This is a genomic window from Paenibacillus sp. FW126-R14 (assembly GCF_058789495.1).
On sequence record NZ_JBYTBS010000009.1, the window covers coordinates 1 to 185,811 of the forward strand.

A 185,811-nucleotide genomic window follows, 5' to 3' on the forward strand; every position below is an offset into this window, starting at 1 on the left:
TGTCCACAAAATAGACCCTCAAGTTAAAATAGGGACGAATCAAGGATAAACGACTTCGTAGTCCTTTTAGGACGAGCGCGTTTGTCAAGGTAGATGCGAAGCAAAAGTATAAAACTTATACTTTCTTATCTACTAAAGAAAACCTAACCTGCGGCTGGGTCCTTGTCTAAACTCCGTACGTTTGCGTGTGAGGAAGTCCTGTCTCTAATCACGTTTCGGACCTAGCAGCCGTTATCTTCGTGAAAAGCGCGGTGTCTCTCTGCTAACAGACACTAGAGTCCTTATTTGCTCATTAGGAGGAGAAATCAGCCCCCAAATGAGCGAATAACAGCGCTGGTGTCCGTTACATGCTCGTAGGGTTGCTCTCCATCGCATTAGGGCCACTCAGTCCGTTAGCGAGGACAAATATACTGCGCTAACGCCATTACGTCTGCTCGACCAAAGGCAAGGTGGAGGTGCGGTTGTAAGCAGAAAGAAGCTCGTACACTTCAATACGCGCTATACGCTCACTATGCTGCACTTTGTGCAACATAGTGCGGGCATCTTGCGGCTAGAGCTCTCTCTCATTGTACAAAGTACAATGATTTCGCTAGATTTGCGCTGAAAACTAGCTTTTGAGGGTAAATGGTTGTATAAAGTGCAATATAGCTGCCGGAGAAGCGAAAATATGCCGATATCGTTGCACAAAGTGCAATGTAGCTATGTTGTTCAAAGTGTTCAGAGTTGCAAAATAGCAATACTATCCGAAGTTAAGATGGGAGCGAGGAAGTACAGGGTAAGTACCGAGCGCGAGGTGAGGATCCGTTGTGAGGATGTGTTGTAAGCATGCTGAAGCGTGTGGGCTTCAGCATGCACTATGCAAAAAAGAGACCAGCCTCATATAGATTCATCATCTACTTGAGAATAGTCTCTTTCTTTTCAGGCAAAATGGACCTAAATGCGGGGCATTGCGTAACTACAGAGTTTTACTAGACCGCGAAGCTGAAGCTGCACGCAGTCTAATAGGATCCGTTTTAGTTAGTACACATGCTAAATCCTTCACGCCGTTAACGTTGTTCCTTATAATGCTCTTTGATCGCCAGGAACTCGTCCAGGTGCTCTAAAAAAAGATCCACGACAACAGGATCGAAATGACGGCCGCGTTCCGTATTCAATAAATCCAGCACGCGATCCAACTCCCATGCTTTCTTGTAGACGCGATCGCTGCAGAGCGCGTCAAACACATCCGCCACCGCCGTGATGCGGCCATAGAGGTGAATAGACTCGCCGCTGAGTCCTTGCGGATATCCTGTGCCATCAAACCGCTCGTGGTGCTGCTGGGCGATGACGGCTGCGGCATTCAAAACTTGCTTGTTCGAATGCTTCAGCATCTCATACCCCAGATTGGAGTGGGTTTTCATGATTTCGAATTCTTCTGTGGTCAGTGCGCCGGGCTTGTTCAGGATCGCATCCGGAATTCCGACTTTCCCCACATCATGCATCGGTGATGCCAAACGAATGACTTCCGCTTCTTGCTCGGACAGTCCGTATTTCAGCGCCAATAAGCGCGAATATTCAGCTACTCTCTTCACATGGTGTCCCGTTTCCCGGGATCTTGTTTCCGTAATCTCACCCATGGTGTAAATAATTTCCTGCTGTGTGCTTTCCAATTCCTCGTTCAAATATATATTCTCAAAAGCGACGGAAACGTTCGTACAGTAAATATCAATCAAATAACGCTCCCACTCGCTAAGCTCTTTAAACCCGTTCATATAAATGACGTTTTCCATCCCCATTTTGCTTTGGAAATAAATCACAAAACGGTCCGAGGCGAAACTGCTTTTTTTGGTTTGAAAAGCTTGTTCAATCTCCTCGAGAACGTGCAAAGGAACGACATCGCGGGCTCTTTCATCCTGGTTGGACGCATAATCGCCGCTGGCCGCCAAAATATAAATGTCCTCGACTCCTTTAGTTACAGCAAAGGAGCAGTGCAGGGCGTTTTTATGTAAATTCACAATGGAAGTCATCTGCGTCAAAACCCCTGAAGCAAACTTCTTCATGGATTGAAGCTCGAACAGCGTAGCGGAAGATTTAATGATTTCCTCCAGGCCTGATCTGCTTTTCTCAATCGTTCTCAAGTCCCGGTAAGAGCGCAGCGCGGTAACGACGGTCGTGAACAGCTTTTGAGTCGTCAGCTCGGTTTTTTCCTTATAATCATTAATGTCATATTCCATAATGACCGTACGTTCAGGAGCTTGCCCTGGCTGACCCGTACGTAAAATAATACGAATCGCCGTATTTTTCATTTCCTCGCGTATATATTTTACAATTTGAAGCCCGGCGTCTTCCTGCTCCATAACCACATCAAGCAAAACTAAGGCCGCATTGGGCTGCTGCCGTAAAACTTGCTTAGCTTCTGCAGCGGAGTATGCACTGTGAAGCTCCAGCTTTCTGCCGTCAAATTCAAAATCTTGCAGAACCATCTTTGTCACTTGATGAACTTGTTTTTCATCATCGACAATTAAGACGATCCACGGATCTTGTTCCAGTACCGCGTCATCCGAGGTAACGTCCTCTTCTTCATCAGCAAATAGAAGTTCATCCTGGTCCATTAACCCATCCTGTCTTGTCATAGCTCGGACTCCTCCTCTTTTGGAATCGTAATAACAAATAAACTTCCTTGCCCTAATGTACTATAGCATTGGATAGTGGCATTCAACGATTGCGTAACGAGATTATAAACGATATTCATGCCCAAACCGGTTCCGCCTTTGCCACGGCTTGTCGTGAAGAAGGGATCGAATATTTGATCGAGCACGGTCTGCGTCATCCCTTTGCCATCATCGGAGTAAGCCAGCACGATATGATCTTGCTGCTCCGTGACACGTAAGCATAAGCTTCCTTCTTCTTCCGGCGCATAGGCATGGTTCAATGAATTCATCACTAAATTCGTAATAATTTGGGATAAAGCTCCCGGGTATGTATATAGATTCAGACGGTCGTCGCAATAGACGTCCACACGAAGTCTTGTTTTCTTAAGCGAGGGCTTCAAGCTGGCAACGATGCCCTCCAGATATTCCCGCATCTGAAAGGTGCGTTTCACCTCAACACTTTGATCCACAGAAATTTGCTTAAAACTGCGTACTAAAGAGGAGGCACGTTCCAAATTCGACTGCACCATGGCATTCGTTTCTCCGATCACGGAAAGGAACTGCTCCAAATCGGACTTTTTCATCTTGCCCGTCTCATACAAGCCCCGGAAATCCTTCGTCTTCTGATCCAGATAAGATATCGCCGTAACGCCGATTCCGATTGGTGTATTGATTTCGTGGGAGACGCCGGCCACAAGATTCCCTAAGGCCCCCATTTTCTCCGACTGTACCAGCTGGTCCTGCGTAATCTGCAGCGTATTCAGCGCATACTGCAGCTCCTGATAGCGCTCTTCCAAATTTGTGACCATATCGTTGAATGCTTCGGATACCTCCATAATTTCGGGGGAAGTCTGGAACTGCAGCTTCGGCAGCTCTCCTCCCTGCTTGACGATTACAGCGGCTTCGCGAAGCTTTTTTAATGGGCGAATGACGACTTTCCGTAAAATAAGCCATAGCATAGCGGATAAGACAATCGCAATGGACATGCCGACAATCAAAATGAGTTTCGTACGTTCCTTAAGCAGCTTGGTCTCCTCGGAAGAGTCTAAAATGACCTCCACAGCTCCGACAACGCCCCCATCTTCTTGCAGCGGCGCAATTAAGCGGACAACCGGTTTGTTGCTGTGAGCCATAGGAAGCCGGTCGACGAGCGTTTGGTCCTGCTTGGGGATGACGACGTTTGCCGGATCCAGACGATCCCCGACGATCGCGCGATCGGAAGCTGCCAATATGGTCCCATCATTGCCGTACAACTTCAGCTCGAGTACCCGGCTGTTTTTGTATTGAATATAATCAAAAATTTGTTGTACGTCCGTAACTGAACGGGACTCTTCATACCGTCCGTTGATCGCGATGGTCATGCCGCTGATTTGGCTCACATAGGCTTCTCTGATGGATTGATTCAAACTCATGGTGTCGAAGACCATCATCGTCGAAACCATGACGACCGTCACTGAAGATATAAGAAATACAATTCGTTTCTGTAAACTGATTTTCTTTTGCATAAAAGGCATAGGTATGAGGGCTCCTATTTCACTTCAAACGTGATCGTTTTGCTAACGTCGTAAGGGGTATGATCGTTGTTATGCAGGGACACCTTGACTTCATGCGGGCCTTTGCTTAAATGGTCGAACGTTTGCTCCTTGTCCGTCGCGATGATCTTCTCGCCATTATCCAGGGAAATATGAACATGTCCTTCTCCCTGAACACGTTGTTGATTATAATGCTCTTTGGATAGCTTCAAATCCGTAGTCAACTGCAGGGCAGCAGTGTCTCCGTTAACAGCCGCACTGACCTCTAACGTAGGCGTATAGGTATTTGCCGGCGCCGTGCTCGTTTTCGCTTTCCCGCACCCGGAAATCAAGAAGGTTAGCGCGGCAAGCAAGCACACGCTTTTACAAACTTTCATCTTTTCAACCCCTATGTAAGCGCTAATTGTCTATTCATGTCAAAAAAAAGCTATCCTCTCTAGCTTATGAATATTCATACGGTTTGTCCACTTATATTTTGGAAACAATCCCCTCTGCGATCGCATTCATTCTTGTATTCACAATTTTCTGACTTTCGTTGTCGAATAATCATGAGAAGTCTCATAATTTGCGCTTCCCCAGGAAATAATTTCATTTCCCTATTGTAGAATGATTTCCCCATGTTTGGAGCAATGTAGTAAAGTCGCTGTTCACTTTCAAATAATTCGATTCCTAGGAGGCTCTCCCCTATGTCCGACACCCGTGAGTTTTCGATGCAGGTCCAACACGCCATTGATGCAGCAGATCAAGCCATCCGTCTGGCTCAAGACGCTGAGTATAAACTGCAAAGAGCTATTGTTCAGTCTCATCCTCAAGATATCCAGTCTGCCCAAGCCGCTCTCACGCAGGCCAAGCATAAAGTCAGGGATGCACAAGCGCAGCTTCAAACTTACGATAACGAGCAATATGGACAGCAAATCCAGCAAACGATGGAGCAATTGACACAAGCTGCTCAAGACGTCGAGGCCAATCAGGTGAAATTTCACACCCCTAAGCAAATTCGATAGGTCGGTTTTAGGTAAAAAGTGATCGAAATTCGATCGCTTTTTCTTTTTATATAAACAATATGTTAAACTACGTAGGAAGGTTTTCAAGTTATTTGGGGAGGCACTACATTTCATGCTCGTTATCGGAATTGCCGGTGGTACCGGTTCAGGAAAAACTACGGTTGCCAGATCGATCATCAACAAGCTGGGATCCACGAACGTAACATTAATTTCTCAGGATAATTACTATCTTCATCATAGTGGTCTTACGTATGAAGAACGGGAGCGCATTAACTACGATCACCCTCGTGCATTCGATAATGAACTGCTTCTTAAACATCTGAACGAACTGAAAAACGGAAATGCGGTCAATATTCCGGTCTATGATTTCGCGCAGCATGGCCGCTCGAAAGAGACGATCCGAATTGAGGTTAAGCCTATCGTACTGCTTGAAGGCATTCATGTGTTAACCGATGAGGAGCTGCGCGGCGCTTTGAACATCAAAGTGTTCGTCGATACGGACCCGGATGTCCGGATTTTGCGCAGGCTTTCGCGTGACATCAATGAACGGGGGCGCACGCTGCAATCGGTCTTCGATCAGTATTTGACGACAGTGAAGCCGATGCACGATGCTTTTATCGAGCCTTCCAAGAAATATGCGGACATAATCATTCCCGAAGGCGGCGAAAACCAAATCGGCATCTCCATGCTGACGATTTTGACTGAGCGGTATATGACGGATCAGGCGGCCAGCTACGAAATAGGCTAACAAAACAAAGACACTCTTCCCTTAACTAAGGTTGGAGTGTCTTTATTTTATGCGGAATTTTCACGGCGAAAAATAAGTCCGGATAGGGCAAATATCACATAAATAAGGCTGAGCATATAAAAAATACTTGCTGCGTTCGAATACCGGATGGCTAGCCCCCCGATTAAAGGGCCGGCAATGCTCCCTACACTGTACTGGATTGAGGCCAGGACGTTGGCTGTAGGCAATAAATGCTTAGGTAAAATATCTGCCGCGTAGGCGAGCCCAAGTGAAAAGAACGAACCGACCATCCCTCCGGCAATGCCGAACAACACGCCGATCCACCAGACATTCGCTCCCGCAAACGGGATACATAGAAAAGCAGTAGCACCGATAAGTCCGGATGAAATAAGAATTTTCTTCCGCCCGATGCGGTCACTCCAAATACCGAGCGGCAGCTGCATAATGAGACTGCCTACCCCGATGACGGGCAGCAGGACTCCGATGCTAGGCTCTGAGAGGCCGATGCGCAAGCCATAAAGCGGAAAATTGCTGTTCATCGAGGCTTCCATATAGCCGTAAAGCAGCGAAGTGATGAGCGGGAACCATGCGATGGCCGCCACTTTGGTTGCGCGTTTATGCACGGGTTCCACGCGTTCTCCCCGTTCAGGGCGTTCATTAGTCAGCTTTGTCAACAGCAGCAGAACGAAGAGGAAAAAGCTGCTTGTGGTCAAAAACGGCACCCAAATGCCTGCTTTGAGCAGCGTAATCCCGATTGGCCCTAAACTAAACCCTATGCCATAAGCCATGCCATACAACGAAATATTCCGTCCTCTGTGCTCTTTAGGGCTTGACGTTACAATCCATAATTGCGTGGCATAGTGCAAGGCGCTGTCCCCTACGCCAACCAACAAACGGAGAGCAAACCAAAACCCCGCCTGCTGCCAAGCAGGGAACAGACAGGTGGCCGTGATAATGAGCCCCATCCCAACCATGATGACCGGCTTGTAGCCGAAGCGCCTAACCGGCTTCTCTATGAAAAACATCGTCGAGAAGATCCCGATATACAGCGCAGCCGCGTTCAAGCCATTTGCATCCGCAGAGACGCCCGAACGATCCAACAAAATCGTTAGCAGCGGCAAGAGCATGCCTTGACTCATGCCCGCAACGATAATAACCATAATTAATATGGTTAATTTATTAGGAACAAGCTTATGCTTAAGCGCCGTTTCCAAAACGAACGGTTTCCCATCTTTGCGCATATTCCGTCAGTCTACCATGGAGTGGAACATGGAACTGCTCGTTAATGTAAAGCCTTAGATTTTTAATCCATTCCTTAAAGGACGGATAAGTGACGAAAAGATTAGCATAGCGGTCACTTAGGCATAAAAAATAAGGTCCTGGCGACTTGTCCGTCAAAAAATGAAGCGAAGTATCCAGCGGGGTATATTTCTTCCGCTTTCCTTCCCACGTGTCCAAATCCAGCTGTACCGATGAATTCGTTTGTTTAAGCAGGCTTTCCAAATGCTTCACCCTCGCATGATAGGGAGCTTTGCTTGGAATGTCCATTCTGCGGAGCGTTTCTTCGTGCTGTGGATAAAAAATGGCCCGAACAAACTTTTTTTCCTCCGCCCATGCCGCAAAAGCTTGCATGTCGGCTTCCGTCCAATCCTCAAATGTTTCGAACACAAAGATGGTGCCTTTGCGAGTTTGTGCCGGGGGTTCGTACCCAAAGGGCACCTTAATCTGCTCTCTTGCCATTCGTGTCCTCCTCTAGTTGTCATAGCTTGCTCACACTTGCCTAGTACACTATTGTAGCATACCCTTAAAGTTCCGCGAAATCAGTGCCCGATTGGCTTTACCGCGCTCATTGCGATATACTTTCTAAGTAATAATATTCAATTAAGGGAGACCTAAGAATGAGAGATCCACGACTTCAAACTTTTGCCCGCAACATTATCCGTTATTCGGTAAGTCTTCAACCTGGAGAAAACATTTTGATCGAAATGATCGGCGTCAAAGATCCTGAACTTGCCAAATGCTTTATCGAAGAAGTATACGCCGTAGGCGGCAAGCCATTCATCGAGCTGCGCGATCCTATGATCACAAGAAGCTTGCAAATGAAAGGCACACAAGAGCAGTTCAGCCAGTGGTCCGAATTTGAGCTCGCACGCATGAAGCAGATGGATGCTTATGTTGCAGTTCGCAGCGGAGACAACATTACGGAATCGTCGGATGTTCCGGACGAGCAAATGCGCCTTTACTTGAAATACTTCCAACGCCCGATCTTCGACGAGCGCATTAACAATACCAAATGGTGCGTCATGCGCTATCCGAACCCTTCCATGGCCCAACTGGCCGGCAAAAGCACGGAGGAATTCGAAGATTTCTACTTTAACGTCTGCAATCTCGATTACAGCAAAATGGCGGCAGCAATGGAATCGCTTGTCCAGCTTATGAATCGCACGGATAAAGTTCGTCTTGTCGCCAAAGGCACGGACATCTCTTTCTCCATCAAAAATATCGGCTCAGTCCCATGCTCCGGCCTAAGAAATATTCCGGATGGCGAAGTGTATACAGCGCCTGTGAAAGACTCTGTCAATGGTGTAATCAGCTACAATACGCCGACAATTTACTCCGGCACTTCTTTCGAGAACATTGTTCTTCGTTTCGAAAATGGCCGCATTGTTGAAGCAACGAGCAATGACACCAAGAAATTAAACGATATTCTGGATACGGATGACGGCGCGCGTTATATCGGTGAATTTGCAATCGGTGTGAATCCTTATATCAAACATCCGATGAAAGACATTTTGTTCGACGAGAAGATTGACGGCAGTATCCACTTCACGCCTGGCCAAGCCTATGAGACCGCGGACAACACGAACCGCTCATCGGTTCACTGGGATATGGTATTGATCCAACGTCCTGAATACGGCGGCGGAGAGATTTATTTTGACGATGTGCTCATTCGTAAAGACGGCCGCTTTGTCATTCCGGAACTTGAAAAACTGAACCCGGAAAACTTAATGTAATAAAATAAGCAGTTGAAGCTCCGGAATCTGGGATTCGGGCAGCCTCAACTGCTTTTTCATTACTAACCAAGCCAATGGAATTGTATGCCATCGGGGGATTCGTCAACAATTGGCCGTACGGATGGAATGAGCCGTTCGGCATCTTTCACAAGCTCTTGCTTGGCCGCCGACCAAGCCGATCCTTGTGATCCTTGAATCTGTACCTCTGCGCCTTTGGGAACGAAAGGAAACAACTGCTGCACATCCCCATTCGTCAGCCTTATGCAGCCGAGCGATTTATCCGCGCCGATCGAGCTCTCGTCGTAAGTGCCGTGCAGCGCGATGGCACCGAGCCCCAAGCCCGCTTCCCCGTAGCTCTGAGCATGGCTTCCTTGAGGGTTTTGCACGCGGTCTATTACCTGGAAACGGCCTTGCGGCGTACGATCATTCGAACCAAGACCGATTACTTTATCCCATAAAATATGATCTCCGCTAACAAGCTTAAGCTGATGTTCCGCTTTGTTGATTTCTATATGCACCGGTTCATACGGCGTATTCGCTACGGCTTCTGAATTGGCATAGAACATCTGCGCGGGGTCTGCCGCGCCTGACGCATATACCCAACCCCCTGTCCCCGTGAACGTCGCTGAGATGCCATTAGAGCCCGTTAACGCCTCTAGTGGGATGAAACTAAGGTAGTTGTTAGGATAATCCTGCAGCAGCGCTTCCAGACGGTCTGGCGGGCGCCCATTGTCCTTTATGTACGCTTCCAATGCCGTTCTAACTAAATTAGCACCAAACGCGCTAAGCGGTTGGTGCCTTTCAAATTCGGCATTTATGAAACGGATTCTTACCCTGTCATCTGTCTCGGGATGATACTGCGCAACGACGATGGCGCTCTTCGTTAGTGCTTCATCCTTAAGCAGCATGGTTTTTCCAATACTTCCGCTGTCCTGTGAAAGGACCCCGTAAATAAGGATGTTCGTCTTCGGCATTTCCTTCGCCAGCTCCAGAGCCTGTTTATGCAAAGCCATTTCAATGGCCTCACCCTTCGTCTCGGGCGCCAGGTACATAACGAAAGGAGCGTCTACCGTTTCATAGGTGATGTCGCTTCCAACGCCCCAAATCTTCATGGAGGATATTGTTTTGTAGAGCGGCTGATTTCCCGCAAACAAAACAACCAACAGAAGATTAAGCACAAGCAGGACGAGGAGCAGCGTTTTCATAAACGGCGGCAATATTCGCTTCTTTTCCTCCGGAAAAGCTTTCTGCATGTTCAGCGCATGTGCCGCTTGCTCGTCTTCAATGTGACGAATGGCTCGATTGGCAGCGGAGTAAAATGGCGACGGATACGTTCGAAGCACTTCCTTGTAATGAAAAATCGCCCGCTTTAAATTCCCTTTCCTTTCAAATTTTTGCCCGATCTTATAATGAGCTTCCGGTGAAGTCGCATCCAAATACCGGATGACCTTCTCATAATACATAGGATCGGATGGGGAGATGAACAAGTTTTTGCGCAAATGAATGAGATTGTCATCGAGGTGGTTTCGAAATCGCTGGGTTCGGCGTATCATTCGGCTCCTCTCCGTTCGCTAAATTCGCTTGTCCATTCTCGCTGTTCGATACAATTAGTATCTCTGATACATAATGTATCATGTTAGAGTCGTACTGACAACCCCTTTATCCCTTCCTGAAAGAACCAGCATGAACCCCGTCTATTTAGCAAAAGCTGAGTCTCGGAGGTGATAATGATGAGTGGGAGAAACAGCAAACCGCGAAATAACGGACCGGCGGGCAGCCCTTCTCGCTTGGATCAATTCGGTGAAAAAGCCGTCCAACAAGATAAACGTGAAATGAAAGAACGCAACAAAAAGCCTACTTGTTAAACTCAATTGAAAAAAGACGCCCTCCCCGCGAGCTTCGCGGTAAAGAGCGTCTTTTCCTTTTGTACCGTGTATTAATGTGCCACTTGATTGTACGTCATGATCCAAATGGAGCCGGCCACGATCGTCACGAGAATAATCAGGCCGAAAATCAGCGCCATAATGTTCCAGCGTGCGTTCTCGCCTTCTTTCACATGCATGAAGAAGAACAATTGCACACCGAATTGCAGGATGGCCATGAGGAGAATCAATACCAATGTCCCGGTTTTATTCAACATATGGTTCATGACTGCAACCAGAGGAATGATCGTTAGAATGATCGAAAGCGCGAAGCCGATGACATAAGACTTCAATGAGCCATGCGCATTATGATTCCCATGCGAGTTTGTATGGTTTCCGCCCATCTTACATCACCCCCATCAAATAAACGAATGTGAAGACGAAAATCCAAACGACATCGAGGAAATGCCAGTATAGCGAAATGACTTCCACTTTCCGCTTCGTCACAGTTGTAATGCCTCTGCGCTTAAGCTGCAGGATCAACCCGATCATCCACACCAAACCTACGGAAACGTGCAGTCCGTGTGTCCCTACCAGTGTGAAGAAACCGGATAAGAACGCGCTGGTACTAATGGTTGCTCCTTCGTGATAAATCATGTTAACAAATTCCGTTACCTCTAAGCCAACGAAGGAAGCCCCTAGAAGCACCGTAACGATCAGCCAACCGATCAGCTGCTTCAGATTGCCTTTGTGCATGCCTAGCACAGCCAGACCGCTTGTGAATGAGCTGGTTAGCAAGATGAATGTTTCAGCGATGATGCCCGGCATTTTGAAAAGCTCTTCCGGAGTCGGTCCCCCGTTGGTATTCTGATGGAGAACGAGATACGTAGCAAATAAAGATCCGAACAAGATACAGTCTGTGATTAGAAAAATCCAGAATCCGAACGTCTTGAGCGATTCGTGATCATGCTCATGGTCGTGTTCGTGAGCGTGCTGCTCACCGTGCGCGGCTGCATGTGCCATTAGACTTTCGCCCCTTTCAATGCGGCTTCCGTACGTTTAATTTCATCAACCGGAATGTAATAATCCGTGTCATAAGAGAACGAGCGAGCCAGCATACATATTCCGATACCGGCAAGCGCTGGAATCGTAAGCCACATCCAATCCCAGACAAAGCCGAAACCTGCGAAAAACCACAGCGCAGACTTGATGAAAGGAATGGCCGAATTTTTAGGCATATGAATCGGTTCGTAAACAGGTGCTGCTGCAGCTTTAGCCGATTTCCCCTGCTTTTGCTTCGTTTCCCACCATGCATCCACATCATTCACTTGCGGAATGACTGCAAAATTGTAAATTGGAGCCGGTGAAGGAATGGACCATTCCAGCGTACGGCCATCCCACGGATCTCCCGTCACATCCGGTTCTCTGAACTTAATGGAGTGAGCGATTTGCCATACTTGGAACAGGAAGCCGATACCCATCAAGAATCCACCGATGGTGGATACCATGTTGAGCGGTCCCCAACCCATATCGAAATCGTACGTATACGTACGGCGGGTCATACCGTCTAAGCCCAAGAAATATTGCGGCATGAAACAGACGTAGAAACCAATGTTCCACAGCCAGAAAGCCCATTTACCTAAGTGCTCGTTAAGCTTAAAGCCGAACATTTTCGGCCACCAGTAGTACAAGCCTGCGAAGTATCCGAACGCAACACCGCCAATTAAGACTTGATGGAAATGCGCGATCAGGAAGTAGCTGTTATGGAACTGGAAGTCAGCAGGCGCAACGGAAAGCAGCACCCCCGTCATCCCCCCGACGACGAAACACGGTATGAACGCAATCGTCCACATCATTGGCGTTGAGAAACGGATTTTTCCCCTGAACATGGTAAATAACCAGTTAAATACTTTGACCCCGGTAGGAATAGCAATCAACATCGTCGTTATGGCGAAGAAAGCATTGACATCCGCGCCGGAACCCATCGTGAAAAAGTGATGCGCCCAAGTGAAGAAGGAGAACAAGCTGATGATAAACATGGCGAAAACCATGGATTTATAACCGAACAATTTTTTCTTGGAAAACGTTGCAACAATTTCAGAGAAAATCCCGAATGCCGGAAGTACGACAATGTAAACCTCAGGATGTCCCCACATCCAAATCAAGTTGATATACATCATCGGATTTCCGCCGCCATCTAAGGTGAAGAAATGCGCACCTAAGAAGCGATCGAGGAATAACAGCGCCAATGTAACCGTTAGAATCGGGAATGCAAAGATAATCGTCACGCAGCTGGAAAATACAGACCATGTGAACATTGGCATTTTCATCAATGTCATGCCTGGCGCACGCATTTTGAGAATCGTTACGATAAAGTTAATCCCTGTCGCTAAACTACCGATCCCCGAGATTTGAATCCCCCAAATATAGAAGTTCTGACCGACGCCGGGACTATGAGAAAGCTCCGAAAGCGGCGGGTAACTGAGCCACCCTGCATCCGGCGAACCGCCGATGACGAACGACACGTTGAACAGCATCGCTCCCCAGAAGAACAGCCAGAAGCTAAGTGAGTTCAAGAAAGGATAGGCAACGTCCCTGGCCCCAATCTGCAAAGGAACGACGATATTAAATAGACCGAACATGAGCGGCATCGCCATGAACAAAATCATAATAACGCCATGTGTAGTGAAAATGGCATTATAATGGTCCGCCTGCAAAAACTCCGTATTTGGCATCGCCAGCTGTAAACGCATCAAAAGTGCATCTACGCCGCCGCGGAAAAGCATCAATATCGAACAAATGATGTACATGATCCCGATACGTTTATGATCAACGCTTGTTAACCACTCCCGCCAGAGCCAGCCCCATTTTCTAAAATAACTCAGTACGAAAACCATGGCGACCATCGAGAGACCGATACTCACCTGAGCGCCCAGAATGAGTGGGTCGCCCGTTACGAAAAACTCCGATGCGAACTGCTTAATACTATCCAACATGAGCACGACTTCCTTTCGTGAAAACTTCGTTCTATCATTTTGACGTATTCATTTGACTATGATCCATTTGATTATGATCTTTGGACGCATTTTTATCTGTCGATGAGGATTTCGCCGAATCATGCGTAGATCCAGAAGCGCCATGACCGCTGTGAATGGATTGACCATTCGTGTATTTCGTTACGATCTTTTGGAACAGTCCGTCTGGAATCGTTGAGAAATACTGCACGCCTTTGGACTGGCTGGGCTTCGCCAATTGTTCATAGCTTTCCATTGTCAGCTTTGTTGGCGACTGCTTCGTTTTTGCTACGAAGGCGTCGAAATCCGCTTGGGAAGTCGCGTTCACGTCGAAAGTCATGTCCGCGAAGTGGGAACCGCTAAAGTTAGCTCCCGTACCAAAGTAATGACCAATCTCATCCGCTTGCAAGTACAGCGTCATCGCCATACCGGACATCGTATAAATTTGTCCCCCCAGCTGCGGAACCCAGAATGAGTTCATCGGAGCATCTGAGGTAAGTTCAAATTTAATCGGCGTATCTGCCGGAATTTGCACATAATTGAGTGTTCCAATGCCCAACTCCGGATACGTGAACAACCATTTCCAATCCAGGGAAGTGACTTGAATTGTGATTGGCGCTTTCTCCGATTTAATCGGTTTGGAAGGCTCCAGCGCATACGTATATTTAACTGTGATGACAGCCAATGCCGCAATCATAATAATTGGGATTGACCACCATACAACTTCCAGTGACGTGTTATGCGCCCAGTTCGGTTTATAAGCAGCTTTCCTGCCTTCTTTATCCCGATACCGCCAAACAATCCATGCCGTTAGTATCAACACCGGAACAAGAATTACCAAACACATGACCGTGGAAATGTAAATCAAGTTTTTCTGTGATTCAGCAACAGGACCCTTCGGATCCAATACCATTGCTTGATCGCTGCATCCTGCCAATAAGACAATCAAGGCAATCATCATAACCGGCAGCAGAGCTCGTACGAGTTTTCTCTTCTTCATCCAACTAACCTCCTGATCCACAATCTGCAAAATGCTGATTTCCATATTCTTTAACATGCGCTTTTATATCTAATACTAAGATAACAAATTGCATTTAAAAGTACACAGGGACTAACAGGACTTAACAAATACGTCAAAGGATCGACGTTTTACTGTAAAACAAATGTCACACAACGTTTGTTGACTATTATGTAAAAGTATGAAAATCCATGCATACCAAAAAGCCCTTCAAGTTATTTACCTGAAAGGCTTTTTTTATTCATCATTCTAGCTCTCATTCCGTCTTGGACGCAGCACGTGAATGTACGAGATGAATGGCAGTCCGAATCACATAAACGAAAACGCTGCCAACCATGAAGCCAATACCCACCATTAAGAAAACATTGCGATCACTGAAATGATTGATATTCAACAAACTTAAAAGTAATCCTATGCCAAGCAAAGCCCATGCCGCGATTGTCATTAACTTCACCAATGGCACCACATCACGTTCACTGCGCTCATTACTTACAGAAACAGTTCTTACAGCCATCATCATCACTCCAAACTCCAGAAGTAAAAGTCTTATATATATAGTATAACACAAAACACAAAAAATGTTCATATTTTATTCACACGTTGATCAAATTTTGGACAAAATTAAATTCTGAAAATTCATTAAATTAACCATTGACATTCGTTTAAATTTGTGATATAATAAATAATTTATTTGACATTCAATTCCCGTGTTAGGTATGATAGCTCTGTTCTTTACTATCTATTTGGAGGGAATTATGATGCAAATCGCAAACGGAATTCATATGTTAGAGTTGGAAGTTGCTCTCATGGGACGTACAAGTGTTATACATCCTGTACTTTTGAGCGATGACGAGCGCGCCGTATTAATCGACACCGGATATCCCGGCAACTTTCCGCTCATTTGCAAAGCAATTGAAGAGCATCATGTGCCTCTTGATCAATTAGACACCATTATTATTTCCCATCAGGATATAGATCATATCGGGAGCCTGCCTGCGTTTTTAAAAGAAATGCCGGACAAACTTACCGTTCTGGCCAGTGAGCTTGAGAAGCCTTATATCGAAGGCGAGAAAATGTTGATTAAAGTGACGCCGGAAGCGATCGAGCGGGCTGTGGCTAATTTGCCGGAAAATGTTTCGCCCGAATGGCGGAAAGCTTTTCGAGCAAATCTGGAAAATCCTCCTAAAGGTCAGGTTCATAGCCTTATAGAAGATAGGCAGATCCTTCCCTTCTCCGGCGGTCTGACCGTCATTCTGACACCGGGGCATACGCCCGGGCATCTAAGCTTTTACCATATTCCAAGTAAAACTTTAATTGCTGCGGATGCTATGGTTGTAGCGGATGGACAGCTGAATGGCCCTACTCCGGCTCACTGTGCAGATTATGAGCTAGCCAAGCAGTCTCTTAAGAAATTCACTGAATACGACATTGAAAAGGTTATCTGTTATCATGGCGGATTGTTCGAAGGCAATGTCAACGCGCGGATTGCCGAGCTGGTGTCGCAAATTTAAGACAAGAAAAAAGACTGTCTCATAAGGTCAGAGATGACCTGATGAACAGTCTTTTTCCCCAGAATTGGGGTTGAGTACGCGCTTTTCCTTATGTACATTAACTTACTTTAGCAGTGTGTATGCGCCGATGATTGGCAGCGGCTTAACTTGACCTTGAGCAGCTGCGACAATGCCCAGAATCGCAAGAATGAACGTTGCCAAATTTGTTAAGGGCAAGAGAATCCAGCCTATAATCGGAATGAACGGCAAAACCACATTAAGGATGACGCAGCAGAGGAACAGCGTAAGACCCTGATTTGCGTGATACATGGCAAACTTGGAATCTTTAGCAGCAATCAGCGGAACGAAGAACAAGATATACGCAATAATGGCCATTCCTTTATTTCTTTGAATATCCGTGGAATCATACATAGACAGCACCTCTTTTCTCAAAGTATACTATTCCATTATATTCGGAGTTTTCCATCTATTCTATTGATTTTCACACAATTCAAAAAAATATTTTCCGGCCTAATCCGAAGCGGCGCCTTCTGCTCATACAGAAGTTCCGCTTATTTCAATTAACAGCTGTTTGGCTTTCCTAACTCTGTCGACATCAACCGGATCATTCACGCTTTGATTGATCCGTACTCCCGTCCCCAAATGAACAATAGGCACCTGCGTCGTACATGCAAAATCTTTCAAGGTTGCCAACGTGAGGCCGCCGCCAGCCATGATGTTCAGCTGATGCCCTGAAGTAAGGCTTACCAATTTCCGAAGCCTGTCCACAGCTTGCAGCGCACTTGCGGCTCCGCCGGAAGTAAGCACCGAACGAATTTGTCCATATTCAAGCAAATAGCTTAATGCTTCCTCCTGATTCTGAACTTCGTCGAAGGCACGGTGAAAGGTTACGGGCAGCGGCGCAGCGTCCAAAAGCGACTCCAGCGCATTCAGGTCAATTGTTCCTTCATCTGTCAGAACACCCCAAACAAGAGCCGCGGCTCCCGCCTGATAAGCGGCTTTACTATCATCCCGCATCAACTGAAGATCCCTCTTCCGCATATGAAAAGTTCTGCTGTGAGGCCGAATCATGACATGCACCGGTATGGAGACAGCTGACGTAATATCACGCACGAGGATCATGTCGGGTGTTAGACCGCCTTCATGCAAGTTCGCAACCAGCTCAATGCGGTCTGCTCCTCCCGCTTCCGCGCGCAAAGCATCCTCCAGTGTTGTCGCAATTACTTCTAATAAGATCATCGTGATTATTCCTGCCTTTCCATATTGGCTGCGCGATGCCTTAGGAGCCAGTCCAGCTGATTGATTTTGACAGGCTCAGGAATCAGCTTTAACAAACGATTGCGGAGCATCAGCGCTGCTGGATTGCTCATTTGTACCATTCGCGCCATCCGTCTGGACTGCCGCACAACTTGATTCGCGCGCGGGATCCGTATGTTCTCATAGGACTCGAAAACCGAGGCAACCTCACTCAGCCCGGTATCCGCGGCTTTCTCCAGGCAGCGTGCCAGTACGCAGGCATCCTCCATCGCTTGCGCTCCGCCTTGCCCCAAGTTCGGCAGCATCGGATGGGCGGCATCGCCCAACAGCACGACTCTGCCCCTGCTCCATGTTTCAAGCGGCTTTCGATCATAGATATCATGCTGAAGAATAGATGACTCATCTGTCGATTGCACCACCCGTTCGATAGGAGCATGCCAGCCCTTCAGCTGCTGAAGAACATGCTCTTTCTTATTCCGTATGTTTGATCCCGCAGGGGCGTTCAGTGCAGCGAACCAAAACACCCGATCCTCTCCGAGTTGCGAGAACCCGAATCTCCGGCCGCTGCCCCATGCCTCGAACCCGCCGCCAACGTCTAGCGTGTACCCGGGATCCTTGAACGGGGTAATGCCTCGAAAAGCGGTAAAGCCTGAATAGCGCAGCGGAAGCGATCCGAATAATTGCTTGGCCACGTCAGAGTGTATCCCATCCGAACCGATTAAAATATCGCCGGAGTCTTCCGTGCCATCCTCAAATCGAACCCTCACTTCATGCTCATTTTGTTCCCATGCAATCATTTTCTTGCAAACATGCAAACTAGTCTCTGCATGCAATTGCTCAGCTAAAATCGCTTGGAGCTTTGCCCGATGGATCAGATAGCCGTATGTTCCGTAGCGGCTGGCCTGTTTCGCAACCGGAACCGATGTGATTGCTTTCCCCTCCCAGGATCGAATGTCCGCTTGACCAACTTGAGCGCCAGCCCCTTTCACCTTACCGGCTAATCCAAGCTCATCTAAAACATGCATCGCATTCGCGGCCAACACGATCCCCGCACCGAACTCGGAGCGTGCATGCTTTTTCTCATAAAGGACCGCATGCCAGCCGATCCTTTGCAAAAAAAGAGCTGTGGTAAGTCCGCCAATGCCGGCTCCGATAATTATCGCTTTCTTCCTAGGTGCAACAACGTTCATGCCCCCCTCCCAAATTCAACCATTTCCCTCTACTTTAACATAAGTGGGGTACAAGGATAAACAACTTCGTCGTCCCAATGGGGGCTCTTATCAATTGACAAAAACTCCTTCATCCAAAGATGAAGGAGTCTGGTCAAAAAGGTCATATTACGATCAGTTGGCAACTCTTTGCTGCTCCACTTCAACAAGTTCCAAATTCGAGAAGAGAAGGCTCAGCTTTTGCATCTTCTCGGTGGCGGCCAATTTCGGCAGTGGAGGGCACATGGGCTTTCCGCGGTAACATACGATAAATAACAAATTCATCACCTATCCTTCATTCATTCTCATGCAGCTTACGTTTGTTTTTATTTTCCGACAAATAAAGCGGGGCATCGTCAATATTCGATATGTATATGCTGCTTCACAGGGCAATATGCCAACTATTTTAAACAATTAACTCCTTTATATAATTCGAAAGACCCCCTCTGAATAGAGGGGGTCTTCGATATTAAACGATAGCTAATTCGGAAAGTTTTGCACGCACTTGATCCACTAATACTTTGGCATCTTCCGGGCGGTTCACGACATCTACAACATCCATATCCACAATCAACACTTCAGAAGCATGATAGTGATTCATAACCCAATCATCATAACCGGACCAAAGCTGGCGGTAATAATCAACCAAGGATTGATCCTGCTCGAAGCTGCGTCCTCTTAGACCGATGCGATGCATGACTGTTTCGAACGAGGCTTTCAGATAAACCATGAGATCAGGCGCTTTTTTGGGAAGCTCAGCAAGCTCCGACATCATATTGTCGGCAAGCCCTTCATACACATCGAATTCCAATTGCGAAATACGGCCCAGTTCCCGATTGACTTTTGCAAAGTACCAATCTTCATAAATGCTTCTATCGAGCACATTTCGATTATGTACAAGCGCTTGCTTAATCGCTTTAAATCTAGTATTCAGGAAGTGCAGTTGAAGCAGAAACGGATAACGCTTCTTCTCAATTTCTTCCGGAGACGCCGTATAAAACAGCGGTAATATCGGATTATCATCTACACTTTCATAGTACACACTTGAATTCAGCTCTTTTCCAAGCAAAGTGGATACTGATGTTTTACCAAGACCGATCATTCCCCCAACCACAATCACAGCCATTGACCCCTTTCTCCTTCTACCCAATCTTAATTTGCCTACTGTCAATTCACGCAAAGCCTACCTATTATACTAGGAATTTACGGTCCTGCAAACCCTATTTTTCTACTTTTAACGTTCCCTGTCCTCTTGCTGCGTCATGCTGCAAAAAATGTTGGGATGTTTCCGTGATTGTTTAATTGTTCATACTGTCACTAATAATAAGTACAATTTCACAAAAAAAAGACAGAGGTGCGTCGATGATTTACGGAACTAAACTACTGGATACAGATATAGAGATTTTTATTGCAGCCCTGACCCAAACACCTGTCTATGTTTGGTCGTTAGATCCACTTGGTGTTTATTATCAGGTCAACTCTGGAATAATTGTCAAATATACGCCTGATGAAGTACGCATTTATAATGAGCAAGACTCTAGTTCAAAGTGGTATTCTCGAGAAACCACTGAATTTAGCATCAGCTTCTAGTTCGCGAAAAAAACCGCCTTTCTCCCGGAGAAAAGACGGTTTTTTCACGATGTCAGGTCAATTCCACCATGCTATGTCCACTTGGCTGCGTTGGTAAGAGCACATCTATGGTCGTTCCTTCTCCTAACCGGCTTTGAATGGTCATCGTCCCTTGGTGAGCCTCAACAATTTTAAAACACATCATTAAACCGAGCCCTGTTCCCTTTTCTTTCGTCGTATAAAACGGCTCGCCTAATTGCTTCAGCCGGTCTTCGGGAATTCCGCAGCCGTTATCTTCCGTGCGCACTCTGATCAGATTGCTTCCTTGTAAGGATACGGTTAATTTAATTTGCCCGTCTTTCGGTATGGCCTCCATCGCATTTTTAACCAGATTAATAAATAATTGCTTTAAATGCATTTCCGAGCAAACCAATTTCGGGATTTCAGTCTCAAATTCCAGCAAAAGCACAACATTGCACAGAACGGCTTGCGTATCGAGCAGCGCTGTAACCGATTGAAGAATTTCTTTCAAATCACTCTCTTTATAATGAATCGCCTCCGGCTTGGCAATCACCAGAAATTCACTGACAATGAAATTAATACGATCCAATTCGGAGAGCATAATATCAAAATAGTGCTGTTTCCCTTTTACATCGTTTTGCAGCAGCTGCAAAAAACCGCGGAGCGAAGTAAGGGGGTTTCTTATTTCATGCGCTAGCCCGGCGGCTAGCTGCCCCGCTACAGAAAGCTTATCCGATTTACGTAACAATTCCTCCGTTCGATTCCGTTCTGTAATATCCCGTGATATTCCGGCAAAACCGATGATTTCGCCCTTCTCATTTTTGATTGGCGTCTTCGTCACACTGACATGCACAAGCTGTCCGTCTTTATGCTGCCGTACCGTTTCAAGTCCTGAAATCTGCTTGCCGGCTTTCAACATTTCATAAATTTCTTTGCGCTGTTCCTCCAGAAAATCAGGATAAATCGGCAATGGCTTGTTCAGCAGTTCGCTGTGATGCCAGCCGAAGATTTGCTCATAGGCATTATTGACGGAGATCACCCTGGCATGCAAATCAAGCACACAAATAGCGTCCGTTGTATTGCTGATGAATGATTCCAGAAGTTCTTTCGTCTCCCTGAGCTCGGTTTCCATTTGTTTGCGTTCGGTAATATCCACGCAGGATCCGATAACTTCGATCACGCGGCCGTGTTCAAAAATAGGGCGCAAGGAAGTCAAGTAAGTAATCCCGCGGAAAGTAGCTTCATACATGACATTTTCTTCACCGTTCCAAGCTTTGCGATAATAGTTCACAATATTTGCAGCCAGTGGATAGGGCCAAATTTCATAGAGATGATTGCCGATAATATTCGAAGGTTTAAACCCGAGCCGGTACAAAAGCTCTCCATCGCATAAGGTATGGATGAAATTCCCCTGCATCTCTCTGAATTTCATAGTCATGCCTTGCTGCCTGCGCACGGTATCATGGAGATCCTGTTGAGCCACTCTTAAGGACTCCCGGTCTTTGTTATGCTGCGTAATGTCTCTGGCGATCACATAAATTCCTTCATTCTTTCCATCGACGATAATGGGCACATTCTTCAAGCCTAATTCAATCAGCTCACCATTCTTATGGATGACCCGCAGCATGTAATTGTCCGTTTTGAGCACAATGCTGTCGACAGCGTCCTCAGCCTCATGTTCATGACTCCAGAAGTGGCTAAGAGATTGACCGATCATTTCCCTTTCTTCGAATCCTAATATCCGCTCCATCGCAGGATTCAGACTTTTAATCATCCCCTTCAGATCACAGGTTAAGATTCCTGCAGGGTTGTGCTCGATTAAAGATTTGTAACGCTGCTCGCTCTCAGCCAGTTTACGCTCCATCTCCGTCTTCTGCGTGAGATAGCTAATCTGGGAAATATAATATAACGGTTCATTCTGTGAATTTCGAACTAACGAGATCCTGAAGTCTACCCAGGCAGGGGTCCCGTCCTTCTGAATTAATTTCTTTTCAAGCTGAGAAGCATTAGTCTCCCCTGACAACAATTGTTCAAAGCAGGCTCCCAGCTCTTCGTCTTCTTCTGGCGAAAAAATCACATGTATATCCCTATATACTAACTCTTCCTCCGTGTATCCGGTTAGCGTACATAAACGGTTGTTCACTCTTACCCATAACCCACTCAGCGAAATAATGGCTATACCCATCGTAGTGAATTCGAAAACTGCGGCAAATGACGGTTCTGTTCCCGAGAGTAAACCCTGAATATTGTCGGGATCTGCACGGTTTGAATGATCCAGCGGATTATTGACCCTATTCATATTTTATCTCCTATCATAAATCTGCATTGGTTAGCTTTCTTCACCGATCGTTTTTTTTGAATTCGACAACTTGAAGATTATTCCTGCTATAGGAACTTGTTGGAACATAAAATGTTCGCGAAATGTGCCATTGAGCCATACAGTTATGTTAGAATGAAATGGTTCTCACACGATTTCAGAAGGTTTTAAGAAGGAGGAATGGCGGCTTGCCAAACATCTGGACTCATCTTTTATTCGGTCAAGAATTGATGTCAAAGCTGGGTCATGCCCAAATGCTGAATGACAAACAAATACGACAAGTCTTCTCTCTTGGCTGTCAAGGGCCGGATTTCTTGTTCTATCATCATTTTCTGCCATGGGAAAAGGATAAAACGCTAAATCAATTAGGAAGCCTTATGCATACGAAAATGTGCGGTCCTTTCCTGGGGGATTTGCTACGTCAAGTGCAGGGCAGAGGTCTCTATAATCCGGCCGTCGTTTATGTGCTTGGTTTCATCACGCATCATATACTTGATCGGAACATGCATCCTTATGTTTTCTATAAATCAGGTTTTAAAAAATGGGATCATCAACGGTTTGAAATTATTATGGACACGCTCATTCTAAAGCGCAAACGCGGACTTGAGACATGGAAAACGCCAGTTTGGAAAGAGATTTATGTGGGTGAAACACTGCCGCTAGGCGTTGCATCTGCACTGGCCATTGCAGCGGCTAACAACTACCCTGAGCTTGCTGCTAGTATTACGGAGAATGATTGGAACGACGCTTACTTCGATATGATTAAGGCGCAGCGTCTTTTTCACGATCCTAAAGGAATCAAACGTGTATTAACGCTCGGTAAAATAGCCCCTCTTGTCTATACCAAACGCGTGGCTCCGCTTGATTATTTAAACGAAGCCAACACGATTTGGAACTGCCCGACATCGCTAGAAGAAACGTATACGCACAGTATTTGGGACTTATGGGATATCGCCATGGCAGACGGCGAAACCGTCCTCCGTGCGGCAATCCAAGTCTTACAGAGAGGTACGGCTGAGGACTTTCAAGCTTTTCTTGCCGTTCTGGGCAATCGCTCCTACGAAACGGGCAAAGATTGTGACAGTCCTCTGCAAATTACACATGTGAAGCCTATGATTTAGAGCGTCTTATCGTCAACTTGATCCAGCCAGTTATCGATCTGACCAATGACGGAAGCCACACAGCCATCATGGAATGGCGAGATTAAATTCGCAACTTGAACCAGCTCCGTGAAGCTTTGGCTGCCCCCTTGCTTGCAAAGCCGCAAGTAGTCCTGCCAAGCCAGCTCCGGATTTTCATTAGCCCGTTTCCAGAACTGAAACGCACATACTTGCGCGAGTGTGTAGTCGATGTAATAGAACGGGCTTTTGTAAATGTGCGGCTGTTGCTGCCAGAAGCCGCCTCTTTCCAAATAATCGTTATCTTCATACACACGATGCGGTAAATATTTGCGCTCAATCTCACGCCAAACCCGTTTGCGCTCTGCAGGCGTCAGCTCCGGCTGCTCGTAGATCCGGTGCTGAAATTCATCCACTGCGACGCCGTAAGGTATAAACAACAGCGATTCACTCAAATGTTTAAATTTGTACTTATCCGTTTCTTCTTCGAAGAAGAGCGACATCCATGGCCAAGCCAGAAACTCCATGCTCATGGAATGGATTTCACAGGCTTCCAAGGTAGGGAATACATATTCCGGAACTTGGAATTCCCTGGAGCTATAGCCTTGGAAAGCATGACCGACTTCATGCGTCAACACATCGATATCGCCGGATGTACCGTTAAAATTAGAGAAAATGTACGGTGCTTTATATGTACTAATATAGGAGCAATAGCCCCCGACACGTTTCCCCTTCTTCGCCACAAGATCCATCAAGCCATTGTCGATCATGAATGTAAAAAACTCATCCGTTTCGGGCGACAATTCCGCATACATCTTGCGTGCCTGTTCCACGATCCAATCGGCATCGCCTTTGGGCGTCGCATTTCCGGAAGGAAAACCAAACTTGTCGTCAAAATAATGGAGGGCATCTACGCCAATTCTAGCCTTTTGACGTTCCTTGAGCTTCGTTGCTGCGGGAACGATATGCTCCAACACTTGATTGCGGAAAGCCTCCACGTCCTTGGCATTGTAATCCGAACGGTTCATGCGCGCATAGGCCAGTTCCACAAAATTGTTGTAGCCCAGTTTTTTGGCAATTTCCGTCCGAATTATGACCAATTGATCATACAGCTCGTCCAATTTGGCTTCATTTTCGATAAAGAAGCTATATTTTACATCATTCGATTCTTTGCGGACATTTCGGTCTGTCGATAATTGAAATGGCACAAGCTGCGATAAATTCCGCTCTTCTCCTTCATAAAACAGCTTCGCCGAAGCAAGCAGTTTCGAATATTCGCTGGCCAGCTTGTTTTCCTGTACGAGATCTTCAACGATGGCCGGAGAGAATGTTTGAAGTGCCATATCGGCAATGCGAAACAATTGCTTGCCCCATTTGACTTCCAACTCCGCACGAAATGCCGAATCAATCAGCGCTTTGTAGAATTCTGTGACCAGGCCTTGATATAACGGTTCAATTTCATCAAAGTACTCTTGCTCCGCTTTATAAAACTCATCCGTCGTATCCACGGTGTGCCTGATGCGAGCAATCGATTCCATGGAATCCTGCTCACTGCGAAGCTTTACGATCGCTTCCATCGCTTGATCCTGTTCCTCAAAGGAAACGGCACCTGTAAACCGTTCTAACAATTGTTTAAACTCTGTTTCAAAAATGCTGAAATCAGGTCTCTCATACTTAAAATCTTGAAATTTCATTGCGTTCTCTCCCTTGCAATTTCTTCAACAACACCCATATCTTCATTATCCACCCTAAAGATCGGAATGCCAAATGTTTTTTCAACTATAAATTTGCGATTTGCCAATCTATTTCCTCGCTTCCAAGCCCCTTGAGAAGTTCGTTTACCTGCGAAAAAGGCTTGCTGCCAAAAAATCCGCGATAAGAAGACAGCGGGCTAGGATGAACCGACTTCAAAATGTGATGACGTTTCGCATCGATTAGCCGCTGTTTCGCTTGCGCATGGCTTCCCCAAAGCACGAAAATAACGGGCTGCTCCCGCGCGGACAGCACCTCGATCACTTTATCCGTAAATCGCTCCCATCCTTTCCCTTTGTGGGAATTCGGTGTGTCTGCACGCACAGTCAACACGGTGTTAAGAAGCAGTACGCCTTGTTCCGCCCATCTCACCAAGCAGCCGTTATCCGGGATGTAGCAGCCCAAGTCAGATTGCAATTCTTTGTACATATTCTGCAGGGACGGCGGAGGTGTGATGCCCGGTTTGACCGAAAAACTGAGTCCATGGGCTTGCCCTCTGCCATGATAAGGATCTTGTCCCAGTATGACAACTTTGACAGCCCCATAGGACGTTAAATGCAAGGCGTTCAAGACCTCATTTTGTTCAGGATATATCGTCTGCGATTGATACTCGTCAGATAGAAATTCACATAATGACTTGAAATAAGGCTCTTCAAATTCGGAACCTACTGCTTGATCCCAGTCGTTCGTTAAATAAAACACCTGTGTTCCTCCATTACTCTGTGTCCGTACCAAGCTCCCCGGTTTCCACATTTTTCAAAACGATGCGTCCGTCAGCCGTAGTTCCATCCGGAAGAACGAGCTTTAGCTTAGACGTCTTCCCCTTGTTGACAAGAGCTTGCACCTGCGCATCCGTCAAATTGCGTCCGAAGCTTTCCTTCCAAATGACAAATTTGCAGCCTTCTTTATAGTGTGAGCACCCATATCCTTTGCGCCCCATGAAAAGGGAACCGCCGCAGCCCGGACTCGGACATGTGGCTAGGAAGGTGCTGGCTCCGTCAGACGCCTTGGCTTCGGTCGATTTCTTGGACGCTGTTTTGGCTTTGGCGCCGCTTGTGGCTGCTTGCGAACTTGATTTCGCTGAACTGCGCTTGCTGCCTCCTGCAGCCGGCGTTTCGCCTTCGAAGGCTGTCTTGTCAGCCCTCGCCTGGACGCGGACCTTATCTACGATAAGCGTCGCGAATCTTTTCACATTGCGCATAAATTGCTCGTCCGACGCTGTGCCGCGGGAAATTTCGTTCAGCCTTCGCTCCCATTGTCCTGTCATTTCCGGAGAAGTCAGCAGCTCGATGCCGGCGCCGCGAATTAATTCGACGGCCATTCGACCCTTCTGGGTCAGGACAATCTTCTTGCCCTGCATGTCGATATAGCCTACCTTCTTCAGCCGTTCAATGGTTGCTGCGCGCGTGGCCGGAGTACCGAGGCCCGAATCCTTCATCGCATCGCGAAGCTCCTCGTCCTCGATCTGCTTGCCTGCGCTTTCCATCGCTTTGAGCAGCGTCCCTTCATTGAAATGCTTTGGCGGCTGCGTATCCTTCTCTTTGACGATGGCGTCACTGCAGACAACTTGACCTTGAGCGTTTATCGAGAAAGGCTCGCTGACTTCAACCTCTTCGTCTTCTTCCTCTTCCTTGTCTTTGCCTTTTGAGCTTTTCGGCTTTTCTTTTTTCTGATCGGCGTAAATGACTTTCCAGCCCAAATGCAGCAATTCTTTGACGGTCGTTTTGAACATCTCTTGTTCAACCTCGGTCATTACCGTGTGGACCTTATATTCTGCCGGCGGATAAAATTGCGATAAGAATCGCCTTACGATCAAATCGTACAGTTTTTGCTCGTCTGGGCTGAGTCCGGCCGCTTTCCGATTCGTCGGAAGGATCGCATGGTGATCTTCCACCTTGGACGGATTGCAAATATTTTTATTGTTTTTATGTACGAGATTGCGGTTAGCTCCCTGAACAAGATCATGATACGCGGTTCCTTGCAGGGCCGATAATGATTTATGCATTTCCGGAATATTTTGTTCCGTGACGTAGTTGGAATTCGTTCTTGGATAGGAAATGACCTTATGCTTCTCGTAAAGGGCTTGCGCGGTGTCGAGCGTCTTCTTCGCCGAGAAGGCATACTTCCCATTCGCCTCACGCTGCAGCAGCGTCAAATCGTACAATTTGAACGGATATTCCTTCGTTTCCTTGACTTCATAGGAAATAATTCGGGCCGGCTTCCCCTTCACCTTGGCAGCTAATGCCTCCACCTTCGGTTGATCCGTCAAGCGCTCCCCTTGCCACATGCCGCGATATGTGGTCTCCCCTTGTGTGAAGTGCCCCTCGAGCTCGTAAAATTTAAGCGAGGAGAAGGCTTCGATCTGCTTCTGGCGGTCATAGATGAGAGCAAGCACCGGTGTCTGAACGCGGCCGACGGATAGCAGGACATTATGCTTCGTCGTAAAAGCCCGCGAGCCGTTCATGCCAATGAGCCAGTCCGCTTCGCTTCGCGAGCGCGCGGCACGCGTTAAATTTTCATATTCGGCCCCGTCCTTGAGCGTTGCGAAGCCATTCCGAATCGTTTCTGACGTCAAGTCAGAAATCCATAAGCGCTTCACCGGCTGATTCAGCCCAAGATGCCGCTGGATCAGCGAAAAGATATGCTGACCCTCCCGCCCCGCATCGCAAGCATTGACGAGCTGGTCACACCTCTTGGCAAGGTCCGCAATCACTTTCAACTGATCATACGTCCGCGGATTGGGAATCAGCTTGAATTCATCCGGGATAATCGGCAGATGGCTGATGTTCCACTTTTTATATTTCTCATCATATTGATCAGGTTCGGCCAGCTCGATCAGATGTCCGATCGCCCAGGTGATAATATAGTGCTCACCTTCTAAATAGGACCTGAGATTTTTGGCTTTAGGCTCTATTGCGGAAGCAATATTTCGCCCCATGTCCGGTTTTTCAGCAATGACTAATATCTTCAATGATAGTTCGCTCCCGATCAAACTTATATTTCTCCAAATGTAATCCACCCCTAATTATATCATAGTTCCTTATCTTACAGTCATTTGAGGAGTGGCTACAAGTGTTTCAAGTCCTATCCGTGTTTCGAGGAAACATCGAGGGAACAAAAAAACACCTTCATGATGAAGGCGCCTATCTAAAATTTACACCTGATTCTGATGAGGTTCTGCAGTCAAATTAGAGGGAAATTTCACCATCAGTTCTCCTATTCAGCCTGGAAAAAGATCGGATTCGTGAAAGCGATCATCGTTCTGCAATTTGCAATTACCCCATACAATTCCGCTCTCAGCCAAATCAACCCTGCGGTTGGAACGGAACAGGACATTGAAAATCCAGGAGCAGCAACAGTCCGCTCCGCCATAACGCCTAAATTGCCAATAAGCACAATCGTAAATTGCTGGTCATCTAGAGACCAATGTTCGGCTCGTACAGTCATATCCAGAGCAACAGCAGCTTCCCATATCTGATGACTGTGCGCTGAAGGCACCTCGTCCCCTATACCAATAACCCTTTCCACTGCTGCGGATGCCATCGTAAATAACAAAAGCGGTCCCATCGTAACACTCACAGCACCGGTTCGAATAGCTTCAACGACCGCTTTATCAGTATTTAAGGCATGAAACTCATGCTTTTCCAGTTGTAAGTAAGTTACAGCTACCGGCTCCTGCGTCTTTTTGGAGGAAATATGCCAATCCCTTCCACAAACGGCGGTAATCCGATAGCCCTGATTTAATAAATCAGTCCACATCCGATAAGCTCTCTGGTTGCTTGTCATAATGGAAGGCAGCGTGTACGACCAAACCTCCATATAATCGACGTCATGCCAATTCGTTACTTCATACTCCCAGTAACATCCGGTACACATGGGGCTGCCTATGCGAAAAGGATGAGCGATGCCGACAATCCCCCCTTGCCGATGAACCCTCTCAATCCCGACATGAATATCTTTAATCCCCAAGTCTCTCCAATCCACATAATCGGTAATGCCAAGGATCAACATATGTCCGAAAAATGTCGTCCATTCCATACCATGAACAATATGGATCCGCAGTTCTTGCTGCACCTCTTCACATTCCAAAAGCGGAGACATCGTATTGTGATCGGTCATCGCTATGCCAAACAAGCCGATCTCTTTGGCGCTTCGGGCCAATTCAAATAATGAATGCTCTCCGTCGCTGTGATACGTATGCGTATGCAGTTCATAAGGCAGCCACTCCTTGCTCACAAGCAATCCACCTCTTCCCGCACCACAAGTTTAAACTCGCATCGTTCCGTGACGATAGCATGAAAGCTTAATGTAACGGTCCATTCCCCGGCAATGAGACGCCCTGGCATCAATCCCGGAGAAGCCTCCTCAGCTGAAATAAATAATCTCTGCGAATCACTTTTTCGATGACATGCTCCTCGGAACTCTACGGCATCATCCAGTGAAACCGTTAACAAATTTTTTAGCGGCAAAAATTTTCTCCAGCTATCTAACGCAATAGGTTCGGAATGCTCTTCATATTTCGCTTGTCCCTCCAGGATCATTTGCTTTGACAATTCCTCATCCTCCAAAAAGCTTGGAAAATAATCAAAGATCAAAGTAAGACGCTTACAATTTTCAGAAACAAGAAAACGGTATCTTCGGTGGGTTTGCGTATCGGCAGACGATAAAGTTCCTGCTGTCTCATATATCAACTTCACTGTTTCACCTTCATTTCAACTTATTTCATACCCTATCATTCGATGTCTATACAACGTTATATTTTTATTATGCATTTTTCCCGAAAAGATGTCTAGACATATAAAAATAATAATCTTGACCGCAGCTCCCTGAATCAAATAAGATTACCTTGTATCAATCAACCAACAATCAACGAGGGGGAATGCTGATGGATTAAATAATGCTCGATATGGAATCGATACCATATTGAACGGTTTTGAAAAATCACTTTTTATGACAAAGGAGTCGATCTTTCATGCGCTTAAAGAAACTTACTTCCCAAGCTCTAGCTGCGATTGCCCTGATTTCTAGCATTGCACTTACTGCTGTCGTGCCAGCACATGCTGAGTATAATTCAACCTCCAATCGCAACTGGATGGAACAAGTCAACAATATGAACCCCAACTTTGCAAATACTTCAATCAGAGATGTCATCTTACCAGGCACACATGATTCCGGAACCGGAGTGTTTAATGAGTCCGGCTTCGATAGTGCCGTAGCTCCCGATATTATCAATCCTCGTGAATGGGCCCAATATGCCGTGCAAGTCGCCCCGCTCAAAAATAAGTCCAGAGCCCAGGATTACAAGGTTTCCGATCAATTGAATCTTGGTGTCCGTTACCTCGATTTACGCGTAGGACCTAATTTCTGGTTTTCAGGATTAACCCTTCATCAACAGGATAACGCGCTCCGCACTATGCACGGACTCTATGGCGAATATGTGGAAGATATCCTGCAGGCGACGAAGGACTTTCTCAATGCCAATTCCAAAGAAATTGTTGTGCTGGATTTTCAACATTTCCATGAAATGAACACGAACAGCTATACCTATTTAAAAGACCGCATTCAGTATCACCTGGGGAATATGCTCGTTCCAAACACTTACGGAGTAAATGTAACTCTCGGGCAGCTTTGGAGCGAAAACAAACGGGTCTTTGTTCTTTATGGCGATCATAACTATTGGTCAGGACCGACTACGCATGAAACGGGGAAAGATGTTCCGAGCCCCTTTATGAATGAATCTTGGATATGGAATCGCAAAAACTTCATGCGCTCGCAATGGGTGAACGAAAGCAACTCGCAAGCGATGAAGCAAGCGCTTCAATCTGAAGTGAATACGGCTGGCAATTACCCGAACATGTTTCATGTTTTGCAAAACGTCGTAACGCCAACTACCGTGTCAACAACAAGCATCGCTGATGTGGCAGGCGCAGCGAATACAGTGGCTATGGATGGTTTACAAAGCAATTGGACCAACCAGCGAATTAACATCGTCATGACTGACTTTTTCAATAATTGCGATATCGTTAATGTGATTAAACGACTGAACATGAAATACAAGGATCCGGATGGCACGGATCAAGGCGTCTACGTATACGAGCACCCCGACTATAATGGCAGGGTAAATCGCTTTTTGGGAGAAGCCGATAATTTAACGGACTATACAATAGGCAATGACACGATTAGCTCGGTTAAGATTGTTGGGCCATATAAAGTTGAGCTTTACGAGAATTCGAATTACCAAGGAACCAAATCTGTTTTGAATGCAAGCAATTCCAATATTGTGTCCCTTCCAATTGGCGATAACAGGGTTTCGTCTCTCCGTGTTCAACGATTGGAGGATGAACCTGGCGTTTATGTTTATCAACATAGCAACTTTGAAGGAAAAAGCGTTCGTTTCATACAGAATGAGTCCGATATGGGGTTGACTTCCGTTGGCCATGATGCTGTTTCTTCCATCAAAATTGTAGGCCCCTATCGAGTTGAAGTATTTGAGCATGCTAATTATCAAGGAAGTATGAATACGTACACGGCGGATGCCCCGTCTCTTGGCGGCTGGAATGATAAGATCAGCTCCATAAAGGTGTATAAGCTTCCTTAGATTCTGAAAGGGCTTCCGTACGAGAATCATACATGCCTAAATTACGAAAAGAAGAGCTTCTTCGGCTCTCCTTTTCGTAATTTGGCTCACATGCAAACTTAGACACTCAATCCCATCTGCTGCTTCAAGTTCACCAGCGCTGCAACATTTCGTGTCGTGATAGACGCAACGCCCAACTCTACATACTTACGCATCAATTCTTCTTCATTAACAGTCCATACATAAACTGGAAGATCTAAGGATTTTGCATAATTCACTAATTCTTGGCGAACGATGGTATGTTCAATGTTGATCCCAAAGCAGGAGGCTGAAAGAGCATCCTCGCAGGTTTTTACCATGGCATCCGTATACGATAGGGTTTTGAAAAGATCGCTTTCGGTGTTCAGCAATTTTCGCAATTCCGGGTTGGACTGTTTGGCAAGCAAAGCACGATCTATCTTACATCCGGATAGGAAAACCTGGCTTGCCATGTCAAGCTGCTTTACCAATGCAGCTACCGGCTCAATACTCTCGTCCACCTTCAAATCCAAATTCACGATTTTCCCCGCAGCTTTGACTAGCGGAAGCATCTCTGCCAAACTGCAAATTTGAATGGTTTCGCGTTGATTGCCATGATGGACTTCAATCTGAAACTCTCTTAATTGTTCGTAGGTCATTTGTGAGATGGACAACTTCGAGCCTTCAGCGGAAACCCATTCATCATTATGAGCCAACACCGGGATGCCGTCTTTTGTCACTCGGATGTCTTCCTCTACGACATCTGCACCAAGCTGAAGCCCTGTTTGCACGGCATGCAGCGTGTGATCAAGCGTGTTCATGCTGCCGCAGTGAGCTGTAATGATTGGAAATTGAAACCCCATAGAGTAAACACTACCTTTCTAGAATTCGCGATTAAAAAGAAGTCGATACGGTCTCCAGACCAAGGACACCTTCTAAAGAGGCCAGATATGCGAGCGCTTCCTCAAAACGTTTGGGTTGATTCATTTTAATTTGCAAACGGATCTTCACCGGATTAAGCCGCTCATTCATAGAGGTTGCCTCCCCTGTTTCGATGACGATTTTTTTAATACGCATGCCATAACTGTTCATTTGATCGATAATATAATGAAGCTTAGCCGTTTCCTGCTGAATATTCAATATAATTTCACGGCTTATTTTTGTTTTGGAGAATACGGCTTCCAACTTGCTCAAGAAAAACAAGCAAATGACTACGAGCGCTGTAGCAATGGCTGCTCCGAAATAAAATCCTGCTCCCACCGATAAACCGATTGCGGCAACCACCCAAAGCGAAGCAGCCGTTGTCAGTCCCGACACGGAAAATCCTGTTCGCATAATCGTTCCGGCGCCTAAGAAGCCGATCCCACTGATCACTTGAGCCGCAAGACGTGCCGGATCTAGTCTGACATTCGGTTCATTTGCAAATTCGGCGAAACCGTAAATGGACAAAAGGACGATCATTGCAGATCCTATGCATACGAGAATATGGGTTCGAAATCCTGCGGAATGTCCTCCCATCTCCCGTTCAAATCCGATGAGTCCCCCTAATATAAGGGCAATAATTAAGCGAAACGCAAGCTCCATATGATCGATGTGCCACACAGCCGGATCGGAAACAAGTGCCAATTCGGATCATCCCTTCATTTTAGGATACTCCCATCATCCAACCGCTGCCATGTATCAAATACGATTTGACCTTCCAGCAGACGAATAATGCGTGCGCCTCGAGGCAAGATTCCGTATGTGTTGTAGCCAGTGACCCTGCCAAAACACAATTGAATATCGTGCAGGTTCCCACAATAGTCGTTGTCATGATCGTGACCTACGAAGGTTCCCATCACATCCCCCATCTCAGCCATCGCCGCAAACAACCCGCTATTGAGCTTTGGACAACACACCTTCTCAAGCTTCATGCCGCTCACTTTACCCAGTTCCCATACATCGTTGTACTCAGGAAGCGGAATATGAAAAAAAGCAAGTCCAGGCAGCGCAGCCCCGTTACGCTCTCTAATAGCAAGAGCTTGCTGCTTATACCAATGCACTTGATCGGCCGCTATCCACGCATAGCCGCCGATCGATTTCGGCGCCATTGCTCCTGAATCGAGGAAATAAAGCACAGCCGCTTGTTTGCTTGATTGCGAGCTCTCAATCGTCAAGATGTAATTGCCTACGCCGGTTAATTCGGACGGACCCTTTTGCGAGTAGCAGGAATCATATTCCAAAGCAATGTCCATAAGCTCTTCGTTCGTCACATTCTCCTCGGCATCGTGATTGCCGTATACATGCGTCCAAGGGATGCCCGATTGAATCGCAGGAGAAATCGCCCGCCGAAACGAAGCTTGAGGGTCGGCAACCCCGCCGCTCGATATCAGATCGCCGGTATGAACGATCAAATCCGGCTTCACATCGGTGAGCACATCTTTCATCAAAGCGAGCGTTCGCAAATCTTTCTCGTTATTCTCGTCACCGCCGATATGTAAATCCGTAAATTGTACAATTGTAAAAGATCCATCCTCACGAAACTTAACATTTTGTGCCATATGCGATAGCCCCTCTTCCTTTTATTTCTGGTATCGATACCAGATCATTCCGATTAGCTCCCGATTATATTAATCGTAGCTATCTAATCCGAGGACTGCTCTGCCCCTGTTTAATCCGCTTTGCAGATTGCCTTGCAGCTGTCGCGTTCGACAAGCTTGTGTCCTAGTATCAAATCGTCTTTCGGACCTTCTGCTTGATCCTCAATTAACTGGATCAATGTTTCGACTGTCAGCTTCCCCATTTCATGAATCGGCTGCTCCATGGAGGTTAACCTCGGACGAACCAATTCCGTCAGTTGACTGCCATCGAAACCGATAATGGATATATCGTCGGGCACCTTCAGCTGGTGATCGTGTACGCAATTCATAGCTCCGACAGCCATATCGTCACTGACTGCGAATACCGCGGTCGGCCGCGGCTCACAGGCTAGTAATTCCTTCATCAAATCATAGCCGCTTTGCATTTTATAGTCGCCGAACCTTATATAGTCATATACGATTTTAACCTGCCGGGTTGTGAGGGCATTGCGGTAGCCTACATATCGATTCTGACCTGAGGTGACATCCCTCATATCGCCTCCAATAAAAGCAATGCGCTCATGCCCCAGCTCGATTAAATAGTTGGTCGCATCAAACGATGCTTGGTAATCATCTATAATGAGAGAAACGAATTTTTGATCGACAGGTCTTACGCTTGAGAAAATGACGGGCACATCCAATTTATTGATAAAACCGCGTATTTCATCGCTTAGTTTCTCATGCATAATAATAATGCCGTCTACGCGCATTTCTTTAAATACTTTCAAATATTTCAGCTCTTTATCGATATCCTCAATAATGTTGCAGACAAGAAGATTATAATCACTCAAGCTCGCCGTTTCTTCAATACTGCTCAATATCGTTGAATAGAAACTCGATGTCAGATCGGGAACAATAACGCCAATGAGGTTCGTTTTTTTCCGCACTAAGCTCCTCGCAATATGACTTGGCGCATAGCCGAGTTCTTCAATTGCAAGTTTGACTTTGTGTTTCAGATCGTCCTTGACGTATTTTTCTCCGTTTAGCACTCTAGAAACAGTCGTCACAGAGACTCCTGCTTTTTTGGCTACATCTTTAATCTTTGGCGCCATGATTTTTCATCCTTCCTGCTCGCAACATTCTATTCTAGGCTTCCACAAAAAGCGGCTGAGAGAAAGCAGCGTAGCCCCCCTCCAAATAAACAGCCATGCGGACGTACCCTTCATCTCCTTTGCAAGTATACTTCACCTGCTTGATTCTTCTTGTTTCTTCCTGCAGTATTCGGCCTTCTTTTCCGAACAATGTGACATATTTATACATATTATCATACAACGGGCTAGACCGCAGATCAAAGATGATTTGGTCGCCTTCAACACGCACCCCTTCTAGTCCATACCCTGTGGAAACATAGAAGCTGCCTTCCCGAATCGCCGAAAGAATAGATTCCTTCGTATTGTCTGCCGCGAGTACCATATTCCAGGCCCGCTTCTCTTGCCCGTACACATGGGAATCATCATTCCCGAACCCCCACACCTTGCGGCCCGCAGACAATACAAAGTCCCATTTATCGAAAGCAATATCGTACTCGGGATTTCCATCGCCGTTCACGACCTCTATACCATTGAAACGTTTCATGCTAAGTATATCTTCATGACGCCAATAATGCGAGAAAAATCGGTTCGGATGGGCAAGAATGGAAAGTCCGTTATTATTCACACACAGATCCGAGAGCCGCTGATAGTTGCTTATCGTAAATTCATTGGAATAGCCTTCCATCAAGGAAGCTGGAGGATTTACCAGCAGCATATGGGTTTGGGAACTGCTGACTTCAATCGCTTCGAAAACGGTCGGAATCGTCCGCTCCCCTTCGTGCGGAGTAATCCGATCATGATCAGAAATACCTAGAAAGTCATAATCATGATACATCCGGTACACGGTTGAAAGGGGATGATGACCATCGCTGTTCGTCGTGTGGTTATGAAAGCTGCCTCTTAGCCAAATGCCCTGTTTGTCGTATGGATTAATAATGTTCATTTCAAGCATCTCCTTAGCATCCTTTATTCTTTAACAGACCCGATCATGGCACCTTTAGCAAAATATTTTTGAATAAATGGGTAAACGAGAATAATTGGCGTTACGACCACTATAATTGTCGCCATTTTCAGAGAATCCCCGGTAAGCTGCACCTGTTGGAGCATTAACATCTGATCGGCACCGGCCGTCTGCATAAGGGATTCCCGAATGGCATCCTGCTTGGTCAGCATCTCTTGGAGCAAGGTGGATAATGGCCTCAAGGAAGCCGTTCTTATATAAAAGGTGCCTGTAAACCAATCATTCCAGTGACTCACAGCTGTAAATAGCGAAATCGTTGCAAGAACAGGCTTGCTTAGCGGCAAAATAATTCGCCATAAAATACCGAAATCGCTACAGCCGTCAAGCTTTGCCGATTCTTCCAGAGAGATGCTTAATTGCTGGAAAAATGTCCGCATGATGATCAGATTCCATGCACTGTATAGCACCGGTATGACATATACCCAAATCGTATTGGTCAAATGCAGGCTTTTGAGCAGCATATAGTAAGGAATAATACCGCCAGAGAATAGCATGGTAAAGAAAATCATAAGGGTAAAAAACCGTACGCCGGGCAATGTCTTGCTTTTTAGCGCATATGCCGCCATTGTGGACAAAAAGATGCCTGCTATGGTGCCGAGAGCCGTGCGGAATATAGATATGGCAAAGGCTCTGCCAATATTAGCCGAATTAAACACTTCATTGTAGTTTTCAAGCGTCCAGACTCGTGGCCAGAAATAAATACCGCCCCTTTCGGCGTCTTTCCCTGCATTGAAAGAGAGTGCAAGTATGTTCAGAAAGGGCAAAACAATGGATAAGCACAGAAGTACTATTAACGCATAATTAATGAACTTAAATAGCTTTTCACCTTTAGAGAGCTTGTAAAATTCATGTCCCACGTTCATCTCTCCCCGTGCTGAGAATCAGGCCCCCGTGCCGGGGGCACCGAATTCTCAACTCATCATCATTCGATTAATTGTTATTGATAATAACGACTTTCGTTTTGGGATCGCTGTCTTTTTTCTGAAGCAATGCTTCGTATTCGTCCAAGCCTGCTGCCTGCAGCTGTTTTTTTGCAGCATCAAGAATTTTCTGCACCTCATCCGGACTCTTCGCATAGATCGCGCGGATGATGCTTTCATTATAATTGGTTAAGGCTGTTTTCAATTCCGTGCCTTTAGCGAACTCGCTCAGGAAGGCGCGCGGACGGTAACCATCGTTGACGGTAGCATTTTTCTTTTTCTCGTCAAACCCCCAATAATCGGCAATTTTCAGAGGTGCGGATACCGTATTGGGCATGGCGGAATCGCCAAATTGCATTTCGCCGAAATCGGCTAATCGGTTGATATCTGTACTGCCCAGATACCCTCCCCAGCCATTGCCTACACCATCAAATCCAAGCTCTTTAGCGGCTTTGGGATCTTTCTTCTTCAGGTCAAGCACTTCTTGTTTGACCAAAGGATTGCCTTTGGCATCCAGCGTATAGTCTCTTCCTTCCAGACCGTACTGCCAGAGCAGTTTGCCTTCACGGCTAGCTAAGAAATCGGCGAATTTGACAATATCCTGCGGATTTTTCGTTGTTTTCGGAATCGCCCAAGCATTATAGCCGCTCTTATAGTCAACCTGCATATGATAGGGACCATCCACGGAATCAATAGGGCCAAGCGGCAAATAGCTCATATCTTTATCGAAATCCAAATAATTATTCATCGATGCGATGATACCGAAGGAATGGTTGATTGCTCCTTCTGTCGCTTTGTTTTCTTGCATCGCATAATAATCAGGTGCCATTAATTTTTCTTTCAACAGCTTTTGCGCAAACTCGATACGCTTGAGCGGATATTCCGTTTTGCTTTCATGAATAATTTTACCGTTCTTATCTTTGGCAAACCCTTGGTCAAGCTCGCCCCATGTCAGATCATCAAAAAGCGGCCCATTTTCTCTATTGCTGCTTCCAAAATATCGTGGTCCAATCGGGATCACATCTTTGCCATTTGTATCCTTAAAGTTGCCGGCTTTAATTTTTTGAGCCAGTTCGTAAACTTGATCCGTCGTATGTATGGTTTTCGGGTCAACATTCAGTGCATCCGCGATATCTTTACGAATGTATGCTCCTTGAATATACTTCTGCTCCCGATATCCGCCTTCTCTGGCAATATTCATATGGACAAAATAGCTGGAGCCATTGAATTCCGGACGAAACATGATGGCATTCTTCGTATCCGTCGGTAAAAATTTATCTTCCAAATATTTGCTGTACACTTTAGAGTTTTTCATTAAAGGAGTGAGGTCTGTGAACATATCCTGCTTGGCAGCTTTCAAAATGACCGGCATTTCCTGACGTGCGCTGTTATTCAGATAAAAGGCGATAAAGTCCGGCAAATCGTTGGAAGCAAGCCCGGCAATCAAACCGTCGATCGCATGATCCGAGTTAACGCTATCCATTTGCAGCGTAATCCCTGTCATCTCTTTCAGTTTTTTGGCAATTTCGGGGTTAATGTCTTTCGATACATCGTCACTGTCAATAAACAGGAGACCCTTGATGGTTCGGTCTGCAATCCAGGTTGCAGGCTTGCCGCTGTTGTTCGCATCTGGCGATGATTTCGCGCCTTCGCCTGCTGTTAAGTTAGAACTTTCACACCCTGCAAGAAGTAATGTTGCTGCTAAAGGCACCAATAACCATTTGACCCTTCTTTTGTGCATTCTCAATTCCCCATCTCACTTTAATTTTTATGAAAAACACCTTGAGGTGTATTCAACAAAAAACCGGAATACTGAAACCGCTACCATACTGATTCATCCGTAAACTTTTTGGATGCCCGATTTGCTCCAATAACAAGAAATAACCCAATGAGACCCTGCATCAAACCAACAGCTGTCGCATAACCGTATTGTCCGTCTTTAAGTCCTACGCGAATAATATACGTATCCAGAATATCGGCCAGCTCCATATTTCCCGGCGTTCTCATTAGATAGATCTGATCAAAGCCTGCATTAAGAATGCTGCCAAGCGATAAAATAAAGAGAATCGATATCGTCAGTCGTATACCTGGCAAGGTTACATGCCAGATTTCATGCCATTTGTTAGCGCCGTCAATTCTAGCCGCTTCATATAACTCCACATTAATGCCAGCCATTGCGGCCAGATAGATGATTGAATCCCATCCAATGCTTTTCCAGATATGACTTCCGAACATAAGCGGATAGAAATACTTGCTTTCCATCATGAAGAAAGTGCTTCCGTCCCCTCCGAAAAATCGGATTGCCTCGTTAAGCAGCCCTGTTTCAGGTGCGAGCATCCGCTGCATGAGACCGACGACGATAACCCATGACAGAAAATGCGGAAGATAGGATATGCTTTGTGTGATGCCCCGAAATCTCCGATTTCTAACCTCGTTAAACATCAGCGCGAGCAGAATCGGAAAAGGTAAGCCAATGAAAAGCTTGATACTGCTAATAATTAAAGTATTTCTAATCAATTGCCCGCTTTGATAATCGTTAAAAAAAGCTTTAAAGTACGACAGGCCTACCCAAGGACTTCCAATGATCCCTTTATTAAATTGGTAATCCTTGAAAGCCAGCATGAGCCCTCCCATTGGGATATACGAAAAAATGAAGAAAAACAAGATACAAGGAAAAAGCATGAGATACAGTTGCTTATGTTTCCATATTCTTTTAACCAAAAGAGAGCTTCGCTTCCTCTTCGCAATATCGATTCCAGCTTGCATCAAATTCGTTTCCATCTCATACCACCTTTCATTGGCTTCAATATGGTATCGGTACCATATATGTTCTGATCTTAGTATAAGTCCCATTACTTTCATTTGACAATAGCATTTAATCTGTGCTTTCTTAAATGTTTTGTAAAGCGGAAACTATCCTGAAAGCACTTTCAAGATAAGGCGATAGTTTTCTCTAACTCCATCAAATTGGAAAAGCTTAAAGCTAGGCTATCCATCGGGTTATTCGCACAGTAATCTTGTTCAACGGCAAACCACTCTACGCCATTTTGTAATCCCCACTGTAGAATGGGTGCAAAATCGATCAATCCTGTTCCGATCTCTGCGAAATAGTTCCGTCCGTCCGCCGTCATATCTTTCAAATGGAGAATGGGCATGCGGAATGCATAATTTTGGATGAACGCTAACGGATCTTGACCCGCCTTCTTTACCCAATAGGTATCGATTTCAGGGAAAATAGTCAGATCATCAAGCACATATTCAAGTGCAAATTTCCCATCTATGAGGGTATGAAATTCAAAATCGTGATTGTGATAGCCAACACGCAATCCCCTGTCACTAACTTTGGCACTAACTTCGTGCAAATCTTTGCTAACGCTTACATATCCTTCCGGATTCATCAATTCATCCGGCAGCGAGTGACAGATGAAATCTTTGGTATTGAATAATCGGGCTTCTTCCAACACAGCATCCAAATCGTTTTTCATTCGATCCAGACCAACATGCATGCCGGCCGTTTGTAATCCGGTTTCCTTCATAACGGCTGCGATCTCTGCCGCAGGGTAACCGTGCAATCCGTCAATCTGAACGGCTGCCCACCCCATTTTTTTCAAGTCTCTCAGAACGTTTGGGAAATCCTTTTTCACTTCGTTTCTTAATGTATACAATTGAGCTGCCAGTTTGTGTCTGATCATTTCGCAATCTCCTCCTTTTTCAAATCCAGCCAAGCGATCTCCTTTGGAGTTAATTGAAGATTCATAGATGCTATCGAAGATTGAAGTTCTTCTGGCTTCCGTGGACCAATTATCGCGCAGGTCGGGAATGATTGATTCAACACGTAGGATAAGGCGATTTGAATGGAGGTTACTTGTTTCTCCGCAGCAAGCTTCACTGCACGGCGATACCGCTCCCAGTTGCCCTCGCTGTAGTAGACTCTCACCATTTCTTCATCAGACCGATTGTACGGTGAAAAGTTTCCCGAGAAAAATCCCCCAGCCTGCGAAGACCAAGCCAAGAGCGGAAGCTGATTGCTATCATGCCACAGGCAGGTTGCCTCGTCTGCTGAAATGCAGCCCTCCCATCTAGGCTCATTTGCTTTAGCAAGACTTAAGTTAGGACTGTTAAACGTAAACCCGATAAGCTTATGGGAGGCCGCATATTCATTCGCTTCCTGAATGCGCGTGTACGACCAATTCGAAGCTCCGATAGCTCGTATACGCTTAGCTTGAATATGCTCATTCAGCTCTTCCATAATGGGTCCGACCTCTACGCCTGGATCGTCTCGGTGCAGAGCATACAAATCTACATAATCTGTACCAAGTCTCTCCAAACTCTCCGACAAATCCTTGCGGATTGCTTGCGGGTTCACCCTTGGACCCGGACTGCCATCATCATGATGAGCGCCTTTGGTCATAATAACGACATGTTCTCTAAGATTATTTTCTGCCAGCCATTGACCGAGAATCTTTTCTTTATTTCTATATTGATGAGCGGTATCAAAAGCATTGCCGCCTGCTGCGATGAAGGCATCCAGCATGGTACGCTCCGGTTGTTCCAGCTTTCTCAAATCTCCTGTTCCCATGAACAACCGGGATATAGGTTTGTCTACTCCGGGAATTTGCAAATATTTCATATTGATTCCTCCTTCTGGGCTTTATATTTTGCCATTAATAAATGTCTCAAGCTCATCCAGATTCGGTGCGCCTGTACTACCGCCGTAAGCGCCGACAGACAGTGCCCCGCAAGCGTTTCCATATTTCAAACAGGTTTCCACTTCTTGCCCCGACAAATAACCAAATAAATATCCGGCATTAAAGGCATCTCCCGCACCCGTCGTATCAATGGTTTCAACTTGATAGGCCGAAAGGTACGTCTGTACGCTATCCTTCATCGCAACAGCCCCTTTCTGCCCAAGCTTAACGACAAAATGGCTGCAATAGTTTTTCATAAAACGCAAGCTCTCGTCTATGGTATCGAGACCTGTATAATGAAGTGCTTCCGTTTCGTTCATTAGAAACACATCGAAATACTTCATCAAATCAAATACGCCTTTAAACCATTCGCCGGAATCGTCCCAACCTAAGTCGCAAGAGAGTGTGACTCCCATTTCCTTGAGTGTTTTCGCCATTGCCATGAATTCTTCATGGTTTTGTCTTCCCCGATAGCCGGTGACGTGTACATGTTTGCCTTGAGCGATTTCTGACAAGTCCAATCGGCTAATTTTGAGTTCCAAGTTTGAGCCTGCGTAGGTAATAAACGAACGATCCGTTTCCGGATTAATCGCTATCGTAATACCGGTATGACTCGTATCACTCGTCTTAATCAAGCTGGTATCGATACCATATTGATTAAATTTTTTTCGGATAAAATGTCCATAGTCATCATTCCCCAGAACACCGTTAAATGCTACTCGTGATCCGAGCTTAGTAAGTGAGATCGCAAATAAAGCAGCTCCCCCGCCGATATGCTTCGTCATATTTTCAACAAAAATCTCCTGTCCTGGCTTAGGAAAATGGTTAAGCCCAGCTACAACAAGATCTATATTGGCATCACCGATGACAACCGAATCAAATTTTTTCAATGAAATCTCCCTCTTCCGATCCAAATAACGATCAACTTTGCACCCTTTGTGGAATCGATACCATATAAGGGGCAAAAAATAATACCATGTGTTCTGGTATCGATTCCATAATAGCTTAAAAAAAAGCAATCAAAATAAATTAACTGAATAATCAATGAATCCGCTTTACCTATAAGTTATTATACAAGACTGTTTTTACTTGTCAATCAGTTTTTATTTGAATGAAATTTGCCAAAAATGAAGCTGGAAAGCGAAGAGATATGCTGACCTTCCCGCATCATAATCCATGACGAGCAAGCCGTACCTTTTCGCAAAACCAGCAATCATTTTAGCTAAGTTGAATGATATTAATTGTCGCCCCAGGAGGTGCTAAAACAACCGTAGCCACGATGCCGAAAACCTGGAGGATAACGGTTGAACCCGCCGTTGCTGTTGTAATAAAATCCGCGATATAAGATGACGCCGCAACCGCAGGCGTATTCACAGACGCTGGGATGGCAGTGCCATTCAATAAAACGCGTGATTGCGCCAGCACCCCTGCTGTTGCGTTTATTTTGTAGGAAAAGTAGTAAGTACCGGCATTCGCAAGCGTAAAAGTGGTATTGGCACCGTTTATCGTGATCCCCGGTCCTAAGTACTGATTATTGGGCAATGGGATATTGAGCCCCCCCAATACAACCAACAAAGTCCCTGAAGTATTTGCCCCATACGCTGAAGTAGCTGTCGTGCTAGTACCCGTGGCTCCTGTAGCTCCTGTAGCTCCTGTAGCTCCCGCTGCTCCTGTAGCTCCAGCTGCTCCTGTCGCCCCGGCTGCTCCCGTAGCCCCGGCTGCTCCTGTCGCTCCCGCTGCTCCCGTCGCTCCCGCTGCTCCTGTCGCCCCAGCCGCTCCTGTCGCTCCCGCTGCTCCTGTCGCTCCCGCTGCTCCTGTCGCTCCCACTGCTCCTGTCGCTCCCGCTGCTCCCGTAGCCCCGGCTGCTCCTGTCGCTCCCGCTGCTCCTGTCGCCCCAGCTGCTCCCGGATCTCCCGTCGCCCCTGTCGCTCCCGTAGCTCCCGGATCCCCCGTAGCTCCCGGATCCCCCGTAGCTCCCGTAGCTCCCGTAGCTCCCGTTGGTCCAACTGGACCGCCAGCAGGACCTGTAGGTCCAGTTGGACCCGTAGGACCTATTAATGTCGGCGCAGACAAAACATCCGCCAGTTTAGCTTGCAGAATGGCCTCCTCCAAGCTCACAGCCGCAATCGTATTCTTTATGCTTTCATTAACCAGCAAAATATCGCTGATCGTTACTGCTACTGGTGTAGTACCTGGAAGAGTGCCTAGTACATACTGCAGCTTTTCTCCTTCCGCGTTCAAAATGTGACTCAATCCCAGTTCCTCCAAAGCAATGGAGGCTAACAGTAAATTGATGGCTTCATCTCGGGTAATAGAAATTACAGGTGTAATATTGGGAAAATCCTCGTCATCGTACATCTTGATATCCCCCACTTTCTTCTCTATAGTCAAAGAAATACGAAAAGAGCTGACTTTTCACAAGTCAACCCCTTCATCGTATAACTGGATCTTATTTCTAAACCATCGACACACCCGCACTTGCGTATCCCTCAACTGAAGTCACGAGAGTAAGTCCGGTTGCCGTACTGGAATAAACAAGCAATAACCTTGTTTGAGCTGTTACCGGAATCGATAATCCAGTTATGATACCGGAACTAATGGTCCCTAGCGAGAGGGTGCCCGTTAAAGCCGGTGAAAGAGTGACTACAGCTCCCGGTACGGCTGTGAACGAGTTATTCGGTGTCGTAGAACTATATAATTGAGCTGTTATTGTTACCGTGGTACCGATTAATGATAAAGCAAGCGTTGTGCTGAAATATGCAGCAATGGAAGTGATGGTTCCTGTTCTTGGCATCGAAAATGCAAAGTTTAGTAAGGTACCGCTTGCTCCTGTAAGATCAATAACCCCGCCCAAAATCGAGACGCCAGTTGCAGAGCTTCCAAAACCAACCATACTGACAGTTCCCACTAACCCACCAGCAATCGTGGTCAATGTAACTGGAAGACCTGAAGAATAAGGAATAATCGGACCAGAACCATTCAACCCTGTAGTTCCTGTGGCCCCTGCTGTACCTGTTGCTCCGGTTGCTCCTGCTGCGCCCGTTGCTCCGGTTGCTCCTGCTGCACCCGTTGCTCCGACTGCACCTGGATCGCCCGTTGCACCTGTTGCTCCCGCTGCACCTGTTGCCCCGGTTGCTCCTGCTGCACCCGTTGCCCCGGTTGCTCCTGGATCGCCAGTTGCCCCAGTTGCTCCTGCTGCTCCTACTGCCCCGGTTGCTCCTGCTGCACCCGTTGCTCCGGTTGCTCCTGGATCACCTGTCGTACCCGTTGCTCCTGTCGGTCCGACTGCTGGTCCACCTGTTGGACCGGTTGGACCCGTAGGTCCTGGAGGACCCACAGAAATTGGAGTCTCAAGAATACTTTCCAGCTTAGTTTGCAGAAGGAATTCTTTCTTCGCTACCGTGTTAATCGTACTTTTTACGCTGTCATTGATTAACAAAAGGTCGCTAATCGTTGCAGGCGGTCCCGTTAAGCCCGGCAATGTTCCCAGAACATATTGGAGCTTTTCCCCTTCCGCATTGAGAATGTGGCTTAATCCGAGTTCTTCCATGGCAATCGATGAAAGCAATAAGTTAATAGCTTGATCACGCGTCACTGAAATATTCGGTGATATATTAGGTATATTAGCTTGTGACATTATCTCAACCTCCTTTCGATAGTTACAGAATATTCTCATCGGATTGGAAGTGTGATGGCAGCAATACCTATATTTTGGAAATTGGGGTGTATATCCGCGAAATCCAAAAAAAGCCGTCCCCTCAGTCATTACCACGACAGAAGGGCAGCCTTTTTACCTTTTCACCTTTATACCATTGATTAATTGGCTTATTTTACTTAAGATCGCCTAGAAGTTCGCTTTCTTTCACGCCGGGTAAACATTAGCGGAGGCGAGGCTGACTGATTGGCTTGTCTAAGGCGGGTCTCCTCTACAGGCAGAGGGCTAAATGCACGGGATTGGTCATCCAAAACATTGTCCGGTTCAACGTACTCGAAAAGCTCAGTTTCATCCGGTATCGGAGTAGTCATGTTCGGATGACTCATACTCGGATGGCTCACGTTCGGTTTATTCAGATAATAGTCCTTCAGATGGACCAGTCTTTCTATACATGCCATTTTTGACGAAAGATCGGATTGCTCGAGCAGCGCAATCATTCTCAGCACGGTTTCATGAATGTCAGAGGATGGCATCGGCGCCATTTCATTTTTTTCAATATAGGAAAGATTTTGGTGTTTACGCTGCCCAGCTGCATGTAAATTTAATAAGGAGGTGAACAAAGCGCAAATTTGAAATGACAGATCGTTTCTAACTTCATCCGCTTCGCCTTTCATGCGATACAACAAGGCTTCTATAAGGTGAAATACCGATAAGCTTAACTGAGGGACTGCTGCCGCACAACGGTTTACGGCTTGTTCAGTAGTCGAAATGCTCATACTCCAAGTTTTCCAGTTCCATAATATTTTCTGCCTCCACTTCTTCATGCGGCGTTGACAATTTTGTTTCAACGAACTGCATATGCGAGATAGCATGAAGTTTTTTTAACATTAACCACTGCGTCATCACCATGGAATCTAGAAATTGAATGACACTATGATTATAAATAAGAATCTCCTGCGTGGTAGGTGCCGTGGGGAAATCGAGATTTTTTCCCACAAAGGATGATGTTTTATCCGCCTCTGTTCTCATTAATTTAGCAAGTGATTCCTCTTCGGAAGCGAGAGACTGCAGCAGATGAGCGATCGCAGATGTGTAGGAAGGCACTTGCTCGAACGGTTTCAACGACCTACTCCCCTTTCGCCTGAAACTAAGCTCTATTCTTCACATTCATCTATGATATACTCGGCGAGCTCGTTTTTTTCTTCAAGTTTCACGATATCGGATAATTTAAAGGTAAGCAGCATCTGATTGCTAATGATATTTCTCATCATTCGATCCACGCTCGAATTAATAAGCAGTGCTTCATTAATCGTTAGGCAGCGGTCTTTGAGAACGTGCTGCAGTTTCTCCGCTTCGGCGTTAATGATGTGAGAAAGCCCGATCTCCTCAAGTGCGATCGAGGTCAGCAGTAAATTAATAACTTCTTTCCGTTTGAGAATAATCTCCGGTTTAATGTCAGGAATATTAGGCATGGACATGTCTTTCAACTCCTGTATCGTAGAATTTATTAAACTTTAAGGCATGTATCCGTACCTTCAATCTAGTATATGATGGTTGTCTGTTTTCATGATTTTTTCAACCTGTTTTTGGAAAAATAAAACAAAAAAAGCCCAAAAGGGCTTTTTTAAACCAGCCGTAATCATTTACACAATTTCATTCGGGAAGTTATCCAAAATATTTTCCATTTTAAACTGCAGCAGCATTTCTTTCTTAATCACGTCTTGCAACGTTTTCCTTACACTGTCATTGATTAGCAAAAGATTCGAAATGTTCGTCGTTGGCGGCGTAACCGACGGAAACAAAGTGCCAAGTACAAATTGAATTTTTTCTGCTTCCGCGTTGACGATATGCGCTAACGCAAGCTCTTCCAATGCGATGGAGGCCAACAATAAATTGACCGTCCCACCTAAGGTAAGCGATATGAGCGGGGTAATATTAGGTATATTGGCTTGTGACATTTTACATTCCTCCATTCGTACTTGAGAAGTTTAAGTCAGTCATATATATGCGCGATAACTTGTTTTATCGAACCGTTATTTCCAACTTATTTGCTGCCAATTTGTTCAAAATACCGTTGATTATGGAGGATTGATGGGTGTTTGGAATTATAGGAATAGGAAATATCATGGTGGAATTTAGCCTTATCCTGCCTCCCGATCCGGTCGTAGCATAAACATAACTGCACATGCGGCAGCCACGTCCATGATGAATGATCCATAAAGCCCATAAACTCCTTTGGCTTCGGACACTGTGTTGCGGACTCATACCAATAGATCGCTTGATGATAATCTTGTTCTTCGAGAAAAACAGATCCGATCCGGCAGCAGCAGTCTGCCCGGGGCATATCGTATTCAAATGCCCTGAATATCGCCAAGAGCTGCTCGTCTCTCTGACCTAAATAACTGTAGCAGGTTGCCAGGTGAAGCGCAGCGGTAATTTTATCTTCCTCCCAGCCCTCCGGAGTTTGAAGAAACGTTTCATAATATATAGCTGCTTCCTGATGAAAACCATGTTCTCTGCATTCATTCGCATAATATAATTGATCCCGTAAGCTTAAACCTTCCCCTCTAGCCAACATGTTCCGGTAGATTTGCAAATTACGGTCTGTGTGAACTTTATCTTTGCGATGTGTGACCGCAATTTCGCTGTCGAACACACTTCCGCTTGCCGCTAAATATTCATGCACAGCGCCAATCCATTGAAATTGGCACGCTCGGCGCACAAGCCGATTCCTGCGCAGACTATAGGTTACATTTTGATTCTCATCAAAACTGAGATGATAGCTCATCGTCACGCGGTCAACGGGCGGTTCCATTGTCCGAATCAAATCCAGAAACAGCAGGCGATCTTTCTCTGTCAGCGTATCATCGGCATCCAACCATAAGATGTATTGCTGTGTAGCTTTAGAAAAAGCAAAGTTTCTGGCTGCAGCAAAATCGTCCACCCAAACGAAATCATAAATTTGATCCGTGTATTTGGAAGCAATTTCCTTGGTCCTGTCCGTAGAGCCTGTATCGACAATAATGATTTCATCCGGGATGCCGCGAACGGAATGAAGACACAGAGGCAGCGCGTTCTCCTCATTTTTAACGATGAGGCACAAGCTGATTGTTATTTTGCGGTCTGCCGGTTGTACCCCTTTGCAGCTTTGCTTATAGGCATCAATACCGGCCAGTTCTGACTTGCGATAAATATGATAAGCCGGATAGTGAGTGTCCACATAGAGGGCAAAGCCCATGGCTCGCGCGCGTATGCAGAAGTGCCGGTCTTCTCCCCAAAAGGACAAATTAGGAATTTCGGCAAACCGAACGCCGGCTTTCATGGCTTTGCGGCTGATTAAGGTACACGCGCCAAGTCCGCCAACTTCATAAATACCCGGTACTCTTAACTGGCCGAGAAACTGCCAAGTCCGCTCAGCCGACTCCTCGTCGGATAGCGATTCCTTCCTGTCTTTGTGATACAACGTATACTGATCTCTAAGCCAAACTTGCGGCATTTCCATCGTATCCGGCTGCCATTTCGTCCAAAAAATATTGGAGATGATTTCTTTATTGGCCGAAACAAGCTGTTCTAATGTATGCGGGTGTAAGATGAGATCCGAATCGATCAGAAATACATAATCAAATTTGCGTTCCAAGGCATAAGCAAGAATAGCGTCCTTCATCCTGGCTACTTTCCAAATCGTCTCTTCCGGCCAGTAGTGAGTGAACTCATCCTTCTCATACGTTTCAGGAAATTTCTCCTCCATATAGATATCCGTTCTGCCGTGTTGCGATTGGAATTGACGAAGCAATTGCTGTGAAGATTCTTCTGCGTTATCATCGACGAATAAATAGCTTACAACGATGTTTGTTCGTTCAAGCTCTGCCAGAGAGGTGAGGAAAGGAGCGAGTATTTCTGGACTTTGGCGAATGGGACTTCCGATTAATATGCGTTTTTTCCGACTCAAGGTGTCTTCTCCTCCCGGCGAAGATTGGCAAAGTAAGCTTTGTTATGCAAAATACCGGGATGTGCAGGGTTGTAGACGAATGCAATCTCATTATGCAGCTCCGCTTTTTGCTTCTGTCCCGTTCGGTCGTAGCATAGACAGAGCTGCAGGTGCGGCATCCACGTCCAAGCCGCATGATCAACCATTCCGGCATAATCGGCGGGTTCGCCTAGCGTAGTAGCTTTTTGAAACCAATAGATCGCCAGCTCGAGCCGGTTGTCCTCCATAAAATAACTGCCCACCCGGCAGCACATCTCCGCCCTCGGCTTCCCATACAGCAAAGTTCTAAACCAAGCTTTCAGCTGCATCTGGCGGTTGGCCAGTTTACCGTAACAATCCCCCATCTTCAGGCAAGCGGCAAAACAATCTTCGCGCCACCCCTTTTTCGTGGCCAGGAAACGCTCATAATACGTGACAGCTTTTTCATCTAAGCCATGATCATTAAGCTCGTTTGCGTAATAGTACAAGTCTCGCGGGGAAAACACTTCATCCTCGGACTCGCGCTGCTGATAAATGCGCAAATTACGGTCGGTATACTGCTTATCTTTCTTGTGTGTTATGGCAATGTCCGACTGAATGACGTGCCCGCTGACGATCAGCACTTCGTGAACGGGACCTTCCCAGCGAAAACCGCAGGCTCGCCGGACCAGACGGTTACGTTTCAGACTTGATATTACCTTGTTATCCGCATCAAAGGCTAAGTGATACGGCATCATCACGCTGTCGGCCGACGGGTCGATGGAGGCTTTCAGCGCTGCGAATTTCCGCCGGTCCTCTTCCTCAAGCTCATCGTCCGCATCCAGCCATAAGATATAGTCCATGTTCGCTTTAGAAAAAGCAAAATTTCTAGCGTCAGCAAAATGATCTTTCCAAGGCATATCGTAAATAAGCTCTGTAAAAGAGGAAGCTATCTCCTTGGTCCGATCCGTAGAGCCTGTGTCTACGATGATAATTTCATCCGCTATACCTCTAACCGAGTGCAGACAGCGGTGAAGCGACTGCTCTTCATTTTTGACAATCATACATAAACTTATCGTTATCAATGGGCTATTCCTCCCAAAGTACGAGGTTCGGATGTTCATCTAGAATAGAATCATACTGCTCTTTCCATCCATACTGGGCATTCGGATCCAGCCGCATATAGCGCTCATATTTCTCTTTCCTGTCTTCCGGCTTAGCCCAGCCATAATGCTTGATTCGGGCAGGGTGGCACAGATAAGAGAAATAGCTGATTGTCGCCGGAAATCGGCCGCAGTGCTGAGGCGTCTCTCTCCAGAGATAAGGAAAATGCGGCTTATACCTGATCAGGAAAGGGCGGTATACATGATGGGCACTCCAATAGGCATCCTCCCGGTAGCTGGTTTCGCTCCACATATCGTACAGCCGAAAATAGATCGCATCCTGCTCGCAGCCCTCTAGCAATCCGCCCACTTGATTCGCAAACTGATCTTCAAACAGTTCATCCCCATCCAAATTCAATATCCATTCAGGGTTGGTACGCACTGTCGCTTCCCATTGCTGCTTGCGCAGCAGTACCTCATTGGCAAAACGAGACTCCGGATTACGAATCAGCTGCAGCGGGATGCCGGACAGCAGCTCTTGACAGATGTCAGAGGTGTCATCCGTACTTCCGTCATCAATAATAACCGCCTCGTCAATCCAGTCGCGATGTTGCAATAACGCATTTCGCAAGTAGCGCCCGCCTTCATTTTTGACAACCATCGAGAGCGTTAATTTACTCATATCGAGCGCCCCGCTACGCAAAAAATTTCATGTCCGTTCCAGCCGGCCTGAAGCCCGATCATCATCTTTATTTTCTCCTTTTCCGACAGCGATGGAAGTGCCCCAGGATGGATCCGCAAATCATTTTCGAGCCGTGCCGGCTCCTCTCTGGAAAAAATAGAGATAATTTCAAAATGACTTAAAGACATCAGAAGCTCAATATGTTTCTTAGCATAATGAAACAAATGGTCCTCTTCTGTAAATAGAGGCGATGAAGCTCCTTGCAATGCATTTGTAAGCGAATGCTGATTGGGCAAGCTGAACAATATTCTGCCTCCCGGCGCTAGAACAGCACTGACCTGCTCCAGAAAAGAAACCGGAGATGGAATGTGCTCTAAAACATGCCAAAAGACGATTGCGTCGAACTTTTCATCCTCCTCAAAAAGATTCAATCCCCAAAGCTCGTTTCTGAGATTCAGACCATAACGATCGTTCGCGTATTCGCAAGCAACAGCTGACGGCTCGAGTCCCTGCGCTTGCCAACCCGCTTCCCGAGCCAACCATAGAAACTCGCCGGTCCCGGAACCAATTTCAAGCAGCTTCCCTTTTTTACGAAAAAACATATCCAGCAGCATAACGCTGAAAGCAGCATGCTCTCTCAGTGTATTCACTGCATATAAATCCCTCATCGCCACCCAGTTGCTATCATAAATATCCTTAATTAACTGCTCTTGCTGTACTTTGTCGACCTGCTCTTGATAAATAAGCTGACAGGACTGACACATCATCAGTGTGAAAGTAGCATACGAATGAAAAATCATGCTTTCATTGACTTTACAAAGTGGGCATGACTGCACGCGATCATCCCTTCTTTCATTTATTTGTATGCAGCCGCATATTTATGGCCATAAGCCGTCAAAACCGGAGGTGCCCTTGATGAAACGCCCAACTGTTTCACTTTGTATGATTGTGAAGAACGAAGAAGCAATGATCCAAACCTGTTTGCTCAGTGTCAAAGATTGGATCGATGAAATGATCGTCGTAGACACCGGTTCAACCGACAAGACCGTGCAGATTGCCCGCTCCATGGGGGCTGAAGTGCTTTCCTTCGAATGGAACAATCATTTTGCCGATGCCAGAAACTATGGACTCACACATGCCAAATCAGATTGGATCCTGTATCTGGATGCTGACGAGGAACTGTCGCCTCTCGGTGATTTCGATTTGCATAAGGCGCTCATGGAGACACAGGCTTCCATACTCTCCCTTCATTTAGTTAATTATATTGGGGATTCGCCAAATGAAGACGAAGCATTTCATATAGCTCATCCCCGTTTTTTCCGCAACCACATCGGACTGCAGTTCAAATATGCCATTCATGAAACACTGAATATCGACGATGTTTTTTCTGATCGTGATCATACCGAAGTCATGGGAGCTATTCCGCTTAAATTATTTCACCGTGGGTATATGGAGCCAATTACGACTCAAAAAAACAAATATACACGCAACATGACCTTGTTGCAGCAAGAAGCGAAATCGCCGTCCTCTTCCTCCAACCCATGGATTGAGTATCATATTGCGAGTGAGTACTATCGAATCCGGGAGTATGAGAAAGCTTTTGAGTATGTAAATTTATCTATTGTCCGATTCATACAAGGCGGCAAAATGCCTCCGTCTATGTTGTATAAACTGAAATATGCGATCCTCTTCAACACAGGCAGCATTGACGGCGCTTGGCCCGGTATCGATAAAGCCATTGCGCTGTATCCGGATTATGTCGATCTTCATTTTTATAAAGGCGTCATCTGTTATGTGAAAGGGTGGTACGCTGCGGCTGTAGACGTATTTAAACACTGCTTGGAACTGGGGGAGATGACAGGACTTCATCTGACCTTGCGCGGTACAGGCAGCTTTCATGCCTGGTATTATTTAGGTCTATGCTGGGAAAAAACAGGAAATAACCAGGCGGCAATAAACGCCTACGAGAAAGCTTTTGAACTTTCCCCCACCTATTCAATTGCCAAGGATGCGCTTCTCAGGCTTCAAGAAAACAATAAATAATGTCTTACTTGTTCGATGTGTAAAGGAAGGAGCAGGAATTTATTTACATTCGTCGAATGTAGGCTATAAATAAGTACGAAGGAGGAAAGCAATGGCTAAGCGCATTCAACTGCTTGTGGGGACCAACAAAGGCGTTTTTATTTATTCTTCTACGATGGAAAGACGACATTGGTCCTTGAAGGGACCCTTTTTACCCGGGTGGGAAGCCTACAGTGTGCTTGGAGATACGCGCAACGGCAACCGGCTGTATGCCGGTACCTCGCATGCTGCCTATGGCGCTACGCTTCGTATGTCTGATAATGGCGGTGAAACATGGGAGCAAATCCGGGTAGGCCCGGCATACGACACTGAAAGCGGTTTCAATTTAAACCGTATTTGGCAGATCGTACAAGGCCATGCAGCAGAACCCGATACCCTCTTCGCCGGTGTCGAAGAAGCCGGCATTTTCGTAAGCCGCGACAACGGTCGTTCCTGGAAGGAGCTGGATGCACTAACCAAGCACCCCACCCGGCCGGAGTGGTTCCCCGGAGCGGGCGGCATGTGCTTGCATACGATACTCGTTGATCCCCGGAACGCCAAACGAATGTGGGTCGGCATTTCCGCGGTTGGCGTGTTCCGCACGCTGGACGGCGGTTTAAGCTGGAGCCCCTGCAATAACGGCTTGAACCGTGTACCGACTGGACAACCGGATGAACGGGTCGGCTACTGCGTACACAAAATCGTGCTCGATCCGGCAAACTCCGATATTCTCTATATGCAGGAGCATAGCGGCGTGTTTCAATCGATCGACGGCGGTGACAGCTGGCATCCGATCGAAGAAGGTCTGACACTTCACGAAGGCGACATGCCCTTCGGCTTCCCGATTGCCGTAGCGCCAACAGGCGATTTGTTCTTGATTCCTTTAGAGAGCAGCGAACAGCGCTCGATGCGGGACGGCAAGCTGCTGGTCTACCGCATGGCAGCCGGCGAACAACGCTGGAAGCCGATCGGCGATGTGCTGCCGGAGGAAGAACGCCATGTCAGTGTGCTGCGCGACGCCATGACCGTTGACCATTTGGAACCCTATGGTCTCTATTTTGGAACCACTTCCGGCGAAGTGTACTGTTCCCTGGACCGCGGGGAAAACTGGGAGCGGCTGCCCGGCCAATTTTCACGCATCCTAACCGTCAAGACGCTTATTGGGGAGGATTAGTATGCGCATTGCCGTCACCATTCCTTCCTTATTGCGCGATTGCACGGGCGGCCGCGTCAAGTTTGAACTGGAGGCGCTTACGCTGCAAGAGGCGCTGAATCAACTGCTGCTCAGCTATCCTCTGCTGCGTGTACACCTCTGGACGGAAACAGGACAAGTCCGGAAGCATGTCCTGCTTTATTATAATGATACGAATATCGCATGGCTGGACGATTTGGAAATTCCGCTGCAGGCCGGTGACCGTCTTACCGTATTTCAAGCTGTCTCTGGCGGTTAAAACAGGGCCGACGCTTCATTCCTCTAGACTTTACTGTCATAAAAATAATGCTCAGCCCGAATGCTGTCTCCTAATTCGACAATCCCGTACGAGTACCGCGGCTGCCTTCTTTTATCCGTCGGCGAGCCCGGGTTAAACATAAGCATCCCCTGTATGGTTTCGTGAAAAGGGATATGAGAATGCCCGAAAATGACGATATCCGGCTGTTCATCCCGGAACGCTTCCCGGGCTCTTTCCTCTGTCGTCTTGCGGTAGCCGTCTCCATGGATAAGGCCGATCCGAAACTTGCCGATAGTCACGATTTTTTTCAAGCCAAACCGCTCGATGATTTCATGACCGTCATTATTCCCGGCTACGGCTTCACAAGGAGCAATTTGTTCAACGAGTTCGACCACATGCTCACTCACCCAATCTCCCGCGTGAAGAATAAGCTCGACACCTTGCAAGCCGTCAACCAATGCATGGGGCAGCTTTTTTGCGCTTGCGGATAAATGCGTATCTGAAATGACGCCAATTCGCATGAGAATCTCTCCTTTCTGTTCATACCACAAATTCGATGTTTGCCGTGCAGTTTGATACAATATAGCTGAAGTTTACGCCAAGGGGGACAACCATGATGAAAGAGCCCATCGTCATACAGAATAAATTAAGAGAAGCTATGGGGCATCTCGAAAAAAGGTTCATGGAGCGGGAAGAGCTGATTCGAGTACTGCTCCTGGCTATTATGAGCGGCGAACATGTCCTTCTGGTCGGACCTCCCGGTTCAGCGAAATCACAGCTGGCACGCGCTGCTGCAGATTTATTTGGCAACGAGCCCTATTACGACTATTTATTGACTCGCTTCACGACGCCGGACGAGCTGTTTGGACCTGTCTCCTTGCAAAAATTAAAACAAGACGAGTACAGCCGCCTCACGGAAGGCTACTTGCCAAGCGCCCGTTTCGCCTTTCTTGATGAAATATTCAAAGCGAACAGCGCCATTCTTAACTCGCTTCTGTCGATATTAAATGAGCGTGTTTTCTTCAACGGACGTGTGAAGCAGCCTTCCCCTCTATTATTCCTAATGGCGGCATCCAATGAACTGCCGGAGGATAACGAACAGCTTGCTGCGCTTTACGACCGCTTTCTGTTCCGGTTTGAAGTCGAATATGTCAAACAAATTTCCAGCTTTGAGCTGATGTTTCAGGCTCCGAACACGCCGCTTCCTAACCTGCTTTCCACAGAACTCATAAAGCAATTGAGATCACAGGCTATGGATGTACAATTGCCGGACGCTTTAATTTACATGCTCTTCCAGTTGAAAACAGCCCTCCAAGAGAAAGAATATGTGATTTCGGACCGCCGTTGGAACAAAATCGGACACACTTGGAAAATATCGGCCGCCATTCACGGGCGCAGTGCAGCCGGCGTTTGGGATACCGTCCTCACCCCGCACATGCTCTGGGACTTCCCCGAAGATTTGCCGGAAGTCAAAGCGATCTTCGATACCTTATTTCAGGATATGCTAAAACGTGAGATGGAACAAGAGCTCCCACTACAGCAGTACAACTTGACGGTTAAAAAGTGGCTGGACAAGGAAGATGAGCTTCACGCCTTCCAATTTAAGAAAGAAATCGGCGGCTCCTTAACCAAAGACGCCGCTGAGCGTCTAAAAGGAAACTTGGAAGATTGCCGGATAGAACTTGAGGAAACCGCACGCAGTTTGCGCGGGAGACTCGTCTCCTGGCAGGAGAAAGAAAAGAAGCTGCCGGAATGGGTCGCCTCGCAGTCGATTTTTCTGCAGCACCCTGAGCAGTATGCCGTTAAATTTACTCACCTTCGCATTCAGGGCGAGCGTATTTTACAATCCATACAAGGCTTATACCGCACATTGTTCGACCGTGAAGTGCCGGGCATTGTATACGACTACACACTCTAAGAGGTTATCTTATGATCATACGGTGCACACGGGTTGACCGCTATGTATTTGAGGGCTATGTCCATTCTTCGCGCGTCGCACAGGAGTGGATGCGGGAAGCGGTGCGGCAGGCGCCATGGTTTTCCATTGAAATGTTTGCCGATTTCTTCATGTGCTTTTATTTGACGAAACCCGAGATGGACGCTGCTTCCGAAGAAACGCCCTTTCATCGTTGGATGGTGCTGACCTTGACCAAGCAATACTTCTATGTCTCCATTCATCCGCGGACGATCGGGCAAGTGAACGCTTCCTTCAAAACAGCGCTCAAAGCGCTGATGTGGCTGACCGAGTCCTACGAGAAAGAAGTGAAAAAAAGGCAAAAAGAACAGCAGCAAATTGGCGTTGGTCTGGAGAAAAAGCAGCAAATGAGCGGCCAAGAAGACAAAAGCGTCAGCGAAAGGCTCACAGATAAGCAAATTGAGAAGCTGCGGCTCGTTGGCTACACCCTGCAGCAAGGAAAGCGTTCAGTTGAGGATAAGCAGGAGGCCGCCGATTCGCGGCCGCTGGTCGCTGAAGAGATACGCGCGCTGAAAGAGCGTATCGTGGAACTGCAGCGCGAGATGCGTACGGAGTTCATGAAACGCGACAAGCTGAAAGCCAAGCTGCGCAAGGCGGAAGAGGAACTCGAACGCCGGAAGCGGCAGCTGGACCGCATGAGCGCGCGCGATCTTGCCGCGATGCAGGAGCTTGAGGCCGAGCTGGGCGACTGGCTTGGCCGCTCTTTGAAGGAGACGCTGTCCCTCGAAGAGACGGACAGCTTTAATGTACACGAGCTCGTGCAGGCGAGTCAGCGGCTCGCGAACCGGCGCTGGGGCAGCGAGCTGGGGAAGCTGCGCAGGCAGACGTTCGAGCATTATATGCAGTGGATCGAGAAACTGAAGCGCAGCAAGGATTTGGTCGCATTCCTGCAGGAGGTGGGCCGCAACATTCATCATCTGCGGGTTCAGCGGAAAAAGCAGCGCTCGCCTTATGTGCCGGAAGCCTACGATGATTTGCGCTACTCCGGCGACATAGCCCACTTGCTTCCCAGCGAAGCCAGTCTGCTCGCGGATGAAGACTTCGAGCCTTATTTTCTGGTCAAATGGATGGAAAATAAGCTCATGACTTACAACTACACCGGCTCCTCTCCCGAGCCGCAAAAAGGTCCCGTGATCTGCATGCTCGACACATCCCACTCCATGCGCGGCAGCAAGCTGCGGCTTGCCCAGCTGTTTACCGCAACGTTCGCATCCTTTGCCCTTCTTGAGCGGCGGGATTTCGTGCTGCTCCTTTTCGGCGCAAAGGGCGAGCTCGTCGAGCACATCTTGTCCTATAAGCGCCCGGACTGGGATCGCTTCTACGGCCTCGCGCAGCTCGCGTTCGGCGGCGGCACGAACTTCGACGCCCCGCTGGGCCGAGGGATGGACATCGTTCAGCATGAGCCAAAGTTTCACGATGCAGATTTCGTCATGGTCACCGACGGAGTCGGCCAAATCTCCAAAGGAACTCTGCAGAAGCTCACAACACTTGGCCAGAAGAAGCAGCTGCGGCTGCATTCCCTAATCATCGGCTCGGCCCGCCAGCATCTCGTGCAGAAATACGAAATTGTCGGCGTCTCGCATCAGGTGCGCTTTGCGACAGCCTGGGATATGCAGGATCCCGTCAAGGATGAGCTTTTGCTTGATGTGTTTGCGAAGCGGTGACGCTCAACACAGAAACCCCCTGCTCGCCGTTGTCACGGCTCGAGGGGGTTTATCTATTTCACTTCCATCGAATAACGGCCTCTCTGTCCATTAGCAAGGACAAAGCCCCCAACGAAATAGGAGAGGGAACTCCATTCCCTTATTTAAGCATATTGCCGAAATTCGTGGATCAAAGGGAAGCTGCAGGGTCTTATTTAACCTCCATCGTTCAAATAGGTGTCAAAATGGCGAAATAGCGGCCCCTAGTTCCCTCTCCCTCGCCCTAACGGATCTTTTTGGCGAAATAGTGGCTTATAGTTCCCCGGTAAACAACGAAATTCGGTAAATTAAAATAAGGACCCCTCTCGGAGTCCTCATCCTTATTCGAAAATCTCAAACCTGCATCAAATCCTTAATCGTCTTAAGCGACACTCCCGTTTGATGATACACCTCAATGATCGTGGCGCGGGGATGCTGCCTGACGAAGTCCTTCACTCTGTGCGTCTCGATCAAGTGCTGCTGAGAACACGGTTTACAGCGCTTCCCGTAGTTTGAAATAAATACGGATCCGCACGTTTCACAGTTGCATAGCGACATCTCTCCACACCTTCCGTAACCGAACCTTTTCAGGCTATTTCTATTTAGAAACAGCATTCGAAAGCGTGACTGATCTTATGGGGGTAGGTTAGCCGACAATCCCGTGAAATCAATGATGAATCTCGATGAGATCCCCCGGCTTCAGTTCGCCCGGACGTTCCACGCAGGCAACGATGCCTCTTCTATTTTGAGCCTGCATGATAAATAGCTTCATTAAGCTTTTATCAGTCCGATCCTCTTCACTTTATCTCAGCTGCTTTCTCCGGCCACATCACGCCGTCTTCCCAGCCGAGCACAAAAGCTTCCCACCTGCGCGCCTCGGGAAAGACGGCAAGATCGCCAAAATATTTGGCGATCGCGACATGCTGCGTAGCATGAGCTTTCAATGCCGCTGCTTTGACGGGCCAGCCTCTTTCGGTGTCCACTACGATGGAAGGCTCACGGCCTTGATCACGTAAGGTTCCTGATGCGGCATAATAAAGTCTGCGAACACTTGGACATTGTCCGCTAAGCACGGCCGCCGTTGTCGCTTTGGAGATCGTCACATGATCTGGATGACCGTTCCCTCCATCCTCTGCGAAACTGAACACGTTCTCCAGTTCGTAACGCTGAATAAACGAGACAACACCTGAAACAAGGAAATCAAAATCTATCACAGTGAGATGACCGTCCGGATAGCCTAAATGCTCGACATGTGAAATGCCAAGCACTCCGGCGGCAGCCTTCATTTCTTCCTCCCGCAGTCTGGCCAGCTCCGACTTGTCTGCCGCTCTTTCCAAGCCTTGCCGTCCGGCATCGCCGCGTGTCGCAAGAAGCAGGACAGGGCTGCTGCCTTCATCGGCAAACTGGCGAATTAGACATCCGCTCAAGAAAGTCTCATCATCCGGATGCGCATATATAAATCCATAGCGAGTTCCCATTTATCGTCTCACTCCATTTTCTATTATGTAAAATCTGCCGGCGGATATACTTTCTCAATGAGATAGATCGCCTGATCCATCGGCATTATCCGCTCTTGCAGCTCCAGCCTATCCATGAAGCTCACTCGATCCGCAGCCATTTCATCATCATGAATCCCTACGACAAACCGGATACCGAGATCCGCAGCCATTTGTATGCCGGACTTTGGATTTACACCTTCCGTCCTGACGCCAATCCCGACTTGATCCAGTTCACTAATGAATTGAATTGACTTCCTTGAATCATTAGCAGCTATCAGAATGACTCTGGCTTGTTTAAGCCCATTGACATTTTGGCTATCCTCATCTAATCTTTCATCCCATCTATTCGCGTTCCCCATACCTTCACCTAGTCCCTTCTCCCGAGATAAAAAAACGCGCCGGACCTATGGTCCTGCGCGAATTGCTATCCCGCAGGGAGGCCAACGCGAAATGCGTTAGCCCACCCTGATATGTTCAGGTATGTGCTAACGCCTATGAAAATAATGAAATTGTACGAACCAAGCTGTATTCTTCATATTGATTCGACTCCTTCACCTTTATGATTATTCTGATTATAGCGGGGGCCTGTCTCCATTGCAACTTTTTTTTATCAATCCTATGCTAAAACGGCTTCAATATCTGCTCCGATGTCTGAAGGCTCTGTTCTTGCACTATACTGTTTGATTACATTCCCGTTTGCATCAACGAGGAATTTCACAAAATTCCATTCAATTTCACCTGTGCGATAAGGTTCTGGCGTATGCGACAGCAAATATGTAAATAACGGGTGCGCATCTTCGCCTTTCACATCCACTTTGGCAAACATAGGGAAGGTCACATTGTAATTCAGCTCGCAGAAGCTCTGAATTTCTTCATTGGTCCCAGGCTCTTGTCCTGCAAATTGATTGCAAGGGAAACCTAACACGACCAAGCCCTTGTCCTGATACGTTTCGTACAAGCTCTGCAAACCTTTATAATGCGGCGTAAGTCCGCATGCACTTGCTGTATTTACAATCAATAACGCTTTGCCTTTGTATTCAGAAAGCGACTTCGTTTCTCCCTTGATCGTTTGAACCTCGATATCGTAAATGGACATAGCGTTCGGCTCCTTCATAGGTATAATAGGTACTCTCCCATTATAGCATTGTTTCCCAGCGGCCCCAAATGTCCCTGCGTTTACGGTTTAGCTTCCCATATCCTGACAGGTGTGTTATATTGTTTACCTGTTTATTCGCAAAATAGACAACATCTGATCTTAGGAGGTAACTGATCTTGGACACAAAGACTCAAAGTGCCTATCAAGAAGAGCTGCAACGGCTCGAAGAAACCAATATCGAAATTGATAAACAACTCGCAAGGCTGCGGGCAACTCCTGTTTATTACGGCCCTGATTTAACGGAGCAGGCGCTGGAGGTCGCCCGTGAAAATGGCAGACACAACTTAGCCAAGGCTGTTGACGAGCCTTATTTTGGCCGCCTCGATTTCCAAGAATCAGGTACTGCTTCTTCCATGCCGCTTTACATTGGAAAATCAGGCGTAGAAGACGAACGTACCGGACAACTGCTTGTCATTGACTGGCGCGCACCGGTAGCGAGCCTTTTCTACTCGTTCACCGGCGGACTTGACGCCGCTTCCTATGACTCGCCGGACGGTCTCATCGAAGGTCTCGTCTACTTAAAGCGAAATCTCGTAGTGCGCAAGCAAATCCTCCAACGCGTCGTAGATACTTATGACCGCAATGAAGATTCCTTGGCCGTTGGCGACGAATTCTTGCTGTACCGGTTAGGCGAAAATAAAGATAACAAGCTGCGTGATATCGTCTCCACAATCCAGGCGGAACAAGACCGAATCATTCGCGCAGCCAAAAATACGGCCCTCATCATCCAGGGGGTAGCCGGTAGCGGGAAGACAACCGTAGCCCTGCACCGCCTCGCTTTCCTGCTGTATCAATACCGTGAACAGGTTCGCGCCGAGCGGATGATTATTTTTGCGCCGAACTCGATGTTCCTCGACTATATTTCCGGCGTGCTTCCCGAGCTGGGCGTGGGCAATATTCAGCAAAGCACCTTTACCGATTGGGCGCTGGACGTGCTCGATCATGAAGTCAAGCTGGCCGATCAATCACTAACGCTGCAAACCTGGTTCTCTCTTGGCAGCAAAAGACCTCCGGTCGACGATCACGCTCCAGGCCGATTTAAAGGGTCGGTCGCTTACATGACCTACTTGGATGACTGCTTGACGAAGTTCGAAACTTCCTATGTCCCTTCGGCGGATTACATCCCATGGGAGGGCGCTAAGCTGCCGCTGGCAACCATTCGCGAATGGTTCTTCGTCGAGAACAAGCATTACCCGCTAGTCAAACGCCGCGAACGCGTCGTAGCCCGGATCAAGCGCTGGACGGAGATGCAGCTTGATAAAATCTGGGAGCAAACCCGGAAGAAAGAGCTCAAAAAGAAATCCACACAGCGGCTGCGGACCTATTTGACCGGCTGGCCTGAGCATACGGCATTCAGTTTTTACAAAATGCTGTACACAGAGAGCGGCCGCCCGGACAGTTTGCCTGCAGAATTGTTAAAGGAACTCCCTGAGCAATTGGTTCATGCGTCGTTGAAGCTTTTCAAGAAAAAAGAAGTGCAGCTTGAAGATCTTGCGCCACTCCTTTATATTCATTCGCGTTTTAACGGTATATCGTCGGATCAGCTGTTTGACCATGTCGTCATCGACGAAGCTCAAGACTTTTCACCGTTCCAGGTAGCTGTTCTCGATAGCTATACGCGCAACAGCTCCTTTACGATACTAGGTGATTTATCGCAAGGGATTCATGCCTATCAAGGCATCAAGGACTGGATGGAATTTTCCGGTCTGTTTCAAGAAGACCAAAGAGGCTACTTTGAGCTGGAAAGAAGCTACCGGTCCACGATGGAGATCATTCAGTTTGCCAATTCGGTGCTGAAACGCGGCGTCGAGAACCCGCTCCTGGCAGTACCCGTGTTTCGAAGCGGCAACAAAGTCCGGGTTTTGCAAACGGATCTCAAAGGCAGGCTGCCATTGCTGCAGCGCGCTATCGCAACTTTACAGCAAGGAACGTCCAGCACCATTGCCGTTGTCGCCCGCACGGAGAAGCAGGCCGAGGAGCTGCATGACGCTTTGACTGCAGCTGGAATCGAAACGAATCTCATCACGTCCAAACAGCGAGTGTACCGCGGCGGCATATCGGTCGTGCCCGTCTATTTGACGAAAGGATTGGAGTTTGATGCCGTCCTGCTGATGGATGTCACCTCCGGACATTATGAAGCCTCACTCATCGATGCCAAACTGCTTTATGTCGGCTGTACGCGGGCATTGCATGAATTGTGGCTGATGGCCGCAGGCGAATTATCGCCTCTCGTCTCGACGGATGAACCGGAACTCGTCACAACCGCTTATCCTGAATAAACAATAAAAAGACACCTGATCTCCCTTTGGCCGATGCCTTAGAACGAGATCAGGTGTCTTCTTGTTAATAGGCGATCAATACGCCGCCTTCTCCGGCATACGTGCCAATGACCGTTCCCATGTTGGCAAATAACACATTGCGGAACGGATGCTTCTCGAGCAGCTGGTTCAGAACCTCACGCGCTCTTTCCTCACAATTGCTGTGTGCGACCGCAATCACATCTTTGTCATAATCGTGGACGACCTCGCCCACTTTGGCGATCATCCGCTTCAACGCTTGCTGGGTGCCGCGGATTTTTTCCAACACTTCAATCGATCCTTCTTCACTTGCTTTCATGACCAGCTTGATGTTTAGAATGGAAGCGACGGCCCCGCGAACCCGGTCAAGCCGGCCGCCTTTGATCACATTTTCTAACGTATCCAAGAAAAAAAGCGTCCCTGAAGAAGCAACCGATTGTCGGATTCTCTCTACTATTTGCTCAAAAGGAACATGCGCTTCAGCCATCTTGGCAGCCTTATATACAAGTACGCCAAGGCCTAAAGAAGCCGTTTTCGAATCGATGACCTCTATGCGGCCTGTATAACCTTCCTCTATTAACATATCTTTAGCCATGAGTGCATGATGATACGTGCTGCTGAGAGCAGATGACAGACAAATTACAAGAATATCCTGATTGACCTCAGCTCTCTTCTGATAATCGGCGAGAAAATGCTGCGGTGAAGGGCTAGACGTCTTGGGCAGTAAGCTCTCCGCCTTCATTCTCGCATAAAAATCACAAAGTTCCATGTGAGGGGGCATGCACTCCTCTCCAAAATGAACGGACAATTGCACAATGGTAATCCCTAGCTCATTTACTATCATTGTGGGGAGGTCGCAGCTGCTGTCAGTGATAATCTTGATTGTCGTCATGTTGTGTACACTCATTTCCTATTTTTTGGCGAAAACGATCCCGACCGTTCGAGGTCCGCAGTGACTGGAAACTACGCAGCCCGTTTCGGTCATATAAACTTGCTTAACTTTCGTTTGTTGTTCAATCTGCCTCTTCACATAAGCCGCTTCCTCGGGTGCCAATGCGTGCGTGACAAACAGAAACTCTGTGTCCATGTCGTCTTTTTGGGCTAGCGCATTATCCAAGAGCTGCTGGAGCGCTTTTTCCCGCTTCCCCCGCACTTTGTCCGTCAATGTCATGGCCCCGTTCAGCACTTTCACAACAGGCCTGATTTTCAACAGACTCCCAATGAAGTGCTGCACGCTCGAACATCTGCCGCCTTTATGCAAATACTCCAAGGTGTCGATGATGAACTCCACTTCAATACGGGAACGAAGCGGCTCGATCATGTTTTTGATTTCCGCACTGCTTTTGCCGTCCCGAGCCGCTTGCGCTGCTTTGAGCACTAGCAAACCAATTCCAGTTGATAGATTCCTAGAATCTATTACAGTAATTCTATCATCGGGAAAATTCGCTGCCGCTATGGCCGCATTTTGAATCGTCGAAGACAATTCAGACGAAAGCCCGATGTAAACGATATCATCTCCGGACTGAATGACACCCTCAAACGCACGCTCGAAATCTGTAGGTGAAGGCGCAGCCGTTTTGGGCAGCTTGCCGGTTTGCTCAACAAGCTCAAAAAGCCGGTCAGGCTTAACCGATACGCCGTCTTTCAACGATTGGTCCTCAAAAACAACGTAAAGCGGCACGATGTCAATCTGATATTGCTCGATGAGCTCATCGCTTAAATCACATGTGCTGTCTGTAAAAATACGCACCGGGGACATTGCTGTCTACCACCTTATTTTAGCGTTCTAGCAAAACTTTCTATTAATGAAAACCACATCAAATCTATGGATTGTTGTGTGTTCAGTATAAAGGAAATAGAGGGAAAGCTCAATCTATGCTCATTAGAACCCGCAGATCGTCATTCCGCCATCCACGAACAACGTCTGACCGGTCATACTCCTGCATTTTCATATGTTCGCCGACGATTTGAGAGCATAAAAAAACCACCGATCGCCAGCGCTCTCCGCTGCCTCTTCCGGCTCCTGTCAGTAATGCCACTTTATTCGTCAGTTAAAATGAAGGTAAAAACAATTTCTCATCGTCCAATTTATTAGGTAGTATGTTAGTTATCAAGGAAAGAAGGGATTTTCATGGAGTATTCCATCCAAGAAGAGAAAGCAAACGCCATCAGCCACGGGATTGGCGTACTATTGAGCGTAGCAGCGCTTATCCTGCTTGTCATTCAAGCTTGTCTGCATGGCAATGCGTGGCATATTGTGAGCTTCAGTGTGTTTGGCGCGGCTCTTGTCACCCTGTATACCTGCTCCACCCTGCTGCACAGTGTCACACATCCGCGCTTGAAAGATGTTTTCGAGATTCTCGATCATTCCGCTATTTATCTCTTAATTGCCGGCACGTATACGCCCTACTTGCTTGTGACGCTGCGCGGGCCTTTGGGATGGACATTCTTTGGCGTTATATGGGGGCTTGCCCTTATCGGGATCGTGCTCAAACTATTTTTTGTGAAACGATTCATCATCGTTTCAACGCTTTGTTATATTCTGATGGGCTGGCTCATTGTCTTTGCCTTTAAGCCGCTTTACGCGAACCTCCCCTACGGAGGCATCGTTTGGCTTGTGGCAGGCGGTCTGCTGTACACGTTCGGTTCCATCTTCTATGTATGGAGGCGCATCCCTTATCACCATGCCATTTGGCATATTTTCGTGCTCGCCGGAAGCGCCTGTCATTTCATTTCCATCTTCGGATATGTCATCATGTCATAGCTGCTCGAGCAGCCGCTGCAGATGCTCCAGCGAAATGACACTTTCAACCTGACGCGCAAGCTCATCATAGCCATCCTCATTAGGATGAATGGAGTCTTCGGAAATGTAACGGGTATCCTGCCCCACAAAAGCATCGTACACCTGCACGATGTGAATATGCGCCTGCTCCAATTTACGTAAAAATAAATTAAAACGCTGCACCCAGTAAGCCGATTCCGGCACCTGCGGCAAAGGATTATACAATCCGATAAGAGCAATTAAGTACGGAGTATCAATGCCTTGCCGCAGCGTTTCTATTTGTGTCATTATTTTTTTGTAGTTCGCTTCGTAAGTTTGAAGAGCGATTTTTAAAAATGTAGGATCATTTTCATAAAAGAAAGGAATTGCCGCTTGAATAAGATCATTCCCGCCAGCCGTAATTGTGATGATATCCGCCGCTTGGATATGTTTCTGAATTTGCGGATCGGACTCCAGCGTTTGGAGCAATTCGCTCGTCGTGGCGCCATTCGTGCCCGCTTGAATGAGTTGAACGGGAACGTTCAGCAATTGCTCTACCTTCTGCCGAAAGCTGTACACGAATCCGCGACCGTCCGGCGCTCCGAAACCTACGGTAAGTGAATCCCCAAATGCCAAATAGTTGATCGTCTTATCCATGCTATCCTCTCCCTAAAGCCTGACGTAGGATAGTATATGCATAAGCGCCCAGTTTGGGAAGGGACATTCTCCTCCGCTGCGAGGCAAGTTTTTTATACGTTTACATGCTCTTGAACAAAATTTTCGATTTGCGCTTTTTCCGCATACGTGAATTGAAATTCGCAATCGCAGCCCTCGTCATGAAGCACGATTTGAACAATGTCCCCTTGCAAATTGCATATTACAAGAACGGATGGATCGATGAGATCCTCCGGAAACGCCTCACCGGCTTGAAGATGCATCTTCAAGTAAATGTCGCGCCATTGTCCGCGCACCTCAGACTCAACAAAGGATAGAGCAAATCGGTGCTCGGTGTGCTCGGCTCCGTATTTCATCATAGGATAATTCCTCCAATATTTTAATTTCTCAGTAAAAAAATGAACAATAACCGTATGGCCTTTCGTTCACTCATTGTAACCCAGAGCGACTTAAAGTGGTAGTTTGGCCGCCTTTATACTACAATAAAAGAAGTACCATGATAAAGGAGCCTTCCCACATATGAAATCAATCATCACACAAACGATTGACAGCAATGCGAATAGATTCAAAGCGATTTCCAGCTTTATAGGTGCGAACCCCGAGCTGGGACACGAAGAATTTCAGGCTTGCGCACGCTTAACGGAGGAACTGGAATTCCACGGCTTCCAAGTTGAACGCGGCGTGTTGGATATTCCAACCGCCTTTATCGCGACATTCGATTCCGGCAAACCTGGACCTGTCGTCGGTTTTCTAGCTGAATATGACGCCTTGCCGGATCTCGGCCACGCCTGCGGACATCACCTGATCTGTATGATGAGCATTGGCGCAGCCATCGGGCTCTCATCCGTCATGGCTGAAACCGGCGGCAGTATTCGTGTCTATGGAACTCCGGCCGAGGAAACCAAAGGCGCCAAAGTGCCGATGAGCGAAGCAGGTCTTTTCCGCGACGTCGATATCGCCCTAATGGCACATCCTTACTACACCTACGAAAAATCAGGCGAATCCCTTGCTATGGATGCGATTCAATACGAATTTTTCGGCCGGCCCGCTCATGCCGCTGCGCAGCCATATGAGGGCATTAATGCGCTGGACGCGGTGCTCCAGCTGTTCAATTCCGTTAACGCGCTGCGCCAGCAAGTCAAGTCGGACGCCCGTATTCACGGCATTATTAGCGAAGGCGGCAAAGCACCGAACATTATCCCGGACTATGCCGTCGCTCAATTTTACGTCCGTTCCGCTACGCGAACGTATACGGATGAGCTCGTTCAGAAAGTGCTCCGCTGCGCGGAGGGCGCTGCTTTGCAAACAGGCTGCACGCTCAAAACGTCATTCTACGAGTACTCGTACGACGAACTGCGGACCAACGAAACATTGTCCCAGGTTTTCTCAGACCAGCTGAGCGAGATGGGCATCGATCCTGCAGACATTGAAATCGGCAAGGACCACGGTTCGCTGGATTTGGGCAACGTATCGATCCAATGTCCGACGATTCATCCCTTCGTCAAAGTTGTAGGCGAGAAACACATGCTGCACACCAAAGAGTTTCGCGATCTTGCCCTGCAGGAGCCTGCGCTGGACGCGATGATTTTCACGGCCAAAGCGCTTGCTTACACCGCTTATGAAGTACTAAGCAGCCCGGAGCTGCTGCAGAAAATCAAAGCGGAGTTCGCTGCGTCGATGAAATAAACGAGAACAAGGGGTTGTCCCTTCAGGACTTGATCAGTCCTAAGGGACAGCCCCTTGTTTACAACGGAGAGCTTAAACCGTAACGCTCGCACTCGCATTGGGTGCTGTCGAAGCCTTATAGCTCATCTCCGCCTTCACTTTGCGCTCCTCTAATTGAGCGAGGATGGCGTAGAACATCGCCATGCCGACAAGCCCGCTTAACAAAATAAGCGATGCCATCATCCACGACGGAATCCATCCCCCAAGGATCACGCCAAAACCGCCAAGCAGCATGGCCCCTTTGTAAACCATCCCAAATAAAGCCATATAGGAGCTTCTAGCATGGTCAGGCGCAATGTTGCCCAGATAAGCTTGCTTAATCGGCACATACATCAGCTCGCCAACCGTCGCAATCAGCATCGAGAGCAGCAGCAGCCCTGGCTGGTTGCTGTAGGCTAAGTAGCTGTAGCCCAAAATATAGCAAGCATAGCCGACAAACAGCACTTTGCTATCCGAGAAGCGCCGCATGAAGACCCCCATGAGCACCGAAAGAACAACGACGAGTACGGTGTTCTCCGTGCGGATAAAGCCTAACATTTTGAGTCCGTCAACGTGCCAGGAGGACTCCATCCACGGGATGAACGGGGCAGCTACCATCTCTTTTTCCAGTCTGACACCGACATAATTGCCCAAATGAAACTCAACGGAAACAAGAAGCAAGGAAGCTGCTGTGAAAATCATAAACGTCTTGTCGCGCAGCACCAACTGATAATTGGACCACATCGATGTCTTCCCTTGACGGCCCCCCGGCTCACCGTCGTCAGACTGCGGTCGGTAAACCTCATCAATAAAGAAATAAGTGACCATTAGCGTAATCAACCCGATCACCGATAGGCCAATGAACAACTCAAACAAGTAAGATTTGAACAAGAATGCCCCCGCAATACCGGCAATAGCAAAAGATAAATTGTTCAACCAGTACATAATGGCATACATGAATTTGCGAATATCGGGAGCGGTAACATCCAGCAGCATGGCATCGTTCGCAGGTCCGTGAACCCCCCAGAACATACTTACAAAAATCATAAGCACAAATGTCATCCAAGGCGATGAAAACCACGGCGAGTTGGAAACGGCCATGCCCATAAAGCAGATCATCCACCCTATTTCTGCGGTTATCATCAGCTTCTTGCGTCCTATCCGGTCAGCATAATAGCCACCGATAAAACCTGCGATGACGCCAGCTAAAATGCCAAGGATAACGACAAGCCCAGCGCTCGTATCGCCTAATTTTCCGGAAAAGTAGATCGACATAAAGGGAAGCACCATATTGTTGGCAGTGCCGGATAGAAAGGAAAGACCGATTCTTAATTTGACATTACGGTGAAAATCACGAAATCTCACGTTATCCCTCCCATGTAGAAAAACACGCTGCCAATCCTCGTATTTTACCTTCGTTCAATTAATGCTTGCGAGTAAAGCGAGAAAAACTTTTACTGTTTCTCGTTACTGCGCAAAAACAAGCCAACTCCCACCAGCAGTATACATCCTGCCAGAAGCTGGATCGCGGTAATTTTTTCGCCTAATAAAAAATAAGCCAACAAAGTCGCGCCGAGCGGCTCTCCCAAGACCGTCATCGAAACGGACGATGCTTTCATATACTTGAGCAGCCAATTAAACACATAATGACCAAAAACAGTAGGGATGATGGCAAGCAGCAAGAATACTCCCCACTCTTTGGCCGGATAAGCTGTGAAAGAAGTGCCCGTGGCAATGTTAGTTACCGCCAGGACGAGTCCTGCGAACAAGAAGACGAAGAAACTGTACACGAAAGCAGAAATGCGTTCTCTCAAACTTTTGCCCCAAAGCATATGCAGCGCAACCGCAACCGTTCCGATGAGAGACAGAAAGTCTCCTTTCAGCGCGGTGCCTGAAAATTGAAAATCTCCCCATCCGATACAAATGGCGCCTATAATCGCTACACACATCGCGATGACCGCCTTGCGGTTCGTTCGCTGGCCGTAAATCAGAAACGCTCCGCCCAGGACAAAGATCGGCTCCAATGTCAGAATCGCCGTTGAGCTTGCGACCGTAGTAAAACGAAGAGAATCCATCCAAAATAAGAAATGCAGGCCAAGCGCGATTCCGGAAGCCGCGGTCCGCAACCAATCTCTTCGGCTAATTCTAGCAATCTCGTTTCGGTAATTCCATAGAAAAGGAAGCATAAGCACATTCGTCATCAGCAGCCGGTACATGGCAATGACTGCGGCTGGCGCATCTGACCATCTGACAAAAATAGCCGAGAACGAGATCGCGATAATGCCGATCAATAAATAGACAGAGACCGGAACTTTGGTTTTATTCATTGCATTCATCCTTGCAAAACTCCTTAGTTAGTAGATACCTGTTGCTGCCAAATAATTATATAAGAGGAAGCTGGGATTGCCAATCTTTTTTAAACGTTGTTCAATTATTTATAATCTACCTGATCGATGGGAACTCCCTTCTGTTTCCCGCAAATTAAAGCCCTGCAGATCCCCTTCCTGCCGCGGGTTACAAAAAAGCCCCTCGGAAGCGCCTAAATTTTCTTAGGCAGCCACCAAAGGGCTTTCGAATGTGCTTTTAGTCTAAAACAGCCGTAATATGCTTGGTTGTGACAGACCAGTGAGACGTGTTCCAAACGGATTCTTTATTTTTAAAATAAAGAATTTGCGGCGATGCGTGTTTAATCCCGAGATCCTCCGCAATTTGGTTGGAAACCGGACGGGATTCGATCACCTTCACTAAATAGTAATCGACATCGCTATTCGGTTTGCCAGACAAATACTCTTCGTATTCTTCCAGCGCGCTTGCGCTAACCGGACATGCTGTGCTGTGCTTCAGGACGACCGCCGGTTTATCGGAGGAGCGATCGAGCACTTCCTGCCATTGATCAACGGTTGTGAGCTCTTTCCATGCTGACATTTCCTACATCTCCCTTCCCATTACATTAAAATTAGTATAGAGTAACGAATCCGCATATGCAACTCACGCAACTCCACACAACTCGCACAATTCGCAAACGCCGCTTCCTTCTTGGTATAATCAGGATATACCTGTGACAAGATGGAATGGGAGGAAACTATGCAATCACCACCCCAAATATCAAGACGGTCTTTTCTCAAAAAAGGCGCTGTACTTGCCGGTTCTCTGCTCGCTTCCGGAGGTCTTGCCGGCAGTTATGCCAGCTACATCGAACCCAGATGGTACGAATTCAAACGAATCCGCCTGTCATTTGAGAGGCTTCCAAATAATTTTCACGGCCTTAAACTATTGCAGTTCAGCGATTTACATCTCGGCCATCATCTCAACCTGCAGGATTTCGAGCATATCGTGAAGCTTATCAATCAAGAAAAAGCAGATATCGTAACTTTCACCGGCGATTTATTTGATTCCCAAATTACGGAAGACCCCGCATCAACGAGCAAATTGCTCGCCAGCATTGAGGCTCCTTTAGGCAAATGGGCTGTGCTTGGAAATCATGATAAATTGAACAAAACAAACCATACTTTGCCGATTCTCGAAGAAGGCGGCTTTCAAACGCTGCTTAACGCTTTTAAAAAGATCTCATATAAAGGACAGACCATTCAGATTGCAGGCGTTGAAGACGTGCTGACCGGCAATCCCGATATCACGAAAGCACTCCAAGGCGCCAATTCGCAAATGTTCACGCTGCTTCTCTCTCATTGTCCCGATTTCGCCGATCAAGCTGCCGCTTTACCCATCGATTTGCAATTATCCGGGCACTCGCATGGCGGTCAGGTCCGGTTGCCCATTGTTGGCGCCCTCTTCACCCCTCTCCAAGCCAAAAATTACGTCATGGGGCTTTATGAGGTGCCCGATTCCAAGATGCTTGTTTATACCAATCGGGGCATCGGAACAACGATCCTCCCTTTCCGCTTCCTATGCAGACCTGAAATTACCGTCATCACCTTAGAAAAAAGAAAACCCTGAGCGCCTACGCAGCTTAACAGGGTTCACGCATTATTGTCTGACATGCAAAAACTGACGGAATAAGAAAACGGCTTTCAGCTTCAACAGGTCATTGACTTTTTTGAAATCCACTTGCAAGAGATCGCTGATCTTCTCTAACCGGTAAGTGACCGTATTTCGATGAATAAATAACTGCTTCGCGGCTTCGCTGACTTGACCGTCATTGCGAATGAACACTTCTAAGGTTCGAATCATTTCTTGCGAGTACTCGGCATCCCTCTCCAAGAGCGGACGCAGTATTTTAGCGCAATAGTCTTCCATCATATTCACCGACACATGTTGAAAAAGATGCGCAAACTCTATTGTTTCATAATGAACCACCCGGTCGGAAAGCTCAAGCTTATCGGCCATTCGCTGTGTTTCCACGCATTCCATATAGGCTTCTCTTAGAGCTGTCGGCTTTGTCTTCATTGCACTCGTATAGAAAGCGGTATCGCCAGCTTCCTCTCTGCAGCAGGAATCCCCTGCATACTTGATCAGAAGCTGCGACAACTCCTCTTCGGGGAAGTTATCCCCATGATTCGCGGAATAAATAGAGAACATCATATCCCTAATAATAAAGTGGCTTGCATGCAAAATGTTGGATTTAGGATGCAGCTCCATATACTGTTTCAAGCGCTTCAGCTTCCCTTGGCGTTGTTCATCCGTCTGACTGTCCGGCTTGCTTTTGCTAATCACGCATTGGTATCCGCCCGTGAAAAGCGTTAAGTTTCTGCTTTCCACTTGCTCCAGGAACTCCTCAAGCGATGTCCCCTTCTCCAAATACCGCAGCAGCGAGTTAAGCAGATCCCGTTCCGCCGAAGCCTCGACATGCGACCGGAAGGTATAGCTCATGTGAAAGGTCAGGATATCAGCAGCCTGCTGAAACAAGCCTTCCTCCACATTTGCAAGCAGCACCACATCCGGCATTATGAGCAAATGCCCCAGGAGTTCATCTTCTTGCTGGCAGAGTCCCACCCGGTACGCACGGTCTTTGCTTGCATAAACCCAGCCTGATTTCCGCTTAGGCCAGCTCTGAACCAACTGCTCTTGCGTCCAAGCGCTGGTATTATATAAAATCTGCCCTCTGGCAGAAACCACAGCCATCGGATAGCCAAGAATATTGCTTAGCAATTGGAACATAGACGCCATATTCTCTTGTTTCAAACCGAATTGCATCAGCTTCGTCTGCTTTTCCAGCACGGTTTGCAGCATCTTCGTGTTGCGGCGGTATTCCGCATTGAACAAAGCATTCATTTGATCGGAAAATGTAAATTGAAAAGGCATCTCAATAATTGGAAAATGCAGCCGGTCCGCTTCCTCGACAACGACCTGCGGCAGCTCCGTCCAGAATCGTCCCAGTTTAATGCCCAGCCCGGCAGCGCCGCGATCATTTAATTTACGAAGCAGATTGACCGTCTCCTGCGGACTGTCTTTCATCGCGAAAGCGGTAGTGAAGAGCATTTCGCCGGATTTCGTCCAATCCGCAATATCTGGAGCGTCCATCACATTGACTGATTTAACGATGCGGGATTCCCCTTGTTTGCCAGCTACTAGCTTCGCTTCCGTTAATGGATATATGGATAATGCTTCGCGAATGGTAAGATGCATAGTGCTCCCCCCTAATGCCTTTTTTTAAGATTATAGGATGACATGAGTAAACAGTCAATGACTCTATGTTAACTTATATGACATTGGTCAAAAATATTTGAACATTTTATGACTGAAATCAAATTTAATGTCACATTATATGACACAAAATGAAAAAAGGACATGCTCGCACATGTCCCGTAAACTCCTGCAACCTATATGACTCGAAAAGTCCCCGTTCCCATCGTCCCTAAATTTCCTTCCCTATCCATCACTCGCCCTTGCGCCGTAATCATTTTTCGGGACTGATGAACAAGTTCGGCCGTTACCGTCAACCGCCCCTCATAGAGCGGCGCGACAAAGTGAACATTCAAATTCGTTGTCACAACCTTATCCTCGGGTCTGGCTGTCATCACAACTATGCCCATGGCATTGTCCAGCAAAGAAGAAAGAACACCGCCATGAACAATGCCGATCGGGTTTAAATGATGGGGCTTTGCCTCCAAGGCAATTGTAATGACCCCATCGTTCATATCTACGAATTCACAGCCGAGAAAGCCCCAAAATGAAAGCTCCGCTGACGCCGCCAGCTGCTGCAGCCGCTTATTTACTCGCTCGCGAGTATTATCCATAGGATCCCCCTCCACTCTTCTTGCAAAGGGCTAACCCTTATGCGAACAAACAAGAAGATACCGCTAAGTTTTTTTCTCCTCTTCCAGTAATTGCCTTCGCAGCACTTTCCCAATCATTGTTTTCGGCAAAGATTGACGAAATTCTACCTTGCGCGGCACTTTAAATGCAGCCAAACGTTCCCGGCACCACAGCTCAAGCTCCTTCTCCGTCAACGTCATGCCGGGCTTCAGCACGACAAATGCTTTCACCGTTTCCCCCCGGTATTCATCCGGAACGCCCACCGCCGTCGCTTCCAATATCGCCGGATGCTCAAAGAGCACTTCCTCGATCTCCCTCGGATAAATATTGAAGCCGCCGGCAATGATTAAATCCTTTTTGCGGTCAACAATGGAGAAAAATCCGTCCTCATCCATGCGTCCCATATCGCCCGTATAGAGCCATCCGTCTCGAATGGTCGTGGCGGTTTCCTGCTCACGCTGCCAATACCCTTTCATCACCTGCGGGCCTTTGATCAACAACTCCCCAATTTCACCGATTGGCAATTCTTCGCCGGAATTCACATCGACCACTTTGGCCGACGTATCCGGTAAGGGAACGCCGATCGATCCGATTTTCCGATAGCCCCAAATCGGATTGGCATGCGTGACCGGAGAAGTTTCCGTTAACCCGTAGCCTTCGATTAATTTCCCGCCAGTCAACGCTTCAAATCGCTCCTGAACTTCTAAGGGAAGGGGGGCTGAACCGCTTACACAAACATTAATGGAGGAAATATCAACCTCTTTCACCCGTTTATGATTAATGATCGCAATGTACATCGTTGGCGCTCCGGGGAAAATCGTCGGCTTCATCTTGTTAATCGTGTCCAGAATCGTATCAATATCGAACTTCGGTATCAGAATCAGCATTCCTGCGAGCAGCATCGCTTGATTCAGCAACACAGTCAGACCGAATACATGGAAACAAGGAATCGCTCCAAGAAAACGCTCGCCTCCCATTTGGGTCCGGTAGCACCATTTCGTCGTTTGATACGTGTTGGCGATTAAATTCGAATGAGTCAGCATAACTCCCTTGGAAATCCCTGTCGTACCGCCCGTATACTGCAGTAGAGCAATATCCGTATCTGCATCTACGTCAACACAACCAGGCACTCTTGAGCTTTCCCGCAGCAATTTTTTGAAAGCGTAAACGCCCTCGCCGTAGGTGACATCCAGCTTTGCTCCGTCTTTTTTCATTTTAATCGGATACAAGACATTTTTCGGAAAAGGCAAATAATCTTTGATTGACGTCACAATCACGTGCTGAATCGGCGTTCTCGCTTTCGCCTTCTGCACGCGGTCGAACAATAAATCGAGCGTGACAATGACCGTCGCCCCGGAATCGGAGAGCTGGTGAACCAGCTCCCTCTCCATATATAGCGGATTCGTCATCACGACAATCCCACCCATCAAGAGCGTGCCGAAATAAGCGATAATGGCGGACGGACAATTGGGCAGCATAATCGACACGCGGTCTCCCGGCTTTACCCCCAAATCCTTTAAAACATTTGCAAAACGATACGATGCATCAAGCACCTCGCGATAACACAGCATTTTACCCATGAAATATAAGGCTGGCCGGTCCGGATGCTTTTGTGCGGAATCTACCAACAATCGTGCAAGATTATGCTTAGGGTATTCGTACGTGGGCGCCACTTCCTTAGGATAATGGCGCAGCCAAGGCTTTGTCTCGCTCATACAAAACCATCCCCTTCAGGTTCTTCACACCGGTGACTATACGATGAATTTCTCACCCTGAATAACACGTGCGGCGATGTCGCGCTTCAACTGAGTCGTATTTACTGTGCTGCGTCTTGCCAGCTTTTTCAATATGGAAAGTTGCGTCCGAAGCACATCTCCTTCTTCCATCGTACTAAGCGCTTCCTTCGCGTATGCCTCAATTTTGTCGAAAGCTTCATGCACAAATACCGTTGTTATTTGAATCGCATTGACCGATTTATCTTCACCGGCTTTGGCGATCAGCTTTTGCGTACGAAGAAGTCCGCTCTCTCCTGCAAAAATCTGGATCATCATATCCGCCAAATTGCTTAATACTTCCTGATTTTTCTCTAAAGCCATGCCGTACTTTTGCACAGCAAGCCCGCCAACCATCAGGAAAATTTTCTTCGCCATCGAAATGAGATGCGTCTCTTCAGCAAGCGTGCCCTCGAATGTTTGGCCGGGAACGATGGACAGCAGCTCGCCTTGCAGCGCTTGCGCTTTTTGCAGCAAAGGCAGTTCGCCTTTCATCGCTTTCTTCACTAAGGTCCCCGGAATGAGCAGGCGGTTAATTTCATTCGTTCCTTCGAAAATGCGATTAATCCGCGAATCGCGATAAATACGCTCAATTTTGTATTCCTGAATAAAGCCGTAGCCCCCATGAATTTGCAAGCCTTCATCCGCGACAAAATCCAAAACTTCCGATGCGAATACTTTATTGATCGAGCATTCCAGCGCGTACTCAGAAATCGCTTTGGCCGAATGCTTGCCGGCATCCGGACTTGTATGATCGATATCTTTGAGCATATCATCGAATAAGCCCGTCGTTCTATACACCATACTCTCGAGCATATACGTTTGAATGTTCATTTCAGCCAGCTTCTTGCCGATCAGCGGGAATTTGGAGATCGGCGTATTGAACTGTTGACGGGTATTGGCATACTTGGAGGCTAGTTCAATCGTTTCCTTGGCTGCGCCCAGACAGCCCGTAGCCAGCTTATAACGGCCGATATTCAAAATATTAAAAGCAATCAGATGCCCCTTCCCGATTTCGCCAAGCAAATTCTCCACCGGCACCTTGACATCTTCAAAAAAGAGCGGACGGGTCGACGAGCCTTTAATTCCCATCTTTTTCTCTTCGGGTCCTAATGTAAAGCCCGGGTCGCCTTTTTCCACAATAAACGCCGTGAAGTCCGTTCCGTTGATTTTGGCGTAGACGATGAAAATATCGGCAAATCCGGCATTCGTGATATACAATTTGGAGCCGTTTAGGAGGTAATATTTGCCATCACTTGAAAGCCGCGCGGTCGTCTTCGCTCCCAATGCATCGGAACCGGATGTCGGCTCCGTCAAGCAGTAGGCTGCAATTTTCGCGCCCGTGGCGAGATCGGGCAAATACTTCTTCTTCTGCGCAGGCGTCCCGAAAAACACAATCGGCAGCGTTCCAATCCCGACATGCGCTCCAATCGAAAGCGCAAACGCGGAAGCACGCGCCAAATTTTCGCTTATGACCGTGGAACTCACCTTATCCAGCCCAAGACCGCCATACATTTCCGGCACATCGGCTCCCAGCAGCCCTAGCTCCCCAGCGTTTCTCATCAGCTTTACCGTCAAATCATAATCCAGCTTTTCCAGATGCTCGTCATTCGGCAGCACTTCGCCCGCTACGAAATCGCGCGTCGTATCCGCAATCATGCGATGTTCTTCCGTAAAATCCTCCGGAGTCACGATATTATGAAAATCGATATCAGAAATGACAAAGCTGCCGCCTACAATTTTATCTGACATGGTTCATCTCTCCTCAGAATGAATTGGACAAGGGTTAATAATTGGATGCAGGAAAGGAAGCAAAAAGGAAAAGTGAGTAACGGAAGAATTTGCCGTTAGACGCTCCAATTAAGCATGTACTTGAAAGACGCCCGCAGCGCCCATCCCGCCTCCGATGCACATGGATACTATGCCGTAGCCGCCCCCTCGGCGCTGCAGCTCATGAATTAAAGACGTCGTCAGCTTCGCGCCCGTACAGCCTAACGGATGTCCCAGCGCAATCGCGCCGCCGTTCACATTGACCAGCTCCTCATTCAAGCCGAGCTCGCGAATGATGTGCACGCATTGCGAAGCAAACGCTTCGTTGATTTCGAACAGATCCACCTGGTCCTGGGTGATGCCGGCCATCTGCAAAGCCTTCGGAATCGCCTTCACCGGGCCAACCCCCATAATTTCCGGTTCCACCCCGGAAAGCGCGAACGCCTTGAACGTCGCCAGCGGCTTCAGCCCAAGCGCCTCCGCGCGCTCGCGGCTCATCAGCACGGCTGCCGCTGCGCCGTCCGACGTCTGTGACGCGTTGCCCGCCGTCACAGATCCGTTCAAGCTGAACGCAGGCTTCAGCTTGGCAAGCCCTTCCACGGATGTATCGGGGCGAACGCCCTCATCCGCGGCAAATACAAACGAACGCTCAAACGCTTTGCCGCGTTCGTCAATGCCCTTCACGCTCGTAGCCACAGGCACGATCTCATCCACGAACTTGCCGGCTGCTATCGCCGCAGCCGCCCGCTGATGGCTTCGCACCGCGAAGCCATCCTGCGCTTCGCGCGAAATGCCGAAGCGCTCCGCCACAGCTTCGGCCGTATGCCCCATGCCCATGTACACCTCGGGCATGGTCTCGACCAGCGCCGGATGCGGCGAGAGCTTGAAGCCCGTCATCGGGACGTGGCTCATGCTCTCTACGCCTCCGGCGATGATCACCTCCGCGTGGCCCAGCATAATGCGCTCCGCCGCATAAGCGACGGCCTGCAGCCCGGAGGAGCAGAAGCGATTGACCGTGATCGCCGGCACGGTCACCGGAAAGCCCGCATAGAGCGCCATCGTGCGGGCGAAATTGAGCCCTTGCTCGCCCTCCGGCATCGCACAGCCGATGATGATGTCGTCGACATCGCCTTTGTTCAGGCCCGGAGCCCGCCGCACCGCTTCTTCCAATACGGCCTTACCGAGATCCTCCGCTCTCGTTTGAGCGAAGCTGCCTTTCTTTGCGCGTCCGACGGCGGTACGCGTAATCGATACAATGACTGCTTCCTTCATCGTTTCTCACCTCAATCAGAGTAGTAAAGACACGTTCACTAAATCGCGTTCGCAATCACCGCTTAATTGCGCAGCGGTTTTCCTTTAGAGAGCATATATTGCATACGCTGCTGCGTTTTCAGTTCTCCGCACAAACTCAGAAAAGCTTCCCGCTCCAAGTCGAGCAAATATTGCTCGGTGACCAGCGTGCCTGCAGGTACATTCCCGCCTGCCAGCACATGCGCAAGCTTATTAGCAATCAGGACATCATGATCGCTGATGTAGCCGCCCTGTTTCATCGAATAGGCGCCGACCTGCATAACCGCTTTGCCGTTTTCCCCGACGACGCGGATTTTCTCCACCGCAGGCGGCGTGTACCCTGCCGCATCCATGCGAAGGACGGCTTGTTTCGCTTCATAAATCCGGTGATCGTCATTAATCACAACCGTATCCTGTGGACGCATATATCCGAGCCGCTTCGTATCGTGACCGCTCGTCGACACCTTTGCCATCGCTACGGTCTCAAAGCTGGCATTGATCCATGGCTGAAGATCCACTTCAGGATCGCGCACCAGCACACTTGCCTTAAGCGCCAGTTCCTTACAGCCACCGCCGGCAGGAATTAAGCCCACGCCAACTTCAACGAGTCCATAATACGTTTCCGATGCGAAAATGATTTGATCGGCCGGCATACAAGCTTCAACGCCGCCGCCAAGCGTCATCTTGTGCGGAGCGGCAACAACCGGCTTCTCCAAGCTTTTCAGCTTCATCATGGAATTTTGGAATAAACGGATAATGCCGTCGACTTCATCCCACTCGCCATCCTGCGCTTCCATGAGAAGCAGCATCAGGTTAGCGCCGACACAGAAATTTTTGCCATCATTTGCCACGACAAGCCCGCGGTAATTGCTGCGCACTTCATCAACGCTCTGCTGAATCATGGTGAGAATATCGCCACCTATGGCATTATTAGGTGACTGAAATTCCAAGCAGGCAACCCCATCTCCGAGATCGATTAAATTCGCCCCGCTGTTTGAGCGGATCACTTTATTTTGCTGTTTTAATGCGGCCAGTGAAATCAGCTCCGGCTTTGCTTCAATGCCGCGATACTCATTTTTCAAATAATAAAAACTTTGACCTTCCTTACTCGTATAGAAGCTGTCGTTGCCAGCAGCAATCCATGCTTTCACCCAGTCAGGCACCTTGCTGCCTTCCGCTTCCATGCGCTCCACTGAACGCTTTAACCCTATCGCATCCCATGTCTCGAACGGACCCAACTCCCAATTAAAGCCCCATTTGAGCGCACGATCGATCTCCACAATGGAATCCGCAATTCTATCCAATTTTTCTGCGGAATACAGAAGCACAGGTTTCAAAATGTTCCACGCCAGATCGGAATACCGATCCTTAGCGCCAAGCAAAGCTTTAAGCTTGCCGGTTGCGCCTTTGGCCTGCTTTGCCGCCTCCAAGGATGCCGAGCTGATTTTTCGGCTTGCCGCATACGTCATAGCTCCCAAATCCAGCGACTGAATTTCTTTTCCGGCTTCAGACTTGACCTTTTTATAAAAACCTTGGCCCGCCTTCTCCCCGATCCAGCCTTTTTCTACCATTGTTTTTAAAATTGCCGGCGTCTCAAAAACTTCCTTCTCGCTCGGGTCATCCACAAGACCAAACACGTTATTCGCCACATGCACAAACGTATCCAGCCCAACCAGATCGAGCGTTCGGAACGTCGCGCTCTTCGGACGGCCCATAGCCGGACCCGTGACAGCGTCGACTTCTTCAACGGAATAACCGCCTGCGAGCATCTCACGCAAAGTGACCAAAAGCCCGTACGTACCGATCCGGTTCGCAATGAAATTCGGCGTATCCTTGGCTTGCACGACGCCTTTTCCCAGCTTCTTCTCGCAGAATTCGGTCATTGAAGCTACGATCGCCGGGTCTGTGTATTCACTTGGGATGACTTCCAAAAGCTTCATATAACGAGGCGGATTAAAGAAATGAGTGCCTAAAAAATGCTTTTTGAATGCTTCGCCGGCCTGCTCGATCATCGCATGAATCGAGATGCCCGACGTGTTGGAGGAAACGATCGTTCCCGGCCTCCACACCTTTTCAATACGGCTTAATAGCTGCTGCTTCGCCTGCAAATTTTCTACGATAACTTCTATGATCCAATCCACGCTGCCAAGCTTCGCCAAATCATCCTCCAAATTGCCTGGTGTGATCCGGTCGATGAAGGCTTCGCTGTATAACGGCGCCGGATTTGTCTTTTTGAGCTTATCCATCGCGTTAACCGCTAACCGGTTTCGCACTTTGGGATGATCCAGCGTTAGTCCCGCGGATTCTTCTTGCGGCAGCAGCCCGGTCGGCACCATATCTAGCAGCAGCACGGGAATGCCTGCATTTGCCAAATGGGCGGCAATGCCGGAGCCCATTACACCGGAGCCGATGACGGCAGCAGTACGAATCTTTGTCATATCGAAATATCCTCCCTACATGAATTATTCAGTCTGTCTTACGCTGTTCCAAACACAGACAAGGCAAGAATTTCAGCGATATCCCGTGCTTTAACCCGCTCCTCTGCCTCCTTCAGCTTCGTACCGTCCTCCACCATCGTTAAACAATACGGACAGGCCGAAGAAATCACTGTCGGATTCACACTCATAAGCTGTTCGGTGCGCGCTACATTAACGCGGGTGCCTGCCGATTCTTCCATCCACATCATGCCCCCTCCGGCACCGCAGCACATGCTGTTTTCGCGGGATCGCGGCTGCTCCACCAGGATCGCCCCAGGAATCGCACGCAGTACGCTGCGCGGCTGCTCATACACCTCATTGTAACGACCCAAGTAACACGAATCGTGATACGTGATGCGTTCTTGCACTTCGTATTGAGGGTTCAGGCGACCTTCTTTCACCCACATATCCAACAGCTCCGTGTGATGAAAAACGGCGGCCTCCAAGCCGAATTCCGGGTATTCATTTTTAAAAATATGATACGTGTGCGGGCAGACCGTTACGATTTTTCGAACCTTATACTTTTGAAAAGTCGCAATATTGTCGGCACACAGCTGTTGGAACAGGAATTCATTCCCCATACGGCGGGGGGTATCGCCGGAATTTTTCTCCTCGTTCCCCAAAATGGCAAAGGAGATTCCGGCTTCATTCATCAGTTTCACGAAAGCATGCGTAATTTTGCGGCTGCGATTATCGTAAGAGCCCATGGAGCCTATGAAGAACAAATACTCGAAGTCGGGATTTTCCTTTACTGTACGAACGTTCAGCTGATCATTCGGGTCTATTTCCTTGACCCATTTCACACGATCATTCCGGCTAATCCCCCACGGATTGCCTTGCCGCTCAATGTTTTGCAGCGCGCGCTGACCGTCATGCGGCATACTGCCTTGCGTAAGCACCAAATGTCTGCGCAGATCCACGATTTTGTCTACGTGCTCATTGCCGACCGGACACTGATCCTCGCAGTTGCGGCAAGTTGTGCAGGCCCACAGCTCCTCCTCCGTGATTACGCCGCCGATAAGCTCAACTTCCAGCGGATTATGTCCGCTTTGTACGGCAAATGCAGCCGCAGGCACCCACGGCGATTTGGACGTGATGGCGGCGCCTTTCTCTGTCAAATGATCGCGGAGCTTCGTAATCAGGTGCATCGGCGAAAGCAGCTTGCCTGTCGTATTAGCCGGGCAAACATTCGTACAGCGCCCGCACTCCACACAGGAGTAGAAATCAAGCATTTGCTTCCGGGTAAAATCTTCAATTTTGCCAACACCGAACGACTCGGCTTCTTCATCTTCCAAATCCAGCGAGCTCAGCTTGCCGGTTGGCTCCGTACGTCTGAGCAGGATATTGATAGGCGCAGTAATAATGTGGAAATGCTTCGATTGGGGAACATAGATCAGAAAAGACAGCAGGATCAGCAGATGCATCCACCAGCTGACATAAAACCCTATTGTAGCCCCCGTGTGCGAAAGACCGCTAAACATGGCAGCGAATACAGATGAAATAGGCGCAAAGCCAGAAGTTTCAAGCCCTTCCCGCAACCGCTCAAAACCTCCGCTGACCACGACGGATAGCATGAGGAAAAAGATAAAGAAAACAACGATGCTTGGCTTCCACCCGCGTTTTAAGCGTTTGAGTTTTTCGATATACCGGCGGTAAGTCGCATAGCCCATGGCCAGTAGAATCAGGGCAACCGTCAATTCCTGAATGAAGGTGAAATAATCGTAGCCGGGAAGCGGCAGCCCGCGGCCAATTAACCCTTTTAGAATGAGATCAAGCGCCCCGAGCTGTAAAATAAGAAACCCATAGAAGATGACGATGTGCATAACGCCGCTTTTCTTATCCTTCAGGAGCTTCGTCTGGCCGAAAACTTGAATGGCGAATTCCTTCAGCCGCGCTTTCGCTTCTTTCTTTAGATTCACTGACTTCCCCAACTGGATGTACAAGTACCGGTGATACACAACCCGGCCAAACAAGTACAACGCGGCTCCTGTAACGATTAGAAACAATACAAACTGAATGAGTGTACCGATCATAGAGGACCTCCTTGCATTGAAAAGATAGCGCTTACATTGGTGGATCGTAAAAAAGCAAGTTCCATATGCCCCTATTTCCAGAGTTGAAAAATGCTTCATTGTTTGCTGTAAGCCGGCTAACTTTCTTACTTGCTTCTTAGGCTGAATAAGTCGTTGACAAGGCGTACTACGTATTTTATGATGGGATTACAAAATGAATGAGTATTCATTCACCGATAACTGTATCTTAACACCGAGGTGATCCCCTTGACAAGTAGCAAAAAACCAGACAAATACTATGCAATTCTCGAAGGCGCTCTGAACGTCTTTGCCGAGAACGGCTTTCACAAATCCCAAGTATCCCGGATCGCCAAGGAAGCCGGCGTGGCCGACGGAACCATCTATTTATATTTCAAAAAGAAGGAGGATATTTTGACAAGTTTGTTTCAAGAGAAATTAGGCGAGCTTGTCGAGAAATTCAATTCCGGCGTCACGGAGCATATGACAGCGAAAGAAGCTCTGTACAAAGTTTGCGAAATTCATTTCAGCGAGCTTGAAGCGAATGTCAATCTTGCTTTCCTGACCCAGATCGAGCTGCGCCAGAGCGATTTGGAGCTGCGCAAAGAGATTGGCCTTGCCCTCAAGAGATATATTATTCTCATCGAAAATATATTAGAAAGAGGCAAACAAGACGGGAGCTTCCACGCTGACTTTGATGTGAAACTCGTCAGGCTTCTCATCTTCGGAGGCATGGATGAAGTTGTGACCTCTTGGCTTATCTCCGGGCAAAAGTATTCCTTAACCGCTCAAGTTGGCCCTACGATTAACTTTTTTATGAAAGGCATCGAGGCTTAAGGGTCTGTATAACATGTATATTCAGGAAGGAGCTTGGCTATGGACATTTTTGTATTGTTGAAGCAAACGTTCGATACAGAGGAGAAAATCGTTCTGCAAGGGGGCAATGTGCAAGAGGATGGCATCAAATTCGTCATCAATCCTTACGATGAATATGCCGTCGAGCAAGCCATTCAGCTGCGGGATGAATTCGGGGGTAAGGTCACTTTGCTCTCCGTAGGGCCTGACCGAACGGCAGAAGCACTGCGCACCGCTCTGGCTATGGGGGCGGATGAGGCCATTCTCATCACGGATGAGCGCATTCAAGGCGATGAGTGCGAGGTTGCCGAAATCTTGGCGCAGTATTTGCGCGGACAGTCCTTCGATTTGGTGTTAGGCGGTAATTTCTCTGTCGATAACGGAGCCGGCCAAGTGGCGATCCGCATCGCTTCCCTTCTTGATTTACCACATGTGGCATCCGTCACAAAGCTCGACATATCGGGAGATGCGGCAGTTGCTCACCGTGATGCCGAAGGCGATATGGAAGTGATCGAAGTTCCGCTCCCCGCCCTTTTCACGGCCCAGCAAGGCTTGAATGAGCCTCGATACCCTTCGCTGCCGGGCATTATGAAGGCCAAGAAGAAACCGTTTAAGCACTTAACGCTTGATGACATCGAAGGCTTCAGCTCCGCCGCCGCCAAAACAACGCGCATATCCTTAAAGCTCCCGCCGGAACGCAAAGCGGGCCGCATTCTGAGCGGCGATCTCTCTCAGCAGGTGACTGAGCTTGTCCAAGCGCTTCGCAACGAATCCAAAGTGATTTAAGGAAGAGGAGGCTACCATCCATGGCTAAACTATTTCTCGTTGTTGCCGAAGCCCGCGGAGGCAAACTGCGTCAAGTCACCTTCGAAGCCTTGCGCGCTGCGCAGCTCTCCGCTGCAGACGGCGATGCGATACACGCCGTTTTGATCGGCGGAAGCGGTATCAAAGCGCTCGCCGGCGAGCTTGCCGCGTATGGCGCAGAAAGCGTCTATGTCGTCGAAGACGCTGCGCTTGAGAGCTATAGCTCGGAAGCCTATTTGAGCGCTTTATTGGCGGTGAGCGATGCGGCGAAGCCGGGAGCGCTGGTATTCGGCCATACCGCGCTTGGCCGTGATCTTGCGCCGCTGGCCGCAGCGAAGCTCTCCGCCGGCCAGCTCTCGGACGTGACGGCGATTTCGCGCAGCGGCGACAGCGTGCAGTTCACGCGGCCGCTTTACGCCGGCAAAGCCGTCGAGACGAAAGCGTTTACGGACCCGGACGGCATCTGGGTCGTCACGATCAGACCGAACAACATCGCTCCTCAGGCGCCGGACGCTTCGCGTCAGGCTTCCGTTGTCGATGTTGCTTACCCGGCCCCCTCCCTGCGCAGCATCATTCGGGAGGTGGTGAAAAAAACGTCCGGCGCCATCGACTTGGCAGAAGCCAAGATCGTTGTGTCCGGCGGACGGGGCGTGCGCAGCGCCGAAGGCTTCCAGCCGCTCGAAGAGCTGGCTGCCGTCTTGGGCGGCGCTGTCGGGGCATCCCGCGGAGCCTGCGACGCGGGCTACTGCGAATACGCGATGCAAATCGGCCAGACCGGCAAGGTCGTGACGCCGGAGATCTACATCGCGTGCGGCATTAGCGGCGCCATCCAGCACCTTGCGGGGATGAGCGCTTCGCGCGTCATCATCGCCATCAACAAGGATGCCGAAGCGCCGATCTTTAAAGTTGCCGACTATGGCATCGTCGGCGATCTGTTTGAGGTCGTGCCGCTGTTGACCGAGGAATTCCGGCAGCTGCTGAAGTAGCTTGTCATCCACCCGCTATTCCAGTAAACTCATTGTACAGTTCATGCTAGTTAGGAGTCCTTATCGATGTCAAAAACACCATCAGAAGTCGTTCGGCAATTTTTCCATAACGTCCGTACCGGACTGCAGCCCGATGCCGCTCATGATTATATGGCCGAACAAGTGCTGGCCCATCAAATGACGGCTGAGAACGAAACAACCGTTCACCGCACGCCTGCCAATTATGCCGATCACGTCAGGGAAATGATCGCCGCATACGGCGATTTCAAGTTAGACGTACAAGAGCTGATCGCCCAGGACGATCGCGTCTACGTCCGTTGGAAACAAACCGGCACACATGTCGGCGAGGTGGACGGATTCACCCCTTCCGGCAAAACCATCGTTGAAATTGCGAGCGCCGTTTATCGGGTCGAGAAAGAACGAATCGTCGAGTACTGGATTCAAATCGACCGCGAAGGCATTCGCCTGCAGCTTCAGCGGAACGCTGACTAGCTCAGCCGCTACCCACTAAATAAGAGCCTCTAAAGGCTCTTATTTCTATTTTTTCTCCCCATTGCGCTCAAATAGCATTCTCTAATGGCTTCTATCTCCGCCAATCCCCTGTAAAGAACGGCATGCCTTAACCCCGCTCTTCCCCCACCTGCCGGTCCAACCAATCCGCCAAGTCGGCCATAACTTCCTCGCGATTCACTTCGTTCAGCATCTCATGCCGACCACCCGGATAAAGTTTGCCGCTCACTTTCGTAAGTCCGAGCTCCTCATACATCCGGATCAATCTGCGAACCCCTTTGCCATGACCGCCAACCGGGTCTTCCTCCCCTGAGAAAATATAGACCGGCAATGTCTTCGGAATCCGCTGAAGATGCGCAGGGCGATGGATCGCCTTCAACCCACGGAAGAAGTCCCGGAAAAAACCAGACGTAAACATCACACCGCAGTATGGATCGTCCATATACTTATCGACTTCCGCCTTGTCCGTACTCAACCAATCAAAGGACGTCCGGTTGGGAGCAAATTTTTTATTATACGCGCCAAAAGACAACGACGTCAGCAGCCAACTGCGATGATGGTCCCCCCGAATCGCCGCTTCGGCTGCCGCTAGCGCGATGCCAGCGTTAAGCGCTGCGCCCTCCCTTCCATTCGATCCTGACAAAATGATGCCTTGTACATGGGTAGGAAATTGCACGAGATAAGTACCCATATATGATTGTGTCAAGAAGGAGCCCATGCTGTGACCCATGACGAACAAGGGGACCCGAGCCGGATAACGCTCCCGAATTTGCCCTGTAAGCTTCCCCATGTTCTCCACCATACGCACAAAGCTGTTCTTGCCAAATTTACCCACTGCATCCGCCGATCCGGCTGTGCGCCCATGTCCCAAATGATCGTTCACATAGACGGCATAACCTCTATCCGTCAGCACCTCAGCGAGCCTTTCATATCTCTCCGCCGTTTCGGCCATGCCGTGCGCAATCTGCACAATTCCTATCATTGCAATCGCTTCCGCAGGAAGCCATTCGTACACATAGTGACTGTTATTCTCATCGTCCTGCCAAATAAAATGCTGCTTTCTCATAAACGCCCCGACCTCCTGCCTGCTGCAGTTCCAGTATTCTCTTCAGTATACTTCTCTTTTCACATGAAAACAGCCCCTTTCCGAAGAAAGAGGGCTGCTCATGAATATCCTTATGATGGCTAGGCTTTGCTGGTTTGCTTAACTGATTTAACAGCTTGCAATTGAGACTGAGATTGCGCGGGAGTGTCGAACCGTCTTCTCTCTGTTTTATCGATTTGAGCAATTTTCCCATCATGCACAACGATCTGTACCGATCCGTATTCCAACCCGTTAAGCATTTGCTTAATTCTGTCTACCCAAATATCATCTAATTCCAATGGTTTTGCCATCTTTTTTCCTCCGCTCTTTATCATATCGTCCAGTCATTCCAGTCATTTTTCCGTTTCTGAATAAAGGACAGCCAATTACTCGTTTTCTCAAATAGTTCTTTGGTCGCTCCGGATGTCGAATACGTATGATCCGCTTGATAAATAAGATCAAGCTCGCATTGCCCTTCATTGCGCAGCCAAAACATTTTCTGATATAAAGGGGCATAATCAACAGGGATGATATCATCCGCAGTACCGTGAATGACGAGCACATCGCCGTTAAATTTCCGCAGTTGTTCAAAAGGCTGATGCTGAGCTAACGAATCAAAAAAACGGCTCGTTAGTAAATAACCATGATGATCGATAGCGCCGCCAAGCGGAAGCTTCTCATATTCGTTTTTGCCGACGATTCGAACGATATCGTTATGCGGGTGTGCCACTGCTGACCACAGCACAAGTGTTTTGACACGGGAATCTTTCGCTGCTGTCAATACGGCTGCAGCTCCGCCTAAACTATGTCCAACCAAGACGACACGGCTCAAGTCTACGCAATCAATCGTTACAGCATAATCAATGACTCTGCGCGTTTGTTCAATGAGAGCATCCAGTCCGCCTGCACCGTAATCTCCTGTACTTTCGCCGCAACCGCCGTAATCAAATCGCAGCACCAAATATCCTTTGGAGCTAAACTCACGCGCTGCCTTCACAAACAGCCGATCTACGCCGATCCGGCTTCCGATAAAACCATGACAGATGATGATCAGCGGCCAACGCTGACAGTCGGCTTGCGCAGCTCCTGTTTGATTCGTCGGGTAATGCAGTGTTGCGGCCAATTCGATGTCGTCGCTTTGTATAGTGATAGCATGCTCCATGATGTAACTCCCTTTCGTATAATTCCGATAAGATTAGTATGAATTAGGTATATACCAATATTAGCATCCACTTACGAGGGTGTCAATCCTGTTTTTAACATATTTTCGGTAAAAATACGCTGATTCGAAAAGACCCTCACCGAAGTATCCCCAAGTGAGAGTCTTTCCATATTTGGCATGCATTAACCGCGCTTGAACCTTTGTCTATTAATAAACTGTTTGTACTGAAAGTAAATCGTGCAGCCAACGCAATAGCCAAGGAGTGCTGCGCCTGCTGCCAGAAGTAAAAATCCCGCAAACAGATACCCGGCAAAAGCCCACCCAATCGCAAAAGCTACCAGAGATATGGATAAAAATAATACAGCCAAAACATTGTTAAACCTGGTCAGCTCTTGCGCTTGCGTTTCTGTCGCCGTGGCCTTATTGGAATAAATGTTCTTAAATGCCACTACGAACACATTCCATTTCGCTCCGCCAACTAATCCAAACACCTGAATGACCCAAAGTACAGCAACCAGCCATGCCCACTGAAACGCTAAGGCCAATAGAACAAAAAGAACAATGCCTGTTTGATTGGCCTTCACAAAGGAAACGGGGACTTCTCTCATCGCAGTCACTCCTAATTCGTTAACCAGTCCTTGATCACATAATCTTTCTTAGCCAAGCCTTGATCGACCAGGAATTTTTTCGTTTCTTCGATCAGTTTGAGTCCGTCAGGCAGAGCTGCCTCCACAGGCCATTGATCGATTTTGAATGAAGCTTTTACCACATCCAACGGATATCCGGAGGCTTCTGCATAAAATTTGAAATATTCTTCGTTGTTCTCACGAATTTCTTTGACGGCTCTCGTGCGCAGATCATTCCACAGCTTCGGAAATTGCGGGTTTTTAGCGAGATAATCCTCCGTTACAACAGTCAAGCTGGAGCCTTGCAGCAGCGGATGTTTGGCGGCTTCATCGATCGCCACATAGCCCTTTTTCAGCAGCAAAGGTCCGAAGCCGGTCGGGTAGGCATAAGCAGCAATATCCCCGCGGGAAAGAGCAGCTTCCGCATCTGCTGGCAATAGATGAAGGATTTTCACATCCTTATCAAGCCCTTTCTCTTTCAAAAGGCTGGTTAAATAACGGCTCATATAGGAGCCTTGGGAAGTGGCGACCTTTTTACCTTTGAGATCTTCCAACGATTTCGGACCGTCGGCTTTGGCAACCAGCCATGCGTTCATATTGACCTGTGTGATGTTGATGAGACGCGTTTTCAAGCCTGCCGCTTTGCCGTTAATGGCCGGTGTATCTCCATAGATGCCAACATCAAGCGAACCGGCCGTGATCGCCTCGTTAAGGTTTGGACCGTTCGGGAACGTGAAGTATTTGAACTCTTTCACACCGTATTTTTTTAGCTCACTCTCTAAGTAGCCCTTCGATTGTGCCCAGCCTTCAGGTCCGGTAATCGTTTTGTTATTATTCGCCGAAATAAAACCGATACGCAATGTTTCAGGCAGAGTAATCTTGGCATTGGTTGCTGCGTTCGCCTGAGCCGGAGCCGATGTTTTCTCTGATTTAGTTCCGCAAGCTGCCAGCAGTAAGGTAAATAAGGATACAATAAGTACAAGGCTGGCTGCTTTCAAAGTTCGTTGTTTCATATGTCTTGACCCCCTGAGTTGTAAATGGATTGGAAAATAAACGAATTAATGCGATGCGTGCATACGCTGGAAAATGATATAGGAACCGTCAGATGAGGCGGTAGATACTCGGCCTTTCCCCCAGCCCACGTTTTGTTTGTAACTGCCTAGTAAGCCATCCTGAACTAACTCTCCCTCGTCAACCTTTGTCTTTTCTTCTGCAACCGGTGAAACATACAAAGCGTCCGTCGGGCAATATAATTCGCACATAAAGCAGCTTTGGCAATCCGACTGTCTGGCGATAACCGGAATATCCCCTTGTACCGCCTCAAAGACATTCGTCGGGCAGACGGAAACGCATTGGTTGCAGCTAATGCAGCGATCTTTGCTTAACAGTTCTATCATTACACAACAGCCTCCTTAATCTCGGCCGGTTGGGCACCATCCGCCAATGGCTTCGCCCATGGCCTATCCAAGCCGCCGCTCTTAATGCGGTACTTTTGCGCTTCGTCGATACGCGGGAAATCTTCGCGGCGATGCATACCCCGTGTTTCTTTGCGTTCAAGACCGCTGGTATACATCCATCTCGCCGTAGCTGTCATGGCTGCCGCTTCGCGAACCCGCACGACATTGCCGTCGTTAGCTTGAATGCCTTGCTTCAATTCATGCCATAGTTGATCCAATCGCCCTAAAGAGTTCTGCAGACCTTCTCCCGTACGGAACCAGTTGCGGTCATACGGGAACACTTCATCCTGAACGGCTTTAATAATTTCATGCGTATCAAGAGCTCCCGGCTTCGTTGTCGCCAGTTTCGGAACGCCGCTCGCTTCCGATAGGCCTTTGGCGTTGCGATCCGAAGCTGCTGCGCCCAATTTCCGTGCATATTTAGCCGCTGCCTCGCCCGAGAAATACCCCGACGACATCGCCCAAGCCGCATTGTGGCTGCCTCCGCCGGTAAATCCGCCGCAGATCAATTCTCGTGTCGCGGCATCCCCCGCCGCATAAAGACCCGGGACTTCCGTCGCGCAAGTTTCATCGATAATATGAATGCCCCCGGTTCCTCTCACTGTTCCTTCAAATCTGAGTGTCACAGGAAACTTCTGAGTGAAAGGATCGATGCCCAGACGGTCAAAAGATAAAAAGAAGTTCGGCTGCGCTTGCCTCATCGCTTTTTTGACAATGTCATCCGCCTTATCTATTCTTGCGAATACCGGTTGTGTCAGCAGTGTCTTGGCGATGACAGACCGCCCGCGCTGCGAACCGGCCCCTTCGATCACCGTGCCATCCTCATAGTAAAACGTTGCCCACGTATAGAAGGCCGACTTCGTTACCGGAGAAAAAGCCGGTGCTAACGAATAGGCGGTAGAGAACTCCATCCCGGACAGATTTGCCCCTGCCTCAGCGGCAAGCAAGTACCCGTCGCCGGTTAGAACATTCGTACCGAGCGCTTTGCTCAGGAACGCGCAGCCGCCGGTTGCAATAACGACCGATGCGGCATCCACGCGCCATGTGTCTTTGGTTTGGTTGTTCACGCCGGTTGCCCCGGCGACCCCATGCTCATCCGCGAGAAGCTCCAGCGCAGGACTATGGTCGAGAATGCGGACACCCGCTCTCTGCACCTGCTTGCGCATTAAACGCATGTATTCGGGTCCTTGCAAACTTTTCCGATGCGAAGTGCCTGTTTCATCGATCGGGAACGGATATCCCCAAGCCGCAATTTGGTTCGTATTGCTATACGTTTGGTCTAATACCTTTTTCATCCAGCCGCGATCCGCGAGATATCCGCCAAGCGCCTCTCTGCTCTTCATCGCTGCTTCGCGTTCTTCGGTCGTTGGATTGACATACCACAAGCCCGTTCCCGATGGCGCCGTAGCGCCGCTCGTACCGCAATACCCTTTATCTACAAGGACGACCTTTGCTCCTTCTTTGACAGCCGTAATCGCCGCCCAAGCCCCGGAAGGTCCGCCACCGATAATGAGGACATCCGCGTGCAATTGCAAATCATATTGTGTCATCTTCAAGCCCTCCCTCATCTCATCAATCTTAGATTTCATTAAATGGAAAAAGCCTCTGCAGAAGCAGTTTTTGCCGCTTCATAGTGCTGCTTCACAAGCAGCCGGTCCAAAATCGTTTTCTCGAAATAAGCAAAGCCGCTATCATGCTCCCTCGGTCTGGCCAGCGAAATCTTCAAGTCCAGCCCAATCTTTCCGTCTTCAATCAGGATGACTCTGTCCGCCAACGCTACGGCTTCACTCACATCATGAGTGACGAGCAGCACGGTAAATTGCTTCTCCAGCCAAAGCTGTTCAATAAGCTGCTGCATCTCGATGCGAGTCAAAGCATCTAATGCGCCAAGCGGCTCATCCAAGAGAAGAAGCCTCGGGTTACCGGCAAGCGCTCTTGCCAACGCGACACGTTGTCTTTGACCACCGGACAGAACAGCCGGCCAGTCATCCTTCTTATGTTCAAGGCCAACTTGTTGAAGCGCCTTATAAGCAATCTCCTTGTCGCCGGATTTCACACCGATTCGAACATTATCGATATTTTTCTTCCAAGGAAGCAGCCGGTGTTCCTGAAACAGCACACGAGTATCCTTGTGAATGCCTTGAATCCCCTGCCCATCCAGCAAGATGGCTCCGTTTGTCGCTTCATCCAAGCCAGCGATAAGGCGGAGAAGCGTGCTTTTGCCGCATCCGCTGCGGCCCACAATCGCGACAAATTCTCCTTGCTTTATGTTTAAATCGATGCCTGAAAGCACGCGTGTCGTTCCGAAAGATTTGTTCACATTGCGAATGTGAAGCTGAATGCCTCCGGTTTTACTCATAAGAATCCTCCCCTTCTTACGCTTTCTGAATATAGTTGTGATGCCATTTCAACCAGCGGTTTTCAAAAAATTTGGCAATTAAATCCGATAGTTTTCCTAAGACTGCATATAAAATAACGCATAAGACCACCACATCCATCTGCATGAATTCTCTGGCATGCGTTGCCATATAACCAATCCCTGAATCCGCGGCAATCGTTTCGGCGACGATCAAGCTGAGCCACATGATTCCTAAGGAGAAACGGATGCCGAGCAGGATGTTCGCCAATGCTCCCGGCAAAATGACTTTAGCAAATAATGAGAACCCCCTCAGGCCATAAACCTTGCCCATCTCGATCAAACCCGGATCAACGGAGCGGATGCCATGGAACGTATTCAGATAGATCGGAAAAGCAACGCCGAGTGAAACCAGAAATAATTTGGAGGTCTCGCCAATGCCGAACCACATAATGACGAGCGGGATCATCGCAAGATGCGGAATGGTGCGAATCATTTGCACCGAAGAATCAATATATTTTTCAGCGATTGGAAAAATCCCATTAAGCAAACCGATGACAAATGCGATGCTGCCGCCAATAAGGAAGCCTAGAAACGCCCGCTTCGTACTCACCGCAACATATTCAAAGATGGTTCCGTCTTTAATCACCCCGTATAGAGCTTTCACGACTTCCCATGGCGTTGGCAAAATCTGCTGCGATAACCATCCGGTTAAGCCAAACACTTGCCATAGCAGTAAAATGAGAATCGGTATGACCCATGGCTGCCAAACCTTGGAACGGGCAATTGGAGCGTTGCGATTAGCTAGCATGTGATTCCCTCTTTCTTTTTATAAAGTGAAGAGGCGTTAGAAAACAAAAAGACTCCCGATCCCCGCTAAGCAAGGACGGGAGTCTCCAGTCATCTGGTCGACTCTTTATAAATTTTATAATTCTTATTGTTTTACTCGGATATTAATTGATACATATACTAGCACCGGCCTTAAGGCGCGTCAATGCTTTTTTTGCAAACAACAATGTGCGAGTCCTTATTGCCAGCGTTCTTTCAACCGATTCATCCTTCTATTTTGTATTCTTTCATCTAATGGCCGATCACGAAGAGGGTACACGCTTGACAATTATAAATAAATTTGAATAATTCCATAAAAAACAGGAATAGGTGTATTGACAAATTTGACTACGCGCTGTTATATTCAATTTAATATTCCGAGTAAAACGCTATGATTAATAAAAATGGGTGGTGCAATGTGATTAACACGGTATTTAAAGCTACGGTTCGATCTGTGCTTATTGGCTATCTGATTGTGCTTCTGCTCATCCCGATCGGTTCCATCTATTTCAAAGGATTTTCTTTAGGATGGGAACCCTTCTGGCAAGAAGTAACAGGACCACTAGCCTGGAAATCCATCTTGCTTACAATCAAGCTCAGCGTTGTATCGACGATCATTCAAGCCATAGTTGGAACCATCATCGCCTATGTGCTGGTCAGATACACATTCCGCGGGAAGAGCATTTTGAACAGCATGGTCGATCTCCCCTTCTCTCTGCCAACCTCTGTGGCAGGACTTATGTTTCTTACGCTGCTTGGCCCTTCAAGTCCGCTTGGCGTCTGGCTCGATCACGCTGGAATCAAGCTGCTTTACAATCAAACGGCCATTGTGATCGGCTTGGTATTCGTTACTTTTCCATTCGTAGTTCGGACCGTTCAACCCCTGCTTGAGCAAATTGACCCTGCTGAAGAACAAGCCAGCTTTACACTTGGCGCGAGCAGATTCTACACGTTCTGCCGAATTGTTTTTCCAGCTGTTTTGCCGGGAATTCTTGCCGGCAGCATGCTCGCTTTTTCCCGATCCCTAGCCGAGTTTGGCGCCATCTCCTTAATCTCCGGCAATTTGCCGGGTAAAACAATGGTCGCATCGGTCTATATATACGGTGAAACGCAGAACTATAACCCAGAAGGCGCGGCAGCTATTTCCCTTGTGCTCCTTACGTTATCCCTCCTTATTTTGTGGATTATCAACGTATTGACACGCGGAAAGGGGCGCCTCGCATGAGAAGAGTACTAATTAGCATTTCGTTTCTCGTCATTTTTCTATTGATTATACTGCCGTTCCTCGGCATAGCCTTCGGTGCGTTTGAAGAAGGTCCGAAAGCCTTTCTCGATGCGCTTGTAAGACCCGAAGCATTGCATGCCCTTAAAATCTCTTTCATTATTGTACTGATCGTAACCTTGCTAAATACCATCGTCGGTGTTTACCTTTCTTTAGAAATCGTGAGAGGCTCCTGGATCTCCCGTTGGTTGAAGCCTGTCATCAATGCGCTGATTGATTTGCCCTTTGCGGTGTCGCCTGTCATTGTCGGCTTAATGGTCATTCTCATTTTCGGCCCGAACACAGCGCTCGGAGCGTTCATGGAAGATCATAACATGAAAATCGTATATGCCATTCCCGGTATGGTTCTGGCTACGATGTTCATTACGTTTCCTCTTATGGTCCGGGAAGTCGTTCCTTTGCTCGAAGAAATCGGCACGCAGTCCGAAGAAGCTTCCGCTACCCTTGGCGCCGGTGCATGGCGAACCTTTTTTCAAATCACATGGCCGGGCATCCGTTGGGGCGTCGTGTATGGACTCATTTTGACCATTGCAAGATCACTCGGTGAATTCGGCTCTATCTTAGTTGTCTCAGGAAATATCATCAACCAAACGCAAACTGCAACTACACTCGTCTATCAAGACGCCGAGCAATTTCAGCTCGTTGCAGCGAATAGTGTCGCATTTGTACTCGGTCTCATCTCCATTACTATTTTATTAACGTTAGAATGGTTGAAAAGAAGAAGCGAAAAATTGAGAAGCCATTAAGGAGGAACCCCGTATGCACATCGAAGTAAAAAATCTCAATAAACATTTCGGGTCATTTCATGCCATCAAAGATGTTAATTTCAGCATTACGAAAGGTCATCTCGTTGGTTTGATCGGCCCCAGCGGCGGCGGGAAAACGTCCATCCTGCGCATGTTATCCGGCCTGGAGAGTCCGACAACCGGAGACATTTATTTCGATGGAAAGCTGGCCACCCATCTGCCCGTTCAAGAAAGGGGAATTGGCTTCGTTTTTCAGAGCTACGCGCTCTTCAAGCATATGACCGTTTTTGACAACGTGGCTTACGGACTTAAAGTTCTCAAAAAACCAAAGGACTTCATCCATGACAGAGTCACCTATCTGCTGAACTTAATGGGGCTTGCCGGCAACGAACGCAAGTATCCCCACCAGCTATCCGGCGGTCAGCGCCAACGGGTTGCTTTCGCCAGAGCTTTGGCGCCTGAGCCTCAATTGCTGCTGCTTGATGAGCCTTTTGCCGCAATCGACGCCAAAATCCGCAAAGAGCTGCGCCTCTGGCTGCGTAATCTGATCGATGAATTTAAGGTGACAACACTCTTCGTCACCCATGATCAAGATGAAGCCATCGAAGTCGCGGATGAAATCATCCTCGTTCAAGGCGGTAAAATCGAGCAGCAAGGCAGTCCGTGGGAAATTTATACGAAGCCGGCAACATCGTTCGTCGCATCCTTCATCGGTGAATCCAATGTGATCCCCACATATACGCCGCTCGTCGGATTCCCATACTTGGATGAAATTCATCAAGACGGCAAATGGCAGCCGGATGTGAACGTGTTGATTCGTCCCGAATCCATCGAAGTCCGCCCCCATGATGTAAGCCATCTAGCGACAGCTGGCGAAAAAGGAAAAGTCACTCATGTCCACTTCCGCGGAGATTCCTGGTACCTGGAAATCGATACGGGCGCACTTAAGCTCTTCGCTTATCAATCTGTGAAAGAGAAAATTTATCGTGTCGGCGATGAAGTGAATATTCTGATCCACCATATTTCCGTCTTTACCAAAACCGAGAACATCGTCATTGAAAATCAGGCGAAACAAGATCCGCTGCCTGTTTTTATATAAAAAAACTATTTATAGAATGAAGGGGAGTTGTAAACCATGAAAAATTTCAAATCGCTTGGCCTAATCACTGCTACGTTATTCACTGCAAGTATCGCACTTACAGCTTGCGGAACAAGTACTAAAACGGCAAGCTCGCCTACTCCATCAGCGGCTGCAACAGCTGCGGCTACGGCAGCGGCCACTACCGCTCCAAAGGCTGAAAAAGTAACGATCACCATCGGCGCGTATTCCATCCTGAAAGATTCGTTCGACGTTATTTTGCCTAAATTCAAAGATGAGTGGAAAAAGAAAACCGGCCAAACCGTAGAATTCCAAGAATCGTATGTGGCTTCCGGTTCGCAAGCTACCGCGATTATCCAAGGATTCGAAGCGGATATCGCCCCTCTTTCCCTTGAAGGAGACATCCAGAAAATCGTTGAAAAAGGCTTGATTACACACGACTGGAAAAACAACCCTTACAAAGGCAACATCACCTCTTCCATCGCAGCCATCGGCGTGCGTGAAGGCAATCCTAAAGGCATTAAAGACTGGACCGACTTGACAAAACCGGGCGTTGAAGTGTTGATCCCGAATCCAAGCACGTCCGGCGGAGCCAAATGGGACATTAATGCGATCTATGGCGCAGGCTTGAAAACTTCTGAGGCCGCAGGCAAAAAAGATCCGGCCTTCGCTAAGGATTATGTAGCCAAAGTGTACAAAAACATCAAAGTATTGGATAAGAGCGGCGCAGATTCCCTCGCGACTTTCGATAAAGGCGTTGGCGATGCCATCGTCACCTACGAAAATGAGCTCATCTCCCGCATTCAATCCGGCAAAAAATATGTGGAAGTCATCCCGCAATACACGACATCCATCGAAAATCCCGTTGCACTTATCGATAAAAACGTAGATAAGCATGGCAATCGCGAAGCTGTTCAAGCATTCCTCGAATACTTATGGAGTCCTGACGCTCAAAAAGTATTCGCGGATAAAGGATTCCGCTCCGTACTGCCGGAAATTGCCAAACAATATGAGAAAAACTACACAACTCCTGCCGGCTTATTCAATATTGAATACCTGGGCGGTTGGGATAAAGTAAATAAAGAGCTGTATGGCAAAGGCGCTATTTGGGAAACTATCCTTGCAGAAGGTGGAGCCAAGTAAGCGGATTGCAAAAGAGCCCGGAGCGAAATTGATTTCGCTGCCGGGCTTGCTTTTTGTGGACAATGGCATGGGATAGACTTCATTCAATACGGCGATTCTCATAGTTAGTATCAAGGGGTTGTTCTTTTTTTCGTGACATAGCTTCCTGAAATATAGATAACAACACCTATTGCCATGATGATCATAATTTCACTAATCACACTAAGCGGGCTAGCTTTTATCCCGAGTTCAACATGATGACTTTCATAAGCAATTGCAAATGAAGAATTGCCGATGTCAGGCATATACCTCAATGTTAGATAGTAGCCCCATAACACTTGAACGGCATAATAGCCGATGACGAGTAGGATCGCGAACAGCAAGGAGCGGAATATCGTTTTTTTCATTTGGATCATCCTTCCGGGGCGTTATCATTGCCATAATAATCCATATTAGTTGATTTTTCCATCATAAAAAAAGAGCAGATCCCTATGAGATCCACTCAATGTTTGCTACAAATATAATTTCCGTTCCTCTTTCCGAAGCTTGCGCGCGGCAAATCGCTTTTCAGCCGTTTCGAAGAGTCGCTTCTCTTCCTCCGTCTCTGGGATAATGCCCGGCACTTCACAAGGCTGTCCGTTATCGTCCAAAGCTACGAAGGTTAAATAAGAATTGGCTGTACGCTTTCTTTCGCCTGTCAACAAGTTTTCCGACTCGATTTTCACGAATACTTCCATTGAGCTTCGATGCGTCCATGTGACGAAAGCCTCCAACTGAATAGCTTCACCAAGTTTTACGGGTGCATAGAAATCCAAGCTGTCGCTAGAAGCCGTCACAACGCCTCGGCGGGAATGACGCATAGAGGCAATCGTCGCCACTTTGTCGATGTACTGCATGACGCGGCCGCCAAACACGGTATTATGATAGTTGGTGTCCGCAGGTAAAATAATTTCAGTTAACACGGTCCGGGAGAGTCTTGCTGGTTTAGCTTCCATGTAGTTTCCTCCTGATGATAACGATCGGCCATGCAAGAATTGCTTACAATTAGTAGTTCAGTTTAAGCTTGCCAGCAGCCTCTTTCGCTAAACGGCGAGCTTCCTCTACGGTTTCACCGCTGCTGAGCGCAACCGCCATACGGCGGCCTACTTTTGTCTCAGGCTTGCCAAACACGCGAACCTGCGTATTCGCAACGGACAATGCTTCCTCTAGCCCGCTGATGGTGTACTCGACTTGCTCGCGATCCGCTTTGAGCGTATAGCTGGCACCTGGCGTTAAAAGACGGATGCCGGTGATCGGCAATCCCAGAATCGCTCTGGCATGCAGGGCGAACTCGCTCAAATCCTGCGTCGCCATCGTAACCATGCCTGTATCGTGCGGACGAGGCGAAACCTCACTGAAGTATACGCCGTCTTTGGTCAAGAAAAGCTCTACGCCATAAATGCCGTAGCCGCCGAGCGCGTCCGTAATCGTTTTGGCCATATGCTGCGCATCCAGAATTTGCTGCTCTGACATGGCATGCGGCTGCCAGGATTCAATGTAATCGCCGTCTTTTTGGATATGACCGATCGGCTCGCAATAGGTTGTTCCCGAAACGGAACGTACCGTCAACAATGTAATTTCGGACTCAAAATGAATGAATTCCTCCACAATGACACGAGCGTTCTTCGCACGTCCGCCCTCCATCGCTATGTTCCACGATTGTTCCACATTCTCAGGCGCACGGCATACGCTTTGACCTTTGCCGGAAGAGCTCATGATCGGCTTAATAACGCAAGGCGTACCAATTTCAGCAACGGCCGCATGCAATTCCTCGAGACTATTTGCAAAAGCATACTTCGCTGTCCGCAGCTGTAACGTTTCAGAAGCAAGACGGCGAATACCCTCCCGGTCCATCGTCAAACGGGAAGCGGTAGCCGTCGGGATGACGCGATAGCCTTCCGACTCAAGCTCTACCAGGACAGGCGTCGCAATCGCTTCAATTTCAGGCACGATGAGATCCGGTCGCTCTTGCTCAACGAGTGACCGGAGCTGCTCTCCATCCAGCATATTAATCACATGGCTGCGATGCGCGACCTGCATAGCCGGAGCATGTGCGTAACGATCCACGGCGATAGTCTCAATGCCTAGACGCTGCGCTTCAATAACGACTTCTTTGCCAAGCTCTCCCGATCCCAGCAGCATAATTTTCTTAGCTTTGTTCGATAAAGGTGCTCCGTACATGAAATATTTTCCCCCTTAATGGTTTGCCCATCCTAAGCAAGCTTATAACTTATTGAGATCTATGTAAGTAAAAATAACAATTCAGGCAAAATACCCTGATCTATTGTAAAGGATTTCGACATTAAAAGATAGATTTCAGCAGAAGTTTGCGCAAAATCGGTACTAATTGCTCAGTTAACGCCTCCACATGAGGCACCACAATGCTGCTGCGTCCGTACATGTTGCGCATCGCGATCCGTTCTGTTTCATGAACGGTACCGCTTGCCAAAAAGATGGAGATGACCTCAATCCCCAGCCGGCGTGCGCGCAAAACAGCTTCGTAGGTATCGAGAATCCCTACATCGTTATAATTGGCTGCCGACGGCTCGCCATCCGAGAATACGAGCAGGATGCGCTGGCGCTCGGCCCGCCGCAGCAGCCGCTCTGTCATGCAGCGTATCGCGAAGCCATCGCGGTTATCCTGCTGCGGCTCAAGCTGCATAAGCGCCGCTCCGCTTCCGGAAGCAAGCGAGGAGCCGAAGTCCACCGCAACCTGGAACAGGTTCGGTGCTTCGCGCTCCGTCACGCGATCCGCATCCTCCCAGAAGCCCACGATTTCGTGGGGGATTCGTAAGGATTGGAGGGTCTCGTGGAACAGTACGAGGCCCAGTTTGGTTTCGTCCATTTTGTCATACATGGACGCCGAGCAGTCTACGAGCAGCGCGAACGCCGCATCGAGCTGCGGAACCGGCGCGCGCTTCTTGTAGAAGAGGCTCGGCTGTTCTTGCGTAACGGCTCGCGTCAGCCGCTTGTCGAGCCGCCCGAACAAGAGGTCGCCCCGCGGGGCGACCCGCCGCTGCTCCAGCGTGCGCCGTATCGCACGCTGCAAAGGCTTCGCGAGCGGCGCTGAGCGCTCGCTAAGGCGCCTGAAAGCGGCCTGCTGCGCAGCAGTCGGCCGCTCAGGCGCAAGCCACGTCGCCGTAGCGAACGCGGCGACAGCGCCTTCCCCGTGCCCTGCGGCAGCAGGCACGGCAGCTTTGGCGCGCCGCCCGCCGGGGGCGGCGCCTGAGCGCTGGGCGCGCTGCGAGCGCCCCTGGACGATGGCGAGCGCCTGATCGGCGGCGTCGCCCTCGCGGGGCGCAGAACCAAGCGCGGCTGTGCGCGAGCCGCGCTCCAGCTCAAACCGCAGCAGCCCCGGGCTGCGGTCGCTGCTTTCGCGGTGCCAGGTCGGCAGGCGCTCCTGGCCCGGCAGCTGACGCTCCCCCTCCTGCCTGGGGAGCACATCCTCGTTCGCGAGCCGCTTCGCGCGCTTCAGCTCGCCCTTATATCCCGCGGGCAGCGGCTCCGCCACCCCGCCCCCTGGCTGCATCCAGAAATAAGCGGTCCCCGCATCTCTGTCCAGCCAATAAGCCAGCGCGTCCATCATCTCCTCGCAGTTGGCAGCCACTTCCGAGGTATGCGCCCCTTCCTCGATGCGTTCTAGGACAGGATACAGTGGCGCTAGCCGGGAAGCCAGCCCTACTCCCTCGGCTGCGCTCCACTCCGCCCCGGTAAACCAACCGTATAGCAACAAAAGAACGGCATCCGCCAGCTCGCCTTTGTTTATATGCGTGCGCAGCTTATGCCCAAAATAAGCTCCATAAATCCGGTGCCGGGCATTAAACACACGCAATGTTCCCGGTCTGCGCGCGCGGCAAATACGTTCAAGCCGCATATCCTCGCATAGCGCGAAGAGCGAATTCGCCAGCTTTGGAAACCGGCTCTGCTGACAAAAAACCAAATAAGACTTTACCGCATCGGCTCCTGTGTACCAAGCACTCCCGATACCGCGCAAGTATACGTCGCTTTTCATCCCTAACGCTTTATCATTCGGAGGATAATCCCACCAAAACTGGCTGACCGTGATCCGCGCGGCGCCTTCATCATAATCTGCATGATACGCTGCTTCCACTTCCAGCTCTTTGCGTTTCGTGAACATTCGGGCTAAATCCACTAATTGCATTTGCAGCATGGCGTCGATTTTATCATCCAGCATGCTGATTTTCCCTACAAACATCCCTTTAAAATAACGTTTCCGCCGCATTGATCACGGCTGCACGTTCCCTTTCATCTTCTAATTTATCGGCAATCGCCCGCGACACAGCCCGCATTGGTGGAATATATGCCGTGAGATCGCATGCATCGAGCAGAGCTCGAATCGAACCCGCTTCATCAGGCAGCTGTCCCATCTCAATCAGCGTCAAAAGATCCGCCGACAACTGCACATATGTTCTTAATTGCTTGTCATCGCGCAATATGGATTTGCTTTTCAATAACTGGAACAGGGCTTCACCTTGCAAATAGGGAACGTCCACGGTTACAAATCTATTTTTCAAGGCTTCATTCAGAGGTACTGTCCCCATATATCCTTCGTTAATTGCAGCTACGACTCTGAAATCCGGATGGGCCGTAATCACTTCTCCGGTAAAAGGGTTCGTAATCGATCTCCGATAATCCAACACGCCGTTGATCAACGACAACGTCTCTGGTTTTGCCATATTAATTTCGTCTATGTATAAAAAATGTCCCTTGGTCATGGCTTTCATGATCGGTCCAGGGATAAAAACGATCTGCGAGCGCCCCTGCTCATCATGCGATAATGTTTTGAACCCGAGCAGCGCTTCCGCGTCAAGATCGGTCGAACAGTTCACGGCATGCATCGGTTGATGAAAAAGAGCGGACACATGCTCGGCCAGCTTCGTTTTGCCTGAGCCTGTCGGGCCTTTGAGCAGCACATTTTTCCCTAAATAAAGAGCAATGACGGTATCCGTAAGGATGTCTTCATGAGGTGCTTCAAAAGCCGCCGTTCCGACTAGTTTTAAATCTTCAGACGCGGCATTCACTTGTCTGTTCAGCTTATTTTTCTCCAGCTTTTCGCGAATTTCTTGCGGCATACTTTCTGTTAACATAGAATCTGATGTTCCTCTCCTGATTTCTTTGTTCTCTTACTATTTATCAGGAAAGGTTAGATTGTCAAGCCTGTCAAGGCAGCCACGGTTCATCGATGACCGAATGGGAGTAGAAAGCCATCGCCTCTCCGCACTTCGGACAGCTAGGTTTTGCAGGCGATTCGTTATAATGCAGCGCTAACGCATAGGAAGTTTCGCCATTAATCGCTTGAATGACATCTTTCTGCTGCACGTAATCGCACAGGCGCGAACTGCAATAAGCTCTGACCTTATATGTATTAACCATAACAGCGACTCGGCATAGGGTATTGTTTCGAAAGTAGCCCTGTTGATTGTTGAATCATTTGACTTCTCCTTTATGCTTTTTTTACATATGACAAAACCCCCAGCAGGACGCCGAGGGAGCTTTGGACCTTATAGGAACTTTCTTTAAGGCAGCATGTTTTTTTGACCCGTCGAATAGGTTGGGAAGGCATACTGGATCATCGTGTTAAATTCGTTAAGATACGTGTCCATGTGTTTATGATTTTGCTGCTGACCATCGTAATACATCATTCGATTCACAAAATGCGGGTTCGTCGAGATGAAAATATTCGCATCCGGATAAATGCGCGTCAACATATTCCGTATCGCATTAGCGCTTTCTGACGGCAAAGGCTTAGCGGATAGCCAGTCCATTTGCGATCCATGCCCTGAACCGAATAAGCCGGCTCCTTTCTCCGGGTCGTTTGTTTTGCTGAGCATTTTGATGCCATCGTCGCCGGCGCCCATCGCTTGCATGCCTCCCATATCCACAGCGACATAAATGTTGTGATCCGTTATCGCCACTGCCGTGTTTCCTAGGTGTGCCGCTTGAATGATTCCATCTGCCAAATCGCGGTTCATCGTCATATGTGTATTCGTATGTGCTTTTATGTTATCGATGGTTGACGGCCGAGTAGAGGGCAGCGGCGATTGGTTGACACTTTTAGCCCCTAGTGATGGATTCTCATTATTCCTGAGGCTGGTATCCCAAGTACCCGCATTCGGGTTCGATGAACTGGCCCCTCCATGATTGTTCGGACTTGCTGCTGTACAGCCGGCAGCCGCAGCCATGAGCACAACCGACATAGCGAGCTGAATCATTGTCTTTTTCATAAACAGGTTCCCCCTTCTTGTTGCTCTTTCTTTATTTGTTGTTCTCCTGCGCTTCTTGCGCATAAGCTATCAAAGCGACCTCATACCCCAACTCGTCCTTCATCCGGGTCTCTAAGCTGCGCAAATCTTCCAGCAACTCTTCGTGTGCGCCTAGATTAGCGAGTTGGTAAGAATCTGCTCTCATGATCTCATCCTCCTCTCTGGCAAATAGCTATTAGCGTTAATATGGACATTTATCCTCATTTTTACTAAAGAATAATAACGCAAATTGTTTGCTCAGCGACGGTTGCTGCCCATCTTATGGCGTTGAGCTTTAGCGTGACTCCAATGGGGAACTACAGGGCTCTATTTTGCCAAAATCAGCATAATGCGCTTGATTGCGGGAACTACAGTCCCTTATTTGCTCGATGCTCGGCGATTTTGGCCAAAAAAGCAAAAATAGCGTACCGTAGTTACCATTCAAACGGAAAACACCGCTTATTGCTGAAATAGAGGACCACAGTTCCCTCTAGCACTTGGGAGCACTCGGTAGAACTTGGGAGCACTTGGCAGCACTCGGCATCATCCTAAAACCTCACATTCCTCCCGCTTCCGGCTCAAACAAAAAAAGCCCGCAGCCGAAAAATCGGCATACAGGCTTTTCTCACTTATCGTCTTACTTATCGTCTCACTTCTCGTCTCACTTCTCGTCTTACTTATCGTCCCACTTATCGTCTTACTTCTCGTCTTTATTCCGTGTCTCATCCAGCTCTTCAAGCAGCTTACGAACCGCATCCGGATCCGCAGAACCGCCTTCCTTAAAAGCCCGCAGCTTATTCAATAAATCAGCCGCGATAGCTTCATCCTCCGTGAGCTGCTCTTCATGGGACGGATCAAACCAAATATAGAATCCTTCCGGCCCGTTTCGCAAGAAGGACTTACGCCAAAACTCCGGATACGCGTAGCCTTGTTCTCCGAAAATCATCCCGAGCACATCGTCGCTGTCAATCGGCAGCAGGTAATGAAACGATTCCGGTTCGCCGGTATTCGTAAAGTCGCGATGCAGGTAGGCATAATGCAGATAATGCTCGCCTGTCTCCGCATCCTTGGATACCTCATACAGATCCAGCTCCGTTTGCAGTAATTCCTTTACCGGAATTATTCGCGAGGCGATCGTTTCAGCGGAAATCTTGTGCTGCTGTGTGAATGATGCTTCCTGTTCCAGTTGAACTCACCTCTTTCCGATCTCGTTATGCTATGAATCGAGTCCGCGTGTTGATTCCGATATCGCATTGCGCAAAGAACGTTTAGGCAGCTTCCATTTATAGAAGACCGCTAACATTCTCAAAATGACGATCAGCGCAAAAAGCACGGACATTTGCCACGCACCTTGCGACCAGCCCAGACCAATCATCGCACCTGCCAGCATGCCCCACACAGCATATATTTCATCTCTGAGCACAAGCGGTTTGCGACCGGCCAGCACATCACGGACCATCCCGCCGCCGATCCCTGTTAAAACTGCAGCTACAATTACGGCGCTTAGAGGATGACCCATATTTGTTGCATAGATAGCACCTTGAATGGAAAAGGCCGCTAACCCGATGGCGTCAAAGAAAGCTTCCCACGTCTTCCACATCCGAATGAATTTGACCGGCATCAGGAATACCAATGTCATGGCAAACAAAGCAATTTGGAAATACAGACCTTGCTCCCACAATAAAACAACGGGTTTGCCGATCAGCAAGTTACGAATGACACCACCGCCGAAAGCTGTTACGAGTCCTAGCACATAAACCCCAAGAATATCATATTCCTCTTCCATCGCAACAATCGCTCCGCTCACGGCGAACGCGATGGTACCGATGATACTGAATAACTCCCAATTCACTTCCTGCAGCCCCTGTCTACTCGATGTCCCAGTTCAATTTCACTTCATTGCCGGTTTGTGAGGAACGATAAATCGCATCCAAAATTAAATTATTCGTATAGCCAGTCATAACAGAGGTTATAGGTTGTTGACCGCTTTCGATACAAGCTATGAAATGTTTCATCATGCGCACACGGGCACCTTCATCCTGCTCAGGAATCGTCAGATCCACATCCGCTTCGCGGTCAAACATTTCCGCCAGAAGCTTCCCTTTGGAGCCGCGAATGGAAGCACCGCCTTCGGAACCAAGCAGCTGCACATACGGTTGATTATCTGTTTCGATCAGTGCGGCCCAGCTTACATCAAGCGATAAGGTTGCACCATTATCCAGCTTAATTAACGCTGTAGCTAAATCTTCTACATCATATTGACCGTCCCAGTTCGGTGTTCCCCAGGAGCCGATGCCTTTTTTGCGCGGTCCGAATTCGGCGTAAGTTGCGCCATAAACCGATACAGGCTTCGGATTTCCCATCAAGTAGAGGGATAAATCCAACATATGCACGCCAAGGTCAATCAGCGGTCCGCCGCCGGATTTATCCATTTGCGTAAACCAGGTTCCCCAGCCAGGAATGCCTTTGCGTCTCAGCCAGCCTGCTTTGGCATGATAAATATGACCAAGCGCACCTTTTTCAACTTGCTGTTTGACAGCCTGCGATAGCGTCTCCCAGCGCAATTGATGGGGAATCATCAGCACCTTGCCAGCCTTGCGCTCTGCTTCTACGATTTGTCTGGCAGATGCAAGATTCAGGGCCATCGGCTTTTCGAGCAGAACATGCTTGCCTGCCTCTAACGCTTGAACGGCGATAGGTGCATGCCACTCATTGGATACGGCAATAACCACGGCATCAATGCTTGGGTCTGCAAGCAGCTTGTCCGTACTCTCATAAACCCGCTCAATGTTATGCTGCTTGGCCCTCGCCTCTGCAAGCGGCAAGTACACGTCAGTTACCGCGGCAATTTCTGCTTCAGGCACTTGCTTTAGAACTTCCATATGTACATTTCCGATATTCCCGGAACCGATAATACCGATACGAACCGGTTTTCCTGCTGTCATTTGTATACCCCCCGAAACATGTTAGATTACAATCTTTTATATTATAAATGTGCTTATGTTTCCCCGCAACCGCCAATCTGTCCCTTTTGGAGACGTTTGGGCGCGGTTCCCCGATGAATTCGAAAAGATTCTTTAAGGAACTAGCCCTCAATCGCAATTCCGCACATATAATAAGATGCTAAAACTTTCTTAATAGTTTGTCTCAAACATAACTAACATTTGAAATGTATCCTAAATATGTAGACCAGCTGGTTAGTTTTCCGGGTGGAAAACGTGAAGGAGGGCTTGACATGCAAGCAATTACGATTAAATTCAAAAACAAATCCATCCCTGTGCTTAATTTCACACATCGCAGCTCACATATGGAACTGTTGTCCAGCAAACTGAAGGAGTTTGAGCTTCATTTTGAATTTCGCAGAAAACTAAAAATGATCTCGATGATTGAGATCATTGGTGATGTCGCTATTTTCAAGTATAACGACGGCACAAAGTTGTACCTGGAAGTTTCTTAATGTGAATTCGGAAAATATTCCTTCTGTAGCTGAGTAAGCTCCTGCAGAGAGCGTCGGGCCCATGCTTCCATATCCGACAGCTTTGAGATTTGCACCAAAAGCGCTCTCTCCAGTGATTCTCTATATTCCGGAATGGCACCTGCATAAGGACGTATCGTGGAAATTGGCATTAAGGCGATCTCCTGAAACGACAATGCCCGTCTTTGATGAAAAAAAGCAACGCTGGCATCCATCGGATTATGTAAATCCCCTTGCGTCGGATGCTCTTTCACGGCCAGAATGCGGACTGCCGCTTTCATTGAATTGCCCATCTCCGCCACTTCACCATAATAAACCCCTGTTTTATACTCAGCAATGACTCGGTCTCCGATTTGAAAGCTGCTCATGATTAACATCTCCTAACTTTTATTTGCTGCTTAGCGGCAGCAGATTGCGATATAGCTCATCCACCGACTGCATGCGGCACAACAATTGTTTTTCTTTTCCTTGTTCGAAAATAACGATACATGGCACACTTGTAATTTGCCAGTCCCGGCTAATTTGCGGGAGAAAATTAATATTGCTTTTATAAAGCGGCAAATTGGGCTGCATAGTCATGATGACATCAAGCATTCGCTCCGTCACTTTGCATGTTCCACAGAATGGTGTAAATAAAAATACCGCAAAGGGCGTTTCCTGATTGTCTACGCGCTCTAACAATTCTCGCTGGGACAGCTCTTTCATTCTAACTCCCTCTTTCATCTAACCATGCCAAACTGTCGGCCGCATAGCCAATGAGATGCGGGAAATCGTCCAAATGGCTTTCATCAATTTTTCGACCGAAGGATAGTGTAATTTGATTGTGATAAGCGATCGGTTGTATGCCGTATGAGTAGGAAAGAAGCTGAGTGATTAAGGGACGATGCTCCCAAATCAAGCTTAGCTGCTCCTCGATATGCTTGCATTCAACTTCCGGATGCTTAACCTTCGTGAAAAGCTTTATGGTGAGCGTACAGCCTGGTTTGGCTGTAGGATTTTCTAAAATTTCAGCGGCCAAATCGCTTAAATGAACATGCAGGTTGATTTCAGCTTTGCTCGGTTTATCGATTTTTCTGGCAAATTCAATCGCATACGTTCGCGACATCGAGGATAGATCCACTAGATCTTCCCGGCGTGTAATTAAAATTTTGCCATCCAAATCCAGATCGTAGACGGCTCCTTCAAGGACCACCTTGATGTTGTCGTAAATTGTTGGGTCAAACATCGCATACACCTTCTTTCATCTTTTGTTTGATTCGATTATACTAAAAGCATATCACGTAAAGAAGGTGTTTCGATGTCAGACAAGCCTCAAGATCAACAGGCTGAACCACAAGGTCAGAAAAAAGTCTCTCTAGCCGACGCGATTAAGCAAAAGCTAGCCCAGAAGAAAGCGGATCAAGCCGCAGCACGCGCTAATCCAAAGCAAGCGGGCAATACAAACCAAAGTGCAAAAAGCCAAATGACTAAAAAAGTCAACAATCAACGTCGCCGTACCGGCGGCAGCTAGTACGATGTAGGTAAAAGCGCCCTGAGAGTCAACCATCAGGGCGCTTTTCATTTTGTCTTAGGCGTATTGGATTTCGCGTTGTTTTTTCACGTCATCGCTTTCCAGGTATTCATCATACGTAAGCATTTTGTCGATGAGACCTTTCGGCGTGATTTCCATAACGCGGTTTGCGATCGTTTGAATAAACTGATGGTCATGGGAAACGAACAGCATCGTGCCGTCGAAATCAACGAGACCGTTATTCAGCGCTGTGATGGACTCCAAATCCAAGTGGTTCGTAGGCTCATCAAGAATGAGAACGTTAGCGCCGCTGAGCATCATTTTGGAGAACATGCAGCGTACTTTTTCTCCCCCGGAAAGAACATTCGCTTTCTTCAAAGCTTCTTCGCCAGAGAACAACATGCGTCCCAAGAAACCGCGGAGGAAGGATTCATCCGGATCTTTGGAATACTGACGCAGCCAATCCACCAAATTCAACTCGGAATTAAAGTAATCTTGGCTGTCTTTCGGGAAATACGCTTGCGAAGTCGTTACACCCCATGTGAATGTACCTTCATCCGCTTCCATTTCACCCATCAGGATTTTGAACAGCGTCGTTTTGGCAATGCCGTCCGGACCCACGAACGCGACTTTATCCCCTTTGTTCAGGGTGAACGTCACATTATTCAATACTTTAACGCCATCGATCGTTTTGGAAATACCCTCAACAGCTAGCAGTTGTTTACCCGCTTCACGCTCACCTTTAAAGTGAATGAACGGATATTTGCGGCTGGATGGACGAATATCTTCAAGAGTAAGCTTCTCAAGCTGCTTCTTACGGGAAGTAGCTTGCTTGGATTTGGACGCGTTCGCGCTGAAACGAGCGATAAAGGCTTCCAACTCTTTACGTTTTTCTTCCGTTTTCTTGTTAGCGTCTCTAGCCAGACGAAGAGCCAATTGACTGGACTCATACCAGAAGTCGTAGTTGCCGACGTACATTTGGATTTTGCCAAAGTCGATATCCGCAATGTGCGTACAAACTTGGTTCAGGAAGTGACGATCATGGGATACGACGATAACGGTGCCTTCGAAACGGGCAAGGAAGTTTTCCAGCCAACGAATCGACTCTAAGTTCAAATGGTTGGTAGGCTCATCGAGCAGCAAAATATTCGGATTGCCGAACAATGCTTGCGCCAAGAGAACACGTACTTTCTCGTTGCCGTCGAGGTCTTTCATCTTCGTGTCATGAAGGGAAGTCGGAATGCCTAAGCCGATCAAAAGCTCAGCCGCATCGGATTCCGCCTGCCAGCCGTCCAGATCCTGGAACTCGCCTTCAAGTTCAGCGGCTCTCATGCCGTCTTCTTCGGAGAAATCCGCTTTAGCGTAAAGCGCATCTTTCTCCTCCATAATTTTGAATAAACGTGAATGGCCCATCACGACGGTTTTCAAAACTTCGATTTCGTCAAACTCGTAATGGTTTTGTTTCAGAACGGCCATTCTTTCGCCAGGAGTGATCGACACTTCACCTGTGTTTGGCTCAATTTCGCCGGAAAGAATTTTTAGAAATGTGGATTTCCCCGCACCGTTCGCGCCGATAAGCCCGTAACAGTTGCCCGGAGTAAATTTGATATTGGCGTCTTCGAAAAGGGCTCTTTTGCCGTAACGAAGCGTCACGTTGTTAACATTAATCATGTGGAATACATACCTGCCTTTATTATAGTTTCTTCTATCATAACTTATTTCGCTCTATTTCTTCTACCAACTCGGATAAATAAGTCCATCTTTCCATCGCTGCTTCCAAATCGGCCGTCGTTTGCTGTTCCTGCTCATACAGATCGCGAACACGATCAAAATCGCTGCCGGCAGCCTCAATTTGCTGCTTTAAGCTCGCCGCTTTGTCTTCCAATGCAGCAATCGTGCCCTCAATTTCGTCCCATTCCTTTTGTTCCTTGAACGTTAGTTTTTTGGGACGGTTTGTGCCTGCTGAACCGCTTGGTGCTGCGGAATTGGCTGGAGCTGCTTTGACTGCGCTAGAATTGCCGCCAGCTTGCCGCATTAATTCTTTGCGTGCCTGTTCCGCCTCTTCTTGCTCCTGCTTCTCTTCCAAATAGTCGGAGTAGTTGCCGATGTAAGGCTCTATCCGCCCTTTGCCATCGAAAGCAAACAGATGCGTCACGGTTCGATCCAAAAAGTAACGATCGTGAGAAACGGTTATGACAGCCCCTGGAAAATGATCCAAATAATCTTCCAGTATCGTCAACGTTTGGATGTCCAAATCGTTCGTAGGCTCATCGAGGAGCAGCACATTCGGCTCTCCCATTAGGGTACGAAGCAAATACAATCTGCGCCGCTCGCCGCCGGAGAGCTTCCCGATAGGCGACCACTGCAGTGTCGGGGAGAACAGAAACCGCTCAAGCATCTGCGAAGCGGAAATGGTTTCGCCATCGGAAGTGCGGATCAATTCGGCCGCTTCCTTGATGTACTCAATGACGCGCATCTTTTCATCCATCTCGACATTTTCTTGCGTGTAGTAGGCCAGCTTCACGGTTTGGCCGGTCTCGATCGTCCCGCTGTCGGGCTGAATGCGCCCGGCGAGCATGTTCAGCAGCGTCGATTTGCCGCTGCCGTTAGGACCGATGATGCCGAGGCGGTCCTTCGGCATCACGATATAGCTGAAGCCGCTCAGCAGCGTCTTCCCGCCCGGGAACGCCTTGGTGACGCCTTCCAGCTCCATCACCTTCTTGCCAAGGCGGCTGCCCGCCAGCGCCATGTCAAGCTTCTCTCCGGGACCGTCCACCTTGTGGTCCCGCAGTTCCTCGGCGCGCTGCACGCGCGCCTTCTGCTTCGTCGTCCGCGCCTTCGCGCCGCGGCGGAGCCAAGCCAACTCGCGGCGCATCAGATTTTGCCGCTTATCTTCGCTGGCGGCTTCGGATTCCATCCGCTCCGCCTTTTTCTCGAGGAACGCCTCGTAGTTGCCCTCGTAGCTGTAAATCTTTCCCCGGTCCAGTTCCAGCATGCGGTTCGTCACCCGCTCCAGGAAGTACCGGTCATGGGTCACAAGCAGCAACGCGCCGCGCCATTTGCCGAGGAATTCCTCGAGCCAAATCGCGGTCTCGTTGTCGATATGGTTCGTCGGCTCATCGAGGATGAGCAGATCGGCAGGCTGGATCAGAACGCGCGCCATGGCGACGCGTTTGCGCTGCCCGCCGGACAGCAGGCCGACGGGTTTGTCGAACTCGCTGATGCCGAGCTTCATCAGGACGGTTTTGGCCAAGGTGCTGGCTTCCCAGGCACCTTGCTCATCCATGCGCGACTGGGCTGTGAACAGCCGCGCTTGCTTCTTCTCGCTGGCGGGATCGAGCTCCAGCTCAGCCAGGGCCAGCTCATAGTCGCGCAGCGTCTTCATGAGCGGGGAGTCGCCGTGGAATACTTGCTCAAGCACCGTGGAGTTCGGATCGAACTCCGGGTTCTGCGGCAAGTATTCCACCCGGAAATGGTTCGCGTGTACAAGTTTGCCGCGATCCGCCGTTTCCAGCCCCGCCAGCAGCTTCAGCAGCGTGGATTTGCCTGTGCCGTTCACGCCAATAAGACCGATGCGCTGCTTCTCGTTCACCGTGAACGAGATGTCGTCGAACAAGATTTTGTCGCCAAAGGTTTTGGTAATATTGACTGCGCTCAAAATATTCATGCTTCAACAGGCTCCATGATATAGACTGAGAGAAGTGCTGCGGTGTTAACTACAGCATCCATATGCGTTCGTTCCATGCTGTGTGACGCATGAACGCCGGGACCGATCAGCGCGGCGCGAATATCGCGTCCGCCTCTGAGAGCGGCAGAGGCGTCCGAGCCGTATCTTGGATATATATCGACGGCATAGCCAATTTCCAGCTTCTCGGCAAGCTCGATCATTTTAGAAGTCATATGATAATCATACGGACCGGACGAATCCTTGGCACATATGGAGACATCTCGTTCGCTTCCGCTCAAATCGTCGCCAAGCGCGCCCATATCCACGGCAATAAAATCGGTAATATCTTCCGGAATAAAAGAGGAACCGTGTCCAACCTCTTCATAATTGGAGAAAAACAATTTGATCGTAAAGACAGGCTGGATGCTCTCGTCTTTCATAAGCTTCAGCAGACCGAACAAGGAAGCAACACTCGCTTTGTCATCCAAGTGACGCGACTTCACGAAGCCGTTCTCCTTCACATGCACCCGGGGGTCGAACGAAATGTAGTCGCCAACCCGGATCCCCAGCTCTTGAACGTCTTTTTTGGATTTTACCAGCTCGTCGATGCGCACTTCCATGTTCGCTTCATCGCGCTTGAACTCTCTGGCATCTTCATAGACATGAACGGAAGGTCGCGAAGTCAGAATCGTTCCATCATAAACGCGTTCGTCACGCGTATGAATTTGAACGTATTCATTCTCGATGGCCCCCATCATAAAACCGCCTAATGAAGTGATTTTAAGCGTGCCGTTGTCTTTAATCGAACGAACCATCGCCCCAAGGGTATCCACATGAGCGGAAATGCCAATCACTCGGTCATTGCGCACACCCGGAACCGTCACCACACCGCAGCCCTTATTCGTATATGTAAGCTCATAACCCAGCTTATTCACTTCTTGCTCAACCTTTTTCATAATGTGATGCGTAAATCCTGTCGGGCTAGGTGTCCGCAGCAGCATCTCAAGCACTTCCGTCATATAAGCTTTATCTAGTTTCGAATTCACTTGGGATTCCTCCCTTTTCTATAAATTAATAGGATTCCTATAAACACACAAAAACAGTGCAGCCTAGGAATTTTAGCTGCGCAAGCGGCAACAACCGCTATGCTAACCCCTTCTAAGGATACTACACTGTTCCTTTGTGTTTTTCAAACGCAATTAGCTTACAAAATCAACGCAAATGGAAGTGCCGTCAAGAACTGTCTTCATATGAGCTTTTACTTCTTCATGAATGGGATGCGTGTCATATGCTTTCAGATCCTCTACAGAATCAAATTTTGTAATCAACGCAATGTCGTACGAACGTTCCAAATGCAGAATGTCTGTCCCTACTTCAATATGGCGCAGAACCGGAATTTTACCTTCCATGTTCGTAAGTACGGCTTTGGTTACTTCTACGGCTTCAGGACTACGATCTTTGAGCTTAAAAAACACAATGTGAGTTAACATTGGACATTTCCCCCTAATTGGTTACTTTGGCTTTGGCAGACCATTCTTCTACGTTCCAAACTCTAGTTACCCAGCCTTCATAAAATTCCGGCTCGTGGCAAACAAGCAAAACCGTTCCTTTATAAGCGATCAAAGCTCTCTGCAGCTCTTCTTTGGCCACAACGTCCAAATGGTTCGTAGGCTCGTCGAACAACAGCCAGTTGCTTTCTCTCATGAGCAGCTTGCAAAGCCTCACTTTGGCCTGTTCTCCCCCGCTGAGCATGCTCATGGCGCGGGTTATGTGCTCGTTTTTCAAGCCGCACCGCGCGAGCGCACCTCTGACTTCGTTTTGATTCATGGAAGAAAACTCGTTCCAAACATCGTCGATCGGCGTCATATTCGGGGCTTTGACCTCTTGCTCAAAGTAGGCAGGGCTTAAATAATCGCCTTGATACGTTGAGCCGCTAAATGGCTCAATTCTGCCAAGAATCGTCTTGAGCAGCGTAGATTTCCCTACCCCGTTGCAGCCGACGATGGCAATTTTCTCGCCGCGTTCAATCGTCACATTCATCTTCGGCAAAAGCGGACGATCATACCCGATCTCCAGATCTTTCGCCTCAAAGACGATTCTTCCACTCGTGCGGGACTCCTTGAATACGAACGTTGGCTTCATCGCCGTTTCCGGACGTTCGATTCGCTCAACCTTCTCAAGCTGCTTCTGACGGCTTTTGGCCCGAGTAGAAGTTGAAGCCCGTGCTTTATTGCGTGCAATAAAGTCTTCTTGTTTCTTAATATACTCCTGCTGCTTTTCGTAAGCGTCAATATGCTGTGATTTGTTCATTTCGGCCATATCAAGAAATTTCTCATAGTTCGCCGTATAACGGGTCAACTTTGTAAACTCCAAATGGTAGATCACATTAACGACTTCATTCATGAATTCCGTATCATGGGATATCAGCATGAACGCAAACGGGTAATCTTTGAGATACATTTTCAACCATTCAATATGTTCCACGTCCAAATAGTTCGTAGGCTCGTCCAAGAGCAGCACAGTGGGCTTCTCCAAGAGTAGCTTCGCCAGCAGAACTTTGGTCCGCTGTCCCCCGCTAAGCGACGTCACGTCACGATCCAAACCGATTACGTTAAGACCAAGTCCGTTAGCCATCTCTTCGATTTTCACGTCCAGCATATAGAAACCGCCGATGTCCAAACGTTCCTGAATTTCGCCCATCTGCTCAAGAAGCACTTCAAGTTCTTCCGGGGTGGCATCCGCCATCTTATCGGTAATTGCCATCATGTTTTTCTCTTCTTCAAAAAGAGGAAGAAACGCATCGCGCAAAATATCGCGAATCGTTTTGCCAGGCGTAAGCACTGAATGTTGATCCAAATATCCGTAATGAACTCTCGGCGTCCACTCAACTTTGCCTGTATCTTTCAAAAGTTTGCCGGTCAATATATTCATTAGCGTGGATTTCCCCACACCGTTCGCTCCAACAATACCTACGCGCTCGCCGGCCAGCAAACGGAAGGATACATTTTTAAATAATGTACGATCTCCAAAGCTGTGGCTTAAATCTTCTATCGTCAAAAGACTCATTTGAAAAATCTGAACTCCTGTCTGTTTAAAAAATCGCACCTATTCGTGACTTCTTATTATACCACTGCTAGAGCTAGACAGGAAATAGTTAAATTTTCAACATCGAAATATCATCTCTTGGCGTACAATCCTGATCACATCTCCGTCTTTTAACAAATAAGATTGGTACGTAACAAGCTCCTCACCGTTAAGACAGGTCCCATTTGTGGAGCCCGCATCCTTCAGTTCATAACCCTGTTCACTCTTGATAATTTCAGCATGTACTCTGGAAACGCCCGCTTCTTCCAAAACATAATCTACCTTTAAATGCCCGTCTCCCCTGCCAATTGTAAAATGGTCGCTATCGATTGCTGCTATTTTTGGAGAACCCTGAATTTGTATTTCAAGTCTAGGCCCTTGTATATGGTTCCTTAGGTTTCCAAGAATAACGGTAGCATTGTGTCCTTTGTTTGGAAGTAATGTTGTATGCAAATGCAAATTTTGATAGTGAGTTTGAATATCTCCCGGCTCATTTTCAAGTTCAGAAATCGCTTGATTTTTTTCAATCGATGCTTGCCGCTTGTCTTCTTCACGCTTGTATCGCGGAATCCCCAGAAATTTTGCAACAAACCATATGTCTGCGAGCAAAATGGTCATTCCTGCTGTTAGGTGCAGCGTACTTGCCGAAGGAAAAGAAAAATAGTGCCGCCATAAAAACGCTGCTATCACACATGCACCCGCAAGTACAAACATTTGCAATCTTTGCTGAAGCGGAGTGAAAGATATCATTCGACCAGCGTCTGAACCAGTGCTGTCCATCGTCGGTTTACTTCCCACCAAGGTCTCACCGGGTGGAATGCTTATTTTTACGGGCTTGTCCAGCGTATTTTGCTGCCATAATGGCTTTGGCAATTCCTCTCGCATCGTCGGCTTCTTCTCATCCATCAGATTACGCAGGCATCCTTTAAAATCCTTCAAACTTTGCTGACGGAGCATTACATCTAACCACGATTCCGATTCTCCCTTCTCATCTGCATCGATTTTCAAGGCAATCTGACCCGCTAAGCTATGTAAAGAAGTCATAACATCCCCGCCAGCGCTGCATGATTCCATCGGCACATACGTTAAAAAAACATCAGACCAGTCACTTCCAATAAAGATGAAATTTTCTCTCAAAACGAATCCCGTTTCCAACAGCATATAATTTTTGCTATCTTCCAAAGCGCAAACAATGGCATACAGAAGTTTGGCAAAATCCCATCTCGAAAAGCTTTCAATCTTCAATACTTGGACAAGCATTCGTTTGGCCGCTAATCGATACAGCAAACTGATTCGAAGATCCACCTCCTGGATTTCCAGCGGCAGCAGCTTGGGGATGGTGTTCGCTTCAAGCATCTTGACTTGTAAAGTTGAGAGATCTTCTGCCTTCAGTCCGTCCGCGTCGTCTTTGCACAGCCTCATGTAATGGCCATGACGGTATACAAATTCATAGCGCAGTCCGAATACTTCATCCGTCACGGATTCACCTCTTCTCATAAAAGTGAGTCATACCAGATCAAGGCGGCGCCCGGCACAACCGCATACATAAACGGAAACTTCATATTCGTTTGACGCTTCATTCCCATTACGCTGCTCACATCCTGTAAGATCACAATCGAAAAAAGCCACTTCACCAGCTTCTGTCCCGTAACCGCCACTCGTTTGCGCAATATCAGCAAAATAAGTCCGATGATCCCTGCAATAAGTATGGAATACAGCATTAATTGAATCACAAAACTCAAACCCATCATCGCGCCAACAGCTGTAAAAAGCTTAACATCCCCTGCTCCAAGCGCACCGATGAGATAGAGTAGGATAAGCGTAACGAATGCACCACCTGCTCCCGCCAGCGCAAAAATAAGCCCACTCCAGCCGTCTTCATACGCATTGAACGCCAGCCCTGCCAAAGTACCGCAAAAGGTTAACCGGTTGGGGATTATGGCGCTGCGCGCATCTGTCACAAAAGCAATTAAAATAAGGATCAAAAAAATATATTGAATCTAAAATCCCCCCTCATCGTGAAATTGCGGTTATGCGCCTACCCAAGCTCGTTCAAATGCCCTCTTTTTTAAAATGATCGTTTGATTCAGAAATGGAAGCGGAAGCTTGTAGGAGATTTGCGCTTCAATGCCCAAAAAAGCATCACCCCCGGTTTCCAAACTCGGGAGCGTTATCGAAGTTACCTTGAAATTATTTTTTGTAATCGTTGAAGAATCGCAAAATGCATAAACGATCGGTGTGAACGCTCCAAGCAGACGGGGGTGAACATGCTGCTCATACACATCATTCATCCCGTTAGTCACCAGATCTTCACTTAGCTCCCGCTTCTCTTTTTCCCACTTGATTAATTCCAGCAGCGGTTCGGGAATATACGCAGCATACTCCTCTGATAAGTTTTCTGCATGCACTGCTTGATCTCTGACCGATTGAACGCGGTCGATGACACCGTTCATTATTTGTGCCGGACGACTTTGATCAAATTTCGCTTTCGCTTCTTGCACGAGAAGTCTGACAGGGTATAATTGGCCTGCAATGGATTTCGTCGCTTCCGTCACACCCGCTTGTAAAGCCATCTCTAGACATGCAATTTGAATGCAGATGACAAGACCGACAACAAAGGCAAGAAAAAAAGGCAGCACCATTGCTGCTTCGAGCACAATGCCACCTCGTTGCTCACGATAAAACTTTTGAAGCATGCAGCCCCTCCTGTAGTTAATACGCGATGGCAGCCGTACTCGTAAACTGGCATCGATTGCCTGTCACTTTGCAGCCCAGCAGCCCGCTTCCATCAAACAGCTTCATCATTTGCGGAATGAACCACAGCTTAACGTCACTGGAAGCATTCCCTTGTATATAGGTCGCTGCTTTCATCAAATCCTTTCCGGTTTCCAGCTCAATTAGCGCCTGCATTCTAGCCATAAGCTTAGTGTTTTCACTGTGCATGAGCATGAATATTCGCAAATAATCCTTGTACGTCAAACTGAGAGCTGAGATTGTAATTTTCTCGGATAACTCTACCGATTCACCTTTCACAAGCTTCGTCATATCTTGAAAAGCAATCAAAGCTCCCTCCGCTGCAGCAGCCAACAGTACCAACAAGGGGGAACCTAGATGCAGGAGCTCCTTTTTGGGGTCGAGCAGCGCTTCAAGTGTGCGGATTGCCAGACGAAAAGCGAACATTTCTGCATAGGCAGACGAAATATTGGCTGCACAGGAAGAAAATCCGTATAGCAAATATTCAACCTCTTGATTCGCTAAAGCGTGAGTGCTCGGATCTATTCTTTCATTTGAAGTTTTTGCTTTTCCCGCTCCATCCATTTTTAATTCAAAGGTACGGTAATTAAACTTGGTCAAAGCAAATTCATTGACATAAAGTTCATTGCGCATAGATTCCGCCCTGTTATTAAAAACCTCAAGCATGTCCATCGCCTTCAAGCTTACTGGCTCCGATTTCTCCAGATCATACGCAATCTCGCTGCCAATCGTGGTCTCTTGCGCATTCGCTGCCCTGTATTTCTGATAGTATCCCTTTGTCCCGGATCCTTGAAGCCGGTCATAAAGTTCCCCATCTCCGTTCTGGCCATTCACTACTTTGCAACCGCCAATTGATTGCTTTGCTTGATCCAGAACCGTTTGAATCTTATTTCTTTGCTCATTCTTATTAGAAGCAATGGCGCTGTTTCTATCCATTCTTGTTCGTTCCAAAATGGTTTGTTTTCCATAAAATTCGTTGGACTCCGACCAATAGGCATCATTTGCCGAATTAACTTTGTTTGTATTTTCCATCGTGTACAATTGAACAGAAGCAATTATGTCTTGAAAGGCTGCAAATAAAGCGGAAATACTGGCCACAGCCGTTTGATAGGTATAAAAGTAATCGTCCCCCATGACAGAAATATGCTGAAAGACCTCATTCACACCGTCTGCTCCATTACCTTGGCTGCCGTTCGGTGCTTCATTTAACTTCGTTCGTATTTCTTCGTTTCGCTGCTTGGCCGTCCGTAAGGCAGGCTCAATTGACTGCTGCAACCGGCCGATTTCCTTAGCATTTGCCAAAACCTCCAGCTTTGTTGCCCCAAGGAGCGCAGCGTATTTGATAATCAATTGCAGCAGATTTTGGAGTTCATTTAATTTCTGCGACAGCGCCTGCACATGCTCACCCACTACTTGTTGAGATTTCATTATGGATTGCAATTGACTTTCCACCTGAGCGATTTCGTTACGTACTTCTTCCACCGTATGAATGCCAATTTTGGACGCTAGATCGTCTAATTCTGATATTCGCGATTGAAAATAGGTATGATACAAGGTCGTTTTGCCATGCAGCTCTTCACTGCTCTGCCATGCTTCATCGAGCGCTTTTTCTCTTTGATCGATGAGCTTCTCAATCCCAGCCGCATCCTTGGAAAACTGGCTTCCAAGCTGGAATGGAGCTTTCGTCCCTGTTTCGCGAAATTTATCCGTGATCTCGAGCGTAAACTCGATAGGCGCCTTGATTTTCATATCCTCCAGCACTTGGCGCTCAAAAATGGCATGGCTGGCTAATGCGTAAACCGGCGTAACTCTTCCCCCTTGTGCTGAAGGCTTTGTATCCACATAATGAAAATCGCCGGACTGTATTTGACCAGACAAATTATTTGCAAAAACAGTACGAAACATATCCTCTGACTTCTCTTGCGGAATGTCAAGTCCATACAGTCCCATTGCCTGAAGCTCTGAATCAAATGAGGACATCACCGAGCGTACAGCAGCTCTGACCGCTGACTCGGTCTCCTTTTCCGCCACTTTCACTCTGGCAAAATCAATAAGCACCGCCTGGAACAAAAAAATCGGCACGATGATCATAATCAAGTAGACAGAAACGGCTCCTCTCTCTGAACGAATGAATATCCTCAAAAACTTCCCCCATTCTAATTGTGGATGACAACTACGATTCCCTTACGTTCCAGCTCTTTGCGAAGACTGGCGGAGGGCACGTTTTTCTCGTTGGTATTTTTCTTGAAAAAATGCCATACGACCCCTTTCACTTGTGTGCCCTCATTTAAAAGCTCAATATCCTTTGGCATTTGCTCCGTACGAAGCTGAGACTCCGTCAAACTGTAAAAGGCTTGATGAGAAATGCCGCGAGCATCCAATGCATCTATCGTTCTGCTTTTTCCCGACTCCGTTGTCAAAACGACTTCAGAACCGCCAACTAGCGATCGCAAATAAGCTGCGGCCTGGCGTTCCGATTTTATCGTAATGCTTGGTCCTGCCAGATTACTGTTAGCCGGTTCTACAAGTGCTTCCCTTGCTTTTTGCGGTGAAATCCGGTCCTTGATCGCTTTAAAATAAGTCCGAGTAATATCCGTTATTCGAATAAGCTCTACCGGCTCTACAATATGTGAGACCGCTCTCCCTCCTGTCTGATTGGCATTAAACCACCTGCTCATGATCGGAGACAGATGAAAAGCTTTCTGCAGCCTCACCTCTACTTGTTGGTCTAGCAGATAATTAGAGAACTTAGCTGAGCCCGTCACTCCCTGCGGCAGCAGAGGTGAGATTTTAGCTAATTTTCTCTCAACGAGCCCCTTGGCATCTTCGGATGGAAGCACAATTTCCGTTGCCGCCTTCGCTATCAATCGCCCGAATAAATCGGAAACGTTATTTTGCGCAAGACGGAAGTAAAGGCCGTCATTTTCTGCAGGATGATAATTTCCCGTCATCAAATCTTTATGGCTGTTATCCCATGAAAAAGCCAGTCGTTCCGCCGCTGTTCTTGCGATCTGTTGAAGATATACGTTTTGATAAGCATACAAACCAACGAAGAGAAGTGTTATAGTACAAAATAAAACGAGAGGAAATACAAGCGAAGCTTCAATCGTAAAGCTTCCCTGCTCGCTGCTTTTAAAACACGACCTGCAGCTATGGCGCACAGCTTGTCGTCGGACTGGGGGCGCAAGGTGCAACTGAGCTGTTGTTTTTCAGATCGGAATTGGCATCCCCAATCAGTTTCTGAAACCAAGAAACGATCCACTTCCTGAAAATGATCGCAATCGCAACAAGCACAGCGACGATCAATAAAATTTCTAAAGTCCCGAGTCCATCCTCCTCTTTCCAAAATGACTTTAACCCTTCTAGCATGTTTCTCATCTCTTCTAACCTCCGTATATTATTTCATCATTAGCATCGCTGGGGCAGCGACAATAACCATCACTACAACAAAAATAAGAACCATGGGGAATACAAGCTTAGATGATGCTTCCTCTCCCAGCGTTCGTGCAACCGTTTTTCTGCGCTGCCATAACTCTAAAGAAAGCGAATGAAGAGCCGTTACGAAGTCGTTTCCTCCTCTCTTATAGTTCAGCAAGATGGCTGAAGTAAACAAAGATACTTCATGAAGTGCGCAGCGTTTTCCAAAGTCTTCCATCACTTTTGAAAATGAAACGTTCATCTCCAGTTCATGCACCGCTTGAGAAAGCTCCTTATACAGCGGCGATTGCGCTTTATGAGGACGAGCCTCAACGCAGCGAATCCACGCTCGATTGACGGTTTCGCCCGCATTAACAAGCAGCACGATTGTACTCAAAACCTCTGGCAATTCCATGATCATGAGGAGTTGTTTCTTCCTGATTTTCACCTCCAAATCACGCACCATCAGCAAGGGAATAATGACAGTAACAAGCAGGCCAAAGGCCAAAACCGATCCATCTCCGCTTGCAACAACCGAAAGCAGAGTCACGATAACTAGAGAAAGCGTGCTCATAGAAATTAGTTCCGCATAAAAATATTTACACCCATAAGCAGATAAGCCTCTACCATAAATTTTAAGCAGGTTATGGTGGATTTTAGATGTGAAATCGGGCATTTTTTCCATCAGACCAAGCTGATCAACAAGCAAATAACTGTAGGGAAGCAATACTTTCATACGGAAAGGATACGGATATTCACGCATAAAATCTGCATGCCGTCTGCGCCCCCAAAACAGCAAAATAAGTACTGCAGCTAATTCAAGCAACAACATCATTGCAATCCACATCTTACACCTTGATATTCATGATTTTTTGAGTGAGGGCAAAGCAGACGCATAACATGAATAAACAACCGCTCATGATAACAACACCGACACCCGAATATAATGGCTGCATATACTCCGGTGATGAAAAAGCAAGTACGGCGACAATCACGATAGGAGCAAACAACAGCACCCTTGACTCAAACCGTTTCTGAGCAACCATGACGTTAATATCCTGCGCAATTTCAAGCTTTTCTCCAATAACAGAGGCAGTTCGCTTCATAACCTCCACCAGATTTCCGCCCGTGCGTTTACACGTAAGGAAGACGTCTGTAAAACTGACTACATCCTCTAAATGACTTCGATCCGCAAAGTTCTTTAATGCCGCTTCAATGGGCTCTCCGTTCTCAACCTTGCGGCAAATGATACTAAATTCAATCACAATTAGACAGGCTGGATCTGGATACAGCAGCTTTAGGTCTTCCAAGGCTTCTTGAAAAGCAGTTTCAATCGACTTTCCAACGGTCATGGAGGAGGAAAGACAGCTTAACGCTTGTTTGAATTGAACATATAGTTTGTTTTTGCGCATTTGTATTAACTGCTGTTTGCGAATGCGGGGAAAAACCAATCCAACCGCCGAAAATAGTGCAGCGAAAATGAATGTTTTATAGAAAATGTACCCTACGAGGAATGCAGGCAAGGCGAGCATAAGAATCGCACTTACTCTTTGCCGTGGTGTCAGATGATACTGATGATAATCGATTAATGTGTGGATGGATTGAGGCGATGGAGCTTTCGAGATTTTGACCTTATTAGTCGAGGTTTTACTATTTTTGCGGCGATCCAGGTACATCAAAACAAACCAACTCAGCGTACCCGTAAGAAGAAGTAACAGAATCAACGTCATCCAGTTCCACACTCCCCCTCCCCTTTAGAAAACCACTCAGGCAGCTTCGTGCCAGCCATTCGTATTTTGTGCCTATTGCGCAGTTCGCTGCCTGTATAAACGAGATCCCCATGTACTGTATCCCCTGACATATCCCCTCTTTCCTCAAATAAAAACAGCGGGTTGAGCTGCACCTCACCATCCTTCAAACCGATGACTTCATGAATTTCTGTCACTTTCCGGCTGCGATCGCGAATTCGGCTAATATGAATCATCACGTCAAGGGCTGAAGCGATTTGTTTACGAATCACCTCGATCGGCAGAGGAGCGCCGCTGAGCACCATAGTTTCCAACCTGCTAAGCATATCAACGGAAGAATTGCCGTGGCCAGTGCTTAGGGATCCATCGTGCCCCGTATTCATTGCAGCTAGCATATCTAAAGCTTCAGCTCCCCGCACTTCCCCAACGATAATCCGGTTCGGACGCATCCGAAGCGAGGCGCGAATGAGGTCCCTAATCGTGATTTCCCCTCGTCCCTCGGTATTGGCGTTCCTCGTTTCCATTCTGACCAAATTTGGATGCGTCCGTATTTGCAGCTCTGCCGAATCTTCAATAGTAATAATGCGTTCATGCGAAGGAATCCAAGCACTAAGCGCATTCAGAAACGTTGTTTTCCCAGAACCTGTTCCTCCTCCAATAAAGATGTTATACCCGGACTCAACCAACACTTGCAGCAATTCCGCAGCCTTCACAGAGATGCTTCCCATTCGGATTAGGTCATCCATAAGCAGCGGCTCTTCGGGGAATTTACGAATAGTTAAGGTAGGTCCGCTCAGTGAGGCAGGCGGAAGTACGATGTTAACCCTCGAGCCATCCTGCAGACGCGCATCGACGATCGGAGTTGATTGATTGACAATCCTGTTTACTTTGGAAACAATCGTCTGAATAAGATCCTCCAGTTTTTCCTCGCTCTCCAAAGGGTATGGGTACCGCTCGACAGTTCCCTTGCGTTCGAAAAATATATGCTCATGCCCATTCACCATAATCTCCGTAACAGAAGGATCATCGATAAGCGGCTGCAAAAGGTCCAGTCCCCGGAATGAATCGAAGATACGTTTGACCGAAGCGTGTATTTCGTCCGACGTCCAATTATGCTCAGTTGCAGCATGAAAAATGGCTTCTTCGATAAGCACCTTTAATCTGGCATCGCTGACCGTGCTGGAAAGATCAAGCTTTTCCTTAATTTGCTGCTTCAATTCCTTGAATTGACTCATCTCCATCAAGCGACGGCCCCTTCTGCTCCGGATATAGAAATCCGGTTACCGTTTAAAAGAGTTGTGAACATGTGAAAGGTTTGTTCCGAGAATAACCCGGATTCCCATATCTGCTGTGGAGTCCTAATGATTTTCCACTCGGGGATGTACGGGAGCTTAAAGGAGATTTCATGACCAAGGCCTGAGAAGTCATTGGTCTGCATGCCTGTATACTTATTCAATACAAAATGAACATTCTGAACGAAGCCCATCTGCTTATAGAGCGCCATCGTTTTATATGCATCATTCAAATCATCCCTTACGAGCCAAATAATGTGGTTGCTGAGCTCCAACCCTTTTATAATTCGCGGATGCACGGACGCCTCAAGATCTAAAATAATGTAGTCATACTCATTCAATGAGATCAGCGCATTAATCAGAACTCGAATCTGTTCTCCGTTTATTTCTTGCATTTCCCTGATCTGATCATTGGGAGACAGGTAGTCAAATCGCAAATGCGGATCGTGGGATTTGAGCAGTTGCAGCTTGGGCCCGAGCACATCTGGCGAGCTTTTCAAATAGTAAATCAGCTTGGAAAATTGCCCTGTTTCACCTTGCAGCCAAAGCGAGGTTGAACTCACCGTTTCCAAACTTAAATAGAAAACCCGCTCGCCACGAAAAGAAAGCTGTTTGGCCAGATGGATAGACGTCATCGTCTTACCGCTATTTCCACTGGCACTGTAAACGGAGAGGACACACGCCTCTGTCGTTCCGTGGTTCTTCACTTCACTTGTCTTTTCGGTATAAAAAGCTTGCACCCGCGTAAGCAAATGATGCAACGCTTGAAACCGGTATAAGAACGGAATTTTCGTTTCTGCGTCCATGGAGTTGGTAATGGTTTCACTCAGCACCATCCTGCGGAGTCCAGTTGTTCGGTGCATCAAAGACTGGTAATACATCTCCGACATTAATAACACGCCTTCTAATTGCTGCTGATTTTCAATCAACTCAAGCATGATTTCCAGCTTTGAAAACAGCTTTACCTGCATACGCTCTGCGAACTCAGAAGCACGAATGTAGACGGCAAGCCGCTGTGCATATTCCTCGTCATGATCTAAAACATAAAGTTGAATTTTGTTCATCGAAACCTCCCAATCTCATGAAAATCACGACATTTTGGCATATACGCCACTCCCGATTAGTACAAAGCTAATAACCAAAAGCACGATCGCTATTCGAATCGTTGTTGTTTGATACTTCATTCACCATCCTCCTCAGCGGTATAAGAAACAAAAAAAGCACGCGCCGACGCTGGAGAGACTATCTCCAAAATCAGCGGTGCTTCCGCTTGTTCCAAACAATGTATCCAAATTGTACCACAATTGCTTAAAAAATCAATCCCTTTTATTCCCAAGGATATTTCATTGTGAAAAATCCAGCCAGTTTTTTACTTTCGACTCGGCGAATTCGTCTCATTTCTGCCCGCTGTGGCGCCGATTCATGCAGCTTCGTCTCCTCTTCCGTTTCCGGAATGACTTGCGGCACTTCTACCGGCACTTTATTATCGTCCAAGGCAACAAAAGTGAGAAAAGACGTCGCGGCAATTCTTCTTGCTCCTGTTTTCAGATCTTCCGTCACGACTTTCACGAAAACTTCCATCGAGCTTTTCCCCGTCCAAGTAACGAATGACTCCAAGCATACGGAATCAGAGGTATGAATCGGATACAGAAAGTCAACCGAATCCGTCGATGCCGTTACGACGGATCTTCGGCAGTGTTTGTGGGCGGCAATCGAAGCAATGTCATCGATGTAGGACATCAGCTTGCCTCCAAACAGCGTATTGTGATTATTTACATCCGTCGGGAAAATGCGGGATGTTTTGAAGCATCTGGATTCTCTGGCATAGCGTTGTTCCATGTCTAATACCCCTTTGCTAGGTAGCTTATTTCATTATGAACCATCATAACATACTTCGCGTTACTTTGGTGAAAACTGGCTAGCGCTACCGCGCTTCATAATTTTTGAAAAGAATGAAGGGTTCGCCTTCTTTTTTCCGCTTGAACTCATGCTATTCCTTGGAAGAATCTCCTTTAGCAGCGGCGATAAAGCGTAATTCAATTGCGCTAAGACCTCGGGATGGTCCTGAATGCATTCCCCATTCCAAACAGCTTGCATCACTTTCGACCGGGGCAGCTCAGGCAAGGTACATAATGGAGGCGCCGGAAGCGATTCCGCCCATTCTCTCTCCAACTGTCCCGGGAGGCAGCCGTTGGCGACATAATGCACTCTTTTACCACGCTGCCGATAAGAATTAAACCGTTCAAAATGCGCGCGTGAGCTTGGCCGATTGCATTTGCCAGGAGAAGCATCAACAACCACGATAATCTCATCTGCGCTATGACAAAGCTCTCGTACAGAAGGGTGCTCCCAATGCGTCGAAACGTCCCATAGGATGATCGGCTTTTTGATCGTGTGGAGAAGCTTAAAGGAATCTGCGGGGAGCCAAGCATCCTGATAGCCATCCGGATGAAGGGGGACCCAAGTCGATAGACCGTTGTCCCATGATGCAGTGGCAGATATGCATTTCTCTTGCGCAGTAATCAGATGAGCAGCAAACTTATATTCCTTCGGGGCTTTCATATCGCCGTACAATAGCATGTACAAGTCTGGTTCAATAGTGGGCTGTTCAATCAGTGCGTTCGGAATGCCGTAAGCATTCAACATTCTGGCAAGAGAAAGCGCCATGAAAGTCGATCCTACGCCAGCAAAAAGACCTCCTACGACAATTAATTTATCCGGCGGCACATGGGAAGCAGGATGGATATTTTCAGTAATATTCGTTGAATCGGGATAGATGGAACGAAGCCTCATTTTCACTTCCATGGCGGATTGGCAGCGGTGCTGGGGATTTTCTTGCAGGAGCAGACTTACGGTAGAGGTCAGAGCTTCAGGCAGCTTTGGCTTTATTTGCTCCAAAGGCTTCTGGGTCCTATAGGCAAACTGGCCGCCAGACAATATGTAATACAGCATAGCGCCGAGAGAATATAAATCGGAACGGGCATCGGTTTGTAAGCCCATAAATTGCTCAGGTGCGGCAAAACCAATCGTCCCCATCTGCATCGTATCGGCCTGTTTTCCCTTCTTAAACTGCCTGGCAACGCCAAAATCAATTAAGCGAACTTGCGACTGCTCGTTCATCATAACATTGGAGGGCTTGAGATCCCGGTAAATAATCGGGCAAGGTTGAAACGTGTGCAAATAATGAAACAGGTCACATAACTGAAAAGCGATGTCGACCATTTTCGCAAGCGGAAATTCCCGTCCGTTCGCTTCAAACAGATCTTGCAAAGTGGGGCCTTGAATGTAATCCATAACCAAGAAGCCTGTCCCATCGTCGGTTGTAAAATAGTCAACTAATTGCGGCAACTGGGGGTGATGAAGTTTTGCGAGCATTTCTGCTTCTTCCATGAAAGTCATTGTTTCTTCTTCCGATGGATAAATTTCCTTGACCGCCCACTTCTTCCCCTTCAGCTTCATATCCTCCGCTAAATAAACGTGACTCATGCCACCTTGTCCCAGCATGGATTCAATGCGGTATCTTCCGCCGATACAAGTGCCAATCCATTTCTTTTTCATCTCAACGATAAAAAAGCCCCCTTCATTCAAGTGTCCAGTACCTTGATTATAAAAGGGGCCTACTGTAAAATCTACATTTTTTTACACAAACTACATCTTTTGCAAATAAAGGGTGAGCTCTTCACGGTTGTGGAACAACTGCTTGGCCTTTAGCAGGAATAAAGACGGCTCCAGAATTCGCAGAATATCCCGAACCGTTTGAAACGGTTTCTTGTGCATCAGCTTGACGGTTATGATCGCCGTACCGCCACTTTGCAGGGAGTACAGCAAATCAGCAACCAAACGCCCCATTTGGCGCGGATCCCAGCTCATATCGCAAACAAGCAAGTCAAACTCGTTATCCCGCAGCTTCACATCGCTTGCATTTTTTTTATAAATCTTCAAATTAGGATTGCCAAGCAGCCTTGGACTCATAGCCGCAGGGTCAATGGCCGTGACTTTTAGGCCGCGCTCCAACAACAACGATGTCCAGCCACCGGGAGCGGCTCCGATATCAAGGGCAGTTCTTGCTATGCTAAAATCAATGCCAAACCGTTGCTCGGCTTCCAAAAGCTTAAATTTGGCGCGTGAGATTTGATCCTCTTCTTTCATAAAGCGAATCGCTCCGCCCGACCAATCGGACAAATTATCAGCTGGCTTGGATAGCCCAACGAACAGCTTTTTGGCATTGATATAGATGGAAATCATTTGATCGGCATAACGGACGACCGGTTCAGCCAAAATTTCCGAAACAAGAATGTCATCTAACGCAGCCTTGACCGTAAATGGCGCATAAGGTACGTCTGCACGTTCTTCTTTACGCACTTGGATGGCGATCTTTTCGCCGGAATGAAGAAGACCTGCTGCATGCGCGCCTCGCAACCAATTTTTCAGATTGGCAAGATCCTCTTCCGTTCCGGTGAGTTCCCAGTCCTGCATAACAGGCTGTATGTGTCTGAGAAAGATCGGTTCTTGTTCTTTAATCGATGTTATGGCATCTTCTATGCCTGCAGGCACTTCGAATAAAAACACTTCTGTTGGAACCAATAATGTGAACTTGGTCAGCGGAAATAGTTTGCGGATTTCATCCTGCGCGTATAGCGCGAACCCGTGATTCGAAGTACCAATGTATGTCGTAATTTGTGTCATAGCCGCATCCTTTGTCGTCTTTAATCCAAAACCTTAATCCACGGTCGATCCTGAAACCATTCCAATGCAATATCCACGTCAAAAGCTTTCTTAATGTTTTCCGGCGTCAGCACTTCTTTCTTAGGCCCCGCAGCAATTAATTCACCTTGTTCAATAATGGCAACATGCGTAATTAACGGAATGATTTCTTCGATATGATGAGTCACATAAACGACCGTAATGTCCTGTTTGCTAAGTTCGTTAACATCTCTTAAAAAGCGTTCCCGCTCGTATAAATCCAGGCCCGCAGCCGGTTCATCCAATACCAGGAGTGAAGGCTTCATCATCAACGATCTGGCCAGCATCACTTTTTTGCGTTCGCCTTGCGACAAGCTGCCCAATGTTTGATGCGCCAAATGAGGGATGCGCACACGCTCCAGCATGCCCTTCGCACGGTCCAAAACCTCTTGCGGAATTTCCTGATAAAAGCGGAGATACGCATATTCGCCCGTAGCCACAACTTCAATAACAGGATCGCTGAGATTTAGTTTTTCCATCAGGGACTGAGAAATATAGCCAATCTTCTTGCGGACTTCCCTCACATCGCATTGCCCATATCGGTTGCCCAACACGTCTACAGTTCCCCGGCTAGGAAATTCGTAACCATTCATCATCTCGAGCAGAGTTGTTTTGCCGGAACCGTTACGACCTAACAATACCCAGTGTTCACCGGGATTAATATGTACATTCACATCATTTAAAATATGCCGTTCGTCTCGAATAAAATGAATATGCGATAAATGAATCATCTCTTGCTACATTCCTTTCTTCCTGCGCTATGATCCTTGTGCAATTTGCAGCAGCAAATCGTCCGGTATCCGGTGTGGGTATATACGCACCCCTTCAGGCTTGGCTGTGTTCAGCATTTGATACATTGCCGTACAAGCGGTAGGGCTTGAGGTATGAATATAAATGGTTTTGGGAAATTTCTGCTGTTGAACGAGCCATCTGACAACGTCCATGCCTGTTTGCTTCGACATCCAGCCCATATCATGATCCAACGATAAAATATCGACGTCGCATTGTTCAAGCAGCAGCAGACACTCTTGTATGTTTCTGGCAAGCGTAAATCCTTGGGGACAAGGCCGCAGATCATCTAAGTATACATGAATCATAACCGAATTTCCTTCCCTTCTTATGCATGCAATGCATCATTCGGTTTGGCGGAGTAAAGCTCTGACCAACGCAATTTCCTCCGCATGGGTGCCGCCTGGTCCTTTTCCCGTCTCGAGAACGATAGGAATGTGCTTCAAATAAGAAGAAGACAACATTTCAGCAAAATTATCCAGTCCAATATACCCGGTCCCAATATTCGCATGGCGATCTCTTCGCGAGCCAAAAGGATGAAGCGAATCATTCAGATGCACGGCTTTCAAATGAGGAAAATAGTCAAGAAGTCCGCCCCTAGCCTCGAGTTCCGACCAACCATGACTCTGCCATAAACCGCTTGCACAGGCGTGGCACGTATCCAAGCAGAAGCCAATTTTCTCAGGGAACCGGCATAGCTTGCGGACCTGAACCATTTCCTCCAAAGTAAGGCCTAACTGAGATCCTTCGCCGGCTTGATTCTCAAGCAGAATGAGAGATGCCCCCTCATAGCAGTGAGTGGCGCTATCCAAACATTGTATTATATTTTTATACCCTTGTAACGGGTCTTTTCCAACATATTTTCCAAAATGCACCACGAGTCCCACCGAACCGCATGCGTCCGTGATTTCGAGTCCATTCTTTAACAGCCTCACCATTAACTCGCGTTCCGCTTCGTCTGCAGCCGGGTTCAGAGGATATGGCGCATGTCCGATCGACAGAATATCGTGTTCACGGCAAAATGCAGCACAGGCAGCGGCATCCCTCGTATTAACGATTTTCGTAGCAAGACTCCTTGGATTCATCGGAAAGTATTGAAGAGCGTTTGCCCCCATGGACCATGCTGTTTTTGCCGATCCGATATAACCGCCCCGCGTACTAACATGAGCGCCAACGTACATGACCCTTCAGCCCTTTCATGATTGACAGTTCGCACAATAAAAGCATTTGCGACTAGAAACCTCTGTCTTCACAAGCGGATGACCGCAGCGTACGCACGGTTCTCCCTCGCGGTCATATACGCGGCATTTCGCGTCAAACTGCCCCGTTAACCGGTCTCCGACGAACAACGGCTCGTCGATATAGCCGCCGTAGTGAATAGCTTCGAGTAGTACCGACCGCATCGCTTGGAACAAGCGGTTTTGCTCCTCTTCCGTTAGCGTCGGCAGCTTACGAAGTGGCAAAATACCCGCTGAAAAGCAAATCTCATCCGAGTAGCAATTTCCGATTCCGGATAAAAAAGATTGATCGACAAGCGTCACTTTCAGATTGCCTTTCTTGCCTTTGAGCACATCCTGAAACCGCGCAAAAGTAAAACCGGCCTCTAAGGGCTCCGGTCCAAGCTTGCTTAATAACGCCGCTGCCTCAGGCAGCGCGTGCATATGCAAATAACCTAACCGCAATCCGATGAAATATAAGTGCTTTGTGCCAAAATGGATCACCACCTGCGTCGTCCGGTCCGGTTTCTCCGCCTCCGTTCCAAAGAACATCCATCCGCCAAGCATCAAATGCAGCAACAAAACTTCGCCTGATGCCAAATGAAACAGCAAATGCTTCGCACGGCGATCGATATGTACAATCCGGTTGCCGGTCAATTGGCGGATAAAGCGTTCGGGTTCCACGTTCAAGGACTTGGGGCGGGTAACTTCCGCTCCTGTAATGGGCGAATTCAGGATGAGTCTCGTTAGCTGCTGGCGATAGGTCTCCATTTCGGGTAGTTCGGGCATGACACTTCTCCTTGCCGTTTTCTTCCTTGTATGTCCAAATGACAGGGAAAGTAAACGGACAATCGTGTGACTTAAATCAATCCCTCGCTCGCATAAATGGGTTTCATCTTGCGGGTTTTCGATTGCGTGGCCGGCTTCGGGATTCTCTTCGTGGACGACGCTTCGCGAGCTTGAATACTCTCGGACTTTCTCCGTTTATCTTTCAAACGGCGGATCCGCTTCTCCAGCGCTTCCTCGATTTCATTCTGCTTGCGATCTCCCCGATGCAGAGCGCGCCTGCGCCAAAGCTTAGCCCAAGCCTCCTCCGCATAAAAAATCGCCTGATCCAAATTCCTCTCCCGATGCTCATAATACATCGCCAGCTCCAAATAAGGCTCCAATTGCAGCGCAAGGCTTGCGCTTTTGATTTGAATCCACCGCTTCCACAGGTCTACGGCACGGGGATATTCCCCTTTTTTCTTATAAAAGGCAGCTAACAGCAGAATGGCTGTTTCATGATCGGAACTGTTTGCGGGTTGCGAGTCAAGCATGAGTCTGGAAAATAAATCATCGAAGAACGTTTCAGCCAGCGCAAACCGTTCCATTTTGTCCAGCCAGAGACCCGTTCGATACGACTCTTCTACTTCAAGATCGGCAACAGCCGCAGCGTTATCTCCGCTTAACAGCTTGGAAAAATGGATAGCTAAAGCCGCTAAGGTGACAATATCATGCTCATTATGCACGAAAACGCCCTGGAGGACAGACGGATTCTTCTCCGCCAAGTACTGAAAATAAAGCGCAGGCGCCATAGAACCGGGGACATCGTCTACGCGCTCAAAGCCAAGCCGGCTCTCTTCGACTTTGCTTAACCTGCAGGATGGGAGGGTGTTCCGCCATAAGCTTCTGGAAGGGTACAGCAAATCAAGGTGAAGCAGCTCCGAATCATCCAATGTGAGCCGGTTGAGAACGTAGCGATTTTTGAGTATCGGCCAATCGAAAGTACGGCCGTTATAGGAAACAATATGCGTGAAGCGGCCCAGCAGCCCTTGCAAGTATACCAGCATGGCCTGCTCCTCCGCCGGATTGCGAATCAACAGCTGTTCTACCGTGAACAGCTCCCCGGTGTAATAGCCGATGCCGACCATGAACGGCACGTTGCCCGCTCCGACACCGAGCCCAGTCGTCTCGGTGTCGAAGAAGAGCAGCGCGTCGTGCCGGACGTCAGCGTCGCGGTCGTGAAAGCAGGACAGGTGCTGCGCACAATCGGCCAACTCGCGCAGCCGATACTTGCCGTGCACGCTGTCCCGGCCATAAACGCGGCGCCGCATGACGAACGAGCCGCTCGGGCTCGTCTCGATATGCGCGCCGAGCGGCGTCCATTCGTCCTCTGCCACAGGCAAGGACGGTGGGGCGGTCTGCGCCGCTGCGGTGCCTCGCAGGCGGCCGAGCCTTTCGCGGAGCCCGCTCATCGGGCACCGCCGTCCAGCTGCGCCAGCAGCTCCAGGGCGAGCTTCTTGCCGAGCAAGCCGACCTCTTCGATCGGCCCGACGCACGCCGGGCAGCCGCTGATGCAGCCGCAGCTTTGGATGAGGCTGCGCGCTTGCTCCATGAGCTGGCCGTGTACCTCATACAGCCGGTCGCTAAGTCCGACGCCGCCGGGGTACCGGTCATAGAAAAATACCGTCGGCAGCTTGTTATGCACCGCCTTAACCTGCGGAACGACCCGTATATCCATCGGATCGCACATTAAATAGAGCGGAGCAAGATGCGACAAAACGTTCGCAATCCCGAGCAGCGCAAACTGCATATCGTTGACTGAACGGCCTGCCGCCATGTCTTCGTCAAAGGTAAACCAATAGGAGCTGGTATGCAGTTCTTCTTCAGGCAGTCGGATCGGTCCGGAGCCAATGTTCTCGTGAGTCCGCAAACGAATTTTCTTGAAAATCGTCGGCTGCGCATTCACCGTGACCTCTCCGAGCTGCCGCAGCAATCCGCCGCTCCGCCCCTCCCTGTTCACATGCAGCACTTTCAGCTGCACCGCCAAGCTGGCATCGGTGAAATAGTCCACATCGACTTGACGGACATAAGCCTTCTTCTCTTCATAATCCAGCTTCTCAACTTGAAATTGGACGCCTTCATGGATATAAATCGCTTCTTCGTGAATGAGGGTAGGCGCGCTAAAGCGGTCGCACTCCCCAATCACTCGGTTCGCATTGGTCATATCGATAATAATAAAATTTTCTTGTGCGGCAGACCGCAAGGAAATGTTGTGCGCCGGAAAGGATTGCTCCATCCAATACCAGCGGTCATTCACCTGATGCAGCACCTGCTCTTCGGTTAAATATTCCAAAACGTCGGTGAGCGACTCCTCGCCGAACTTCTCATTGGCTTCGAATGGAAGCTCATAAGCGGCGCATTTCACATGATCCACGAGGATGATCAAATTGTCCGGATGAATCCGCGCCTGCTCCGGCGGCCGCTCAAAGAAATAGTGCGGATTCTGGATCAAATACTGATCCAGCGGGTTACTGCTCGCGACGAGTACCGTCAGCGAGGTCTCCTGCCGCCGTCCGGCACGCCCGGACTGCTGCCAAGTGCTGGCTATCGTGCCCGGATAGCCGTTGAGCACGCACGCTTGCAGCTGGCCGATGTCGATGCCCAGCTCCAGCGCGTTCGTGCTCACAACGCCGCGGATTTCTCCGCTGCGGAGGCCCTTCTCGATCTCCCGGCGCAGCTTCGGGAGATACCCGCCGCGGTAGCCGCGGATCGATTTGCTGCCCAGCTCGTGAGTCACGAGCTCCTGCAGGTAGGTCAGCAAAATCTCCACGCGCACGCGGCTTCTTGCAAAAACAATCGTCTGGATGCCGCTTCGCAGCAGCGTGCCTGCCAGCTTGCGCGTCTCCAAGACGGAGCTTCTGCGAATCCCCAGCTGCTGATTGACCACCGGCGGATTATAGAAAACAAAGTGCTTCTCGCCTGCCGGCGCTCCGTTATTGTCGATCAGCGCAACGCTTTCGCCAATTAGCCGCTCCGCATGCTCCTTCGGATTATCGATCGTCGCCGACGCGCAAATAAATTGCGGCTTCGATCCGTAGAACCGGCAAATGCGCTTCAGTCTGCGAATGACATTAGCCACATGACTGCCAAATACGCCGCGATAAGAATGCACCTCATCAATGACGATATAATTCAGGTTCTCAAACAGCTTCACCCACTTGGTATGGTGGGGAAGAATCGCGGAATGCAGCATGTCCGGGTTCGTCACAACAATATGCCCGGCATTGCGAATCGCTTGTCTGACCGTTGGCGGCGTGTCGCCGTCATACGTGTGCGTCTTAATATCTACCTCCATGAAATCTACCATTTCCTGCAGCTCGGCAACTTGATCCTGCGCCAGCGCCTTCGTCGGAAATAAATAGAGGGCGCGCGAGGCGTCGTTCTCCAATATTTTCTGCAGGACCGGAAGATTGTAGCAAAGCGTCTTGCCTGAGGCCGTCGGCGTCACCGTGACCACGTGATGACCGGCCAGCGCTTGACGGAACGACTCCGCTTGATGCGTATATAACTGCTTGATGTGCTTATGTTGAAGCGCAGCCCGAATACCCTCGTGCAATCCCTCTGGAAAATCAGCCAGCTTGGGATCACGCGGGGGTATGGTGTGCCAATAAGTAACTTGTGACATGATGTCCTGCTGTTTGCGCAGCCAGCCGATCATCTCATTCATAGAAGAAACCTTACCTGTTAAAGGATTCATACGTCGAATCTCCTTACCAATCTCGTTTCTTCTATTTTACAGAATATACGTTCGTATGTCTACATGAGATCGGATGAATCGTCATAATCATACCGAATCCCTTCGTGATCAGCGGTTGCCGTTGGAACATTGGCTTGAAGGGCTTGTCTCGCGCTTTCCTGCATTTTAGTCAACACTTCCTGATAATCTCTAGAACGGTGCTCTTCCAAATCATGCTTCATTGCAGTTCTCAATGCTCTTTCAATGATCACAACATCATGACTAGTAAAATCCACGGTTCCTCGCACCTCGCCCTCGGTACTATATTTCACACCTCTAGCTTTTCCATTTTCGGGAAAACCCATACACCAAGCGGCTATTTCTCCAAATTCGTAATTGGCTTTGAAATCAGGTAAAATCAGGAAGACTACATAAATAAGGAGGAAGTAATAATGACAGCATCTTTACCCGCCGAAGTCGAATCCACTCGCCAACCGGATCATGAAATCAATCCGCAATTTCTGACGCGTTGGTCCCCTCGCTCGTTTACGAATCAAGAGGTACCTGAAGATGTACTCCTTAGCTTATTTGAAGCGGCCCGCTGGGCACCTTCCGGCAGCAATTTGCAGCCTTGGCGCTTTATCGTCGCCCGCACAGAAGAGCAGCGCGCTCAATTTCACAGCTTTATTGCGCCGGCCAACCGGGAATGGTGCGAGAAAGCTCCCGTTCTTGCCCTAGCTATTTCCTATACGAAAGCGCCTAACGGGAATAACGCCCCAAGCCATGCTTTCGATACGGGAACTGCGTGGGGATACCTGGCTCTCGAAGCCAACAATCAAGGCTTAATCACACACGCTATGGGGGGCTTTGATCATAATCAAGCTCGTGAAACCCTCCAGATCCCTGAGGATTACCAGACTCACGCCGTCATTGCAATTGGCTATCGCGGTCCTGTGGAGGCTCTGCCCGAACGCTTTCAAGAGCGTGAAGCTCCTTCCACTCGCCGTCCAGTTAGCGAATTTCTGTTTGAAGGCACGTTCGGTCAAACCCGTTAATCGAAAAAAAACACTTCATTCCGCTTACGGAATGAGGTGTTCTTTTTTAGAACGGAGTCTCGACTTTATCGACCTTCGCTTTATAGGATGGGTCAAAATAAGCCGTGAAGGTTAAATTCACCGTCAGTTTTCGAGATAAATCTTTTGGCAAATTACCAAAGTTTACCGTATCGACACGAATGAGTCGCGGCAATGCCTGCAGCTGAGTGATGGCATTTATCACCTCATCAAACGCACCTGAGATGGACGTAGTCACTCTGACTTCCCTTATGTTCGGGTAGGGGTTCTTGTTGTTTGCATCCGTCTGCTGCGTTTGCGGACCCTTATCGCCCACGGCGTATGAAATCGAATTGAAATTAACTTTCGCAGCCGTTTTGATCTGATTTAAATCAAGCGTCAACTGCTCCGTATTATCCCATAACGGGAGAGCGGCTTGAATGTCTTTTAACGAAGGACCCGTCTCTTCCTTCTTCTCGCTTATTTTTTTGGTAAGCAGCTGTACCTGCTTTTCCACGATAGCAATTTCGTTTTCTTGCACTTTGATTTTATTGCTTGAAGGGAGCTGTACGAAATAGTAGAAAGCAAAAAGAGCTAAAAACAACAGCACCGCCAAGAGCAGCAGGAGGGTTTTGGCATTATTTTTGTTGGACATTAGCAGGCTCCTCCCCTTTTACTTCCGACGTTCCTTTAGTTCCCGTCTCTTTCGAAACCGCTGCTTTCTTGAAAGCAATCGAATAATTGACTGTATATTGCTTTACGGCGCTGGACGGAGCAGGCACGGTTGGATCGGTTGAATCCGCTGGTGCTCCGGCAGCAGAATTCGCATTCGTAGTACCTACGGTCGTTTCTGTAATGGACTGAAGCAAAGCGTTCTCACCGAATGTCAATTTGCGCAGATCAAACAAATACCGGGCGGAATCTTCCATCTTTGCGAATATGACCGTTAGCGTAATTTGCGATTCGGAAGAATAAGAAATCGAGCTGATTTGGGCAGTTACCGGCAGCGATTTTTTCAAATCACCGATCATCACAACGACATCCTTGCGGTTTGCCCTCGTCATGGTAATAAAAGCGGCAGGATCTCCGCCCTGATTGGCCGGCTTCGATGTTAATTTGGCCTCTAAAGCTGACTTCTGTGTATTGAGAGTTGCCAGTTTCGACGTGTTTTGCGTCAATGTTTTCTGATTATCCAGATACGTGAAGCCAATTAACGCCGCACAAGCAACCCATGCTACCATCCCCAAAATGGCTAGCAGCAGCTTGACTTTCGTCTCCGTTTTCCGATGCGGCAGCAAGTTAATTTGAGCTTTTTGCTTGGAGAAGAGCGCGACACCGATCGCCACACGATACGCATTGGCGCTAAAATCTTTTGACCGGCCATTGGCAAATTTATCAAAATCGACCGTCTCCACTTTTAGCTCAGAGAGCGCCTGCTGGAGCTCCATATGCAGCTGAATTCTGCCTTGATTAGCCCCTGTCACGATAATTTGAGAGATTCGGCTTTTTCCCTCTTGAATACTGTATTGATAAAAGCTCAGCATCCTGGAAATTTCAGCAATAATTTCACCGACTTGGTCTGATGTTAGTTCGTCATCAACAGCCGTATCATGCTCAACTAACGTAATTGTCCGCATAAAAATGGGATTGCCGTTTTGCAGCATGTACACTTCCAGAGAGCCGCGATCTAAGGAAACCAGCATGGATTCTTCAAAAAACTCATCTTGCTGCGTAGAAATCGCCCTTGCTAGCGCAGTGGCCGATATTTCTGCTGCCTTTACATGTACGCCGGCATCCTCAAACACTTTTACATAGCTCATAATCAACTTCTTCGGAGCTGCAAACACTAGAACTAACGTACTCTCATCATCTTGGCTTACTTTGATATAATCATAAACCGGATCTTCAAATGGCAGGCGCAGCGCAGTCTCCACTTCAAGCTCTACCAATTGCCGCAGTTCCTGAGGCTTAATGCTAGGAATGCGCATTTTCCGAATGATAATTTGCGAAGTCGGAATGGCGATCGTCGCAGATGCCCCTTTCAGCTTCTCCGCTTTCACCCATTGTTTCACCTGAAGACTTAAGGATTCTCCATTGACGATTTGATCCTCGACAATAATCCCTGGCGGGATAGGAAGGAATCCGCTTGCGCCCACTTCCCAGGTCTTTTTCTTTTTCACGGAAACATAACGGACTCCCGTTTGATCTACCGTTATTCCGATTCGCTTAGTGCCTAAGCCGATCATATTCATCACACCCTGCTATCCGAGTAATGTAAGGTAAGCCTTTATCATATCCGTACCATAACCGTATGAAATGAGAATGCCCGCCGCCAATGAGGGGCCGAATGGTATCGGTTGTTTTCTTTTCGTGATTTTTAACAGCAGCAGCAACCCGCCGATCAGACTGCCTATCAGACATGCTAAAAGAAATGCGACCATAATATGAGATAAGCCTAATACTGCGCCGCAGACTAAAAGGAGCTTGGCATCCCCCATTCCCATACCGCCGCGTGAAAGAACTGCGATTAACACAATGATTCCGCAACCTATTACAGCACCCAGCACATAACTCCACCAGGCTTGATCTCCAGGAAAAACGAATCGTAGACCTATTAAAACAGGAAAGAAAACGATTAAAATTTTATTAGGAATAAGCATAGAAGTTAAATCCGATATAGTGATAATGACTAAAAGACTAACAAGTGTTAGGGCAACTAACGCTTCCCCCGTGATGCCGAAATGCATATAAACCCATAAGAATAACAACCCTGTTGCGAGTTCCCCTAGGGGATAAATAACGGATACTTTCGTTTGACAATACCTGCACTTACCTCTGGCTAAAAGATAGCTGATCACCGGGATCAGATCCCTAGATTTCAGCTGCTTCCCGCATTTCGGGCACGCTGAGGGCGGTTTGACCACCGACTGCCTCGCCGGCACGCGCAGTGCGACTACGTTGAAGAACGAACCGAGTACGAGACCAACGATGAAAACGTAAATTGCGATGAGGAGTGTCATGGGTTTGGGTCGCTTTCTTTGATTTTAAAAAGGAATCGGAATGGACCGATTCCTTTGATTGATTTTCACTTAAATCAATTTTCAGTTGGATAGTCAGTTGTTGCAGTCGATAATGCACCTTTTCCTGAAATTACATTAGTTACTGGAGAAATCGTATAACTACCAATTTTTGTAGTTATCACAATATTTGATAAAACACCTGAAGTATACTCAAGCTTTCCTGCAAGAATTGGATCTTTAGTACTTGGCAACACTAAACCAGGCTCTAAAAACTTATTTCCAACTAAGTCAGTTAGAACTTTTACCGTATCTGGAGGCGTTCCTCCTTTTTCCGTTGTGATGTAGAGCCTAGATGCTTCATAAACTTGATGGAAAAACGCTGCATCCGCATCATTTTTTGATTTCGATATTACTCCTAAAATGTAAGGCACAGCTATTGCAGCAATTACAGCCAAAATTACAATAACAGCTAGTAATTCAATTAGAGTAAACCCTTTTTCTTCTTTTCTAAGGCGATTCATTGTTTTTACTAACATCTCTTTTCCTCCTAAATTATGATTAACCTAAGTTTGAATACATACTAAACATCGGTAACATTATAGCAGCAACAATTGATCCTACAACTCCTGCCAAAACAACCAACAATAAAGGCTCTAATAATGACTTCAAACGATCTACGGTGTTCTCTACATCCATCTCATAGAAATCTGCAACCTTTTCAAGCATTTGATCGAGCGCACCGGTCTCTTCGCCAATGGAAATCATTTGAGTAACTAGCGGAGGAAACACCCATGCCTGCTTAAGCGGTTCAGAGAGTGGATTTCCTTGCCGTAACGAGTCAGCCGATTTTCTAATAAATCCGCCAATCACTTTGTTATCTACAACTTCTTCTACAATGGCTAGAGACTGCAATACGGGTACTGCGCTTGAATACAATGAAGATAAGGTGCGAGTCATTAAGGCAATAGAACCTTTTTGCTTTAGCTTACCAAAGATAGGTATTCTCAGTTTCATATAGTCAATCCCATATGCTCCCGCTTCAAACCTTTTTGCCACTTGATAAACAACAATGACACCAAGCAATACAACCAACCAATAAAACCACTGATGTTGAATACTATTGCTTAACTTTAATACAACTCTAGTAATCAAAGGCAGTTCCGCATGCAGAGACTCAAACGTAGTAACAAACTGAGGCACCACAGACTTTAGAAGATAAATGACAGCTACAATAGACAATCCGCCTACCGTTGCCGGATAAGTCATCGCCGACTTAATCTTCTCCCGAGTCACATGCTCCTTCTCAAAAAACTTTGCAAGACGCTCCAGCGTCCCTTCCAAGTCCCCAGTCTCTTCCCCGGCGCGAACCATGTTCACAAACATCGGAGGAAAAATCTTTTTATGCTCCGAAATCGACTTTGAGAAGGACACCCCTTTCGAAATGCTCGAAGCTACCTGCAAAAGCGCTTTGCGAAGCGGTTTGCTCTCGGTCTGTGCGGCAAGGATCGACGTTGCTTCCACGATGTTGACGCCTGCCCGGATCAAAGTCGCAAACTGCCGGCAATAGACGATAAAATGAATCGTTTTGACCGGATTCCCGATATAGATCTCCGTTTTGAGCGCTTTGAAATGTTCTTCCTTCACAGAGAGAACGACATAGCCTTTCTTTCGAAGCTCTTCCACCGCAGTAGACTTATCCGTTGCAGAGATTTTTCCTTTGATCTGTTTGCCGCTGCTGCCTCTTACCTCATACAGAAACTCTGACATTACATTACACCGCCCTCAGCAAGATAAGCTCTTGCTGCGATTGGATCAATAAGTCCCTGCTGCATTTGTTCCTTAATCGACATGTCCAGCGTGTGCATTCCTAAGCTTCGTCCAGTCTGCATGACGCTTTTGATCTGATGAATTTTCTCCGAACGAATCAGGTTGCCGACCGCCGGCGTATTAATCATGATTTCCGTCGCACAGGTCCGGCCTAGGCCGCCAGGCTTCGGAAACAATCGCTGTGAAACGACAGCGACCAGAACGGCCGCCAGCTGCACGCGAATTTGTCCTTGTTGATGCGCAGGGAACGCATCGATAATGCGATCTATCGTCTGAGGCGCATCTGTCGTATGTAAGGTTGCAAAGACCAAGTGACCGGTCTCGGCAGCTGTAACCGCTGCGGAAATGGTCTCCAGATCACGCATCTCACCGACGAGAATCACATCAGGATCTTGACGCAGCGCTGCTCTTAGGCCATTCGAGAAGGACTTCGTATCACTGCCTACTTCCCTTTGGTCAATAATAGACGATGAGTGAGTATGCAGGAACTCGATCGGGTCTTCCAACGTTACGATATGCTTCTTCTCTGTTCGATTAATGTAATCGATCATTGCTGCCAGCGTCGATGATTTCCCGCTTCCCGTTGGTCCTGTCACCAGGACAAGCCCTTGCGGTTTCAACGCTAACGAGCTTATCACATTAGGCAGCTGCAGCTGTTCGAGAGATGGAATCTTGGTTGGAATCGTACGGATAGCAACGCTAACACGTCCCCTTTGGCGATAAGCATTAATCCGGTAACGAGAACATCCTTCAAGCTCGTATGAGAAATCCAGCTCTCCTGCTCCCTGAAATCGCTCGATTTGCTCTGCATTTAATAAGGCTTCTGCCATCGATCGGGTGTCGTCAGCTTGCAGCGGATCATTTCCGACGGGCTGCAATGTACCGTGAACGCGAAGTATGGGCGGCGAACCGACGGAAAGATGTAAGTCTGAGGCCTTCGACTCATGTGCAGTTCTTAATAGACTTACGATTCGATCTAACGCGATTGACATTTCCCCCACCTCCTTTCTCATTAATAAGCTACCGTTTCTCGAATAACCTCTTGCAGCGAAGTAATCCCTTGTTTTACCTTCTGAACGCCGTCGTCCATGAGCTGAATAAGCCCATACTCAAGCGCCGCTTCCCGCATCTCTTGAACCGATGCCTTGTTGCTGATCAGCTGACGCATGGCATCGTTCACGACGAGAATCTCGTGGATCGCCAGTCTTCCGCGATACCCGGTTCGATTGCAGTTGCCGCAGCCTTCTCCTTTGTGAAGCTTGTCTGCCTGTATCCCTTTGCTATTCATGAAGATCCGTTCTTGCTCCGTTGGCGTGTACTCCACTTTGCACTCATGGCAAATTCTACGAACTAGCCGCTGCGCGACAACGCCAATCAACGACGAGGCGATCAAGTAAGGTTCAACGCCCATATCCCGAAACCTTGTAATTGTACTTACAGAATCGTTGGTATGCAAGGTAGATAGTACAAGATGTCCCGTTAGTGAAGCACGTATCGCGATTTCCGCCGTCTCTGAATCCCTGATCTCCCCAACCATCACGATATTCGGGTCCTGGCGTAAAATAGAGCGAAGTCCGGCGGCGAAGGTAAGCCCGATTGTCGGATTCACATGCACCTGATTAATGCCTTCCAATTGGTACTCGACGGGATCTTCAATCGTAATAATGTTGGCATTTTCCCGGTTCAAATGATTGAGAGCAGAGTACAGCGTCGTAGTTTTCCCGCTTCCCGTAGGACCTGTAATGAGCAAAATGCCATAGGGCTGCTCAATCATTTCACGGAAAACGCCCATGTTGCGTTCCCCGAAGCCTAACTGCTCAATCGGCTTTACGCCCGTTGATAAATCTAAGAGACGCAGAACGATTTTCTCCCCATGAATAGTTGGAAGCGAAGAAACGCGGATATCTACATGCTTGTAATCCACTTGCATTTTGATTCTTCCGTCTTGCGGCAATCTGCGCTCGGCGATATTCAGCTTCGCCATAATTTTCAGCCGGGCTGTAATGAAGCCTTGCATTTGCTTTGGAATTACCCGCTCGGTCCTCAAATGCCCGTCAACCCGATAACGAATGACGAGGTTCGTCTCTCCCGGGTCTACGTGAATATCGGAAACTTTCAACTGAACCGCTTGCTGAATCATTTGATTGACCAGCCTTACGATCGGCGAATCCTCATCGGTAATTTCGGTTTCCTTAATATCTTCGGTCGTAGGCATGTCCGTCATCATTTGACTCATGGAATCCTGAAGTCCATAATGACGAGCGATCGCACGCTGCAATTCGTCCCGGCTCGTAATGGCTGGCTCTATACGATAGCCGGTACTCATTCTCATTTCTTCAATTGCAAAGTAGTCCAGCGGATCGGCCATAGCCACCATGAGTTTTCCGCCGTCTTTATGAAGGGGGATCGCCTGGTAGCGTCTTGCCATGCTTTCCGGGATGATTTTCGTTATTTCCGGATCAATCTGATATTTAAACAAGCTGACGTGAGGGATGCCGAGTTGAAATTCCAGAACCTCGATTAATTGCTGCTCTGTAATATAGCCTTGCGTAATAAGCAAGTCCCCAAGCTTCTGTTTGGTTTTACTCTGTTCTTTAAGTGCCTCTTGAAGCTGAGCTTCTGAGATGATCCCGCTCTCTACAAGTAAATCACCCAATCGTTTCCTAACCAGAGCCATCTTCCATTCAACTCCAATACCAATTTCAACCAAAATAAATAGGACTAAATACCCATTTTAAAAACGAGTGCAAATGTCATTATACAACATTAGGATATATTTTAGAATAACTTTCTCAGCTCGTTCTGTCGAATGGAAAAGTTTGCTAGCGAAAAGCTGTTTCTAAGATATAATTCGCGTCGCATCAAGGAAATTCCTTTAAATAAAAATATTATCAAATGTGTATTTTTCGTCAACTTCCTCAAACTTTCCTAAAAAATTTTCGATATCATGTACACAAACTGTATATTTTCAAGGCTGAAAAGTAGTAAAATAGTCTCATATGCACAGTGTTTGTTTTAATCAACGGGAGGAGAGGAACTTATGTTTTCAGCCATACAAAAAAAGATCAGCCTCATACTGATCGCATCCATGGCTATATCATGGTTCGGTTTCGCAGATTTAGCCAGCCAAACAGCGTTAGCTGCGACAGGCGATTCCGTAACTGTGGCTTTAAAATCTGTAGATAACAGCAAGTACATAACTACAGATACAAGCGACAATTCACTTTACGCCAATAAGACGAATCCATGGGTAACCGATTTGTTTGATCTGGTGGAGCAAGGTGATAGTGTCTATGCACTGAAATCCAGAGCTAACGGCAAATATGTAACGGTTGGCTCCGGCCGAAAAGATACGTTGAAAGCTACGTCGCAAACGATTAACGATGATCAGAAGTTCAAAATGATCACCAATGCAGACGCAACAGTATCGTTCAAACCAGTTGGAAGTCTCAAAAATTACTATATGAGTGTATCAAGCGATACTAATAATCCAATTAATGCAGAGCAAAGCATGCCTATCAAGTTTCAGCTTTCCTACTTCGACCTCACCAAGCCTTTGAAAATACTGGAGATCAAAGATTTGGACAAGCCCGCCAGCGGAGACGCATCTGCCGTCATATCTGATTTGGCATCAAAGTTAGGAACGAACTCCGGGTACACCTTGGAAACAATGAGCATTAAGAAATTCGTTGCACTCCGCGATGAACTGGATGGGAAATATGATGCGATTTACTTCGGCAAAAGTTTATTTAATCCAACCTCCGAGACCGGAGCAAACCACAACACAAGATATCTCGAAAACGATATTACAACGCTTAAAGCGGCCGAAATTACAGATAAGTACATAAATAAAGGTCTTCCCGTAATCGTTTATAGCGATTCTACGACTAAACGCGGCGCTTTGTATCAAGGATACTTAAACGGCAGTACCTGGACGAAGTCTAGCGGAAATTTATACAACTTATTTAATCCTTATAATACGACGCCCAAAAGCAACGTGATCTTTGTAAGTGAAACGGATATTAATAATGCAACCACTTTTATCAATAAAACTAACTTGCTTGTGAATGCCAATGTTCGGCCTCAGCTAAATCTGACGAGCAAACCCGCTGATTATACATTAACGGCAAATCGTGACAGCAAGTATAAAGCAGGCGACACTTTAACTTATACATTTAATGTTTCTAATGTTAGAAATATCGGACAGCGCAACTTAGTTGCTAATTTGTATTTGGGTATTGACAGTGTTTTGAAATTCGATGCTTCGAACTTGGTTCAAACCATCCCGGTAACCTCGCTTACCAACAATACTTTAAGCTTTACGCTTCCCAAAGGGTACTCCGGGCTTTACTACTGGCGTCTCGAGCTTGTTGATCAGACCAGCACCGGAAAGCTGAAGGATTCGGCAGCCGGCGTTTTCCGTTATCAAGACCAGCCGCCAACCATTAAGGTGCTGCAAGTAATTCCAGATTCGCAGTCGGTTAACAAGACGAGCTCCCTGCTTTTGGAATCCAACCTGAAACAAAATTATTTGCATTCTGACGATTACGATATCAATATTTCCGTCATTGATTTCAATACCTTTAACTCGACAGAGTACAAAACGTTAAACAGCAAGTATGATATGTTAATCTTTGGTTTTAACGATTCTTATAACCAGACGGCTAACATTTCCTCAACAGCTGCAGCTGCTGTAAAATCATTCATCGCGACTGGTCAAGGCGTCATGTTCACCCATGATACCGTTTATCAGGGCAATACAACGTGGATCAATTATTTCCAAACGGACACCGGCCAAATCGGGCCTATGACGAATATGGGACTCAATGCCCCTAATACGTCGACGTCCACTGTCAAAATAAATGAGGGTTTGCTAACCGAATTCCCTTTCTTTATTAGCGAGCTCCCGACTGCAGTAGCGACAACGCATGATCAATATTTTAGGCTGGATCTGAACGATCCTAAAGTTATACCTTGGTACAACATCAATGGCAGTGTTCGCGACGTCGAAGACAGCTGGAATCATTACTACACATATTCTAAAGGCAATGTCACCTATTCAGGAACGGGGCATAATTTCGTAAACACAACCAAAAACAGCTCCTTCCCCGATTGGGAACAGAAACTGTTCGTCAACACCATGTATAGAGCTTTCATCGGCTCAAATCATAAGCCAACGTTGGATATTATATCTCCAGTACCTTTCAATGAAACTGCCAAGAACTACATCTCGGCAAACAGTGCGATTTCGGTCAGCTTCAAACCCGATGATTTGGATTTAAATGATAAGAAAGTAACCTCCTCTATCACGTTTAAATACAAAGACAAATCAGGAACAAATCAAACTGTAAAAGTTATGGGAGATACGGAAACGAACAAAGGTGAAACGATTACCAAGACGTTTGCCAATCCGCTCGCTGAAAGCGGCGGGGATTTAACAATCTCCGTATCCACCAAAGACGCCGCAGGCGCTTTAGAAACCAAAGAAGTGGCAGTTAAAGTCATTACGTCTACCGGATTAACGCCAGACCGTACAATATCAGCAGAGAAAGTCGAAGTTAATAATCCTGTAACTGTAAGCTATGCCATTAATCCAACGGCCAAAGCGTACAGCGCGGCAACAAATATAAGTGATTTGACCATTACCGGTTTGCAATTTAAAGAAACGTTCCCAGCTAATATGGATCTTGTCACGTTCCCACCGGATTTTACGAAAACGGGATCTTTGACAAGCGGATTTACGCTTGAAGGCAATATCGCGAATATTCCTTATCGTCAAGAGGGCAATCAATTTGTAGCGAATAGCTCCACATTTACCATCGTGGTCAAGCCAACGAAAGCTGGAGACTACTCCTTATCGAATGCCAACCTGAAATATAAAGATTTCGCATCTAGCGACCAAAGTGTTCTTTTCTCTAATAAAGTGGTAACAGCGTTTAAGAAAATAACATCATTCTCATTGGATAACCTCACCATTGCCAAAGGTGATACGTCCAAGCTCATTCCTAAAGTACTGCCTATCGATGCTACGTATCAAAAAAATGAGGATTTCACTTGGTCGACTAGTGCCTCATCCATCGTTAGCGTAGACGCGAGCGGCCAGATCCAAGGCGTCAATGCGGGAACGGCTACAATTACCGCAACGGCAAAAGATGGCAGCGGACTGCAAGCAACATCCGTAGTTTCCGTCATCCAGCCTGGATTAAACATCACCGGTCCCACTCAAGTAGCTGTTGGCTCAACGATTAATTTAATGGCTGCCCTTGTAACCGTGAATGAGAATGTAACATCAGTAAGCTGGAGCTCATCCAATCCGAGTAAAGCGAATTTTACCGTTAATGATCAATTTACAGGCGTTTTAAGAGGTGTTCAAAAAGGCACAGTAACCGTAACGGCAACTGTGGTGACGGATAAAGGGAAAACTTATACCAAAGATTACGATGTAAAAGTATATACGCCTATAACATCCATAAATTTGAACAACTCCAGTATTCGAGTCGGAGAAAGCGTTAAGTTAAATGCCGCTTATGCACCGTCTGATGCGGATTATCCTACTTTCACCTGGAGTTCGGATCGCCCTGAGGTTGTTACCGTTGACAGCAACGGAAATATCACAGGGGTATCTGCAGGAACAGCTAAGATTACAATTAATTCTACAGACGGCTCCAATCTATCGGCGAATGCGACCGTTACCGCCGTGAAACCTTCTCTCTCGGTTAGCGGTCCTGTCTCGGTAAATATCGGAGAGAAAATTACATTAGAAGCTCTTTTCACCACGATCAATGAGAATGTTTCTTCCGTTTCTTGGAGCTCGCCGGATCAGGATAAAGCCAGTTTTGCTACAGATGGCGATTACAAACGCGTGTTAACAGGTGTTAAAGCAGGAACCGTGAATGGCTCGGTTACCATCTCGACGGATAAAGGCAATACGTATACGAAAACATTCAGCGTTTCCGTCACGACTGTTCCTGTTGCTTCCGTAAACATCGAGAATGCAACGATTCGAGTGAATGAAACTACAGCGCTGACAACAACCGTATTGCCTGCAAACGCGAGCAACAAAACTCTAACTTGGTCTTCTAATCGTCCTGAAATCGCAACGGTTGATTCAAGCGGCAGTATCCGTGGGGTTGCAGCAGGTCAAACAACGATAACGGCTACAACGACGGATGGTACTAACAAATCATCCAATACAGCGGTTGTCACCGTCATCAAGCCTGCTTTTACCATTGAAGGTTCTGACATTGTGTTTGTCGGCGGCTCTCCTATCACATTGACGGCGAAGTTAACAACCGCGAATGAGACAGTTAGCACCTACACGTGGCATGTCTCCGACGAAGACAAGTTAAAAGCAAGATTCGTTACAGACGGCGCCGACAAGAGAGTGCTGACGGGGCTACGCTCAGGAAGCATAAACGGCAGTGTGACCGTTGTTACGGACAAAGGCAACACGTACGAGCAAACCTTTTCAGTGACCGTCATCTCCTTGCTTACTTCTTTGAACATCAGCGGCAAAGAAATTCGGGTCGGCGAACCGAACGTTACGATAACGCCTAGCTTCCAACCACTCGATGTCAGCAACAAAACATTCACTTGGTCCTCGGGGAATCCAGCGATTGCAACTGTCGATCCAAATGGACTGCTGGATGGACGATCACCAGGCGAAGCCATGATTACAATCCGTTCAAACGATGGAACGAATATTGCTTCAACCGCAATTGTGAAAGTTATTAAGCCGAGTATCCAAATAACGGCGCCTGCGACGGCCAACATCAAAGAACCGTTTGATCTAAGCGCTGCTTTCACAACAGTAAATGAATCTAAAACTAGCGTTGATTGGAAATTCGATGAAGCTGACAAGGTGACTGTAAGCCGAACCGACGATTACAACTTGAAAGCAACAGGTAAATCCGCAGGCACGCTTCATGGTTCTATCACGATTACAACTGATAAGAACAATACGTATACTGAGCCTTTTACGATTGAATTGAAGTCCATCCCTGTTACGAGTGTTAGTATTGATAACACAAAAATACGTGTTAACGAAGAGTACCAATTAACACCAACAATCAAACCTACAGAAGCAAGCAATAAAGAACTTACTTGGGTTTCAAACAAGCCGGAAGTGGTAACTGTCGATCAAAGCGGAAATATTCGTGGGGTTGCACCAGGTGAAGCAACGATTACGGCTACAACGACGGATGGCACTAACATATCCAATAAAGCGGTTGTCACCGTCATCAAGCCTGCTTTTACCATTGAAGGTTCTGACATTGTGTTTGTCGGCGGCTCTCCTATCACATTGACGGCGAAGTTATCGACCGTGAATGAGACGGCTAGCTCTTACACGTGGCATGTCTCCGACGAAGATAAGCTAAAAGCAAGATTCGTTACAGACGGCGCCGACAAAAGAGTGCTGACAGGGCTGCGCTCCGGAAGCATAAACGGCAGCGTGACCGTTGTTACGGACAAAGGCAACACGTACGAGCAAACCTTTTCAGTGACCGTCATCTCCTTGCTTACTTCTTTGAACATCAGCGGCAAAGAAATTCGGGTCGGCGAACCGAACGTTACGATAACGCCTAGCTTCCAACCACTCGATGTCAGCAACAAAACATTCACTTGGTCCTCGGGGAATCCAGCGATTGCAACTGTCGATCCAAATGGACTGCTGGATGGACGATCACCAGGCGAAGCCATGATTACGATCCGTTCGAACGATGGAACGAATATCGCTTCAACCGCAATTGTGAAAGTTATTAAGCCGAGTATCCAAATAACGGCGCCTGCGACGGCCAACATCAAAGAACCGTTTGATCTAAGCGCTGCTTTCACAACAGTAAATGAATCTAAAACTAGCGTTGATTGGAAATTCGATGAAGCTGACAAGGTGACTGTAAGCCGAACCGACGATTACAACTTGAAAGCAACAGGTAAATCCGCAGGCACGCTTCATGGTTCTATCACGATTACAACTGATAAGAACAATACGTACACTGAGCCTTTTGCAATTGAGCTGAAGTCTATACCTGTTACGGGCGTTAGTATTGATAACACAGAAATACGTGTTAACGAAGAGTACCAATTAACACCAACAATCAAACCTACAGAAGCAAGCAATAAAGAACTTACTTGGGTTTCAAACAAGCCGGAAGTGGTAACTGTCGATCAAAGCGGAAATATTCGTGGGGTTGCACCAGGTGAAGCAACAATAACGGCCACAACGACGGATGGGACAAATATATCCGCTACAGCTACGATTACTGTTATTAGACCGTCAATAACAGTCGACGGACCTAACAAACTCTACATTGGCGGACAAACCATTACGCTTAATGTTACGTTACACTCTGCTCATGAATTGCCTTCGTATACGACTTGGCTTGTTTCAGATGAAGACAAACTGAAAGCTGATTTCGCCGGTGTACAAGGAAGTCCCCAGAGAGTTCTGACCGGCAAGCAATACGGTACTATTAGCGGCACTGTGCATATGGACACTGACCAGAAAGGTTCCTATGATGCCAGCTTTCAAGTAACTGTCATCTCCCTGCAATTAGATGACCAAACCGTTGATGTCGGCCAAACCGGCAGCCTGTCGCATTCAATTAATCCTCCGGTAGACTTGACTTCCGATATAATATGGAAATCAACGAATCCGAATGTGCTTACGGTAGACAAAGTTTCAGGCAACTATGACGCCAAGTCAGAAGGAACATCACAAGTAACGATCATCTCGAAAGTTGATCAGAGTATCATTGCTTCCGCTACTGTCACAGTTGCTCAACCAAGAGTTGCCATTGACGGGGACCAAGTAGTGAACATTAACGGAACGACAACACTTACAGCATCTCTGAAATCATCTCATCAACATGCGAAAACGTTCACTTGGGCTTTGGACAATCCCAATCAAACTTTCGCGAATGTTACAAAGCCGTCGGAAGACGCCAGAAAGTTTAACGGCAAAAATGTTGGGTTAGTAACAGGAACAGTCACCATCGTTACGGATAAAAACATTACGTACTCCCAAAATTTCAGCGTTTCGGTTGAATCTTTGTCCATCGTTAAACTCACGAATGACGTTGAAAGCAGCCCAGCTGTAATCACACTGGACAAAGGCGAATCTATTGTGCTGAAAGCTGCTTTGAATCCTGCGACAGCTTTAAACAAAGAATTTAAATGGACCCTCACTGGGGGGACAGGTGAAGCTGAATTCATCGGCAGTGATAGCAAGGGAACGGTCACATTGAAAGGAACCAAAAAAGGCACCATTCAAATCCAAGTCGACACTGCTGGCGGCCAAGGCTATCCTTCCAAAACAGCAGCCAAATCTGCCGAAGTGAAGCAGGATTTGACGAAACTGGAGCTGCCAAAGGCAACAATCACCTTGTATACAAAAGGTACGGAAGCTCAGAAGTCGTTTGACTTATTCAAGTATCTTACAGTTACACCTGAAAAAGTTGCACCTGAAAAATGGAAAAAAGAATGGATATACGATTTAAAAGCTCAGTTACAGTGGAAGAGCAGTAAGGCGAATATCGCTGATGTTAACTCGGACGGAGTCGTAACAGGCCTTAAACAAGGCTCGACAACCATCACAGTCACAAATAAAGACGATGAAAATGTGAAAGGCGAAGTCAATGTGCAAGTGATCGAGTTTGACGACAGATATTAAAAATAACCCCCCAGACACTGTGATCTGGGGGGTTATTTTATTCGGACGATTTAAACTCCGTTACTTGCTTCTTCTTCCCGACGGTCAAACCTACTTTCGAAACCCGCGGCAGACCGGCCTTCTGGTTCTCAAAGATTTTACTGTTATATTCAATAATCAGACGTGATTGATTCTCGGAGGTAACTTGCGTTTGATCATCCATTTGAATCTTTTCTACCTTTCCTGAAGCATTTCCCCGGATTGCATTTACCGTCAAATTCCCTTTGGCAAAAAAACCGCCATACACCCATAAGACCGAACCGACGCCATAAATCGTTGCATTGCTATCCGTATAGAAAAAAGCTTTAAGGATTGGGGGATTATCGTCATCAGTCTTTTTAGACGGATTAACTGGCTCAAAAGGCTTCTTAATATCTCTGAATGAATTTACGCGATAAATATCAATGGCACCTTTGGAAATAAGCACAAGCTCCTTTCCATCCAATCCTAGAATTGAGGCATCTACAATTTCCGTCGCGCCTAGCGTATAAATCGTCGCATCCATTTTCACTGTGTTATGAATGGATAAATTGCCTGTAACTAAAATGTTGGCTTTAATATTCACACCGTCTGCGCTTAAATTATTAATCGTTAAATCTCCATTTACAATGAACCAGCTGCTTTTATTTAGATTAACTTCGCCTTCCGGATTCTTGATCTGATCCGCATATTTCAATTGACTGAATACTTCGCCTCCATCTATCGTCAGATTGCCATTATACATCACCGTATCTACAAGCGGATTTGAAAACAAGTTGGCAAGACTGCTCTTACTTGCCTCATAATCAGCATGCTTCACAGTGTCAGCAGGATCAGGAGCCACTTCAGACAGCGGTTCCAGCACTTCCACTCCCTCTTGAAGCATAAAATCCGCCAGATTTTCATGGGATGCCAATTTATTCTTCACTTCCGTTCTTTGTACAGCGGCAGCCAGCGTGTCCGGGTCTTTCCCGATTGCCTGGATCATTTTATCCACGAAAGCTTCGTCTACTTCTATGCCGGCAAATTTGCTTTGGTCTTTGACATGAATATTTCCCGTATCCGTGCTTGTTAGCACATCTTTGATCGTTTTTACGCCTTCTCTCTCCTCCTCACTTATGCTTTTAAAATCGCTATTAGGGTTGCCTACACTTTCTACCGTATTACATTGCGGATTCGTTAGAGAGGTGGGGGAACTTACGCTTTCGCAGTAGTAGGCATTCAAACCATCGCCGGATGCACTCTTTTGAACGTAAGCACTCCCATCCAGTTTAGGGTATTTCGTTGGTTGATATAAGGGCACCCCAAGGTACAAATATTCCGCTTCATTTTTAACCTTTAAAGCTTCCCCCGCATAAATGTCACCGATAATGTAAGGGGAACCGTTTATCAACACTGTACCTTCCGAACCCATGGCATATTTCAAAGAATCAGGAAATGTGTCCAAGATCAAGTTCTGGGTTAGTCGGCGCGTAACATTATTTACAGTAGCTTCGGCTTCAATCGTAATTTTATAATTCAACGAGCTGTCTGTTCTATCATTTTTTTCGAAATAAATTCGATGTATTTTCCCTTTCGCCGTACCAACCTCTCTATCCAGCAAAGTGCTGGTGGAAATTCCATTAAGCCTATCTGTGATTTTGTTTAACCTCTGTTGGACTTCATCAATATTAACACCATCCTGGCTTTGAAAATCCGACATAATATAAGCGGCTGCTTCATTCAATGTCTTTTCCGCCAAATGTAAACTTTGAACATCCTTTTGCTTCGTCTCGGTTCTAGTTGCTCCGCCTATACTTGCACTTAAGACCGCCATGCCTAGCAGCGAAAAGATAAGCACCATGAACAAAACTAACAACAACGCGGAACCGCGTTCCTCGCGTACCATGTTACTCCCCCTTAAAACCCGAACTTGCTTTGCAGCGTGAGCTTGTGATCTCTGCCTTTTGAAGTTTGGCTCAATTCAAGCGTGACATTGATCAGCCCGTTGGTGCATCCGTTCGTGCAGCTGTTAATATGAATCAAGGAACCGCTCATAACACTGGACTTCAATTCGATGGCACTGCTTGCCGTCTTCTGATCGTTATATATGTAGACCTTATGATCCGAGCTATCAATAACGACGTGACGTTCTATTGTACGTTCGACAGATTGTTCTCCCGTTTTTTCTACTTTTTTCATCAGAATGCCTTTTTCGGTTTCATTGTTCGCGCTGAAATTTTCAACGGTTTCCGGGGCTTGTGTATAGAACTCACTCATGATCGCCGACATAATGATATCACCTTCGTCACGCAAGGAATTCTCGACATTTACCCGATCATAGGCCTTAAAACCAAAGTTAATCACCCCATAGATGGAACCGGCTATCAAAGAAAAAATGCTTAATGCGGCAATGAGCTCGATTAACGAATACCCCTTTTGCTCTTTGATGCTGTTAACGAATCGTCTCATTTGCAATATAACCCTCCACAATGACAGGTTTATTCCTTCCGTTATTCACGTTGCTATCTTTTACGGTGACTTCGATTTGAATGGGCAGCAAATAATCCGTCATCCCTTTTTTCACAGGATCATTCTTCAATTCCTTTGTTATATCTTCCTGATAGGAGACAGATATTTGATATTCAATATCGTTTACCTTTGGATTTAACACTTCCCAGAGCTTCATATTGGGATTAAGAAATAAATTTTGCAGATCTTTGGAATCACAAATATTGGGCGTACTGCAGTTTTTCGGAGAAATTTCCGGGTTATTATTCGGATTTATAAAATAATTATGAATCGTTGTAAAGTTCTGTTTCTCCATATAAAATAAAGCATTCCTCGCCAAATTCACCATGACCGTTTTGTTCTGATTCCCTTTGTTATAGGACATCGCGTTAATGAAAAACGCCATCATCGCCATGGAAGCCACAGACAAAATCACTGTCGCAGCCAAAACCTCAATCAGCGTAAAGCCCTCTTCGCGGGGTTCTCTTCTTTTCATCTTTATACTCCTATGATTCATCTTCTCATAATTAACGCAGCTGCAAATGCAGGACTATTGTACCATATTTTCGACTCCATACGGGGATATCCCTGCATAAAAAGTGACAAACAGGGCTCAATTTGTACTTGAGAAACGTTAACATGTACCTCGTCTCCTTAAAAAGGTATAATGATATCAACACCTTTTAAAGAAAAGGACACCAAGCATGAAGAATAAAAAAAAGGATCCCCGCGTCGTTCGCACTCATCAACTGTTAAGGAAAGCGTTGATTGAATTAATGGAGGAGCGGGATTTCGAACAAATTACCGTGCAGGATATCTCGGAACGCGCAACGGTCAAACGAGCGACGTTCTACTTGCATTTCGACGATAAGCAGGCTTTCGTCCAGCAGGTTATGGATGAGATATTGGAAGATCTCCATGAGCATATTTTTATCTCCGGAGAGAACGACCCCGAAGAATTCGATATGCTTAGCGGTAAAGCACATCCTAGCTTCGTTCGTTTGTTTCATCAAATTGCAGAAAATTTCAACCTCTACTATGCGCTGCTAGTTAGAAATCGGGTACCTTATTTCGCCGCCGCCTTACTGCAGGTCATTCATGAGTTCATCTCCAAAGGCGTCGATTTCACGGAACCGGATGACCGCAACTTAACAGCTACGAGGGAAATCGTCGTCAAATACGTCGAGTCAGCTTTTCTTGAGGTCATTATTTGGTGGGTCGCGAACAACATGCCTTATTCGGAAGAAGAGATAGCTGCTCATCTAATGAACCTCTCCATTCGAGGCCCTTACAAGCACATCCCCGAACGAAAGAGTCGAATATGAGTCTATGCCTATGGCAAAAAGCCGCTCACTTATGTCTCCATAAATGAGCGGCTTCTTTATTCATACAATGTGCCTAGCAATTACAACGCAGTCCATCCGCCATCAATAACAAGCTCCGAACCAGTCATAAAGCGAGATTCGTCGGAAGCCAGGAAAAGAACACCGTACGCCACATCTTCAGGTTTCCCGAAGTAAGGAAGCTGTGTAAACGTTTGGTAATATGGAATGGCGTCTTTCATCGAAGGCTCCGTCATTGGTGTTACGATAATACCGGGGTGCACGGAGTTGACGCGAATGTTTTGCTTCGCATATTCCACCGCGGCAGCTTTCGATAAAGCACGAAGTGCGCCTTTCGCTGCTGTATAAGGGCTTGATCCCGCCATACCAACGATACCGCCGATTGAAGAGATGTTAACAACAGAGCCTGCACCGGCTTTTTGCATTTCAGGTATAACATATTTCATCCCCAGCACACATCCGGACAAATTGATATCCATCACGCGATCCCACTCGCTCATCTCGATATTGGCGATTGTTTTCGTCGATGAGATGCCCGCGTTATTCACGAGAATGTCCACTCTGCCGAAACGGTTAACCGTTTCTTGCACAATCTGCTTCCACTCTTCTTCCGAAGCGACGTTATGTTTGAAACCGATGGCTTCGCCGCCGCTTTCGTTAATCTCACGGATGACTTCCTGCAGAACATCATCCTTAATATCCGTTCCTACAACTTTAGCGCCTTCTTGGGCAAAAAGCTTCGCTTCCGCAGCCCCCATGCCTAATGCTGCTCCTGTAATTATCGCTACTTTTCCACTTAAACGTCCCATATGATATCCTACCCTTCTTTAATAGATTTGAAATAAAACCCGTGCACTTTCAATTATGTGTAAGTCAGGAACCTACTTGCATTATACAACATAATATTTAATATGTGAAGTTTTTGTCATGATGTAAATTAAGTCAATCAAAATAAATTGACTCCACTGGATGGGTTAGGCGCTCCAAAATCAAAAAAGCCTCGCTCCGGAGCAAAGCTCTTAAACCTTATACATACGGCGGGTCCCACGCCTTTTTATCCCACCCCAGCGTGTCGCTGATCACGTTCATGTCACGATCCAGCTGGACGTTAACGCCGAACGGCAGCTTGCGTTGATGCCAGAACCGGACGTCGCGCCACTGCACTTCGTAGCCGTCCGTTTTCTCGGTCCAGCACACGTGGATACGCTGAGCGAAGTGCAGGAAAGCGCGAACGCCATCCGTGGCCATCGTAGCCTGCACAATGGGATGTGACTGTTCGTGAGTATAGTCAATTTTACTGTATTCAACTTGGGTCACGACGGAGCCATCCCGAATTTCCCCCAAGAAAAATCGTGTATCGCTTTCGATGACGAATTGCCAACGAAACCAACTAAGGCTGGGAATGAGGTGGCAAATGCCATCTTCCAGCTCCAATTCCTTTTTGACCAGCTTGATATATCGTTTGCGTTGTTCGCTTCGGATGGCAATGTAGAAAAAGGTCACCGCATAAATCAGCGCGAACATCTCTCCAATATAAAGCCCCCCGCTGCCGTGCCAGACGAATATCCAAATAAGTACGCCCATCGTATGCAAGGCAAACAAGAAAGGCTCGTAGAGGCAAAGTGTGTCGAGATGGTGCCATTTCGAGGAAAACGGTCGAAGGCATTGTACGCCATACACGTTAAATAAATCCAAAAACACATGAAACACGACAGCCAGAAAGATCCACACATACATACTAAACCAATGCTCCCAAACACCGAAAATGGCGGCAAGCGGCAAACCGAGCACAATCGGCCAGATGAATAGGGCCGGCAAGGAGTGGGTAATTCCACGATGAACACGCACATAGTTCGAGTATCCTTTCATTCTCGCCACCGCATCGAAATCCGGGGCATGCGAACCGATGAGCGTCCCTGCAAGTATGGCATGAGTCAAGTTCGGATCTTGCGATACGGCGGGTACCAAACAGGCGAGTCCTGCCAAGGTGACGCCGAACAATAAGTGGCTTCCTGTATCCATGTATCAATCACCAGTCCTTTGTCTTATGTGTGCGTTATCCCGCTTCTGATGATGTCGTTTGAACGACATTTGCCAACTGGTTTTCCTCCCACCGTTCATGCACATTGAACCAATAGAACCAAGAATCCGGCTGCTCGCGAATGACCTTCTCCATAAATCCGTTCAACAGCAGATTCGCCTCGGCGCGTGCCATACGCCCGGTATGTTCAACATGCAGATCGACAGGCGAACCAAAGACGAGCCTGTGGTTAAATCCCTTTACACGATGTCCATAAAAAGGCACGACCGGAATTCGAAGCTCAAGCGCCAGCATTGCCGCACCCTCCGGCGTACGGGTCAGCCTCCCGAAGAGCCGGGATAAAGGAAACGAAGCGCGCCAGAAATCTCCGAGCAAAAAGACGACCCCTCCCCCCTGCAAATGCTTCTTTAAGGTCCGGTACAGCTCCAGAGGAGGTACGCTGTCATAATCCAGCCCTTTACAACCCATGGCGGCAAACTTTAAATATAGCGGTCTAAGCTCCGGGCTTCCCGCTGATGCTACCGTGATGCAATCGTATTTCCGGGTCAAATACCAATAGTAGTAAAAAAAATTGCCAACATGCGGCGAATAGACGATGAAGCCCTTCTCCTTCGAGCGCTTCCGGGCCTCTTCAAGATGCTCCTCGCCCTGCACAAGGAATTTACGTGCTTGCAGTTTTTTCAAACGACTGGATAAGAACAGAATTTCAAAAAGCGTAAACACGATATTTTTTACATATTGTCTGGAAATCGCGTTCGTTGCACGTATCGGCATGTCTCCAAGCAAATCTGCGATATTTTGATTCACGCGTATCAGAAAGCGATTACGCAAAGCAGCATAACCGACATAGGAAAAGAGTGAGCAAACCGCCTGCAGCATCCATAGCGGAACGAATCCAAGTATTTTTTCAATACGAGCTAATTTTTGATCATCTGATGTTAGTTGCGCGATCCACTCATACAAAGCAAATCCTCCCTGCCTAAACGTTTAAGAAATGGCGTTTATACCGCCGCGTAACCCGCTCTTTTTCCAAAACAATAAAAAAGTCAACGGTTTCGAACAGCTCATCGTATGCCGGATCTCCGCCTATTTCTGCGCCGAGCCATTGATAGCCCTTCATGAGCGGGGGAAGCTTGCGGAACACTTCTTTCTCATTACACTCGCCCTCTAATCGGGCCAGACCCGGTATGCGGTGCGTTGATAGCGGTTCAATGCCGTAACGATCCGTTATCACCTGTTTCTGAAGCAGCATCGTATAAATTAAATTCAAATCCTCCAAATTGCTCATATGCACGCTTGCGCAGCCAATTAGATGGGTATAATTTCTCTCGGTAATATAACCGGCAATTCCTTCCCAAAGAAGCTGAATCGCTTTTCCGCCGCGGTATTCCGGAGCAATGCAGCTGCGGCCTAATTCAAGCGTTTGTTTTTTATACTCGGCATACGCCGCTAGATTAAACTCGGTTTCCGAATAGAAGCCGATGCCGCTTAGGGCACGATCTCCTGGAAGCAATCGGTAAGTACCTACGACCTGATCGGTGTCCAGGTCTGTCACAATGAGATGATCGCAGTATGCATCATAGGCGTCTTTTTCAAGACCTTCCTCATTAAGCATTCGCATGTTTTTTTCTTCTTGGGCGAAAACCTGATACCTGAGTCGCATGGCCTGCTCAATTTCACGTGCGCTGCCTGCAAGCTTAACCATAAGTTTGGCCTGCTGCGGCGCTGTATTCAGAAGTGGTCCATTCATCTTCCTCACGCCTCTCCACTGGATTCTCTCACTTTCATGGTAGCAGAGGTTTATTATGGGGCCGTTTTCGTGTTGTTAAGCTTTTGTAATATTTTGAATATATAAAATAAAAAGGCTCTCGTCTGTAGGACGAAAGCCTTTTTTCGCTTATTGGAGCCAAAAATAAATGGGAATGAATAAAATGGATGTCATAATGCTGCAAAGCGCCATGGATAACCCTGCAAAAGCGCCCTGCTGTTCCGAATCCTTGACAACCTTAGCCGTACCTATCCCGTGAGCGGCCGTACCTAAAGCAATCCCGATCGAGATGTCATCCTTAATCTTCAACCAGTTTAAAAGCTGTGTGCCAAACATACTGCCGAACAGCCCCGTCATCGTCGTTAGAACAGCCGTTAATTCAGGAATCGCACCTAAGCGCGTGGCAATTTCAATTGAGATCGGTGAGCTAACCGACTTCGGCAGCATGCTGAGGATAATCGATTCGCTTCCGCCCAATAGTCCCACAATAGCTGCGCTTGACACGATGCCGGTAATTGAACCTGCCAAAACGCTAACCATAACCCGCTTTAAATTGGAACGGATCAAGGCTCTGTATTTATACAGCGGGACACCTAAAGCGACAGTTGCCGGTCCGAGCAGTAGTGTCAGCATATCCGCGCCCCGTTTAAAGTCATCAAATGGAATTCGAAAACCGACTAGAATTAGAATAATAAGTCCTGTGCAAACGAAAAGCGGATGCATAAACCGCCATCGCTGATAAAGAACATTGGCCAAAGCATAAATCAGAACACTAAGCGACAAGCCAAATAAAGGATGCTGCAGCATGCTACCCGCCATACTTTTCCCCTTCCTTGCCAAGCTTAGAGGAAATCCATCCTGTTGCGATAAGAACGACGGCTGTCGCACCGACAATTCCACCGCAGATGGCTACCAAATTCGCGCCTATAATAGGAAGAAACAGTAGAATTCCTACCGTATAAGGAATAAAAAAGAGCATCATATGCTTCGTCAGCATCATTGCCGCGTCTTCCACCCATTCCAGTTTGACGAGCTTAGCGAACAAAGCCGCAGTAAAGAGGATGAGCCCGATCACGTTGCCGGGTAACGGCAGGTGCAGGCCCATTTGGATCACATACCCTATGAAATTAAATCCTAGCAATATGGCAAAACCTAGCATGACTTCTCCTTTTCCGCTCAAACCAGCCTCATCCGGAGTCTTTATAAGCATTTCTTATTTCTCTTAACATAACATAAAAAATCGAGGACATAAAGATAGAAAGCAGTATTTCCGCCCCTGTAATCCCCATACCTTCACCTCAATTTTGATGCCTTTTTGGATAGTGTATGAAAAAGATCGGCGAAAATGACTGCCTGGAATTGAATATTATTTGTGACATTGTGGAATTGTATAGTAGGATCACCATCATATCGAAAAGGAGGGGAATCAATGCCATGGCAAAACCGGATAATCGGGAAAACAACCCGGCGCGTCTGCAAAATGCAATCGACCATACAAAAGCGAACTTGCGAGAAGCTGAAGATTATTTAGACGAACACGCCGAAGAAATAACTTCTGAAGATAGACAAAGCATTGAAGCCAAGAATCAACGTCGCAAACAAAGCATTAGCGGCTTCATAGAAGAAAAGAAAGACGAACAAAACCGATAAAAGGAAAAGGGGCTGCCTCGGAAGTAGAACATTCTACTTGTCATGAGACAGCCTCTTTCCTTCTTTCACCCTTTGCGCGGCACCTCAAAACTCCAGAAGTCCTTCGCAATATGACTGTTGCTGTGAATATGCTGCGCCTCTTGCAGCAATTCAAGCACAGCGTCTCCTTGATAGCGCGAGCTGATATGCGTCATAATCAAAGCATTTGCGCCCGCTTCCTGCGCGATCCGCGCCGCATCCGTCGATGTCGCATGATCGAAGGAATAGGCCAGCTCCTGCTTGTCCATGGCGAATGTCGCTTCATGAACGAGCACATCGGCGCCGCGCGCCAAAAGCTGGGCTCCGCTGCAGTAGCGGGTATCGCCGAGAATGACGACGATCCGTCCGGGAATCGGCGCGCCCAGGAAATCGGCGCCATGGAGCGTGCGCCCATCTTCAAGCTCAACCGTTTGCCCTTGCTTGAGCTTCCCATAGACCGGCCCGGCCGGGATGCCAAGCGCCGCAAGTTTATCCTGCATCAGTTTGCCGGGCTGATCTTTCTCAATGACCCGATAACCGAAGCACTCGATGCGATGTTCCAAACGAGCGGTCTCCACCAAGAAGGTTTCGTCTTCAAAGATAAGCCCTTCTTCCTCGATTTCCACAATATGCAGCGTATAGGTCAAATGTGCGCCGCTGACCTCCAGCGCCGTGTCCACGAACCGTTTAAGCCCCGGCGGCCCATACATCGTAAGCGGCGTATCACCGCCCAAATAAGAGCGGCTCGTTAACAATCCCGGCAATCCGTACAGATGATCGCCATGCAAATGTGTAATGAACAGCTTCTCGGTTCTTCCGAGTTTTACGGGAGAGTTCAAAATTTGCTGCTGAGTCCCTTCTCCACAGTCAAATAACCAATAAGTTCCGCGTTCATCCAGCAAGTTAAGCGCAATCGATGTCACATTGCGTTGTTTGGAAGGCATTCCTGCCCCCGTTCCCAAAAAATATAGTTCCACGTTCTAAACTCCAATCTATCTGAAAATCGCTGGTCGCAGCACGGAAAGCGAGGACACTGCCGAACATGGATGTTCGAGCAAGCTGCCTCGCTTTGCGCTTAGACCTTGTTAGCCTACGTTGAAATAACGTGCTTCTTTGTGAGCGAACACAATGGCCGAAACCGATGCTTCCGGCTCCATCATGAACGACTCCGTCAATTCGACGCCGATATCTTCAGGCTTCAGCAGGTTGAACAGCTTCGCCTGATCCTCGAGATTCGGACATGCCGGATAGCCGAAGGAGAAGCGTTGTCCAGTGTATTTCGCTCCGAATCGCTCTTGCATCGTCATATCCACACGATCCGCGATACCCCAAACATCCCGCATAATATGATGGATACGTTCCGCGAAACCTTCCGCCACTTCCAAGGCCGTCGCTTGAAGCGCGTGAGATTTCAAATAATCCCCGTTGTCGCGCCATTCCTTAGCCAACTCATTGATATTATGCCCTGCTGTTACAAGCAGGAAACCCACATAATCCATTTGACCGCTCTCCACGGACTTCAAATAGTCTGCAAGGCACAGATACGGCTCTTTGTCTTGGCGCGGGAACGTGAAAGTTTCCAGCACTTTGCTGTGATCCTGCGGATCGTAGACGATAACGTCGTTTCCGCTTGATTGTGCAGGGAAGAAGCGGTACATCCCGTGCGCTTTAATAATCCCGTTATTTTGAGCTGCATATAGAATCGAATCGACCGTATCCTTCAGCTGCAGCGCTTTCGTATCCTTATCGCCCAGCAGCTGCTCAACTTTCCCTTTCAAGCCGAGATGATGACCTAGCAGCATCTGCATGTTAACATAAGGCATGAGATGGCTGATCGGATAGTCCCTCATAATATGACGCTCCGTGTCCTGAGGCACTTGTACAGGCAAATCCTTGGACACAGCGGACGAGCTCACGCGAGTCAGCTGCGGCAGCTTCTCTTCCTTCTTCCCTGTATCCATCACATCGGATTCCAAGCTATCTCTCAGCTCTTGAATGAGTCGCTGCCGTTGTTCAGGATCGCTCAACCGGTTGGCTATATCCAAACCGTCCATCGCATCCTTCGCATAGAGCACCACACCTTCATATTCCGGCTGAATGCGTGTTTTGGTGAATTTGCGTGTCAGCGCGGCGCCACCGACGAGAATCGGCACATCTACGCCTGCCGTACGCAAATCCTGCGCGGTTACAACCATTTGCTGTGCGGATTTAACCAGCAGACCCGATAATCCGATCGCATCTGCCTTTTCTTTGCGATACGCTTCAATAATTTGCTCTGGCGGTACTTTAATCCCGAGGTTTACAATCTTATAACCGTTGTTCGAGAGAATAATTTCTACCAGATTTTTGCCGATATCGTGTACGTCGCCTTTTACGGTAGCCAGGATGATTTTGCCTTTGACGGCTGATTCCGACTTCTCCATAAATGGTTCCAAGAAACTAACCGAAGCTTTCATCACCTCGGCGCTTTGCAGAACTTCGGCCACGATCAATTCATTGTTGTTGAAGAGACGGCCAACTTCCTCCATCCCCTTCATCAGCGGCCCATTAATGACTTCAAGCGGCGAATAGGTTTGCAAGGCAATTTCCAAATCCGGAATCAGCCCTTCTTTCGTCCCTTCAACCACATAAGAGCCGAGTCTTTCTTCCAGAGACAGATTCGAAATCTTCTCTTTCTTCTCGACTTTCTTCTCGCGGAAATGAGCGACGAAGTTTGCTAACGTCTCGTCATTCGTATTGTAGATCAATTCCTCGGCCAGTTGACGCTCTTCCTCCGAAATCGAGGCATAACGCTCCAGCTTCTCTGTATTCACGATTGCGTAATCGAGACCCGCTTTCGTACAATGGTACAAATAAACCGAGTTCAACACTTCGCGGCCGGCATCCGGCAAGCCGAAGGAAATATTGCTTAAGCCAAGAATCGTCTTCGCTCTCGGATATTTCTCTTTAATCAATTTAATCCCTTCAATCGTTTCCACGGCGGAACCGATGTACTGCGGATCGCCTGAACCTACAGGGAACATGTTCGGATCAAAAATGATATCCTCAGGATTCATCCCGTATTTCTCAGTAAGCAGCTCATACGCGCGCGTTGCCACTTCAATCTTCGCTTCACGCGAGACAGCCTGCCCGCGCTCGTCAATGAGAATACAAACAACGGCTGCCCCATATCTATGGATGAGCGGCAAAATCCCTGCGAATTTCGTCTCGCCATCCTCCAAGTTAATGGAGTTGATAATGGCTTTGCCTTGCGAATACTTGAGGCCAAGCTCAATAATGTGGTCATAGGTCGAGTCGATCATCAAAGGCACTTTCACCTTTTTGACGACCTGCTGCATGAACTCTTCTATTGCATAAGCTTCATCAATGTCTGTATCCTGCAAATTGATATCGATGACGTGAGCACCGTTCTTCACTTGATTACGGGCGATTTCGGAGCCTTCTTCAAATTTGCCCTCTTTAATCAGGCGTTTGAATTTACGCGAACCCGAAATATTCGTACGTTCCCCGACCATGATCGGCCGGTTTTCAGGCTCGATAAATAACGTTTCAATGCCTGAAACTGCGGGTAAATGAGTACCGTATTCCGTTCTTGGCTTAAACTGGCTCAGCGTCTCGGCCATGGCACGAATGTGATCAGGCGTCGTTCCACAGCAGCCACCGGCAATATTCAGCCAGCCCTGCTCGGCAAATCCGGCCATTTTCTTCGCCAATGATTCCGGCGATTCATGATAATGTCCGTTCTCGTCAGGCAATCCGGCATTCGGATAACAACTGATCGCCGTTTCCGCAATGTCCGATAGCGTCCGAATATGATCCCTCATAAATTCCGGACCTGTCGCACAGTTCAATCCCATCGAGATCGGCTTCAGATGTTCGAGTGAAATATAGAACGATTCAATATTCTGACCCGCTAAGGTTGTTCCCATCGGTTCAATCGTGCCCGAAATCATAATTGGCAGCTCAAAGCCCAACGTCTCAAAAGCTCTGCGAATACCGATGCTTCCTGCCTTTACATTCAACGTATCTTGGGAAGTTTCTAAAAGGATGGCATCTACCCCTGCTTCGCACAAAGCTAAAGCTTGCTGGTAATAGCTCTCTTCCAGCTGATCGAACGTAACGCCGCCCGTTACTGACAATGTTTTGGTCGTTGGTCCCATCGCACCTACGACATAACGCGGCCACTCCGGCGTTGAATATTTATTTGCAGCTTCAATAGCCAGCTTGGCTGCTGCAAGATTCAGTTCACGGTGACGATCTTGTAAATCGTATTCGGCAAGAACGACACTTGTTGTACCAAATGTATTCGTTTCTATCATATCCGCGCCTGCGGCGAAATAAGCTTCATGAATCTTACGGATCACATCCGGGCGTGTTACGCATAAAATTTCATTACAGCCGTCTAAATCATCGCCTCCGAAATCATCAGCGGTTAAGTTCTCCTGCTGAATCATCGTACCCATGGCGCCATCGAGAATCATGATTTTTTTCTTTAGCTGCTCTTGAATCGGTGGTTTGGACATGAAATGACTCCCTTTCGACTTATCCTAAAGCGATAGAAAATAAAAAATCGACAAATTATGTTAAGATTTAGTGTAACAGAATACGGCTTCTATGAAAAGAATATGAATTATAATAAATACCTATCGGTTTTATCGGATAAATTTATGTTACCTCATCGACAGCTCACCTGATTTACACTATAATACAAGTATATTTACTTAGAAAGAGGGATGCTCCATGGCGCAAATTAGAATTCGCAACACCAACGAACGAATCGAAGGCGAAGAACAAGTCAAAGCCTTCTTGGATAGCCAAGCTGTCGTTTATGAACACTGGGATGCCAATAAGCTTCCTGAAGCCCTTCGTGAGAAATTCGTGCTTAGCGATGAAGAGAAAGCGGAAATCATAAGCACTTATGAGCCGGAAATCCGTGATTTAGCCGCAAGACGCGGTTATGAAATTTGGGATGTTATTTCCCTTTCCGACGCTACGCCGAACATCGAAGAGCTGCTCAAGAAGTTTGAGCAAGTTCATACGCACACTGAAGATGAAATTCGTGCCATCGTTTCAGGTAAAGGCATTTTCATCATTAAATCCGAAGAAATCGGCTATTTCGATGTTGAGCTTGAGCCGGGCGATGTGATCTCCGTTCCTGAGAACACGAACCACTTCTTTACATTGATGGACAATCGCCAAATCGTTGCCGTTCGTCTTTTTATCGAAAAAGATGGATGGGTTGCTTATAACGTAGATGACCCTGCATTCATTAAAGCTTAATCAATCCTTTTAGACAAAAGCCCAACAGCGCTGGACGAATCGTCCTGTCAGCCGTTGGGCTTTTCATTATGCCGTATTAAGCATTTGCGATAATCGGTAAAATTTCTTGCAAGCGAGATACTTCGAAGGCTGGGACAATCTCGTCTCCGCTTTGCAGCCCATGATGATTGATCCAAATATTGCGCATGCCTACACGTCCGGAACCAAGAATATCCGTCGTTAATTTATCGCCGATCATGATTCCTTCTTCCGCCTGAATGCCCAACAGCGCTAAAGCATGATGGAAAATTGAAACATCCGGCTTGCCTACGCCAAATTCACCTGAAATGACAATATGATCAAAGTAGGAAGAGATAGCTGGAACGCCGGCTAACTTTTCTTTTTGCAGATCTGGCGAGCCGTTCGTTAGAAGGAGCAGCTTGTAGCTTCCTTTCAAAGTATCGAGAACACGGAACGTTTCCTCATACACGAAAGGACGCTTGCGGCGTTCTGCAGGAAAAAGCTCTCCGAGCTTATAGCCTAGCTCCGGATCTTCGATCCCGAGTGAACGAAGCCCGCGAGTCCACGATTCTGTTCGATAGCCAGGTGCCAACTTCTCCAGCTTGCGAAAATTCTCATCTTCACCTTGCGTAAAATTGGCCCAAAGTCCTTCAAACGGGTTAATGCCAATCATTTTCGTAAACGCAAACGTTTCATAAGATTCGTATAAAGCACGAGCTTCCTTACGAACAGCTGCTTCCAGCTCTTCTGGATTCACTGCCGCGTGTTTGGCTGCTTCCGCACAAGTCGCTTCAAAAGCTTCCTGCACACTACGGTCATCCCAAAGCAGCGTATCGTCCAAATCAAAAAGTACAGCCTTCAACGTCATCATTCATTTCCCCTTTGAATGTTGTCTCTATGTGAAATCGCAATTACTCTTCGTCCGTAAACTTGATGGAATCAAGTTGAACTTTAAGATTGCCACGGAAAGCCTCAATATATTTTTTTCGCAGTTCGTTGCGTTCATCGATTTCCTTATCCGTTAAACCAACGGTTTTCGCTTTGCGAGCAAGCTCGTTGATACGCTCGATGTTCTTCTCCATACTGTCACTCATAATGATCCTCCAGTTCAAAAATTCAATATGAGTATTACTTTGCCATCCCTCTAGTAGAATGTCAAGAAAACAGCAAAAAGAGACATAGGATCTTCCCCCAGCCTCTCTTCGTCTCTGTGTCTATGTTATTCAGTCATGTTGGCTGAAGTTTATGGGAGTAATAGAACTTGTCCTTCTTGTAGGGAACTAGTTGTCAAATGATTCTTCTTCTTCACCTTATCCATATAAGAACGAATGCTGTCTCCATCCTTCTTATGCTCTGCTGCAATGTCCCACAGCGTATCGCCTGCTTGAATGACGACTTGTTCTTGAACGGCGGCCTTAGAAACCGTTGGAGCAGCTGCATTGTTGTTTGTCGGAGAAGATGAAGCCGCATAAGCCTGCACCATGGCTCCAAATGAGAACACCGTTCCCAATATTGCGGCTATAAATAGGAAACGAATGAAAGCTTTCGTATATCGTTTATTTGATGTCATCCCTTTGGATGCGGCCGTAGTTCTATGAGGTGTGCTTGAATTGTTAGTGTGTGAGTAAGCCATGTACATGAGTAATCATCCCCCAAACATTTGTTCTGTTTTTAGAATAACACGAACATATGTTTGAGTCAATGCAAATCTCGAACTTATGTTTGTACGAACTCGGGTTCTATGTTATACTTTGGGTAATGATTCCCAGTATTGGAGTGATAACTATTGAGTAAGATTTCGCAGCGTCAACAAGCTATTTTGGAATACATTAAGAACGAAGTGAAAGATAAGGGTTACCCGCCTTCCGTACGCGAAATCGGCGAGGCCGTTGGACTAGCCTCCAGTTCAACCGTTCACGGGCATTTGGAACGTCTTGAGAAAAAAGGATTAATTCGTCGAGATCCTACAAAGCCTCGTGCCATCGAGATTTTAGGTTTGGACGGTGCTGAAACTCATTTCGCTGTCTCCGTTGCGCGCGTTCCGCTCGTAGGTAAAGTAACCGCTGGGGTGCCGATCACGGCAACAGAGAACATTGAAGACTACTTCCCTCTTCCGGTCAGCATGGTAGGAGATAACAACGTGTTTATGCTGAGCGTTATGGGCGACAGTATGATCGAAGCCGGTATTCATAATGGAGATTATGTCATCGTCAAGCAGCAGCAAACTGCGAACAACGGAGACATCGTTGTCGCGATGACGGAAGACGATGAAGCAACGGTCAAACGTTTCTATAAAGAAAAGGACCACATTCGTCTGCAGCCGGAAAACTCAGCATTAAAGCCGCTCTTATTGAAAAACGTCACCATTCTTGGCCGTGTCATCGGATTGTTCCGGGATATGTAACAGGTATGCATAAAGCACCGAAAGGACTTTGTCCTTCGGTGCTTTTTTAGCTTCTATTGTGCGGAGTGAGTTGTGCGTGCTCGGGAGACGGCTTCTTTAACGGCAGATAGTGGTACGCGGTGCTAAGGAGGGAGAACAGTGATCCGCTATTTTGGTGAAAACCAGGGATTTGATTGTTGGGAGGGAACTACTGACCTCTATTTTGCTGTTGTCGGCGGAAATGCAGGTCCCGGAGGCAAATAAGCCCCTGTAGTTCCGCTCATAGTGAGAAACAGGCAAAACGGGCACAAATAAAGCCTTGTAGTTCCCAAAACAACAATTTGTCTCAATAAGTACGTTATAGCAACATTTGCAAGCCATCATACGTTAATCTAAAAAAAGCCATCACACGGAGGTTATCCAATTGAAACTACACTTGGTCATATTTCTTGTTATTTCAGTGCTGTTAACCGCATGCAAGTCCAACGAACAGCCGCCTGCATTAACGAGCAAGAAACTGTATGAGCTTTATCCCGGTGATCTTACGAAAGTGGATACTATCGAAATCCGCAGCGGCTCCACCGGTGAGCTCAAAACATTTACGGAACGAGACCAGATTCAGCCTTGGATCCAAAACGTTCGAGATATCACCTTCGTGCCCGATCCGAATCAAGAAGGCCGGGTAGGATTTCTCTATAACGTTTCATTTTCCGAAAACAAACAGGTCAAGTTAAGCTTTTCTACGAACAGCAGCGGCGGTCATTACTATTTGTACAATGAAGATTTAAAAAACAGCTTTCAAACTTTATTTGATAGCAAATAGCACATAGCAGTTAAGTTTAAGCTAAAATGCTAACGCCCAATTGCCTCCACCGAAAATAGGCTCAGTAGAACCATCTTGCAGAACGCCGTCAATCTCAAGATCGGCAGTCCCAATCATGAAATCAACATGAATCAGACTCGTGTTCCCGCCATGCGCTTTCAGCACTTCGCTGTTCATAGTGGCCCCATCTTTGATATTAATCGGATAGCAACTGCCTAAAGCCAAATGACAGGATGCATTCTCATCGATGCCCGTGTTATAAAAAATACGATTCATATTAGAGATCGGCGAATCATATGGAACAAGCGCAACTTCACCCAAGAAACGAGCACCTTCGTCCATATCCAATAACCGAGCCAAATGTTCATAACCGACTTCCGCCTTATACTCCACCACTTTTCCATCCTCGAATCTGAAGGAAAACCGATCAACTAACGCTCCATTGATATTGAGCGGCATCGTGCTGGATACTGTTCCGTGAACACCCGTCCGTTTCGGCATGGTAAAAACTTCCTCAGTCGGCATATTGGCAACGAATCGAATCCCGCTTGCATTCGCTTTATCTCCGCCGAGCCAAATATGGCCTTCTGGCAGCTCCACACGCAAATCGGTCCCCGCAGCGCGGTATTGAAGAGCGAAATATTGTTTCTCGTTCAACACTTTGCGGATACGCTTCAACTGCTCAATATGAGCTCGCCATGCGCTCACCGGGTCATTGTCATACACGCGATTGAACCGGAAAATAGCGTCCCACATCGCATCCACCCGCTCTTCTTCAGGAAGATCCGCATAAACTTTGGAAGCCCATGCGGCGGTCGGCGCTTTAATCAAGCACCAACTGAATGTGCTTGTTCTTACGTATTGTTGGTACTTTGAACGAGCAGTCGCCATGGCCTTAGATGCTCTTGAGATGATGCTCGCATCAATTCCGGCATACAAGTCCGGGTCAGGAACTTTAATGTTCAACAAGGCTCCGCCATTCTCAACAAAACGTTCCAGCATATCGGTGTACCACACGGGATAATAGTCAAGAGCGTCGTCATGGGCTGACTCCAACCGAGTGCGCGTTATGACGTCATCCTGCCAATTGACCTGCACATAGTTAGCCCCGGCCTCATAGGCTTTTTTAACGATGAGTCTCGTCAAATCCAAACATTCCATTGGCGACTCAATCATTAGGTCCTGACCTTTGGTCAAATTAACTCCGATTTTCACTACTAATTCAGCATATTTTTCCAAGTTCGTTATGAAGTTGTCCATTCGCTGTCTTCTCCTTCGCATGAAAAAGCCCATCAGTTCAGGCAACTCCTGGCCACTGACGGGCTTTCGTATCTAGTTGTTTAAACGCTGCAGATTCTCTTAATACAGGGAGAGATACTGATCACTTTCCCATTGGTGAACTTGTGTGGGTTCAAGTACTATAGTTCCATAATATAATAATATGCTACTAAATACCAGCAAATAAACGCCTAGCCCATTTTTGTATTTCATGTTGATTTCTATAATGTAAAATATTTTGGGGCATTTTAGGTGCAATTATGGGGGCGCTCAGTGAAACCCAAAGGGTTAAGTCACTGTTCTGTAATGTCCATTTTAGACGTTAATCGCAAATAAGCGGACTTCTTCATCTGTACCCTCATATCGGATCATGCTTTCAAAACGCATCCCTAGTTTTTCTAATAGTTTGGCCGAAGCATGATTATCTTCAGTGGTAATAGCCACAATGCGTTTTAACGCTAAAACGGATTGCGCATAACTCATCACTGCGGAAGCAGCCTCAAAGGCGTATCCTTTTCCCCAGAACTTAGGAAGAAAAGCAAATCCAACATCTACATCTTCTAAGAAATCTCTTTTTACCAATCCACAGATGCCGATCGGAATGCCTCCATCCTTCAACTCTGTCAAATAAAACCCGAAGCCCAAACGGGCATACATTTTTAGAGCTCCGTTTAAAATATAGTCCCGCGCGTCATCGATGGTTCTCACGCCTCTATCGCCTATGTACTGGATCCAAGAAGGATCGTTCAATAGTTCAAGGATAAAACTCGCATCCTCAATGGATTGTTGACGAAGAATCAGCCGTTCTGTTTCTAGTACTTTCAAGGTAACTGCCCCCAAACGCTTAAATAGGATATGTATAATCATAACAAAAAAAGCGACTCCGTAACCCAAGAACACACTTTCTTTGCTGCTTGGCGGCAGCCTATTATAAGGTGTTATTGAGCCATAGTATCCGTCCCTCAATGAATACCGTTTTCATGTCTGGGATAACCGATATCAACCTAATCTCGAATCTTTTTGAATTACCTTTTTCTATTAATTCTTTCCATCGACCTATAATACTCGTCTGGATCATTTTGTTTAGATCCTTCAATAAAGTTAAGTATTTTTAAAAAAGCTAAACCTGCAAATATTAAAATAAATGGAATCATATAAATCGAAAAGCCAAAGACGATCGTATATACAACAATTAATACCACTATCAATAATATTACCCAAAACCACTTTTTCACAGGAACCCCCCACCTTGAAACAACTTCAGTAACTTTTTGAACTACGTAATAGGATGTTGATTACAAAGGAATCATTAAGCTGTATTACTATCCTATAATACCATATTTAGGAAAGATCCGTTTCTAAAATTTATCACAAATATTGTGATCAATGTATCAAAAAAAGCATGAACTATGGTTTTCCGAAAGTGCGTATCAAAACATCTTCCCTGAGGACGCAAAAAAGAAAAACCCCCAACGCTTAGAGCGCCGAGGGCTTCATCGATTAATACAGGGACAAATACTGATCTCTTTCCCATTGGTGAACTTGTGTACGATACATATCCCACTCGATTTCTTTAAGCTCATAGAAGTGAGATAATGCGTGTTCCCCAAGTGTGTCACAAATTACTTCATCACGCAGCAGCTCGTCCAATGCGTTCTTCAAATTCAGAGGCAAGCTTGGAATGCCTTGGCTTTCTCTTTCCTCGTCCGTCATCACATAAATGTTGCGATCGGTCGGAGGAGGCAGCTGCATTTTGTTCTTAATGCCATCCAGCCCGGCAGCAAGCATGACAGCAAGTGCCAAATACGGATTCGCAGCCGGATCCGGGTTGCGCACTTCTACACGCGTGCTTAAGCCGCGGGAAGCCGGAATGCGGATCATCGGACTGCGGTTGCTCGCGGACCATGCCACATAGCAGGGCGCTTCATAACCGGGAACGAGACGTTTATAGGAGTTAACGGTAGGGTTCGTAATCGCCGCAAAAGAACGTGCATGGCGAAGCACACCTGCCATATATTGTCTGGCAACATTACTTAAACCTAACTTATCGCTTTCGTCATAAAATGCATTGACATCGCCTTTGAACAAGGATTGATGACAGTGCATACCGGAACCGTTCATGCCGAACAAAGGCTTAGGCATGAAGGACGCATGCAAACCATGCTGTCTGGCAACGGTTTTGACAACGAGCTTGAACGTTTGGATTTGGTCAGCCGCTTTAATCGCATCTGCGTATTTAAAGTCGATCTCATGCTGACCAGGAGCCACTTCGTGATGGGAAGCTTCGATTTCAAAGCCCATTTCTTCGAGCGTCAACACGATATCACGGCGGCAGTTTTCGCCAAGATCCATCGGCGCCAAATCAAAATATCCGCCTTGATCGTTAAGCTCCGTCGTCGGATTGCCTTTCTCGTCGGTTTTGAACAAGAAAAACTCCGGCTCAGGACCTACGTTCATTGCCGTATAACCCATCTCTTCCGCTTGTTTCAAAGCATTTTTCAAGATGGCGCGCGGATCCCCAGGGAATGGGCGGCCATCCGGCAGGTAGATATCGCAGATCAAGCGGGCAACTTTGCTTTCTGTTACCCACGGGAAAATGACCCACGTATCCAAATCAGGATACAGGTACATGTCTGACTCTTCAATACGGACATAGCCTTCGATCGAAGAACCATCGAACATCATTTTATTGTCCAACGCTTTTTCAAGCTGGCTGAACGGAATTTCCACGTTTTTGATGCTTCCCATCAAATCAGTAAACTGCAAGCGAATGAAACGAACATTTTCTTCTTTTGCAATACGTAAAATATCTTCTTTGGTATAGTGTTTGTTGTCTGTCACGTTCATTCTCCTCTCATTTTTCAAGCGCTTACGAAATGTTATTTATAGAACCGAGTGAGTTGTCCTTGGATGAGGGAAGGCTGATCAGGACGCTTACCCCCGCCGATCAACTGCTGCTTAAGCATTTTGTGCAATTGCGTGTCGGTCAATTCTTTACGTTTAACTTCCGTATGCTCGTTCAAAATCGTAGCATCTTCCGAATCTTTATCGACTGGGATGAGCACCTGCTTAATCCCCGCGATGTTCACACCTTTTTCAATTAAATCTTTAATTTCAAGAAGTCGTTCAACATCATTAAAGGAGTAGAGTCGTTGATTACCGCCTGTTCTGGCTGGAATAATAAGCTCGTGCTGCTCGTAATATCGAATTTGTCTCGCGGTTAAATCCGTCAGCTTCATGACGATTCCGATGGGGAATAACGCCATATTTCTACGTATTTCATCACTCATGCTAATCACTCCTGCAAAGTTAAGTACCTCACCCCTATTGTACCTTTGTAACAAAAACGTGTCAAGGTGTGTAAGGTTTGTTCACAGTCTTAATTTTCAAAGCAATTCCTTTTCTACCATATGTTGGATCGCCGTGAGCACACCTAACTTGCAGTGTGAATAGGTGAGCCCGCCCTGCATGTACGCGATGTACGGCTCCCGAATCGGAGCATCGGCGGACAGCTCCAGGCTGCCGCCTTGAATGAATGTCCCGGCCGCCATAATAACGGGATGCTCGTAGCCGGGCATATCCCACGGCTCCGGCACAACGTGCGCATCCACGGCAGCAGCCTTCTGGATGCCCTGCACGAACGTGATCAAATGATCCGCGGACGTAAAGCGGATCGCTTGAATCAAGTCCGTCCGCTGAGCGTCCCAACGCGGATGGCTCTCAAAGCCCAGCTGTTCGAACACGGCCGACGCGAACACAGAGCCCTTGACCGCTTGCCCGACCAAATGCGGGGCAAGGAACAGCCCTTGAAACATGGCGCGCGTCGCACCGAGCATGGCCCCGACTTCGCCCCCAATGCCGGGGGCGGTCAATCGGTAGGCGGCGAGCTCTACGAGGTCCTGCCGCCCTGCGATGTAACCGCCGGATGGGGCAATGCCGCCGCCGGGATTTTTGATCAGCGAGCCGGCCATCAGATCGACGCCGACCTGCGTCGGCTCTTGCAGCTCGGTGAACTCGCCATAGCAATTATCGACAAAAACGATAAGTTTAGGGTTTATTTCTTTGACGAATCGGACCATCTCGCCGATTTGCTCGACGGTGAACGACGGCCGCCACGAGTAGCCGCGCGAGCGTTGAATGCCGATCACCTTCGTGTTCGGCTGAATGGCCGCAGCGATCGCAGGCCAGTCCGGCGCGCCTTCTTCCGTCAAGGCAACTTCGCTGTAGCCAATGCCGAAGTCCTGCAGCGAGCCTGTGCCGTCGCCGGGTTTGCCTATCACCTTGTGCAAGGTGTCGTAAGGTTTCCCTGTGATGTAAAGCAGATGCTCGCCAGGCCGAAGCACACCGAACAAGGCCGTCCCGATCGTATGCGTACCGGACACAAAATGCGGCCGAACAAGCGCAGCCTCCGCTCCCATCGCATCGGCATACACAAGATCGAGCACCTCTCTGCCGCGATCATTGTATCCGTAGCCTGTCGAAGTGGCGAAATGATAATCACTGACTTTATGTTTCTGAAAAGCGCTAATCACTTTCCATTGATTAAGATCGATTGTTTTCTCAATATGACGAAAAGCGCTTTCGGCTTGGCGCTCTGCGCTTTCCATCAATGACATGACTTTATCCCCGAATTGCATAATTAATAAATCTCTCCCTCGCTGTCATGAACCTCTTGCTGCGCCTGCTGGTCGTAAGCGACCAACTGATAGGCCACTTTCACATAATCATCTTTGTTGACACGGACTTTGAACAACATATCCTCGCCGTCTACATCCGTCTCAAGCACATCGCCGATCCGGTACATCAAAGAGATGACGTCTCCTTTGTCGGCCGGAATGCGGAACTCCTTACTCTCGCCCATGAGCCTTTCTTGAATGGCGATTCTTAGACGCTCCAAGTCATCCGTGTTAAAAGCGCTGATCTTCAGAAATTCGCCTTCCGTCGTCAGCATTTCCCGCTCTTCCTGTGAACAAGCATCGATTTTGTTGAAAATCGTAAGCTGTTCCTTCTGATGGGCGCCCAGTTCTTCCAATACTTCACCAACGACGCGCATTTGCTCGTTACGCATATCCGTTGAACTGTCGACAACGTGCAAAATAAGATCCGCCTCATTGGCTTCTTCCAAAGTCGCCCGGAATGATGCAACGAGATCATGCGGCAAGTTTTGAATGAATCCTACGGTATCCGTCAGCACAATTTCCTTGCCGCTCGGTAGTTCCATCGTACGCGAGGTCGGATCTAAAGTAGCGAAAAGCTGATTCTCAATATAGACGTCCGCTTGCGTCAATTGTTTCAATAATGTTGACTTCCCGGCGTTCGTATAGCCGACCAGAGCAACTTGGAACACACCGGTTTTCTTCCGGCGCTCCCGGTGCAAGGTGCGGTGCCGAACGACTTCTTCAAGCTGCGCCTTCAGCTCGTCTATGCGTCCGCGGATATGCCGGCGGTCTGTCTCCAGCTTGGACTCCCCCGGTCCTCTCGTTCCGATACCGCCGCCAAGTCTGGAGAGGTTTTTCCCCTGACCGGAAAGTCTCGGAAGCAAATAGCTCAGCTGTGCCAGCTCGACTTGGATAATACCTTCACGTGTTTTGGCACGCTGCGCGAAAATATCCAGAATCAGCTGTGTGCGGTCAATAATCTTGACGTCGAGCGCCGCTTCCAGGTTGCGGACTTGAGCCCCCGACAGCTCTTGATCGAAAATCGCCGTGTTTCCGCCCAGCTCCTCCAGTCTTGCCTTCAGCTCTTCGACTTTTCCTTTGCCGATGAACCATTTGGTGTCCTTCGTCTCTTTATTTTGCGTCATCGTTTCCAAAACCTGCACACCGGCAGTTTCGGCCAGCTTCACTAATTCCTGCAGCGAATACTCGGCTATCGCTTCATTGCGTTTCTGCTTCTGTGTGACCAGACTAACAAGCACAGCGCGGTCATCGATCTCTTTTTCAACCATATGTGAAGTTGTTTTCATTTAATATCGTCTCCTTTGTCTCGCAGTTTCACGATTGAAATCCCTCTCAAATCAACGGATTCCTTCATCATTGTGTAGGAAATGCTTGGGAAAGTCAATTTGCCGGGCAGGAAAATTCAATTATAACAAAGCTGGTAGGGAATTGAATATGGGGCTCCATCCGTTTCTTGAAATCGCTTATGCTATGCTACGGACACAGCGGCCGTTATCTCCTCATAAAAGATGATATCTTTCTGGGACGGACACCAGAGCCCCTTATTAGCCGATTTTGCGACGAAAGCAGTCCCCTAGTGAGCCAATAACAGCACTTATGTCCGTTACATGCTCGAAGAGATCCTTTTCCATCCAATAAGGTCTCCTCTGTCCATTCGTGAGGACAAATGCGCTAACGCCGTTACAACTGCTCGACCGGATAGCAAACAGTCTTCCAAGGCTTTTCGTCATTGGCCAAGGTAAGCTAATTGCCGAATACCTGGGATTGGAGGGGAAAGACGGTCTCTGCAAATAAAAAACGACTTAACTTATAGGAAGTTAAATCGTTTTACACGTTCATTTAAATTTAAGATCTTCAGGCCGTATGGACATTAACTCCGATTTGGAAGGAGCATTCACATATTGGCTAAGCAATCTCACCGCTTGATGCCTCATCGCCTTCTCCAAAATATTGCGGACATACCTCGCATTGCTGAAAGCCCGCCATGTGGCGGCTTTTTCGTCAGTTAAATGCTGCTTCAGCTTCATTATCGATTGCGGCATGAGCACATATTCACGTTCCTTAGCCATAAGCTCCGTAATTTGGATCAATTGTTCAATCGGATAATCCTCAAAATCAATTTGAATCGGGAACCGCGAAGGAAGCCCGGGATTCGTTGCAAGGAATTGCTCCATTTCGTCACTGTAACCGGCAAGAATCAGTATGAAGTCATTTTTCTTATCTTCCATCCCTTTCACAAGCGCATCGATCGACTCCTTGCCGAAATCTTTATCCCCGCCTCGCGCCAAGCTGTAAGCTTCATCGATAAATAGGATGCCGCCCATCGCTTTTTTCATTAATTCCCTTGTTTTCAGCGCCGTATGCCCGATATATTCACCTACGAGATCCGCGCGTTCCACTTCAATAAAATGCCCCTTGCTCAGCACACCCATCGCGTGAAACATTCGCCCCATGAGCCGGGCTACCGTCGTTTTCCCCGTTCCGGGGCTCCCTTTGAAGATCATATGGTACACATGCGCATTGCTGCTTAAACCGGCTTCAGCGCGAAATTGCGAAATTTGAAGGAGCGCGTAAATTTCATGCACCAATTCTTTGACATTATCAAGGCCTATCAATTGATTCAACTCTTTGAAAATATCCGACAGCGGACCCTCAAGCGGTGTCCTTTTCCCGGTTTGCTGCGGTTCTGCCTCGGGCAGCGGCGAAGCATGAATCTGGTCGCCGGCGCCGTCAACTGCGCGCCGATGCTCTGGCTGCCGCAAGACGATGTTGATCTGTCTGGATGGCAAGCTCCGACCACTCATGAGGATCACCTCGTTTACAAGTTGGTTTCGATGGATGGTATCTATCCATCCTACGCTCGTTCCTTGCATTTTAGACCGATCGCAGAAGCTCGCGCGAACAGAAAGGGCTTCCGAACCATGTCCGGAAGCCCCTTTACTTTATTTTGCCCCTGCGCCGTAGGCTTGGGTGATCGTGTAATGCTCTACCACCGGAAACGGGTCGTAGAAGTGATGCAGCAATTTGCGCCATTCCTGATACTCGGCTGAACCCCGGAATCCTTCTGTATGGTCCTCAAGGGTCTCCCATTGCACAAGGAGCAAATACTTATTGCCATCCTCCATGCAGGTTTGCAGCTCATGCGAAATGTATCCTTTCATCGACGAAATGATGGATGACGCTTGGCGAAAAGCGGCTTGGAACGCTTCATTTTTACCTGCAATGACAGGGAGAACGGCTACTTCCAATATCATACTAATCCCTCCGAATGAAATTAATGTTAGAAACCGAATGCATCATCATCTTCAAAATGAGACGTATCCGCGTGAAGCCGGATGTGCGGCTCGTTATTTACGATTTCTACTAAACTTAGGCAGGTAGGTTGAAAATAAGGCGGGTTCCACAGCTCCGAAAGGGCCCTCTTCTCAAAATGGGCCATAATCACTTTCAACGTAACCGTATGTGAAACAAGAGCAATAGTTTGACCCTCATGGGCGGCAAGCATCCGTTCGAGTGCCGGCAGTACACGTGCCTGGAGATCTGAATAAGACTCCCCTTTCACAGATTGATACTGCTCTGGGTTGCGCCAGAAGGCATGAAAGTTGTCCGGCTCCAGCTCCTCTATTTCACCCGAAATACGCCCTTCCCAGGCGCCTAAATTCATCTCCCGCCACTCGTCAGAGGCTTGGATGGCAAGATCGCGATCACCTTTAATGATGTTGGCGGTCTGTAAGGTCCTTCCGCTGCTGCTTGCGTATAATGCTTCGAACGGAACCTCCTTCAAAGCATAAGACAACCATAGAGCTTGCTGCTCGCCCAAGGACGACAGCGGTGAATCCATATGCCCTTGCATGCGGCGCTCCACGTTCCAAAGCGTTTCTCCATGCCGGATTAAATAAAGCTTAGTCATTGGCCCAATCTCCCCTCCTCTTGCAAGTAATGTCCTATGTTAACATCAGTAAAGCAACGAAGGAATCCATATCCAAAGAGCCGAAATAACGACGAAGTTCAACGTCCGCCAGCCGTTCTCGAATGACAGACTCTTCATAGCGGGAGCCTCGAAGCACGTCCTCCAATTCAGCGACATCACCGGCTCCAAAGAAATCCCCATAGATTTTCAAATCCTGAATATGCCCTTCTTCAATCGATAAACGAACATCCAGCTTCCCAACACCTTCGAAACGTTTGGAGTTTTGTACGGAGCTTTTAGGCGATTTGCCATAGTTCCAGTCCCAATTCGCATAACGCTCTTCGGAAATCTGACGGATAAGGTGCCAATCCTCTTCTGTGAGCTTGTACGCTGGCACGTCGGCGGCATTCATTCTAAAAATAGAGGAAAGAAGCTTCAAACGGAAATCCGCTATCGTCAGCGATTCGTTCAGAAATTCAACAATGTTAGCGACTCTGCTGCGAATCGATTTGATGCCTTTGGACTGAATTTTGTCCGGGCTAACCTTGAGCGCAGAGACGACATGTTCAATTTCAGAATTGAATAAAAGGGTGCCGTGACTGAACATCCGCCCCTTCGTTGCAAACTGCGCATTGCCGGATATTTTGCGCTCGCCCACTTGAATATCGTTTCGCCCTGTTAAAGCGGCCTCCACCCCAAGCTGGTGAAGGGCTTCTACCACGGGCTCCGTAAACTTTTGAAAATTGTGAAACGAGTTGCCGTCATCCTTGGTAATGAAGCTAAAATTCAGGTTGCCTAAATCATGATAGACCGCTCCGCCTCCGGAAAGTCTTCTTACGACGTGCAGCTTGTGTTCTTTCACATATTCCGGGTTGATTTCTTCCAGCGTGTTTTGATTCTTGCCGATAATAATCGACGGTTCGTTTATATAAAAAAGCAAATAGCTTTCATGGTCAGGAAGATGCCTTAACGCATACTCCTCTATCGCCAAGTTTATTCGCGGATCCGTAATTCCCTCGTTATCTATGAATAGCATGATCAAGCTCCTTCAGTCAGTAAGTTAAATCGTTCGTCATGGTTCTATTGAGTGTTACCATCCCTAAAGCTTGGTAGAAAGCGATAGCTCCTTCATTAAACTCCCAAACGTTAAGCTCGAGCGAGGAAGCACGACGTTTCCGTGCCCATTCTAAGGAGGCCATATAGAGAGCCTTTCCTATGCCTTGGCGCTGAAAGTCCGGCGATACGGCCAACTCGTTCAAATATGCGAATGTGCGAGGCACGAGCGCTTCATACGAAGGGCTTTTCTTCATTTCCAGCATTGCCACGCCAACTGCATGTCCGTCTTTGTCAGCGACCAATATCGCTTTATTCTGCTGGTCGGAAAAGCTGCGATACCAGCCCATCGCAACGACCCTGTCCAATCTAGCAAAACGCTCAGGTAAAGCTGCCGCATGTTCCTCTTGCCCGTATCGAATGATGGCATTCACAGCCTCATAATCTTCAGACCGTGCATGGCGTATGGTGAAATCCAAATCCAAGTCCAAGTCCAACCACTCCTGCAACCAATTTGCGGTTTCATTCCGTTGTTTTATAGCTTACCGCAAAGAACAAACTTTTTCCACTTTTATGATTGTATTTTTATGCATATTTTCGTATACTTATTAATAATATTTCCTGTGATCCGAAAGGAGTTTATGCAAAATGAACGATTCACTCACCTTTAATAAGGCTATCGATGCGCTAGCAGCCGACATTTGGCCTGCCGAAATAACTGCATGCCTCGATAATTGGCAGCTGCGGGCCACCCGCGGTGTCACCAAACGCGCAAATAGCGTGCTCGCGATCGGCGAGGTTCCCCAGAATGCTGACTGGCTGCCGCTTATCGAGCGATTTTATGCCGACAATGGCTTGCCCGCCATTTTCCATATTAGCGAGGCCTCGCCGCCAGGGCTGGATGCGTTGCTGGATTCGCACGGATATGCGCTGGGCACCCCTTCTCTCGTGATGATCGCGAACTCTCAGGATACCGCCGCCGCCGCATTACAAAAGCTGGTGAGACGGGACGTTGCTGCCCTTAAGGCAGAATGGGTTACCGAAGCGGATGAAGAATGGCTGGACGCCTTTCTCAGGCTGGAATCGTATCATCAGGAACTCAAAGAAAGTTACAAAGGCATCTGCGAGCGGATTTCCGAGGCCAAAGGATTTGTAAAAATACGGAAGGACTCACACATCATCGCCGTTGGCACGGCTGTCGTTCAAGGCGAATGGGCCGGATTTCTCAATGTCGTTGTGAGCGAAGCGGAGCGCGGTCAAGGGGTGGGCTATTATTTGATGCAAGCCCTCACAGCTTGGAGTATGGTGCATGGTGCCGCTCAGCAGTATTTGCAAGTCGTCGCCTCCAATACAGCCGCCGTTTCGTTATACGAAAAGCTCGGCTATCAAACTAAATATGGCTATCATTACCGGATTAAGTATGATTTGCGCCCGGTTGCATCATCCTAACAAAGAATTTTGTTTAGGATGAAAGGAGCCTGATTTCATGGCTACAGCTACAGAAAAGAAACCCGTTTTCCCGCCACAGCACCAAAACCAGCAGCCTGGCATTGAGTCGCAGATGAACCCGCGGCCTGAATTTGACAACACGGCCTACAAACCGGCCGGCAAACTGAAGGATAAGGTCGCGCTAATAACCGGAGGCGACAGCGGCATAGGCCGCGCGATCGCACTCGCCTATGCCAAAGAGGGCGCGGATGTCGTCATCGTCTATTTGAATGAGCACGGCGACGCGGAAGAAACAAAGCGGCACGTCGAGCAGGCTGGACGTAAATGTCTGCATGTCGCAGGCGATATCGGCGACGAGAGCTTCTGCAAGAAGATCGTCGGTCAGGTTGTTCAACAATTCGGGAAGCTCGATATTCTCGTGAACAACGCCGCCGAGCAGCATCCGCAGATGAGCATTGAGCAAATTACGTCAGAGCAGCTGGAAAGAACATTTCGCACCAATATTTTTTCACTTTTCCATTTAACCAAAGCAGCCCTTCCCCATTTGAAATCCGGCAGCGCGATTATTAACACAGCCTCCATTACGGCTTATCACGGGCATGAGCAGCTCATCGACTACTCTGCTACAAAAGGCGCGATCGTCTCTTTCACACGCTCCCTTTCCCTGCAGCTCAATGCCAAAGGCATTCGCGTGAACGCCGTCGCTCCAGGCCCCATCTGGACGCCGCTGATTCCTTCTACCTTCAAGGAGCAGGAAGTGGCCACATTCGGCTCAACGACGCCGATGAAGCGCGCTGGGCAGCCAAGTGAGCTGGCGGCCAGCTATGTCTTCCTGGCCAGCGAGGATTCATCCTATATGGCGGGTCAAGTGCTGCATGTGAATGGCGGCACGATCGTTAACGGATAAACGGCATAACAATCGAGTAGGCCCATGCGCATTTGCATGGGCCTCTCACAGATCCGGACATGCGGGTCATCGCATCCGGCTCCTCCA

At 47.6% G+C, this 185,811-nt stretch carries 179 protein-coding genes; 36 read left to right on the plus strand and 143 right to left on the minus strand.

The genetic code is table 11. The features are described 5' to 3' along the window. Positions 1–1,046: 1,046 nt before the first annotated feature. Genes AC3WRW_RS08480 through AC3WRW_RS08490 form a run of 3 tightly spaced genes read right to left on the minus strand, consistent with a single transcriptional unit; the run spans position 1,047 to position 4,539 of the window. A complete protein-coding gene (locus AC3WRW_RS08480) occupies positions 1,047–2,612 on the minus strand; it encodes a DUF3369 domain-containing protein (RefSeq protein ID WP_492545899.1) in 1,566 nt (521 codons plus the stop codon). Next, positions 2,609–4,144 carry an ATP-binding protein gene (locus tag AC3WRW_RS08485; RefSeq protein WP_492545900.1) on the minus strand — a complete coding sequence of 512 codons (1,536 nt, stop codon included), beginning with the start codon at positions 4,142–4,144 and terminating at the stop codon, positions 2,609–2,611. Before AC3WRW_RS08485 ends, AC3WRW_RS08480 begins: the two co-directional genes overlap by 4 nt. Positions 4,145–4,158: 14 nt before the next feature. Next, positions 4,159–4,539: a hypothetical protein gene (locus tag AC3WRW_RS08490; RefSeq protein ID WP_492545901.1), complete on the minus strand. Its 381-nt coding sequence runs from the start codon at positions 4,537–4,539 to the stop codon at positions 4,159–4,161. Between the two features lie 309 nt (positions 4,540–4,848). Here AC3WRW_RS08490 and AC3WRW_RS08495 point away from each other — a divergent pair, with 309 nt between their 5' ends. Together AC3WRW_RS08495 and udk are read left to right on the plus strand one after the other, a co-directional pair. Continuing rightward, entirely contained in the window at positions 4,849–5,166 is a 318-nt protein-coding gene (locus AC3WRW_RS08495) for a hypothetical protein (RefSeq protein ID WP_171685819.1), read from the plus strand. Between the two features lie 112 nt (positions 5,167–5,278). Then, the gene (udk, locus tag AC3WRW_RS08500; protein WP_171685818.1) at positions 5,279–5,914 is read left to right on the plus strand and encodes a uridine kinase; all 636 of its coding nucleotides are present in this window, start codon (positions 5,279–5,281) and stop codon (positions 5,912–5,914) included. Between the two features lie 47 nt (positions 5,915–5,961). Here the strand turns inward: udk and AC3WRW_RS08505 are convergent, their stop codons facing one another. Further along, entirely contained in the window at positions 5,962–7,155 is a 1,194-nt protein-coding gene (locus tag AC3WRW_RS08505; protein WP_492545902.1) for an MFS transporter, read from the minus strand. After that, on the minus strand, positions 7,112–7,654 hold the full coding sequence (locus tag AC3WRW_RS08510; protein ID WP_492545903.1) for a hypothetical protein: 543 nt from the start codon (positions 7,652–7,654) through the stop codon (positions 7,112–7,114). Before AC3WRW_RS08510 ends, AC3WRW_RS08505 begins: the two co-directional genes overlap by 44 nt. A gap of 158 nt (positions 7,655–7,812) precedes the next feature. On the opposite strand from AC3WRW_RS08510, the gene AC3WRW_RS08515 reads away from it, so the two are divergent. After that, positions 7,813–8,928, plus strand: a complete 1,116-nt coding sequence (locus AC3WRW_RS08515) for an aminopeptidase (protein WP_492545904.1) — start codon at positions 7,813–7,815, stop codon at positions 8,926–8,928. Between the two features lie 62 nt (positions 8,929–8,990). Here the strand turns inward: AC3WRW_RS08515 and AC3WRW_RS08520 are convergent, their stop codons facing one another. Then, positions 8,991–10,481 (minus strand): L,D-transpeptidase family protein, encoded by a 1,491-nt coding sequence (locus AC3WRW_RS08520; RefSeq protein WP_492545905.1) that lies wholly within the window; start codon positions 10,479–10,481, stop codon positions 8,991–8,993. A 177-nt stretch (positions 10,482–10,658) separates the two neighbouring features. Here AC3WRW_RS08520 and AC3WRW_RS08525 point away from each other — a divergent pair, with 177 nt between their 5' ends. After that, positions 10,659–10,793 (plus strand): hypothetical protein, encoded by a 135-nt coding sequence (locus AC3WRW_RS08525; protein ID WP_492545906.1) that lies wholly within the window; start codon positions 10,659–10,661, stop codon positions 10,791–10,793. Positions 10,794–10,864: 71 nt separating this feature from the next. On the opposite strand, the gene cyoD is transcribed toward AC3WRW_RS08525, so the two are convergent. The 5 genes from cyoD to AC3WRW_RS08550 all read right to left on the minus strand — a co-directional run bounded on the left by cyoD (position 10,865) and on the right by AC3WRW_RS08550 (position 15,336). Further along, positions 10,865–11,194, minus strand: coding sequence for a cytochrome o ubiquinol oxidase subunit IV (gene cyoD, locus AC3WRW_RS08530; protein WP_492545907.1), 330 nt, complete (start codon positions 11,192–11,194; stop codon positions 10,865–10,867). 1 nt (position 11,195) lies between these two features. Continuing rightward, positions 11,196–11,813, minus strand: coding sequence for a cytochrome o ubiquinol oxidase subunit III (gene cyoC / locus AC3WRW_RS08535; protein WP_492545908.1), 618 nt, complete (start codon positions 11,811–11,813; stop codon positions 11,196–11,198). Further along, positions 11,813–13,786, minus strand: coding sequence for a cbb3-type cytochrome c oxidase subunit I (locus AC3WRW_RS08540; protein WP_492545909.1), 1,974 nt, complete (start codon positions 13,784–13,786; stop codon positions 11,813–11,815). The genes cyoC and AC3WRW_RS08540 overlap by 1 nt, the downstream gene beginning before the upstream one ends. A 34-nt stretch (positions 13,787–13,820) precedes the next feature. Next, entirely contained in the window at positions 13,821–14,804 is a 984-nt protein-coding gene (cyoA, locus tag AC3WRW_RS08545) for a ubiquinol oxidase subunit II (protein WP_492545910.1), read from the minus strand. Positions 14,805–15,078: 274 nt separating this feature from the next. After that, the gene (locus AC3WRW_RS08550; protein WP_492545911.1) at positions 15,079–15,336 is read right to left on the minus strand and encodes a hypothetical protein; all 258 of its coding nucleotides are present in this window, start codon (positions 15,334–15,336) and stop codon (positions 15,079–15,081) included. Positions 15,337–15,577: 241 nt separating this feature from the next. On the opposite strand from AC3WRW_RS08550, the gene AC3WRW_RS08555 reads away from it, so the two are divergent. Further along, positions 15,578–16,333 (plus strand): MBL fold metallo-hydrolase, encoded by a 756-nt coding sequence (locus AC3WRW_RS08555; protein WP_492545912.1) that lies wholly within the window; start codon positions 15,578–15,580, stop codon positions 16,331–16,333. 102 nt (positions 16,334–16,435) lie between these two features. On the opposite strand, the gene AC3WRW_RS08560 is transcribed toward AC3WRW_RS08555, so the two are convergent. From AC3WRW_RS08560 to AC3WRW_RS08575, 4 genes are all read right to left on the minus strand, one after another. Next, positions 16,436–16,744 (minus strand): DUF4870 domain-containing protein, encoded by a 309-nt coding sequence (locus AC3WRW_RS08560; protein ID WP_492545913.1) that lies wholly within the window; start codon positions 16,742–16,744, stop codon positions 16,436–16,438. A 123-nt stretch (positions 16,745–16,867) separates the two neighbouring features. Beyond that, complete coding sequence (locus AC3WRW_RS08565) at positions 16,868–17,572, minus strand: copper homeostasis protein CutC (RefSeq protein WP_492545914.1); 705 nt, start codon at positions 17,570–17,572, stop codon at positions 16,868–16,870. Between the two features lie 5 nt (positions 17,573–17,577). Continuing rightward, a complete protein-coding gene (locus tag AC3WRW_RS08570) occupies positions 17,578–18,780 on the minus strand; it encodes an FAD-dependent monooxygenase (protein WP_492545915.1) in 1,203 nt (400 codons plus the stop codon). 487 nt (positions 18,781–19,267) lie between these two features. Continuing rightward, a complete protein-coding gene (locus AC3WRW_RS08575) occupies positions 19,268–19,924 on the minus strand; it encodes a deoxynucleoside kinase (RefSeq protein ID WP_492545916.1) in 657 nt (218 codons plus the stop codon). A 236-nt stretch (positions 19,925–20,160) separates the two neighbouring features. Between AC3WRW_RS08575 and AC3WRW_RS08580 the strand changes: the two genes are divergently transcribed. Continuing rightward, on the plus strand, positions 20,161–20,388 hold the full coding sequence (locus AC3WRW_RS08580; RefSeq protein WP_171685805.1) for a hypothetical protein: 228 nt from the start codon (positions 20,161–20,163) through the stop codon (positions 20,386–20,388). Between the two features lie 52 nt (positions 20,389–20,440). On the opposite strand, the gene AC3WRW_RS08585 is transcribed toward AC3WRW_RS08580, so the two are convergent. Next, a complete protein-coding gene (locus tag AC3WRW_RS08585) occupies positions 20,441–22,687 on the minus strand; it encodes a PAS domain S-box protein (protein WP_492545917.1) in 2,247 nt (748 codons plus the stop codon). Between the two features lie 206 nt (positions 22,688–22,893). On the opposite strand from AC3WRW_RS08585, the gene AC3WRW_RS08590 reads away from it, so the two are divergent. After that, positions 22,894–23,826, plus strand: coding sequence for a zinc dependent phospholipase C family protein (locus AC3WRW_RS08590; RefSeq protein WP_492545918.1), 933 nt, complete (start codon positions 22,894–22,896; stop codon positions 23,824–23,826). Here the strand turns inward: AC3WRW_RS08590 and AC3WRW_RS08595 are convergent. The 5 genes from AC3WRW_RS08595 to AC3WRW_RS08615 all read right to left on the minus strand — a co-directional run bounded on the left by AC3WRW_RS08595 (position 23,823) and on the right by AC3WRW_RS08615 (position 30,272). Next, positions 23,823–25,517: a M3 family oligoendopeptidase gene (locus AC3WRW_RS08595; RefSeq protein WP_492545919.1), complete on the minus strand. Its 1,695-nt coding sequence runs from the start codon at positions 25,515–25,517 to the stop codon at positions 23,823–23,825. The two genes, AC3WRW_RS08590 and AC3WRW_RS08595, sit on opposite strands and share 4 nt — an antisense overlap. Before the next feature lie 85 nt (positions 25,518–25,602). Then, positions 25,603–26,328 carry a uracil-DNA glycosylase gene (locus AC3WRW_RS08600; RefSeq protein WP_492545920.1) on the minus strand — a complete coding sequence of 242 codons (726 nt, stop codon included), beginning with the start codon at positions 26,326–26,328 and terminating at the stop codon, positions 25,603–25,605. Beyond that, positions 26,291–28,546, minus strand: a complete 2,256-nt coding sequence (locus AC3WRW_RS08605; protein ID WP_492545921.1) for a type IA DNA topoisomerase — start codon at positions 28,544–28,546, stop codon at positions 26,291–26,293. The genes AC3WRW_RS08600 and AC3WRW_RS08605 overlap by 38 nt, the downstream gene beginning before the upstream one ends. Before the next feature lie 245 nt (positions 28,547–28,791). Next, the gene (locus AC3WRW_RS08610) at positions 28,792–29,811 is read right to left on the minus strand and encodes a CehA/McbA family metallohydrolase (RefSeq protein WP_492545922.1); all 1,020 of its coding nucleotides are present in this window, start codon (positions 29,809–29,811) and stop codon (positions 28,792–28,794) included. Further along, complete coding sequence (locus tag AC3WRW_RS08615) at positions 29,808–30,272, minus strand: hypothetical protein (protein ID WP_492545923.1); 465 nt, start codon at positions 30,270–30,272, stop codon at positions 29,808–29,810. Before AC3WRW_RS08615 ends, AC3WRW_RS08610 begins: the two co-directional genes overlap by 4 nt. A 275-nt stretch (positions 30,273–30,547) precedes the next feature. Between AC3WRW_RS08615 and AC3WRW_RS08620 the strand changes: the two genes are divergently transcribed. After that, positions 30,548–32,173 carry a peptidase inhibitor family I36 protein gene (locus AC3WRW_RS08620; protein ID WP_492545924.1) on the plus strand — a complete coding sequence of 542 codons (1,626 nt, stop codon included), beginning with the start codon at positions 30,548–30,550 and terminating at the stop codon, positions 32,171–32,173. A 98-nt stretch (positions 32,174–32,271) separates the two neighbouring features. Here AC3WRW_RS08620 and AC3WRW_RS08625 read toward each other — a convergent pair whose 3' ends face one another. From AC3WRW_RS08625 to AC3WRW_RS08725, 21 genes are all read right to left on the minus strand, one after another. Further along, positions 32,272–33,033, minus strand: a complete 762-nt coding sequence (locus tag AC3WRW_RS08625) for a glycerophosphodiester phosphodiesterase (protein WP_492545925.1) — start codon at positions 33,031–33,033, stop codon at positions 32,272–32,274. A gap of 31 nt (positions 33,034–33,064) precedes the next feature. Further along, positions 33,065–33,754, minus strand: a complete 690-nt coding sequence (locus AC3WRW_RS08630; protein ID WP_492546066.1) for an MgtC/SapB family protein — start codon at positions 33,752–33,754, stop codon at positions 33,065–33,067. 56 nt (positions 33,755–33,810) lie between these two features. Continuing rightward, positions 33,811–34,710 carry a metallophosphoesterase family protein gene (locus AC3WRW_RS08635; protein ID WP_492545926.1) on the minus strand — a complete coding sequence of 300 codons (900 nt, stop codon included), beginning with the start codon at positions 34,708–34,710 and terminating at the stop codon, positions 33,811–33,813. 110 nt (positions 34,711–34,820) lie between these two features. Then, positions 34,821–35,840 (minus strand): LacI family DNA-binding transcriptional regulator, encoded by a 1,020-nt coding sequence (locus AC3WRW_RS08640; RefSeq protein ID WP_492545927.1) that lies wholly within the window; start codon positions 35,838–35,840, stop codon positions 34,821–34,823. A 34-nt stretch (positions 35,841–35,874) separates the two neighbouring features. Next, entirely contained in the window at positions 35,875–36,762 is an 888-nt protein-coding gene (locus AC3WRW_RS08645; RefSeq protein ID WP_492545928.1) for a PHP domain-containing protein, read from the minus strand. Positions 36,763–36,785: 23 nt separating this feature from the next. Further along, positions 36,786–37,697 carry a carbohydrate ABC transporter permease gene (locus AC3WRW_RS08650; RefSeq protein ID WP_492545929.1) on the minus strand — a complete coding sequence of 304 codons (912 nt, stop codon included), beginning with the start codon at positions 37,695–37,697 and terminating at the stop codon, positions 36,786–36,788. Positions 37,698–37,770: 73 nt separating this feature from the next. Then, positions 37,771–39,501, minus strand: a complete 1,731-nt coding sequence (locus AC3WRW_RS08655) for an extracellular solute-binding protein (RefSeq protein ID WP_492545930.1) — start codon at positions 39,499–39,501, stop codon at positions 37,771–37,773. A gap of 80 nt (positions 39,502–39,581) precedes the next feature. Further along, positions 39,582–40,508: an ABC transporter permease gene (locus AC3WRW_RS08660; protein ID WP_492546067.1), complete on the minus strand. Its 927-nt coding sequence runs from the start codon at positions 40,506–40,508 to the stop codon at positions 39,582–39,584. Positions 40,509–40,690: 182 nt separating this feature from the next. Beyond that, positions 40,691–41,452 (minus strand): sugar phosphate isomerase/epimerase family protein, encoded by a 762-nt coding sequence (locus tag AC3WRW_RS08665; RefSeq protein ID WP_492545931.1) that lies wholly within the window; start codon positions 41,450–41,452, stop codon positions 40,691–40,693. Then, complete coding sequence (locus AC3WRW_RS08670; protein WP_492545932.1) at positions 41,449–42,390, minus strand: aldo/keto reductase; 942 nt, start codon at positions 42,388–42,390, stop codon at positions 41,449–41,451. The genes AC3WRW_RS08665 and AC3WRW_RS08670 overlap by 4 nt, the downstream gene beginning before the upstream one ends. Positions 42,391–42,411: 21 nt before the next feature. After that, complete coding sequence (locus tag AC3WRW_RS08675) at positions 42,412–43,338, minus strand: carbohydrate kinase family protein (protein ID WP_492545933.1); 927 nt, start codon at positions 43,336–43,338, stop codon at positions 42,412–42,414. 328 nt (positions 43,339–43,666) lie between these two features. After that, positions 43,667–44,806 carry a BclA C-terminal domain-containing protein gene (locus tag AC3WRW_RS08680; RefSeq protein ID WP_492545934.1) on the minus strand — a complete coding sequence of 380 codons (1,140 nt, stop codon included), beginning with the start codon at positions 44,804–44,806 and terminating at the stop codon, positions 43,667–43,669. Positions 44,807–44,903: 97 nt separating this feature from the next. Continuing rightward, positions 44,904–46,085 (minus strand): exosporium glycoprotein BclB-related protein, encoded by a 1,182-nt coding sequence (locus tag AC3WRW_RS08685; RefSeq protein ID WP_492545935.1) that lies wholly within the window; start codon positions 46,083–46,085, stop codon positions 44,904–44,906. Positions 46,086–46,282: 197 nt separating this feature from the next. Then, positions 46,283–46,879 (minus strand): hypothetical protein, encoded by a 597-nt coding sequence (locus AC3WRW_RS08690; protein WP_492545936.1) that lies wholly within the window; start codon positions 46,877–46,879, stop codon positions 46,283–46,285. Next, on the minus strand, positions 46,860–47,225 hold the full coding sequence (locus AC3WRW_RS08695) for an alpha-helical endospore appendage domain-containing protein (RefSeq protein ID WP_492545937.1): 366 nt from the start codon (positions 47,223–47,225) through the stop codon (positions 46,860–46,862). The genes AC3WRW_RS08690 and AC3WRW_RS08695 overlap by 20 nt, the downstream gene beginning before the upstream one ends. Positions 47,226–47,257: 32 nt before the next feature. After that, a complete protein-coding gene (locus AC3WRW_RS08700) occupies positions 47,258–47,581 on the minus strand; it encodes an alpha-helical endospore appendage domain-containing protein (RefSeq protein WP_492545938.1) in 324 nt (107 codons plus the stop codon). Positions 47,582–47,746: 165 nt separating this feature from the next. After that, positions 47,747–48,061, minus strand: a complete 315-nt coding sequence (locus AC3WRW_RS08705; RefSeq protein WP_492545939.1) for an alpha-helical endospore appendage domain-containing protein — start codon at positions 48,059–48,061, stop codon at positions 47,747–47,749. Positions 48,062–48,147: 86 nt separating this feature from the next. Then, the gene (locus AC3WRW_RS08710) at positions 48,148–50,052 is read right to left on the minus strand and encodes a glycosyltransferase (protein ID WP_492545940.1); all 1,905 of its coding nucleotides are present in this window, start codon (positions 50,050–50,052) and stop codon (positions 48,148–48,150) included. Then, positions 50,049–51,134, minus strand: coding sequence for a glycosyltransferase (locus AC3WRW_RS08715; protein ID WP_492545941.1), 1,086 nt, complete (start codon positions 51,132–51,134; stop codon positions 50,049–50,051). The genes AC3WRW_RS08710 and AC3WRW_RS08715 overlap by 4 nt, the downstream gene beginning before the upstream one ends. 4 nt (positions 51,135–51,138) lie before the next feature. Next, positions 51,139–51,834: a glycosyltransferase gene (locus tag AC3WRW_RS08720; protein ID WP_492545942.1), complete on the minus strand. Its 696-nt coding sequence runs from the start codon at positions 51,832–51,834 to the stop codon at positions 51,139–51,141. Beyond that, a complete protein-coding gene (locus AC3WRW_RS08725) occupies positions 51,831–52,634 on the minus strand; it encodes a class I SAM-dependent methyltransferase (protein ID WP_492545943.1) in 804 nt (267 codons plus the stop codon). Before AC3WRW_RS08725 ends, AC3WRW_RS08720 begins: the two co-directional genes overlap by 4 nt. A gap of 142 nt (positions 52,635–52,776) precedes the next feature. On the opposite strand from AC3WRW_RS08725, the gene AC3WRW_RS08730 reads away from it, so the two are divergent. The 3 genes from AC3WRW_RS08730 to AC3WRW_RS08740 all read left to right on the plus strand — a co-directional run bounded on the left by AC3WRW_RS08730 (position 52,777) and on the right by AC3WRW_RS08740 (position 55,346). Further along, positions 52,777–53,877, plus strand: a complete 1,101-nt coding sequence (locus tag AC3WRW_RS08730; RefSeq protein ID WP_492545944.1) for a glycosyltransferase — start codon at positions 52,777–52,779, stop codon at positions 53,875–53,877. Between the two features lie 91 nt (positions 53,878–53,968). Then, positions 53,969–55,069: a WD40/YVTN/BNR-like repeat-containing protein gene (locus AC3WRW_RS08735; protein WP_492545945.1), complete on the plus strand. Its 1,101-nt coding sequence runs from the start codon at positions 53,969–53,971 to the stop codon at positions 55,067–55,069. A gap of 1 nt (position 55,070) precedes the next feature. Continuing rightward, positions 55,071–55,346: a MoaD/ThiS family protein gene (locus tag AC3WRW_RS08740; RefSeq protein ID WP_171681848.1), complete on the plus strand. Its 276-nt coding sequence runs from the start codon at positions 55,071–55,073 to the stop codon at positions 55,344–55,346. A gap of 23 nt (positions 55,347–55,369) precedes the next feature. On the opposite strand, the gene AC3WRW_RS08745 is transcribed toward AC3WRW_RS08740, so the two are convergent. Next, complete coding sequence (locus tag AC3WRW_RS08745) at positions 55,370–55,867, minus strand: metallophosphoesterase family protein (protein WP_492545946.1); 498 nt, start codon at positions 55,865–55,867, stop codon at positions 55,370–55,372. Positions 55,868–55,962: 95 nt separating this feature from the next. Between AC3WRW_RS08745 and AC3WRW_RS08750 the strand changes: the two genes are divergently transcribed. Next, complete coding sequence (locus AC3WRW_RS08750) at positions 55,963–57,264, plus strand: AAA family ATPase (protein WP_492546068.1); 1,302 nt, start codon at positions 55,963–55,965, stop codon at positions 57,262–57,264. A gap of 11 nt (positions 57,265–57,275) precedes the next feature. Next, positions 57,276–58,985: a hypothetical protein gene (locus tag AC3WRW_RS08755; protein WP_492545947.1), complete on the plus strand. Its 1,710-nt coding sequence runs from the start codon at positions 57,276–57,278 to the stop codon at positions 58,983–58,985. Positions 58,986–59,357: 372 nt separating this feature from the next. Here the strand turns inward: AC3WRW_RS08755 and AC3WRW_RS08760 are convergent, their stop codons facing one another. From AC3WRW_RS08760 to AC3WRW_RS08775, 4 genes are all read right to left on the minus strand, one after another. Further along, positions 59,358–59,561: a hypothetical protein gene (locus tag AC3WRW_RS08760; protein WP_492545948.1), complete on the minus strand. Its 204-nt coding sequence runs from the start codon at positions 59,559–59,561 to the stop codon at positions 59,358–59,360. A 239-nt stretch (positions 59,562–59,800) separates the two neighbouring features. Further along, entirely contained in the window at positions 59,801–60,481 is a 681-nt protein-coding gene (locus AC3WRW_RS08765) for a PIG-L deacetylase family protein (protein WP_492545949.1), read from the minus strand. A 23-nt stretch (positions 60,482–60,504) separates the two neighbouring features. Next, positions 60,505–60,861, minus strand: a complete 357-nt coding sequence (locus AC3WRW_RS08770) for a hypothetical protein (RefSeq protein WP_492545950.1) — start codon at positions 60,859–60,861, stop codon at positions 60,505–60,507. Positions 60,862–61,118: 257 nt separating this feature from the next. Continuing rightward, on the minus strand, positions 61,119–61,598 hold the full coding sequence (locus AC3WRW_RS08775; protein WP_492545951.1) for a glutathione peroxidase: 480 nt from the start codon (positions 61,596–61,598) through the stop codon (positions 61,119–61,121). A 176-nt stretch (positions 61,599–61,774) separates the two neighbouring features. Between AC3WRW_RS08775 and AC3WRW_RS08780 the strand changes: the two genes are divergently transcribed. Then, the gene (locus tag AC3WRW_RS08780) at positions 61,775–63,937 is read left to right on the plus strand and encodes a HelD family protein (RefSeq protein ID WP_492545952.1); all 2,163 of its coding nucleotides are present in this window, start codon (positions 61,775–61,777) and stop codon (positions 63,935–63,937) included. Positions 63,938–64,001: 64 nt separating this feature from the next. Here the strand turns inward: AC3WRW_RS08780 and AC3WRW_RS08785 are convergent, their stop codons facing one another. The 3 genes from AC3WRW_RS08785 to AC3WRW_RS08795 form a co-directional block, all read right to left on the minus strand. Further along, positions 64,002–64,862, minus strand: coding sequence for a DegV family protein (locus AC3WRW_RS08785; RefSeq protein WP_492545953.1), 861 nt, complete (start codon positions 64,860–64,862; stop codon positions 64,002–64,004). A 3-nt stretch (positions 64,863–64,865) separates the two neighbouring features. Then, entirely contained in the window at positions 64,866–65,714 is an 849-nt protein-coding gene (locus AC3WRW_RS08790) for a DegV family protein (protein ID WP_492545954.1), read from the minus strand. 109 nt (positions 65,715–65,823) lie between these two features. Then, positions 65,824–65,994, minus strand: coding sequence for a hypothetical protein (locus tag AC3WRW_RS08795; RefSeq protein WP_492545955.1), 171 nt, complete (start codon positions 65,992–65,994; stop codon positions 65,824–65,826). A 92-nt stretch (positions 65,995–66,086) separates the two neighbouring features. On the opposite strand from AC3WRW_RS08795, the gene trhA reads away from it, so the two are divergent. Then, entirely contained in the window at positions 66,087–66,719 is a 633-nt protein-coding gene (trhA, locus tag AC3WRW_RS08800) for a PAQR family membrane homeostasis protein TrhA (protein WP_492545956.1), read from the plus strand. Here trhA and AC3WRW_RS08805 read toward each other — a convergent pair. Both AC3WRW_RS08805 and AC3WRW_RS08810 read right to left on the minus strand, forming a co-directional pair. After that, positions 66,714–67,373 (minus strand): GDSL-type esterase/lipase family protein, encoded by a 660-nt coding sequence (locus AC3WRW_RS08805; protein ID WP_492545957.1) that lies wholly within the window; start codon positions 67,371–67,373, stop codon positions 66,714–66,716. The two genes, trhA and AC3WRW_RS08805, sit on opposite strands and share 6 nt — an antisense overlap. A gap of 92 nt (positions 67,374–67,465) precedes the next feature. Then, positions 67,466–67,750, minus strand: a complete 285-nt coding sequence (locus AC3WRW_RS08810) for a hypothetical protein (RefSeq protein WP_492545958.1) — start codon at positions 67,748–67,750, stop codon at positions 67,466–67,468. A 160-nt stretch (positions 67,751–67,910) separates the two neighbouring features. Between AC3WRW_RS08810 and AC3WRW_RS08815 the strand changes: the two genes are divergently transcribed. Then, positions 67,911–69,077, plus strand: a complete 1,167-nt coding sequence (locus AC3WRW_RS08815; protein ID WP_492545959.1) for a M20 family metallopeptidase — start codon at positions 67,911–67,913, stop codon at positions 69,075–69,077. 72 nt (positions 69,078–69,149) lie between these two features. Here the strand turns inward: AC3WRW_RS08815 and AC3WRW_RS08820 are convergent, their stop codons facing one another. The 3 genes from AC3WRW_RS08820 to ytxJ all read right to left on the minus strand — a co-directional run bounded on the left by AC3WRW_RS08820 (position 69,150) and on the right by ytxJ (position 72,020). Continuing rightward, on the minus strand, positions 69,150–70,460 hold the full coding sequence (locus AC3WRW_RS08820) for an MFS transporter (RefSeq protein ID WP_492545960.1): 1,311 nt from the start codon (positions 70,458–70,460) through the stop codon (positions 69,150–69,152). 89 nt (positions 70,461–70,549) lie between these two features. After that, the gene (locus AC3WRW_RS08825; protein ID WP_492545961.1) at positions 70,550–71,431 is read right to left on the minus strand and encodes a DMT family transporter; all 882 of its coding nucleotides are present in this window, start codon (positions 71,429–71,431) and stop codon (positions 70,550–70,552) included. A 247-nt stretch (positions 71,432–71,678) separates the two neighbouring features. Beyond that, complete coding sequence (gene ytxJ / locus AC3WRW_RS08830) at positions 71,679–72,020, minus strand: bacillithiol system redox-active protein YtxJ (protein ID WP_492545962.1); 342 nt, start codon at positions 72,018–72,020, stop codon at positions 71,679–71,681. A gap of 159 nt (positions 72,021–72,179) precedes the next feature. On the opposite strand from ytxJ, the gene AC3WRW_RS08835 reads away from it, so the two are divergent. Continuing rightward, positions 72,180–73,049, plus strand: a complete 870-nt coding sequence (locus AC3WRW_RS08835; protein ID WP_492545963.1) for a metallophosphoesterase — start codon at positions 72,180–72,182, stop codon at positions 73,047–73,049. 30 nt (positions 73,050–73,079) lie between these two features. Here the strand turns inward: AC3WRW_RS08835 and AC3WRW_RS08840 are convergent, their stop codons facing one another. The 7 genes from AC3WRW_RS08840 to AC3WRW_RS08870 form a co-directional block, all read right to left on the minus strand. Further along, positions 73,080–74,678, minus strand: a complete 1,599-nt coding sequence (locus AC3WRW_RS08840; protein WP_492545964.1) for a PucR family transcriptional regulator — start codon at positions 74,676–74,678, stop codon at positions 73,080–73,082. 194 nt (positions 74,679–74,872) lie between these two features. Continuing rightward, the gene (locus AC3WRW_RS08845) at positions 74,873–75,289 is read right to left on the minus strand and encodes a PaaI family thioesterase (protein WP_492545965.1); all 417 of its coding nucleotides are present in this window, start codon (positions 75,287–75,289) and stop codon (positions 74,873–74,875) included. A 63-nt stretch (positions 75,290–75,352) separates the two neighbouring features. Next, entirely contained in the window at positions 75,353–77,023 is a 1,671-nt protein-coding gene (locus tag AC3WRW_RS08850) for a long-chain-fatty-acid--CoA ligase (RefSeq protein WP_492545966.1), read from the minus strand. A gap of 36 nt (positions 77,024–77,059) precedes the next feature. Beyond that, entirely contained in the window at positions 77,060–78,832 is a 1,773-nt protein-coding gene (locus tag AC3WRW_RS08855) for an acyl-CoA dehydrogenase FadE (RefSeq protein WP_492545967.1), read from the minus strand. A gap of 108 nt (positions 78,833–78,940) precedes the next feature. Further along, positions 78,941–80,122 carry an acetyl-CoA C-acyltransferase gene (locus AC3WRW_RS08860; protein WP_492545968.1) on the minus strand — a complete coding sequence of 394 codons (1,182 nt, stop codon included), beginning with the start codon at positions 80,120–80,122 and terminating at the stop codon, positions 78,941–78,943. Between the two features lie 62 nt (positions 80,123–80,184). Continuing rightward, a complete protein-coding gene (locus AC3WRW_RS08865) occupies positions 80,185–82,578 on the minus strand; it encodes a 3-hydroxyacyl-CoA dehydrogenase/enoyl-CoA hydratase family protein (protein WP_492545969.1) in 2,394 nt (797 codons plus the stop codon). Positions 82,579–82,616: 38 nt separating this feature from the next. Further along, complete coding sequence (locus AC3WRW_RS08870; RefSeq protein WP_492545970.1) at positions 82,617–84,650, minus strand: (Fe-S)-binding protein; 2,034 nt, start codon at positions 84,648–84,650, stop codon at positions 82,617–82,619. A 246-nt stretch (positions 84,651–84,896) separates the two neighbouring features. On the opposite strand from AC3WRW_RS08870, the gene fadR reads away from it, so the two are divergent. The 4 genes from fadR (at position 84,897) to AC3WRW_RS08890 (ending at position 87,784) form a co-directional block, all read left to right on the plus strand. Further along, on the plus strand, positions 84,897–85,484 hold the full coding sequence (fadR, locus tag AC3WRW_RS08875) for a fatty acid metabolism transcriptional regulator FadR (RefSeq protein ID WP_492545971.1): 588 nt from the start codon (positions 84,897–84,899) through the stop codon (positions 85,482–85,484). Between the two features lie 39 nt (positions 85,485–85,523). Next, positions 85,524–86,288, plus strand: coding sequence for an electron transfer flavoprotein subunit beta/FixA family protein (locus AC3WRW_RS08880; protein WP_492545972.1), 765 nt, complete (start codon positions 85,524–85,526; stop codon positions 86,286–86,288). 20 nt (positions 86,289–86,308) lie between these two features. Continuing rightward, entirely contained in the window at positions 86,309–87,292 is a 984-nt protein-coding gene (locus AC3WRW_RS08885; protein ID WP_492545973.1) for an electron transfer flavoprotein subunit alpha/FixB family protein, read from the plus strand. A gap of 66 nt (positions 87,293–87,358) precedes the next feature. Continuing rightward, positions 87,359–87,784 carry an ester cyclase gene (locus tag AC3WRW_RS08890; protein ID WP_492545974.1) on the plus strand — a complete coding sequence of 142 codons (426 nt, stop codon included), beginning with the start codon at positions 87,359–87,361 and terminating at the stop codon, positions 87,782–87,784. Between the two features lie 127 nt (positions 87,785–87,911). Here AC3WRW_RS08890 and AC3WRW_RS08895 read toward each other — a convergent pair whose 3' ends face one another. The 9 genes from AC3WRW_RS08895 to AC3WRW_RS08935 all read right to left on the minus strand — a co-directional run bounded on the left by AC3WRW_RS08895 (position 87,912) and on the right by AC3WRW_RS08935 (position 95,298). After that, a complete protein-coding gene (locus AC3WRW_RS08895; RefSeq protein WP_492545975.1) occupies positions 87,912–88,868 on the minus strand; it encodes an alpha/beta fold hydrolase in 957 nt (318 codons plus the stop codon). 119 nt (positions 88,869–88,987) lie between these two features. After that, on the minus strand, positions 88,988–89,197 hold the full coding sequence (locus tag AC3WRW_RS08900) for a YezD family protein (protein WP_171681881.1): 210 nt from the start codon (positions 89,195–89,197) through the stop codon (positions 88,988–88,990). Between the two features lie 20 nt (positions 89,198–89,217). Then, positions 89,218–90,048: an alpha/beta hydrolase family protein gene (locus AC3WRW_RS08905; RefSeq protein ID WP_492545976.1), complete on the minus strand. Its 831-nt coding sequence runs from the start codon at positions 90,046–90,048 to the stop codon at positions 89,218–89,220. Between the two features lie 182 nt (positions 90,049–90,230). After that, complete coding sequence (locus AC3WRW_RS08910; RefSeq protein ID WP_492545977.1) at positions 90,231–90,656, minus strand: DUF4395 domain-containing protein; 426 nt, start codon at positions 90,654–90,656, stop codon at positions 90,231–90,233. 11 nt (positions 90,657–90,667) lie between these two features. After that, positions 90,668–91,687, minus strand: a complete 1,020-nt coding sequence (locus AC3WRW_RS08915) for an ABC transporter substrate-binding protein (protein ID WP_492545978.1) — start codon at positions 91,685–91,687, stop codon at positions 90,668–90,670. Positions 91,688–91,732: 45 nt separating this feature from the next. Beyond that, a complete protein-coding gene (locus AC3WRW_RS08920; RefSeq protein ID WP_492545979.1) occupies positions 91,733–92,071 on the minus strand; it encodes a 4Fe-4S binding protein in 339 nt (112 codons plus the stop codon). Further along, positions 92,071–93,681 carry an FAD-dependent oxidoreductase gene (locus tag AC3WRW_RS08925; RefSeq protein WP_492545980.1) on the minus strand — a complete coding sequence of 537 codons (1,611 nt, stop codon included), beginning with the start codon at positions 93,679–93,681 and terminating at the stop codon, positions 92,071–92,073. Before AC3WRW_RS08925 ends, AC3WRW_RS08920 begins: the two co-directional genes overlap by 1 nt. Positions 93,682–93,719: 38 nt before the next feature. Next, complete coding sequence (locus AC3WRW_RS08930; protein ID WP_492545981.1) at positions 93,720–94,490, minus strand: ATP-binding cassette domain-containing protein; 771 nt, start codon at positions 94,488–94,490, stop codon at positions 93,720–93,722. 16 nt (positions 94,491–94,506) lie between these two features. Further along, a complete protein-coding gene (locus AC3WRW_RS08935) occupies positions 94,507–95,298 on the minus strand; it encodes an ABC transporter permease subunit (protein ID WP_492545982.1) in 792 nt (263 codons plus the stop codon). A 435-nt stretch (positions 95,299–95,733) separates the two neighbouring features. Here AC3WRW_RS08935 and cysT point away from each other — a divergent pair, with 435 nt between their 5' ends. From cysT to AC3WRW_RS08955, 4 genes are read left to right on the plus strand one after another with little or no spacing between them, the layout of a single operon-like run. Further along, entirely contained in the window at positions 95,734–96,540 is an 807-nt protein-coding gene (gene cysT, locus AC3WRW_RS08940; RefSeq protein ID WP_492545983.1) for a sulfate ABC transporter permease subunit CysT, read from the plus strand. Beyond that, the gene (locus AC3WRW_RS08945) at positions 96,537–97,343 is read left to right on the plus strand and encodes a sulfate ABC transporter permease subunit (RefSeq protein WP_492545984.1); all 807 of its coding nucleotides are present in this window, start codon (positions 96,537–96,539) and stop codon (positions 97,341–97,343) included. Before cysT ends, AC3WRW_RS08945 begins: the two co-directional genes overlap by 4 nt. A 13-nt stretch (positions 97,344–97,356) precedes the next feature. Next, on the plus strand, positions 97,357–98,442 hold the full coding sequence (locus AC3WRW_RS08950; protein ID WP_492545985.1) for an ABC transporter ATP-binding protein: 1,086 nt from the start codon (positions 97,357–97,359) through the stop codon (positions 98,440–98,442). Positions 98,443–98,478: 36 nt separating this feature from the next. Then, positions 98,479–99,585, plus strand: coding sequence for a sulfate ABC transporter substrate-binding protein (locus AC3WRW_RS08955; protein ID WP_492545986.1), 1,107 nt, complete (start codon positions 98,479–98,481; stop codon positions 99,583–99,585). Positions 99,586–99,695: 110 nt separating this feature from the next. Here AC3WRW_RS08955 and AC3WRW_RS08960 read toward each other — a convergent pair whose 3' ends face one another. The 11 genes from AC3WRW_RS08960 to AC3WRW_RS09010 all read right to left on the minus strand — a co-directional run bounded on the left by AC3WRW_RS08960 (position 99,696) and on the right by AC3WRW_RS09010 (position 108,811). Continuing rightward, the gene (locus tag AC3WRW_RS08960) at positions 99,696–99,971 is read right to left on the minus strand and encodes a hypothetical protein (RefSeq protein WP_492545987.1); all 276 of its coding nucleotides are present in this window, start codon (positions 99,969–99,971) and stop codon (positions 99,696–99,698) included. Between the two features lie 105 nt (positions 99,972–100,076). Then, positions 100,077–100,559, minus strand: a complete 483-nt coding sequence (locus AC3WRW_RS08965; RefSeq protein WP_492545988.1) for an acyl-CoA thioesterase — start codon at positions 100,557–100,559, stop codon at positions 100,077–100,079. A 49-nt stretch (positions 100,560–100,608) separates the two neighbouring features. Beyond that, positions 100,609–101,784 (minus strand): formate-dependent phosphoribosylglycinamide formyltransferase, encoded by a 1,176-nt coding sequence (purT, locus tag AC3WRW_RS08970; protein WP_492545989.1) that lies wholly within the window; start codon positions 101,782–101,784, stop codon positions 100,609–100,611. Positions 101,785–101,905: 121 nt separating this feature from the next. After that, entirely contained in the window at positions 101,906–103,819 is a 1,914-nt protein-coding gene (locus tag AC3WRW_RS08975; protein WP_492545990.1) for a nitric oxide reductase activation protein NorD, read from the minus strand. 4 nt (positions 103,820–103,823) lie between these two features. Next, complete coding sequence (locus AC3WRW_RS08980) at positions 103,824–104,711, minus strand: ATP-binding protein (protein ID WP_492545991.1); 888 nt, start codon at positions 104,709–104,711, stop codon at positions 103,824–103,826. Between the two features lie 73 nt (positions 104,712–104,784). Then, positions 104,785–104,997: a hypothetical protein gene (locus AC3WRW_RS08985; protein ID WP_492545992.1), complete on the minus strand. Its 213-nt coding sequence runs from the start codon at positions 104,995–104,997 to the stop codon at positions 104,785–104,787. 143 nt (positions 104,998–105,140) lie between these two features. Next, the gene (locus AC3WRW_RS08990; protein ID WP_492545993.1) at positions 105,141–105,848 is read right to left on the minus strand and encodes a hypothetical protein; all 708 of its coding nucleotides are present in this window, start codon (positions 105,846–105,848) and stop codon (positions 105,141–105,143) included. A gap of 31 nt (positions 105,849–105,879) precedes the next feature. Next, on the minus strand, positions 105,880–106,032 hold the full coding sequence (locus AC3WRW_RS08995; protein WP_492545994.1) for a hypothetical protein: 153 nt from the start codon (positions 106,030–106,032) through the stop codon (positions 105,880–105,882). A gap of 531 nt (positions 106,033–106,563) precedes the next feature. Beyond that, the gene (locus AC3WRW_RS09000; RefSeq protein WP_492545995.1) at positions 106,564–106,812 is read right to left on the minus strand and encodes a hypothetical protein; all 249 of its coding nucleotides are present in this window, start codon (positions 106,810–106,812) and stop codon (positions 106,564–106,566) included. A gap of 270 nt (positions 106,813–107,082) precedes the next feature. After that, positions 107,083–107,718, minus strand: a complete 636-nt coding sequence (locus tag AC3WRW_RS09005; protein ID WP_492545996.1) for a trimeric intracellular cation channel family protein — start codon at positions 107,716–107,718, stop codon at positions 107,083–107,085. A 16-nt stretch (positions 107,719–107,734) separates the two neighbouring features. Next, on the minus strand, positions 107,735–108,811 hold the full coding sequence (locus AC3WRW_RS09010; RefSeq protein ID WP_492545997.1) for a Gfo/Idh/MocA family protein: 1,077 nt from the start codon (positions 108,809–108,811) through the stop codon (positions 107,735–107,737). 290 nt (positions 108,812–109,101) lie between these two features. On the opposite strand from AC3WRW_RS09010, the gene AC3WRW_RS09015 reads away from it, so the two are divergent. Then, complete coding sequence (locus AC3WRW_RS09015; protein WP_167054158.1) at positions 109,102–109,323, plus strand: hypothetical protein; 222 nt, start codon at positions 109,102–109,104, stop codon at positions 109,321–109,323. Here AC3WRW_RS09015 and kapB read toward each other — a convergent pair. The 3 genes from kapB to AC3WRW_RS09030 are packed head-to-tail and all read right to left on the minus strand — an operon-like array spanning position 109,320 to position 110,566. Further along, the gene (kapB, locus tag AC3WRW_RS09020; RefSeq protein WP_492545998.1) at positions 109,320–109,709 is read right to left on the minus strand and encodes a kinase-associated lipoprotein KapB; all 390 of its coding nucleotides are present in this window, start codon (positions 109,707–109,709) and stop codon (positions 109,320–109,322) included. The genes AC3WRW_RS09015 and kapB overlap by 4 nt on opposite strands. A gap of 19 nt (positions 109,710–109,728) precedes the next feature. Continuing rightward, complete coding sequence (locus AC3WRW_RS09025) at positions 109,729–110,046, minus strand: thioredoxin family protein (RefSeq protein WP_492545999.1); 318 nt, start codon at positions 110,044–110,046, stop codon at positions 109,729–109,731. A gap of 1 nt (position 110,047) precedes the next feature. Beyond that, complete coding sequence (locus AC3WRW_RS09030; protein WP_492546000.1) at positions 110,048–110,566, minus strand: hypothetical protein; 519 nt, start codon at positions 110,564–110,566, stop codon at positions 110,048–110,050. 72 nt (positions 110,567–110,638) lie between these two features. Here AC3WRW_RS09030 and AC3WRW_RS09035 point away from each other — a divergent pair, with 72 nt between their 5' ends. Beyond that, positions 110,639–110,851: a hypothetical protein gene (locus AC3WRW_RS09035; protein WP_492546001.1), complete on the plus strand. Its 213-nt coding sequence runs from the start codon at positions 110,639–110,641 to the stop codon at positions 110,849–110,851. Positions 110,852–110,908: 57 nt separating this feature from the next. Here AC3WRW_RS09035 and AC3WRW_RS09040 read toward each other — a convergent pair whose 3' ends face one another. The 25 genes from AC3WRW_RS09040 to AC3WRW_RS09160 form a co-directional block, all read right to left on the minus strand. Then, entirely contained in the window at positions 110,909–112,522 is a 1,614-nt protein-coding gene (locus tag AC3WRW_RS09040) for an ABC-F family ATP-binding cassette domain-containing protein (protein WP_492546002.1), read from the minus strand. 37 nt (positions 112,523–112,559) lie between these two features. Then, positions 112,560–114,518 carry an ABC-F family ATP-binding cassette domain-containing protein gene (locus AC3WRW_RS09045; protein WP_492546003.1) on the minus strand — a complete coding sequence of 653 codons (1,959 nt, stop codon included), beginning with the start codon at positions 114,516–114,518 and terminating at the stop codon, positions 112,560–112,562. Next, complete coding sequence (locus AC3WRW_RS09050) at positions 114,515–115,564, minus strand: M42 family metallopeptidase (RefSeq protein WP_492546004.1); 1,050 nt, start codon at positions 115,562–115,564, stop codon at positions 114,515–114,517. The genes AC3WRW_RS09045 and AC3WRW_RS09050 overlap by 4 nt, the downstream gene beginning before the upstream one ends. Positions 115,565–115,717: 153 nt before the next feature. Then, positions 115,718–116,008: a Dabb family protein gene (locus AC3WRW_RS09055; RefSeq protein ID WP_492546005.1), complete on the minus strand. Its 291-nt coding sequence runs from the start codon at positions 116,006–116,008 to the stop codon at positions 115,718–115,720. 13 nt (positions 116,009–116,021) lie between these two features. Further along, a complete protein-coding gene (locus AC3WRW_RS09060; protein ID WP_492546006.1) occupies positions 116,022–117,584 on the minus strand; it encodes an ABC-F family ATP-binding cassette domain-containing protein in 1,563 nt (520 codons plus the stop codon). Between the two features lie 96 nt (positions 117,585–117,680). Next, the gene (locus AC3WRW_RS09065; protein WP_492546007.1) at positions 117,681–119,081 is read right to left on the minus strand and encodes a DUF6382 domain-containing protein; all 1,401 of its coding nucleotides are present in this window, start codon (positions 119,079–119,081) and stop codon (positions 117,681–117,683) included. 14 nt (positions 119,082–119,095) lie between these two features. Next, complete coding sequence (locus AC3WRW_RS09070) at positions 119,096–119,587, minus strand: A24 family peptidase (protein WP_492546008.1); 492 nt, start codon at positions 119,585–119,587, stop codon at positions 119,096–119,098. A gap of 45 nt (positions 119,588–119,632) precedes the next feature. Beyond that, positions 119,633–120,298 (minus strand): TadE/TadG family type IV pilus assembly protein, encoded by a 666-nt coding sequence (locus AC3WRW_RS09075; RefSeq protein WP_492546009.1) that lies wholly within the window; start codon positions 120,296–120,298, stop codon positions 119,633–119,635. Between the two features lie 16 nt (positions 120,299–120,314). Continuing rightward, positions 120,315–122,498: a hypothetical protein gene (locus AC3WRW_RS09080; protein WP_492546010.1), complete on the minus strand. Its 2,184-nt coding sequence runs from the start codon at positions 122,496–122,498 to the stop codon at positions 120,315–120,317. A 14-nt stretch (positions 122,499–122,512) separates the two neighbouring features. Next, entirely contained in the window at positions 122,513–123,517 is a 1,005-nt protein-coding gene (locus AC3WRW_RS09085) for a TadE family protein (RefSeq protein ID WP_492546011.1), read from the minus strand. Beyond that, positions 123,507–123,734 (minus strand): Flp1 family type IVb pilin, encoded by a 228-nt coding sequence (locus AC3WRW_RS09090; RefSeq protein ID WP_492546012.1) that lies wholly within the window; start codon positions 123,732–123,734, stop codon positions 123,507–123,509. Before AC3WRW_RS09090 ends, AC3WRW_RS09085 begins: the two co-directional genes overlap by 11 nt. A gap of 19 nt (positions 123,735–123,753) precedes the next feature. Next, positions 123,754–124,608: a type II secretion system F family protein gene (locus tag AC3WRW_RS09095; RefSeq protein WP_492546013.1), complete on the minus strand. Its 855-nt coding sequence runs from the start codon at positions 124,606–124,608 to the stop codon at positions 123,754–123,756. Between the two features lie 13 nt (positions 124,609–124,621). Continuing rightward, entirely contained in the window at positions 124,622–125,503 is an 882-nt protein-coding gene (locus AC3WRW_RS09100) for a type II secretion system F family protein (protein ID WP_492546014.1), read from the minus strand. Then, positions 125,500–126,762 (minus strand): TadA family conjugal transfer-associated ATPase, encoded by a 1,263-nt coding sequence (locus AC3WRW_RS09105; protein ID WP_492546015.1) that lies wholly within the window; start codon positions 126,760–126,762, stop codon positions 125,500–125,502. The genes AC3WRW_RS09100 and AC3WRW_RS09105 overlap by 4 nt, the downstream gene beginning before the upstream one ends. Beyond that, positions 126,762–127,877: a P-loop NTPase family protein gene (locus AC3WRW_RS09110; RefSeq protein ID WP_492546016.1), complete on the minus strand. Its 1,116-nt coding sequence runs from the start codon at positions 127,875–127,877 to the stop codon at positions 126,762–126,764. The genes AC3WRW_RS09105 and AC3WRW_RS09110 overlap by 1 nt, the downstream gene beginning before the upstream one ends. 262 nt (positions 127,878–128,139) lie before the next feature. Further along, positions 128,140–128,652, minus strand: coding sequence for an acyl-CoA thioesterase (locus AC3WRW_RS09115; RefSeq protein ID WP_492546017.1), 513 nt, complete (start codon positions 128,650–128,652; stop codon positions 128,140–128,142). Between the two features lie 60 nt (positions 128,653–128,712). Beyond that, positions 128,713–130,371, minus strand: a complete 1,659-nt coding sequence (locus tag AC3WRW_RS09120) for a serine/threonine protein kinase (protein WP_492546018.1) — start codon at positions 130,369–130,371, stop codon at positions 128,713–128,715. Positions 130,372–130,461: 90 nt separating this feature from the next. Beyond that, complete coding sequence (locus AC3WRW_RS09125; RefSeq protein WP_492546019.1) at positions 130,462–131,499, minus strand: SAM-dependent methyltransferase; 1,038 nt, start codon at positions 131,497–131,499, stop codon at positions 130,462–130,464. A 20-nt stretch (positions 131,500–131,519) separates the two neighbouring features. After that, entirely contained in the window at positions 131,520–132,287 is a 768-nt protein-coding gene (locus AC3WRW_RS09130; RefSeq protein ID WP_492546020.1) for an ABC transporter ATP-binding protein, read from the minus strand. A gap of 27 nt (positions 132,288–132,314) precedes the next feature. Further along, positions 132,315–132,653, minus strand: a complete 339-nt coding sequence (locus AC3WRW_RS09135) for a cyclic-phosphate processing receiver domain-containing protein (protein WP_492546021.1) — start codon at positions 132,651–132,653, stop codon at positions 132,315–132,317. Positions 132,654–132,689: 36 nt separating this feature from the next. After that, on the minus strand, positions 132,690–133,526 hold the full coding sequence (locus tag AC3WRW_RS09140) for a deoxyribonuclease IV (RefSeq protein ID WP_492546022.1): 837 nt from the start codon (positions 133,524–133,526) through the stop codon (positions 132,690–132,692). Positions 133,527–133,541: 15 nt separating this feature from the next. Then, on the minus strand, positions 133,542–134,351 hold the full coding sequence (gene mutM, locus AC3WRW_RS09145; RefSeq protein WP_492546023.1) for a bifunctional DNA-formamidopyrimidine glycosylase/DNA-(apurinic or apyrimidinic site) lyase: 810 nt from the start codon (positions 134,349–134,351) through the stop codon (positions 133,542–133,544). Between the two features lie 71 nt (positions 134,352–134,422). Then, a complete protein-coding gene (locus AC3WRW_RS09150; RefSeq protein WP_492546024.1) occupies positions 134,423–135,799 on the minus strand; it encodes a ribonuclease H-like domain-containing protein in 1,377 nt (458 codons plus the stop codon). Further along, complete coding sequence (locus AC3WRW_RS09155; protein ID WP_492546025.1) at positions 135,796–138,084, minus strand: DEAD/DEAH box helicase; 2,289 nt, start codon at positions 138,082–138,084, stop codon at positions 135,796–135,798. Before AC3WRW_RS09155 ends, AC3WRW_RS09150 begins: the two co-directional genes overlap by 4 nt. A gap of 59 nt (positions 138,085–138,143) precedes the next feature. Further along, the gene (locus AC3WRW_RS09160; protein WP_492546026.1) at positions 138,144–138,359 is read right to left on the minus strand and encodes a hypothetical protein; all 216 of its coding nucleotides are present in this window, start codon (positions 138,357–138,359) and stop codon (positions 138,144–138,146) included. A 156-nt stretch (positions 138,360–138,515) separates the two neighbouring features. Here AC3WRW_RS09160 and AC3WRW_RS09165 point away from each other — a divergent pair, with 156 nt between their 5' ends. Beyond that, on the plus strand, positions 138,516–139,118 hold the full coding sequence (locus AC3WRW_RS09165; RefSeq protein ID WP_492546027.1) for a nitroreductase family protein: 603 nt from the start codon (positions 138,516–138,518) through the stop codon (positions 139,116–139,118). A 46-nt stretch (positions 139,119–139,164) separates the two neighbouring features. Here the strand turns inward: AC3WRW_RS09165 and AC3WRW_RS09170 are convergent, their stop codons facing one another. The 7 genes from AC3WRW_RS09170 to AC3WRW_RS09200 form a co-directional block, all read right to left on the minus strand. Next, positions 139,165–139,770 (minus strand): hypothetical protein, encoded by a 606-nt coding sequence (locus AC3WRW_RS09170; RefSeq protein ID WP_492546028.1) that lies wholly within the window; start codon positions 139,768–139,770, stop codon positions 139,165–139,167. Further along, on the minus strand, positions 139,754–141,367 hold the full coding sequence (gene pilM / locus AC3WRW_RS09175) for a pilus assembly protein PilM (RefSeq protein WP_492546069.1): 1,614 nt from the start codon (positions 141,365–141,367) through the stop codon (positions 139,754–139,756). Before pilM ends, AC3WRW_RS09170 begins: the two co-directional genes overlap by 17 nt. A 9-nt stretch (positions 141,368–141,376) precedes the next feature. Then, the gene (locus AC3WRW_RS09180) at positions 141,377–142,135 is read right to left on the minus strand and encodes a prepilin peptidase (protein WP_492546029.1); all 759 of its coding nucleotides are present in this window, start codon (positions 142,133–142,135) and stop codon (positions 141,377–141,379) included. 74 nt (positions 142,136–142,209) lie between these two features. Next, complete coding sequence (locus AC3WRW_RS09185) at positions 142,210–142,671, minus strand: type II secretion system protein (RefSeq protein ID WP_492546030.1); 462 nt, start codon at positions 142,669–142,671, stop codon at positions 142,210–142,212. Positions 142,672–142,693: 22 nt separating this feature from the next. Then, positions 142,694–143,902 (minus strand): type II secretion system F family protein, encoded by a 1,209-nt coding sequence (locus tag AC3WRW_RS09190; RefSeq protein ID WP_492546031.1) that lies wholly within the window; start codon positions 143,900–143,902, stop codon positions 142,694–142,696. After that, positions 143,902–144,954: a type IV pilus twitching motility protein PilT gene (locus tag AC3WRW_RS09195; RefSeq protein ID WP_492546032.1), complete on the minus strand. Its 1,053-nt coding sequence runs from the start codon at positions 144,952–144,954 to the stop codon at positions 143,902–143,904. Before AC3WRW_RS09195 ends, AC3WRW_RS09190 begins: the two co-directional genes overlap by 1 nt. Before the next feature lie 20 nt (positions 144,955–144,974). Next, positions 144,975–146,639, minus strand: a complete 1,665-nt coding sequence (locus AC3WRW_RS09200) for a GspE/PulE family protein (protein ID WP_492546033.1) — start codon at positions 146,637–146,639, stop codon at positions 144,975–144,977. A 363-nt stretch (positions 146,640–147,002) separates the two neighbouring features. On the opposite strand from AC3WRW_RS09200, the gene AC3WRW_RS09205 reads away from it, so the two are divergent. Next, the gene (locus tag AC3WRW_RS09205) at positions 147,003–154,634 is read left to right on the plus strand and encodes an Ig-like domain-containing protein (protein WP_492546034.1); all 7,632 of its coding nucleotides are present in this window, start codon (positions 147,003–147,005) and stop codon (positions 154,632–154,634) included. A gap of 37 nt (positions 154,635–154,671) precedes the next feature. On the opposite strand, the gene AC3WRW_RS09210 is transcribed toward AC3WRW_RS09205, so the two are convergent. The 3 genes from AC3WRW_RS09210 to AC3WRW_RS09220 are packed head-to-tail and all read right to left on the minus strand — an operon-like array spanning position 154,672 to position 157,638. Continuing rightward, the gene (locus AC3WRW_RS09210; RefSeq protein WP_492546035.1) at positions 154,672–156,540 is read right to left on the minus strand and encodes a hypothetical protein; all 1,869 of its coding nucleotides are present in this window, start codon (positions 156,538–156,540) and stop codon (positions 154,672–154,674) included. 11 nt (positions 156,541–156,551) lie between these two features. After that, positions 156,552–157,103: a PulJ/GspJ family protein gene (locus tag AC3WRW_RS09215; protein WP_492546036.1), complete on the minus strand. Its 552-nt coding sequence runs from the start codon at positions 157,101–157,103 to the stop codon at positions 156,552–156,554. Next, complete coding sequence (locus tag AC3WRW_RS09220) at positions 157,087–157,638, minus strand: type IV pilus modification PilV family protein (protein ID WP_492546037.1); 552 nt, start codon at positions 157,636–157,638, stop codon at positions 157,087–157,089. The genes AC3WRW_RS09215 and AC3WRW_RS09220 overlap by 17 nt, the downstream gene beginning before the upstream one ends. A gap of 208 nt (positions 157,639–157,846) precedes the next feature. On the opposite strand from AC3WRW_RS09220, the gene AC3WRW_RS09225 reads away from it, so the two are divergent. Next, positions 157,847–158,467, plus strand: coding sequence for a TetR/AcrR family transcriptional regulator (locus AC3WRW_RS09225; protein ID WP_492546038.1), 621 nt, complete (start codon positions 157,847–157,849; stop codon positions 158,465–158,467). Between the two features lie 80 nt (positions 158,468–158,547). Here the strand turns inward: AC3WRW_RS09225 and AC3WRW_RS09230 are convergent, their stop codons facing one another. From AC3WRW_RS09230 to AC3WRW_RS09255, 6 genes are all read right to left on the minus strand, one after another. After that, positions 158,548–159,294, minus strand: a complete 747-nt coding sequence (locus tag AC3WRW_RS09230) for an SDR family NAD(P)-dependent oxidoreductase (RefSeq protein WP_492546039.1) — start codon at positions 159,292–159,294, stop codon at positions 158,548–158,550. 217 nt (positions 159,295–159,511) lie between these two features. Further along, positions 159,512–160,507, minus strand: a complete 996-nt coding sequence (locus AC3WRW_RS09235; protein ID WP_492546040.1) for a metal-dependent hydrolase — start codon at positions 160,505–160,507, stop codon at positions 159,512–159,514. A 34-nt stretch (positions 160,508–160,541) separates the two neighbouring features. Beyond that, the gene (locus AC3WRW_RS09240; protein WP_492546041.1) at positions 160,542–161,489 is read right to left on the minus strand and encodes a lysophospholipid acyltransferase family protein; all 948 of its coding nucleotides are present in this window, start codon (positions 161,487–161,489) and stop codon (positions 160,542–160,544) included. Between the two features lie 16 nt (positions 161,490–161,505). Continuing rightward, positions 161,506–162,276: a GNAT family N-acetyltransferase gene (locus AC3WRW_RS09245; protein ID WP_492546042.1), complete on the minus strand. Its 771-nt coding sequence runs from the start codon at positions 162,274–162,276 to the stop codon at positions 161,506–161,508. A gap of 147 nt (positions 162,277–162,423) precedes the next feature. After that, positions 162,424–163,113, minus strand: coding sequence for an LrgB family protein (locus AC3WRW_RS09250; protein ID WP_492546043.1), 690 nt, complete (start codon positions 163,111–163,113; stop codon positions 162,424–162,426). After that, complete coding sequence (locus AC3WRW_RS09255) at positions 163,103–163,504, minus strand: CidA/LrgA family protein (protein ID WP_492546044.1); 402 nt, start codon at positions 163,502–163,504, stop codon at positions 163,103–163,105. The genes AC3WRW_RS09250 and AC3WRW_RS09255 overlap by 11 nt, the downstream gene beginning before the upstream one ends. Before the next feature lie 224 nt (positions 163,505–163,728). On the opposite strand from AC3WRW_RS09255, the gene tlp reads away from it, so the two are divergent. Then, a complete protein-coding gene (gene tlp / locus AC3WRW_RS09260) occupies positions 163,729–163,944 on the plus strand; it encodes a small acid-soluble spore protein Tlp (protein ID WP_492546045.1) in 216 nt (71 codons plus the stop codon). A 65-nt stretch (positions 163,945–164,009) separates the two neighbouring features. Here tlp and rnz read toward each other — a convergent pair whose 3' ends face one another. Together rnz and metH are read right to left on the minus strand one after the other, a co-directional pair. Beyond that, positions 164,010–164,939 carry a ribonuclease Z gene (gene rnz / locus AC3WRW_RS09265; protein WP_492546046.1) on the minus strand — a complete coding sequence of 310 codons (930 nt, stop codon included), beginning with the start codon at positions 164,937–164,939 and terminating at the stop codon, positions 164,010–164,012. A 108-nt stretch (positions 164,940–165,047) separates the two neighbouring features. Beyond that, positions 165,048–168,485, minus strand: coding sequence for a methionine synthase (gene metH / locus AC3WRW_RS09270; protein ID WP_492546047.1), 3,438 nt, complete (start codon positions 168,483–168,485; stop codon positions 165,048–165,050). Between the two features lie 217 nt (positions 168,486–168,702). Between metH and AC3WRW_RS09275 the strand changes: the two genes are divergently transcribed. Beyond that, positions 168,703–169,242, plus strand: coding sequence for a 1,2-dihydroxy-3-keto-5-methylthiopentene dioxygenase (locus tag AC3WRW_RS09275; protein ID WP_492546048.1), 540 nt, complete (start codon positions 168,703–168,705; stop codon positions 169,240–169,242). Between the two features lie 76 nt (positions 169,243–169,318). Here AC3WRW_RS09275 and AC3WRW_RS09280 read toward each other — a convergent pair whose 3' ends face one another. The 3 genes from AC3WRW_RS09280 to AC3WRW_RS09290 form a co-directional block, all read right to left on the minus strand. Continuing rightward, entirely contained in the window at positions 169,319–170,110 is a 792-nt protein-coding gene (locus tag AC3WRW_RS09280) for an HAD family hydrolase (RefSeq protein ID WP_492546070.1), read from the minus strand. A 43-nt stretch (positions 170,111–170,153) separates the two neighbouring features. After that, positions 170,154–170,336, minus strand: coding sequence for a DUF896 domain-containing protein (locus AC3WRW_RS09285; RefSeq protein WP_492546049.1), 183 nt, complete (start codon positions 170,334–170,336; stop codon positions 170,154–170,156). Positions 170,337–170,485: 149 nt separating this feature from the next. Next, a complete protein-coding gene (locus AC3WRW_RS09290) occupies positions 170,486–170,812 on the minus strand; it encodes a LysM peptidoglycan-binding domain-containing protein (RefSeq protein ID WP_492546050.1) in 327 nt (108 codons plus the stop codon). A gap of 216 nt (positions 170,813–171,028) precedes the next feature. On the opposite strand from AC3WRW_RS09290, the gene lexA reads away from it, so the two are divergent. Continuing rightward, complete coding sequence (gene lexA, locus AC3WRW_RS09295; RefSeq protein ID WP_492546051.1) at positions 171,029–171,646, plus strand: transcriptional repressor LexA; 618 nt, start codon at positions 171,029–171,031, stop codon at positions 171,644–171,646. A 403-nt stretch (positions 171,647–172,049) separates the two neighbouring features. Further along, positions 172,050–172,448 carry a hypothetical protein gene (locus AC3WRW_RS09300; protein WP_492546052.1) on the plus strand — a complete coding sequence of 133 codons (399 nt, stop codon included), beginning with the start codon at positions 172,050–172,052 and terminating at the stop codon, positions 172,446–172,448. A gap of 21 nt (positions 172,449–172,469) precedes the next feature. Here AC3WRW_RS09300 and AC3WRW_RS09305 read toward each other — a convergent pair whose 3' ends face one another. The 12 genes from AC3WRW_RS09305 to AC3WRW_RS09360 all read right to left on the minus strand — a co-directional run bounded on the left by AC3WRW_RS09305 (position 172,470) and on the right by AC3WRW_RS09360 (position 183,859). Further along, complete coding sequence (locus AC3WRW_RS09305; protein WP_492546053.1) at positions 172,470–173,708, minus strand: aminopeptidase; 1,239 nt, start codon at positions 173,706–173,708, stop codon at positions 172,470–172,472. A 333-nt stretch (positions 173,709–174,041) separates the two neighbouring features. Then, positions 174,042–174,551: a GNAT family N-acetyltransferase gene (locus AC3WRW_RS09310; RefSeq protein WP_492546054.1), complete on the minus strand. Its 510-nt coding sequence runs from the start codon at positions 174,549–174,551 to the stop codon at positions 174,042–174,044. Positions 174,552–174,751: 200 nt separating this feature from the next. Continuing rightward, complete coding sequence (locus AC3WRW_RS09315; RefSeq protein WP_492546055.1) at positions 174,752–174,961, minus strand: hypothetical protein; 210 nt, start codon at positions 174,959–174,961, stop codon at positions 174,752–174,754. A 265-nt stretch (positions 174,962–175,226) separates the two neighbouring features. After that, positions 175,227–176,567, minus strand: coding sequence for a type I glutamate--ammonia ligase (glnA, locus tag AC3WRW_RS09320; RefSeq protein ID WP_492546056.1), 1,341 nt, complete (start codon positions 176,565–176,567; stop codon positions 175,227–175,229). A 38-nt stretch (positions 176,568–176,605) separates the two neighbouring features. Then, the gene (locus AC3WRW_RS09325) at positions 176,606–177,016 is read right to left on the minus strand and encodes a MerR family transcriptional regulator (RefSeq protein WP_492546057.1); all 411 of its coding nucleotides are present in this window, start codon (positions 177,014–177,016) and stop codon (positions 176,606–176,608) included. Positions 177,017–177,112: 96 nt separating this feature from the next. After that, the gene (locus tag AC3WRW_RS09330) at positions 177,113–178,333 is read right to left on the minus strand and encodes a methionine gamma-lyase family protein (protein WP_492546071.1); all 1,221 of its coding nucleotides are present in this window, start codon (positions 178,331–178,333) and stop codon (positions 177,113–177,115) included. A gap of 32 nt (positions 178,334–178,365) precedes the next feature. Then, entirely contained in the window at positions 178,366–179,691 is a 1,326-nt protein-coding gene (hflX, locus tag AC3WRW_RS09335) for a GTPase HflX (protein WP_492546058.1), read from the minus strand. A 549-nt stretch (positions 179,692–180,240) separates the two neighbouring features. After that, on the minus strand, positions 180,241–181,209 hold the full coding sequence (locus tag AC3WRW_RS09340; protein ID WP_492546059.1) for an AAA family ATPase: 969 nt from the start codon (positions 181,207–181,209) through the stop codon (positions 180,241–180,243). 138 nt (positions 181,210–181,347) lie between these two features. After that, the gene (locus AC3WRW_RS09345; protein WP_492546060.1) at positions 181,348–181,659 is read right to left on the minus strand and encodes an antibiotic biosynthesis monooxygenase family protein; all 312 of its coding nucleotides are present in this window, start codon (positions 181,657–181,659) and stop codon (positions 181,348–181,350) included. Positions 181,660–181,685: 26 nt separating this feature from the next. Further along, complete coding sequence (locus AC3WRW_RS09350; RefSeq protein WP_492546061.1) at positions 181,686–182,315, minus strand: histidine phosphatase family protein; 630 nt, start codon at positions 182,313–182,315, stop codon at positions 181,686–181,688. 34 nt (positions 182,316–182,349) lie between these two features. Beyond that, positions 182,350–183,351 (minus strand): lipoate--protein ligase, encoded by a 1,002-nt coding sequence (lplA, locus tag AC3WRW_RS09355; protein WP_492546062.1) that lies wholly within the window; start codon positions 183,349–183,351, stop codon positions 182,350–182,352. A gap of 16 nt (positions 183,352–183,367) precedes the next feature. After that, entirely contained in the window at positions 183,368–183,859 is a 492-nt protein-coding gene (locus AC3WRW_RS09360) for a GNAT family N-acetyltransferase (protein WP_492546063.1), read from the minus strand. A gap of 157 nt (positions 183,860–184,016) precedes the next feature. On the opposite strand from AC3WRW_RS09360, the gene AC3WRW_RS09365 reads away from it, so the two are divergent. Both AC3WRW_RS09365 and AC3WRW_RS09370 read left to right on the plus strand, forming a co-directional pair. Then, complete coding sequence (locus AC3WRW_RS09365; protein WP_492546064.1) at positions 184,017–184,817, plus strand: GNAT family N-acetyltransferase; 801 nt, start codon at positions 184,017–184,019, stop codon at positions 184,815–184,817. 37 nt (positions 184,818–184,854) lie between these two features. Further along, positions 184,855–185,724 carry an SDR family oxidoreductase gene (locus AC3WRW_RS09370; RefSeq protein ID WP_492546065.1) on the plus strand — a complete coding sequence of 290 codons (870 nt, stop codon included), beginning with the start codon at positions 184,855–184,857 and terminating at the stop codon, positions 185,722–185,724. The last annotated feature ends 87 nt before the right edge of the window (positions 185,725–185,811 follow it).

Bases quoted from the DNA above. Each gene is read 5' to 3' on its own strand.
- AC3WRW_RS08480 (WP_492545899.1), bottom strand. From the start codon at position 2,612: ATGACAAGACAGGATGGGTTAATGGACCAGGATGAACTTCTATTTGCT.
- AC3WRW_RS08485 (WP_492545900.1), bottom strand. From the start codon at position 4,144: ATGCCTTTTATGCAAAAGAAAATCAGTTTACAGAAACGAATTGTATTT.
- AC3WRW_RS08490 (WP_492545901.1), bottom strand. From the start codon at position 4,539: ATGAAAGTTTGTAAAAGCGTGTGCTTGCTTGCCGCGCTAACCTTCTTG.
- AC3WRW_RS08495 (WP_171685819.1), top strand. From the start codon at position 4,849: ATGTCCGACACCCGTGAGTTTTCGATGCAGGTCCAACACGCCATTGAT.
- udk (WP_171685818.1), top strand. From the start codon at position 5,279: ATGCTCGTTATCGGAATTGCCGGTGGTACCGGTTCAGGAAAAACTACG.
- AC3WRW_RS08505 (WP_492545902.1), bottom strand. From the start codon at position 7,155: ATGCGCAAAGATGGGAAACCGTTCGTTTTGGAAACGGCGCTTAAGCAT.
- AC3WRW_RS08510 (WP_492545903.1), bottom strand. From the start codon at position 7,654: ATGGCAAGAGAGCAGATTAAGGTGCCCTTTGGGTACGAACCCCCGGCA.
- AC3WRW_RS08515 (WP_492545904.1), top strand. From the start codon at position 7,813: ATGAGAGATCCACGACTTCAAACTTTTGCCCGCAACATTATCCGTTAT.
- AC3WRW_RS08520 (WP_492545905.1), bottom strand. From the start codon at position 10,481: ATGATACGCCGAACCCAGCGATTTCGAAACCACCTCGATGACAATCTC.
- AC3WRW_RS08525 (WP_492545906.1), top strand. From the start codon at position 10,659: ATGAGTGGGAGAAACAGCAAACCGCGAAATAACGGACCGGCGGGCAGC.
- cyoD (WP_492545907.1), bottom strand. From the start codon at position 11,194: ATGGGCGGAAACCATACAAACTCGCATGGGAATCATAATGCGCATGGC.
- cyoC (WP_492545908.1), bottom strand. From the start codon at position 11,813: ATGGCACATGCAGCCGCGCACGGTGAGCAGCACGCTCACGAACACGAC.
- AC3WRW_RS08540 (WP_492545909.1), bottom strand. From the start codon at position 13,786: ATGTTGGATAGTATTAAGCAGTTCGCATCGGAGTTTTTCGTAACGGGC.
- cyoA (WP_492545910.1), bottom strand. From the start codon at position 14,804: ATGAAGAAGAGAAAACTCGTACGAGCTCTGCTGCCGGTTATGATGATT.
- AC3WRW_RS08550 (WP_492545911.1), bottom strand. From the start codon at position 15,336: ATGGCTGTAAGAACTGTTTCTGTAAGTAATGAGCGCAGTGAACGTGAT.
- AC3WRW_RS08555 (WP_492545912.1), top strand. From the start codon at position 15,578: ATGATGCAAATCGCAAACGGAATTCATATGTTAGAGTTGGAAGTTGCT.
- AC3WRW_RS08560 (WP_492545913.1), bottom strand. From the start codon at position 16,744: ATGTATGATTCCACGGATATTCAAAGAAATAAAGGAATGGCCATTATT.
- AC3WRW_RS08565 (WP_492545914.1), bottom strand. From the start codon at position 17,572: ATGATCTTATTAGAAGTAATTGCGACAACACTGGAGGATGCTTTGCGC.
- AC3WRW_RS08570 (WP_492545915.1), bottom strand. From the start codon at position 18,780: ATGAACGTTGTTGCACCTAGGAAGAAAGCGATAATTATCGGAGCCGGC.
- AC3WRW_RS08575 (WP_492545916.1), bottom strand. From the start codon at position 19,924: ATGGCTGTGATTGTGGTTGGGGGAATGATCGGTCTTGGTAAAACATCA.
- AC3WRW_RS08580 (WP_171685805.1), top strand. From the start codon at position 20,161: ATGATTTACGGAACTAAACTACTGGATACAGATATAGAGATTTTTATT.
- AC3WRW_RS08585 (WP_492545917.1), bottom strand. From the start codon at position 22,687: ATGAATAGGGTCAATAATCCGCTGGATCATTCAAACCGTGCAGATCCC.
- AC3WRW_RS08595 (WP_492545919.1), bottom strand. From the start codon at position 25,517: ATGAAATTTCAAGATTTTAAGTATGAGAGACCTGATTTCAGCATTTTT.
- AC3WRW_RS08600 (WP_492545920.1), bottom strand. From the start codon at position 26,328: ATGTGGAAACCGGGGAGCTTGGTACGGACACAGAGTAATGGAGGAACA.
- AC3WRW_RS08620 (WP_492545924.1), top strand. From the start codon at position 30,548: ATGCGCTTAAAGAAACTTACTTCCCAAGCTCTAGCTGCGATTGCCCTG.
- AC3WRW_RS08625 (WP_492545925.1), bottom strand. From the start codon at position 33,033: ATGGGGTTTCAATTTCCAATCATTACAGCTCACTGCGGCAGCATGAAC.
- AC3WRW_RS08630 (WP_492546066.1), bottom strand. From the start codon at position 33,754: ATGGAGCTTGCGTTTCGCTTAATTATTGCCCTTATATTAGGGGGACTC.
- AC3WRW_RS08635 (WP_492545926.1), bottom strand. From the start codon at position 34,710: ATGGCACAAAATGTTAAGTTTCGTGAGGATGGATCTTTTACAATTGTA.
- AC3WRW_RS08640 (WP_492545927.1), bottom strand. From the start codon at position 35,840: ATGGCGCCAAAGATTAAAGATGTAGCCAAAAAAGCAGGAGTCTCTGTG.
- AC3WRW_RS08645 (WP_492545928.1), bottom strand. From the start codon at position 36,762: ATGAACATTATTAATCCATACGACAAACAGGGCATTTGGCTAAGAGGC.
- AC3WRW_RS08655 (WP_492545930.1), bottom strand. From the start codon at position 39,501: ATGCACAAAAGAAGGGTCAAATGGTTATTGGTGCCTTTAGCAGCAACA.
- AC3WRW_RS08665 (WP_492545931.1), bottom strand. From the start codon at position 41,452: ATGATCAGACACAAACTGGCAGCTCAATTGTATACATTAAGAAACGAA.
- AC3WRW_RS08670 (WP_492545932.1), bottom strand. From the start codon at position 42,390: ATGAAATATTTGCAAATTCCCGGAGTAGACAAACCTATATCCCGGTTG.
- AC3WRW_RS08680 (WP_492545934.1), bottom strand. From the start codon at position 44,806: ATGTACGATGACGAGGATTTTCCCAATATTACACCTGTAATTTCTATT.
- AC3WRW_RS08685 (WP_492545935.1), bottom strand. From the start codon at position 46,085: ATGTCACAAGCTAATATACCTAATATATCACCGAATATTTCAGTGACG.
- AC3WRW_RS08690 (WP_492545936.1), bottom strand. From the start codon at position 46,879: ATGAGCATTTCGACTACTGAACAAGCCGTAAACCGTTGTGCGGCAGCA.
- AC3WRW_RS08700 (WP_492545938.1), bottom strand. From the start codon at position 47,581: ATGTCCATGCCTAATATTCCTGACATTAAACCGGAGATTATTCTCAAA.
- AC3WRW_RS08705 (WP_492545939.1), bottom strand. From the start codon at position 48,061: ATGTCACAAGCCAATATACCTAATATTACCCCGCTCATATCGCTTACC.
- AC3WRW_RS08720 (WP_492545942.1), bottom strand. From the start codon at position 51,834: ATGAGTAAATTAACGCTCTCGATGGTTGTCAAAAATGAAGGCGGGCGC.
- AC3WRW_RS08725 (WP_492545943.1), bottom strand. From the start codon at position 52,634: ATGATTTTTCATTCGTATGCTACTTTCACACTGATGATGTGTCAGTCC.
- AC3WRW_RS08730 (WP_492545944.1), top strand. From the start codon at position 52,777: ATGATTGTGAAGAACGAAGAAGCAATGATCCAAACCTGTTTGCTCAGT.
- AC3WRW_RS08735 (WP_492545945.1), top strand. From the start codon at position 53,969: ATGGCTAAGCGCATTCAACTGCTTGTGGGGACCAACAAAGGCGTTTTT.
- AC3WRW_RS08740 (WP_171681848.1), top strand. From the start codon at position 55,071: ATGCGCATTGCCGTCACCATTCCTTCCTTATTGCGCGATTGCACGGGC.
- AC3WRW_RS08745 (WP_492545946.1), bottom strand. From the start codon at position 55,867: ATGCGAATTGGCGTCATTTCAGATACGCATTTATCCGCAAGCGCAAAA.
- AC3WRW_RS08750 (WP_492546068.1), top strand. From the start codon at position 55,963: ATGAAAGAGCCCATCGTCATACAGAATAAATTAAGAGAAGCTATGGGG.
- AC3WRW_RS08755 (WP_492545947.1), top strand. From the start codon at position 57,276: ATGATCATACGGTGCACACGGGTTGACCGCTATGTATTTGAGGGCTAT.
- AC3WRW_RS08760 (WP_492545948.1), bottom strand. From the start codon at position 59,561: ATGTCGCTATGCAACTGTGAAACGTGCGGATCCGTATTTATTTCAAAC.
- AC3WRW_RS08765 (WP_492545949.1), bottom strand. From the start codon at position 60,481: ATGGGAACTCGCTATGGATTTATATATGCGCATCCGGATGATGAGACT.
- AC3WRW_RS08770 (WP_492545950.1), bottom strand. From the start codon at position 60,861: ATGGGGAACGCGAATAGATGGGATGAAAGATTAGATGAGGATAGCCAA.
- AC3WRW_RS08775 (WP_492545951.1), bottom strand. From the start codon at position 61,598: ATGTCCATTTACGATATCGAGGTTCAAACGATCAAGGGAGAAACGAAG.
- AC3WRW_RS08785 (WP_492545953.1), bottom strand. From the start codon at position 64,862: ATGAGTGTACACAACATGACGACAATCAAGATTATCACTGACAGCAGC.
- AC3WRW_RS08790 (WP_492545954.1), bottom strand. From the start codon at position 65,714: ATGTCCCCGGTGCGTATTTTTACAGACAGCACATGTGATTTAAGCGAT.
- trhA (WP_492545956.1), top strand. From the start codon at position 66,087: ATGGAGTATTCCATCCAAGAAGAGAAAGCAAACGCCATCAGCCACGGG.
- AC3WRW_RS08805 (WP_492545957.1), bottom strand. From the start codon at position 67,373: ATGGATAAGACGATCAACTATTTGGCATTTGGGGATTCACTTACCGTA.
- AC3WRW_RS08810 (WP_492545958.1), bottom strand. From the start codon at position 67,750: ATGATGAAATACGGAGCCGAGCACACCGAGCACCGATTTGCTCTATCC.
- AC3WRW_RS08815 (WP_492545959.1), top strand. From the start codon at position 67,911: ATGAAATCAATCATCACACAAACGATTGACAGCAATGCGAATAGATTC.
- AC3WRW_RS08825 (WP_492545961.1), bottom strand. From the start codon at position 71,431: ATGAATGCAATGAATAAAACCAAAGTTCCGGTCTCTGTCTATTTATTG.
- ytxJ (WP_492545962.1), bottom strand. From the start codon at position 72,020: ATGTCAGCATGGAAAGAGCTCACAACCGTTGATCAATGGCAGGAAGTG.
- AC3WRW_RS08835 (WP_492545963.1), top strand. From the start codon at position 72,180: ATGCAATCACCACCCCAAATATCAAGACGGTCTTTTCTCAAAAAAGGC.
- AC3WRW_RS08840 (WP_492545964.1), bottom strand. From the start codon at position 74,678: ATGCATCTTACCATTCGCGAAGCATTATCCATATATCCATTAACGGAA.
- AC3WRW_RS08845 (WP_492545965.1), bottom strand. From the start codon at position 75,289: ATGGATAATACTCGCGAGCGAGTAAATAAGCGGCTGCAGCAGCTGGCG.
- AC3WRW_RS08850 (WP_492545966.1), bottom strand. From the start codon at position 77,023: ATGAGCGAGACAAAGCCTTGGCTGCGCCATTATCCTAAGGAAGTGGCG.
- AC3WRW_RS08855 (WP_492545967.1), bottom strand. From the start codon at position 78,832: ATGTCAGATAAAATTGTAGGCGGCAGCTTTGTCATTTCTGATATCGAT.
- AC3WRW_RS08860 (WP_492545968.1), bottom strand. From the start codon at position 80,122: ATGAAGGAAGCAGTCATTGTATCGATTACGCGTACCGCCGTCGGACGC.
- AC3WRW_RS08865 (WP_492545969.1), bottom strand. From the start codon at position 82,578: ATGACAAAGATTCGTACTGCTGCCGTCATCGGCTCCGGTGTAATGGGC.
- AC3WRW_RS08870 (WP_492545970.1), bottom strand. From the start codon at position 84,650: ATGATCGGTACACTCATTCAGTTTGTATTGTTTCTAATCGTTACAGGA.
- AC3WRW_RS08880 (WP_492545972.1), top strand. From the start codon at position 85,524: ATGGACATTTTTGTATTGTTGAAGCAAACGTTCGATACAGAGGAGAAA.
- AC3WRW_RS08885 (WP_492545973.1), top strand. From the start codon at position 86,309: ATGGCTAAACTATTTCTCGTTGTTGCCGAAGCCCGCGGAGGCAAACTG.
- AC3WRW_RS08890 (WP_492545974.1), top strand. From the start codon at position 87,359: ATGTCAAAAACACCATCAGAAGTCGTTCGGCAATTTTTCCATAACGTC.
- AC3WRW_RS08895 (WP_492545975.1), bottom strand. From the start codon at position 88,868: ATGAGAAAGCAGCATTTTATTTGGCAGGACGATGAGAATAACAGTCAC.
- AC3WRW_RS08900 (WP_171681881.1), bottom strand. From the start codon at position 89,197: ATGGCAAAACCATTGGAATTAGATGATATTTGGGTAGACAGAATTAAG.
- AC3WRW_RS08905 (WP_492545976.1), bottom strand. From the start codon at position 90,048: ATGGAGCATGCTATCACTATACAAAGCGACGACATCGAATTGGCCGCA.
- AC3WRW_RS08910 (WP_492545977.1), bottom strand. From the start codon at position 90,656: ATGAGAGAAGTCCCCGTTTCCTTTGTGAAGGCCAATCAAACAGGCATT.
- AC3WRW_RS08915 (WP_492545978.1), bottom strand. From the start codon at position 91,687: ATGAAACAACGAACTTTGAAAGCAGCCAGCCTTGTACTTATTGTATCC.
- AC3WRW_RS08920 (WP_492545979.1), bottom strand. From the start codon at position 92,071: ATGATAGAACTGTTAAGCAAAGATCGCTGCATTAGCTGCAACCAATGC.
- AC3WRW_RS08925 (WP_492545980.1), bottom strand. From the start codon at position 93,681: ATGACACAATATGATTTGCAATTGCACGCGGATGTCCTCATTATCGGT.
- AC3WRW_RS08930 (WP_492545981.1), bottom strand. From the start codon at position 94,490: ATGAGTAAAACCGGAGGCATTCAGCTTCACATTCGCAATGTGAACAAA.
- AC3WRW_RS08935 (WP_492545982.1), bottom strand. From the start codon at position 95,298: ATGCTAGCTAATCGCAACGCTCCAATTGCCCGTTCCAAGGTTTGGCAG.
- AC3WRW_RS08945 (WP_492545984.1), top strand. From the start codon at position 96,537: ATGAGAAGAGTACTAATTAGCATTTCGTTTCTCGTCATTTTTCTATTG.
- AC3WRW_RS08950 (WP_492545985.1), top strand. From the start codon at position 97,357: ATGCACATCGAAGTAAAAAATCTCAATAAACATTTCGGGTCATTTCAT.
- AC3WRW_RS08955 (WP_492545986.1), top strand. From the start codon at position 98,479: ATGAAAAATTTCAAATCGCTTGGCCTAATCACTGCTACGTTATTCACT.
- AC3WRW_RS08960 (WP_492545987.1), bottom strand. From the start codon at position 99,971: ATGAAAAAAACGATATTCCGCTCCTTGCTGTTCGCGATCCTACTCGTC.
- AC3WRW_RS08965 (WP_492545988.1), bottom strand. From the start codon at position 100,559: ATGGAAGCTAAACCAGCAAGACTCTCCCGGACCGTGTTAACTGAAATT.
- purT (WP_492545989.1), bottom strand. From the start codon at position 101,784: ATGTACGGAGCACCTTTATCGAACAAAGCTAAGAAAATTATGCTGCTG.
- AC3WRW_RS08975 (WP_492545990.1), bottom strand. From the start codon at position 103,819: ATGTTTGTAGGGAAAATCAGCATGCTGGATGATAAAATCGACGCCATG.
- AC3WRW_RS08980 (WP_492545991.1), bottom strand. From the start codon at position 104,711: ATGTTAACAGAAAGTATGCCGCAAGAAATTCGCGAAAAGCTGGAGAAA.
- AC3WRW_RS08985 (WP_492545992.1), bottom strand. From the start codon at position 104,997: ATGGTTAATACATATAAGGTCAGAGCTTATTGCAGTTCGCGCCTGTGC.
- AC3WRW_RS08990 (WP_492545993.1), bottom strand. From the start codon at position 105,848: ATGAAAAAGACAATGATTCAGCTCGCTATGTCGGTTGTGCTCATGGCT.
- AC3WRW_RS08995 (WP_492545994.1), bottom strand. From the start codon at position 106,032: ATGAGAGCAGATTCTTACCAACTCGCTAATCTAGGCGCACACGAAGAG.
- AC3WRW_RS09000 (WP_492545995.1), bottom strand. From the start codon at position 106,812: ATGATTTTCGGAGAACAAGGCTACGCGTATCCGGAGTTTTGGCGTAAG.
- AC3WRW_RS09010 (WP_492545997.1), bottom strand. From the start codon at position 108,811: ATGACAGCAGGAAAACCGGTTCGTATCGGTATTATCGGTTCCGGGAAT.
- AC3WRW_RS09015 (WP_167054158.1), top strand. From the start codon at position 109,102: ATGCAAGCAATTACGATTAAATTCAAAAACAAATCCATCCCTGTGCTT.
- kapB (WP_492545998.1), bottom strand. From the start codon at position 109,709: ATGAGCAGCTTTCAAATCGGAGACCGAGTCATTGCTGAGTATAAAACA.
- AC3WRW_RS09025 (WP_492545999.1), bottom strand. From the start codon at position 110,046: ATGAAAGAGCTGTCCCAGCGAGAATTGTTAGAGCGCGTAGACAATCAG.
- AC3WRW_RS09030 (WP_492546000.1), bottom strand. From the start codon at position 110,566: ATGTTTGACCCAACAATTTACGACAACATCAAGGTGGTCCTTGAAGGA.
- AC3WRW_RS09035 (WP_492546001.1), top strand. From the start codon at position 110,639: ATGTCAGACAAGCCTCAAGATCAACAGGCTGAACCACAAGGTCAGAAA.
- AC3WRW_RS09040 (WP_492546002.1), bottom strand. From the start codon at position 112,522: ATGATTAATGTTAACAACGTGACGCTTCGTTACGGCAAAAGAGCCCTT.
- AC3WRW_RS09045 (WP_492546003.1), bottom strand. From the start codon at position 114,518: ATGAATATTTTGAGCGCAGTCAATATTACCAAAACCTTTGGCGACAAA.
- AC3WRW_RS09055 (WP_492546005.1), bottom strand. From the start codon at position 116,008: ATGTTAACTCACATTGTGTTTTTTAAGCTCAAAGATCGTAGTCCTGAA.
- AC3WRW_RS09060 (WP_492546006.1), bottom strand. From the start codon at position 117,584: ATGAGTCTTTTGACGATAGAAGATTTAAGCCACAGCTTTGGAGATCGT.
- AC3WRW_RS09075 (WP_492546009.1), bottom strand. From the start codon at position 120,298: ATGCTTCAAAAGTTTTATCGTGAGCAACGAGGTGGCATTGTGCTCGAA.
- AC3WRW_RS09090 (WP_492546012.1), bottom strand. From the start codon at position 123,734: ATGAGAAACATGCTAGAAGGGTTAAAGTCATTTTGGAAAGAGGAGGAT.
- AC3WRW_RS09095 (WP_492546013.1), bottom strand. From the start codon at position 124,608: ATGATGTTGTTGCTTGAATTAGCTGCAGTACTTATTTTGCTGTTTTGG.
- AC3WRW_RS09100 (WP_492546014.1), bottom strand. From the start codon at position 125,503: ATGACGTTGATTCTGTTACTTCTTCTTACGGGTACGCTGAGTTGGTTT.
- AC3WRW_RS09105 (WP_492546015.1), bottom strand. From the start codon at position 126,762: ATGGAGATGAGTCAATTCAAGGAATTGAAGCAGCAAATTAAGGAAAAG.
- AC3WRW_RS09110 (WP_492546016.1), bottom strand. From the start codon at position 127,877: ATGAACAAAATTCAACTTTATGTTTTAGATCATGACGAGGAATATGCA.
- AC3WRW_RS09115 (WP_492546017.1), bottom strand. From the start codon at position 128,652: ATGGAACAACGCTATGCCAGAGAATCCAGATGCTTCAAAACATCCCGC.
- AC3WRW_RS09120 (WP_492546018.1), bottom strand. From the start codon at position 130,371: ATGAAAAAGAAATGGATTGGCACTTGTATCGGCGGAAGATACCGCATT.
- AC3WRW_RS09125 (WP_492546019.1), bottom strand. From the start codon at position 131,499: ATGACACAAATTACGACATACATTGGTACTTCGAATCACGGGTTCGCG.
- AC3WRW_RS09130 (WP_492546020.1), bottom strand. From the start codon at position 132,287: ATGATTCATTTATCGCATATTCATTTTATTCGAGACGAACGGCATATT.
- AC3WRW_RS09135 (WP_492546021.1), bottom strand. From the start codon at position 132,653: ATGATTCATGTATACTTAGATGATCTGCGGCCTTGTCCCCAAGGATTT.
- AC3WRW_RS09140 (WP_492546022.1), bottom strand. From the start codon at position 133,526: ATGTACGTTGGCGCTCATGTTAGTACGCGGGGCGGTTATATCGGATCG.
- mutM (WP_492546023.1), bottom strand. From the start codon at position 134,351: ATGCCCGAACTACCCGAAATGGAGACCTATCGCCAGCAGCTAACGAGA.
- AC3WRW_RS09150 (WP_492546024.1), bottom strand. From the start codon at position 135,799: ATGAGCGGGCTCCGCGAAAGGCTCGGCCGCCTGCGAGGCACCGCAGCG.
- AC3WRW_RS09155 (WP_492546025.1), bottom strand. From the start codon at position 138,084: ATGAATCCTTTAACAGGTAAGGTTTCTTCTATGAATGAGATGATCGGC.
- AC3WRW_RS09165 (WP_492546027.1), top strand. From the start codon at position 138,516: ATGACAGCATCTTTACCCGCCGAAGTCGAATCCACTCGCCAACCGGAT.
- AC3WRW_RS09170 (WP_492546028.1), bottom strand. From the start codon at position 139,770: ATGTCCAACAAAAATAATGCCAAAACCCTCCTGCTGCTCTTGGCGGTG.
- pilM (WP_492546069.1), bottom strand. From the start codon at position 141,367: ATGAATATGATCGGCTTAGGCACTAAGCGAATCGGAATAACGGTAGAT.
- AC3WRW_RS09180 (WP_492546029.1), bottom strand. From the start codon at position 142,135: ATGACACTCCTCATCGCAATTTACGTTTTCATCGTTGGTCTCGTACTC.
- AC3WRW_RS09185 (WP_492546030.1), bottom strand. From the start codon at position 142,671: ATGTTAGTAAAAACAATGAATCGCCTTAGAAAAGAAGAAAAAGGGTTT.
- AC3WRW_RS09190 (WP_492546031.1), bottom strand. From the start codon at position 143,902: ATGTCAGAGTTTCTGTATGAGGTAAGAGGCAGCAGCGGCAAACAGATC.
- AC3WRW_RS09195 (WP_492546032.1), bottom strand. From the start codon at position 144,954: ATGTCAATCGCGTTAGATCGAATCGTAAGTCTATTAAGAACTGCACAT.
- AC3WRW_RS09200 (WP_492546033.1), bottom strand. From the start codon at position 146,639: ATGGCTCTGGTTAGGAAACGATTGGGTGATTTACTTGTAGAGAGCGGG.
- AC3WRW_RS09205 (WP_492546034.1), top strand. From the start codon at position 147,003: ATGTTTTCAGCCATACAAAAAAAGATCAGCCTCATACTGATCGCATCC.
- AC3WRW_RS09210 (WP_492546035.1), bottom strand. From the start codon at position 156,540: ATGGTACGCGAGGAACGCGGTTCCGCGTTGTTGTTAGTTTTGTTCATG.
- AC3WRW_RS09215 (WP_492546036.1), bottom strand. From the start codon at position 157,103: ATGAGACGATTCGTTAACAGCATCAAAGAGCAAAAGGGGTATTCGTTA.
- AC3WRW_RS09220 (WP_492546037.1), bottom strand. From the start codon at position 157,638: ATGAAAAGAAGAGAACCCCGCGAAGAGGGCTTTACGCTGATTGAGGTT.
- AC3WRW_RS09225 (WP_492546038.1), top strand. From the start codon at position 157,847: ATGAAGAATAAAAAAAAGGATCCCCGCGTCGTTCGCACTCATCAACTG.
- AC3WRW_RS09230 (WP_492546039.1), bottom strand. From the start codon at position 159,294: ATGGGACGTTTAAGTGGAAAAGTAGCGATAATTACAGGAGCAGCATTA.
- AC3WRW_RS09235 (WP_492546040.1), bottom strand. From the start codon at position 160,507: ATGGATACAGGAAGCCACTTATTGTTCGGCGTCACCTTGGCAGGACTC.
- AC3WRW_RS09245 (WP_492546042.1), bottom strand. From the start codon at position 162,276: ATGAATGGACCACTTCTGAATACAGCGCCGCAGCAGGCCAAACTTATG.
- AC3WRW_RS09250 (WP_492546043.1), bottom strand. From the start codon at position 163,113: ATGGCGGGTAGCATGCTGCAGCATCCTTTATTTGGCTTGTCGCTTAGT.
- AC3WRW_RS09255 (WP_492546044.1), bottom strand. From the start codon at position 163,504: ATGCTTATAAAGACTCCGGATGAGGCTGGTTTGAGCGGAAAAGGAGAA.
- tlp (WP_492546045.1), top strand. From the start codon at position 163,729: ATGGCAAAACCGGATAATCGGGAAAACAACCCGGCGCGTCTGCAAAAT.
- metH (WP_492546047.1), bottom strand. From the start codon at position 168,485: ATGTCCAAACCACCGATTCAAGAGCAGCTAAAGAAAAAAATCATGATT.
- AC3WRW_RS09275 (WP_492546048.1), top strand. From the start codon at position 168,703: ATGGCGCAAATTAGAATTCGCAACACCAACGAACGAATCGAAGGCGAA.
- AC3WRW_RS09280 (WP_492546070.1), bottom strand. From the start codon at position 170,110: ATGACGTTGAAGGCTGTACTTTTTGATTTGGACGATACGCTGCTTTGG.
- AC3WRW_RS09285 (WP_492546049.1), bottom strand. From the start codon at position 170,336: ATGAGTGACAGTATGGAGAAGAACATCGAGCGTATCAACGAGCTTGCT.
- AC3WRW_RS09290 (WP_492546050.1), bottom strand. From the start codon at position 170,812: ATGACATCAAATAAACGATATACGAAAGCTTTCATTCGTTTCCTATTT.
- AC3WRW_RS09305 (WP_492546053.1), bottom strand. From the start codon at position 173,708: ATGGACAACTTCATAACGAACTTGGAAAAATATGCTGAATTAGTAGTG.
- AC3WRW_RS09325 (WP_492546057.1), bottom strand. From the start codon at position 177,016: ATGAGTGATGAAATACGTAGAAATATGGCGTTATTCCCCATCGGAATC.
- AC3WRW_RS09330 (WP_492546071.1), bottom strand. From the start codon at position 178,333: ATGGAAAGCGCAGAGCGCCAAGCCGAAAGCGCTTTTCGTCATATTGAG.
- hflX (WP_492546058.1), bottom strand. From the start codon at position 179,691: ATGAAAACAACTTCACATATGGTTGAAAAAGAGATCGATGACCGCGCT.
- AC3WRW_RS09340 (WP_492546059.1), bottom strand. From the start codon at position 181,209: ATGAGTGGTCGGAGCTTGCCATCCAGACAGATCAACATCGTCTTGCGG.
- AC3WRW_RS09345 (WP_492546060.1), bottom strand. From the start codon at position 181,659: ATGATATTGGAAGTAGCCGTTCTCCCTGTCATTGCAGGTAAAAATGAA.
- AC3WRW_RS09350 (WP_492546061.1), bottom strand. From the start codon at position 182,315: ATGACTAAGCTTTATTTAATCCGGCATGGAGAAACGCTTTGGAACGTG.
- lplA (WP_492546062.1), bottom strand. From the start codon at position 183,351: ATGCTATTCATAGATAACGAGGGAATTACGGATCCGCGAATAAACTTG.
- AC3WRW_RS09365 (WP_492546064.1), top strand. From the start codon at position 184,017: ATGAACGATTCACTCACCTTTAATAAGGCTATCGATGCGCTAGCAGCC.
- AC3WRW_RS09370 (WP_492546065.1), top strand. From the start codon at position 184,855: ATGGCTACAGCTACAGAAAAGAAACCCGTTTTCCCGCCACAGCACCAA.